This window comes from Rhizobium altiplani (assembly GCF_001542405.1).
Classification (GTDB): Bacteria; Pseudomonadota; Alphaproteobacteria; order Rhizobiales; family Rhizobiaceae; genus Rhizobium; species Rhizobium altiplani.
Genome location: NZ_LNCD01000123.1, coordinates 233,187 through 421,028, shown reverse-complemented (window position 1 = coordinate 421,028; position 187,842 = coordinate 233,187). Strand labels below are relative to the sequence as shown.

At 61.0% G+C, this 187,842-nt stretch carries 177 protein-coding genes, 1 tRNA gene, 2 pseudogenes and 1 riboswitch (1 of these 181 cut by a window edge); of the genes and pseudogenes, 68 read left to right on the top strand and 112 right to left on the bottom strand.

Annotated features, from left to right (window positions below):
* From hemA to AS026_RS30310, 4 genes are all read right to left on the bottom strand, one after another.
* Positions 1 to 1,163, bottom strand: a 1,163-nt coding sequence (gene hemA, locus AS026_RS30325; protein WP_062374240.1) for a 5-aminolevulinate synthase, incomplete at its 3' end; no start/stop codon positions are given.
* Between the two features lie 193 nt (positions 1,164 to 1,356).
* A complete protein-coding gene (locus tag AS026_RS30320) occupies positions 1,357 to 2,154 on the bottom strand; it encodes an FAD binding domain-containing protein (RefSeq protein WP_062374237.1) in 798 nt (265 codons plus the stop codon).
* Between the two features lie 12 nt (positions 2,155 to 2,166).
* Entirely contained in the window at positions 2,167 to 4,512 is a 2,346-nt protein-coding gene (locus AS026_RS30315; protein WP_062374233.1) for a xanthine dehydrogenase family protein molybdopterin-binding subunit, read from the bottom strand.
* Between the two features lie 81 nt (positions 4,513 to 4,593).
* Positions 4,594 to 5,085 carry a (2Fe-2S)-binding protein gene (locus AS026_RS30310; protein WP_025662705.1) on the bottom strand — a complete coding sequence of 164 codons (492 nt, stop codon included), beginning with the start codon at positions 5,083 to 5,085 and terminating at the stop codon, positions 4,594 to 4,596.
* A gap of 268 nt (positions 5,086 to 5,353) precedes the next feature.
* Here AS026_RS30310 and AS026_RS30305 point away from each other — a divergent pair, with 268 nt between their 5' ends.
* The 3 genes from AS026_RS30305 to AS026_RS30295 all read left to right on the top strand — a co-directional run bounded on the left by AS026_RS30305 (position 5,354) and on the right by AS026_RS30295 (position 13,898).
* A complete protein-coding gene (locus tag AS026_RS30305; RefSeq protein WP_025662706.1) occupies positions 5,354 to 5,617 on the top strand; it encodes a glycine zipper domain-containing protein in 264 nt (87 codons plus the stop codon).
* A 170-nt stretch (positions 5,618 to 5,787) separates the two neighbouring features.
* Entirely contained in the window at positions 5,788 to 7,719 is a 1,932-nt protein-coding gene (locus AS026_RS30300; protein WP_205634496.1) for an autotransporter assembly complex protein TamA, read from the top strand.
* A 68-nt stretch (positions 7,720 to 7,787) separates the two neighbouring features.
* Positions 7,788 to 13,898 (top strand): translocation/assembly module TamB domain-containing protein, encoded by a 6,111-nt coding sequence (locus AS026_RS30295; RefSeq protein WP_205634497.1) that lies wholly within the window; start codon positions 7,788 to 7,790, stop codon positions 13,896 to 13,898.
* Here AS026_RS30295 and AS026_RS30290 read toward each other — a convergent pair.
* Complete coding sequence (locus tag AS026_RS30290; RefSeq protein ID WP_062374223.1) at positions 13,895 to 14,323, bottom strand: Lrp/AsnC family transcriptional regulator; 429 nt, start codon at positions 14,321 to 14,323, stop codon at positions 13,895 to 13,897. The two genes, AS026_RS30295 and AS026_RS30290, sit on opposite strands and share 4 nt — an antisense overlap.
* Before the next feature lie 130 nt (positions 14,324 to 14,453).
* On the opposite strand from AS026_RS30290, the gene rocF reads away from it, so the two are divergent.
* The 4 genes from rocF (at position 14,454) to AS026_RS30270 (ending at position 18,104) form a co-directional block, all read left to right on the top strand.
* Positions 14,454 to 15,389, top strand: coding sequence for an arginase (gene rocF, locus AS026_RS30285; protein ID WP_025662709.1), 936 nt, complete (start codon positions 14,454 to 14,456; stop codon positions 15,387 to 15,389).
* A gap of 12 nt (positions 15,390 to 15,401) precedes the next feature.
* Positions 15,402 to 16,601, top strand: a complete 1,200-nt coding sequence (gene rocD / locus AS026_RS30280) for an ornithine--oxo-acid transaminase (protein WP_025662710.1) — start codon at positions 15,402 to 15,404, stop codon at positions 16,599 to 16,601.
* Between the two features lie 94 nt (positions 16,602 to 16,695).
* Complete coding sequence (locus AS026_RS30275; protein WP_062374220.1) at positions 16,696 to 17,454, top strand: glycerophosphodiester phosphodiesterase; 759 nt, start codon at positions 16,696 to 16,698, stop codon at positions 17,452 to 17,454.
* Between the two features lie 173 nt (positions 17,455 to 17,627).
* Positions 17,628 to 18,104, top strand: a complete 477-nt coding sequence (locus AS026_RS30270; protein WP_007796914.1) for a chemotaxis protein CheW — start codon at positions 17,628 to 17,630, stop codon at positions 18,102 to 18,104.
* 141 nt (positions 18,105 to 18,245) lie between these two features.
* Here the strand turns inward: AS026_RS30270 and AS026_RS30265 are convergent, their stop codons facing one another.
* From AS026_RS30265 to AS026_RS30180, 18 genes are all read right to left on the bottom strand, one after another.
* A complete protein-coding gene (locus AS026_RS30265; protein ID WP_025658214.1) occupies positions 18,246 to 18,488 on the bottom strand; it encodes a formate dehydrogenase subunit delta in 243 nt (80 codons plus the stop codon).
* The gene (fdhD, locus tag AS026_RS30260) at positions 18,478 to 19,305 is read right to left on the bottom strand and encodes a formate dehydrogenase accessory sulfurtransferase FdhD (protein WP_062374217.1); all 828 of its coding nucleotides are present in this window, start codon (positions 19,303 to 19,305) and stop codon (positions 18,478 to 18,480) included. The genes AS026_RS30265 and fdhD overlap by 11 nt, the downstream gene beginning before the upstream one ends.
* Positions 19,305 to 22,184 (bottom strand): formate dehydrogenase subunit alpha, encoded by a 2,880-nt coding sequence (gene fdhF / locus AS026_RS30255; RefSeq protein ID WP_025658212.1) that lies wholly within the window; start codon positions 22,182 to 22,184, stop codon positions 19,305 to 19,307. Before fdhF ends, fdhD begins: the two co-directional genes overlap by 1 nt.
* 4 nt (positions 22,185 to 22,188) lie before the next feature.
* Complete coding sequence (locus tag AS026_RS30250; RefSeq protein ID WP_062374214.1) at positions 22,189 to 23,745, bottom strand: formate dehydrogenase beta subunit; 1,557 nt, start codon at positions 23,743 to 23,745, stop codon at positions 22,189 to 22,191.
* The gene (locus AS026_RS30245) at positions 23,742 to 24,221 is read right to left on the bottom strand and encodes a formate dehydrogenase subunit gamma (protein ID WP_062374211.1); all 480 of its coding nucleotides are present in this window, start codon (positions 24,219 to 24,221) and stop codon (positions 23,742 to 23,744) included. Before AS026_RS30245 ends, AS026_RS30250 begins: the two co-directional genes overlap by 4 nt.
* Before the next feature lie 170 nt (positions 24,222 to 24,391).
* A complete protein-coding gene (locus AS026_RS30240; RefSeq protein WP_025658209.1) occupies positions 24,392 to 25,285 on the bottom strand; it encodes a LysR family transcriptional regulator in 894 nt (297 codons plus the stop codon).
* Positions 25,286 to 25,451: 166 nt separating this feature from the next.
* Positions 25,452 to 26,222 carry an SDR family NAD(P)-dependent oxidoreductase gene (locus AS026_RS30235; RefSeq protein ID WP_062374206.1) on the bottom strand — a complete coding sequence of 257 codons (771 nt, stop codon included), beginning with the start codon at positions 26,220 to 26,222 and terminating at the stop codon, positions 25,452 to 25,454.
* Between the two features lie 71 nt (positions 26,223 to 26,293).
* A complete protein-coding gene (gene soxR, locus AS026_RS30230; protein WP_025658207.1) occupies positions 26,294 to 26,758 on the bottom strand; it encodes a redox-sensitive transcriptional activator SoxR in 465 nt (154 codons plus the stop codon).
* A gap of 137 nt (positions 26,759 to 26,895) precedes the next feature.
* Positions 26,896 to 27,303, bottom strand: coding sequence for a F0F1 ATP synthase subunit epsilon (locus AS026_RS30225; protein WP_018855730.1), 408 nt, complete (start codon positions 27,301 to 27,303; stop codon positions 26,896 to 26,898).
* Entirely contained in the window at positions 27,303 to 27,539 is a 237-nt protein-coding gene (locus tag AS026_RS30220) for a hypothetical protein (RefSeq protein WP_018855731.1), read from the bottom strand. The genes AS026_RS30225 and AS026_RS30220 overlap by 1 nt, the downstream gene beginning before the upstream one ends.
* On the bottom strand, positions 27,539 to 28,984 hold the full coding sequence (gene atpD / locus AS026_RS30215) for a F0F1 ATP synthase subunit beta (protein WP_018855732.1): 1,446 nt from the start codon (positions 28,982 to 28,984) through the stop codon (positions 27,539 to 27,541). Before atpD ends, AS026_RS30220 begins: the two co-directional genes overlap by 1 nt.
* A 24-nt stretch (positions 28,985 to 29,008) precedes the next feature.
* The gene (locus AS026_RS30210; RefSeq protein ID WP_018855733.1) at positions 29,009 to 29,893 is read right to left on the bottom strand and encodes a F0F1 ATP synthase subunit gamma; all 885 of its coding nucleotides are present in this window, start codon (positions 29,891 to 29,893) and stop codon (positions 29,009 to 29,011) included.
* A gap of 24 nt (positions 29,894 to 29,917) precedes the next feature.
* Entirely contained in the window at positions 29,918 to 31,447 is a 1,530-nt protein-coding gene (gene atpA, locus AS026_RS30205; protein WP_007796947.1) for a F0F1 ATP synthase subunit alpha, read from the bottom strand.
* Positions 31,447 to 32,007 carry a F0F1 ATP synthase subunit delta gene (locus AS026_RS30200; RefSeq protein WP_018855734.1) on the bottom strand — a complete coding sequence of 187 codons (561 nt, stop codon included), beginning with the start codon at positions 32,005 to 32,007 and terminating at the stop codon, positions 31,447 to 31,449. Before AS026_RS30200 ends, atpA begins: the two co-directional genes overlap by 1 nt.
* A 258-nt stretch (positions 32,008 to 32,265) precedes the next feature.
* Entirely contained in the window at positions 32,266 to 32,655 is a 390-nt protein-coding gene (locus AS026_RS30195; protein ID WP_025658205.1) for an AGROH133_08824 family phage infection protein, read from the bottom strand.
* 77 nt (positions 32,656 to 32,732) lie between these two features.
* A complete protein-coding gene (locus tag AS026_RS30190) occupies positions 32,733 to 34,949 on the bottom strand; it encodes a primosomal protein N' (protein ID WP_025658204.1) in 2,217 nt (738 codons plus the stop codon).
* Positions 34,950 to 35,009: 60 nt separating this feature from the next.
* Positions 35,010 to 36,146 carry an AAA family ATPase gene (locus AS026_RS30185; protein WP_062374203.1) on the bottom strand — a complete coding sequence of 379 codons (1,137 nt, stop codon included), beginning with the start codon at positions 36,144 to 36,146 and terminating at the stop codon, positions 35,010 to 35,012.
* Between the two features lie 21 nt (positions 36,147 to 36,167).
* Positions 36,168 to 37,115, bottom strand: coding sequence for a GNAT family N-acetyltransferase (locus AS026_RS30180; protein WP_025658202.1), 948 nt, complete (start codon positions 37,113 to 37,115; stop codon positions 36,168 to 36,170).
* A 141-nt stretch (positions 37,116 to 37,256) separates the two neighbouring features.
* Between AS026_RS30180 and AS026_RS30175 the strand changes: the two genes are divergently transcribed.
* Together AS026_RS30175 and AS026_RS30170 are read left to right on the top strand one after the other, a co-directional pair.
* Complete coding sequence (locus tag AS026_RS30175) at positions 37,257 to 38,192, top strand: tyrosine recombinase XerC (RefSeq protein WP_018855739.1); 936 nt, start codon at positions 37,257 to 37,259, stop codon at positions 38,190 to 38,192.
* Between the two features lie 80 nt (positions 38,193 to 38,272).
* Positions 38,273 to 39,352 (top strand): TraB/GumN family protein, encoded by a 1,080-nt coding sequence (locus tag AS026_RS30170; protein WP_062374200.1) that lies wholly within the window; start codon positions 38,273 to 38,275, stop codon positions 39,350 to 39,352.
* Here the strand turns inward: AS026_RS30170 and AS026_RS30165 are convergent.
* From AS026_RS30165 to sdhC, 17 genes are all read right to left on the bottom strand, one after another.
* On the bottom strand, positions 39,349 to 39,852 hold the full coding sequence (locus tag AS026_RS30165) for a cytochrome b (RefSeq protein ID WP_025658200.1): 504 nt from the start codon (positions 39,850 to 39,852) through the stop codon (positions 39,349 to 39,351). The genes AS026_RS30170 and AS026_RS30165 overlap by 4 nt on opposite strands.
* Positions 39,853 to 39,948: 96 nt before the next feature.
* On the bottom strand, positions 39,949 to 41,355 hold the full coding sequence (gene lpdA / locus AS026_RS30160; protein ID WP_062374198.1) for a dihydrolipoyl dehydrogenase: 1,407 nt from the start codon (positions 41,353 to 41,355) through the stop codon (positions 39,949 to 39,951).
* A gap of 26 nt (positions 41,356 to 41,381) precedes the next feature.
* Positions 41,382 to 42,020 carry a LysE family translocator gene (locus AS026_RS30155; protein ID WP_062374195.1) on the bottom strand — a complete coding sequence of 213 codons (639 nt, stop codon included), beginning with the start codon at positions 42,018 to 42,020 and terminating at the stop codon, positions 41,382 to 41,384.
* A 20-nt stretch (positions 42,021 to 42,040) separates the two neighbouring features.
* The gene (locus tag AS026_RS30150; protein ID WP_062374193.1) at positions 42,041 to 42,793 is read right to left on the bottom strand and encodes an SDR family oxidoreductase; all 753 of its coding nucleotides are present in this window, start codon (positions 42,791 to 42,793) and stop codon (positions 42,041 to 42,043) included.
* Positions 42,790 to 43,341: a hypothetical protein gene (locus tag AS026_RS30145; RefSeq protein ID WP_037214683.1), complete on the bottom strand. Its 552-nt coding sequence runs from the start codon at positions 43,339 to 43,341 to the stop codon at positions 42,790 to 42,792. Before AS026_RS30145 ends, AS026_RS30150 begins: the two co-directional genes overlap by 4 nt.
* A gap of 51 nt (positions 43,342 to 43,392) precedes the next feature.
* On the bottom strand, positions 43,393 to 44,637 hold the full coding sequence (odhB, locus tag AS026_RS30140) for a 2-oxoglutarate dehydrogenase complex dihydrolipoyllysine-residue succinyltransferase (RefSeq protein WP_062374189.1): 1,245 nt from the start codon (positions 44,635 to 44,637) through the stop codon (positions 43,393 to 43,395).
* A 29-nt stretch (positions 44,638 to 44,666) separates the two neighbouring features.
* Positions 44,667 to 44,984: a YciI family protein gene (locus AS026_RS30135; RefSeq protein ID WP_025658194.1), complete on the bottom strand. Its 318-nt coding sequence runs from the start codon at positions 44,982 to 44,984 to the stop codon at positions 44,667 to 44,669.
* A 12-nt stretch (positions 44,985 to 44,996) separates the two neighbouring features.
* On the bottom strand, positions 44,997 to 47,981 hold the full coding sequence (locus AS026_RS30130) for a 2-oxoglutarate dehydrogenase E1 component (protein ID WP_025658193.1): 2,985 nt from the start codon (positions 47,979 to 47,981) through the stop codon (positions 44,997 to 44,999).
* 161 nt (positions 47,982 to 48,142) lie between these two features.
* Positions 48,143 to 49,048, bottom strand: a complete 906-nt coding sequence (gene sucD / locus AS026_RS30125; RefSeq protein ID WP_025658192.1) for a succinate--CoA ligase subunit alpha — start codon at positions 49,046 to 49,048, stop codon at positions 48,143 to 48,145.
* An 18-nt stretch (positions 49,049 to 49,066) separates the two neighbouring features.
* Positions 49,067 to 50,260 (bottom strand): ADP-forming succinate--CoA ligase subunit beta, encoded by a 1,194-nt coding sequence (sucC, locus tag AS026_RS30120; RefSeq protein ID WP_062374186.1) that lies wholly within the window; start codon positions 50,258 to 50,260, stop codon positions 49,067 to 49,069.
* Between the two features lie 40 nt (positions 50,261 to 50,300).
* Entirely contained in the window at positions 50,301 to 51,263 is a 963-nt protein-coding gene (gene mdh, locus AS026_RS30115; RefSeq protein ID WP_062374182.1) for a malate dehydrogenase, read from the bottom strand.
* A 179-nt stretch (positions 51,264 to 51,442) separates the two neighbouring features.
* Entirely contained in the window at positions 51,443 to 52,606 is a 1,164-nt protein-coding gene (gene zapE / locus AS026_RS30110) for a cell division protein ZapE (protein ID WP_062374179.1), read from the bottom strand.
* 48 nt (positions 52,607 to 52,654) lie between these two features.
* The gene (locus tag AS026_RS30105; RefSeq protein ID WP_025658188.1) at positions 52,655 to 53,164 is read right to left on the bottom strand and encodes a protease inhibitor Inh/omp19 family protein; all 510 of its coding nucleotides are present in this window, start codon (positions 53,162 to 53,164) and stop codon (positions 52,655 to 52,657) included.
* A 222-nt stretch (positions 53,165 to 53,386) separates the two neighbouring features.
* Entirely contained in the window at positions 53,387 to 54,166 is a 780-nt protein-coding gene (locus AS026_RS30100; RefSeq protein ID WP_025658187.1) for a succinate dehydrogenase iron-sulfur subunit, read from the bottom strand.
* A gap of 12 nt (positions 54,167 to 54,178) precedes the next feature.
* On the bottom strand, positions 54,179 to 56,020 hold the full coding sequence (gene sdhA, locus AS026_RS30095; protein ID WP_025658186.1) for a succinate dehydrogenase flavoprotein subunit: 1,842 nt from the start codon (positions 56,018 to 56,020) through the stop codon (positions 54,179 to 54,181).
* 7 nt (positions 56,021 to 56,027) lie between these two features.
* Positions 56,028 to 56,408 (bottom strand): succinate dehydrogenase, hydrophobic membrane anchor protein, encoded by a 381-nt coding sequence (gene sdhD, locus AS026_RS30090; protein WP_062374175.1) that lies wholly within the window; start codon positions 56,406 to 56,408, stop codon positions 56,028 to 56,030.
* Between the two features lie 11 nt (positions 56,409 to 56,419).
* Entirely contained in the window at positions 56,420 to 56,815 is a 396-nt protein-coding gene (gene sdhC / locus AS026_RS30085; protein WP_025658184.1) for a succinate dehydrogenase, cytochrome b556 subunit, read from the bottom strand.
* A 312-nt stretch (positions 56,816 to 57,127) separates the two neighbouring features.
* Here sdhC and AS026_RS30080 point away from each other — a divergent pair, with 312 nt between their 5' ends.
* Positions 57,128 to 57,652: a hypothetical protein gene (locus AS026_RS30080; protein WP_062374172.1), complete on the top strand. Its 525-nt coding sequence runs from the start codon at positions 57,128 to 57,130 to the stop codon at positions 57,650 to 57,652.
* Here AS026_RS30080 and AS026_RS30075 read toward each other — a convergent pair.
* From AS026_RS30075 to tsaD, 5 genes are read right to left on the bottom strand one after another with little or no spacing between them, the layout of a single operon-like run.
* Positions 57,642 to 58,289, bottom strand: a complete 648-nt coding sequence (locus AS026_RS30075; RefSeq protein WP_062374269.1) for a class I SAM-dependent methyltransferase — start codon at positions 58,287 to 58,289, stop codon at positions 57,642 to 57,644. The genes AS026_RS30080 and AS026_RS30075 overlap by 11 nt on opposite strands.
* Positions 58,290 to 58,296: 7 nt before the next feature.
* Positions 58,297 to 58,728 (bottom strand): EVE domain-containing protein, encoded by a 432-nt coding sequence (locus AS026_RS30070; protein WP_025658181.1) that lies wholly within the window; start codon positions 58,726 to 58,728, stop codon positions 58,297 to 58,299.
* A 2-nt stretch (positions 58,729 to 58,730) separates the two neighbouring features.
* Positions 58,731 to 59,024, bottom strand: coding sequence for a YciI-like protein (locus AS026_RS30065; protein ID WP_018855761.1), 294 nt, complete (start codon positions 59,022 to 59,024; stop codon positions 58,731 to 58,733).
* Between the two features lie 10 nt (positions 59,025 to 59,034).
* Entirely contained in the window at positions 59,035 to 60,018 is a 984-nt protein-coding gene (locus AS026_RS30060; RefSeq protein WP_025658180.1) for an NAD(P)H-dependent glycerol-3-phosphate dehydrogenase, read from the bottom strand.
* Complete coding sequence (gene tsaD / locus AS026_RS30055) at positions 60,015 to 61,112, bottom strand: tRNA (adenosine(37)-N6)-threonylcarbamoyltransferase complex transferase subunit TsaD (protein WP_025658179.1); 1,098 nt, start codon at positions 61,110 to 61,112, stop codon at positions 60,015 to 60,017. Before tsaD ends, AS026_RS30060 begins: the two co-directional genes overlap by 4 nt.
* Before the next feature lie 73 nt (positions 61,113 to 61,185).
* Between tsaD and hemC the strand changes: the two genes are divergently transcribed.
* The 7 genes from hemC (at position 61,186) to AS026_RS30020 (ending at position 67,632) form a co-directional block, all read left to right on the top strand.
* Positions 61,186 to 62,115: a hydroxymethylbilane synthase gene (hemC, locus tag AS026_RS30050; protein ID WP_062374267.1), complete on the top strand. Its 930-nt coding sequence runs from the start codon at positions 61,186 to 61,188 to the stop codon at positions 62,113 to 62,115.
* Positions 62,116 to 62,122: 7 nt separating this feature from the next.
* Positions 62,123 to 62,830 (top strand): uroporphyrinogen-III synthase, encoded by a 708-nt coding sequence (locus AS026_RS30045; RefSeq protein WP_062374170.1) that lies wholly within the window; start codon positions 62,123 to 62,125, stop codon positions 62,828 to 62,830.
* Between the two features lie 89 nt (positions 62,831 to 62,919).
* Positions 62,920 to 64,146, top strand: a complete 1,227-nt coding sequence (locus AS026_RS30040) for a COG4223 family protein (RefSeq protein WP_062374167.1) — start codon at positions 62,920 to 62,922, stop codon at positions 64,144 to 64,146.
* 3 nt (positions 64,147 to 64,149) lie between these two features.
* On the top strand, positions 64,150 to 65,742 hold the full coding sequence (locus tag AS026_RS30035; protein ID WP_062374164.1) for a heme biosynthesis protein HemY: 1,593 nt from the start codon (positions 64,150 to 64,152) through the stop codon (positions 65,740 to 65,742).
* A gap of 15 nt (positions 65,743 to 65,757) precedes the next feature.
* Complete coding sequence (locus AS026_RS30030) at positions 65,758 to 66,243, top strand: tellurite resistance TerB family protein (protein ID WP_025658174.1); 486 nt, start codon at positions 65,758 to 65,760, stop codon at positions 66,241 to 66,243.
* A complete protein-coding gene (locus AS026_RS30025; protein WP_062374161.1) occupies positions 66,233 to 66,994 on the top strand; it encodes a glutamine amidotransferase in 762 nt (253 codons plus the stop codon). Before AS026_RS30030 ends, AS026_RS30025 begins: the two co-directional genes overlap by 11 nt.
* Positions 66,995 to 67,146: 152 nt before the next feature.
* Positions 67,147 to 67,632 (top strand): RidA family protein, encoded by a 486-nt coding sequence (locus AS026_RS30020; RefSeq protein WP_018855770.1) that lies wholly within the window; start codon positions 67,147 to 67,149, stop codon positions 67,630 to 67,632.
* A gap of 6 nt (positions 67,633 to 67,638) precedes the next feature.
* On the opposite strand, the gene AS026_RS30015 is transcribed toward AS026_RS30020, so the two are convergent.
* Positions 67,639 to 68,886: an MFS transporter gene (locus AS026_RS30015; protein ID WP_062374159.1), complete on the bottom strand. Its 1,248-nt coding sequence runs from the start codon at positions 68,884 to 68,886 to the stop codon at positions 67,639 to 67,641.
* 138 nt (positions 68,887 to 69,024) lie between these two features.
* Between AS026_RS30015 and AS026_RS30010 the strand changes: the two genes are divergently transcribed.
* Positions 69,025 to 69,315: a YggT family protein gene (locus AS026_RS30010; protein WP_016556606.1), complete on the top strand. Its 291-nt coding sequence runs from the start codon at positions 69,025 to 69,027 to the stop codon at positions 69,313 to 69,315.
* Positions 69,312 to 69,626 (top strand): DUF167 domain-containing protein, encoded by a 315-nt coding sequence (locus AS026_RS30005; RefSeq protein WP_018855773.1) that lies wholly within the window; start codon positions 69,312 to 69,314, stop codon positions 69,624 to 69,626. The genes AS026_RS30010 and AS026_RS30005 overlap by 4 nt, the downstream gene beginning before the upstream one ends.
* Here the strand turns inward: AS026_RS30005 and ppa are convergent, their stop codons facing one another.
* Entirely contained in the window at positions 69,627 to 70,163 is a 537-nt protein-coding gene (gene ppa / locus AS026_RS30000) for an inorganic diphosphatase (protein ID WP_018855774.1), read from the bottom strand.
* 98 nt (positions 70,164 to 70,261) lie between these two features.
* The gene (locus AS026_RS29995; protein ID WP_245307679.1) at positions 70,262 to 70,705 is read right to left on the bottom strand and encodes a hypothetical protein; all 444 of its coding nucleotides are present in this window, start codon (positions 70,703 to 70,705) and stop codon (positions 70,262 to 70,264) included.
* A gap of 578 nt (positions 70,706 to 71,283) precedes the next feature.
* On the opposite strand from AS026_RS29995, the gene AS026_RS29990 reads away from it, so the two are divergent.
* The gene (locus AS026_RS29990) at positions 71,284 to 72,171 is read left to right on the top strand and encodes a LysR family transcriptional regulator (protein ID WP_062374152.1); all 888 of its coding nucleotides are present in this window, start codon (positions 71,284 to 71,286) and stop codon (positions 72,169 to 72,171) included.
* 284 nt (positions 72,172 to 72,455) lie between these two features.
* Here the strand turns inward: AS026_RS29990 and AS026_RS43765 are convergent, their stop codons facing one another.
* The 10 genes from AS026_RS43765 to AS026_RS29935 form a co-directional block, all read right to left on the bottom strand.
* Entirely contained in the window at positions 72,456 to 72,773 is a 318-nt protein-coding gene (locus AS026_RS43765; RefSeq protein WP_245307677.1) for a hypothetical protein, read from the bottom strand.
* A gap of 142 nt (positions 72,774 to 72,915) precedes the next feature.
* On the bottom strand, positions 72,916 to 73,059 hold the full coding sequence (locus AS026_RS29975) for a hypothetical protein (RefSeq protein WP_198021122.1): 144 nt from the start codon (positions 73,057 to 73,059) through the stop codon (positions 72,916 to 72,918).
* Between the two features lie 70 nt (positions 73,060 to 73,129).
* Positions 73,130 to 73,636, bottom strand: coding sequence for a GNAT family N-acetyltransferase (locus tag AS026_RS29970; RefSeq protein WP_018855780.1), 507 nt, complete (start codon positions 73,634 to 73,636; stop codon positions 73,130 to 73,132).
* 201 nt (positions 73,637 to 73,837) lie between these two features.
* Positions 73,838 to 75,655 carry a translational GTPase TypA gene (gene typA, locus AS026_RS29965; protein ID WP_018855781.1) on the bottom strand — a complete coding sequence of 606 codons (1,818 nt, stop codon included), beginning with the start codon at positions 75,653 to 75,655 and terminating at the stop codon, positions 73,838 to 73,840.
* 125 nt (positions 75,656 to 75,780) lie between these two features.
* Positions 75,781 to 77,358, bottom strand: coding sequence for an alkaline phosphatase D family protein (locus AS026_RS29960; protein WP_062374142.1), 1,578 nt, complete (start codon positions 77,356 to 77,358; stop codon positions 75,781 to 75,783).
* A gap of 138 nt (positions 77,359 to 77,496) precedes the next feature.
* Complete coding sequence (locus AS026_RS29955) at positions 77,497 to 79,176, bottom strand: ABC transporter permease (RefSeq protein WP_062374139.1); 1,680 nt, start codon at positions 79,174 to 79,176, stop codon at positions 77,497 to 77,499.
* A 10-nt stretch (positions 79,177 to 79,186) separates the two neighbouring features.
* A complete protein-coding gene (locus AS026_RS29950; RefSeq protein WP_062374136.1) occupies positions 79,187 to 80,146 on the bottom strand; it encodes an ABC transporter substrate-binding protein in 960 nt (319 codons plus the stop codon).
* Positions 80,139 to 81,254, bottom strand: a complete 1,116-nt coding sequence (locus AS026_RS29945; protein WP_062374134.1) for an ABC transporter ATP-binding protein — start codon at positions 81,252 to 81,254, stop codon at positions 80,139 to 80,141. The genes AS026_RS29950 and AS026_RS29945 overlap by 8 nt, the downstream gene beginning before the upstream one ends.
* A gap of 138 nt (positions 81,255 to 81,392) precedes the next feature.
* Positions 81,393 to 83,480 (bottom strand): M3 family metallopeptidase, encoded by a 2,088-nt coding sequence (locus tag AS026_RS29940; protein WP_062374131.1) that lies wholly within the window; start codon positions 83,478 to 83,480, stop codon positions 81,393 to 81,395.
* 158 nt (positions 83,481 to 83,638) lie between these two features.
* Complete coding sequence (locus tag AS026_RS29935; protein ID WP_025658162.1) at positions 83,639 to 84,280, bottom strand: LysE family translocator; 642 nt, start codon at positions 84,278 to 84,280, stop codon at positions 83,639 to 83,641.
* 202 nt (positions 84,281 to 84,482) lie between these two features.
* Between AS026_RS29935 and AS026_RS29930 the strand changes: the two genes are divergently transcribed.
* Positions 84,483 to 85,667 (top strand): multidrug effflux MFS transporter, encoded by a 1,185-nt coding sequence (locus tag AS026_RS29930; RefSeq protein ID WP_100248209.1) that lies wholly within the window; start codon positions 84,483 to 84,485, stop codon positions 85,665 to 85,667.
* Positions 85,668 to 85,928: 261 nt separating this feature from the next.
* On the opposite strand, the gene AS026_RS29925 is transcribed toward AS026_RS29930, so the two are convergent.
* Complete coding sequence (locus AS026_RS29925; protein WP_062374265.1) at positions 85,929 to 87,152, bottom strand: argininosuccinate synthase; 1,224 nt, start codon at positions 87,150 to 87,152, stop codon at positions 85,929 to 85,931.
* Between the two features lie 187 nt (positions 87,153 to 87,339).
* On the opposite strand from AS026_RS29925, the gene AS026_RS29920 reads away from it, so the two are divergent.
* Both AS026_RS29920 and AS026_RS29915 read left to right on the top strand, forming a co-directional pair.
* Positions 87,340 to 88,194, top strand: coding sequence for an SDR family NAD(P)-dependent oxidoreductase (locus tag AS026_RS29920; protein WP_062374125.1), 855 nt, complete (start codon positions 87,340 to 87,342; stop codon positions 88,192 to 88,194).
* Between the two features lie 81 nt (positions 88,195 to 88,275).
* A complete protein-coding gene (locus AS026_RS29915) occupies positions 88,276 to 88,917 on the top strand; it encodes a LysE family translocator (RefSeq protein WP_025658158.1) in 642 nt (213 codons plus the stop codon).
* Positions 88,918 to 88,959: 42 nt separating this feature from the next.
* Here the strand turns inward: AS026_RS29915 and AS026_RS29910 are convergent, their stop codons facing one another.
* The 5 genes from AS026_RS29910 to AS026_RS29890 form a co-directional block, all read right to left on the bottom strand.
* Positions 88,960 to 89,754 (bottom strand): ABC transporter ATP-binding protein, encoded by a 795-nt coding sequence (locus AS026_RS29910; protein WP_025658157.1) that lies wholly within the window; start codon positions 89,752 to 89,754, stop codon positions 88,960 to 88,962.
* Positions 89,751 to 90,632 carry an ABC transporter permease gene (locus AS026_RS29905; protein WP_016556625.1) on the bottom strand — a complete coding sequence of 294 codons (882 nt, stop codon included), beginning with the start codon at positions 90,630 to 90,632 and terminating at the stop codon, positions 89,751 to 89,753. Before AS026_RS29905 ends, AS026_RS29910 begins: the two co-directional genes overlap by 4 nt.
* A 122-nt stretch (positions 90,633 to 90,754) precedes the next feature.
* Positions 90,755 to 91,708 carry an ABC transporter substrate-binding protein gene (locus AS026_RS29900; protein WP_062374122.1) on the bottom strand — a complete coding sequence of 318 codons (954 nt, stop codon included), beginning with the start codon at positions 91,706 to 91,708 and terminating at the stop codon, positions 90,755 to 90,757.
* Positions 91,709 to 91,802: 94 nt separating this feature from the next.
* Entirely contained in the window at positions 91,803 to 93,035 is a 1,233-nt protein-coding gene (gene rlmN / locus AS026_RS29895) for a dual-specificity RNA methyltransferase RlmN (protein WP_062374120.1), read from the bottom strand.
* Positions 93,036 to 93,262: 227 nt separating this feature from the next.
* Positions 93,263 to 93,832 (bottom strand): invasion associated locus B family protein, encoded by a 570-nt coding sequence (locus tag AS026_RS29890; protein ID WP_025658154.1) that lies wholly within the window; start codon positions 93,830 to 93,832, stop codon positions 93,263 to 93,265.
* A gap of 333 nt (positions 93,833 to 94,165) precedes the next feature.
* Here AS026_RS29890 and AS026_RS29885 point away from each other — a divergent pair, with 333 nt between their 5' ends.
* Positions 94,166 to 94,726 (top strand): sigma-70 family RNA polymerase sigma factor, encoded by a 561-nt coding sequence (locus AS026_RS29885; protein ID WP_025658153.1) that lies wholly within the window; start codon positions 94,166 to 94,168, stop codon positions 94,724 to 94,726.
* A gap of 7 nt (positions 94,727 to 94,733) precedes the next feature.
* Here AS026_RS29885 and AS026_RS29880 read toward each other — a convergent pair whose 3' ends face one another.
* Entirely contained in the window at positions 94,734 to 95,123 is a 390-nt protein-coding gene (locus AS026_RS29880) for a YkvA family protein (protein WP_018855797.1), read from the bottom strand.
* 51 nt (positions 95,124 to 95,174) lie between these two features.
* A complete protein-coding gene (locus AS026_RS29875; protein ID WP_062374116.1) occupies positions 95,175 to 95,480 on the bottom strand; it encodes a 4a-hydroxytetrahydrobiopterin dehydratase in 306 nt (101 codons plus the stop codon).
* 34 nt (positions 95,481 to 95,514) lie between these two features.
* Between AS026_RS29875 and AS026_RS29870 the strand changes: the two genes are divergently transcribed.
* Positions 95,515 to 96,015, top strand: a complete 501-nt coding sequence (locus tag AS026_RS29870; protein ID WP_062374114.1) for a low molecular weight protein-tyrosine-phosphatase — start codon at positions 95,515 to 95,517, stop codon at positions 96,013 to 96,015.
* Here AS026_RS29870 and thpR read toward each other — a convergent pair.
* Together thpR and AS026_RS29860 are read right to left on the bottom strand one after the other, a co-directional pair.
* The gene (thpR, locus tag AS026_RS29865) at positions 95,922 to 96,515 is read right to left on the bottom strand and encodes an RNA 2',3'-cyclic phosphodiesterase (RefSeq protein WP_025658151.1); all 594 of its coding nucleotides are present in this window, start codon (positions 96,513 to 96,515) and stop codon (positions 95,922 to 95,924) included. The genes AS026_RS29870 and thpR overlap by 94 nt on opposite strands.
* A 68-nt stretch (positions 96,516 to 96,583) precedes the next feature.
* Positions 96,584 to 97,228 (bottom strand): arylesterase, encoded by a 645-nt coding sequence (locus tag AS026_RS29860; protein ID WP_025658150.1) that lies wholly within the window; start codon positions 97,226 to 97,228, stop codon positions 96,584 to 96,586.
* A 53-nt stretch (positions 97,229 to 97,281) separates the two neighbouring features.
* Between AS026_RS29860 and AS026_RS29855 the strand changes: the two genes are divergently transcribed.
* The 4 genes from AS026_RS29855 to AS026_RS29840 all read left to right on the top strand — a co-directional run bounded on the left by AS026_RS29855 (position 97,282) and on the right by AS026_RS29840 (position 102,103).
* Positions 97,282 to 97,989, top strand: a complete 708-nt coding sequence (locus tag AS026_RS29855) for an ABC transporter ATP-binding protein (protein ID WP_025658149.1) — start codon at positions 97,282 to 97,284, stop codon at positions 97,987 to 97,989.
* Complete coding sequence (locus tag AS026_RS29850; protein ID WP_062374111.1) at positions 97,986 to 100,529, top strand: ABC transporter permease; 2,544 nt, start codon at positions 97,986 to 97,988, stop codon at positions 100,527 to 100,529. Before AS026_RS29855 ends, AS026_RS29850 begins: the two co-directional genes overlap by 4 nt.
* Before the next feature lie 178 nt (positions 100,530 to 100,707).
* Positions 100,708 to 101,436: a Bax inhibitor-1/YccA family protein gene (locus tag AS026_RS29845; RefSeq protein WP_062374108.1), complete on the top strand. Its 729-nt coding sequence runs from the start codon at positions 100,708 to 100,710 to the stop codon at positions 101,434 to 101,436.
* A gap of 109 nt (positions 101,437 to 101,545) precedes the next feature.
* A complete protein-coding gene (locus AS026_RS29840) occupies positions 101,546 to 102,103 on the top strand; it encodes a GNAT family N-acetyltransferase (protein WP_062374263.1) in 558 nt (185 codons plus the stop codon).
* A gap of 7 nt (positions 102,104 to 102,110) precedes the next feature.
* On the opposite strand, the gene AS026_RS29835 is transcribed toward AS026_RS29840, so the two are convergent.
* The 3 genes from AS026_RS29835 to acnA form a co-directional block, all read right to left on the bottom strand.
* Positions 102,111 to 102,512 carry a DUF2794 domain-containing protein gene (locus tag AS026_RS29835; RefSeq protein ID WP_018855806.1) on the bottom strand — a complete coding sequence of 134 codons (402 nt, stop codon included), beginning with the start codon at positions 102,510 to 102,512 and terminating at the stop codon, positions 102,111 to 102,113.
* A gap of 365 nt (positions 102,513 to 102,877) precedes the next feature.
* Positions 102,878 to 103,615, bottom strand: coding sequence for a DUF1223 domain-containing protein (locus AS026_RS29830; protein WP_018855807.1), 738 nt, complete (start codon positions 103,613 to 103,615; stop codon positions 102,878 to 102,880).
* Positions 103,616 to 103,850: 235 nt separating this feature from the next.
* Complete coding sequence (gene acnA / locus AS026_RS29825) at positions 103,851 to 106,541, bottom strand: aconitate hydratase AcnA (protein ID WP_062374105.1); 2,691 nt, start codon at positions 106,539 to 106,541, stop codon at positions 103,851 to 103,853.
* Between the two features lie 258 nt (positions 106,542 to 106,799).
* Between acnA and ccmA the strand changes: the two genes are divergently transcribed.
* From ccmA to AS026_RS29800, 5 genes are read left to right on the top strand one after another with little or no spacing between them, the layout of a single operon-like run.
* Positions 106,800 to 107,447 carry a heme ABC exporter ATP-binding protein CcmA gene (gene ccmA / locus AS026_RS29820; RefSeq protein WP_062374102.1) on the top strand — a complete coding sequence of 216 codons (648 nt, stop codon included), beginning with the start codon at positions 106,800 to 106,802 and terminating at the stop codon, positions 107,445 to 107,447.
* Positions 107,444 to 108,103 carry a heme exporter protein CcmB gene (ccmB, locus tag AS026_RS29815; RefSeq protein ID WP_018855810.1) on the top strand — a complete coding sequence of 220 codons (660 nt, stop codon included), beginning with the start codon at positions 107,444 to 107,446 and terminating at the stop codon, positions 108,101 to 108,103. Before ccmA ends, ccmB begins: the two co-directional genes overlap by 4 nt.
* A gap of 48 nt (positions 108,104 to 108,151) precedes the next feature.
* A complete protein-coding gene (locus tag AS026_RS29810) occupies positions 108,152 to 108,913 on the top strand; it encodes a heme ABC transporter permease (protein WP_018855811.1) in 762 nt (253 codons plus the stop codon).
* A gap of 2 nt (positions 108,914 to 108,915) precedes the next feature.
* Positions 108,916 to 109,083: a heme exporter protein CcmD gene (ccmD, locus tag AS026_RS29805; protein ID WP_062374100.1), complete on the top strand. Its 168-nt coding sequence runs from the start codon at positions 108,916 to 108,918 to the stop codon at positions 109,081 to 109,083.
* The gene (locus tag AS026_RS29800; RefSeq protein ID WP_062374097.1) at positions 109,080 to 109,685 is read left to right on the top strand and encodes a DsbE family thiol:disulfide interchange protein; all 606 of its coding nucleotides are present in this window, start codon (positions 109,080 to 109,082) and stop codon (positions 109,683 to 109,685) included. The genes ccmD and AS026_RS29800 overlap by 4 nt, the downstream gene beginning before the upstream one ends.
* Here AS026_RS29800 and AS026_RS29795 read toward each other — a convergent pair whose 3' ends face one another.
* From AS026_RS29795 to dapF, 5 genes are all read right to left on the bottom strand, one after another.
* Positions 109,686 to 110,273, bottom strand: a complete 588-nt coding sequence (locus tag AS026_RS29795; RefSeq protein WP_062374094.1) for a DUF2585 domain-containing protein — start codon at positions 110,271 to 110,273, stop codon at positions 109,686 to 109,688. It lies immediately after the preceding gene.
* Positions 110,270 to 110,914 carry a septation protein A gene (locus AS026_RS29790; protein WP_062374092.1) on the bottom strand — a complete coding sequence of 215 codons (645 nt, stop codon included), beginning with the start codon at positions 110,912 to 110,914 and terminating at the stop codon, positions 110,270 to 110,272. Before AS026_RS29790 ends, AS026_RS29795 begins: the two co-directional genes overlap by 4 nt.
* Positions 110,915 to 110,978: 64 nt before the next feature.
* Positions 110,979 to 112,571, bottom strand: a complete 1,593-nt coding sequence (gene ftsY / locus AS026_RS29785) for a signal recognition particle-docking protein FtsY (RefSeq protein ID WP_062374089.1) — start codon at positions 112,569 to 112,571, stop codon at positions 110,979 to 110,981.
* A 15-nt stretch (positions 112,572 to 112,586) separates the two neighbouring features.
* Entirely contained in the window at positions 112,587 to 113,861 is a 1,275-nt protein-coding gene (mtaB, locus tag AS026_RS29780; protein WP_025658138.1) for a tRNA (N(6)-L-threonylcarbamoyladenosine(37)-C(2))-methylthiotransferase MtaB, read from the bottom strand.
* On the bottom strand, positions 113,858 to 114,763 hold the full coding sequence (gene dapF, locus AS026_RS29775) for a diaminopimelate epimerase (RefSeq protein ID WP_025658137.1): 906 nt from the start codon (positions 114,761 to 114,763) through the stop codon (positions 113,858 to 113,860). Before dapF ends, mtaB begins: the two co-directional genes overlap by 4 nt.
* 206 nt (positions 114,764 to 114,969) lie before the next feature.
* On the opposite strand from dapF, the gene AS026_RS29770 reads away from it, so the two are divergent.
* Complete coding sequence (locus tag AS026_RS29770; protein WP_018855819.1) at positions 114,970 to 116,922, top strand: elongation factor G; 1,953 nt, start codon at positions 114,970 to 114,972, stop codon at positions 116,920 to 116,922.
* Here the strand turns inward: AS026_RS29770 and AS026_RS29765 are convergent, their stop codons facing one another.
* Positions 116,923 to 117,927, bottom strand: a complete 1,005-nt coding sequence (locus tag AS026_RS29765) for an MBL fold metallo-hydrolase (protein WP_062374086.1) — start codon at positions 117,925 to 117,927, stop codon at positions 116,923 to 116,925.
* A gap of 303 nt (positions 117,928 to 118,230) precedes the next feature.
* On the opposite strand from AS026_RS29765, the gene ffh reads away from it, so the two are divergent.
* From ffh to trmD, 5 genes are all read left to right on the top strand, one after another.
* A complete protein-coding gene (gene ffh / locus AS026_RS29760; protein WP_062374081.1) occupies positions 118,231 to 119,808 on the top strand; it encodes a signal recognition particle protein in 1,578 nt (525 codons plus the stop codon).
* A 16-nt stretch (positions 119,809 to 119,824) separates the two neighbouring features.
* A complete protein-coding gene (locus tag AS026_RS29755; RefSeq protein WP_016556656.1) occupies positions 119,825 to 120,145 on the top strand; it encodes a chorismate mutase in 321 nt (106 codons plus the stop codon).
* 49 nt (positions 120,146 to 120,194) lie between these two features.
* Complete coding sequence (gene rpsP / locus AS026_RS29750) at positions 120,195 to 120,563, top strand: 30S ribosomal protein S16 (protein ID WP_016556657.1); 369 nt, start codon at positions 120,195 to 120,197, stop codon at positions 120,561 to 120,563.
* Between the two features lie 118 nt (positions 120,564 to 120,681).
* Positions 120,682 to 121,251: a ribosome maturation factor RimM gene (gene rimM / locus AS026_RS29745; protein ID WP_018855823.1), complete on the top strand. Its 570-nt coding sequence runs from the start codon at positions 120,682 to 120,684 to the stop codon at positions 121,249 to 121,251.
* Positions 121,252 to 121,259: 8 nt separating this feature from the next.
* Positions 121,260 to 121,940, top strand: coding sequence for a tRNA (guanosine(37)-N1)-methyltransferase TrmD (trmD, locus tag AS026_RS29740; protein ID WP_062374078.1), 681 nt, complete (start codon positions 121,260 to 121,262; stop codon positions 121,938 to 121,940).
* 39 nt (positions 121,941 to 121,979) lie between these two features.
* On the opposite strand, the gene AS026_RS29735 is transcribed toward trmD, so the two are convergent.
* The gene (locus tag AS026_RS29735; RefSeq protein ID WP_062374075.1) at positions 121,980 to 123,434 is read right to left on the bottom strand and encodes an NCS1 family nucleobase:cation symporter-1; all 1,455 of its coding nucleotides are present in this window, start codon (positions 123,432 to 123,434) and stop codon (positions 121,980 to 121,982) included.
* A gap of 345 nt (positions 123,435 to 123,779) precedes the next feature.
* Here AS026_RS29735 and rplS point away from each other — a divergent pair, with 345 nt between their 5' ends.
* The 6 genes from rplS (at position 123,780) to AS026_RS29705 (ending at position 129,508) form a co-directional block, all read left to right on the top strand.
* Positions 123,780 to 124,316: a 50S ribosomal protein L19 gene (gene rplS / locus AS026_RS29730; RefSeq protein WP_018855826.1), complete on the top strand. Its 537-nt coding sequence runs from the start codon at positions 123,780 to 123,782 to the stop codon at positions 124,314 to 124,316.
* 223 nt (positions 124,317 to 124,539) lie between these two features.
* Positions 124,540 to 125,409 (top strand): aldo/keto reductase family oxidoreductase, encoded by an 870-nt coding sequence (locus tag AS026_RS29725; RefSeq protein ID WP_062374072.1) that lies wholly within the window; start codon positions 124,540 to 124,542, stop codon positions 125,407 to 125,409.
* A gap of 154 nt (positions 125,410 to 125,563) precedes the next feature.
* On the top strand, positions 125,564 to 126,361 hold the full coding sequence (locus tag AS026_RS29720; RefSeq protein ID WP_062374069.1) for a transporter substrate-binding domain-containing protein: 798 nt from the start codon (positions 125,564 to 125,566) through the stop codon (positions 126,359 to 126,361).
* A gap of 22 nt (positions 126,362 to 126,383) precedes the next feature.
* Positions 126,384 to 127,205 (top strand): amino acid ABC transporter permease, encoded by an 822-nt coding sequence (locus tag AS026_RS29715; RefSeq protein ID WP_062374066.1) that lies wholly within the window; start codon positions 126,384 to 126,386, stop codon positions 127,203 to 127,205.
* Between the two features lie 245 nt (positions 127,206 to 127,450).
* Complete coding sequence (leuC, locus tag AS026_RS29710) at positions 127,451 to 128,860, top strand: 3-isopropylmalate dehydratase large subunit (RefSeq protein WP_018855831.1); 1,410 nt, start codon at positions 127,451 to 127,453, stop codon at positions 128,858 to 128,860.
* A 111-nt stretch (positions 128,861 to 128,971) separates the two neighbouring features.
* On the top strand, positions 128,972 to 129,508 hold the full coding sequence (locus AS026_RS29705) for a SixA phosphatase family protein (RefSeq protein ID WP_062374063.1): 537 nt from the start codon (positions 128,972 to 128,974) through the stop codon (positions 129,506 to 129,508).
* 56 nt (positions 129,509 to 129,564) lie between these two features.
* Here AS026_RS29705 and AS026_RS29700 read toward each other — a convergent pair whose 3' ends face one another.
* On the bottom strand, positions 129,565 to 130,395 hold the full coding sequence (locus tag AS026_RS29700; protein ID WP_062374059.1) for an aldo/keto reductase: 831 nt from the start codon (positions 130,393 to 130,395) through the stop codon (positions 129,565 to 129,567).
* 138 nt (positions 130,396 to 130,533) lie between these two features.
* Positions 130,534 to 131,076: pseudogene (locus AS026_RS29695) on the bottom strand (L,D-transpeptidase family protein).
* A 143-nt stretch (positions 131,077 to 131,219) separates the two neighbouring features.
* Between AS026_RS29695 and AS026_RS29690 the strand changes: the two are divergent.
* Entirely contained in the window at positions 131,220 to 131,903 is a 684-nt protein-coding gene (locus AS026_RS29690; protein ID WP_018855834.1) for a response regulator transcription factor, read from the top strand.
* Position 131,904: 1 nt separating this feature from the next.
* Entirely contained in the window at positions 131,905 to 132,360 is a 456-nt protein-coding gene (locus AS026_RS29685) for a cyclic nucleotide-binding domain-containing protein (RefSeq protein WP_018855835.1), read from the top strand.
* Positions 132,361 to 132,364: 4 nt separating this feature from the next.
* Here the strand turns inward: AS026_RS29685 and AS026_RS29680 are convergent, their stop codons facing one another.
* From AS026_RS29680 to tesB, 6 genes are all read right to left on the bottom strand, one after another.
* Entirely contained in the window at positions 132,365 to 133,168 is an 804-nt protein-coding gene (locus tag AS026_RS29680; RefSeq protein WP_062374056.1) for an exodeoxyribonuclease III, read from the bottom strand.
* A 126-nt stretch (positions 133,169 to 133,294) separates the two neighbouring features.
* Positions 133,295 to 133,966, bottom strand: coding sequence for an outer membrane lipoprotein carrier protein LolA (locus tag AS026_RS29675; protein WP_025658123.1), 672 nt, complete (start codon positions 133,964 to 133,966; stop codon positions 133,295 to 133,297).
* Positions 133,967 to 134,102: 136 nt separating this feature from the next.
* Entirely contained in the window at positions 134,103 to 136,763 is a 2,661-nt protein-coding gene (locus AS026_RS29670; RefSeq protein WP_062374054.1) for an FtsK/SpoIIIE family DNA translocase, read from the bottom strand.
* Between the two features lie 241 nt (positions 136,764 to 137,004).
* Positions 137,005 to 138,438: an ammonium transporter gene (locus AS026_RS29665; protein ID WP_025658121.1), complete on the bottom strand. Its 1,434-nt coding sequence runs from the start codon at positions 138,436 to 138,438 to the stop codon at positions 137,005 to 137,007.
* A gap of 28 nt (positions 138,439 to 138,466) precedes the next feature.
* Positions 138,467 to 138,817 (bottom strand): P-II family nitrogen regulator, encoded by a 351-nt coding sequence (locus tag AS026_RS29660; RefSeq protein ID WP_018855840.1) that lies wholly within the window; start codon positions 138,815 to 138,817, stop codon positions 138,467 to 138,469.
* 211 nt (positions 138,818 to 139,028) lie between these two features.
* Entirely contained in the window at positions 139,029 to 139,913 is an 885-nt protein-coding gene (gene tesB, locus AS026_RS29655) for an acyl-CoA thioesterase II (protein ID WP_062374051.1), read from the bottom strand.
* Between the two features lie 86 nt (positions 139,914 to 139,999).
* Here tesB and AS026_RS29650 point away from each other — a divergent pair, with 86 nt between their 5' ends.
* Positions 140,000 to 141,214: a ubiquinone biosynthesis hydroxylase gene (locus AS026_RS29650; RefSeq protein WP_062374048.1), complete on the top strand. Its 1,215-nt coding sequence runs from the start codon at positions 140,000 to 140,002 to the stop codon at positions 141,212 to 141,214.
* Here AS026_RS29650 and AS026_RS29645 read toward each other — a convergent pair whose 3' ends face one another.
* From AS026_RS29645 to AS026_RS29630, 4 genes are all read right to left on the bottom strand, one after another.
* The gene (locus tag AS026_RS29645; RefSeq protein WP_007794429.1) at positions 141,215 to 141,403 is read right to left on the bottom strand and encodes a Trm112 family protein; all 189 of its coding nucleotides are present in this window, start codon (positions 141,401 to 141,403) and stop codon (positions 141,215 to 141,217) included.
* Positions 141,404 to 141,412: 9 nt separating this feature from the next.
* A complete protein-coding gene (locus AS026_RS29640) occupies positions 141,413 to 142,078 on the bottom strand; it encodes an LON peptidase substrate-binding domain-containing protein (protein WP_018855843.1) in 666 nt (221 codons plus the stop codon).
* Positions 142,079 to 142,190: 112 nt separating this feature from the next.
* A complete protein-coding gene (gene trxA, locus AS026_RS29635) occupies positions 142,191 to 143,156 on the bottom strand; it encodes a thioredoxin (protein ID WP_062374045.1) in 966 nt (321 codons plus the stop codon).
* A gap of 53 nt (positions 143,157 to 143,209) precedes the next feature.
* A complete protein-coding gene (locus tag AS026_RS29630; protein ID WP_062374261.1) occupies positions 143,210 to 143,719 on the bottom strand; it encodes a prolyl-tRNA synthetase associated domain-containing protein in 510 nt (169 codons plus the stop codon).
* Positions 143,720 to 143,972: 253 nt separating this feature from the next.
* Here AS026_RS29630 and AS026_RS29625 point away from each other — a divergent pair.
* Positions 143,973 to 144,047: transfer RNA gene (locus tag AS026_RS29625), tRNA-Gly, on the top strand.
* A 174-nt stretch (positions 144,048 to 144,221) separates the two neighbouring features.
* Here the strand turns inward: AS026_RS29625 and AS026_RS42130 are convergent.
* The 7 genes from AS026_RS42130 to AS026_RS29595 form a co-directional block, all read right to left on the bottom strand.
* Complete coding sequence (locus AS026_RS42130; RefSeq protein WP_156932661.1) at positions 144,222 to 144,395, bottom strand: hypothetical protein; 174 nt, start codon at positions 144,393 to 144,395, stop codon at positions 144,222 to 144,224.
* Positions 144,396 to 144,509: 114 nt separating this feature from the next.
* Positions 144,510 to 145,559 carry an Ldh family oxidoreductase gene (locus AS026_RS29620; protein WP_025658117.1) on the bottom strand — a complete coding sequence of 350 codons (1,050 nt, stop codon included), beginning with the start codon at positions 145,557 to 145,559 and terminating at the stop codon, positions 144,510 to 144,512.
* A 37-nt stretch (positions 145,560 to 145,596) separates the two neighbouring features.
* Positions 145,597 to 146,562 carry a hydroxyacid dehydrogenase gene (locus tag AS026_RS29615; RefSeq protein ID WP_062374041.1) on the bottom strand — a complete coding sequence of 322 codons (966 nt, stop codon included), beginning with the start codon at positions 146,560 to 146,562 and terminating at the stop codon, positions 145,597 to 145,599.
* A 78-nt stretch (positions 146,563 to 146,640) separates the two neighbouring features.
* Positions 146,641 to 147,630 carry a 4-hydroxythreonine-4-phosphate dehydrogenase PdxA gene (pdxA, locus tag AS026_RS29610; protein ID WP_025658115.1) on the bottom strand — a complete coding sequence of 330 codons (990 nt, stop codon included), beginning with the start codon at positions 147,628 to 147,630 and terminating at the stop codon, positions 146,641 to 146,643.
* A 32-nt stretch (positions 147,631 to 147,662) separates the two neighbouring features.
* Positions 147,663 to 148,796: an iron-containing alcohol dehydrogenase gene (locus tag AS026_RS29605; RefSeq protein WP_025658114.1), complete on the bottom strand. Its 1,134-nt coding sequence runs from the start codon at positions 148,794 to 148,796 to the stop codon at positions 147,663 to 147,665.
* Positions 148,797 to 149,146: 350 nt separating this feature from the next.
* Entirely contained in the window at positions 149,147 to 150,334 is a 1,188-nt protein-coding gene (locus tag AS026_RS29600; RefSeq protein WP_062374038.1) for a sialidase family protein, read from the bottom strand.
* Positions 150,335 to 150,345: 11 nt separating this feature from the next.
* Positions 150,346 to 151,251: a dihydrodipicolinate synthase family protein gene (locus tag AS026_RS29595; protein WP_025658112.1), complete on the bottom strand. Its 906-nt coding sequence runs from the start codon at positions 151,249 to 151,251 to the stop codon at positions 150,346 to 150,348.
* 306 nt (positions 151,252 to 151,557) lie between these two features.
* Between AS026_RS29595 and AS026_RS29590 the strand changes: the two genes are divergently transcribed.
* The 13 genes from AS026_RS29590 (at position 151,558) to AS026_RS29530 (ending at position 165,207) form a co-directional block, all read left to right on the top strand.
* Complete coding sequence (locus tag AS026_RS29590; RefSeq protein WP_062374034.1) at positions 151,558 to 153,207, top strand: ABC transporter substrate-binding protein; 1,650 nt, start codon at positions 151,558 to 151,560, stop codon at positions 153,205 to 153,207.
* A gap of 142 nt (positions 153,208 to 153,349) precedes the next feature.
* Positions 153,350 to 154,306: an ABC transporter permease gene (locus tag AS026_RS29585; RefSeq protein WP_025658110.1), complete on the top strand. Its 957-nt coding sequence runs from the start codon at positions 153,350 to 153,352 to the stop codon at positions 154,304 to 154,306.
* 2 nt (positions 154,307 to 154,308) lie between these two features.
* Entirely contained in the window at positions 154,309 to 155,268 is a 960-nt protein-coding gene (locus AS026_RS29580; protein ID WP_025658109.1) for an ABC transporter permease, read from the top strand.
* Positions 155,268 to 156,275: an ABC transporter ATP-binding protein gene (locus AS026_RS29575; protein ID WP_062374031.1), complete on the top strand. Its 1,008-nt coding sequence runs from the start codon at positions 155,268 to 155,270 to the stop codon at positions 156,273 to 156,275. Before AS026_RS29580 ends, AS026_RS29575 begins: the two co-directional genes overlap by 1 nt.
* Positions 156,275 to 157,267: an ABC transporter ATP-binding protein gene (locus AS026_RS29570; protein ID WP_018855857.1), complete on the top strand. Its 993-nt coding sequence runs from the start codon at positions 156,275 to 156,277 to the stop codon at positions 157,265 to 157,267. Before AS026_RS29575 ends, AS026_RS29570 begins: the two co-directional genes overlap by 1 nt.
* Complete coding sequence (locus AS026_RS29565; RefSeq protein WP_062374027.1) at positions 157,264 to 158,325, top strand: four-carbon acid sugar kinase family protein; 1,062 nt, start codon at positions 157,264 to 157,266, stop codon at positions 158,323 to 158,325. Before AS026_RS29570 ends, AS026_RS29565 begins: the two co-directional genes overlap by 4 nt.
* Positions 158,326 to 158,343: 18 nt before the next feature.
* Positions 158,344 to 159,114, top strand: coding sequence for a FadR/GntR family transcriptional regulator (locus AS026_RS29560; RefSeq protein WP_037214695.1), 771 nt, complete (start codon positions 158,344 to 158,346; stop codon positions 159,112 to 159,114).
* Between the two features lie 47 nt (positions 159,115 to 159,161).
* Positions 159,162 to 159,273: riboswitch (TPP riboswitch) on the top strand.
* A 93-nt stretch (positions 159,274 to 159,366) separates the two neighbouring features.
* The gene (gene thiC, locus AS026_RS29555; protein WP_018855860.1) at positions 159,367 to 161,193 is read left to right on the top strand and encodes a phosphomethylpyrimidine synthase ThiC; all 1,827 of its coding nucleotides are present in this window, start codon (positions 159,367 to 159,369) and stop codon (positions 161,191 to 161,193) included.
* A gap of 1 nt (position 161,194) precedes the next feature.
* Entirely contained in the window at positions 161,195 to 162,169 is a 975-nt protein-coding gene (gene thiO / locus AS026_RS29550) for a glycine oxidase ThiO (RefSeq protein ID WP_062374025.1), read from the top strand.
* Complete coding sequence (thiS, locus tag AS026_RS29545; RefSeq protein ID WP_018855862.1) at positions 162,166 to 162,363, top strand: sulfur carrier protein ThiS; 198 nt, start codon at positions 162,166 to 162,168, stop codon at positions 162,361 to 162,363. The genes thiO and thiS overlap by 4 nt, the downstream gene beginning before the upstream one ends.
* A gap of 2 nt (positions 162,364 to 162,365) precedes the next feature.
* Entirely contained in the window at positions 162,366 to 163,139 is a 774-nt protein-coding gene (locus AS026_RS29540) for a thiazole synthase (protein WP_062374021.1), read from the top strand.
* Positions 163,136 to 163,765 carry a thiamine phosphate synthase gene (locus AS026_RS29535; protein WP_062374018.1) on the top strand — a complete coding sequence of 210 codons (630 nt, stop codon included), beginning with the start codon at positions 163,136 to 163,138 and terminating at the stop codon, positions 163,763 to 163,765. The genes AS026_RS29540 and AS026_RS29535 overlap by 4 nt, the downstream gene beginning before the upstream one ends.
* Before the next feature lie 116 nt (positions 163,766 to 163,881).
* Entirely contained in the window at positions 163,882 to 165,207 is a 1,326-nt protein-coding gene (locus AS026_RS29530; protein WP_062374015.1) for a glucoamylase family protein, read from the top strand.
* Here AS026_RS29530 and AS026_RS29525 read toward each other — a convergent pair whose 3' ends face one another.
* From AS026_RS29525 to AS026_RS29500, 6 genes and pseudogenes are all read right to left on the bottom strand, one after another.
* Entirely contained in the window at positions 165,208 to 166,248 is a 1,041-nt protein-coding gene (locus AS026_RS29525; protein WP_062374012.1) for an ABC transporter ATP-binding protein, read from the bottom strand.
* Positions 166,245 to 167,862 (bottom strand): annotated as a pseudogene (locus AS026_RS29520) (ABC transporter permease). The gene AS026_RS29525 and the pseudogene AS026_RS29520 overlap by 4 nt, the downstream one beginning before the upstream one ends.
* Positions 167,863 to 167,977: 115 nt before the next feature.
* Positions 167,978 to 169,006: an iron ABC transporter substrate-binding protein gene (locus tag AS026_RS29515; RefSeq protein WP_025658097.1), complete on the bottom strand. Its 1,029-nt coding sequence runs from the start codon at positions 169,004 to 169,006 to the stop codon at positions 167,978 to 167,980.
* Between the two features lie 134 nt (positions 169,007 to 169,140).
* Positions 169,141 to 170,130, bottom strand: a complete 990-nt coding sequence (locus AS026_RS29510) for an Ldh family oxidoreductase (RefSeq protein WP_062374009.1) — start codon at positions 170,128 to 170,130, stop codon at positions 169,141 to 169,143.
* A 71-nt stretch (positions 170,131 to 170,201) separates the two neighbouring features.
* Positions 170,202 to 171,740, bottom strand: coding sequence for an L-piperidine-6-carboxylate dehydrogenase (amaB, locus tag AS026_RS29505; RefSeq protein WP_062374007.1), 1,539 nt, complete (start codon positions 171,738 to 171,740; stop codon positions 170,202 to 170,204).
* A 17-nt stretch (positions 171,741 to 171,757) separates the two neighbouring features.
* The gene (locus AS026_RS29500; protein WP_062374004.1) at positions 171,758 to 173,041 is read right to left on the bottom strand and encodes an NAD(P)/FAD-dependent oxidoreductase; all 1,284 of its coding nucleotides are present in this window, start codon (positions 173,039 to 173,041) and stop codon (positions 171,758 to 171,760) included.
* A 219-nt stretch (positions 173,042 to 173,260) separates the two neighbouring features.
* Between AS026_RS29500 and AS026_RS29495 the strand changes: the two genes are divergently transcribed.
* Together AS026_RS29495 and AS026_RS29490 are read left to right on the top strand one after the other, a co-directional pair.
* A complete protein-coding gene (locus tag AS026_RS29495; RefSeq protein ID WP_062374001.1) occupies positions 173,261 to 174,151 on the top strand; it encodes a LysR family transcriptional regulator in 891 nt (296 codons plus the stop codon).
* Between the two features lie 69 nt (positions 174,152 to 174,220).
* Complete coding sequence (locus AS026_RS29490; RefSeq protein ID WP_007794587.1) at positions 174,221 to 174,457, top strand: Lrp/AsnC ligand binding domain-containing protein; 237 nt, start codon at positions 174,221 to 174,223, stop codon at positions 174,455 to 174,457.
* Positions 174,458 to 174,499: 42 nt separating this feature from the next.
* Here the strand turns inward: AS026_RS29490 and AS026_RS29485 are convergent, their stop codons facing one another.
* The 7 genes from AS026_RS29485 to epmA form a co-directional block, all read right to left on the bottom strand.
* Complete coding sequence (locus AS026_RS29485; protein WP_025658093.1) at positions 174,500 to 176,974, bottom strand: glycoside hydrolase family 2 protein; 2,475 nt, start codon at positions 176,972 to 176,974, stop codon at positions 174,500 to 174,502.
* Positions 176,975 to 176,990: 16 nt separating this feature from the next.
* Positions 176,991 to 177,953 carry a DUF1839 family protein gene (locus AS026_RS29480; protein WP_025658092.1) on the bottom strand — a complete coding sequence of 321 codons (963 nt, stop codon included), beginning with the start codon at positions 177,951 to 177,953 and terminating at the stop codon, positions 176,991 to 176,993.
* A gap of 8 nt (positions 177,954 to 177,961) precedes the next feature.
* Complete coding sequence (locus tag AS026_RS29475; RefSeq protein WP_025658091.1) at positions 177,962 to 178,870, bottom strand: amino acid--[acyl-carrier-protein] ligase; 909 nt, start codon at positions 178,868 to 178,870, stop codon at positions 177,962 to 177,964.
* Positions 178,871 to 178,874: 4 nt separating this feature from the next.
* A complete protein-coding gene (locus AS026_RS29470; protein WP_062373998.1) occupies positions 178,875 to 180,056 on the bottom strand; it encodes an acyl-CoA dehydrogenase family protein in 1,182 nt (393 codons plus the stop codon).
* Complete coding sequence (locus AS026_RS29465; RefSeq protein ID WP_018855877.1) at positions 180,057 to 180,308, bottom strand: acyl carrier protein; 252 nt, start codon at positions 180,306 to 180,308, stop codon at positions 180,057 to 180,059.
* A gap of 261 nt (positions 180,309 to 180,569) precedes the next feature.
* Positions 180,570 to 181,622, bottom strand: a complete 1,053-nt coding sequence (locus AS026_RS29460) for a lysine-2,3-aminomutase-like protein (protein ID WP_062373995.1) — start codon at positions 181,620 to 181,622, stop codon at positions 180,570 to 180,572.
* Positions 181,619 to 182,686 carry an EF-P lysine aminoacylase EpmA gene (epmA, locus tag AS026_RS29455; RefSeq protein WP_062373992.1) on the bottom strand — a complete coding sequence of 356 codons (1,068 nt, stop codon included), beginning with the start codon at positions 182,684 to 182,686 and terminating at the stop codon, positions 181,619 to 181,621. Before epmA ends, AS026_RS29460 begins: the two co-directional genes overlap by 4 nt.
* 150 nt (positions 182,687 to 182,836) lie before the next feature.
* Between epmA and efp the strand changes: the two genes are divergently transcribed.
* Positions 182,837 to 183,406, top strand: coding sequence for an elongation factor P (efp, locus tag AS026_RS29450; protein WP_018855880.1), 570 nt, complete (start codon positions 182,837 to 182,839; stop codon positions 183,404 to 183,406).
* A 149-nt stretch (positions 183,407 to 183,555) separates the two neighbouring features.
* Here efp and AS026_RS29445 read toward each other — a convergent pair whose 3' ends face one another.
* A complete protein-coding gene (locus AS026_RS29445) occupies positions 183,556 to 183,819 on the bottom strand; it encodes a YMGG-like glycine zipper-containing protein (RefSeq protein WP_018855881.1) in 264 nt (87 codons plus the stop codon).
* A gap of 26 nt (positions 183,820 to 183,845) precedes the next feature.
* Complete coding sequence (locus AS026_RS40655) at positions 183,846 to 184,001, bottom strand: DUF3309 family protein (RefSeq protein ID WP_018855882.1); 156 nt, start codon at positions 183,999 to 184,001, stop codon at positions 183,846 to 183,848.
* Between the two features lie 514 nt (positions 184,002 to 184,515).
* Between AS026_RS40655 and AS026_RS29440 the strand changes: the two genes are divergently transcribed.
* Both AS026_RS29440 and AS026_RS29435 read left to right on the top strand, forming a co-directional pair.
* A complete protein-coding gene (locus AS026_RS29440; RefSeq protein ID WP_062373989.1) occupies positions 184,516 to 187,554 on the top strand; it encodes a helicase-related protein in 3,039 nt (1,012 codons plus the stop codon).
* 4 nt (positions 187,555 to 187,558) lie between these two features.
* Positions 187,559 to 187,842, top strand: partial view of an RNA-binding S4 domain-containing protein gene (locus AS026_RS29435; RefSeq protein ID WP_062373987.1) — the 5' portion only. Its footprint extends 121 nt past the window's final position; only the first 284 of its 405 coding nucleotides appear in the window; its start codon is at positions 187,559 to 187,561; its stop codon lies off the right edge, out of view.

Here is a 187,842-nt window from a genome sequence, read left to right as displayed (position 1 = left end):
TCGACGAGGTGTTCGATGTCGGTGTCGCTGTGCAGCGGCGTCGGGGTGATGCGCAGCCGCTCGGTCTTCTTCGGCACCGTCGGGTAGTTGATCGGCTGCACGTAGACACCGCAATTGTCGAGCAGCAGGTCGGAGATCCACTTGCACTTGGCCGCATCGCCGACCATGACAGGCACGATGTGGCTCGGGTTCGGCATATGCGGGATGCCGCGCTGATCGAGCAGCGCCCTCAGCTTGCGGACCCGATCCTGGTGGCGTGCCCGCTCGAACGGGCTGACCTTCAGATGCTGGATCGAGGCAACCGCACCGGCAGCAAGCGCCGGCGGCAGCGCCGTCGTGAAGATAAAACCAGACGCAAACGAGCGGATGAAGTCGCACAGCGCCGTCGAGGCGGCGATATAGCCGCCCATGACGCCGAACGCCTTGCCGAGCGTGCCCTCGATGACAGTCAGGCGGTCCATCAGCCCTTCGCGTTCGGCAATGCCGCCGCCGCGCGGCCCGTACATGCCGACGGCATGCACTTCGTCGAGATAGGTCATCGCGCCGTACTTGTCGGCGAGGTCACAGATCTCCTTGATCGGGGCGATATCGCCATCCATCGAATAGACCGATTCGAAGGCGATCAGCTTCGGCGCCTTCGGATCGGCAGCCGCCAGCTTGGCTTCGAGATCATGGATGTCGTTGTGCTTCCAGATCACCTTCTCGCACTTGGCGTAGCGAATGCCTTCAATCATCGACGCATGGTTCAGCGCGTCGGAGAAGATGATGAGGCCGGGGATCTTGGCGCCAAGCGTGCCGAGCGCCGCCCAGTTGGAGACGTAGCCCGAGGTGAAGATCAGTGCCGCTTCCTTGCCGTGAAGATCAGCCAGCTCGCGCTCGAGCAGAACGTGGTAGTGGGTGGTGCCAGAGATATTCCGGGTGCCTCCCGCACCCGCGCCACAGTGATCGATGGCATTCTTCATCGCCTCGACCACCTTGGGGTGCTGGCCCATGCCGAGATAGTCGTTGGAGCACCAGACCGTGACTTCCTTCGGGCCGTCCGCCGTGTGTCGCGTGGCGCGCGGAAAGCTGCCGCGGTGACGCTCAAGATCGGCAAAAACGCGATAACGGCCTTCGCTGTGAAGCCCGTCCAGCTCGCTTTTGAAAAACGCTTCGAAATCCATGTCATGCTCCAGTGTCGTGCGAGCGTTTGTTGCCAACCGACGCACGCACGTCAACCCTTTGCCATCGCTTTACCATCAACTGCGGCAAAAGGCCCATAGCCTTGAATTATTTTAATTCGAAAAAGCTCGTTCTGGCCAGACGCAGCGAAGAATCGCGAGGCAGACACGCCGCCTCGCGATCCGACCGTTTGTGTCAGCCGGCCTCGGCGACGGCGCGTTTGGCCATCACTTTGATCAGGTTGGCGCGGTATTCCGCACTCGCATGCAAATCCGACATCAGTCCGGCAGGATTGACATCGATGCCAGTGATCGAGCCGGCGGACCAGTTCGCGTTGAGGGCGGTTTCCATGGCGGTTTCGCGGAAAACGCCGTTGGCTCCCGCCCCAGTGACGGCAACCCGAACGCCGCCGGCACCTTTGGCAACGAAGACTCCCGCCATCGCATAACGCGATGCCGGATTTGGAAACTTCGAATAGCCCGCTTTCTCGGGCGCCTCGAAATTGATCGCGGTGACCAGCTCGCCATCGTCCAAGGCCGTCTCGAACAAGCCGGTAAAGAAATCGTCAGCAGCAATCTCGCGCTTGTTGGTGACGATGCTGGCATTCAGCGCCAACATGGCCGAGGGATAGTCCGCCGCGGGGTCGTTGTTGGCGATCGAACCGCCGATCGTGCCCATATGACGAACATGCGGATCGCCGATCATGCCGGCGAGGTCGCAGATGGCGGGACAAATCGCACGCAGAGCCGCTGATGCAGCGACTTCGGCGTGCGATGTGGCCGCCCCGATGGTCACCTTGCGACCATCGACCTTGATTCCCTGCATCGCCGGAATATGCCTGAGATCGACGAGGTCACTCGGCGCGGCGAGACGCTGCTTCATCGTCGGTATGAGCGTCATGCCGCCGGAGACATATTTGCCTTCCGATGCTCCCGAAATCATCCTGACGGCTTCATCGACCGAGGACGCGCGGTGATAGTTGGTCTGATACATCGTCGTTCCTCCTCAATGAACCGCGCGCGCTGCCATCCACACTTTCTGTGGTGTGGCGGGCATCGTCAGCATATTGTTGCCGATAGCATCGGTGATGGCATTGATGAGTGCCGGCGGAGACCCGATCGCGCCAGCCTCACCGCACCCCTTGATGCCGAGCGGATTGCTCGGGGACGGCGTTACCTGATGCGACACCTTGAACGACGGCAAGTCGTCGGCGCGCGGCATGGCGTAGTCCATGAAACTTGCCGTCAACAACTGACCGTTCTCGTCATAGTGCACGCCCTCGAGCAGGGCCTGACCGATCCCCTGCGCAATACCGCCATGCACCTGGCCCTCGACAATCATCGGATTGATGATGTTGCCGAAATCGTCCGCGGCTACAAACTGGATGATCTCGGTCTTGCCGGTCTCCGGATCGACTTCCACTTCACAGATGTAGCAGCCGGCGGGGAAGGTGAAGTTGGACGGGTCGTAGAAGGCAGTTTCCTTCAGCCCCGGCTCCATGCCGCCCGGCAGGTTGTGTGCGGTGTAGGCGGCCAGCGCCACCTGGAACCAGGGAAGGCTCTTGTCTGTACCGGCAACCTTCACCTCACCGTTCTCGATGACGATATCGCCTTCGTCGGCTTCCATCAGATGGGCGGCGATCTTCTTGGCCTTGGCTTCGACCTTGTCGAGCGCCTTGACCACAGCAGACATGCCGACAGCGCCTGAACGCGAGCCGTAGGTGCCCATGCCCATCTGCACCTTGTCGGTGTCGCCATGCACGATCGACACGCTCTCCAGCGGAACGCCGAGACGATCCGACACAAGCTGCGCGAATGTCGTCTCGTGCCCCTGCCCGTGGCTGTGCGACCCGGTGAGCACTTCTATCGTGCCTACCGCATTGACGCGAACCTCTGCCGACTCCCACAAGCCGACGCCCGCACCAAGCGATCCGACCGCCTGCGAGGGCGCTATGCCGCACGCCTCGATGTAGCAGCTCATGCCGAGACCGCGCTTCAGGCCGCGGTTGGCAGCCTCGGCCTTGCGCGCCGGGAAGCCGTTCCAGTCGGCCGCCTGCATCGCCGCATTGAGCGATGCTTCGTAGTCGCCCGCGTCATAGTTCATGATCACAGGCGTCTGATGCGGGAAGGCCCGGATGAAGTTCTTCCGCCGCAACTCGGCGGGCGAAATACCAAGCTCGCGGGCCGCCGTTTCCATCGTCCGTTCAAGCAGGAAGGTCGCCTCGGGACGGCCGGCACCACGATAGGCGTCAACCGGCGCGGTGTTGGTGTAGACCGTCCGCACGTTGGCATGGATGGCCGGAATATCGTATTGGCCTGACAGCAGCGTCGCGTAGAGATAGGTCGGAACCGCCGACGAAAACAGCGACATATAGGCGCCGAGATTGCAGATGGTGTCGACCTTCAGCCCGATGATGCGATGGTCGCTGTCGAAAGCCATTTTGACCTTGGAGACGTGGTCGCGGCCATGCGCATCCGTGAGGAAGGCCTCCGTGCGATCGGAGTTCCATTTCACCGGTACGCCTGTTTTCTTGGAAGCCCAGAGACAAACGATCTCCTCAGGATAGATGTAGATCTTCGAGCCGAAGCCGCCGCCGACATCTGGGGCGATCACCCGAAGCTTGTTCTCGGGCGCGACATTGTAGAACGCGCTCATCACGAGGCGCGCGACATGCGGGTTCTGGCTGGTCGTGTAGCAGGTATAGTGATCCTCGGCAGCGTCATAGATACCGAGCGCAGCGCGCGGCTCCATCGCATTGGGAGACAGGCGGTTGTTGTGGATCTCGATTTCCGTGACGTGCGCCGCTTCGGAAATGGCCTTGTCGGTTGCCGCACCATCGCCGAGCTGCCAGTCGAAGATCAGGTTATTCTGAGCTTCCGGATGAAGTTGCGGCGCTCCTGGTTTCAGCGCCTCGACTGCCTCGACGACCACAGGCAATTCCTCGTAGTCGATGACGACGGCTTCCGCGGCATCGCGCGCTTCGGCGAGCGAGTCTGCGACAACGATGGCAACGGCATCGCCGACATAACGAACGGTCTCCACCGCCAGCGGGCGCCAGGCGCCCATCTTCATCGGCGAACCATCCTTCGAATGGATCATCCAGCCGCAGATGAGGTTGCCGATCCCGTCAGCGAGCAACTGCTTGCCATCAAGCACGTCGATAACGCCCGGCATTGCCTTTGCCGAGGCGGCATCAATCCTCGTGATCTTGGCATGCGCATGCGGACTGCGGATGAAATAGGCGAATTTCATGCCCGGCACGACCATGTCGTCCGTGTAACGGCCCTTGCCGGTCAGGAACCGCTTGTCTTCTTTTCGTGCGACGCGCGCACCAATTCCTTCAACACCCATAATGTCCTCCCAATGGGGTTTCGGGCCTGGCATTCCGCCAAAGAGAATCGTGTTCGGCAGTCAGCCAGACAATCCTGAGAGCTACTCGGCCGCCTGCTTGGCAGCGCCATGCATCTGCTCGTTGGCAGACAGAACGGCTTTGACGATGTTGTGGTAGCCGGTGCAGCGACAGATATTGCCGTCGAGCTCGTGGCGGACCGTTTTCTCGTCCAGATCGCCTCCGTGGCGCGAAATCATGTCGACGGCCGTCATCACCATGCCTGGCGTGCAGAAGCCGCATTGCAGGCCGTGGTGTTCCTTGAAGGCAGCCTGAACAGGATGCAGCTCACCGTTGCTGGCAAGCCCCTCGATGGTGGTGATCGTCGAACCCGACGCCTGGACGGCAAGGATCGAGCAGCTCTTCACCGACTTGCCATCCATGTGAACGACACATGCACCGCATTGGTTGGTATCGCAGCCGACATGCGTTCCCGTCAGCCCCAGTTTTTCGCGAATAAAATGGACAAGAAGCGTACGCTCTTCACAGTCACCGCTGACTGCCCGGCCGTTCACCGTCAGTTTCACTTTCGCCATGATTTCCTCCTCGCGCCTCCTCCAGGCGCGGAGGGTATCATTTGACGTTTTCGCTTTGGGATCAACCACTACTTTAGGGAGGCTAACTAAAATTCAGCGCGTTCGGTTGTGGCGCATTTGCGCGCAATTGCACCACCAATTGTGCGAAAGCGGAAGCCAAAGGCAGGGTCGCTGCTTTTGCGCCACAGTTTGACGGCTAGCATGACAAAAAAGAATCAGGGACGGCCACAGCTCTTATTGAGGGCGACCAACCTAGGAGAATATTTTGATAAAGAAGATTGTCGCATTCGCCTTGATCGGCCTGTCGATCGCAAGCTGCACACCGACCGAGCGCGGGGCAGGCATCGGCGCAGCCTCCGGCGCGATCATCGGCGGCGCGGTGACGGGAAATGTACGCGGGGCAGCCGTTGGTGCGGCGGTCGGCGGCGTTTCGGGCGCTCTTATCGGCCGCGTCGCGGAGCAGCCGGGACAGTGCTACTATCGCGACGAGTATGGCCGCCGGTATATCGACGATTGCCGCGGCGACTATTGAGTCGGTCCGAAATCATCTCGAATCCCGGGTTCGGCGCCCGGGATTTCTTTTTTTTCCACCATTTCAGCGGCTAAGCGATTTAAAACGGTACACGTCGAGGAATTTTGCCGCTAAGGTTGCCGCCGGCCGGGGGGCGCGAAGCTTAATTCTAGTGTAACCAAAAGCGGTGGATGCAGATTAGAGGGACGGCACCGAAACCGGGTATAGCGTATCGGCGCGTAGGCACCATGTTGGTGGTCGCGGCTGCATTTGCGTTTTCGCCGGCTCTCGTCTCAGAGGCTTTCGCCTTCAAGCTTTTCGGCATCACTTTGTGGGGCAAGGACGACGAATCGGCCAGCGACCAGGTGCCCGATCCGGTGCGCTACGATGTGACACTGACGACCGACGCGAGCGATCCCGATCTCAAGGAAGCATTGGAAAACAGTTCCCGTCTGGTCGGCGACAAGGATCGGCCCGTCTCGGGCGATCTGGGCGTCGTCGTCAAGGCCAGAGACGACCGCGAACGCCTGCTTGCCGCCCTCTTTGAAAAGGCCCGCTACGGCGGCATCGTAACGATCAGGGTTGATGGTCAAAACATCGATGACCTGCCGCCCAATCCCACCTTCAATCGCTCGCGCCCAGTACCGGTGACAATCAGCGTTGCCGCAGGTCCCGTCTTCAAGGTCCGTGAGGTGCAGTTCGGCGGCGATGCTGCACGACGCAATCCAGCCGACTACGATCTTGCTCCGGGTGAGACAGCCGGTTCGCTGACGATCATCAAGGCTGGCGACAAAATCGTCGAGCAGCTGAAAAGCGAAGGCCGGCCGCTGGCGAAGTTGACGACCCGCAAGGTCATAGCCGACCACAGGACGAGCACGGCTGACATTGTCCTCGCCGCCGAGGGTGGCCCGGTCGCCCCAATTGGCGATGTCGGCGTCACGGGCGAGAAGAACGTTCGACCGGGCTTCATCCAGCGCTATTCGCGGCTGAACAAGGGTGAACAATATTCGCCGGAGGCACTGCGAAAGGCAGGCGAACGACTGCGCGCATTGGGCGTCTTCTCGAGCGTCACCATCCACGAGGCTGACGAACTGGCGCCAGACGGCACTTTGCCGATGACGATCGAGGTGTCGGAGGGCAAGCGGCGCTACCTCGGCGTCGGCGCCCAGTACTCGACAACGGACGGCTTCGGCATCAACGGCTATTGGGGTCATCGCAATCTCTTCGGCGAGGCGGAGGCGCTGCGCATCGAAGGGTCTGTGGGCCGCTTGGGCGAAACGACCAACATCGGCGATCTCGACTATTCAGCCGGTATTACCTTCACCAAACCCGGCGCGTTTGTACCGGCCGCGACCTTGCGGGCCAGTGTCCTCGCCAAAACCGAAAACCCCGACGCCTATACTGCAAAGCTCGTCACCGCCTCCCTCGGTCTTTCCTACGAGCTGTCGGACTTGGATACGATAACCGGCGCCGGCGAGGTGAGCTGGGAACGCGATGACGATGCCTTTGGCAACAACAGCTACCTGACCTTCTCGCTGCCTTTCCAGTATGACCGCGATGCGCGCGACAACAAGTTCGATCCGACCGAGGGCTATCGGGGGATGCTCAAGGCAACGCCAAGCTACGAGACCTACAACGGGACCTTCTTCTCGAGCTTCGAGGGCTTGATCACCGGATATCATGCGCTGGGAGCGGAGGACCGCATCGTTCTTGCCGGCAAGCTTGCCGCAGGTTTCCTTGTCGGGGCAGACGATCTCCAGAACATTCCTGCTACACGCCGATTCTTTGCTGGCGGTGGCGGCTCGGTTCGCGGCTTCAGTTACCAGGAGATCTCGCCCCGCAACGCCGACAATGAAGAGACCGGTGGCGCATCCTATGTCACTGCGTCATTCGAGACCCGGATAAGGGTTACCGATACGATCGGGATAGTGCCCTTCATCGATGTCGGGACGGTTTCAGCAGACATTGCGCCCGATTTTTCCGACATTCGGGCCGGTGCAGGCATCGGCGTTCGCTATGCGACGCCATTTGGTCCACTGCGGCTTGATTTTGCAGTACCGCTCAACAAGTACGAGGGTGGCACGGATTTCGGCATCTACGCTGGCATCGGTCAGTCATTCTAAACCCGCTCGCGGCTCGTGGCGCCTCGCGCGCCTTGAGCCGCCATAGAAACGGAGTAATGTCCGCGGCCATGCAGACACTGGCGAAAATCTTGAACTGGATCGTGCGACTGCTGGGGTATTCGGCTGGTGTCGTGCTGGTCCTTCTTGCCATCGCCATCGGTGTTTTCGGCTTCACGTCCTTTGGCGCGCGCATCGTCACCGACAGGGTCGCCTCGAGCCTTTCGAATCGGGATATGACCATCAAGGTTCAGGATCCCGGCGGGCTGCTGACTGGCGGGCTGCGCGCCAGCCAAATCGTGCTCTCCGACACCAGGGGCGTCTTCGCTCGGGTCGACAGGCTGGCGATTAACTGGAATCCCTTGGCGCTCCTAACCGGCCGGTTCCATGCCACAAGCATCGAAGCCGCGGCAATCCACATCCTGAGACAACCGGTGCGCACGCTTCCGTCCCGTCCGGCTGCAGAGGGTCAAAGCGACAGCGGCTTCTCGTTGCCGATCAAGCTCGACATAGACAAGATCGCCCTGCCGGAGATCAACCTCGCCGAACCGCTGATCGGGCGGGCCTTCACACTTGCCGCGGACGGCAGCCTGCGTGCCGACAATGAAGGCGGCAATGCCTCGATCAATGTCCGCCGTCACGATGTTCCGGATGCCAAGCTGATCGCCGATGTCGCCTTCATGCCGGATCGCAACCAGTTGCGGGTGAAGGCAAAACTGACGGAACCAAAGGGCGGGCTGCTCGCAGGTGTCCTGGCACTGCCCGGCAACCCGGCGGTGGAAATCAGCCTGACCGGAGACGGACCGATCTCGGATTGGCGAGGCCAGCTGCAGGCAGCACTCGACGGACAGCAACGCGCCTCGATCGAAGCGCACCACACGCTGACGCCGGAGAGCCTTCATCACCTCGACCTCAAGGGTGGTGGCGACCTCAGTTCACTGCTGCCGGCTGCATTCCGTCCGCTCTTTGCAGGGCAGACGAACATCGACGTCGCTGCAAACTTCGACAACAGAGGCAAGATCGACATCCAGACCGGCAACCTGGCAACCGGCGCGATGGTCATCGCCGCATCGGGCACGCTGGATCCGAGAGGCAAGAACAGCCTCAACGCCAATCTCTTGGGAACATCGGGACCCGTCGATTTCCGCTGGCCGCTGACCGAAGGCGAAGCGCGGTTTCTAATTTCCGGCATCAATCTTTCCCTGACCGGCGACGCCAAGGCCTCCCGCCTCAACGCCAGTGCCTCCCTCGATTCCGCCATGTTGCCCCAGGCGACGATTGGCAACGTGAAGCTGACGGCAAAGAGCGACAATTTCAATCTCGCCGGTCGCGCCGGAAGCGTTCAGATTACGCTCGCCGCCGGTGATACGTCCTTCGTCAATCCCGACATCAACCGAGCAATTCAAGGCCCCGTTACCATCACACTGCCATTGCAGATTTCGCCGGATGCGCTCGGCTTCAACGGTGCCACGATCGAAAGCGCTTCGGCAACAGCAGCCCTCAACGGTTCCTACAAATTGAGCGCCAGCGCGTTGACCGGCAATGCCAAGCTGACCATCCAGCCAGCCGCGCTGCCGCCTGCGGTCGCGACGCGTTTCAACGCACCAATCGTGATCGAGGGCCAGGTTGCAGGAACGGTTCCTTCGAAATTCAACGTCTCGAACCTCTCCATCAAGTCGAACTCCCTCGAGGCCAACGGCGCGGTCGTGCTCGACGAAGATAGGCTCGATGCCAACCTCTCGGGTCGTATTCCGGATATTCAGCCGCTGCTGGCGGGCGCCGCGGGCGAACTGAACTACCAGCTAAGCGCAAAAGGCAATGTTTCGGCTCTCGCAATAGCGGCCAATATCAAAGGGCCATCACTGGTAATGGCCGGCCGGCAGGTCAAAGACCTCGACATCAACGTTTCCGGAACGGCGGACCCGAAAGCGCCGCAAGCAGACATCACCGCCAAGGGCACGATCGACAACCAGCCGATCAACGTCAGCACCGCTGTTCAGGCCGTGGACGGAAACATCCGGCTGCCGTCGATCGCCGCCGACGTCGGCAACAACCGCCTGACCGGCCACGTCGAACTGTCGCCGGCATTCGCGCCGACCGGACAGGCGACATTCGACTTCCCGGATATCAGCCTTCTCGCGGCACTTGCCGGACAGAAGGCAGAAGGCGACCTGAAGGGATCGGTCGATATCGCCAACGACAACGGCAGGATCGCCCTCAAGGTCGTAGCATCTGGCAGCGGCCTGAAGCGTGACACCTTTGCCATCGTCAGGCCGGACATCAACGTCGCGGTCACCGACCTCAAAGCATTTGCCGCAACGGGCACGATCAAAGCGGAGGAACTTGCTTCCGGTCCTAACAAGGCTGAAAGCCTGGAGCTGAATTTCACGCAGCAACAGAACCGGACGAACTTCGATCTCGGCGCCAGCTATGATGCCAATCCGTTGGTCGCATCGGGGAATGTCGAGGTGAACGCCGGCACGACGCTGCTTCGCCTCGACCGTTTCTCGGCGAAACCGCGCAACATTCCGGTGGAGCTTGCGTCGCCGTCGGAAGTGTCGATCAGTGGCGGCACCGTGACGCTTGATGCGATGGAACTGAAGACGGGGGATGGCTCGGTCCACCTGAGCGGTACCGTCGGCGAGACTCTTGATATCAAGGCGGACATCCGGAATTTGCCCGCAAGCCTTGCCAACAGTTTCGTGCCGAAGCTCGATGCCGCAGGCACAATTTCGGGGAAGGTCGTCGTGACCGGCACACCGGCAGCGCCGATTGCCAACTTTGAGCTGAATTGGAAGGATGCCGCCAGCAGCCAGACAAAGGGCGCCGGCCTGTCGCCGCTGGCGATCGGTGCAAACGGGACCTTTGCCGACAACACACTCAATTTTCAAACGAACCTCAGCGGCAAGGGCGGCGTATCGCTGAAGGCCGCTGGCAATGTCGTGACCGGTGGCCCGAACGCGCAGTCGCTGAAGGTGGATGCTGATATCGTCAACATCCCGGCCGGATTGGCGAATGCATTTGTTCCGGATCTTGCCGCCGAAGGTTCGATCTCGGGCAACGTCACGGCGGCCGGGAAGCTGCCGGACCCGGCGCTCGATTTCAAACTGAACTGGAAGAATGCCGCGACGAGCCAGACCAGAAGCGCCAAGCTCTCGTCGCTTGGGCTGACGGCGAGCGGCAACCTCAAGGACAATATTCTCAGCTTCAACACCGACGCACGCGGTAGCGGCAGCATGTCGCTAAAGGCGACCGGCACCTACACCGTGGCAGGCGCCGACGCTCAGACGCTGAAGCTCGATGGGCAGCTCGCCAACATTCCGGCTGCCCTGGCCAACGGCTTCGTGCCGAATCTTGCCGCGGAAGGCATGATATCAGGCACGATATCGGCCTCCGGCAAGTTGCCGAAACCGACAGCAACCTTCGACCTTGCCTGGAAGGACGCGGCCACCAGCCACACCAGAGCAGCCCGCCTCTTTGGCATCAACTTGACGGCGACGGGCAATTTCGCGGATGAAAAATTGACCATCCAGAGCGACCTTAGGGCGGACGGCGGGGTGGCGTTGAACGCCTCCGGCAACGTCTCCCTGGCGGGAACGAAAATCCAGGACCTGACGGCCAACGCCACGATACGCAATCTTCCCGCAAGCCTGGCAAACGCCTTCGTCCGGAACCTCGGCGCCAGTGGTACGATATCAGGCACCGCGTCCGCTTCCGGGACGCTGCAACAGCCGACGGCAAACTTCGACGTCAGCTGGAAGGACCTCGCAACCACTCAGACGAGGGAAGCACGCCTTTCCGCCCTCGCGCTTGGCGCCAAGGGCACCTTCGCCAACAACACGCTCGATTTCGAGACGAATCTCGACGGCGATGGCGGCTCCGCCCTCACGGCGAAAGGAAAGGTTACTGTCGAAGGTACGGCCGTGAAGAGCCTGCAGGCGGATGCCACGCTTCGCAACCTTCCTGCCGCGCTGGCAAACAACTTCATGCCTGATCTCGGTGCCGAAGGAACAATCTCGGGAACGGCAACCGCGTCCGGATCGCTACCGATGCCGGCCGTCGATTTCAAGCTCGATTGGAACAACGCCGGGACTCGTCAGACCAGGGCTGCCGGCCTTTCTGGCCTTCGGCTGAACGCGACTGGCAACCTCGCCGACAACAGGCTCTCCTTTGATGCAACGCTGAACAGCACTCGCAGCACCCTGCTGAGGGCAAGGGGTACGGCAAACCTCCAAGGAGCCGGAGTCGCGGGCCTCTCGGTCGATGCCGATATCGTGGATCTGCCCGCGAGCCTCGCTAATGGCTTCGTCCCGAACCTGGGGGCGGAAGGAACCATCTCGGGCACGGCAAGGACGTCGGGAACAGCGACCAACCCGATCATCGATTTCAGGCTGGACTGGAGGAATGTCGCAACCACGCAGACGAGGGCATCCGGTATCCGGCCGCTTTCGGCGAACGCAAGCGGAAGGCTTGCGGACGGCAGGGTCGACTTCACGACGAACCTCAGCGGCGGCGGCGTGTCGATGAGAGCTGGCGGCAACTTTGTCATCACTGGACCGAATGCCCAGTCGCTGACGGCCAATGCCGACATCTCCAATCTTCCCGCCGGGCTTGCCAACGCTTTCGTTCCGGGGCTTGCCGCCGAAGGCAATATTTCGGGCACCGTCAGGGCATCGGGCCGACTGCCCTTGCCCGCTGTGGACTTCAACCTTGACTGGAGGGGCGCCGCCACCAGCCAGACCAGAAGCGCCGGGCTTTCGCCGCTCGGCATCACTGCGAACGGAAGACTGCAAGACAACCGGCTGACGATCGACACCAATGTGACCGGCGAGAGCGGGCTGTCCCTGCGGGGCGGTGGCAGCGTTGGCATTACGGGCAATCGCGCGCTGGACCTGCGCTTTTCCGGCAACCTGCCGTTCGCCGTACTTGGTGCGCAGCTTGCCGCCCAGGGCTTCGTTGCCGATGGCAGGGCCAATTTTGATCTGCAGGTTGGTGGCACCGCGGCCGCACCGTCGATCAACGGCACTGTGACGACCAGTGGCGCAAGGATCGTCGATGTCCGCCGCAACCTTGCGATCAACAATCTGGCGGCCGACATCCGGTTCACCGGAAACGAAGCCGTGATCTCGCGCCTGACCGGCCAGCTTGCCAGCGGTGGCAGCATCTCGGCATCCGGCAGCATCGGAATCCAACCTGCCTCCAACTTCCCTGCGAACATCGACGTCAGGCTCGACAGAGCCGTCTACGTCGATGGAACGCTCGTTGTGGCGACCGTCGACGGCACCATCGGTTTGCGCGGTCCGCTGCTCGCAAACCCCACCCTGAACGGCAGGCTGCATCTGGAAAGAGCCTCAATCACCGTCCCCGAGAGACTGCCAACCTCGCTGCGCGAAATCGACGTCAAGCACGTCAACGCCCCCAAGGGTGTTCTCGCCCAGTTGCGCGACGAGTCGCAGCAGGGCGCCCGCGCGAAATCCAACTCCATCAATCTCGATCTTCAGCTGGACGCTCCCTCGCAGATCTTCGTGCGTGGTCGCGGTATCGATGCCGAACTGGGCGGTAGCGTCACGATCAGGGGAACGGCGGCGGAGCCCATCGTTTCCGGGGGCTTCACCATGCGGCGCGGTCGCCTGACGATTCTCAACCGACGCCTCGATTTCACCAATAGAAGCCGAATCACCTTTGCCGGTGACCTCACCCCCGCCCTTGAGCTGGAGGCAAGCTCCACTTCCGGTTCCACGACGCTGACGGTCGATGTCAGCGGGCTCGCAACCGATCCCTCGATCACCTTCTCGTCGTCTCCGGCCCTCCCGCAAGACGAAGTTCTGGCGCAACTGATCTTCGGTCAATCAATGTCGAGGCTGTCGCCGGTTCAGATCGCCCAGCTTGCCGATGCCGTTGCCCAGTTGGCCGGCGGTCGCTCCGGATCGCTGTTCCAAGGCCTTCGCAATCAGCTTGGCGTCGACGACTTCGACATCAGCACCGATGCCAAGGGCCGCACCACCGTCAGCGTTGGCCGCTACCTGAATGACCGGACCTATTTCGAACTGCAGCAGACCACCGGCAAGGGCGGCGCGAAGGCGATCATCAATTTCGATGTCGGCCGTGGCGTGAAGTTGCGCGCCGGCGCGGGTGGCGACGGCGAAGGGGAAGCCGGCGTCGTTTACGAACACGAATACTAGAAGCTGGTCTTGCTGGTTTTCAGCAGGATGTTGGTTTCCGTCGTATTGATGCCATTGATGAGCCGGATGCGGCGAAGCGTTTCATCGAAGGAGACGAGGTCGCGGTCCTCAAGTTCGGCAATGAAATCCCATTTCCCGTTAGTGCTGTGCAGGGCACGCACCTGCGGCAATCCACGGAGCTGATCGGCGACCTTGTCCGCGAGCTTGCCGAGCACCTCGATCATGACGATCGCGCGCACCCCGGCGGCGCGGGTTTCATGGCCGGTGCGAACCGTGAATGCCGTGATGGTGCCGTTTGCAACCAGCCGGTCGATACGCGCCGCGACCGTCGCACGGGAGGCACCGGTCATTGCCGCCAGCGAAGAAACCGGCGTGCGCGCATTGTGTCGCAAAGCGCTGAGAAGTTCTTGGTCGAGATCGTCCATGGCTGCCACTTTGTCAAAATGCACTTATCAAACTGGTCAATCATAGCGCATTATCGGCACTTTTTCATCTATTTGTCGCCGCGCCGATATCTCAATATGCCTTCGGAAAACACGAGCTGGAGAGGAACGCATGCAGCCACAAGCAAGATCGGTCACACTCATTGGAGCAGCGCTGGAAGAGGGTTCGGGGCGCAGGGGCGCCGCCATGGGTCCGGCTGCACTTCGCATCGCGGGCGTCGACCAGACGCTGATCGATCTTGGCCATGATGTGGTCGATGCCGGCGACGTGCACGTCGTTCCGGCGCGTGATCTGCCGAACCATCCGAAGGCCCATAATCTGCGTGTCGTCGGCGCATTTACCCGTGCGCTCGAAGCCGGTGTCTATGACGCAGCCGCAGCCGGACGCTTTCCGCTCATCCTTGGCGGCGACCACAGCCTGTCGATGGGCACTGTATCGGGCATGGCGCGCTACGCCGCCCAGCAAGGCCGACCGCTCTTCGTCCTCTGGCTCGACGCCCATTCCGATTTCAACACGCCGGCGACCTCGCCCTCCGGCAACATTCACGGCATGCCGGTCGCCTATTTCTGCGGCCAGGCCGAACTTGCCGAGATCCTGCCGAAGGACCGCCCCTTCGTTGATCCGCGCAACGTCTTCCAGGTCGGCATCCGGTCGGTCGATGCGTCTGAACGGGAGCTCATCAAGGAGCATGGCGTCAACGTCTTCGACATGCGTTGGCTCGACGAACAGGGCGTTGCCGCGGCGATCCGCCAGATCCTTGGCGTCGTGTCCGATGCCAACGGCCTGCTGCATGTAAGCCTCGATGTCGACTTCCTCGATCCGGAAATCGCGCCCGGCGTCGGCACGACGGTACCCGGCGGCGCGACGTTCCGTGAAGCGCATCTCATCATGGAGATGCTCTGCGATAGCGGCCTCGTCTCCTCGCTCGATCTTGTGGAACTGAACCCCTTTTTGGACGACCGTGGCAAGAGCGCCCGGATCCTGGTGGAGCTGACGGCAAGCCTCTTCGGCCGCCGCATTTTCGACCGTCCGACCCGCGCCGCCTGAGGAGAACCGACAATGAGCAACTCGAAGAACCTGATCGACACCGAACAGCGCCTCGGCGCCCACAACTACAAGCCGCTCGATGTCGTGTTGACCCGGGGCGAAGGCGTCTATGTCTGGGATACCGACGGCAAGCGGTATCTCGACTGCCTGTCGGCCTATTCGGCGGTGAACCAGGGACATTGCCATCCCAAGATTCTGGCGGCGATGGTCGAGCAGGCCGGCAAGCTGACGCTGACCTCCCGTGCCTTCCGCAATGACCAGCTCGCCCATCTCTACGAGGAACTCGCGGCGCTGACCGGCTCGCACAAGATCCTGCCGATGAACTCGGGCGCCGAAGCCGTTGAAACCGCCATCAAGGCCGTGCGCAAATGGGGCTACGAGGTGAAGGGCGTGCCTGAGGGCAAGGCCGAGATCATCGTCTGCGCCGACAATTTCCATGGCCGGACGCTGAGCATCATCAGCTTCTCCACAGACCCGGACGCCCGCACCGGCTTCGGCCCCTATACGCCCGGCTTCCGCACGATCCCCTTCGGCGACGCCGACGCGTTTGCCGCCGCCATCAACGAAAACACCGTTGCGGCGCTGATCGAGCCGATTCAGGGCGAAGCAGGCGTCATCATCCCGCCAACCGGCTATTTCAAGCGCGTGCGGGAACTCTGCACTCAACACAAGGTGACCTTGATCCTCGACGAGATCCAGACTGGCCTCGGCCGTACTGGTAAGCTTTTGGCGGAAGAGCACGAGGGGATCGAGGCCGACGTGACGCTGATCGGCAAGGCGCTCTCCGGCGGCTTCTATCCGGTCTCAGCGGTGCTTTCCAATTCCGAGGTGCTGGGTGTCCTGAAGCCGGGGCAGCACGGCTCGACCTTCGGCGGCAACCCGCTTGCATGCGCCGTAGCGCGCGCGGCACTCAAGGTCCTGACCGAGGAAGGCATGATCGAGAATGCCGAAAAGATGGGCGACTATTTCCTGGAAGGGCTGCGCTCCATCCGCTCCAACATCGTCAAGGACGTGCGCGGCCGGGGACTGATGATGGCGGTCGAACTCGTGCCGGAAGCGGGCGGCGCCCGCCAGTATTGCTACACCCTCAAGGACCGCGGCCTGCTTGCCAAGGACACGCACGAAAACACGATCCGTCTGGCCCCACCGCTGGTCATCACCAAGAGCCAGGTCGACTGGGCAGTCGAGCAGATCGAAAAGACGCTGGCCTAGTGCTCATCTAGCTCGCTGCGAAACAACGACTGGTGTAGCGGCCGTTTGAAAGGTGAGCCCGATCGAGTTGGTCGAGCTCTCTATAGGGGAATGTATGGCCATTGGCTTATGGAAGCGCTCACCGGACCGTCGCCCGCTTGCGATCGCCCATCGCGGGGGCGCAGCACTGGCTCCAGAAAACAGCATTTCTGCCTTCAGGACCGCGGCGGCTGCCGGAGTTGATGCCATAGAGACTGATGTCCGGTTAACGCGGGATGGCGTTCCTGTTTGCGTCCACGATCCGGATCTCTCTCGGCTCTGCGGCGACCCACGAGCCGTGTCTGACCTCGATCTGGCGACATTGCGCAGCCTGCTACCAAGCATAGTGACACTTGGCGATGCCTTGGGCGCGTCTGACCCTTTGGGTATTCTGTTGGACATCAAGCTGAGCCACGAGGGGCAGATTGCGCAAATCATCTCCGACGTTGCGCAGCGCGGTGCGATGCGACGCGCGCTCATTGGACTACGCAGTATTGCACTGATCGACACCACCCGCCGCTTGTCGAAAGACGTCGCGATCCTAGCCTTTCTCGAGGATCCTGCCTGCGCTGATGCGGCGCGCGCAGCCGGAGCCGACTGGTTCAGACTGTGGCAAGGGTCGGCTACTCCAGCTGTGTCTGACGCCGTTCGTGAGGCGGGAATGCGCGTTGCTGTCATGGTTGGGCAGCCTCGTTCGATCGCACTGCCGGAATATCCGCCCTTTCCGGTGGGCCAGGTCGATCAGCAGGGCCTCGAGCGCATCCTTGCCATCAAACCGGACGCCATCCTGCTTGACGATCCACGAATGATGACGCGGCCTACCGTTTCCACCTAACCAAAAATCAGCGACCCCAATTTAGATTTGGGCAATACTCTTCCATTAAGGTCCGGAGTAACCGTATCGATACTCATCCACCGGACGAGCGCGCACGGTTTGAAGGCAAGTCGATCCGCGCCAATGGTGGCGCGGTTGCTTCTGCCCTGGCTTTTGGCGGTTGGGACAATCTTATGGCTACAATCAATTCCACGAATTTCAGCGGCGATACGCTCGAGATCATTGCCTTCAGACTTCACGATCAGGAATTCTGCGTAAAAACCACGACGATCCGCGAAATCCGCGGCTGGGCTCCGTCGACGCCGATCCCGCACGCGCCAGCCGATGTCATCGGCGTGATGAACCTACGCGGCTCGGTGATCCCGATCATAGACCTCGCCTTCAAGCTCGGCATGAAGAGCACGGTCGCCAACGAGCGCAGCGCCATCGTCGTGGCCGAAGTCCACAATATGGTCATCGGCATGCTGGTCGATCGCGTCTCGGATATCCTCACGATCTCCTCCAGCCAGGTACAGCCGGTTCCCGAAGTCACCGCTTCCTTCGATCGCGCCTTCTGCGAGGGCATCATCGCCTCGGAGAACGGCATGATCTGCTTCCTGAACCTCGCCAAGATGTTCAAGGAAAGCGAGACGGACGATCTCGCCGCCTGATATCGGCTCTTTACCCAGATAAAAAGCCGCCTGGAGGGCGGCCTTTTTGTTGATGGTGTACCGGCAGGAAACTGTGGCGGCACACCGGCCGGACTCGGGCGCTGGCGTCGATACCCAGCGCCGTCTCCACCATTCGAGATCTTAGTTGGCGCTGGCCGCCGGCTCAGGCCGTTTGATCATAGGCGCGGCTTGGACAACAAGCGGACTGAGGCCATTGCCCTCCCGCTCCATGATCTCGAACAACTGCCGCCGCATGCGCGGTTCCCAGAACTTGTTGATATGCGTCGCCACGCCCTGCGCGGCTTCGCTCTCCGGTTGGGTCTTGAAGAAGGTCGCGATCTGGTTGGCCATATAGACGAGCTTGGACTGCGTATCATGCGACATCGGATATGCTTCCCGGATGAATGCGGTGCGGATGCGTGAAAATTTCGAAGTCCTCGCCTCGCACCAGGGCGACGAGGGTCATGCCGGCCTCCTCGGCGGTACGAATTGCAAGAGCAGTCGGTGCGGAAATGGCAACGAGGACGGAGGCGCCGAGGATTGCCGCCTTCTGCACCATCTCGACGGACAGGCGGCTGGTAACGGCGACAATGCCTTCCGCGCCGGATTGCCGTTGCCGAGTGATCGCGCCACACAGCTTGTCGAGCGCATTGTGCCGGCCCACATCCTCGCGCACCGCCAGCAGTCCCTTGCCCGGCACATAGAAGCCGGCGCCGTGCACGGCGCGCGTCTCGCGATGCAGCGGCTGCGCACCGTTCAGCAGCAAAATGGCCTGAACGATATCGCGATGAGTGACTTGGAGCGACACATCGGCGACGTCAGGAACCTTGCGAACGGCCTGTTCGATCGACTCGATGCCGCAGAGCCCGCAGCCGACCGGTCCGGCCATGCTGCGTCGGCGGGCTGTCAATGCGGCGGCGACCTCGTCGACGAGAGAGATCTGGACGTCAATGCCCTTCTCGCCATTGACAATCTCAATTGCTGCGATCTGCCCGATGTCGGAGATGATCCCTTCCGTGAGACTGAAGCCGATGGCGAAATCATCGAGATCGCCGGGCGTTCCCATCATCACCGCATGCGTGCTGCCGCCATAGGAAAAGGCGATCGGCACCTCCTCCGGAACGATCCGCTCGCCGGGCATGAGAACACCGCCGCTGCGGGCGGTGCGCTTCACGGCAAGGCGGGTCGGCCGGTCACTCATCACTCGGCAGGCTCCAGTTTGCCAACAATGCGGCGGCTTTGGCGTGCCTGCTCATCGTAGTCGCGCTGCCAATCGGTCGGGCCGTTGGACGGCGAGACCTGTACCGCCGTCACCTTGTATTCCGGGCAGTTCGTCGCCCAGTCGGAGAAGTCGGTGGTGATGACATTCGCCTGCGTGTCCGGATGATGGAAGGTCGTGTAGACGACGCCGGGCGCGACGCGATCGGTGATCAGCGCACGCAACGTCGTGTCGCCCGAGCGGCTCATCAGCTTCACCCAATCGCCATCGCGAATGCCGCGCTGTTCGGCATCGTGCGGATGGACCTCCAACCGGTCTTCCGAATGCCAGACGACATTTTCGGTGCGGCGCGTCTGGGCGCCGACATTGTACTGGCTGAGGATGCGGCCCGTCGTCAGCAGCAGCGGGAAGCGCGGTCCCGTCCGCTCATCGGTCGCGACATATTCCGTGCGGATGAACTTGCCCTTGCCGCGGACGAAGCCGTCGACATGCATGATCGGCGAGCCCAGTGGATGTGCCTCATTGCAGGGCCACTGCACGGAGCCCACCTTGTCAAGATAGTCGTAGGAGACCAGCGCGAAGCTTGGCGTCGTTGCGGCGATCTCGTCCATGATCTCCGAAGGATGCGTGTAGTTCCAGGGAAGGCCCATGGCCTGCGCCATCTTCTGCGTCACCTCCCAATCGGCATAGCCGTTGCGGGGACTCATGACCTTGCGAACGCGGTTGATGCGGCGCTCGGCATTGGTGAAGGTGCCGTCCTTCTCAAGGAAGCTGGACCCCGGCAGGAAGACATGCGCGTAGTTCGCCGTCTCGTTCAGGAAGAGGTCGTGCACGACGACGCATTCCATGGCGGCGAGGCCGGCCGCGACGTGCTTGGTATCGGGGTCGGACTGCAGGATGTCTTCACCCTGGACGTAGAGGCCCTTGAACGATCCGTCGACCGCTGCATCCAGCATATTCGGAATGCGCAGACCCGGCTCGTTACTGATCTTGACGCCCCAGAGCTTCTCGAAGATGTCGCGCGTCGCGTCGTCGGAGATGTGGCGATAGCCAGGCAGTTCGTGCGGGAAGGAGCCCATATCGCAGGAGCCCTGCACGTTGTTCTGGCCGCGCAGCGGGTTCACGCCAACGCCGGGGCGACCGATATTGCCGGTGACCATGGCGAGGTTGGCGATCGCCATGACAGTGGTCGAACCCTGGCTATGCTCGGTAACGCCGAGGCCATAGTAAATCGCGCCGTTGCCGCCGGTGGCGTAGAGACGCGCCGCGCCGCGCACGAAATCGGCTGGAACGCCGGTGAACCTCTCCGATGCTTCGGGGCTATGATGCGGCTCGGCGACAAAGCTTGCCCAATCCTCGAACTCTGACCAGTCGCAGCGTTCGCGAATGAAGGCTTCGTCAAACAGCCCCTCGGTCACGATGACATGCGCGAGCGACGTCAGGATCGCGACATTGGTGCCGGGCTTCAGCGGCAGGTGATAGGAGGCTTCGACGTGTGGCGAACGCACGATGTCGGTGCGGCGCGGGTCGATGACGATGAGCTTGGCGCCCTGCCGCAGCCGCTTCTTCAGGCGCGAGGCAAAGACCGGGTGTCCATCGGTCGGGTTGGCGCCGATGATGACGACGACATCGCTCTTCTCCACACTGTCGAAGTCCTGTGTGCCGGCCGACGTGCCGAAGGCCTGGCCGAGGCCGTAGCCTGTTGGAGAATGGCAGACGCGGGCGCAGGTATCGACGTTGTTGTTGCGGAAGCCGGCGCGCACCAGCTTCTGCACCAGATAGGTTTCCTCATTTGTGCAGCGAGACGACGTGATGCCGCCGACCGAGTCGCGGCCATACTGATACTGGATGCGGCGGAATTCCGAGGCGACATGCGCGAAGGCCTCGTCCCAGGTCACTTCGCGCCAGGGGTCGGTGATCTTCTCGCGGATCATCGGATTGAGGATGCGGTCCTTGTGGCTGGAATAGCCGTAGGCGAAGCGGCCCTTGACGCAGGAATGGCCGCGGTTCGCCTGTCCGTCCTTCCAGGGCACCATGCGCACCAGTTCTTCGCCGCGCATCTCCGCCTTGAAGGAACAGCCGACGCCACAATAGGCGCAGGTCGTGACGACGGAATGCTCCGGCTGGCCGATCTCGATCACCGACTTTTCGATCAGCGTCGCTGTCGGGCAGGCCTGGACACAGGCGCCGCAGGAAACGCATTCGGACGAGACGAAGTCCTCGTGCATGCCGGCCGAAACACGCGAATCGAAACCGCGTCCTTCAATGGTCAGCGCGAACGTGCCCTGCACTTCCTCGCAGGCGCGCACGCAGCGCGAACAGACGATGCACTTTGCCGGATCGAAGGTGAAGTAAGGATTGGACTCGTCCTTCGGCGCCCATTTGAGATTGAGATCGCCATTGTTGCGCGCCTTGACGTGATTGTCGCCATCATAGCCGTAGCGCACGTCGCGGAGACCTACGGCGCCCGCCATGTCCTGAAGCTCGCAATCGCCGTTGGCCGCACAGGTCAGGCAGTCGAGCGGATGGTCGGAGATGTAGAGCTCCATCACGCCCTTGCGGACATCCTTCAGCCGGTTCGTCTGTGTCGAGACCACCATATCAGGTGCAACCGGCGTCGTGCAGGACGCAGGGAGACCCGCCCGCCCCTCAATCTCGACCAGACAGAGCCGGCAGGAGCCGAAGGCATCCATCATGTCGGTGGCGCAGAGCTTCGGGATTTCGATACCCGCATCCATCGATGCGCGCATGACGGACGTTCCCTCGGGCACCGTCACTTGGTTGCCGTCGATGGTGAGCGTCACCATGGTTTCGGAGGTCGAGGCCGGCGTGCCGTAGTCTATTTCGTGGACAAGAGGCATGGTCTTACTCCGCCGCTTCGATAAGAGGTGTGGGAACGAAATCTTCGGGGAAATGCGTCATGGCGCTCATGACGGGATAAGGCGTGAAACCCCCGAGCGCGCAGAGCGACCCGAACTTCATGGTGTTGCATAGATCGGCAAGCAGCTCGCGGTTTTTTTCCGGCTCGATGCCGCGGGCGATCTTGTCCGTCGTTTCGACGCCGCGCGTCGAGCCGATGCGGCAGGGCGTGCACTTGCCGCAGCTTTCGACGGCGCAGAACTCCATCGCGAAACGTGCCTGCTTCAGCATGTCAGCACTCTCGTCGAAGACGACGATACCCGCATGGCCGATCAGTCCGTCCTTGGCAGCGAAAGCCTCGTAGTCGAATGGCGTGTCGAACAGGGAGCGCGGGAAATAGGCGCCGAGGGGACCGCCGACCTGAACCGCCTTCACCGGCCGCCCGGATGCGGTGCCGCCGGCAATGTCATCGACCAGGTCGCCGAGCGAAATGCCGAAAGCCGTCTCGAACAAACCGCCATGCTTCACGTTGCCGGCGATCTGGATCGGAATGGTTCCGCGCGACCGGCCGAGGCCGAAGTCGCGGTAATAGGCCGCCCCCTTGTCCATGATCACGGGCACGGAAGCGAGCGAAATGACGTTGTTGATGACGGTCGGACAGTCGAAGAGGCCCTTGTGGGCCGGCAGAGGTGGCTTGGCACGGACGATACCACGCTTGCCTTCGAGGCTGTTGAGAAGCGCCGTCTCCTCGCCGCAGACATACGCGCCCGCGCCGGTGCGGACTTCCATGTCGAAAGCCTTGCCAGAGCCCAGAACCGACGTGCCGAGAATGCCGGCGCTGCGGGCAATATCGATCGCCCGGCTCATCGCCGCGATCGCATGCGGATATTCCGAGCGGGTATAGATGAAGCCCTTCGTCGCGCCCGTTGCAAGGCCCGCGATCGCCATGCCTTCTATCAGTACGAAGGGATCGCCTTCCATGATCATTCGGTCGGCAAAGGTGCCGCTGTCGCCCTCATCGGCATTGCAGACGATGTATTTGCGATCACCGGGAGCGTCGAGCACCGTCTTCCACTTGATGCCCGTCGGGAAACCTGCACCACCGCGGCCACGCAGGCCGGAATCGGTGACTTCCTTGACGACATCGGCGGGCGACATCGAAACCGCGCGACGCAAGCCGGCGAGGCCGCCGTGAGCCTCATAGTCATCGAGGGAAAGCGGATCGGTGATGCCGCAGCGGGCGAAGGTCAGGCGCGTCTGACGCTTGAGGAACGGAAGTTCCTCGACCTCGCCAAGACAGAGGGGGTGATCGGCGCCGGCAATCAATCCGGCATCAAACAGCGAAACGACGTCCTTTGTCTTCACAGGCCCATAGCCGATGCGCTTGCCCGAGACCTCAACCTCGACCAGCGGTTCCAGCCAATGCATGCCGCGCGAGCCATTGCGCACGATCTTGGCGTCAAGGCCGCGCGCCACAATCTGCTCGGAGATCGCCTTGGCCACATGCTCGGCGCCCAATGCCATGGCCGCGGCGTCGCAGGGAACATAGATCCGGACGGTCATCGGCGTGCCTCCGAAATCAGCGCCTCGAGATCGGCGACATCCACCCGGCCATGAACCTCGCCATCCATCATCGCGGACGGCGAGCAGGAACAGAGTCCCAGACAGAAGACGGGCTCGAGGGTAATTGCTCCATCCGGCGTCGTACCGTGCCAGTCGATGCCGAGGAGCGCCTTAACGCGATCGGCCAGCGCATCGCCGCCCATCGATTGACAGGCCTCGGCACGACAGAGCCTCAGCACATGCCGGCCGGCGGGATGGTCGCGATAATCGTGGTAAAAGGTAACAACGCCGTGCACCTCTGCACGCGAGAGATTGAGTTCCTTCGCAATGACAGGCAGCGCCTCCTGCGGCACATGGCCGAACTCATCCTGGATCCCGTGCAGGATCGGCAGAAGCGGACCTTCGAGATGCTTGAACTGATCGATGATCGCGATGGTGCGCGTTGCGATATCGCCTTTGGCGACATGGATATTCATCAGCAGCCCTCCCACGGCCTGCACATTGCGCGTCGCGGGCCTGGGGCAGGCGGGCTTTCCTCAGAACCCTATGACCGACAGAACCGCTCGCGTCCGTTCATTATAGAACTTTCTCAGGGATGGACGAAGCGATCAATAATGCTGTTCCGTCAGTCGATAGGAGATTCCTATCAAAAATCGGGGTCTTCAGCGAGAATCCGAGCCTCATGCAGCAGGGCGGAAACCAATGGCGTGAACGGTTCACGATGCGTCGCAACCAGACCAACAAGATGATGTGCCCGCGGCTCGGTGATCGGGATCATCCGTATTTCGGCCGGAAAGCCAAAGGATTTCGCGACATTGCGGGGCATGATGCTGGCCCATCGCCCGGTTCGGACGTGCGAGAAGAGCACGATCATCGAATTCGATTCGAGCGTCGGATGCGCCGTGATGCCCACTTCCGCCAGATGCTGGTTGATGATACGGCGGTTTTGCATGTCCGCGGTCAATAGACAAAGCCGAAGATCGCCCACTTCCTTCCAGGTGACGCTGTCGCGCTCCGAAAGAGGGCTGCCGGCGGCGGTGATGAGATTGTAGTGCTCGGCATAGAGCGGCACGCTGGTTACTCGTCCGAGCGGCTCGTTTTCCAGATAGGTGATGCCGGCATCGATCTCGAGATTCTCCAGCATGCTAAGCACTTGCAGCGAATTGCGCGATACGATGGAAAAGGTCACGTCAGGATGACGCTCCTGAAACGGCGTAGTGATACGCGGCAGCATGGCCAACGCCGTCGGGATTGCCGCAATCTTTATGTGTCCCGAAAGGCCCGTACGCGCCGCCCGCATCTCCTGGCGCATCGTGCGGGCATCGCCGACGATGCGCCGCGCCCATTCGAGCACGCGCTGGCCCTCGGGTGTGAGCCCCTGGAAGCGAGAGCCGCGCTGCACCAGCATGACGCCAAGCTGATCCTCGAGCTGACGAATGGCGGCTGATAACGTCGGCTGCGAAATGCCGCACTCTTCCGCGGCGCGGCCGAAGTGCTTCTCGTTGGCGAGCGCGATAAAAAATTCCAACTTGTCGATCATCCGGCCTCCTCCCCGAATTGCAGCACAGCGTCATCTTCACGCTCGGGGAAGCGGTCCGCAAGGCCGGTTAACTGCCTTGTGTTCTCGAAAACGTCGCGAACAGAAAATGCAGCAGCAAGGTCGCGAATGAGCGACGCTGGGAGAACACCTCAAGAAGGGTCCCTCGTCAGCAGATAAGCTGGCCACCATTGATCTCCAGCACCTGCCCGGTGATGTAACCGGATAGAGAAGGCGCCGAAAGGAAGAGATAGGCGGGCGCGCAATCTTCCGAGGTCCCCAATCGCTGCAAGGGAATGGTCTTGCGGGTCTGCTCCAGCTTTTCCGGCGACGAGTACCGTTGGTGAAAGTCGGTCTCGATCGTTCCCGGCGACACGCAGTTGACGCGAATTTTGTCGGGTGCGAGTTCCCTTGCCAGCGCCTTCGAATAGGTAGCGACGAAGGCTTTCGACGCCGAATAGATCGCCGAACCGGGGCTTCCCCCCGTCAGCGCGGAAATCGAGACCGTGTTGACGATCGACGCTTCCTGCGATGCGCGGAGCGCCGGCAGGAGCCCACGCGTCACCTCGACAACCGACGTCTGGTTCAAACGCACGATCGCTTCATACTGTTCGTCGGTCAGCACACCGGCCGGAAAGCGACCGACCATGGTGCCGGCGTTGTTGACCAGCACGTGGATCCGGTCGAACGTTGCGAGGGCTTTTTCGGCAAACGCGCTGGTGCCGCCCTGTGTCGAAAAATCGGCGGTAACGAGAAAAGCTCGCCGGTCTTCCTCCGCCGTCAGCAGGAAATCCGGCAAATCGCGTGCGGCGCTGCGCCCGAGGTGCACCAATACCCTCGCTCCGCAGTTGAGAAACTGCCGCGCCACCTCCAGGCCGATGCCGCGACCGCCACCGGTGACAACCACGTTGCGGTTTTCGAACAGCTTGGGGTGAAACATCCAGTCCTCCACGACGTGAGCGAGCTGTTTGCAGCTCTTGCATTGTTCTGATGCCGCGCGGGGAGCGCTGCCTACTCGTCGGTTTCCAGCAGGCGCGGACCCGGCCCATCTCTTGCTAGCCGATCATAGGGATTGCGCAGCGGGCAGCTTTCAACCGAGAGGCAACCACAGCCAATGCAATCCGTCAACCTGTCGCGCAAGGCAACGAGGCGATGGATGCGGGCATCGAGATCGTCCTTCCAGAGGGCCGACAGGCGCTGCCAATCCGTAGCAGTCGGCGTGCGGCCCTGCGGCAGCGTATCGAAAGCGGCCTGGATCTCCGCCAACGGAATGCCCACGCGCTGCGCCACCTTGATAATGCCGAGACGGCGGAGCACGTCGCGACCGAACCGGCGTTGATTGCCACGAGAGCGGATACTCGAGATGAGGCCCTTTGCTTCGTAGAAGTGGAGTGCAGAGACGGCAAGGCCGCTGCGCTCGGCAACTTCGCCGACGGACAGCAGCTTCCTGAATGGATTGCTGGAGCCTTCTTCCACAGTCTCAGCCTCAAGTTTACTTGAGGTACTATAGCCGAGTGCTTCGCGATCGGAAGCCTACATCGTGGCGAGGACAGACGGCAGAAAACAAAAAAGCGGCCCGAAAGCCGCTTCAAAACGCCGGACGTTGGCGTAGATCAATCCTGGTCGATCACACCCTGCAGGTGCGTCAGTTCCATGATGTAGTGTTCCAGGCGCGACTTGTGCTCATGATGCACGGCGTCTTCGATCTCGCGCTTCGCCGCTTCGATGCGAAGCGTCAGCTCGTCCTTGGAGAGATCCTGAACGATGACCGCGGATTCAGCCAGCAGCGTGCAGCCGGTCGGCAGAATATCGGCGAAACCGCCGAAAACCACGTAGTCCTGCTTCGAGCCATTGGCGAAACGAACGCTGACGATGCCGGGCTTGATGGTCGTCATCGTCGGGGCGTGGTTCGCCATAACCGTCATCTCGCCGTCGGTTGCCGGAATGACAACTTCGGTCACCATCTCCGAAAGGAGCAGGCGCTCGGGAGACACGAGTTCAAAATTGAAATTGTCAGCCATCAGTGACTTACCTTCTCGGCGGCTTCTGTATCTTGCAAGTTCGTCCCGCAGAACGGGCAATGTGCTATCGCCTGATCGAGATATCCAAGACCTTCCTCGGTCTGGATCAGTCCCACCACCATCATCATCTTGCCGTCGTTCGATCTGTAGATCGTCGGTGCGGCCGGGGCAGGAAGCTCTGCTGCGACTTCCCGAAGGGCGTCGCAGCAGAAGATCTCGTTAAGAGCGTCGCTCATCAGGCAGCTGCGGACAGCTTCTTGGCCTTCTCGATGGCTTCGTCGATCGAGCCAACCATGTAGAAGGCAGCTTCCGGCAGGTGGTCGTATTCGCCGTTGACGAGGCCCTTGAAGCCCTTGATCGTGTCTTCGAGGGCGACCAGCTTGCCCGGCGAACCGGTGAAGACTTCGGCAACGAAGAACGGCTGCGACAGGAAGCGCTCGATCTTACGGGCGCGGGCAACGGCCAGCTTGTCCTCTTCGGACAGTTCGTCCATGCCCAGGATGGCGATGATGTCCTGCAGGGCCTTGTAGCGCTGCAGCGTCGACTGAACCTTACGAGCCACTTCGTAGTGCTCTTCGCCGACAACGATCGGGTCGAGCATACGCGACGTGGAGTCGAGCGGGTCGACGGCCGGGTAGATACCCTTTTCAGCGATCGAGCGAGACAGAACGGTCGTTGCATCCAGGTGAGCGAACGAGGTTGCCGGAGCAGGGTCGGTCAAGTCGTCGGCAGGAACGTAAATGGCCTGAACCGAGGTGATCGAGCCGGTCGTCGTGGTCGTGATGCGCTCCTGCATCTGGCCCATGTCCGTTGCGAGCGTCGGCTGGTAGCCAACGGCCGAAGGAATGCGGCCGAGCAGAGCCGACACTTCGGAACCTGCCTGCGTGAAGCGGAAGATGTTGTCGACGAAGAACAGAACGTCCTGGCCCTGGTCGCGGAAGTTTTCAGCAACCGTCAGACCGGTCAGAGCAACGCGAGCGCGTGCGCCCGGCGGTTCGTTCATCTGGCCGTAAACGAGCGCGGCCTTGGAGCCTTCGCCACCGCCGTGCTTGTTAACGCCGGATTCGATCATTTCGTGGTAGAGGTCGTTACCTTCGCGGGTACGCTCACCCACGCCGGCGAATACCGAGTAACCACCGTGCGCCTTGGCGACGTTGTTGATCAGTTCCATGATGAGAACGGTCTTGCCGACGCCTGCACCGCCGAAGAGGCCGATCTTGCCGCCCTTTGCGTACGGAGCGAGAAGGTCGACGACCTTGATGCCGGTGACGAGGATCTGTGCTTCCGTGGACTGATCGACGTAAGCCGGAGCGTCCTGGTGGATAGCGCGCTTGGAAGCGGTGACCAGCGGGCCTGCTTCGTCGACCGGCTCGCCGATGACGTTCATGATACGGCCGAGCGTTTCCGGACCAACCGGAACGGCAATCGGAGCACCGGTGTCAGAAACCGCCTGACCGCGAACCAGACCTTCGGTCGAGTCCATGGCGATCGTGCGAACTTCGTTCTCGCCGAGGTGCTGCGCTACTTCGAGAACCAGGCGGTTACCGCCGTTGCTCGTTTCAAGCGCGTTCAAAATCGCCGGCAGTTCGCCTTCGAAAGCAACGTCCACGACGGCGCCGATAACCTGCGTGACCTTGCCGGCAGAGCCTGCCGCAGTCTTGGGGGTAGCTGCCTTAGCCATCTTCTTACCCTCTTTTCCCTAACCTCAGAGCGCTTCCGCGCCCGAAATGATTTCAATGAGTTCCTTGGTGATCTGAGCCTGACGCTGACGGTTGTAGTTGAGCGTCAGCTTGTTGATCATTTCACCAGCGTTGCGCGTTGCATTGTCCATCGCGCTCATCTTGGCGCCCATTTCACCGGCGACGTTCTCAAGGAGCGCGCGGAAGATCTGGACGGAAATGTTGCGCGGGATCAGATCCTCGAGGATCGATGCCGGATCCGGCTCATACTCGTAAACTGCGCCGGCGTGCTCCGCATCCTCTGCAACAGCCGTGGGGGCCGATGCGGGAATGAGCTGCTGTGCCGTCGGAACCTGCGAGATGACCGACTTGAATTCGGAATAGAACAACGTGCAGACGTCGAACTCGTCGGCTTCGAACATGTCGATGATGCGCTTGCCGATCTGGTCGGCATTCTCAAAACCAACCTTCTTCACATCGCGCAATTCCTTGCGCTCGACGATGAGCGAAGCGAATTCGCGGCGTAGAACGTCGTAGCCCTTCTTGCCGACGGTAAAGATCTTGACGGTCTTGCCTTCAGCGAGAAGCCTGCGAGCGTGATCGCGCGCAAAACGCGAGATCTGCGAGTTGAAGCCGCCGCACAAGCCGCGTTCGGCAGTGCAGACGACCAGCAAGTGAACCTGGTCCTTGCCGTTGCCGGTCATCAGCGCCGGCGCACCGTCGGCCTCCGTCATCGCACCAGCAATGTTTGCCAGAACGGCACCCATGCGCTGCGAGTACGGACGGGCGGCCTCGGCCGCCTCCTGGGCACGCCGAAGCTTCGCCGCGGCGACCATTTTCATCGCCTTGGTGATCTTCTGCGTCGCCTTGACGGAGGCGATCCGGTTTTTCAGATCCTTAAGTGAAGGCATCCGTTATCCGTCCTTTGGGTCCGATTAGGCGAAGGACTTCGCGAAGCTATCGATGGCAGCCGTGAGCTTGCCCTTCGTATCGTCGCTGATTGCCTTGTCCGTACGGATCGTGTCGAGGATAGCCGAGCCTTCCGAGCGAAGGTACGACAGCAGGCCCTGTTCGAACTTGCCGACCTGTGCGACCGGGATCTTGTCGAGGTAGCCGTTGACGCCAGCGAAGATCACCGCGACCTGCTCTTCCGTCTTCAGCGGCGAGAACTGCGGCTGCTTCAGGAGTTCGGTCAGGCGTGCACCGCGGTTCAGCAGGCGCTGCGTCGAGGCGTCGAGGTCGGAGCCGAACTGAGCGAAAGCGGCCATTTCGCGATACTGGGCGAGTTCGCCCTTGATCGAGCCGGCAACCTGCTTCATCGCCTTGACCTGCGCGGCGGAGCCGACGCGCGAAACCGACAGACCGACGTTAACGGCCGGACGGATACCCTGATAGAACAGGTCGGTTTCGAGGAAGATCTGGCCGTCGGTGATCGAGATCACGTTGGTCGGAATGAACGCCGAAACGTCGTTGCCCTGGGTTTCGATGACAGGCAGAGCCGTCAGAGAGCCAGCGCCCTTTTCGTCGGAGAGCTTTGCAGCGCGCTCGAGGAGACGCGAATGCAGATAGAAAACGTCGCCCGGGTAAGCTTCGCGGCCCGGCGGGCGGCGCAGCAGCAGCGACATCTGGCGGTAAGCAACAGCCTGCTTGGACAGGTCGTCGTAACCGATCAGCGCGTGCTGACCGTTGTCACGGAAGTATTCGCCCATCGTGCAACCAGCGAACGGCGCCAGGTACTGCATCGGAGCCGGATCGGAAGCGGTCGCGGCAACGACGATCGAGTACTTCATTGCGCCGCGTTCTTCGAGAACCTTGACGAACTGGGCAACGGTCGAACGCTTCTGGCCGATAGCGACGTAGACGCAGAACAGCTTCTCGCTGTCCGGGCCGTTGTCGTGGATGGCCTTCTGGTTCAGGATCGTGTCGAGAATGATCGCGGTCTTGCCAGTCTGACGGTCGCCAATGACGAGCTCGCGCTGGCCACGACCGACCGGGATGAGCGCGTCGATGGCCTTGAGGCCGGTCGACATCGGTTCATGAACCGACTTGCGCGGAATGATGCCCGGAGCCTTGACGTCGACGCGCGCACGGCGGGTCGAGTTGATCGGGCCCTTGCCGTCGATCGGGTTGCCGAGAGCGTCGACAACGCGACCGAGCAGTTCCGGACCAACCGGAACGTCAACGATGGCGCCGGTCCGCTTGACGGTGTCGCCTTCCTTGATGTCGCGGTCCGAACCGAAAATAACAACACCGACGTTGTCCGATTCCAGGTTCAGCGCCATGCCACGGATGCCGCCGGGGAACTCGACCATTTCGCCTGCCTGAACATTGTCCAGACCGTAAACGCGAGCGATACCGTCACCGACGGAGAGAACCTGACCGACTTCCGAGACTTCTGCCTCTTTGCCGAAGTTTTTGATCTGGTCTTTGAGAATTGCGGAAATTTCCGCCGCGCGGATATCCATCAGCCGACCTCTTTCAATGCAAGCTTAAGGGTAGAGAGTTTCGTACGAAGAGACGTATCAATCTGACGGGACCCGACCTTCACGATCAGACCACCAAGAATTGACGGATCGATCGTGACAGCAATCGCCACGTCTTTGCCGGTGACGCCCTTGAGCGCCGCCTTCAATTCAGTTTCCTGCGCCGCAGTCAGCGCATGGGCCGAGGTAACCTCGGCAGTAATTTCTCCGCGATGGTTTGCAGCGATGATGCGGAAGGCCCTGATCATGCCCGGGAGAGCAAAGAGGCGGCGGTTACGCGCCACGACCTTCAGAAAGTTCGCGAAGAAGCCGCTGATACCAGCCTTCTCGCTGATGGCGACAATCGCCTTGAGCTGATCGTCGGCCGAAAAAACAGGGCTCGAAACAAAACGCTTCAGGTCGCCGCTCTCGTCGAGCATCGCCTGGAACCGGTCGAGGTCCTTGGTGACGCTTTCGACTGCGCCCTGCTCAAGCGCCAACTCGAACAGCGACGAGGCATAGCGCTCTGCAACACCAGAAGTAAGCTGGGATGTGTCTGCCACTGGCCCAAATTTCCCTGATTTCAACTCAAAATCCGGTCCCCGGCGGGCGCCTGACCTAGGATCTTGAATTCGTTATGATTTCCCCCAGAAATCGCAAGAGAGCCTCTTGCTTCTTCCGAAATTCGGGGTCCGTCTAACATAGGATGTTCGGACTCGCAACACGCGTAACGCCCGAATACGGCTTTCCCATCGATTTCTAACGCAAAAATGCTCAAAGCCCGGCAGCGAAGTGCTCAGCGCGAGAAATATCAGCTCAACTCAAGCGGAAAAGAAACCAAAAACATAGGCGAGCGGAAGCGCAGCCAGAACGATTTGCACAACCAGAAGTAAATAGTTGAGAATCGTGCTCCCCTTATCTGAAAGGAGCGAAATGATGCGCGCAAATGCGGCCATGGCGAAGGAGGCGCCAAGCGCCATGTAGATCCAGTTCTGCGCCAACATGATGGCCGAGAGACCGAAGCCGAGATAGAAACCGCCGACCGATCGTTGCTCGGCGTAGCCGTCACGGCGACCCTCGCGCGGCATGAGGCCGAACAACCGCATCGCATAGCCTGGCGCGAACATGATGACAAAGCCCGCCAGCGCCGCGAACGCGGCGGCTGCGAAAGCGAGCTGTTCCCCAAGCTCCGTTGGAAAGTAAAAATCCATCATCGACCCCGAATCCCTTGTTTCGCCGTCCTTATGCCATGATTGGCTTGCCCGGCAAAAGCCCGTTCGGGAGCGATCTACAGGAAGCTTTGGGGATCCACGTCGAGCTGCACATGCACCGATCCGCGCTCCTTCGGCGCCTGCGCAAGCATGGCCCTGAGAAATGCCTGCATGTCCGAGTTCCTCCGTCCATGCACGAGAAGCCGGAAGCGATAGCGGCCGCGCACCAGCGCAAGCGGCGCTTCCGCAGGCCCGAGCACCGAGATGCCGGAGACATGAGGCGCGGCGTTTCGGATGCCGCGGGCATGGTTTTCCGCATCATGGCGCGTTTCCGCCGAAACGATGATCGACGCCAGCCGTCCGAACGGCGGCAGGATGGCGCGCTCCCGCTCGGCGATCTCGCGTTCGTAGAAGGCGCTTGCATCGCCCGACACGATCGCCTGCATGACGGGATGCTGAGGCTGGTAGGTCTGCAACAGGCCGTGGCTTTTCAGGCCGGTGCGACCGGCGCGGCCCGTCACCTGCGACAGCAGCTGAAAGGTACGCTCGGCGGCACGCGGGTCGCCATTGGCGAGGCCGAGATCGGCATCGACGATGCCGACCAGCGTCATCAGCGGGAAATTGTGACCCTTGGCGACAAGCTGCGTGCCGATGACGATATCGGCCTCGCCCTTGGCAATGGCCTCGAGCTCAAGGCGCAACCGTTTGACGCCGCCCATCATGTCGGACGAGAGCACGATGGTTCGCGCCTCGGGGAAATGGCGTTCCACCTCCTCGGCGATGCGTTCGACCCCCGGTCCGCAAGCAACGAGGTGATCAAGCGTTCCGCATTCGGGACAAGCCTCGGGGGTGTGCTCGGCATGGCCGCACTGATGGCATTGCAGCTGCCTCTTGAACCGGTGCTCGACGAGCCAGCTGGAGCATTGCGGGCACTGGAAGCGATGTCCACAGACGCGGCAGAGCGTCAGCGGCGCATAGCCCCGCCGGTTCAGGAAGAGCAGCGCCTGCTGTTGCTTTTCGACGGTCTTGCCGATCGCGCGGATCAGGACCGGCGACAGGAAACCGCCGCGCTCGGGGGCATGGCGGCGCATGTCGATCAAGTGCAGATCCGGCAATGCTGCGTCGCCGAATCGGGTCGGCATGTGAATGGTGCTGTAACGACCGCTCTGCCCATTGACCTGGCTTTCGACCGAGGGGGTGGCGGAGACGAGAACCACCGGGAAATCACCAATGCGCGCACGCACGACCGCCATGTCGCGCGCATTGTAATAGACACGGTCCTCCTGCTTGTAGGCCGGATCGTGCTCTTCATCGACGATGATAAGGCCTAGATCCTCGAACGGCAGGAACAGAGCCGAACGCGCGCCGGCAACGACGCGAACCTCGCCGGTGACCGCCTGACGCCAGACCTTCTCGCGGGTGCGTGGCGCCAGATCAGAATGCCATTCGGCGGGCTTGGCGCCGAAGCGGTCCTGAAAGCGCTCGAGAAAGCTTGCCGTCAGCGCGATCTCCGGCAGGAGAATCAGAACCTGCTTGCCGCGTCTCAGCGTTTCCGCAATCGCCTCGAAATAGACTTCCGTCTTTCCCGAACCGGTGACGCCGTCGATCAGCGAGACGGCGAACTCACCCTTTCGAACTTCGACGAGAATCTCGTCGGCCGCCTCCCTTTGCGGGCCTTCCAGCCGCGCGCCCACGAATTCGGGATCGGGTTTGGCGACCACCGGCGGTGGCGGCAGGAAGACGGTTTCGAAAATACCCTGGCTTACCAGACCGTCGACGACGCTCGTCGAGACGCCCGCGGCATGGGCAAGTCCACTTCGCGTCCAGGACAGACCGTCGCCGGCAATGTCGAGCACCCGGGCGCGGGCTGGCGTCATCCGCTCCGGCTGTCCGCCAACGAAGCGCAGGCCCTCCACCATCGGTTCCGGTTCAAAGGCATTCGGCGCACGCAGCGCCATCCGCGCCACGAGCCCTGGCGGCGACAGCGTGTAGCTCGCCACCCAGTCGATGAAATCGCGCATCTCCTTGGTGAGTGGCGGGCAATCGAAAACATGGCTGATCGGCCTCAGCTTCTTCGGATCGACATTGTCTTCGCCGCCGTCCCAGACGACGCCGATCACCTGCCTCGGACCGAGTGGCACCTGCACGACCGATCCCGGCTCAACGGCCATCCCCTCGGGCACCGCGTAGGAATAGGGCTTTGGCGCCGGCATGGGTACGAGGACCGGAACCGTACGGTTTGCCGGCGGCGTCTCAAACAACGCTCCAAAGAGATCGGACGAATCTGTGCTCATCGGGCGAGACCATGCCCGGATCGGCGCGAAAAGAAAACCTGCAAGACTGGTGCCACCGGTTTACTCGTCGTCATCGATAACGCCCGTAAGCCGCATGCCCTCGATCCATGTTGCGCCGTCCCGCCGCACCACGTGGCGGGCACGGGCGCCGCATTTCTCGCGCACGGCGGCCGCCAGCGCTTCCGAATGCGTAACGATCCAGATCTGACTGCTGCGGGCCGCCTCCGCGATTATGTCCGCCAGAGGCAACAACATATCGGGATGCAGGCTTGCTTCCGGTTCGTTGAGCGCAATCAGCGGCGGCAGCCGATAGGACATCAGCGCCGCGGCCAGGCCGAGGAACCGTATCTGCCCGTCCGACAGTTCGCGCGGCTGGAACACGCGGTTCGGAAATTCGGGAAAGGAAAGGCCGAACGACGCCGTCTCCTCGGGCAGCGGCACCGCGAGTCGCGCACCGCCGAGGGCAGCGGCGACGGCACGATCGAGATCGACCGTATCCTCCCGCGTATGCACCAGCGTTGCGAAGACCGCTGCAATGTTGCTGCCGTCCTCATCGAGCAGTGGCGCCGTGACCGCAAGGCAGGGTGCGCGCAGCGGTGAGAAACGATCCGTCCGGAAGCCGTGGAAGAAGCGCCAGCCGTCGATCGCACGGCGGAATGTCCCAATCTCGGGATAGTGCCCAGCGTCGCCAAGCAGTGCGATCGCGGTTTCCGAGGTCAGCGCCTGCTCGGGATAATCCTGCATCCGCCCATTCGGCCCGCGAACGGAAATCGCCGGGCCGGCACGCTTCATCATCGTGACAGGTCGGGTTCCGGTCTCGATCGAAAGCTCTTCGGTCTTGATTTGCGGTTCAAAGGGAAATCCCGCCGCAGCCGCCGGCGGTCGTAGACCGGCCTCGACCCGATACCGGAAGGTGATCGCCCTTTCCTCGTCCAGAAGCTCCGCCTCGAGGCGAATCCGGAACGGCCCGTCGACATCCCGGCGCGGGCCGGACCACAACGCCGAGAACATCCCGCCCTCGGCGGCGATCTCATGCGCCAGACGTCCGCGCGTTGCCGCCTGGATGAGCTGGAGAGCCCGGTAGAGATTGGATTTTCCGACCCCGTTTTCGCCGATGAAAAGGTTGATTCCCGAAAGATCCATGCGGATCGATCGCAGGGACCGGTAGTTCTGGGCGAACATCGAGCGGAGCAGCATGCCTCGCTTTAGCCTATCCGATTAGGGAATTGAATGGGCACCGACTAGTTCCGGTTCCGCAGGCGGAACCAACGGCAGGAATTGCGTGTCACCATCCGCGGCGAGCGCATGTACAGTGTGGTCTTCCAATGCCTTGGTGACTTCGTTGATGTCGCCGTCGAGATGCTCCACCGGGATCAGATTGCCGACCACGAAATCGAATCGGTCGCCGCGCTTATTCAGAAGCTCGTGAAAGACCGTCATGTCCCTGAGCTCGGTCGACCATTTCGCGAACCAGTAGAATAGTCCGGAGTTCCGCGCCGTCATGTGTACCGGCAGGATCGGCAGATTGTATTTCCGCGCAAGGCCGACGGCGGAGGTTTTCCAGGGACGTTCGTTCAGCCGGCCGTTCGCCCAATAAGCGATGCGCCCAGACGGAAAAAGAACCGTCGCCTTGCCTTCTTTGACGGCACGGTTGGTGATCTGCAATGTCTCACGGGTCTTCAGCTTGCTCTTGTATTCCTCGCGCCATTCCACCGGAATGATGACCTCGGCAAAACGTGGATTGACGCGTATGGCATCGCGGTTGGCAAACACCATGATGTCCGGCCGCTTGGTTTTCAGGAGGTCGAACACGGCAACGCCATCGGCGATCCCGGTCGGATGGTTGCTGACGAGCATGAAGCCGCCGCTATCCGGAATGCGTTCGCCGTGCCGAATATTGATCTCGAGCTTCAGCAGGTTGCTCATGTACTCGAAGCACTGGAGCCCCGGCATATTCGCAACGTCATTGGCGAAGCTGATCGCCCTGTTGTAGCGCAGCAGTGTGTGGAGGAACGGCCGCATGACGGGCCAGAGCGGATGTTTCACGATCTTCTGCCCACGCTCGGCGATCAAGGTATCGACGATGTGGCCCGGCTTGCCATGGGAGACGAGCGCGATCGTCTCCGCGAACTGTCCAATTGCGGTCGTTGGATGGCGCCGTGACATTCAAGATCCTGCGTCGTTGGGAAACCGGTCACGTGGAATGATATGATAGAAGCATGACAAGCACTTGGCCGGCATTAGGAATTCCATAACTATCGCTCCTTCAGAATTGGCGGCAGGATTGGCAAATTCAAGGCCGGATACGTGAACGAACTCCTGATCATCGCCGACCCCGGCCTGATGGCCGAGCGCTCGGCATGGCTCGATAGCCTGGCTCGCGAGCGACGTCTGTCGGAGCACACGCTCGATGCTTACGAGCGTGATACGCGTCAGTTCCTGACGTTTCTGACCGGTCACCTCGGCGGCCCCGCAACGCTGAAAGATATCCAGGCGTTAAGGCCCGCGGACTTCCGTGCTTTTCTGGCGGCGCGACGCAAAGAGGGCTCCGGCGCTCGTTCGCTCGGTCGCAGTCTCGCCGGGCTGCGTTCCCTCCTGCGTTACCTCGAAAAGAAGGGACTGGTGAATGCCGCTGGCGTCAGCGCCGTCCGCTCGCCGAAGCAGCCGAAATCACTGCCGAAACCCTTATCCGACCGGCAGGCCATCACTGTCGTCAGCGACGAGGCTCAGTTGCACGAAGAGCCTTGGATTGCCGCACGCGATGCCGCCGTTTTCACGCTGCTCTACGGCTGCGGTCTGCGCATCTCCGAAGCGCTCGATCTGACGCCTGGCAACTTCAACCGCGGCGCGGCCACGCTGCGCATAACCGGCAAGGGCAACAAGACCCGCCTTGTGCCGATGCTCACCGTCGTCTTCGACGCCGTCGAGAAATACCGGTCTTTGTGCCCCTATCATCTCGAAGGCGAAGAACCCCTCTTTCGCGGCGCGCGCGGCGGCAAACTGCAAGCTGCGATCATTCAGCGCACCATGCAAAAGATGCGCAGCGCCTTCGGCCTTCCGGAAACAGCGACACCGCATGCGCTGCGCCATTCGTTTGCCACCCACCTGTTGGCAGGTGGCGGCGATTTGAGAACCATCCAGGAATTGCTCGGCCACGCCAGCCTTTCCACCACCCAGGTCTATACAGGTGTGGATTCCTCACGGTTGCTTGAAGTTTACGACCGTGCCCATCCCCGGGCGTAATCTTTTGTTAACGGCTTCTCTTAAGGGAATATCCGCATGCTGGGCGTAGGCTTAGCGATCATAGTGACCGGAACACCATCATGACGATCTCCATCGGCCACCGCAGCCTGCACATCGCATCGCCGAGCAATCTCCTGCTCTGGCTGATTGCCGCCTTTCACATGATGCTTGCGGCAACCCTGATCGCTGTGCTGTTCTCGGTGTCCCCCGCCGCAGCGGCCGACGAGGATGCCTGTACCGGCCACAATATCCTGACCGATCTCAAGCAGAGCGATGCCGCCCGCTACGCCGAAGTGGTGAAGGAGGCCGATGCCGTGCCGAACGGCAAGGGCATTTTCTGGAAGATCGAGAAGGCGGGGATAGCCCCGTCCTGGCTGCTCGGCAGCATGCATGTGACCGATCCGCGCGTGCTGACACTCCCACCACGCACGCAGGCAGCCCATGACGCTGCCGACACGATCGTCATTGAATCCGACGAGATCCTCGACGAGAAGAAGGCTTCCGCCGCTCTGCTGATGAAGCCTGAACTGATGATGTTTACGGACGGGACGACGATTGAAAAGCTTCTGTCTCACGACGACTACGTTCGTCTGGAGGAAGGCCTGAAGCAGCGCGGCATCCCACTTGCCGCGGTCTCGCGCATGCGCCCCTGGATGATATCAAGCGTTGTTGCCCTGCCCAGCTGCGAAATGGCCCGCAAGGCGAAGGGCGTACAGTTCCTCGATCAGAAGATTGCCGCAGATGCCGTTGCTGGGGGCAAGCAGGTCAAGGGCCTGGAAACGCTTGCCGAGCAGCTGCAGGCAATGGCCGAGCTGCCGACCGAATTCCACATGAAGTCGCTGATCGAGACGCTGGCCTTGGGTTCCAAGATGAACGACGTGGTGGAAACCATGACCGATCTCTACCTCTCCGGCGATATCGGCATGACCATTCCGATGCTGAAGACAGTCTCGCCCGACGGCGAGGATGAGGACGGCGACTATGCCGCCTTCGAACAGCGCATCATTCTCGACCGCAACAAGGTGATGGCCGAGCGAGCAGCCCCGATCCTTGCCAATGGCAACGTCTTCATGGCCGTCGGCGCGCTCCATCTTCCCGGCGAAGGCGGCGTCATCGAACTGCTGCGCAAGCAGGGCTTCACGGTGACGGCCGTCAACTAGCTCCCAACGGTCATGCGCCTGAGAACATTGGTCTTCCAGTAGAACTGGTGGGCCAGCGCGCCGGCAACATGCGCCGCGATCAAAGCCCAGAGGATTGCCTTGAGGATACCGCCATGAAGCTCGCCGGAAAAATCTATTCCTAGATAGTAAGCCATCATGCCGGTCAGCGGCAGGAGGAAGATGAGCAGATACAGCGCTGCATGCGCGACCTTGGCGCCAATCCGGAATATCTTCGGCTCCGCCGCCGGTTCAGCGGGCGCGCCCTGAATAAGGCGCAGGCAAACGCGAAGGATTGCCAGAACGAGAATGCCGATGCCGACATAGGCATGCACATTGGCAGACGCGATCTGATCTGCCGAGGGGATGCCACCATGACGAACCGTCCGGTTCCAAGCGTTCATACCATCCGGAAAGAGCAGGTTGAAAAAGATCATGAGCGCCATGACCCAATGCAGCAATCGCTGTGGGAGGCTATATGCATCACGAGAATCAGTAGGCATGTATCTATCCTCAAAACGGCAATTAGAACCGTTCTAAGGTAAATGGGCCGTCTGCTGTGAAGCAAGCGGCCCATCCCATATTGCGAAAATTTAATATTACATATGGATCGGCTTGAAGAAGGCGGCGAGAGCCGCTTCCTTGACCGCTTCCGACATGGTCGGGTGCGCGTGGCAGGTGCGGCCGAGATCTTCCGCGGAACCACCAAACTCCATCAGAACGGCGATCTCGTGGATCATCTCGCCGGCGCCGAAGCCGACAATATGGCCGCCGAGGACGCGGTCCGTTTCCTTGTCGGAGAGGATCTTCACGAAACCGTCGGTCGCCAGCATCGCGCGGGCTCGGCCGTTCGCGGTGAAGGGGAACTTGCCGACCTTGTAGGCGATGCCTGCCGCTTTCAGCTCTTCCTCGGTCTTGCCAACGGAGGCGACTTCCGGCTGCGTGTAGACGACGCTCGGGATGACGTCATAATTCACATGGCCATGTTGACCGGCGAGGATTTCGGCGAGCGCCACGCCTTCGTCTTCAGCCTTGTGAGCCAGCATCGGACCCTTCACCACGTCGCCGATCGCGTAGATACCAGGCACGTTGGTACGGAAGTGTCCGTCGATCTCGACGCGGCCACGATTGTCGAGCTTAACGCCTGCTTCTTCCAGACCGAGGCCGGCTGTGTATGGCGTGCGGCCAGTCGCGATCAGAACGACTTCGGCGTCGAGCGTCTGTGCATCGCCACCCTTGACCGGCTCGAAGGTAACCTTGGCACCCTTGCCGCCTTTCTCAACGCCCGTCACCTTGGAGCTCAGGTTGATGGTGACACCCTGCTTGGCGAGCATGCGCTGGAACTGTTTGGAGACTTCGCCATCCATGCCGCCGAGAATCGTGTCGAGATATTCGACGACGGTGACCTTGGCGCCGAGGCGCGACCAGACGGAACCGAGCTCGAGACCGATGACGCCACCACCGACGACGATCATCGTTTCCGGCACCTTCTCAAGCGCGATCGCGCCCGTTGAGGAAATGATCACCTTCTCGTCGAGATCGACCTTCACGCCCGGAATGCCTGCCACGTCGGAGCCGGTCGCGATGACAATGTTCTTGCCTTCGATTTCCTGGACCTTGCCGTCTTCGGCAGTCACGGAAACCTTGCCAGCCGATACGATCTTGCCGGTCCCCTGGAATGCATCGATCTTGTTCTTCTTGAAGAGGAAGGCAACGCCATCGACGTTGGCCTTTACCGTCGCATCCTTGTGCGCCAGCATCTTTCCGAGGTTCAGCTTCGGAGCAGCGACCTCGATGCCGAGCGCGTCCATGCCGTGGCCAGCCTGATGGAACATTTCGGAGGCATGCAGCAGCGCCTTGGACGGGATGCAGCCGACGTTCAGGCACGTGCCGCCGAACGTTGCGCGCTTTTCAACGACAGCGACCTTGAGGCCGAGCTGGGCTGCCTTGATGGCAGCGACATAGCCGCCAGGGCCGGTTCCGATAACGATCACATCGTAGGACATTGTTTCTTTTCCTTTTCGTTATTTGCTTAATCAGCCGCGCGGGCGAGCGCGAGGCGGAAACCGAAGCCGACCAGAGCGGCGCCGGTGATGCGGTTGAACCATCTGCCGCTTGCGATGAAGCGGTCGCGAATGGGCTTTACGGTGAAGAACGTGGAGACGCCGGCGAACCAGGCGACGAGCGCGGCGGCCATTCCGATGCCGTAGCTGAACTGGATCAGTGCCGGGGTATCGTGATGCACCAGCGTCGAGAACAGCGACAGGAAAAACAGGACCGGCTTCGGATTGAGTGCGTTGGTGATGAAGCCCATGCCGAGGCACTTGAGCGCCGAGATCGGCCTGCGGTCTTCCTCCGTCACCTCGATCTCATTCACCTTGAAGCCCGGCTCGCGGAAGGACTTGATGCCGAGATAGACGAGATAGGCGACGCCGGCCCACTTGATCATGGCAAACAGCATCAGCGATTTGGAGACGATCAGGCCAAGGCCGAGGATCGTGTAGCTGATGTGAAAGAGCAGCGAGAAGCCCATGCCGAGGCCGGTCATCATGGCAGCACGGCGCCCGTGCACGATGCTCTGGCGCAGGATGACCGCAAAGTCGGCGCCCGGTACGACGATGAAGATCGAAAAGACGGCCATGAGGCCGAGAAATTCGAAGAAGTATTGCATGGCGATATGGTCTCCGTGCCCTAACGGCCGCCGCTGACGTTGAGTATGGCGCCCGTTATATAGGAAGCCGTCGGCGAGAGAAGGTAGAGGACCGCATCGGCTATCTCCTCTGCCGTGCCGGGCCTCTGCATCGGAATGCTCGGCGCCAGGTCACGTGCGCGGTTCGGCAGGCCGCCGGATGCATGAATGTCGGTATCGATGACGCCGGGGCGGATCGCGTTCACGCGCACACCCTCGTTTGCGACTTCTCGCGACAGACCGATGGTGAACGTATCGATCGCGGCCTTCGATGCGGCGTAGTCGACATACTGCGAGGCCGAGCCCAGAACTGCTGCCATCGACGAGATGTTGACGATCGCCCCACCCTTGCCGCCATGCCTCGACGACATGCGGCGAACGGCCTCGGCCGCACAGAGAATCGAGCCGGTGACGTTTACGCGCATCATCCGCTCAAGCCGCTCAACGCTCATCTCGTCAACGCGCTGCTGGGCGTCGACGATGCCGGCATTGTTGACCAGTCCATCCAGCCGCCCGAAATGCTTGTCGACAGTCTGGAACATCGAAATGATATCCTGCGCGCTGCCGACATCGCCCTTGATCGCGATGGCATTGCCACCCTCTGCCTTGACATCAGAGACGATAGCGTCGGCGGCAGCGCGGTTCGCGGCGTAGTTCACGGCGACGTCCCAGCCCAGGCGGGCAGCGAGGCGGCAGACCGCCGCACCGATGCCTCGACTGCCGCCGGTAACGAGAAGGACGGGTCGTTGTGTCATTTCGCGCACTCCTTGAATGCCAGGACATCCCATGGCGCAACCGTCGCCTTGCCATTGCCCCATATCTGCGATTGGCGGATCGCCGGGCCGAGACCCGGCAGAAAGACGTTCTCAGCCGCAGCTGCCGCTTCGGGCTGCAAATTTTCGATCTCGCCCTTGGTATTCGCGCTATAGATCGTGCCCCGCCAGATCGTGCAGGCATCCAGATCGGCGCCCGTCACGTCACCACCGGGGCATTTGAACATCAGAACACCGACGGCGCGTTCTGGATCCTCGGATGGCATCACATAGCCGTCGAGCTCGATCGAGGTTTTGAGAAGCTTGAGCGTGAAGCGGTTGCTGGCAGCAGCCGCTTCCGAATTGATCGGCGTGAAGCGAAGCTCGTAGGCGCCATCCCTGTCGACGTAGGCGGCACTCGCCTGCGTGCAATCGGGAGCACCAAAAGCAGTCGCAGGCAGTGCCAGCAAAAACGCGAGCGACGCCCAGACCCTACCCTTGGCAAAGGGAAGCATCCCGGTCATACGCCCTGTGGAGATTGCCAGCGACATTACGCGCCCCGCTGAGGTGGAAAGGGCCGCTCACGCGGCCCAGTCGAATGCTTAGAGATCGAGAACCAGGCGCTCCGGATCTTCCAGGCTTTCCTTGACGCGGACGAGGAAGGTCACGGCTTCCTTGCCGTCGACGATACGGTGGTCGTAGGAGAGAGCCAGATACATCATCGGACGGATGACGATCTGGCCGCCAACGACGACCGGACGGTCCTGGATCTTGTGCATGCCGAGGATACCGGACTGCGGCGCGTTCAGGATCGGCGAGGACATCAGCGAGCCGTAAACGCCGCCGTTGGTGATCGTGAAGGTGCCGCCCTGCATGTCGGCCATCGAGAGCGAGCCATCGCGCGCAGCCTTTGCGAGACGCGCCAGTTCCTTTTCGACTTCAGCGATCGACATCTGGTCGGCGTCGCGGATAACCGGAACGACGAGGCCCTTGTCCGTGCCGACGGCCATGCCGATGTGGCAGAAGTTCTTGTAGATGATGTCCGTGCCGTCGATCTCGGCGTTAACGGCCGGCAGCTCCTTCAGCGCGTGGGTGATAGCCTTGGTGAAGAAGCCCATGAAGCCGAGCTTCACGCCATGCTTCTTTTCGAAGACGTCCTTATACTTGGCGCGCAGGTCCATGACAGCCTTCATGTCCACCTCGTTGTAGGTGGTCAGCATGGCAGCCGTGTTCTGGGCGTCCTTCAGGCGCTTGGCAATCGTCTGGCGCAGGCGCGTCATCTTCACGCGCTCTTCGCGAGCGGCATCCTCGACCGTCGACGGGCCGCGGGCAGCAGCCGGAACGGCAGGAGCAGCAGTGGCTGCCGGAGCGGCGATGCCCTTGGCGACAGCAGCGATCACGTCGCCCTTCAGAACCTGGCCGCGCTTGCCGCTACCATCAACCTGATCGGCCGAAAGGTTATTCTCGGCGAGCATCTTGGCAGCAGCCGGTGCCGGTGGCATCGCCGAAGCGGCGGCTACCGGAGCAGCGGCGGCGGCATCAGCCGGTTCGGCCACCTTTGCCGGAGCCGCGGCGGGAGCAGCAGCAGCCGGGGCGGCGGCTGCGCCAGCGCCTGCAGCGATCTGGCCGAGCAGCGCGCCGAGGCCGACGGTTTCGCCGGCCTGGGCAACGATTTCAGACAGCGTGCCCGAAGCCGGAGCCGGCACTTCGATGGTCACCTTGTCGGTTTCAAGCTCGAGAATCGGCTCGTCAGCCTTGATGGCATCGCCGACCTTCTTGAACCAGGTACCGACGGTTGCCTCGCTGACGGATTCACCGAGAGTTGGAACGCGGATTTCTGTGGCCATTGTTCAAATCCTGATTTGCTTGTGTTCGTTTATTCGTTTCCGGCTCCTGACGGCCGGAGAATGATCGAGGGCATTGGCAATATGTCGAAGCGAAAACCGTAGCCGGACTGGATGATCGGATCGGCATCGGCAAGCGCTTGCGCTGCCTGCTGATCCTCCACCGAGACGACTGCCATGCCCCAGCCTCCTTCACCTTCGAAGACGGGGCCAACGGTGATCGCCGATCCCTCTTCCGCGTTCTGGTGCCAGTAGGCTGCATGGCGCTTCATCGCGGCCATTTCCTCCCCGGTCGCGTCGTAGGGGAAACGGGGGCGAGGCGGCACAAGTCTGAAGAAGAAATATGCCATCGCCCCGATCCCTTAACCGCCCAGCGCATCCTCGAGGAATGCGGCGAGCTGCGACAGATGCTTGGACATCAGACCCGTTGCCGGCGAAGCGGCAGCCGGACGGCCGGTGTAGCGGACGCGCTGGTACTTCGCATCGATGTGGGCGAGCACCCACTCCAGATACGGGTCGATGAACGACCATGCGCCCATGTTCTTCGGCTCTTCCTGGCACCAGACCATCTCGGCGTTCCGGAAGCGGGAAAGCTCATTGATGAGCGCCTTTGCCGGGAACGGATAGAGCTGTTCGACGCGCAGCAGGTAGATGTCGTCGATGCCGCGCTTTTCGCGCTCTTCCAGAAGGTCGTAGTAGACCTTGCCGGTGCACATGACCACGCGGCGGATCTTCGCATCCTTCTGCAGCTTGATCGGGCCGTCCTTGATGACCTCCGCATCGTCCCAGAGGAGACGATGGAAGGAAGACTCGCCAGCGAGCTCGGCAAGGCTGGAAACAGCCCGCTTGTGACGCAGCAGGGACTTCGGTGTCATCAGCACGAGCGGCTTGCGGAAGTCACGCTTCAGCTGACGACGCAGGATGTGGAAGTAGTTTGCCGGCGTCGTGACGTTGGCGACCTGCATGTTGTCTTCCGCGCAAAGCTGCAGGAAGCGCTCGAGGCGGGCTGAAGAGTGTTCCGGACCCTGGCCCTCGTAACCATGCGGCAACAGGCAGACGAGACCTGACATACGCAGCCACTTGCGCTCGCCCGAGGAGACGAACTGGTCGAAGACGACCTGCGCGCCGTTGGCGAAGTCACCGAACTGGGCTTCCCAAAGGGTCAGCGCGTTCGGGCGGGCCAACGAATAGCCGTATTCGAAGCCGAGGACCGCTTCTTCCGAAAGCATCGAATTGATGACTTCGTAACGGGCCTGGTTGGACGACAGGTTCGCCAGCGGGATGTAGCGCTCTTCCGTCTCCTGATCGTAGAGAACCGAATGACGCTGCGAGAAGGTACCGCGCTCGCAATCCTGACCGGAAAGGCGGATCTTGTGGCCTTCGACAACAAGCGAACCGAAGGCAAGCGCCTCGGCCATCGCCCAGTCGAGATTCTCGCCCGTCTGGATCATGTTGGCGCGGTTTTCCATGAAGCGCTGGATCGTGCGGTGTGCATGGAAGCCTTGCGGAATTTCCGAAAGCTTGCGGCCTATATCCTTAAGCGTCTTCATCGGAACGGCGGTCTTGCCGCGGCGCTGTTCGTCGGCGTTGTCAGCCGTGCGCAGGCCCGACCACTCGCCATCCAGCCAATCGGCCTTGTTCGGCTTGTAGCTCTGCCCGGCGTCGAACTCCTGCTCGAGATGCGCGCGCCAGTCAGCCTTCATCTTCTCGACGTCGCCATCGGTCAGCAGGCCTTCGGCAACGAGGCGATCCGCATAGATCTGCAGCACCGTCTTGTGGGCGCGGATGACCTTGTACATCTTCGGCTGCGTGAAGGACGGCTCATCGCCTTCATTGTGGCCGTAGCGACGATAGCAGAACATGTCGACCACAACGGGCTTGTGGAACTTCATGCGGAATTCCATGGCGATCTTGGCAGCATAGACAACTGCTTCCGGATCGTCGCCGTTGACGTGGAAGATCGGCGCCTCGATCATCTTGGCGACGTCGGACGGATAGGGCGACGAACGCGAGAAGGCCGGGTTGGTGGTGAAGCCGATCTGGTTGTTGATGATGACGTGCATCGTGCCGGCAACGCGGTGACCGCGCAGGCCCGACAGGCCGAGGATTTCGGCAATCACGCCCTGGCCGGCAAACGCCGCGTCGCCGTGGATCAGCAGCGGCAGAACCTTGGCGCGCTCCGACAGCGGAATGGTATCGCCGTCCCAGACGGTGGCGCCCATGTCCTGCTTGGCGCGAGCCTTGCCCATGACGACGGGGTCAACGATTTCAAGGTGCGACGGATTGGCCGTCAGCGAGACGTGGACCTTGTTGCCGTCGAACTCGCGGTCGGAGGAGGCGCCGAGGTGGTACTTGACGTCGCCCGAGCCTTCGACTTCGTCAGGCGCGTAGGAACCGCCCTTGAATTCGTGGAAAATCGCGCGATGCGGCTTGCCCATGACTTGCGAAAGCACATTCAGACGACCGCGATGGGCCATACCGAACACGGCTTCACGAAGGCCGAGGTGGCCGCCGCGCTTTAGGATCTGCTCCAGTGCCGGGATGAGCGATTCGCCACCATCGAGACCAAAGCGCTTGGTGCCCTTGAACTTCACGTCGAGGAACTGCTCGTAGCCTTCGGCCTCGACCAGCTTGGCAAGGATCGCCTTCTTGCCTTCCGGGGTGAAGGCAACGCCCTTGTCCGGACCTTCGATGCGCTCCTGGATCCAGGCTTTTTCTTCCGGATTGGAAATATGCATGAATTCGACGCCGAGAGTCGAGCAGTAGGTGCGCTCGAGGATCTCGATCATCTCGGGAAGCGTGGCGTATTCGAGGCCTAGAACGTTGTCGATGAAGATCTTGCGGGAATAGTCGGCCTGCGTGAAACCGTAAGCTTCGGGCGACAGTTCCTTGTAGTCTTCGACGGGTGCCGCGATCCCGAGCGGATCGAGCTTGGCATGCAGGTGGCCGCGCATGCGATAGGCGCGGATCATCATGATGGCGCGGACGGAGTCGCGGGTCGCCTGCAGGATGTCGGCACCTTCGGTCGGCTTGCCGGCGGCCTCAGCCTTGCCCTTAACCTTGGTCTCAATGATCTTTTCAACAGTGCCCCAATCACCGTCGAGCGCCGAAACGAGATCGCTCTTCGGCTGCAGGGGCCAGTTCGTCTTGCGCCAGGATGCACCCTTGGCCGCCTTTTTCACATCTTCCGGATTGTCTTCCAGAGCCTTGAAGAAGGACCGCCATTCCTCGTTGACCGAGCTCGGGTCTTCTTCATAGCGCGCATAGAGCTGCTCGATATAGGCAGCATTGGCGCCATCCAGGAACGAGGTAATCTGAAACTGCTCGTTGGCTTCTTGCCGTGCCATGGTTACACGCGGACGCTTTCGTCCGCCTCCTGACTTGTGATTCCGCCGGATACTCGACCGGCTTGCCGCATCTGTCGATAGCCGCCTGTCCGCGGCTCATTCCATTTCAAAGTCCAGACCCGGGCAAGCGGCGAAAACCGTTGCCCGGGCTATAGATTGGATTAGCCCTTGAGGACTTCAACCAGCGTCTTGCCAAGGCGCGCCGGCGACGGCGAGACGCGGATGCCGGCCGATTCCATGGCTGATATCTTCGATTCCGCGTCGCCCTTGCCGCCGGAAACGACAGCACCGGCATGACCCATGGTGCGGCCCTTCGGAGCCGTACGGCCCGCGATGAAGCCGGCCATCGGCTTCTTGCGGCCCTTCTTGGCTTCGTCGATCAAGAACTGTGCTGCATCTTCTTCAGCCGAGCCGCCGATTTCGCCGATCATGATGATCGAGGTCGTGGCTTCATCGGCCAGGAACATTTCCAGCACGTCGATGAACTCGGTGCCCTTGACCGGGTCGCCGCCGATACCAACAGCCGTCGTCTGGCCGAGGCCTTCGTTCGATGTCTGGAACACGGCTTCGTAGGTCAGCGTGCCGGAGCGCGAAACGATACCGACCGAACCCTTGCGGAAGATCGAGCCCGGCATGATGCCGATCTTGCATTCTTCCGGCGTCAGGATGCCCGGGCAGTTCGGTCCGAGCAGGCGCGACTTCGACTTGTCGAGCTTAGCCTTGACGCGCACCATGTCCATGACCGGGATACCCTCGGTGATGCAGGTGATGAACGGGATTTCGGCCTCGATCGCCTCAATGATCGCGTCAGCGGCGCCTGCCGGCGGAACGTAGATCACGGTCGCATCGGCGCCCGTCCGTTCCTTGGCTTCGGCAACGCTTGCGAAGATCGGCAGCACCGTGCCGTCGACGCCCGACGACCAGGTTTCGCCACCCTTCTTCGGGTGAATACCGCCGACCATCTTGGTGCCGTAATAGGCAAGCGCCTGTTCGGTGTGGAAGGTGCCGGTCTTGCCGGTCAGGCCCTGAACGAGAACCTTGGTGTCTTTGTTGACGAGAATAGACATTCTTTCGGTCCTTCCGGATTAGGCCTTGATCGCCGCGACGATCTTCTTCGCCGCGTCGTCGAGATCGTCGGCAGCCGTAATCGCCAGACCCGACTCGTTGAGGATTTTCTTGCCGAGTTCGACGTTGGTGCCTTCGAGGCGAACGACGAGCGGAACCTTCAGACCGACTTCCTGCACAGCTGCGACAACGCCTTCGGCGATGACGTCGCAACGCATGATGCCGCCGAAGATGTTGACGAGGATGCCCTCGACCTTCGGGTCAGCCGTGATGATCTTGAAGGCTGCCGCGACCTTCTCCTTGCCGGCGCCACCGCCGACGTCGCAGAAGTTTGCCGGCTCCTTGCCGTAGAGCTTGATGATGTCCATCGTCGCCATGGCAAGGCCAGCGCCGTTGACCATGCAGCCGATGTTGCCGTCGAGGGCTACGTAGGCGAGATCCCACTTCGAGGCCTCGATTTCCTTGGCATCCTCTTCGGTCTCGTCGCGCAGCGCCTTCACGTCGTCGTGGCGGAACAGCGCATTGCCGTCGAATGACATCTTGGCGTCGAGAACGCGCAGGTGGCCGTCCTTCATGACGATCAGCGGATTGACCTCGAGGAGAGCCATGTCCTTTTCGCCGAATGCCTTGTAGAGGGCCGGGAACAGCGACTTGGCGTCTTCGGCGGCAGCGCCGCTCAGTTCGAGAGCCTTGGAGATCGCAGCAACGTCAGCAGCGGTGACGCCGGCTTCCGGGTCGATAGCGATCGTGTGGATCTTCTCGGGCGTATCGTGAGCGACAGCCTCGATATCCATGCCGCCTTCGGTCGAGACGACGAAGGCAACGCGACCGACCGAACGGTCGACCAGCAGCGAGCAATAGAGTTCGCGTGCAATATCGGCGCCGTCTTCGATGTAGAGGCGGTTGACCTGCTTGCCAGCTTCGCCCGTCTGCGCCGTTACCAGCGTGTTGCCGAGCATTTCCTTGGCGTGAGCAACGACTTCGTCAATCGACTTGGCGAGACGAACGCCGCCCTTGGCGTCGGGGCCGAGTTCCTTGAACTTGCCCTTGCCGCGGCCGCCGGCATGGATCTGGCTCTTGACCACGTAAAGCGGGCCTGGAAGCGACTTGGCAGCAGCTTCGGCTTCCTCGACCTTGAGGATCGCCACACCTTTTGCGACCGGCGCGCCATAGCCCTTCAGCAGAGCCTTGGCCTGATATTCATGAATATTCATGGATCTATTCCTGTTTGGATTGCGTCAGCGCGCGGTCTGATTACTTCAGCGCAGGCGCAATGTTGATGCAGGCTTCGCAAAGACCGGCGACAGCAGCGACCGACCTGTCGAAGGCTTCCTTCTCGGCCTTGTTGAGGTCGATCTCGATGACGCGCTCGACGCCACCGGCACCGATAACAGTCGGCACGCCGACATACATGTCCTTGACGCCGTACTGGCCAGTCAGCTGCGCTGCGCAAGGCAGGACGCGCTTCTTGTCCTTGAGGTAGGACTCGGCCATTTCGATCGCGGAAGCAGCCGGCGCATAGTAGGCCGAGCCGGTCTTCAAGAGGCCGACGATTTCCGCACCGCCATCACGGGTACGCTGGATGATTTCTTCGAGGCGTTCCTTGGTGACCCAACCCATCGTGACGAGATCCGTCAGCGGAATACCGCCAACCGTCGAATAGCGGGCGAGCGGCACCATCGTGTCGCCATGGCCGCCGAGAACGAATGCAGTGACGTCCTGTACGGAAACGTTGAATTCCTGTGACAGGAACAGGCGGAAGCGCGACGAGTCGAGAACGCCCGCCATGCCGACGACCTTGTTGGCCGGAAGACCGGAGAACTTCTGCAACGCCCAGACCATCGCGTCGAGCGGGTTGGTGATGCAAATGACGAAAGCGTTCGGGGCATACTTCTTGATGCCGGCGCCGACCTGTTCCATGACCTTGAGGTTGATGCCGAGAAGGTCGTCGCGGCTCATGCCCGGCTTGCGCGGCACGCCGGCGGTGACGATGCAGACATCAGCACCCTCGATCGCCGAATAGTCGCTGGCGCCCGTCAGGTTGGCATCGAAGCCCTCGACCGGAGAGGACTGAGCGATGTCGAGGCCCTTACCCTGAGGAATGCCGTCGGCGATATCGAAGAGAACGATGTCACCCAACTCCTTCAGACCGGCGAGATGCGCCAGCGTGCCCCCAATCATGCCAGAACCAATGAGTGCGATCTTGTTACGCGCCATTTCGCTGTTTCCTTTGCGATCAAAATTCGTCAGGCGACGCGCGGAGGGGCATCGCCCAATGCCGCAATCGCATAGCTCCAAAGCCAAAAAATGGCAAACGATTATTTTTGAGCAAGGAATTTCAATCGTTTAGATCATAAATTTCTTACGTAAACGTAAGATTATTTTTCACCAAAACGTTACTCTGCGGCCCGCCGCTCGTGGTGCAATGCAAGATATTCCAAACTGCGCATCTCGAAAAGTCGCGAGACAGTACGATCGAATTCAAAGCCTTCGGTACCACGCGCCTGTGTCAGCAAATTTTCAGGCATCGCCGCAGCGGAGACATAGAGCCGTACCGCATGATCGTAAAGTGTATCGATCAGGATGATGAAGCGCTTGATCTGGTTTCGCTTGTCTGGCCCCAGCAGCGGCACATGATCAACGAAGATGGCGTCGAAGCGTTCGGCAATGGCCAGAAAGTCCGCGGCACCCAGCGGCTTTTCACAGAGATCAGCGAACGAAAACCGCGCCAGCCGATCGACTGCCAGCGGCACATGGATCGACCGCCCTTTCATCGGAATGTCCAGCGGCTGCGCCTTTCGGCCGTGAAGCGCCTGCGTCCAGGATGCATCCATGGCCATGTCGGTCCGGTTATCGATCGGCGTCAGATAGACCGGCTGGCTTTCGAGCTTCTCCATCCGATAGTCAGTCGGCGAGTCCAGTGTCACGATCTCGACGTTCTGCTTCAGCAGATCGACGAAGGGCAGGAACAGGCTTCGATTGAGGCCGTCCTTGTAGAGATTGTTTGGCTCGACATTGGAGGTCGCGACCAGCAGGCACCCGCGACGGAAAAGCTCTGAGAAAAGGCGTGACAGGATCATCGCGTCGGCGATGTCAGTCACGGTAAACTCATCGAAGCAAAGCAGTTCGGCTTCGTCATAGAGGGCAGCAGCGACGACCGGAATGGGATCTGCCTGCTTGGTCTCGCCCTGCTTGAGCTTCAGCCGGTGCGCCGCAATGCGGTTGTGCACGTCGGCCATGAATTCGTGGAAGTGCGCGCGCCGCTTCTTCGCGCAGGGCGCCATTCCGAAGAACATATCCATCAGCATCGTCTTCCCGCGGCCGACGCTGCCATGAATGTAGAGTCCTTTGACTGCTTCCGACGGCTTCTTCTTGTTGGCGAACAACCAGCCGAGAGCGCTTGCCTTTGCCGCCGGCCGCCGCTGCTTCAACCCCGACAGTACCCGATCCAGGCATATCGCCACGTGCATCTGGGCTGAATCGATTTGAAGCGCGCCCGAAGCCGTCAGCGACTTCAATTGTTCGCTGACGCTCAGGGTGTAGTCTGGCATGGGTTGCATAAAGGAGGTCCGCCTATGCAGGACCGGCGGCCTTCGCCGCCGGATCTTTTAACGGCTGAGGCTGATCGGCTGACCGGTATTGGTCTGGCCGCTGAAAGCGTTGTCGGCGGTCTTGTAGACGCTGCCGATCTGGTTGCCGCTGCGGTCCTTCAGGATAACCTGCTTGCCTGAAACTTCCCAGGAGCCCATCGCCGTCAGTTCGCCGACGCAGCCGCGCGTACCCCCGCGCGAGCCGCTGCCGAGATTGGTGAGCGTCAGGAACATGTCGCAGGAGCCGTTGACGCGCCAGCTACCGACCATCGATTCCTTCGTGACATCCATCGCATTCGCAGCCATCGCGCCGGGCTGGCCGCCGGCGACTGGCGCCGTGGCCGTTGGAGCGGCGGGGAATTGGGAAGCACCGGAAGGCGGCGGAAGCTGTCCGCCCTGAACCGAGGGAACCGGCTGGGCCGTCAGCGGCGCCGGCTGGCTATAGCTTGCATTGTCATAGGCGGTGCGCTGGCAGCCAGCTAACGACAGAATAACCACGAGACCTGTCGCCATATGTCTGAACTGCATCATCATACTCCTGATTTTTCCAGTATTGCCCTGAAGTTGCCGCGCAATCACGGCGGAATTATCTTGAAAGGCTGTACTGAATCAAGCCAGCGCGAGGAGAAATTGTGTCGATGTGGGAGCAACGTCGTAACGCCGAGACAAATTTGGCGCAATCACCGCAAATTAAGGCTTCGCGAGCGGATAGAGAAAAGGGCCGCATCTGCGGCCCTTTTACTGGATTGATCAAACACGACGCTCGACCATCATCTTCTTGATTTCGGCGATCGCCTTGGCCGGGTTCAGGCCCTTAGGGCAGGTCTGCGCGCAGTTCATGATCGTGTGGCAGCGATAGAGACGGAACGGATCCTCGAGATTGTCGAGACGCTCGCCGGTCGCTTCGTCGCGGCTGTCGATCAGCCAGCGGTAAGCCTGCAGGAGAACGGCCGGACCGAGGTAGCGGTCGCCGTTCCACCAGTAGCTCGGACAGGAAGTCGAGCAGCAAGCGCAGAGAATGCACTCGTAGAGGCCGTCGAGCTTCTGGCGGTCCTCATGGCTCTGCTTCCATTCCTTGGCCGGCGTCGGCGAAACCGTCTTCAGCCATGGCTCGATCGAGCGGTGCTGGGCATAGAAGTTGGTGAGATCCGGGACCAGGTCCTTGACGACAGGCAGATGCGGCAGCGGATAGATCTTCACCGCGCCCTTGATGTCGTCGAGACCCTTGGTGCAGGCGAGTGTATTCGTGCCGTCGATGTTCATCGCGCAGGAGCCGCAGATGCCCTCACGACAGGAACGGCGCAGCGTCAGCGTCGGGTCGACCTTGTTCTTGATGTAGAGCAGACCGTCGAGCACCATCGGACCGCAATCGTCGACATCGATATAGAAGGTGTCGATCGACGGGTTCTGTCCGTCATCCGGGCTCCAGCGGTAGACGCGGAATTCGCGAGTGTTCTTCGCGCCCGCTGGCTTCGGCCATACCTTGCCTTCGCGGATCTGGGAGTTCTTGGGAAGAGCGAGTTCAACCATGTCCGGTTCCTTTTAGTACACGCGAGCCTTGGGCGCGATCTTCTTGGGATCGATGCCCTCTGCGATGAGCTCGGTGTGAACCGGGCGGTAGTCGAGCTTGACGTCGCCTGACTCGTTGACCCAGGCGAGCGTGTGCTTGCGCCAGTTGACGTCGTCACGGCCGGCAAAAGCGCCTTCCGTGTAGTCTTCGCGTGCGTGCGAACCACGGCTCTCCTTGCGAGCCTCGGCGCCGTAGATCGTCGTGATGGCGTTGGCCATCAGGTTCTGCAGCTCGAGGGTTTCCACGAGGTCGGAGTTCCAGATCATCGAACGGTCGGTGACCTTGATGTCGCGCATTTCCTGCCAGATGGCCGAGATGCGCTTGCAGCCCGACTCCAGCGATTCCTGCGTGCGGAATACGGCGGCGTCTTCCTGCATGGCGCGCTGCATCTTCTCGCGCAACACCGCCGTCGGCGTGCCGCCGCTGGCATTGCGCAGGCTGTCGAAGCGATCCATGATCTTGTCGCAGGCGGCGACGTTGAGATGTGGGATCGGCGCAGCGCGATCGATGACCTCGCCGGCGCGGATCGCGGCGGCGCGGCCGAAGACCACGAGGTCGATCAGCGAGTTGGAGCCGAGACGATTGGCGCCGTGCACCGAGGCGCAACCGGCTTCGCCCACGGCCATCAGGCCGGGGATGATGCGCTCCGGATTGGAGCTGTCGGCATTCAGCACTTCGCCCCAGTAATTCGTCGGAATGCCGCCCATGTTGTAGTGGACGGTCGGCAGAACCGGGATCGGCTCGCGCGTCACGTCGACGCCGGCGAAGATTTTGGCGCTCTCGGAAATGCCCGGCAGGCGCTCGTGCAGCACGGCCGGATCGAGATGGTCGAGATGCAGGAAGATGTGGTCCTTGTTCTTGCCGACGCCGCGGCCTTCGCGGATCTCCAGCGTCATGCAGCGCGAAACGACGTCGCGCGAGGCGAGATCCTTCGCCGAAGGGGCATAGCGTTCCATGAAACGCTCGCCCTCGGAGTTGACGAGGTAACCGCCTTCGCCGCGCGCGCCTTCGGTGATGAGACAGCCCGAACCGTAAATGCCGGTCGGGTGGAACTGTACGAATTCCATGTCCTGCAGCGGCAGACCGGCGCGGGCCACCATACCGCCGCCGTCGCCGGTGCAGGTGTGGGCAGAGGTTGCCGAGAAATAGGCGCGGCCGTAGCCGCCGGTCGCCAGCACCACCATCTTGGCGGCGAAGCGATGGATCGTGCCGTCATCGAGGCACCAGGCGACAACGCCGGTGCAGCGGCTGCCGTCATCCGACATGATCAGGTCGAGCGCGAAATACTCGATGAAGAACTCGGCGTTGTTGCGCAGTGACTGACCATAGAGCGTGTGCAGGATCGCGTGGCCGGTACGGTCGGCAACGGCGCAGGTGCGCTGCACCGGCGGGCCTTCGCCGAAGTTCTGCATGTGGCCGCCGAACGGCCGCTGGTAGATCTTGCCTTCCTCGTTGCGGGAGAACGGAACGCCGTAATGCTCAAGCTCATAGACCGCCTTCGGCGCCTCCATGGTGAGATACTGCATGGCGTCGACGTCGCCGAGCCAGTCGGAGCCCTTGACGGTGTCGTAGAGGTGCCACTGCCAGCTGTCGGGCGTCATATTCTGCAGCGAGGCGGCGATGCCGCCCTGGGCAGCGACCGTGTGCGAGCGGGTCGGGAATACCTTGGTGATGCAGGCGGTGCGGAAACCCTGTTCGGCCATGCCAAGCGTGGCGCGAAGACCGGCGCCGCCGGCGCCGACGACGATCACATCGTATGAGTGATCGACGTATTTGTAGGCCTTCCCATTCTGAGCGGGTGAAGTCGGTGCCATGATACGGTTATCCTACAAATGCAATTTTCAGAATGGCGAAGAGACAGAGCCCCGCCATCAGGATCGAAAAGAAGGTGTTCAGCATCAAAAGGACGATCTTGGCGAATTCGCCATGAACGTAGTCCTCGATGATGACCTGCATGCCGAGCCGCATGTGAATGACGCCGGAAACGACCATCAGACCCATGACGACCGCAACAATCGGGTTCGACAGGGCGTGAACCACGTCGGCATAAGGCTGGCCCGCGTGCATGATCATGAAGATGATGAAGAAGAGAAAAAGCGGCACGTTGGCAACCGCCGTGACGCGCTGGCGCCAGAAATGATCGGTTCCTTCCTTGGCCGAGCCAAGGCCGCGAACCTTACCCAGGGGGGTGCGCATATCCATGAGAACAACCTTCAGAATCGAATAAGGAAGCCGATCACCCAGACCAGCACGGTCAGACAGAGCGATATGACGATCGAAGCTTGAGCCATCTTGGTCGAGACTTCCTTGTCGAAGCCGTAACCGAGATCCCAGACGAAGTGACGGAAACCGCCAACCATGTGGTGCAGAAGCGCCCAGGTGTAACCAAGCAGCACGAGCTTGCCGACGACGCTTCCGAGGATCCAGTTGACCCAGTCATAGTAGGCTTGGCCAGTCGCAGCGGCAATCAGCCACCAGGCGACCAGTAGCGTCCCGACGTAAAGCGCACCACCGGTAATACGGTGAACGATCGACATGACCATGGTGGGGATTGGTTTGTAAATTTGCAAATGCGGCGACAGGGGCCGGTTATTTGTCACATTCGCCATCAGAACCTCGCGGCGTCTTCTCTGCGCTCCTCCATCAGGGAGCATTCAAGGCGATCACACGAATGACAAATTTCTTTGTGTGCGTCGCATCAATGGCGACGTTTAATCACGTAAGCCCCTAACGACAAGTATAATTGCACCCCCAATTTAATTTAATCGATTTGCGTCTCTGGGTGGCGCGAACTGCGCTTGACGGCCCGGCCCGCGCTTGGCGCGAACGGCATGGCCAGACGTCTTCTGGACAATCGGCGGCTTTTGGCGCATTTTGCAGTTAACGCTTTGTTAAGCATTTCATTTTCGGAGATCCGCGCGATGCTGAAGACTATGTCCGCGCTCGTTTCACTTGTCGCCGCTGTTTTGATCGCACTGCCGATGTCGGCGGACGATTTTGGGAGGGGTTCATTCTCTCGCCACGGTGGTAAGGGATTCTTCAGGCATCACGCGCCCACGATCGTCGGTCGGCCCTTTTTTGGATGGAACGACGGACGCATCCGATTCTCGGATGGTTCCAAACGGTTCGGCCATCGCCTCGGTCGGACGCCCCTAATCAAGCGTGCGTCATTCCCGTATCGCGGCAATAGTGGTTATCGCAGTTATAGCGGACGGAACGTCATCGTCCTCGTTCAGTCGCCGACAGGCACAGGCGTGAGCGGCACCTATTCGGGATCGTCCTACGTGTATGACGCCGACGGCGGGACTTACGTCACAGCGAGCGGCTATAGCGTCGGTGCCCAGCAAAGAACCATTACCCTTGCGCCAATGGCCAAGGTGATCAACGTGACCACAAAGAGCAGCAGCTGCTCCTACGAGGCAGGCGTCTGCGTTATCAGGCCGTGAAGCGCCAAACGGTCGTTTTCTTCACCTCGCTGTCTTCAAGCGCCCGGGTAACCGGAACCTCGTAGACTGCGCAGAATTCCAGGTTCTCCTTGGGAAGATAGCTACGTCCCGGATCCCCGACGACGATGGCGATGCCTTGGCGACTGAGCATCTTGAACCATGGAACGATCGCGGCCGCAAAGCCGGCGTCGTAGAAGACGTCGCCGGCGAGCAGAATGTCAGCCTCGACGTTGCGGCCGATCAGATCGGCACCGATAAAATCGATATCCACCTTGTTCAGTTCGGCGTTCAGCCACACAGCGGTTTCGGTCCAGGGGTCGATGTCGGCGGCAACGACCTTCGCCGCTCCCGCGAGCTTTGCCGCAATCGCAACAAGGCCGGAACCCGTGGCAAAGTCGAGGACGCATTTGCCGGCAACGATATCAGGATGGTCGAGTACGTAGCGTGCCAGCCCTTGGCCGCCCGCCCAGGCGAATGCCCAGAAAGGCGGCGGCAGGCCGATTTCCGCAAGCTCCTCTTCCGTCTTCAGCCATAGCTCGTGGGCTTCGTCCGCCAGATGCAGCCGAATTTCGGGCACATGCGGCGGCGCCATTGGACTGGTATTCGCGCGGATGAAGACCTCGGGTTCGGTTTTCAACGGCGGCTCACCGCGGCGGATTGTCGAGGCCACCCAGCCGGCAAATCTCGAGATACTCTTCGTCTGTTACCGGCTGGACCGAAAGCCGCATGGAAGTGACGAGCGACATCTTGGCAAACTTCTCGTTGGCCTTGATGTCCTTCAGCGAAACCGGCTTGGGGATATCGCAGACGGCGCGAATGTCGACGCAGTCCCAGCGGTCATCGCCGGCTGCTGTCGAGTCCGGGTGAGACAGAGCGCAGACCTCGACGATACCGACGATCTCGAGACCTTCGTTGGAGTGGTAGAAGAAACCCTTATCGCCAAGCTGCATCGCCCGCATGTTGTTGCGGGCGAGATAGTTGCGGACACCGGTCCATTCGGTGCCCTTCTCGCCGGCCGCCTTCTGCTGCTCCCACGACCAGGAAGCGGGTTCTGATTTGTAGAGCCAGTGCGCCACGCTCAAGCCTCCGGATTGTTGAAGACCCAATTGAAGGGCTTGATGTCGACGCTCTCAAAAAGGCCGGCCTTGGCGTAGGGGTCGCTGTCCGACAGCGCCTTCGCCGCTTCGATCGTATCGGCATGAATGATGACCAGGCTTCCGCAGGGCTTGCCATCAGCGTCGAGAAACGGGCCAGCCATCTTCAACACGCCCTCGGCATTGAGCTTGTTGAGATGTTCCACATGGGCGGGCCGCGCCTCCATGCGGACGTTGAGGTGATCGGGCTTATCCTTGCAGAGGAGGGCAAAAAGCATATCGGAACTCCTATTCAGTCGTAATCGGACGCGTCATGAGCTGATCGATGGCCTCGGCAATTCCGAGCTTGCCTTCGATGATAGCGGATACGGCATCGGTAATCGGCATGCTGACATTGAGCGACTGCGCAAGGCGCGATGCAACAGCCGCCGCAAAAGCGCCCTCCACGAGTTCGCCATGAGTGGGATCGACGGTCTCGCCGCGACCCAGGGCAATGCCGAAGCGCAGGTTACGAGATTGATGGCTGGTTGCCGTCAGCACCAGGTCGCCAAGGCCGGACAACCCGCGTACCGTGTCTGCCTGCCCGCCTTTGGCGACCACAAAGCGCGACATCTCGGCAAGCCCGCGCGCAATCAGTGCCGCTCGCGCAGAGTCTCCGATGCCGGCGCCCTCGACAATGCCGCAAGCGATCGCCAGAACGTTCTTCAGCGCTCCGCCGAGCTGGACACCAATCCGGTCTGACGAGGCATAAAGCCGGAATGTTCGGCCAGAGATCGCATGCGCCAGCCTTTCGGCAACATCGATATCCGCAGCGGCGATCGCCATGGCAGTCGGCAAGCCCTTGGCGATATCGGCGGCAAATCCCGGCCCCGATAGCACGGCGATAGGGTGGCCCGGTATCTCGCGCTCCAGCATGTCGGTCAGCAGATTGCCGGTTGTCCGCTCAATGCCCTTTGCACAGGTCACGACGATCGCATTGTTCTGGAGATAGGGGCGGTATTGACTTGCCGCATCCGCCTGCGCCTGTGAGGGCATCGCGAAGAGGACTATGTCGGCGTCGCTGATCGCGTCCGGCTCGGCAGAGAAGGCGAGCGACTCCGGCAAGGCGATGCCTGGCAAGACAGCGTCATGCAAATGCTCAGCCTTCAAGTCCGCGATCAGCTCAGGATCTCGGCCGACGAGCGTCACCGCGTTGCGCTCGGTCAGCGCGATCACTGCGGCAAGCGCGGTTCCAAAAGCGCCAGCTCCGATAACAGCGATCTTCTCGCTCATGCTTTCGCTCCCCGTTTGCCAAAGCCAAGCAGAGTTTCGGCGTTGGAATCCAGCGGCCAGCGCGAACGCGGCTGCACATCGAGATCATCCGGCTCGACGCCTGTCGCCATGCGCTCCAGGCCCGCCCAGGCGATCATCACGGCGTTATCGGTGCACAATCTGAGCGGCGGCGCGACAAAGCGAAAGCCATGCTTGTCGCAAAGCGACTGCAGGGTGCTGCGAACCTCAAGATTGGCAGCGACCCCACCGGCAACCACGAGCGCCGGTCCGCCGTCGACCTGCGGAAACTCAGCCTTGAAGCGCTCCAGCCCGCGGCCAATACGATCCTTCAGCGTTCGCGAGATCGCCTTCTGGAACGAGGCGCAGATGTCCGCAACATCCTGCTCCGTCAATGGCGCGATGTCGGTTGCCGCCTGGCGTACGGCCGTCTTCAGGCCGGAAAACGAGAAATTCAACTTCGCCTCGCCGACCAGAGGTCGCGGAAAATTGAAGCGGTCCGGGTTACCGGTCTTGGCCGCGCGCTCGACCGCCGGTCCGCCGGGATACGGCAGGCTCAGCAACTTCGCCGTCTTGTCGAAGGCTTCGCCGAGGGCATCGTCGATCGTCGTGCCCCAGCGCTCGTATTGCCCGACACCCCGGACAAGAATAAGCTGCGTATGGCCGCCGGAAACGAGCAGCATCAGATAGGGAAATGACAGCCCATCCGTCAGCCGCGCCGTCAATGCGTGCCCTTCGAGATGGTTGACGGCGTAGAGCGGCTTTCCGGACGCCTTGGCGATCGCCTTCCCGGTCATGAGGCCGACGAGCAGACCGCCGATGAGGCCAGGCCCAGAGGTTGCCGCGATGGCATCGATATCGGAGAGCGACACATTGGCGCGCTTCAAGGCTTCGTCGATCAGCGTATCGAGTGCCTCGACATGGGCGCGGGCTGCAATCTCCGGCACAACGCCACCATAGGCGCTGTGCTCCTCGAGCTGGCTCAAGACGACGTCCGAACGCACCGTCGGCTGCCCGTCGACGGCTCGCTCGACCACAGCCGCGGCGGTTTCGTCGCAGCTTGTTTCGATGCCGAGAATGCGTAGAAAGGGCGCCATGAAACCTGATCGTTGATTGCGATGGGTCTTAAACCTGTTTACGAGGAACTCCGGTAACAACGGATCAATGCGGATGCAAACAAAACCTTTCCGGATCGGTACTCGAGGCAGCCCGCTGGCGCTCGCCCAGGCTCACGAAGCACGTGACAGGCTGATGGCGGCGCATCGACTGCCGGAAGACATGTTCGAAATCGTCGTGCTGAGCACCAAGGGCGATCGCATCACCGATCGCTCGCTGGCCCAGATCGGCGGCAAGGGACTTTTCACCGAGGAGCTTGAGCAGCAACTTGCGAGCGGCGACCTCGACATTGCCGTACATTCTGCCAAGGACATGCCGACACAGCTTCCAGAGGGGCTCTGTCTTTCGGCCTACCTGCCGCGCGAGGACGTCCGGGACGCGGTGATCGGACGCACTGCGCCAAAACTGATGGACCTGCCCCACGGCGCGACGGTCGGCTCCTCGTCGCTTCGCCGTCAGGCGCTTATCCGCCGCATGCGGCCAGACATCAACGTCATCACCTTTCGTGGCCTCGTCGATACGCGGCTTAGAAAGCTGCAAGAAGGCCAGGTCGACGCCACGCTGCTTGCGCTTGCCGGCTTGAAGCGGCTCGGCAAGGTCGAGGTGATAACCGATATCCTCGCTGCGGAAACCTTTCCGCCCGCGCCGGCACAGGGCGCCATCTGCATTGAAAGCCGGATCGGCGACACCCGCATCGATGACCTACTTGCACCCATCAACGATGCCGCGACCTTCGACGCGGTTTCTTGTGAAAGGGCCTTCCTTGCCGCCTTGGACGGCTCCTGCCGCACGCCGATCGGCGGTTACGCCGTTTGCGAAGGCGACCAGGTCCGCTTCTCCGGCTTGATCATCACGCCTGATGGCCGCAACCAGCATGCCATCAGCGTCGATGGTCACAGGCGCGATGCGGCCGCGTTGGGCACCCGCGCAGGGCAGGAGATCCGCGCCCGCGCCGGCAGCAGTTTCTTCGACGACTGGAGCTGATGTCCTAGTGCGCGTGCTCGTGACCCGTCCTCAGCATTCGGGCGAGCGCACCGCCAAGCGTCTTCGCGAGTTGGGACACGAACCGATATTGCTGCCGCTGTCGCATCCGGTTCACGACGCCAATGAGGCGTTGCGCGGCTTGAGCACGACCAAGGGCAGCATCGCGATCACCAGTGCCGAAACGATCCGGGCGCTCGCAGCCCATGACGCCGAGCTGGCCGTTCATCTCGCACGCCCCGTCTTTGCGGTCGGAGAGGCGACGGCTGAGGAAGCGCGGGCGATCGGCTTTAGCTCTGTCACGGCATCGGGCGGCAGCGGCGCCGAGCTTGCTGAGACGATTGCGAAAAAAGCAGGGGGCTCCGTTCTCTATCTGGCGGGATCGCCGAGAGCGGCGACCTTCGAGAAGCGTGCAAGCGAAATCGGCCTGCGGATTACCGTCGCGGAGTGCTACCGGATGGAGCCGACGCCGATCGCGCCGTCAACCCTGCACTCGATCTTCGCGCATCAACGGCCGGAGGCGATCCTGTTTTTCTCGCGCCAGACAGCCAAATACTTCTTCCGTGCGGCTGAGCCGCAGATGCGACCCGATCGGGCAGATGGAATACGTCTTCTCTGCCTCAGCAAATCCGTTGCAGAGGTGGTCCCCGCGTCACTGCAGGGCGCTGTGAGCATCGCGGCGATGCCGGAGGAGCGCAGCCTTTTGTCGCTCCTTTGAACGCCCTGCGTGCCCAAATTTCGTCTAACCTCTTTCCTTGTCTGGCATCACTGACTAGTTTCGTTGCATTGCATAATTAAGAGGGTCTCATGGCACCAGGAAATCCGCCTCGCCACTCGAAGAGCACCGAGAAGCCGGTCACTATCGATCTGGATAAGCAGGAATTTGCTTCTGCCAAGGATGCCGAAACGAAAGCCGAGGAACCGGCCGATGTGCCGAAACCCGGCGCCGTGGATGAGCCTCCAGCGCAGCCTGAATTGACCGACGAGCCATCGCCTGACGAAGCGCCAAAGGCTGCAGCCGAACCCGCGCCGCAGACGAACGAGCCGGCACCGCCAGCACCGCCCACCTTCCCGCGCAACAGCACATCGGGCCTGATCGCCGCCGGCATTGTCGGTGGCCTGATCGCACTTGTCGGCGCCGGAGCCATTCAATATGCCGGGTTTCTGCCCGGCTCGTCCGCGCCTGCTTCACCCCCTGCCGATGTCGCCAATCTCTCGGCTGAAATCGACGGGCTCAAGCAATCGGTCGCCAATCTCGCCGCTGCCCCCTCCGCGCCAGATAACGGCGCGCTGGAACAGCGTATTGCTGCGCTGGAAGTGACGGCCAAGACCCCGCCGGCTGCCGCCGACACGGCTGCGGTCGATGCTTTCAATCAGAAGATCGCCGACCTGACCGGCCAGATCGACCAGCTGCGGGCCGCGGTCTCCCAGACAACGCAACAAAAGGCCGCCGACGGCGCCGATATCACGCAACACCTGGCCGAAATCGAGAAGAAGCTGAACGAGCCGCGGCGCGACGTTGCCGTCGCCAAGGCGATCGCAGCCGCCGCTTTGAAGGCGGCGATCGATCGCGGCGGACCGTTCGTCGCCGAGCTCGACACCTTTGCCGGCGTCTCTCCTGACGATCCGGCCGTTGCAGATCTGCGCAACTTCGCCGAAACCGGCGTTCCCTCGCGCGCCGAACTGATCCGCCAGGTCCCGGATGTCGCAACCGCCATCGTCGGTTCCGTCAATCAGGCCGCTCCCGACCAGACTTGGTCCGACCGGTTGATGGCAAGCGCCAAGTCGCTGGTAACGATCCGCCCCGTCGGCAATATTGAGGGTGAGAGCGTCGAGGCGATTGCCGCGCGCATGGAAGACAAGGTGAAGAACGGCGACCTGCAGGGCGCCGCGTCCGAATGGGCCGATCTGCCTGCTCAGGCAAAACAGGCCTCCGCCGCCTTCAAGCAATCGCTGGAAGCCCGCATCCGCGTCGAGGATCTTGTGGGCAGTGCCCTGTCCAACGCGGTCTCCAGCGCCGGCAAGGAGGGCTGAGGCATGGTCAGGCTCGTCATATTTGCCCTCGTCGTCCTCGCACTCGGCTACGGATTTTCCTGGCTGGCAGATCGCCCTGGCGATCTTTCGCTGGTCTGGGAAGGGCAGCTTTACCAGACTCGGCTGGTCGTCGCGGCAAGCGCCCTGATCGCGCTCATCGCGGCCGTGATGGTCGTGTGGTGGCTGCTGCGAACACTCTGGATGTCGCCCTACTCCGTCACTCGCTATTTTCGTGCTCGCAAGCGCGACCGCGGTTATCAGGCGCTGTCGACTGGCCTGATCGCGGCTGGTGCCGGCAATGCGCTGATGGCACGCAAGATGGCCGCCCGTTCGCGAGGATTGCTCCGCGCCGATCAGGAGCCGCTGATCGCTCTCCTTGAGGCGCAGGCAGCACTGATCGAAGGTCGCCACGACGAAGCACGCGCTAAGTTCGAGGCCATGACCAATGATCCCGAGACCCGTGAGCTCGGGCTGCGCGGACTGTATCTGGAAGCCAAGCGGCTCGGCGCCAATGAGGCGGCGCGTCAATATGCGGAAAAGGCCGCGGACAACGCGCCCTATCTGCCGTGGGCAGCGCAGGCAACGCTCGAGTATCGCAGCCAGGCCGGTCGCTGGGATGATGCGATGCGACTGCTGGAACAACAAAGGGCTGGCCGCGTCATCGAAAAGGCTGAGGCGGATCGGCTTCGCGCAGTTCTGCTCACCGCCCGCGCCACCGAGAAGCTCGAGAACGATCCGGCGGGAGCGCGCGACGACGCCACGCATGCCCTCAAGCTTGCCGCCGACTTCGAGCCCGCGGCAATCGTCGCCGCGAAGGCGCTGTTCCGGGAAGACAAGCTGCGCAAGGCGGCATCCATCCTCGAACAGGCGTGGAAATCGGCCCCGCACCCGGACATCGGCCGCACCTATGTTCGCGCCCGCAGCGGCGATTCTGCCGCTGATCGCCTGAAGCGCGCGGAGCGACTGGAGGGGATACGGCCGAACAACGTCGAATCCCTGCTTCTCGTGGCGCAGGCCGCCCTCGACACGCAGGATTTCGCCAAGGCCCGCACCAAGGCAGAAGCCGCGGCCCGGATTGAGCCGCGCGAAGCCACCTTTTTGCTGCTCGCCGACATCGAGGAAGCCGAAACGGGCGATCAGGGCCGTGTTCGCCACTGGCTTGCGCAGGCCCTCAAGGCGCCGCGCGACCCGGCATGGGTGGCCGATGGTTACGTTTCCGACAAATGGTTGCCGCTTTCGCCCGTTACCGGTCGGCTGGATGCCTTCGTCTGGAAGGCGCCGTTCGACCATGTGGATAATGCCGCCGATGAAAGCAAGACGATCTCCATAGACAGCGCCCTAAAAACGTTGCCGCCCGTGCGCGAAGCTCGCTCCGAAGGCCCGGCCAGCGATCATCGCATCATCGAACTCGAGCGGGCTGCCACGACAGCCGAGGCGGCGCGTCCATCGCCGAAGCCGCCGGCTTCAAGCAAGCACGCGGCGGAACCTGCAACTTCACCCGAACCGCGCCCCTTCTTTGGCGGCCTGCCGGACGATCCCGGCGTTCGCAATCCAGCGGCGGAGCCAGAACCCAAGACACGGCTTCGCCTTTTCTAGACAAACAGGATCTAAATGTTCGAACGCTTCCAGGAATTCTTTCAGAATCTGACTTCCGACAATACAAAGAAAGGCTTCGCGCCAGACGACCCGCGCATCGCAGTGGCCGCGCTCTGTATGCAGGTCATGGAGGCGGATGGGCAGGTCAAGGACAGTGAGACGAAGCGGCTTCGCAAGCTGCTAAAGGACCAGTACGGGCTTGACCGCAGGCAACTTGACGCGCTGATGGCCGCCGGCCGCGAGGCGGAGAGCGATGCTGTCGACTACTACCGCTTCACCTCGGATCTCAAACGCCACCTCAACACGGAACAGCGGCTCGAGCTGATCGGGGTCCTCTGGGACATTGTCTATGCCGATGGCGAGCGCAGCGAAATGGAAGATGATGCAATCTGGCGCATTGCCGAACTCCTCGGTGTTTCCGCGCGCGAGCGGATCCAGAAGCGGCAGGAAGCAGCACGACGGGTCACGGATACCGAGGTAGTGGGGGACGATGCCGACTGACCGCTTACCGGAGCACGAGAAGCGCCCAGTCCTGATTGTTCTGCATCAGGAACGCTCGAGCGCTGGCCGGGTCGGTCAGTTGCTGGCCGAGAAGGGGTATCGGCTCGATATCCGGCGCCCGGTTCTCGGCGACAAATTGCCCTCGACGCTTGCCGAACACGCGGGCGCCGTTGTATTCGGCGGGCCGATGAGTGCCAACGATACCGAAGACTTCGTCAAGTCGGAGATCGACTGGCTGGACGTGCCGCTCAGGGAGAAGCGCCCGCTACTCGGGATCTGCCTCGGCGCACAGATGCTGGTGAGGCAGCTCGGCGGCAAGGTTCAGGCGAACGCCGATGGCTCCACGGAGATCGGTTGGTATCCGCTGCGCCCGACGGAGAAAGGCCGGCTGCTGATGCACTGGCCGAGGATGGTTTACCACTTTCATCGCGAAGGGTTTGACCTGCCGCATGGTGCCGAACTGCTGGCTGAGGGCGATACCTACCCCAATCAGGCTTTTCGCTACGGTGGCCATGCTTGGGGCCTGCAGTTCCATGCCGAGCTGACGCGCGCGATGATGCACCGCTGGGTGGTTCACGGCGCCCACCGCTTCATTCTTCCGAACGCGCAGCAGGGTCGTGAGCATCTGGAAGGACGCATGCTCTTTGACGCGCCGCTGAAGGCATGGCTGAACGAGTTCCTCGACATCGTCTTCGAGGGCAAGACGTCCAAATCCGTCGCAGCAGCCAGGGCCGCCACGCTTCCCGCCTAGACGGGTGCGCCAGGCACCGCGTCGTGCTAAGGTCGGCGCGTATTACCACTCTGGCTATATTCACCAGCAGGAATGCGTTCCGATCCACGACCCGGTCTTGGAATTGCCGCGCTCGCGCAATGACGGACCAAAGCTATGTCCGGAGGAATTCCATGGCCAACTATGAGCAGAGACTTGCCGCGATGGGATTGGTTCTACCGCAGCCGCTGAAACTGCCTTCCAACATGGTCCTTCCTTTTCCGTGGGTGAATGTGCGCGGCAATCGCGCATTCGTCTCAGGCCATGGCCCGCAGAATACCGATGGAACACCTGCCGGCCCGTTCGGAGCCGTCGGTGAAAACATCTCCATCGAGGAGGCCAAGGCATCCGCGCGGAAAGTCGCTCTTTCCATGTTGGGCAGCCTGAAGCGAGAGCTGGGTAGCCTCGACCGCATTACCGGCTGGTGTCGTGTGTTCGGCATGGTCAATTGCGCGCCCCGCTTTGCCAATCCGCCAGCCGTAATCAACGGCTTCACCGAGCTGATCATCGAAGTATTCGGACCGGAGGTGGGCAGTCACTCCCGCTCGGCGATTGGCGTTGCCGGCCTGCCACTGAACTTTCCGGTCGAAATCGAAGCGGAAGTCATCGTCTCGACCTGAAGGACGTCACACCGGCTCCAGCCGCTCCGGCGCATCAAGCGTGTCGATTTTGCGCAGCTTCGGAAAGCTCGTGGCCCAAATTGCCGCGACGGCAAGCGTTCCGATACCGCCGATGATGACCGCGGGGACGGCGCCGAAAATGGAAGCCATCGTACCCGCGCGGAATTCGCCGAGTTCGTTGGAGGCACCGACGAAGACCATGTTGACGGCATTGACACGGCCGCGCAGTTCGTCCGGCGTCCAGAGCGCGATCAGGCTCTCCCGCACGTAGACGGAAATCATGTCGGCCGCACCCATGATGGCGAGCGCCGCGATCGACAGCTCCGTGCTGGTCGAAAATCCGAAAACGATCGTACCGATGCCGAACAGGGCAACGCCGATGAACATGGCAATGCCGGCACTGTGCTTGAGCGGATAGGCGGCGAGAAAAATCGCCATGGCGATCGCGCCGACCCCGGGTGCCGCGCGCAGGAGACCGAGCCCCCAGGGCCCGAGTGTCAGGATATCGCGCGCAAAGATCGGCATCAGCGCCGTCGCGCCGCCGAGGAGCACCGCGAAGAGATCGAGCGATATGGCACCCAGCACGACTTTCTCGGCACGAATGTAGCGGAAGCCGCCGAGGATCATATCCCAGCTCTTGGCTTCACCCATCGTCTTCTGCGGCGGCTTGGGGATCATGTAGAGCAGCGCTGCGCCAAGAGCGGCGAAGATGACCGCGACCGTATAGGCTGTATGAGGGTTGATGCCATACAAAAGACCACCGAGAACGGGGCCCGTGATCGCCGCCAGCTGCCATGAAGACGAATTCCAGGCGATGGCGTTTGACAGATCCTCCGGCGGTACAAGGTTCGGCGCCAGCGATTGCACAGCCGGCGACATGAAGGCGCGCTCGATGCCGAAAACCAGCAGGACGGCAAATACCGGCAACGGCGAGAACGTCCCTGTGATCGTCATCAATAGCAGCGCCAGCGTGCACAAGGCGCTGATGAGCGAGCAGATGGCGGCGATCGCACGTCGATTGTGCCGGTCGGCTACGGATCCGGTGACAAGGATCAGGACCAGCGAAGGCAAAAATTGCACTAGGCCTATCAGTCCGAGATAGATGGCACTGCCGGTCTGGTCGTACATCTGCCAGCCGACGGCCACACTGACGATCTGCTGCGAAAAAGACAGCAGAAACCGCGCGAAAAAGAACCGGGTGTAAGACGGATACCGGAACGCGGCAAAACGATCTCCGGTTGGCGAAAAAGACATGGAGACTTTCCAGAAAACAGGCCAGACGCCAACGCACGACGCCGCTGTTAAACATGATTTACAATGCGTTTCGAGACAGCACTTGCCGGTTTAGTCGCCAATGTCTACATGTCTGTCAACAACGAACTGGAGATTGCAATGCTTGCGCTTTTTCAAACCATTGATTTGGCTTTGAATCTCTACACTTGGGTGCTGATCGCCAGCGCTATTTTTTCCTGGCTGTATGCGTTCAACGTAATCAACTCCAGCAATCAGTTCGTCAATTCGGTTGGCATGTTCCTCTACAATGTGACGGAACCGCTGCTGCGTCCGATCCGCCGCGTGCTGCCAAATCTCGGCGGCATCGACATCTCACCGATCATTTTGCTGCTGATCATCTTCTTCGTGCGCTCTCTGATGTGGAATTCAATCTTCCCGCTGGTGGCATGAGCCAGCCCTGGGCGGCGTTCAACGACCACATTGCTCTGACCGTTCGTCTGACGCCGAGTGGCGGACGCGACGCAATCGACGGCGTGGAGACAGACGCCGAGGGCAAAGCCCATCTCAAAGCCAGAGTGACTGCCGTCCCCGAGAAGGGCAAGGCGAACAAGGCGTTGATCGAGTTCTTGGCGAAATCGCTTCGCATCGCAAAGTCATCGGTCAGCCTCGCCTCAGGCGAAATGTCGCGCAAAAAAATCCTCCGGATCGACGGCGACCCGGAGGATTTGATCAGGAAATTACAAACTCTTCTCGAAAGCTGATCAGGCCTTTGCCTTCTTGGCGCGTTCGATCGCCTCGAGGATCAGTGCGCCGGCTTCCTTGGAATCACCCCAACCGAAGATCTTCACCCACTTGCCGGGTTCGAGATCCTTGTAGTGCTCGAAGAAGTGCTCGATCTGCTTCAGCGTGATCTCGGGAAGGTCGGTGTAGTCGTTCACCTTCTCGTAGCGCAGCGTCAGCTTCGGCGACGGCACGGCGATGATCTTCTCGTCCTTACCGGAATTGTCTTCCATCTTGAGAACGCCGATCGGGCGCACGTTGATGACGCAGCCCGGAACAAGCGGACGCGTGCTGGCGATGAGGACGTCGATCGGATCGCCGTCTTCCGAAAGCGTGTGCGGCACGAAGCCGTAGTTGCCCGGGTAGGTCATCGGCGTATAGAGGAAGCGATCAACAACCAGCGTACCAGCTTCCTTGTCCATCTCGTACTTGATCGGATGGCCGCCGACGGGCACCTCAACGATTACGTTGACATCTTCCGGCGGGTTCTTGCCGATGGAAATCGCGTCAATGCGCATAGAGCTTCCCTTTAACGGTTAAGTCGATGGTTGCCAGATACTGGGAATCATCCCGCAACGCAACACGCCAATGTGGATTGGCCCGTCTAAGAGGGCCGTCAAGGTGACACGCGACTTCTCTGCTGTTCGCTTGCAAGAGGCGGAGCGGATCCGAACGACACCCCCTGTCGGCCTGACAGCAGATGGCGCAGGTAATCACCGAGTCGGCTCAACCCTGCCCATAATCGTTGGCCAAGCATGATGAGACGCTGGAGCTGATAGGCAAGTATGCCGCTCAATAGACCGGACACGACCGATACTGCGACCGGTAGCGGCGCGGTAAAAGTCGCGGGATTGGCGCGATCAAACAGGGCCTCCGGCAGAATCCGGTGCAGCAGGTAAATGTGATAGCTCGCCGCAGCGATCGAGACCAGCGCGGCGGCAAGCGTTGCGGGCGGCTTGACCCGAGACACGTAAAGAAGGACGGCAAGTACCGGCAACTGCATACCATAGAAGACCCATGACCCTGCCCAGTTTCCGCCGGTATAGGCCATAGGCGGCATGACCGCGCATCCGGCGGCGATTACCGCAAGTCGTCGTCGTCTCGAATTTGCAAAGGCGGCGCACCATCCGAAAGCCGCAAGGTGGGTGGGGGATGTGTAGCGATGACGATGTCGCGGCAAAATTAGCTACGAACCGTTGGGCCGTTGAAGTCGGAGTCGAGCTCCAGTGTAATCCCCATTTGTGATCTCCACACCATGCGCGGCATACGCAGCCTTGATTTTTTCTTTAGTAGTCTCGGTTGCATTACCAGTCGACTCGAAGCGATGCACCGTCGAAAAGGCAATCCCGGCCTTATCTGCAAGCTCACGAACCGACCATTTCAAGATCGCCCGAGCTGCTCTGTTCGCCTCTGGAGTCAAATTCGTCATATCAGCCCTAAAAATAAATACGCACGTAGCGAAAACGCTTGACGCGCCTCTTTGCGCAAAGTATCACTACACCCGTAGGCAAAATGCGCTGATTCTTCGAGAAGCGCGTGCCTATAATTGCGCGACTTTTTCCAAGTGACCAGCCGCCAATCCGATTTGGCCGCTGAATTTTGCTCGCCAGTCAACAGTTTCTAGATCGGTTATCTGATATGGAACTACGCCAACTCTCCTACTTCAAAGCGGTGGCCGAGGAACTGCACTTCGGCCGGGCGGCAGCCAGGATGCACATTGCCCAACCGGCGCTCAGCAATCATGTGATGTCGCTGGAAAGGGAGCTTGGCTGTCCGCTGTTCATCCGCTCGACCAGAAGGGTGGAACTGACCAGGGCGGGCGAGACCTTTTACGATCGCTGTGTGCGGATCTTGAGCGACATCGACCTGACCACCGAACTGACGCGGGCAGCCGGCGGCAGCCGCATCCGCCAGATCAGGATCGGCAGCATCTACCCGGCCACCATGGGCATGCTGCCGACCTTCCTTGCCAAGATCGCCCGCAAGTATCCCGATGTCCGCATCCATATCGCTTCTGGCAATACCGGGGAGATCATCCGCGGCCTGGAGACCGGCCAGCTCAATCTGGGCTTCATCCGCCCAGTGGAAAACATCGGCTCGTTGCGCTTCGTCTCGCTTGCGCATGAGCGCTACTACCTGGCGGTCGGCCATGCCAATCCACTGGCGGCCAGGGACGAGATCAGCATCGACGATCTGCGCACTCAGAAGATCATCGCCTTTAATCGCCAGAACCTGTCGTACACGGAGCGCTACTTCAATGAGAAGTTCGCCGAATACGAGCTCACCGCCAACATTGCCTTCAGTTGCGATGACACCTATGCGCTGGTGTCGCTGGTCTCTGCCGGGCTTGGCATCGGCTTTGCCCCGGAATGGACGCTTGATCTTCCCAATCGCGGCTTTGAACTGAAGAAGGTAAGCGGGATCGACTTTAGGATCGGGCTTGGGATCGCCTGGAGCAAGGAAGATCCAACCGCTGGCCGCGATGACATCGTCGATATTGCGCGGTCGCTGGCACGGCGCGGGTGACAACATAGCCTAGCCGGATGCTAGGGACGGTCGGTGCAGGGCACACTGGGTTAGCGTCGGCCGAGCCGCTGCGGCTGGCGATCGACACAGAGATGCCTACTGGGCAGCGTCGTGGCCATAAACAACGAACGCAACGTCTTCGGTTTTTGCTAAGGCCGATATTTTTGCAGTGCTCTGTGGAATTCGACGTTCGTCGTCCATATCGGTAACGAAGAATGGGCGCGTTTCCGCGTCCGCCATCGAACTGTGCATGACCGCATCTGCCGCAATCAACACATTGCCTGTCACAGCAAGGATTGATGCCGTTTCAGGGGGCTCAAATGTAGAATTGCCGTCTCAGCGATGGCGGCTGACTTCGGAGAGCGATTTACGGCGATGAGTTTGCGCAGTATCGGCAGGAAGAAGGCCTTGCTGAACCGGCCAATTGGCCGCTCCGGTTCGAGATAGAACAAGTGACCGATGACGTCGCTGTTGAATTCGTCCATGATGATCCAGAGATGGCGATCTGCATCGAGGCCGGCGCGACGTTTCTCGATTACCGGGATCTCGAAGGCGAACCGGTCCCGCTCGGGCTGTTTCGTGGTGATCGGGAAAAATAACACCAGGTCACCATCGGCACGCGCTATCCGCACGCCGACCGCGACGGGGCGCTCCTTCGTCCCTCCCTCTCGCCTTTTCCTGCTTCTCGATGCCAGAGACAAGGATAGCGAATGACGGCTGCGGTCTGGATGTCGTCGTAGACACTCATCGCCCGACCTCGTCGTCCTCAGCATATTGTTCGACCGCGCGCTCCATGTCGGCGAACAATGCGTCGGACATGGTGTCGATCGACCCGATCGCTCGGGCATCGGCACCCTTCATGAGCCGCTCGTAGTCGTTTATGTTCAAGATTTGCAAGTTTTCGTGACGACAGCAACTGTCAATTTCGCTGGAAAAAGCGATAGGGCAAGGAAGAGCCTCAACCCCAAATGAAGCCAATTTTCTTTAGCCGCTTCTGGTCGAACGTTTCCATGCCCTCGCAATAGTCGACGCCGCCATGGCTGCGATAGAACTGCGCGCCGGTCTCATTCTCCTCGAGGCACCAGACGACCAATCCGTTGCAGCCAAGCGACTTCAGGAGCCGCCGTGCTTCGCCGAACAGCATGTGGCCGAGGCCAATGCCCTGGTACTCCGGCCGAAGATAGAGTTCGTAGATCTCGCCCTCTTGGGGCAGGGCGCGGGCGCGATTGAGGCCGAGCGTTGCGTAGCCTGCGACAGTGCCGGCCACGTCGAGAACGAGAAGCGTTGCCGGCCCGCGGGTGGCCTTGCGCCACCAGTTCTCGCCGCGACGCTCGATCATCTGCCGCAACGCACGATGCGGAATGATCCCCGCATAGGTGTGCTGCCACGCAAGCCGATGCACTTCCGATATGGCTCGGGAATCGTGCGGTTCGGCCCGCCGAACATCGATCGACAACGTCTTCATAACGCGTACTCTGGTCCCATTGTCGGCAATTAACCATATGCGCCCGGCGCATTCAGGTTCTTTGCCCACAGGCTAAACATGTGGACGACAGCTGAAATTTAACGCTTTTTTAACTATTGCGACAAGCGAGATTCGGCAGACTGCACAAATAAAAAACCCCGGCGCAATGGCCGGGGTTGAAGGCTGAAAGACTTCAGTCGCTTAGGCGGACTTCGCCTTGGCGAAGCGCTTGCGGTCGTTGGCGTCGAGATACATCTTGCGCAGGCGGATCGACTTCGGCGTCACTTCCATCAGCTCGTCGTCCTGGATCCAGGAGAGAGCGCGGTCGAGCGTCATTCGGATCGGCGGCGTCAGCTTGACGGCTTCGTCCTTGCCGGCGGCGCGGATGTTGGTCAGCTGCTTGCCCTTGAGGACGTTGACCTCGAGGTCGTTATCGCGCGAGTGGATACCGATGATCATGCCCATGTAGACCTTTTCGCCGGGCTCGATCATCATCGGGCCGCGATCTTCCAGGTTGAACATGGCGTATGCAACGGCTTCGCCCGGAGCGTTGGCCAGGAGAACGCCGTTCGTGCGGCCGCCGATTTCACCCTTGTAAGGCTGGTAGTCCTTGAACAGGCGGTTCATCACGGCAGTGCCGCGCGTATCCGTCAAGAGTTCCGACTGGTAGCCGATCAGGCCGCGGGTCGGCGCGTTGAAGACCAGGCGAACGCGATTGCCGCCCGAAGGACGCAGCTCGGTCATCTCGGCCTTGCGCTCGGACATCTTCTGCACGACGACGCCGGAATGCTCTTCATCGACGTCGATGACGACTTCTTCGATCGGCTCCATCAGCTGGTCGTTTTCGTCGCGGTGCATGACGACGCGCGGACGCGACACGGCGAGCTCGAAGCCTTCACGACGCATGGTTTCGATCAGAACGGCGAGCTGCAATTCGCCGCGGCCGGAAACGTAGAACGAATCCTTGCCTTCGGCTTCTTCGATCTTCAGCGCGACGTTGCCTTCGGCTTCCTTGAACAGGCGGTCGCGGATGACGCGCGAGGTGACCTTGTCACCTTCGGTGCCGGCGAGCGGGCTGTCGTTGACGATGAAGGACATGGTGACGGTCGGCGGATCGATCGGCTGCGCGGTCAGCGCCTCGGTGATCGCAGGATCACAGAAGGTGTCGGCAACCGTGCCCTTGGAGAGGCCGGCGATCGCGACGATGTCGCCTGCATGCGCTTCATCGATCGAGGTGCGCTCGATGCCGCGGAAGGCGAGGATCTTCGAGATACGACCGGATTCGATCAGCTTGCCATCCTGGCCGAGAACCTTGACGGCCTGGTTCGGCTTGATCGAGCCGGAATTGATACGGCCGGTGATGATGCGGCCGAGGAAGGGGTTGGCTTCCAGGATCGTGCCGATCATCGTGAACGGGCCTTCGGCAACCGTCGGCTCCGGAACGTGGTTGAGCACGAGGTCGAGCAGCGGTGCCAGACCCTGGTCCTTCGGGCCTTCAGGATTGACGTTCATCCAGCCATCGCGACCCGAACCGTAGAGGATCGGGAAATCGAGCTGCTCGTCGGTCGCGTCGAGGCTAGCGAAGAGGTCGAATACTTCGTTGATGACTTCTTCATGGCGGCCATCGGGACGGTCGATCTTGTTGATCGCGACGATCGGGCGAAGGCCGACCTTCAGCGCCTTGGAGACGACGAACTTCGTCTGCGGCATCGGGCCTTCGGAGGAGTCGACCAGAACGATCGCGCCGTCCACCATCGAGAGAATACGCTCGACTTCACCACCGAAGTCGGCGTGGCCGGGAGTGTCGACGATGTTGATGCGAACGCCCTTCCACTCGACCGATGTCGCCTTGGCAAGGATCGTGATGCCGCGTTCCTTTTCCAGGTCGTTCGAGTCCATGACGCGTTCTGCAACGCGCTGGTTCTCGCGGAACGAGCCGGACTGTTTCAGGAGTTCGTCAACCAGTGTCGTCTTGCCATGGTCAACGTGCGCGATAATCGCGATGTTGCGAAGTGCCATATGTCTATATCTCTGAAGCTGGGGCGCCGCGCTGGGAGAAGGCGCCAATTTCATTTGGGCGGCTCATACAGTGTTTTTCGCGTTTGCGAAAGGGGGGAGGCCGGATTGCCTGCCATGCATGGACGTCAACTCGATATCTGCGGATCGAGCGTCGTCCGCCACAGCTCGGTATCGTTCCGATCCATCAGCCTCACGGTCAGTTGCTCGGTCTGCCCGTCGATGTCGACAAGCCCGAAGAACTGCATGCCTGCTGACGGCGGCAGGTTCTGCTCCGCACCGCCGGGTGCGGCTTTCATGAACTTCACCTCCGGTCCGAAAGTCATGTCGAGTTCCTGCGGCCCATAGGTTCCGGAATGCAGCGGACCCGCAACGAACTCCCAGAATGGCAGGAACTCGCGGAACTTGGCTTTACCGGGATCGTAATAGTGTGCAGCCGTGTAGTGAACGTCGGCTGTCAGCCAGATCATGTTCGCTATGCCGGCATCGCGGATGAAGCGCAGCAGATCGGCGAACTCCAGCTCGCGGCCAAGCGGGGCGCCATTGTCGCCGTTGGAGATCGACTCGCTGCCCGTCCGGTGGCCGTAATCGTCCCAGATCACCAGCCCGATCGGCAGATCGCAGGCGATCACCTTCCAGGTCGCGGTCGAGCGCACCAGTTCCCGCTTCAGCCACGCCACCTGGCGCTCGCCCAAAAGCCGCGACTCCGCCGTCGGCTCGACATCGAGCCCATGGCTATTCGGGCCACGATAGGAGCGCAGGTCGATGAAGAAGACATCGAGCAGCGGACCGTAAGACACCTTGCGGTAGATGCGGCCGGGCTCATCGGCCATGTAGCGTATTGGCGTCATCTCGTGAAAGGCACGGCTTGCGCGAGCTGCAAGCGTGGCGATGGACTTTTCCTTGTAACGATCGTCGTGGCGGAGGTCGGTCGAGGGCGACCAGTTGTTCAACACCTCATGATCGTCCCATTGATAGAACACCGGACAGACCGCGTTGAACGCCTTCACATGGTCGTCGAGCAGATTATAGGCCCACTGGCCACGAAACTGGTCGAGCGTCTGCGCAATCTCTCGCTTTGCCTCGGAGACGATACGGTTCTTCCAGACACTACCGTCTCGCAGCCTGACCTCATCGGTAACAGGATTGTCCGCGTAGATGGTGTCGCCGGAGTGGATCATGAAATCCGGCCGGTGGTAAGCAATCGTCGAATAGGTCCGCATCCCCTCCTCGTCGATGCCCCAGCCCTGGCCGGCCGTATCGCCGGACCATGCGAAGCGGATGCTACGCTTGCCTGATGGCGCCGTGCGAAACTGCCCATGGATGGGTTCCGACAGATCGTTGACGTCCTGCAGATCGGCCGCGCGGAAGCGATAGAACATCTCTTGATCATCAGGGAGATTCTGGAGCAGCAGCTTTCCCGCGAGATTGGTGTCGGGCGTCACGTCTATGGGCGCGAGACGCACCGCATTAGAGAAACGGTCGCTCGTCGAATATTCGACATGCAGCCGTGCCGGCCGGTTCACCTGCGCCCAGACCACGCCCGAATTCGCATCGACATCGCCGGATTGCACTCCCAAGGTAAAGACCGGGCGACTGGACGAGCCGCGCGCGTAGTAGGGCATCGCCAGCCCCGCCAGTGCAAATCCGCCAACGGCGCCCATGGATGAGAGGAAGCGTCGGCGGGTCGTTTCAGTCAATGTCATGCCAAGGTCTATCCGGCTAACGGGAGGGAGGCCCGCGCCGAACCTATGGCGGCTGTCATGTCATCCGCTTGAAGGCGGCATGACGGTTTTTCGAAACTTCAACGACAGTTTTGTTACGAGAGCGCCGCTGGTGAAGCGCTATTCCGCCACCAATCCGCTGCGGCGAAGCAGCGTGAGCAGCAGAAGCGGCAAAAGCGTGGTGATGAGAATTGCGATGAAGGCCATCGCCATGCCGAGGCCGATCGACCCCTGCTCGAACTGGCGCCAGATGAAGGTGGCGATGGTCTGCATACCGACAGGTGCCACGACAACCGAGGCCACCAGTTCGCGCGAGGCAAGCGCAAAGACCAGCAGCATCGCCGAAGCAAGGCTCGGGAAGACAAGCGGCAGGAGGATGCGGTGAAAGGCGGTCACTCCGCTTGCACCAAAGACCCGGGCAGCCGCTTCCAGGCTGTCCCCTATCTGCTGGAAGGCCGCCGTCGTGTAGCGCACCGGTTGCGGCAGCAGGATACAGCAATAGGCAAGCAGTAGAATGAATGCCGTGTTGTATGGGGTCGCCGGCAGCCATGGCATGTTCCAGGCAAGGATCAGCCCGACGGCAACGACGATGCCCGGCAAAGCATTCGGCAGGATCGTCATCGTGTCGATCGCCGCGCGCCCGCGGATTTTCGTCTTGACGACCGTATAGGCGGCCAGCACGCCGATGAGCCCGGTAATCAAGGCCGTGCCGATGCCAAGCGAGAAGCTGTTGGCGAGCGCCACCAGGGCACCGGCGCCGTTGTTGAAGACGGACAGGAAGTTCTCGGCGCTGATGTTGTCGAGCGCCAACCCACCGGAAATCGTCCGCGACAGCGCCGTGAACAGGATCGACAGCAGCGGCACGCCCGTCGCCAGGAAGGCGACGACGGCAAAGGCGATGATCACGGGAACCTTCATCGCCCCAAGCGGCCGCTTGTCCTTGGCAGCCGGTTTGCCGCCCACGGTCTGATAGGACCGGCGGGCCAGGATCCATCGCTGCAGCAGGAATGTCAGCAGAGACATGATGACGAGCAGGATCGACAGGATCGCAGCGCCCGGCAGATCGATCGGCCAATCCGAGATCCGCAGGTCGATGCCGGTAACCAGGACCTGGAAGCCGGCGCGACGACCAAGGGCAGCGGGCGTACCGTATTCCTCGATCGCCGCGGCAAAGACCAGCATCAGGCTGGCAACGAGTCCGGGTGCCGACAGCGGCAGCGTGATCCGCCAGAAGGCACGCGCCGGCGACGCGCCAAACACGCGACCGACATCCGCATAACGCGCGCCGACCGCCTCCAGCGTGCGCGATACGGCGAAATAGACCACCGGAAAAGTGTTGAAGGCCATGACCATGGTCATGCCGAAGAGCGAAAACAGGAAGGGCGCGAGGTTGAAGCCCGCGATCTGCTGAATATAGCCGCGCGGCTGCAGCGTCATGATCCAGCCGAGCGTCGCGATGTAAGGCGGGATCATGAAGGGGACGAGCAGCAGCACATCCCACAGCGGTGCAAGCGGGATGCGGTAGAGTGCCCGAAACACGCCGAGCGGCACCGCCACCAGCGCCGAGGCCAGCACCACGCAGCTGCCGAGCAGAATGGTGTTGCCGGCCATGCCGATCAGCGCGCTATCGAAGAGCGTCGCAACAAGCGAAGAGAAAGGGCCCGCGAAGGAGCCCTGTCCGATGTTGGGGAAGATGCCCTGAAGCACAACGGCGATGAAGGGAACGGCGACGATAACGGTCAATCCCGCGATCGCCAGCCAGGCGGCCGGCGCAGCGCCGCTACTATCGTGCGTCCTCATCGCCCTGCCCTTACTTACCGCCGAAGGTGTCGGTGACCTGCTTCAGCGTTTCCTTCCGCTTGCCGTAGACATCAGCGGTGTCGTACTTCAGCAGCTTCAGATCGCTGATCAGCGGACGGCTGGCCGGAATGTCGCTACGAGCCGGCATCAGCATCTGATCGGCAACGAGCTTCTGGCCTTCGTCGGAGAGCATGTAGTCGATGAACTTCTTCGCCTCGTCCTGGTTCTTCGACCAGTTGAGGATCATGGCCGGACGCGGCGCGATGACGGTGCCCGATTCCGGGAAGATCACATCGATGGCCTCGCCCTTTTCCTTGGCGTTGAGCGTTATGTAATCGACGGCACCGAAGACGGCAGCCTTCGCGCCCTGCAGAACCGGGTTCAGCGCTTCGGCATTGGCGCCGGCGATGATCGCGCCATTATCCTTCAGATCCTTGAAGAGCTTGAAGTCGTCCTGGCCCGCCAGAGCCGCCGTCAGCTCGAAGGACGAGCCGGATTGCGCCGGATCCGGAATATTGACGAGGTCCTTGTATTCGGGCTTCGTCAGGTCGGCCCACTCGGCGGGCTTCGGCGTGCCGCTCTTGGTGTTCCAGGTAATACCGAGCGCCGAGATGCCCTGGGCAACGGCCGTGTCGGTTTTCAGGAAATCAGGAACCTTGGCCGAGTTCGGGCTGGTGTAGGACACGAGCCAGCCGCGCTTGGCGAAGTCGGTTGCCGTATCCCAGGAAGCCGAAATGAGAACGTCAACGACCGGATTCGAGGCTTCGGCTTCGATACGGGCCATGACCTTGCCGGTCGTTGCCTGGAAAACGTTGACCTTGACACCGGTCTGCTTGGTGAAACCGGCCGACAGCTTGTCGATCAACCCCTGCGGACCAGCCGTGTAGACCGTGATGTCGGCATGGGCGACGCCGGCCATCAATGTTGCGGCGAGAACGCCGAAAGTGATGCTCTTCAACGACTTAAGCATGCTCCAAATTCTCCTCTTTGGACGAATAAACCTGATTGCCGAACCAGCGAATCTGGCTGGGATCGATCGACAGACCGATGCCCTCGCCGGGTCGCAGCTTGGCGCGGCTCAAAACCTGCAATTCTATTGTCTCGGCGCCGACCAGAGAGACAGTCGCCAGATGGCCATCGCCGCGGAACTGCGAGCGCAGCACCGTTGCGGCAAGCGTGCCGGGCAAGATCTCTCCCGCTGTGATCGATCCTGTGGGAATGAGGACACGAACGGCGCAATCGACCCCATCAACGCTGCGCAGCAGCGCAAGGCCGCTGCCTTTGAAGAACCAATGCTCATCGCGATATTCGAGCTCTGCGACGCCGCCGAGGCGAAGGAAGTCGGCAACCTCGGGCGTTGCCGGCTTCTCGATCAGCTCGTCGGGCGATGCCAGCTGCTCGATCACGCCGCCACGCATGACGGCGACGTCATCGGCCAGCGTCAGCGCTTCGCTATGATCGTGTGTGACGTAGATTGCCGTCAGGCCGAGCGTCGTGATCAGCTCGGCCAGTTCGCCCACCATGTTCTCGCGCAGTTCGCGATCGAGATTGGACAGAGGCTCGTCGAAGAGAATGAGCTGCGGTTCGGCAACGATCGCTCGCGCGATCGCAACACGCTGCTGCTGGCCACCCGAGAGATCGCTCGGCCTGCGGTCAGCATAGGCGCCGAGGCTGACGCGTTCTAGCGCCCGCATAGTTCGGGATTCCCACTCGGATCTGGCGATACCGCGCATTTCGAGCGGAAAGGAGACGTTGCCGCCAACAGTCATGTGCGGCCAGAGCGCATAGTCCTGAAAGACCATGCCGAGATTGCGTTTTTCCGGCGGCGAGAAGGCGCCAGTTGCGGCATCGGCAACAGTGCATCCGGCAATCGCGATAGAGCCCTTCGTCGGCGCGAGCAATCCGGCGACGAGCCGCAGAAGAGTGGTCTTTCCGCAGCCGGACGGCCCAAGCAGCGCCAGCGTCTTGCCCTCGGAAAGCGAGATATCAATGCCCTTCAGAACGGGCGTCGCCCCATAGTGCAATTCCACGCCGGCCGTCGAAACGGTCGCATTGGTCTCTGAAGGTTGAGGGGTCATGAAAAAACCGGCATCGGTTGAAAACTGATGCCGGTTGCTTATTGAGGTTCAGTGACAGTCATGTGACGACGAAATCAGATGTTCGTTATCGCCAATACTTTAGAATTTCCGCATTGACGATATCCAATACATCGCGTCTCAAGCATCGCTTCCGGACAGTTCTTCAAAGGTCGCGAGGCCCTTCTTGACCAGCATGGCATCCGGGCTCGGCAGCTTGCCGCGGAAGGCCTTGTAGGCATCTTCAGGGTCGATCGCGCCGCCGACGGAATAGATGTTGTCCTTGAGCTTGGCCGCCATCTCGCGATTGAAAGCGTCGCCCGTTTCCTCGAAGGCAGCAAAGGCATCCGCATCGAGAACTTCGGACCACATGTACGAATAGTAGCCGGCTGAATAACCGCCGGAGAAGATGTGCTGGAAGTGCGGTGAGGCATGCCGCATGACGATCGACTTCGGCATGCCGAGCTCAGACAGCACCTCTTTCTGCACAGCCATCGGATCCTCGACCTTGTCGCGGGTATGGAACGCCATATCGACAAGCGCGGACGAGGTGAATTCGACCGTATTGAAGCCGGAATTGAAGGTGCGTGCTGCCAGAACCTTGTCGAGCAGAGCCTGCGGCATAGGCTCACCGGTTTCGAAATGCACGGCATATTGCTTCAGGATCCCCGGCACCGTCAGCCAATGCTCGTAGAGCTGCGACGGCAGCTCGACGAAGTCGCGCGAAACGCCCGTGCCCGAAACCGAGGGGTAGGTGACGTTTGACAGCATTCCATGCAGCGCATGGCCGAACTCGTGGAACAGCGTGCGCGCATCGTCGAGCGACAGCAGCGCCGGCTTGCCTTCGGCGGGCTTGGCGAAATTGCAGACATTGTAGATGATTGGCAGTTCGCCGCTACGGCCATTCTTCAGCGGCAGCTTGTGCTGCGATTGGAACGAGCTCATCCAGGCACCCGAACGCTTGGAACTGCGGGCGAAGTAGTCGCCGAGGAAGAGTGCGACCAGCCTGTCTTCGCGATCGCGGATCTCGAACACGCGCGCATCGGGATGGTAGGCAGGGACACCCTTCTTCTCGACGGCGCGAATGCCGAACAACCGGCCAGCGACATCGAAGCAGGCGTCGATGATCTTCTCCAGCTGCAGGTAGGGCTTCAGCTCAGCCTCTGAGAAATTGAACCGCTGCGCCCGGATCTTCTCGGCATAGTGCCGCCAGTCCCAGGGCATGACGTCGTGGTTCTTGCCTTCATCAGCGATCAGCTTGGCGATGTCGGCTTCTTCCTCGCCGGCACGCTTGACGGCCTTTGCCCAAACCTCCCGAAGCAGATGGTTCACGGCGTCAGGCGTCTTCGCCATCGTATTGTCGAGCTTCAGTTCGGCGAAGTTGCCATAACCGAGGAGTTTTGCCACCTCGTCGCGAAGCGCAAGCGTGTCACGGATAATGCCGCGATTGTCAGTCGCGCCATCGTTTTCGCCGCGCGCAACCCAGGCCTTGAAAGCCTGCTCCCGCAAGTCCCGCCGCTCGGAGAAGGTGAGAAAAGGTTCGATGATCGAGCGTGACAGGGTCACGGCAAACTTGCCCTCTTCGCCACGCTCGCGCGCAGCCGCCGCCATCGCATCCTTCAGAAATTCCGGAATACCGTCGAGGTCCGCGCCGTCGGAAAGGATCAGCGCCCAGCTCTTCTCGTCGGCCAGCACGTTCTGGCCGAACTGGGTGCCAAGGCCGGCAAGCTTTTCATTCATGCCCGCGAGCTTCTCTTGCTCGGGCTTCGGCAGCTTCGCGCCCGATTTGACGAAGCCCTTCCAGTGCCGCTCCAGCACGCGCGTCTGTTCCAGCGTCAGGCCGAGGCTTTCGCGGGCTTCCCACAAGGTATCGATACGCGCAAACAGCGCCGCATTCATGCCGATCTTGGAATAGTGACGTGACATCTTCGGCGAGATGTCCCGTTCCAGCGTCTGGATCGTATCGTTGGTGTGAGCACCCGCCCGGTTCCAGAACAGAGCCGACACCCGCGACAGCGCATCGCCGGCGATCTCGAGAGCAACGACGGTATTCTCGAATGTCGGCGCCTCGGGGTTATCAGCGATCGCGTCGATCTCTTTCTCATGCGCGGCAAGTGCTGCGTCGAATGCCGGCGCGAAGTCGCCGTCATTGAGAGCATCGAAGCGCGGCAGGCCGTGGAGACCGTTCCATTCGACAAGCGCCGGGTTGAATTCTGATGTGGAAGGCATGCGAAGATCCTCTGTGGCAGGCAACTGAACAGGCAATATAGGGAGGCACGTTCGCAATTGGTATTGCCGATCGGACGCACGTCCCGCGCCCGACTGCGAAAAGTTCACGGCAAGAGAATCAACCAATCGCTAGGGATTGAAGCAATCCACGCGCGATCTCAGGCCTTCCGCCAACCGAGTAGGCCCGGCGTCGCATGCCAGAGTGCCTGCACGGCAAAACCCATGAACAGCACGCCGGAGCAACGGACGATCAGCCGCTCGTGCGAGCGATAGAAACGCCGCACCGTGCCGGCACCGATAATCGTGACCAGGATCATGTCGGCAACGATGAAGCCCAGGAACGAAACGGCGAGCAGGAGCGGCAACGTATGAAACTGCAATGCGCTCGCCGAGCCAGCAACAAGGGCAGTAAACGTCGCCAGTGCCACAGGATATCCCTTGGGATTGGTCACCCCGAAGATCAGGCCGCGACGGAACGGCCGCTCCACCACCATCAAGGCCCGCCCGTCACCCTTCGGCTTTGCCCGCACGGCATTCCAGCCGATCCAGGCAAGGTAGAAACCGCAGAGAAGACCGAGCGCGTCGAAGACAAAGGTGCCAATCGTCTTCGCCCCGATGATCGCGATCAACGCCAGCGATGCCCACAGTAGGTCGCCGACCAGGTGACCGCTAACGAACAAGGCGCCTGCCCGGCGCCCCTGCCCCGCGCCGATGCCGAGCAGCGCCAGGAAGGCAGGCCCTGGAATGAGCACGTAGAGAAGGGCTGCCAGAAAGGCGCCCGCGAGCAAGGATTGCGTCATCGAGAAACTCCGGAAAGGACAGCCGCAGCTTATGCGCCAATCGAAGGGCGTCAAGCCATGATGGCAACCCATGAGATTTTTGAATTGCCGGATCACGCAGCTTCCGACAGAAGAAAAGCCGCAGCCTTCGCGCTGACCGCGCAAGTCACTAGAACCGAGTACCCCTATGCCCCCATTCAGGATGAGCGAACGGCGAACGAGCATGCTCGGCGCGCTTCTCGCAACCATCGGCCCGATCTCGATGTCGATCTATACGCCGGCAATGCCGGAGCTCGTCCATGCGTTCCAGACATCCGACTCGGCGATCAAGCTGACGCTGTCAGTCTATTTCGCCGGCTTCTCGGTTGCGCAACTGCTTGCCGGTCCGCTCTCGGATGCTTTCGGCCGACGCGCGGCGACGCTGCTGTTCATCGGTATCTATGTGATCGGCAGCCTGCTTGCCGCCTTTGCGCCCGGCATCGAATGGCTGCTTGCCGGCCGGCTGATCCAGGGCATTGGTGCGTCTGTCGGGATTACGGTGGCGCGCGCCATCGTCCGTGACCAGTTCACCGGCACCGAAGCCTCCCGCATCATGAACCTGATCGGCATCATGATCGCCATCGGACCGGCGGCGGCGCCGACGATCGGCGGATTGGCACTCGCTGCCTTCGGCTGGCAGTCGGTCTTCTTCCTGCTGATCGGCTTCGGACTGCTGATCTGTTTTGGCGTGATCGTCTTCATGTTCGAGACGAGCGTGCCGGATCCGCGCCGCGCGCTCCCGGTTCCGCTGCTTCGCGCCTACCTGGAGCTTGCGCGCGAAAGTCGCTTTGTCTCCGCCTCGCTCGTCCTCGGCGGTTCGATCGGCGCACTCTACGCGCAGGCGACACTGCTGCCATTCATCCTCATCAAGGTCGTCGGTCTGTCGCCGACCGCCTTCGGCTTGGGCATGCTGATGCAGTCGGGTTCCTACTTCCTCGGATCCGTCTGCCTGCGCTACGCGGCGCCACGCTTGGGCGGCGACGGCTCCGTGCGCGTCGGGCTTGGCCTGCTCGGGCTCGCCGGCATCATGATCGCTCTGTCAGTCCATTTCGTCACGCCCTCCTATCTCTCGATCATGGGGCCGATCGCGTTCCTGGCCTTCGGACTGGCGTTCCTGACGCCGCATATGACGACCTCGGGCCTCTACCCCTTCCCGCATATCGCCGGCTCGGCATCCGCGATGATGGGCTTTATTCAGATGGGTGGTGGCTTTGCCGGCGGCGTCGCCGGTTCGCTGATCGGCATGCCGCTGCTCGCCTTCGGAACGGTGATCCCGATCATGTCGCTGATTTCGATCATGAGCTACGTCTGGTTCGTGCGCGCGTCGCGGCAGGCAGCAAAGCTCCCTCACGCCACGTCGTGCGAATGAAAAGTGTCCGCACGACGGGCCTTCAGACTGATGAGGACGTGTTCTTTTTTGCGGAACGATCGTTTTATCCGTCATGCCGGCCTTGAGCCGGCATCCAGCGGCACCGCGTCTGCGGTGCGAAAGGCCTGTTGCGCGAAAAGACTTGCGCGTGCTGGACCTCGGCTCGTCGGCCGGGGTGACGACGGGTGGGGCATAAGGCTTTGTCAACAAGCGGAAGGCCCGCACGAGGCGGGCCTTCGATCTCTTGCAAGCTGCTCGCGATCACTTCGAGAGATTGCGCTTGGCGAGCGTGCGCAGGCGCAGCGCGTTGAGCTTGATGAAGCCGGCTGCATCCTTCTGGTCGTAGGCGCCCTGGTCGTCCTCGAAAGTAACCAGCTTGTCGGAATAGAGCGACTTCGGGCTCTCGCGGCCAGTAACCATGACGTTGCCCTTGTAGAGCTTCAGCGTCACTTCGCCTTCGACATGCTCCTGGCTCTTGTCGATCAGCGCCTGCAGCATCTCGCGCTCCGGCGAGAACCAGAAGCCGTAGTAGATGAGCTCGGCGTAGCGCGGCATCAGCTCGTCCTTGAGGTGCGCGGCACCGCGGTCGAGCGTGATGGATTCGATGGCGCGGTGCGCGGCAAGCAGGATCGTGCCGCCGGGCGTCTCGTAAACGCCGCGCGACTTCATGCCGACGAAGCGGTTTTCCACGAGGTCGAGGCGACCGATGCCGTTGTCGCGACCGTAATTGTTGAGCGCTGCGAGCAGCGTTGCCGGGCTCATGCGTACGCCGTTGATCGAAACGGCATCACCCTTTTCGAAGCCGACCTTGATGGTGGTCGCCTTGTCAGGAGCCGCTTCCGGAGAAATCGTGCGCATGTGCACGTATTCAGGCGCTTCCTGTGCCGGATCTTCCAGAACCTTGCCCTCGGATGAGGAGTGCAACAGGTTGGCGTCGACGGAGAACGGCGCTTCGCCCTTCTTGTCCTTGGCAACCGGGATCTGGTGTGCTTCGGCAAAGGCCAGCAGATCGGTGCGGCTCTTGAACGACCAGTCGCGCCACGGTGCGATGATCTTGATATCGGGGTTCAACGCATAGGCGGAAAGTTCGAAACGAACCTGGTCGTTGCCCTTGCCCGTTGCACCATGCGCGATCGCATCGGCGCCGGTCTTGCGGGCAATGTCGATCAGGTGCTTGGAGATCAGCGGACGGGCGATCGAGGTGCCGAGCAGGTAGACGCCCTCATAGACGGCATTGGCGCGGAACATCGGGAACACGAAGTCTTTGACGAACTCTTCGCGCACGTCCTCGATGTAGATTTCCTTGATGCCGAGCATCTCGGCCTTCTTGCGGGCTGGCTCCAGCTCTTCGCCCTGGCCGAGGTCGGCGGTGAAGGTCACGACTTCTGCGCCGAGCTCGGTCTGCAGCCACTTCAGGATGATCGAGGTGTCGAGGCCGCCCGAATAGGCGAGGACGACTTTCTTTACGTCTTTGTGCGATGCCATGATGATGAGGTCCGTTGCAAAAGGGCGGCGGCAAGCCCGCCAAGCCCGGTATGGCTCGGCACTTTTAGCGAGATCGGCGCAGGACGCAAGGGCAACGGCGACCATGGGCAGCTCGGATAGTGTTTGACAGGCCGGAAGCGCAACCCATATCTGCCATCGTCCTGACAATGCTGAGGAGAGGCTGGCCGTGACAAGAATCCAAGACATCATCAAGAAATCCAATGTTGCCGTCATCACGGGCGGTGCCTCTGGCATCGGCCTAGCAGCGGCGAAGCACTTTGCCCGGGCGGGCATGAGCGTTGCCATTGCCGATCTCGGCGGCGACCGGCTGGCGGAGGCTGCGAAGGAACTGAAATCGATATCAGGCGAAGAGCATGTGCTCGCCGTCGAGACCGACGTAGCGCAAAAAGACTCTCTTGAAGCACTTGAACGGACGGTGATCCAGCGCTTCGGTCGCGTGCATGTCCTCATGAACAATGCCGGCATTGGGCCCGAGACGTCGATCTTCAGCGCCCAGGCCGATTGGGACAGCCTTCTCGGCGTCAACCTGCTGGGCGTCATCAACGGCACACGCACCTTCGGCCAGCACATGCTCGCGCATGGTGAACCGGGCCTGATCATCAACACCGGTTCCAAGCAGGGCATCACCACGCCGCCCGGCAACCCGGCCTACAATGTTTCGAAGGCCGGTGTGAAAGTGTTCACCGAAGCGCTCGAACATGAACTGCGCAATACCGAGGGCTCGAAGATCTCCGCTCATCTATTGATCCCCGGCTTCGTCTTTACTGGCCTCACCATGGGCGATCGCGCCGAAAAGCCGGCTGCCGCATGGACGCCGGAACAGACTGTCGATTTCATGATCAAAAGCCTGGAACGCGGCGACTTCTACATCCTCTGCCCCGACAACGACGTCGCCCGTCCCGTGGACGAACGCCGCATGGCCTGGGCGATGGGCGACATCATCGAGAACCGCCCACCGCTGTCGCGCTGGCACAAGGATTATGCCGACAAGTTCAAGGCCTATCTCGAACGCAAGGAATAGGTCGTATTAGAAGGTTTGATTAGACATTTTCTGAAAGCCGGATATGACGGCTAAGCTTTCATCCGGCTTTCAGAGTGTACCATGAGCTTCCTGCCCAGCTTTCCGACCCTTCTCGCCTTTGCAGCCGCGACCCTGCTGCTCGCTGCGACGCCCGGCCCCGACATGACGCTGTCCATCAGCCGCGCACTGGCGCAGGGCAAGAAGGCTGCGCTGTTCGTCGTTCTCGGTACGAGCCTCGGTATCGTCGTTCACACCATGCTGGTCGCCTTTGGCGTTTCGGCACTGATCACCGCGTCGCCGACAGCCTTCCTGATCCTGAAGACCGGAGGCGCTGCCTATCTCCTGTGGCTCGCCGTCCAGGCGATCCGCTTCGGCTCGAAGTTTTCGGTCAACAAGGTCGAAACGGCAAAGGGCACGCCGCTCGCCAACGTTTCCTCGGGCTTCTGGGTCAACCTCCTGAACCCGAAGGTCATTATCTTCTTCATGACGTTCCTGCCGCAGTTCGTCAGCGCCGGCGATCCGACGGTGACGCAGAAGCTGCTGTTTCTCGGCTTCTGCTTCATCCTGATCGGCATGCCTGTCAACGCGGCCGTGGTCTTCGCGGCCGACTGGCTCGCCGGCTGGCTGCAGACCAACAAGAAAGTATTGCGCGGCATGGACTTTACCTTCGCCGGTGTCTTCTCCGTCTTCGCGGCAAAAATCCTGCTGACGCAGGCGCGGTAAGCGATCGCCGGGAAGCTCTGGCTTCCCGGAAGCTGTCTATCCTCAGCCGATCAGCAGCGCGTCATCGTCCAGGGTCTGGCCGCGCATCTTGCGGAACATCGCGATCAGGTCTTCGACCTGCAGCGTCTTGCGGCTGTCGCCGCTGACGTCGAGAACGATCTCGCCACCATGCAGCATGATCGTCCGGTGACCATAATCGAGCGCCTGCCGCATGGAGTGCGTGACCATCAGCGTCGTCAGCTTGCGCTCCGAGACGATCTTCTGCGTGAGGCCCATGACGAACTCTGCCATGCCAGGGTCGAGCGCTGCCGTATGCTCGTCGAGCAGCAGCACTTCGGAGCCGGCAAGCGTCGCCATCACAAGCGACACCGCCTGACGCTGACCACCCGATAGCAGGTCCATGCGGTCCCGCATCCGATTCTCGAGACCGAGATTGAGCTCGGCAATCCGATCGCGGAAATGTTCGCGCCGCTTCGGACCGAGCGCTGATACGAGCCCGCGCCTTTCACCACGACGCGCCGCAAGCGCAAGATTTTCCTCGATCGACAGCGAGCCGCAGCTTCCCGTCAACGGATCCTGGAAGACACGGGCAACGAGGCCCGCGCGAGCGGCCGTCGATTTGCGCGTGACATCGTTATGGCCAATGAGAACCTGGCCTTCGCTCGCGAGAACATCACCGGCAAGAACGCCAAGCAGCGTCGATTTGCCGGCGCCGTTCGAACCGATAACGGTGACGAACGAACCTTCCTCGATGGTCAGGCTGACGCCGTTCAGCGCCTGTTTCTGCAGCGGCGTGCCCTTGCCGAAGACGACCTTGATGTCCTTGAGCGTGATCACGATGCGGCACCTCCGCGGCGAAGACGGGGAAGAATAAGCGCTATTGTAACCAGAACGGCCGTCACGAAATTAAGGTCCGACGCCTGCAGCCCGATGACATCGGTCGAGAGTGCCAGCTGGATGGCGATACGGTAGAGGATGGAGCCGAGCACGCAACCGACCAGCGCGATCAGCAGGCCACGACGACCGAGCAGCGTTTCGCCGATGATGACAGCCGCAAGACCGACGACGATCGTTCCAACGCCCGAAGTAACGTCCGCAAAACCGTTGGTTTGCGCGAAGAGCGCGCCACCGAAGGCAACCAGCGCATTCGAGATCGCCATGCCGAGATAGATCTGCCGGCTTGTGTCGACGCCCTGCGCGCGCGCCATGCGAGCATTCGCACCCGTCGCGCGCATCGCCAGACCCGAGTCGCTTTCAAGGAAGCGCCAAACGACGATCACGGCAACCACCACAAGAACGCCGACGAAGAGCGGTCGAACATAGAAATCCCGCAGGCCATGGCCGAAGAACGGGCTGATCATCGTATCCGCATTGATCAGCGCGACGTTGGGCTTGCCCATGACGCGCAGGTTGACCGAGAACAGCGCGATCATCGTCAGGATCGACGCAAGCAGGTTGAGGATCTTGAACCGCACATTGAGCATCGCGGTAACGAGACCTGCCGCAGCACCCGCGACCATGGCGATAAGCGCAGCAAGCCAGGCATTGACGCCAGCGATGATCAACACCGCCGTTACGGCAGCACCGAGAGGAAAGGAGCCGTCAACCGTCAGATCCGGAAAATCCAGCACACGAAATGCGAGGTAAACGCCGAGCGCCACGAAGGCATAAACCAGCCCCAGCTCCACGGCTCCCCAGAATGCGATCTGACTCAAGGCTCATGCCCTTTCTTCTGACTCCGTCCGCCTGTTACCGGACCCAAGTTTTTAATACCATCAGCCGCCCCCGCGTTAAACGGGAGCGGCTGGATGGCTGGTTTCTCCCAAATATGCTGCGATCAGTCGATCGTCTTCGTCGCGCGCTTCAAGACGCTTTCCGGAAGCGTGACGCCCATCTTGGCGGCTGCACCCTTGTTGACTACCAGGTCGCTGCCGGCAGCAACCTTCACCGGAATGTCGCCCGGGTTTTCACCCTTGAGGATGCGAACGACGATTTCGCCCGTCTGCTTGCCGACATCGTAGTAGTTGAAGCCGAGCGCCGCGACCGAGCCGCGCGAAACGGAATCGGTATCCGCCGTGAAGAGCGGCAGCTTGGCTTCCTCGGCAACGGCAACGGCGCCTTCGAGTGCCGAGATGATGGTGTTGTCGGTAGGAACGTAGATCGCATCGGCACGTCCGACGAGCGCGCGAGCAGCGCCCTGCACTTCGGCGGACTTGGTGGCGGCGGATTCGACAACCTTGAGACCGGCCTTCTCTGCTTCCGTCTTCAGGACTGCGAGCAGCGATACCGAGTTGGCTTCACCTGAGTTGTAGAGGTAGCCGATCGTCTTGGCGTTCGGCAGGATTTCCTTGATCAGCGCAACGTGCTCGGCAACCGGCGACATGTCGGACAGGCCGGTGACGTTGCCGCCGGGCTTGTCCATGTTCTTGACGAGCTGGGCGCCGAGTGGATCGGAAACGGCCGTGAAGACAACCGGAATGTCGCGCGTTGCGGAAACGACAGCTTGCGCTGATGGCGTGGAGATCGGAACGATAACGTTCGGGCCCTCGCCGGCGAACTGGCGGGCGATCTGCGCAGCCGTCGCCGGGTTGCCCTGGGCCGACTCGAACATGAACTTCAGGTTCTCGCCTTCCTTGTAGCCGGCGGCCGTCAGCACATCGAGGACACCCTTGCGTGCGGCGTCAAGCGCCGGATGCTCGACGATCGCCGTGACCGCGACGGTCACGTCTTCGGCCTTGGCAGGAAGGGTCAGGGCCAGCGTGGCCGCAACAGCAAACAGAATTGAACGCATTGGGTATCCTCCAGACATGATTTTGGCCCGCTTCTAGGAAAAGCAGGCCATGAAATCAATCATTAGAAAACACTGAACGGATCAAACTTGCTGATCAGTCGTCGGCGCCATGGTTGGCGATCATCATCGCCTCGAAGGCCAGCCGCTCGGTCTTGCGCATGCGCTCCGACTCCGACTTCAGCTGACCGCAGGCCGCGAGAATGTCGCGGCCGCGTGGCGTGCGGATCGGCGAGGCATAGCCGGCCGAATTGATGAAATCGGCGAACTTCTCGATCTGCGCCCAGTCGGAACACTGGTAGTTGGTGCCCGGCCACGGGTTGAACGGAATGAGGTTGATCTTCGCCGGCACGCCCTTTAGCAGCTGGACGAGGCCCTTGGCGTCCTCGAGGCTGTCGTTGACGTCCTTCAGCATCACATATTCGAAGGTGATGCGGCGGGCGTTCGACAGGCCGGGATACCTCCGGCACGCGTCGATCAGCTCCTTCAGCGGATATTTCTTGTTGATCGGCACGAGAATATCGCGCAGGTCGTCGCGCACGGCATGCAGTGAGATTGCGAGCATCACGCCGATCTCGTCGCCGGTGCGGAAAATCTCGGGCACGACGCCTGACGTCGACAGCGTCACGCGGCGCTTCGAGAGCGACAAGCCGTCGCCATCGGTGGCGATCAGCAACGCCTGTTTCACGGCGTCGAAATTGTAGAGCGGCTCGCCCATGCCCATCATCACAATGTTGCTGACCTTGCGGCCTTCCGCCGGCATGATGGTGCCCTGCGGCGCTTCACGGTCCGGGAAGTCGCCCAGCCGATCGCGAGCCAGCAGAAGCTGCGAGAGTATTTCCTCAGCCGTCAAATTCCGCACCAGACGCTGCGTTCCGGTATGACAGAAAGAGCAGGTCAACGTGCAGCCCACCTGGCTGGAGATGCAAAGCGTACCGCGACCCTCTTCCGGGATGTAGACGGCCTCGATCTCGACCGGTCGCCCCGCCCCGCGCGGCGGGAAACGCAGCAGCCACTTGCGGGTGCCATCGTTGGACACCTGCTCCTCGACGATATCAGGACGCGCGATGGTGAAATGCTGCTTCAGCATCTCGCGCATGTCCTTGGCGACATTCGTCATGTGATCAAAATCGGAGACGCCGCGCACGTAGATCCAGTTCCAGAGCTGGGCAACGCGCATCTTGATCTGCTTGTCCGGCACGCCCTTTTCGCGCAGCGCAGCACCCATCTCTTCGCGGCTCAAGCCGATCAGCGAGGGTTTCTGGCCGGCGTCGAGCTGCGGCAACACGCCGGCAGGCTTCGTAACAGTCATCGCATCCATGACGGACATAGTCTCTTATCCCGAATTCAGCATGCAATCGCCCCGGTAAGCCGGATGACTTGCGGGCACGACAGGCATGATGGCAGAAATTGAATGCGGACCGGGCGGCAAAGCCGCAATCTATCCGCTGTAGCGCGGGCCTTTAGCATCATTTTCGCCGCGCGTCACTATAGATGGAAACGACGAAGGCCGACACAAGGCCGGCCTCCTGAAATTTCGTCACCGTAACAGGAGGCTTACTTGCAGCCTTCAACCTGCTTTAATGCAGCAGAAATGCCGGACAGCGAGTAGCTGTAGGAGGTCGACGTGCCCTTGCGCGATGTCGCGTTGACCGTCATCGAATGGCCCCCCTTCATCGCCGCGACGAGCGCCGGCTCCTGAGCTGCGTTCTCGACCCAGCCGGCCTTGTCCTTGGTGAACATCACGAAGGTCTTGTTGTCGATCACGACATCGATCTTCGAGTTCTCCTTGACGGTGTAGCCCATCATTGCCTGCGGCTCGTAGGAAATGTTCTGGCCGGGGCGCTGAGAGACGATGAAGAAGTTGTCGCCGTGATCGATGCCGGCCGGCTTCTTTTCCGTGGGTACGGACAGAACGTAGCAGACAGTGTTCGCGCCGGACTTGTAGGAATAGGCGCCCCAAGCCTGGAACTGCTGGATCCGTGTCGGCGCTGTCGAAGCCGGAGTAGCCTGCGGCTGCGCTGCCTGTGGCTGCGCCGCGGGCTGCGACTTCTTGGTCTGAGCGGATGCAATGCCGGCGCCGGCGAGAACGAGGGAAATGGCGATTGCGGTACTTCTAAGAAACATGGATATCCTGCCGGTTCTTGCGATTCGAGCCCGAAGCGAACGGGCGGCGCATAATCACGATCTGCTTTATTTTGACTTAATTCAGGTTACCAAAGCGTCAACGGGGACTGCTAGAAGTCCCTGCCTGTTCCATTCTCACCCAAGTGTCAACATCGGACGCGGCGCCTCGCCCGTAATGAAGTGATGCCGCGTGCGCACACGGATCAACGTCACGGATGAATCTAAGACATAAAGATTCAGGCAAGAGTTTGACCTTTTCAGAAACCGTTGTACGTCAATAAGTATTAGAAATCCGCTGGAGAATTCGCTGAGCCAGGGGGCTTTAGGCCAGACATGGATGCCGAAGAGAAACAGCGCTTCGCCGCCCTCGCAAGGGCCGTTGCGGAACGCCGCGACCAGGAGGCATTCACCGTGCTGTTCGATTACTTCGCACCGCGCCTCAAATCGTGGTTGCTGCGCCAAAGAATGTCGAGCGGCGAGGCCGAGGAGCTTGTTCAGGAAGTGATGATCGTGCTCTGGCACAAAGCCGAGCTTTACGATCCAGCGCGATCCTCTCTGTCGACCTGGCTTTTTCGCATCGCCCGCAACCGTCGGATCGATCTCCAGCGCCGGGCCAAAGCGCGCACACTGGACCAGGCAGACCCTGCATTGCAGCCGGTCGCGGAAAGCGGCGCAGACGAGATCCTCGTAAACGACGATCGCGATGCCCATATTCGCGCCGCTGTCAGCCGACTCCCGGAAGAACAGCGGGAGATGCTCCGCGCCGCCTTCTTTCTCGGCCAATCCCATTCGCAAATCGCCGAGGCGACCGGCTTGCCGCTCGGGACGGTAAAATCCCGCATCCGGCTTGCCTTCGGAAAGCTCCGAAAGGTTCTGGAGGCCGAGGGCGCCTGAGGTAACGCTAGATCGTCTTCATGCCTTCAGGCTTATCGGCGAGCGCACGGTCCGCTGCTTCATAGTGCTTCGGTTTCAGATGCCTGCTGACCATGGCGAAGGCCGCGGAAAGGACCGCTACGTCATCCGAAAACCCGATCACGGCAAAAACATCAGGGATCATGTCAACAGGCATGACGAAATAGGCGAGTGCCGCCAGCAGAACGCCGCGCACCCTTGTCGGCGTCTGGGGATCCATCGCGCAGTAGAATGCAGCGACGACATCACGCGCGAACGGGATCTGCCGTACGGCCTTCTTGAAGGTCGGCCAGAATTTCTTGCGCACTGTCTCTTCGCGCCGGCTTTGCGTATCATCGTCGCCCGGCAGCAGGATCTCACCGAATTTGACGTCGTCCATTCCGATTGGTCCTCTCTTTCACGCGCACATATGGTGACGGCGGCACCGGATTCAATCAAGTCGGCGCGCCGCCGCCTTCTCCATCGCTGCCGCCAGCTTGAAATCGAGCTCCGTCAAGCCGCCGGCGTCATGGGTGTTAAGCTTTACATCGACGCGCGAATAGACGTTGAACCATTCGGGATGGTGATTGAGCCGTTCCGCAGCAAGTGCCGCTTCGGTCATGAAGCCGAACGCCTCAACGAAATTGCGAAACTTGAAGCTTCGCGATATCGCCGTGCCGGCAGCGTCGAGCGACCAGTCGTCAAGCTTGGCGAGCTCGGCAGCGATTGCTTGCCGTTCCAGTTTTTCCCGTTTCATGCGATTGTCCCTTCTCTTCCGTCATGGACCACAGATGAAACGCATTAGCATCCTGTTTGTTTGCATGGGCAATATCTGCCGCTCGCCTCTTGCCGAGGGGATCTTCTCGCACCTCGTCGATGTGGCCGGCTTTGCCGATCGTTTTGAGATCGACTCGGCCGGCACCGGCGGCTGGCACGAGGGCGAGCATCCGGATCGGCGCTCGATCGCAACTGCCAGAGGCCACGGGATCGACATTTCCCGGCAACGCGCCCGTCAGATCAGGATGAAGGATTTCAGCGGCTTCGACCTGATCCTCGCGATGGATCGCGCAAATGTCGCCGAACTGCATCGCATGAGCCCGGGAGCCGCAAATATCCGCCTGTTCGGCGATTTCGCTTTGGCAAGCGGCGAGGATATACCCGACCCCTATTTCGGCGACAGCGACGGCTTCGAACGCGTCTACGCCAGGCTCTTTGCCGGCTGCAGGAAGCTGCTCGAGACGCTGGGCACCGACAATGCCTCGTGGAGAGGGAAGATCTCCTCCGTCAAATAAGGCCCACCGCCGACCGATTCCCTTGACGACAGCAGAACGAAGCGCGGAACGGTGAAGGCCGAAGTCTGGAAGTTTCCACGCCCGGCGAGATAGTGCACGACATCGTCGACCCGCGACGACTTCAACCGCGCCAGCGTGACATGCGGCGTGAACTTGCGGGGATCAGGCGGCAATCCGATGCGCTGGCAGATCCGCTCGATTTCGGCCTGGAGGGCGTACATCTCGGGTGAAGACGAGACGCCGGCCCACACCGAATGCGGTTTTTTGGACCCGAATGCGCCGATACCATCGAGACGTATCTGGAATTCGGGCCGGTCGATGCGGTCGAGCCGATCGACAATTTCGTCTGCCGTGCGTCCATCGACATCGCCGATGAAGCGCAAAGTGATGTGGTAGTTTTCCACATCGATCCATCTTGCACCAGGGAGACCACCGCGCAGCAATGAGAGGCTCATCGCGGCATTGCGCGGAATTTCGAGGGCGGTAAACAGTCTCGGCATAACGAGCACTCCCCGAATCTTTTGCAGGTGCTCACACGGAATCACGCATTGAACACCTGCGCAAGTCCCTAATTCTTCACAGTAGAAATCGTTCCTAAGAATTGCGTGATAGCCGGCTCCATCTTTTCGACCATCACATCGATCCCTTTGCTGTTCGGGTGCATCCCATCCTCAAGCTTCAGACCGGCATCGAGCGCGACACCGTCGAGAAAGAAGGGATATAGCGCAACGCCATGTTTTTGCGCGAGTTTCGCGTAGATCGAGTTGAAGCGCCCCGCATAGTCGCCGCCCATGTTCGGCGGCGCCAGCATACCGACGAGAAGGACCGCAACACCACGTTCCTTTAGCCGAGCAATTATCTGATCGAGGTTCTTTTCACTTTCCTCCGGAGGGATGCCGCGCAGGGCATCATTGCCGCCCAGTTCGAGAATCACGCCATCGGTGCCGTCGGGGACCGACCAATCGATTCGCGCAAGACCACCGGCCGTCGTGTCGCCGGACACGCCCGCGTTCGCGATCGATACGTCGACACCCTTGGCTGTCAGGGCTGCTTGCAACTTTTCTGGAAAGCCATCTCCGGGAGGGAGTTGGTAGCCCGCCATAAGGCTGTCGCCAAAACCGACCAGGCTGATTGTCTTTGCATTGGCTACGACCGCAAAGGCCATCGTCGCAACAATGACGGCGATGTGAAGGCCGGCAACTTTAAAACTCATTCCGCTTTCCCTAGATTGGCAAGACAATCGGCATCTATATAGGGCGAATACTGTTGGCAAAAACCATCATCGAGTTGAAGCGCGCCGATTTGACGCTTGGCAGCGCCGCCGCCTCCGTCCATGTTTTGAAGGGCATCGACCTCACGATCGGCACCGGAGAGTCGGTTGGCATCGTCGGACCATCGGGTTCCGGAAAATCGACGTTGCTGATGGTGCTCGCAGGGCTGGAAAGACTCGATAGTGGCGAAATCAATGTCAGCGGCACACCGCTACATGCCCTGAGTGAAGACCAGATGGCCGACTTCCGCGGCCGCAATATCGGTATCGTCTTCCAATCCTTCCACCTGATCGCCAACATGACGGCCCTGGAAAACGTGGCTGTGCCGCTGGAGCTTGCCAACCTTCCCAATCCGTTCGAAATCGCCCGCCGTGAATTGAAATCCGTCGGGCTTGGCGATCGGTTGAACCACTATCCCGGCCAGCTTTCCGGCGGCGAACAGCAACGGGTGGCGATTGCACGCGCGCTCGCACCGTCACCGGCGCTGCTGATCGCCGACGAACCCACCGGCAATCTCGACACCGACACCGGCCGGCAGATTGCGGATCTCCTGTTTTCCAAACAGGCCGAGCGGGGGATGACGCTGCTGCTCGTCACCCACGACACCGCGCTCGCCAAACGCTGCTCCAGGCAGATTCGGGTTCGTTCGGGCCAGATCGAGAGCGATAGCGCGCCTGTCCAGCCTGAGGCGGCGATTGCATGACATTGCTGACCCCGCGCGTCTCCCTCGCCTTTCGTCTCGCGCTCCGCGAGCTGCGCGGCGGGCTTCGCGGCTTCTACATCTTTCTGGCCTGCATCGCTCTCGGCACCGGCGCGATTGCAGCCGTCAACTCGGTTTCGCAGTCCATCACCAACACGATCGCCACGCAAGGTCAGGAGATTCTGGCTGGCGACGCACGCTTCGAGCTCAACAATCGCGAGGCGACGGAAGCCGAAATGGACTTCCTGCGCGGCTTCGGCAAAGTATCGGTGTCGACAGGCCTGCGCTCGATGGCGCGCAAGCCCGACGGCTCGGATCAGGCGCTGGTCGAGGTCAAGGCAGTCGATGGCGCCTATCCGCTCTACGGCACCTTCGCGGCCGAACCGAATTATCCGCTGCACGCGCTTCTGTCGGGGCAGAGCGGCACCTATGGCGCGGTGGCCGCTCCGCTTCTGCTGGATCGGCTCGGCCTCTCCATCGGAGATGAGATCCTCCTCGGCAATGTCATTCTGAACATCACCGGTACCGTCAAGACGGAGCCGGACGCGGTTTCGGAAGGGTTTGGTTTCGCGCCCCGGCTGCTTGTGAGCAGGGAAGCGCTGAAGGCGTCCGGCCTCATCCAGACCGGTAGCCTGGTCGAGCATGCCTACAAGATTCGCATGGACAACCCGGCCGAAAGATCCACGCTGCGCGATCGGGCCGGCAAGGAGTTTCCATCCGCCGGCTGGTCGATCCGCACCAGCGACCGGGCAGCCCCTGCGCTGACGGAGAACATTGAGCGTTTCTCGCAGTTCCTGACGCTGGTCGGACTGACAGCCCTGATCGTCGGTGGTGTCGGCGTCGCGAATGCCGTGCGTGCCTTCCTCGATTCCAAGCGCACGACGATCGCGACCTTCAAGTGCCTTGGGGCGCCTGCCGCGACTGTCGTGTTGATCTACCTCTTCCAGATCGCCATCATTGCCTTGGGCGGGATGGTGATAGGCCTCGTCATCGGGGCGCTGGCGCCAATCGTAGCGTCGCAATTTCTGGCGCAGTTCCTGCCGGTCTCCACGGCTCTGACGTTCTACCCCGGGGCTCTGGCCCTCGCAGTCCTTTTCGGTATTTTGACAACGCTGGCCTTTGCCATCATGCCGCTCGGGCACTCACGAGAGGTTCCGGCAACGGCCCTGTTCCGCGAGCAGGGCTTCGAGGCGCGGGGCTTGCCTTCCTGGCCCTACATCCTTCTCGCTGCGACCTTTCTTGTTGCCCTTGCCGGCCTTGCCGTCGTAACCGCGTATGATCGTTTCATCGCGATGGTCTTTGTCGGCGCGATCGCCTTCGCTTTCGTGATCCTGCGGCTTGTCGCAGCCGGCATTGCTTGGCTGGCGCGCCGCAGCCCGCGGGTGAATTCGCCAGCCTTGCGGCTCGCAATCGGCAACATCCACCGGCCTGGCGCACTGACGCCCTCCGTCGTCCTGTCTCTCGGTCTTGGCCTCGCACTGCTCGTGACGCTCACCCTCATCGACGGCAACATGCGCCAGCAACTGACCGGGCGCATGTCCGCCGGCGCGCCGAATTTTTTCTTCGTGGACATTCAGGGGTCGGAACTCGAGACATTTCGCAGCGTCGTCAAAGCCGGTTCGCCGGATGGCAAACTGGTCGAAGTGCCGATGCTGCGCGGCCGGATCCTCGCCTTCAACGGCGAGGACGTTACCAAGCGCAAGGTTCCGCCCGGCGGCCAGTGGGTGCTGCGTGGCGACCGCGGCATCACCTATTCGGAAGCGCTGCCGGAAAATGCATTGCTGACCGAGGGATCATGGTGGCCGAAGGACTATAGCGGCGAACCGCTCGTCTCCTTCTCTGCCGAGGAGGCAAATGAACTCGGCCTGAAGATCGGTGACACCGTCACCGTCAACGTGCTCGGCCGCAACATCACCGCGAGGATTGCGAGCCTGCGCAAGGTCGAGTGGGAGTCGCTTTCCATCAACTTCGTGATGATCTTCTCGCCGAATACATTTCGCGGCGCCCCGCACGCCTGGCTCGCGACGCTCACCGACCCGACGGCGACCTCTGGCCAGGAGGCCGCGATCTTGAAGTCCGTTACAAACACGTATCCGACCATCACAAGCGTGCGGGTCAAGGACGCGATCGACATCGTCAACACGCTGGTGGCGCAGTTGGCGACGGCGATCCGCGCCGCCGCCTCCGTTGCGCTGATCGCCTCGGTCCTGGTTCTGGCCGGCGCGCTGGCCGCCGGTAACCGCGCCCGTACCCATGACGCGGTCGTCCTCAAGACACTCGGCGCGACGAGGCGAATGCTGATCCGTGCCTTCTGCTACGAATATTTGATCCTTGGGGCGGCGACCGCAGTCTTCGCCCTTTTTGCCGGCGGCGTTGCGGCCTGGTTCATCACCGCCCGGATCATGCGCATCCCCTCGCACTTCCTGCCCGATGTTGCCGGCCTGACACTTGTGACGGCTCTGGTCCTGACCGTTGGTATCGGACTCATCGGCACCTGGCGCATCCTCGGCCAGAAAGCGGCACCCGTTTTGCGCGAACTCTGATTGATCAAACGGAGAAATTTCCTTCACCTTACGGCGATTTAACCCGATCGCGGGTTGCAAGGGCCTTGTTTGCGAAAGCCGAAAGGCTCATATTGTGTGCAGGCATGCTGGGCTCCGCAGCGGCGCCCGGGTCGTTGACCCGCCACCGTGTCCACACCGGAGCTTATAAGAGGAAACTATGGCTGACCTTCGTAATTACCAAGGCCGCGTACAGACTGGCGAGATGATCGACCAGGGCCTGCGCAGCTATATGCTCAAGGTCTACAACCTGATGGCGCTGGGTTTGGCGATCACGGGTGTAGCCGCCTATCTGGGCTTCAATTTCGCCGTCCAGGACGGCCAGCTGACGCAGTTTGGCGTATTGCTTTTCCAGTCGCCGCTCCGTTGGGTGATCATCCTTGCACCGCTGGCTGCCGTGTTCTTCCTGAGCTTCAGGATTAACCGGATGAGCGTTGCCGCCGCGCAGACGACCTTCTGGGTCTACGCCGCGCTGGTGGGCCTGTCGCTTTCGTCGATCTTCCTGGTCTACACGCAGTCGAGCATCACGCAGACGTTCTTCGTGACGGCCGCCTCCTTTGGTGCGCTGTCGCTTTACGGCTACACGACCAAGCGTGATCTCTCCGCGATGGGCTCGTTCCTGATCATGGGTCTCTTCGGCCTGATCATCGCGTCGATCGTGAACATCTTCCTGGCATCGTCTGCCCTGCAGTTCGCGGTCTCCGTGATCGGCGTGCTGATCTTCGCAGGCCTTACCGCCTACGACACGCAGCGCATCAAGGAAATGTACTACGCAGCAGACGGCGCGGAAGTTGCCGGCCGCAAGGCAATCATGGGCGCACTGACCCTGTATCTGGACTTCATCAACCTCTTCATGTTCCTCCTGCAGTTCATGGGCGACCGCAAATAAGGAACAGGAACGTTATCGAAAAAGGCGGCTTCGGCCGCCTTTTTTGTTGCTCGATCATGCCGAGGATGATTTCTGGAAGAGTCCATCGTCATATCTGCCGGCCGACCGAATGCCCATCTTCCTCCGCGACGCTTCCTCATCCGACCTCCCTGCCATCACGGCCATCTATCGCGAATCCGTACTGAACGGTGTCGCAAGCTACGAGATCGTCCCACCGGACGAGAGCGAGATGGCGGCACGATTTTCCGCAATCACGGGCCAGAGCTACCCCTACATCGCCGCGATCGATGAGAATGGCGGGCTGCTTGGTTACGCCTACGCCTCGGCCTTCCGCACGCGGCCGGCCTATCGCTGGATGGTCGAGGATTCGATCTACCTGGGGCCGGAAGCGCGCGGCAAGGGAATTGGAAGGCTGCTGCTCGCCGAACTGATCCAACGCTGCACCGATCTCGGCTTTCGCCAGATGGTGGCCGTGATCGGCGGCGCGCATCCGGCATCCATTGCCCTGCATCAGACATTGGGCTTTGCAGAAACCGGCCGACTCAAGGCAACAGGCTACAAGCACGGTCGCTGGCTCGACACGATGATCATGCAGCGTGCCCTGGGTTATGGGGCGGCGACCGACCCCGATGCCTCGACCTATCCAGGCACGCTGTTCAAGGCCTGAGCTCGAGCTACTTCTCGACCAGCTTCAACGCCTTGTTGAAGACCTTCAGAACCTGGGGGAGTTCGTGCCCACGCTTCAGGATAACGCCGTGCGTATTGATAACGGAATAAGCACCCTGCTTGGCAGTGAGCTTCGGATTCTTCTCGATGCGAAAGAGTGGCATTTCACCTGATCGCTTGAAAACGGAGAAGACGGCACGATCCTTCAGATGATCGATCGCATAGTCCCGCCACTCGCCCTCGCCGACCATGCGGCCATAAATCCATAAAATCGCGTCGAGCTCGCGTCGGTGGAATGTGACCGGCGCTGGATCCTTGCTCTGCTTGTATTCCTTGAGATCTACGACGACTGAGGAACTGTTGTCGGCTGACCGGCTCTCGCCGCGCCGCAAATCCGGCTGATCTGTCATCAGTCTCCCTGTGCCTCCGCTTGTGACGGGTACATGACAGTTTGCCTTAGCGTTTACAAATTGCAAGCGGGCGATCAGTCACATTAATCATAGTCTGTGCAATCTCCCGAGCGCCGCAATTCAGTCAAAACAGCGCCTCATTTGGAGGAGAAATTCCCTCACGACTGCGCCGCGGGGCCGTTCGGACCCGCGTCGCACCTGATTTGCGCATGATCTTTTTGCCGGATTCGGTCTGCTGAAAAGGTTTTGTGCGAGTTTGGCGCCAGCGCGCCAAAGGGCCCGGCTGACCGTATCGACCTTAACCCCAGCCCCGAATACGATCAGCCGGGCCGCCCCGTTTTCCATCCGCAAGGCAGATGAAACGGTCAGATATTCTTCCCAGCCATGACGACCGTCGCTCCGAGAATCGCCGATGGATTGCCGTCGGCGGTGGAGGATTGAAGTAGAATCGCGCAGCCCTCAAGATCCGGCTTCTGCATCACGCTGGCCGGCAGCGTCAAGCTCGTTTCCTTGCCCTCCCACATGCCGACGGTTTCGACATCGGCAACGCTGTTCAGATAAGCAATCTTCTGACCGCTGTTTTCGCCCTTCTCGACCTCGATGGTCTTCTCCCGGTTGAAATAGACCATGACGACATTGGCTTTGCCCTGGCCCGCGCCAATCTTGATCTCGAGTTGGTCGTCGCGCATCTGTGCGGTGACCGGCACCGACAATCCCTTGCCTTCGGCTGCATAGCTATCGATCTTCTTATTGATCGCGCCCAGATCGGCCCCTGCCACATGGTCACGACCATTGACGATAACCTGCGGCGTATAGACATTGGCGCGGCCCATGGTCTGCGCGTAGCCATACTGGCGCTCGGTGTTTTCCTTCGAACTCAGCGTATCGGCCCAGCCCATGTAGTTCCAGTAGTCGACGTGATAAGCGAGGGCGATAACGCCGCCAGCCTCGACAATCTTGCGGAAAGCCGCATCGGCTGGAGGACAAGAAGAACATCCCTGCGAGGTGAAGAGTTCGACCACGCCTTTTGGCGCGTCCTGGGCAAACAGTGGGCCGGCAAGCGCCACACCTGCAACCAGAGAAATCAGAAACCGCGGGGACATTCACTGCACCTTTTCTTCAGCAACCACCGCCACCCTTCGCCGCAGGTTCCGATGTCTGAACGTAGAGATAATGGTTCTCGATCTAAACGGAAAGTCACGAAGGGGTGAGACCAAGCTTCGGAGAAGCCAAGCTGAAACACATCAGCGTGACTGGGCATCTAATACCTCGTGCTCAAACAAAAAGACCGCCGGAAATCTCTTTCCGGCGGTCATTGTCATGCAAGTCTGTTAACAATCAGGCAGCGAGATCGCGCAGAACCGTCTGCAGGATGCCACCGTTGTTGAGGTAGACCACTTCGTCGAGCGTATCGACGCGCGACAGCAGCGGAACTTCCTTCACGGTGCCGTCCCCGTAGGTGATCTTGGCAATCTTCTTTTCGCGCGGCTTGATGTTCTCGAGACCTTCGATGGTGACCATCTCGTCACCCTTCAGGCCGAGGCTCTGCCACGTCGTGCCCTCTTCGAAGACGAAGGGGATGACGCCCATGCCGACCAGGTTCGATCGGTGAATACGCTCGAAGGACTGTGCAATGACCGCCTTTACGCCGAGCAGGTTGGTGCCCTTCGCGGCCCAGTCGCGGGACGAGCCGTTGCCGTACTCGACGCCAGCAAAGATGACGAGCGGAACGCCCTCGGCCTTATACTGCATAGCCGCGTCATAGATCGATTCCTCTTCCTTCGACGGATAGTGGATGGTGTAGCCACCTTCCTTGCCGTTCGGGCCGAGCATGTGGTTGCGGATACGGATATTGGCGAACGTGCCACGCATCATGACTTCATGGTTGCCGCGACGCGTGCCGTACTGGTTGAAGTCGGCAACACCGACGTGGTTCTCAAGCAGGTAAGCACCGGCCGGAGACGCAGCCTTGATCGAACCGGCAGGCGAAATGTGGTCGGTGGTGATCTTGTCGCCGAAAAGGCCGAGAACGCGCGCACCCTTGATATCGGAGATGCCGGTGCCGGTCTTGCCCATGCCCACAAAGTAGGGCGGGTTCTGCACGTAGGTCGACTTGTCATCCCAGGCATAGGTCTGTCCGGCCGGAACGTTGACGGCCTGCCAGTTTTCATCACCCTTGAAGACGTCGGCGTACTTCGTTTCGTAAAGTTCGCGGGTGACGTACTTCTGGATGAAGTCCTGCACTTCGTGCGAGGTCGGCCAAATGTCCTTGAGATAAACAGGGTTGCCGTTCTGGTCTTCACCGATCGGCTCCTTGGTCAGATCCTTCTGGACCGTGCCGGCCAGCGCGTAGGCAACGACGAGCGGAGGCGAAGCCAGGTAGTTCGCCTGAACATCCGGAGAAATACGGCCTTCGAAGTTGCGGTTGCCCGAGAGCACGCCTGAAACGATCAGGCCTTTGTCGTTGATCGTCTTCGAGATCGGCGCCGGCAGCGGACCGGAGTTGCCGATGCAGGTCGTGCAACCGAAGCCGACGAGGTTGAAGCCGAGCTTGTCGAGGTCGGCCTGCAGGCCGGACTTCGCCAGATACTCACCAACGACCTGCGATCCCGGTGCCAGCGAGGTCTTGACCCACGGCTTGGACTTCAGGCCCTTGGCAACGGCGTTGCGGGCAAGAAGACCGGCAGCGATCAGAACCGACGGGTTGGAGGTGTTGGTGCAGGAGGTGATGGCGGCAATCGCCACGTCGCCATGGCCGAGATCGAAGTCGGTGCCTTCGACCGCATACCGGTTCGAGAGTTGGCCGGGCTTCTTGTAATCGGTGTCCATCGAGCCGGCGAAACCGGAAGCGATGTTTTCGAGCGGGATACGGCCTTCAGGACGCTTCGGGCCGGCCATGGCAGGCACAACGTCGCCGAGGTCGAGTTCCAGCGTATCTGTGAAGACGAGGTCCGAACCATCGCCTTCGCGCCACATGCCCTGTGCCTTTGAGTAGGCTTCGACGAGAGCGATACGGTCCTTACTGCGGCCGGACATGTTGAGGTAGTTGATGGTTTCGCCGTCAACCGGGAAGAAGCCGCAGGTCGCGCCGTATTCCGGACCCATGTTGCCGATGGTCGCGCGGTCGGCGAGCGGTATGTTGTCCATGCCAGGGCCGAAGAATTCAACAAACTTCGAGACAACGCCCTTCTTGCGCAGCATCTGCACGACCATCAGCACGAGATCGGTCGCGGTGACGCCTTCCTTGAGCTTGCCGGTGAGTTTGAAGCCGATGACTTCAGGCAGGAGCATCGAGACCGGCTGACCGAGCATGGCCGCTTCCGCTTCGATACCGCCGACGCCCCAGCCGAGAACGCCAAGGCCGTTGATCATCGTCGTGTGCGAGTCGGTGCCGACGCAGGTATCCGGATAAGCGATCGTCTCGCCGTCCTCTTCCTTCGTCCAAACGGTCTGGCCGAGATATTCGAGGTTGACCTGGTGACAGATGCCGGTGCCCGGAGGAACGACGCGGAAGTTCTTGAATGCCTGCTGGCCCCACTTCAGGAAGCGGTAGCGCTCGCCGTTGCGCTGGTATTCCAGCTCGACGTTCTTGGCAAATGCCTGCGGCGTACCGAATTCGTCGACGATAACCGAGTGGTCGATGACGAGGTCGACGGGAACCAGCGGGTTGATCTTCTCTGGGTCGCCACCGAGCGACACCATCGCGTCGCGCATCGCGGCGAGGTCGACGACGGCAGGAACGCCCGTGAAGTCCTGCATCAGCACGCGCGCCGGGCGATAGGCGATTTCGTTTTCGACAGCGCCCTTGTTGTTCAGCCATTCGGCAACAGCAAGGATGTGGTCCTTCGTCACCGACTGACCGTCTTCGAAGCGAAGCAGGTTCTCGAGCAGAACCTTCATCGAATAGGGAAGCTTCGAAACGCCCGGAAGGCCATTCGCCTCAGCCTTGGGCAGGCTGTAGTAGACGTAGTCCTTACCGTTCACGGAAAGCGTGGAACGACAATTAAAGCTGTCAAGAGATTTAGACACGAGAGACCCCGTTTCTGATAGCGAACACAATCGTGCGGACGCCTATGCACGTAATGCACATCAGGATGCGGGTACGGCCATTTCCGCTGTCCGCACGTGGAGCGAAGCCCATGTTCGGCGCAAGGATGAAATTCACGCCGACCGCTGGCGTGGTTGCGGGTCTTATAGATAATTTCTATGAAAGGTGCCAGAGAGTGCGTGACCCATTTCGGATTTTTTTGCATTGCGATGACTGAAAAATTAAACCACGGAAAAGTCATGCATCTTGAGGCTGCCAATCTGGCTGCGCGCCGGGGCGAAGACCTGATTTTTGAAGGCCTGTCCTTTCGCCTGGAATCGGGCGAAGCACTGGTTTTGACAGGAAAAAATGGATCGGGAAAGTCAACTTTGCTGCGCGTCGTCGCCGGTTTGCTGCATCAGGAAAAGGGCTCGGTCAGCTTCACCGATTCGCTCGGCAACACACACGGGCGCGTCGGGGAAATCAGCCATTATCTCGGTCACCGCAATGCTATGAAGAGCGAGTTGACGGTCGCCGAAAACCTCGATTTCTGGCGGTGCTTTCTTGGCGATAGCCATGGCGCTTCCACCGTCTCGATCGACGAGGCAGCCGAGGCGGTCGGTCTCGAGGGCATCACGCACCTCCCGTTCGGCTACCTCTCCGCCGGTCAGCAGCGCCGCTTCGCCTTCGCCAAGCTGCTTATCGCCCACCGGCCGGTCTGGATCCTTGATGAGCCGACTGCCGCGCTGGATAAAAGCGGCGACCGTCTGTTTGCCGAGCTTGTTGAAGCGCATCGCTGCAACGGCGGCATCGTGCTCGCGGCAACCCACCAGCCGCTAGGACTGGAAGGCGCGCAGGAACTGCGGATGGCGGGATTTGCCCACGCCGGACCGGGAGTGTGGGAATGACTGCCCTGCTTCTGCGAGACCTCAAGCTTTCGATACGCGCCGGCGGCGGCGCGCTGATCGGCGTTCTCTTTTTCTTGACCATTGTCGCGGTCATCCCCTTCGGTGTCGGGCCCGATCTCGCACTGTTGTCCCGCATCGGCCCGGCAATCGTCTGGATCGGTGCGCTGCTTGCGGCGCTGCTCGGTCTTGACCGCCTGTTTCAAGCCGAGCGCGATGATGGCTCACTCGATCTGATGCTGATGCAGGAAACGCCGCTGGTGCTGACGGTGCTCGTCAAATGCCTGGCGCACTGGGTCGCCACCAGCCTGCCGCTGGTTATCGCCTCGCCGTTGCTTGGCCTCTTCATGAATATGAGCGAGACCGCCATCGGCGCGACCATGCTGACGCTGCTCGTCGGTTCTCCCGCGATTACCTTCATCGGTGCCGTCGGCGCTGCCGTTGCCGTCGCCTTGCCGCGTGGCGGTCTGCTGGTGTCGATTCTGGTGCTGCCGCTGACGATCCCCGTGCTGATCTTCGGCGTCAGTGCCACTTACGCGGCGGTCGAGGGGCCATCGCCCTTTCTGCCGCCCTTCCTCATCCTGATGGCGCTGACCCTCTTCTTCGCGGTGATCGGACCGGTGGCTGCCGCGCTTGCGCTGCGTCACACGTCGGATTGATCGGGCACTCGATTGCGGCGTCAGGCATATCGCGGTATGGAAAACGGCATGAGCGAAACGAGCCTTGCCATCACGAAATTCAGCGATCTCGCCAATCCGACACGGTTTCTGGCGCTGGCCGCACGCATCCTCCCGTGGATGGCCGGTTTCACGGCCCTCTGTTTTATCGTGGGGCTGTATCTCAGCTTCACGACAGAAGGCGACTACCAGCAGGGTGAAACGGTTCGCATCATGTATGTCCACGTGCCGGCCGCGTGGCTGGCGATGATGGGCTACACGATCATGAGCCTCTCGGCCGTCGGCACGCTGGTCTGGCGCCATCCGCTGGCGGATGTGTCGGCGAAGGCCGCAGCCCCGCTCGGCGCCGCCTTCACGCTGATTGCCCTGGTGACTGGGTCCCTCTGGGGCAAGCCGATGTGGGGCACCTGGTGGGTCTGGGACGCCCGGCTCACCTCCGTCTTCGTTCTGTTCCTGATGTATCTCGGGCTCATCGCCCTCAATCGCGCGATCGACGACCCTTCAAAGGCCGCCCGCGTCAGCGCCGTCCTCATTCTCGTTGGCTTCGTCAACATCCCGATCATCAAGTTTTCGGTCGAATGGTGGAATACGCTGCATCAATCCGCGAGTGTGCTGCGCCTCGATGGTCCGGCCATCGATCCCGAGTTCCTGCGGCCGCTGCTGGTGATGGCCGTTGCATTCACCGCGCTCTTCCTCACGCTGCATATCATGGCGATCCGCAACGAGATCTGGCGTCGCCGCGTCGCCGCTCAGCGTCGACTGGCCGCCCGCCTGGCAAGCCGCGAGGGATAGTCATGACACACGCTTTCTATGTCTATGGCGCCTACGGCTTTGCCGCCCTTGTCGCGGCCGCGGTTACCCTTTGGACCTGGGCCGATGGCCGCGCTCGCCGGAAGGAACTGGCAGCCCTTGAAGCCTCCGGCATCCGCCGCCGCTCGGCGCGAACAACGGATGGCAAATGAGCACCACCCCTGAAACGAACTCCGCCAAGCGCGGATTTGGACGCTATGCCGTCGCCTTGATCCCGTTGGTTGTCTTCGCCGGCATCGCAGCCACCGCAGCAAAGATGCTCTATGATCAGGACGTCCACGGCAAGAATATCTCGGAAATCCCCTCCGCACTGATCGGCACGAAGGCGCCGGCGCTGAACCTTGCGCCGCTCGAAGGCGCCAACCTGCCGGCGCTGACCGACAGTGCCATCAAGGGAAAACTGACGCTCGTCAACGTCTTCGCCTCCTGGTGCATTCCCTGTCGCGACGAGCATCCGATCCTGATGCAACTGGCAAAGGACGGCCGGCTCAATGTGGTTGCCATCAACTACAAGGACAAGAACGACAACGCGCTTCGCTTCCTCGGCGAACTCGGCAATCCCTTTGCCGCCATCGGCGTCGATCCCAAAGGGCAGGCGGCCATCGATTGGGGTGTCTACGGCATCCCCGAAAGCTATCTCGTCGCCCCTGATGGCACGATCCTCTACAAGCGGGTCGGCCCGTTCGACGATGTCAGTCTCAGGGAAGGCCTCTTCCCCGCCGTGGAGACGGCGCTCGGCAAGCCGGCCTCCTGATCAGAGCGCACTCTGCCAGGTCTTGATCGCCTCGACGGGCCAGATCAGCATCAGCATGTTGAGCGTCAGGTTGTCGCGGATCAGGTAGCCGGTCAGAAGCTCGAAGAAGATCGCGATTGCGATCGTCAGTGCGACCGGCGCCCGCGAGGCGAAGAAGAACCCGATCACCATGAAGATCGTGTCCATTGCCGAATTCAGGATGCTGTCGCCGTAATAGTCGAGCGAGATCGTCGCCGTTCGATAGCGGTCGATGATGACAGGCGAATTTTCCAGCAGTTCCCAGCCGGATTCGATGACGAGCGCCAGAAGCAGCCGCATGGCAATCGGCTTGCCGCGCAAAAGAAGGTGCGTAACGCCGTAGAATATGAAGCCGTGAATGATGTGAGACGGCGTGTACCAGTCGGAAATATGCTGAGAGTTACCGCTGGAATTGACGGTGCCTTCCCAAAGCTTGATGTATCCGCAGGTGCAGATGGGGGTGCGGCCCATCATATATTCGGCGATGATCTGGATCAGCAGGACCGCACCGCATGCGGCGAACCAGAAGGTCTGGTGCTTGGCTCTCTCTGCCGTATCCAGTGTCGTCACTTCTCGGTCTCTCCCGCCGAGGTCACAGTGTGCTTCATGATGAGCGGCATCTGCGCCATGGTGAAGATGATGGTGATCGGCATCGTGCCCCAGACCTTGAAGGCGATCCAGAAGTCATCGGAGAAGTTGCGCCAGACGACCTCGTTCAGCACCGCCAGGAAGAGGAAGAAGATCCCCCAGCGGATCGTCAGCTTGTGCCATCCCTCGGCATCGAGCTGAAAGGCCGCATTGAAGACGTAGCCGAGCAGCGACTTGCCGAAAGCCAGGCCGCCCAGCAGCGCAACGCCGAAGAGCGCGTTGACGATGGTCGGCTTCATCTTGATGAAGGTCTCGTTCTGCAAGTAGATCGACAGCGATCCGAAGATGACGACCACGATGCCCGACACGAAAGGCATGATCGGCAGATGCCCGAGAATGATCTTCGAGACCACCAGCGAGGTCACCGTCGCCGCCATGAAGAGGGCCGTCGCCACGAACAGTGGTCCGCCAAGCTCCGACAGAGCCGGAAACCTTTCGACCAGCCAGGCGCCGCGCAGGTTGGCGAAGAAGAAGATCAGCAGCGGGCCAAGCTCCAGCGCCAGCTTCAGCATCGGGTGATGCCGGTCGGCCGCGCTTGGGGTGATATCGCTCTCTGTCGTCATTCTATCTCAAATCCGTTTGTGCCACACGAGACGCTTGCCCGTGTTTGTCGGCATATCTGTGGCATTATTGGCCGAGCCCGGCAATGGCATGCGCGAAATCCTCGGCCTCGAAAGGCTCGAGATCATCGACGCCTTCGCCGACGCCGATGAAATAGACCGGCAGCTTGTGCTTGGCAGAGATCGCCACGAGAATGCCGCCACGCGCCGTGCCGTCGAGCTTCGTCATGATCAGTCCGTTCACGCCGGCAACGTTCCTGAAGATTTCCACCTGCGACAGGGCGTTCTGCCCCGTCGTCGCATCGAGCGTCTGCAGCACCGTATGCGGCGCATCCGGATCGAGCTTGCCGAGAACCCGAACGATCTTCTCGAGCTCTGCCATCAGCTCCGCCTTGTTCTGCAGGCGGCCGGCGGTATCGATGATCAACACATCGCACTTCTTCGCCTTGGCCTGCTCGAAGGCATCGTAGGCGAGACCCGCCGCATCGGCACCGAGCTTGGTGCCGATGAATTCAGACTTGGTGCGGTCGGCCCAGATCTTCAGCTGCTCGATGGCAGCGGCGCGGAAGGTATCGCCGGCGGCAACCATCACCTTGAGGCCAGCGCCCGAGAGCTTGGCCGCTAGCTTGCCAATCGTCGTCGTCTTGCCTGTTCCGTTGACGCCGACGACGAGGATGACATGCGGCTTGTGGGTGAGATCGAGCTGCAATGGTTTGGCGACCGGCTTCAGCACCTTGGCGATCTCGCTTGCCATGATGCGGCTCACATCCTCGCCGGTGACGTCCTTGCCGTAGCGCTCGGAGGCCAGCGTATCGGTGACGCGCATGGCCGTCTCGACGCCAAGATCGGCCTGGATCAGCAGATCCTCGAGATCCTGCAGCGTGTCGTCATCGAGCTTGCGTTTGGTAAAAAGGGCCGCGATCTGGCCGGTAAGTTGCGACGAGGTGCGGGCAAGGCCGGCGCGCAGGCGCTGGAACCAGGAAAGTCTTGAGGCCGGCACCAGAGGCGCGGACTCGGAAGCCGCGGGACCGGTGGCAAATCCCTTTGGAAGAACGGGAGTCGCGGAGATATCTCCGGAAACGCTATCATCCTCCGCCGGCGTAGATACCTCATGCTCGGTGGGAGAGGCCCGATCGGCGATAGGCTGCTGTTCCACATCGGCTTCAGCTGTAAGCTCTGCAGCCGACGTCTCTTCGGTTTCGCCGAGAGATGCTAGTTCCGCGACACTATCATCCTCTGCCTCATCGCCGATTTCCGGCTGCAGGGAAGGCGCAACAGGAACCGTCTCTCCCAGCGTGCTTCCAGCAGGAGTATCGAGCTCCGCTTCGTCTTCAAGCAACGAGAGCGGCACAAGACCCACATCGCCTACGTGCATCTCAGGCGGCAAGACCTCGGAAACGTCGTCCTCAACGGGTGTGAACGCTTCGGCCTGCTCGGCAAGCTCCTCGATCGAGGCGTCCTCAGCTACGTCATCGGCAGGCCCGCCGGCCGTATCCACCTCTTCCGCCGGAACCAGGTCCGCGGCAACCGGAAGGTTCTCCTCGCGCGAATGCGGCTCCAGCTCGGTTTCGAGCGCTTTCGTCTCGACCGCCCCCGGCGCATGCTCTTCCTCCGGCTTGGGGCCGAAGGTGAAGACCTTTTTGATGAAATTGAACGCCATGAGGATTCCGTAAACTCAGGCCGCGTCGGCGGCCGTCAATTGCATGTCGAGGTGTTTGCCGTTGTGTCCGGTGATGACAGCCTGCACGAAGCTTCGGGGCGCAAGTCCCGCCGCTGCGACAAGCGTGAAGTTCTCGGTATGCGCCAAACCGTTGTTTTCCACCAGCAGCCATTGCTGCGTTCCGACCATTCCGTCGAGATGGGACTGATGCAGGCGATGTCCAGTGGCGCGCAGTCGCGCTGCCCGCTCCTTGACCAGCGCGCGATCGAGCTGCGGCATGCGCGCGGCAGGTGTCCCCGGCCGCGGGCTGTAAGGGAACACGTGGAGATGAGCGATATTGGCCTCTTCCGCCAGCCGCACCGCATTGGCGAACATTTCTTCGCTCTCGGTTGGAAAGCCGGCGATCATGTCCGCGCCGAAGCTCATCTGCGGCCGCAGACGGCGCACGTCGTTGACGAAAGCTAGGGCATCCGCGCTCGAATGGCGACGCTTCATCCGCTTCAGGATCATGTCGTCGCCATGCTGCAGCGAAAGGTGGAGATGCGGCATGAACCGCGCTTCGTCGGCAATGAGGTCCAACAGATGCTTGTCCGCTTCGATGCTGTCGATCGACGAAAGCCGCAGGCGGCGAATATCCGGCACCTGCTTCAACAGCGTCTTGGCAAGCAGCCCGAGCGTCGGCTCTCCGGGAAGACCGGCACCATAGCTGGTCGCGTCGACCCCGGTCAGCACGATCTCCCGGTAGCCACTTTCGACGAGTTTCCGCGCCTGATCGACAACCGCCCCCATCGGCACCGACCGCGAATTTCCTCGGCCATAGGGAATGATGCAGAAGGTGCAGCGGTGGTCGCAGCCGTTCTGGACCTGAATGAAAGCCCGCACATGACCATCGATATGCTTGACCATCTGCGGCGCCGTCTGGCGCACGCTCATGATGTCGTTGACGCGCAGCTTCTCTTCCGCCGAAACGCCGAAATCCGGCAGGGAGCGATAGGAAGCGCGCTTCAGTTTCTCCTCGTTGCCGAGGACAGCATCGACCTCGGCCATATCGGCGAAGGTTTCTTTTTCCGTCTGGGCCGCGCAGCCAGTGACGATGATGCGGGCATGAGGATTGTCGCGCCGCGCACGTCGGATCGCCTGGCGTGCCTGACGCACAGCTTCGCCGGTAACCGCACAGGTATTGACGAGGATGGCATTATTGAGCCCGGCCTTCTCGGCCTGCGCCCGCATCACTTCGGATTCGTAGGTATTGAGACGACAGCCGAAGGTGATGACCTCGACGCCGCTCACCGCGCTTCGGCTCCCGGCGCCGCATCGCGCGACCACGCACCCGTCGACGGATCGAGCGTGCCCGACCATTCCCATTCAGCCGGGCCGGTCATGATGACGTGAGCATCGCGTTCGCGCCATTCGATCGTCAGCACGCCCTGATTGGGGCTGCTTGCAACCTTCACCGCGACTTCGCGCCCGGTCCGTCCGGTGCGAGCGGCGGATACCGCCGTCGCACAAGCGGCAGAACCGCAGGCGAGCGTCAGTCCCGCGCCCCGCTCCCAGGTGCGCGTCGTGATCGAGTTCGGAGAGGTCACCTGCGCCAGCGTGATATTGGCGCGCTCGGGGAACATCGGATGGTTTTCGAGCAGCGGCCCGAAGCGGCCGAGATCGAACGACATCGGATCACGGTCGATCCAGAAGATCGCATGCGGATTGCCCATCGAAGCGACGGAGGGCGAATGCAGCACGGGATTGTCGATCGGCCCGATTTGCAGCTCGATGCGGCTGGTATCGTGGAATTCTTCGGCGAGCGGGATCTTGTCCCAGTCGAAGACCGGCTTGCCCATATCGACCGAGATCGTCCCGTCTTCATGCTCGGTGGCATTGAGGATGCCGGCCACCGTCTGGAATGTGAAAACCTTCTTGCCGGTTTCCGAAGCAAGCGCCTGCACAACGCAGCGCGTGCCGTTGCCACAGGCCTGCGCCTTCGAGCCGTCGGAGTTCAGAATATCGATCCAGGCATCTGTGCCAGCTGCCTTTGGATCATGGATCGCCATGATCTGGTCGAACTGTGTGTCGTCAGCGGCATTCAGCGCGATTGCCGCCGCAGGCGCTACCTTGTCTGTGCGGCCGCGCATGTCGACGACCAGGATCTTGTTGCCAAGCCCGTTCATCTTCGCGAATTCGACCGTTGCGCTCATAGTGTCATGTCCGTCTCTGTTTGGGCTGTATATGGCGGAAATGCGGGGGAATTACCAGTGGCTTGACTGGCGGTGGATGAGCCACACATTGCCAGAGAGGAAATGCCGTGACCTCATATTTAAGAATGAGCGCAGATATCTAGCGCTTTTCGCCGCTTCGGGGCATTCTTGCTCTGGGATGGTGCTTTTGGCAGGGAGGATCGCCGATGCGCTGCGTCACCGTACTTGGGCCCTCGCAGACGGGAAAAACGACACTCGTCGCAAAGCTGGCCTCGCTCGAGGGAACGCCCAGAAAGTCAGCCTCTCCATATGGATCAAGCCTGACGGAATTTGACTTCAAGGACGAAGCGTGGTGTGCGATCGACACTCCCGGGGCAAATGAGGCACTGGCCCTGGCGCAGGATGCCCTGCTCGTCAGCGACGCCTGTATCCTCTGCATATCGCCGACGCCTGATGAAGCCGTGCTGGCAGCACCCTATCTGCGCGCCATCGAGGCCTCCGGCACGCCCTGCCTGATTTTCATCAACAGGATGGACGAGCCGCGCGGCCGGTTGCGCGATGTCATTGCCGCACTTCAGACCTATTCCAACCATCCGCTTGTCCTTCGGCAAGTACCCATCCGCGAAGGCGACCGGATCGTCGGCAGCTGTGACCTGATTTCCGAGCGCGCCTGGCGCTATCGGGAAGGTCAGCCGTCCGCGCTGATCGAGCTGCCGCAGGATGCCGTCGAGCGGGAGCACGAGGCGCGGGCCGAAATGCTGGAACAGCTCTCGGAGTTCGATGACTGGCTTCTCGAGGAACTCATCGAAGACCGGGAGCCGGCAAGCGATACGCTGTTTACGATCTCTTCGCGCATTCTCAAGGAGAACCGGGTTATCCCCGTGCTGTTCGGCTCAGCCTCGCACAGCAACGGCATCATGCGCCTGATGAAGGCCCTTCGCCACGAAGCGCCGCCGGCAACGGCACTGCGGTCGAGGCTCGCAGGAAGTGTGGAAGAAGCTGCCCTTTCTGCCGTGAGTTTCCACGCCTACCACAAGGCTAATGTCGGCAAGACGGTGCTGGTGCGGGCGCTCGCCGACGGCTTGAAGCAGGGCGCTCCCTTGGGCGGCGCCACGCTGGGTCCGCTGCAGGAGGCCGGCAACGGAAAGCCAATCAGCGGCAGCGTGGAGGCTGGCAGCGTCTTTGCCGCACTAAAATCCGACCATCTGCCAGCGACTGCCCTGCTGACGCAGACAGCCAGCGTCGAGCCACCCGATTGGACGACACCGCCGACACCGATGCTGGAAAGAATTCTCGTTCCCGGCAGCGAACGGGACGAAACCAAGCTTTCCGCGACCCTGGCGAAACTGGCGGAAACCGATCGCGGCTTGAAGGTGATGCAGGAGGAAGGCACAGGCGCGGCGCTGATCTGCGCCCAGGGGCCGGTCCATCTGCGTGATCTCCGCAAAACACTGTCGGAGGTCTTCCGCGTCGAAGTTTCCGAACGCGCACCAAACCCCGTCTACCGAGAAACCATTTCCAAACCTTCGGATGTGCGCTACCGGCACCGCAAGCAAACGGGCGGCGCCGGACAGTTCGCAGACGTGCAACTCAGCGTCAGGCCGAACGAGCGCGGCCAGGGCTTCACCTTCGGCGAAAGCGTCAAGGGCGGGACCGTGCCCCGAAACTACATCCCAGCCGTTGAAGCCGGCGCCCGCGAAGCCATGGAGAAAGGTCCGCTCGGCTTCCAGGTCGTCGATGTCGACGTCGTGCTGACCGACGGCCAGTATCACTCGGTCGACAGCTCCGATTTCGCCTTCCGGACCGCTGGGAAAATGGGCGTCAAGCAAGCGCTTTCACAAGCTTCCGCCGTTCTCATGCAGCCTGTGGTGCGGGTGGAGATCCATATCCCCTCGGTCTATTCCGGCGGAATGGTGACGCTCGTCTCCTCGCTCAAGGGACAGGTGCTCGGCTTCGACCGGGACGAGAACGCGAAGGGCTGGGATATATTTCGAGCGCTCGTGCCCGGCGGCGTGCTTGATGAATTGGCCCGGTCGCTCAGATCGGCAACGCAGGGCATCGGCCACTTCTCCAAGACCTTCGATCATTTCGAAGAACTCTACGGCAAGGAGGCCGACACCATCATCAATGCGCATGGTGCCGGAGCCCACGCGCATTGATCATGCCGCTGGCACGTCGAATACCTCGCCGGCTCTAAGCGGCCTGAACCGCTCCTGCGGTATTTCGCGCTCGGCCAAGGCTGTCTTTAGCGCCTTGACCGGCGTCTCGATTGCCTCGTCGGTCAGCTGGAACGTCGCAAAGTGATGGCCGGCCACATAGGCAGCATTGGCAAGCTCCATTCCCATCACCGCTTCATCAGGATTCTGATGTTGGCCCTTCATGAACCAGCGCGGTTCATAGGCTCCGAAAGGCAGGACGGCGAGGCGAAAGGCACCATGCTTCTGCTGGGCAGCCCTGTAGTTGACGCCCCCATGAAAGCCCGTATCCCCGACATGGTAGATCTTCCCGGCGGTCGTTGACAGGACGAAGGCGGCCCAGAGCGCCATGCGACGATCCCCGGTGCCGCGTGCCGACCAATGATGCACCGGCTCGGCATCGATGCGGATGCCGGCAAGCGGGATGCGCTCGCCCCAATCCATCGCCGTCACCTGCATGGTGGGAACGGCGCGACGAATGATCGTATCGTTGCCAAGCGGCGTTACGACATGCGGCCGATGCCTCGCCTGCAGCCGCCTGAGCGTCGCGACATCGAGATGATCGTAGTGGTTATGCGAAACGAGAACGAGGTCGATCGGCGGCAGGTCGTCGAACGCGATACCGGGTGCCACGACGCGCTTCGGTCCGGCGAAGGCGAAGGGGCTGGCCCGATCGGACCATACGGGATCTGTCAGGATATTGAGCCCCGCGACCTGCACTAGCATCGTCGCGTGGCCGACCATGGTTACCCGCAGATCGTCGCCATCAACGCGCGCATCCGGCTTGGCCGGTACGAAGGGGCTCGGAACCGACTTCGGCCAGCGATCGCGGTTGCCGCCAAACTGCCATCGCATCAGATCTCGAAAACCGAGAGGCTCGATACCATCCGGATTGAAGAAATGCGTGCCGTCGAAGTGATCGGAGACAGGCCCTTGATAGTAGGGATTGCGTCTTTTGGCCGTAGGCATACAAAGCGATTCCGTTGCAGGGAAAGCAGATCTGGGATCGGGCGCGCGCTTTTGAAAGGTCGAAACGCCGTCTTTTCTCGGCCTTCCCTTGACTCGCGGTCCGTTTTCCTGTTTACCGCCGCTCAATCTGCGACGAGCTTCAAGACTCGAGCCACCGACCGGGACCCGTAGAGGTATAAAGAGATCCCGGAGGTCCACACCCGACAGCGCGATGCGCCCTCGGGTGCTTTTTGGCTATGCGTCTTGTTTTCGTCAAGGAAAAGCACAAGGTTTCCGTCTTCAGGAAATCACAAGGAAGAGCCGATGTTTGAGAACCTCCAGGACCGTCTTGGATCCATTCTGAATGGACTGACAGGCCGTGGCGCGCTTTCGGAAAGCGATGTTTCCGCAGCGCTGCGCGAGGTTCGCCGCGCGCTTCTGGAGGCTGACGTGGCGCTCGATGTCGTGCGCTCCTTTACCGATCGCGTCCGCGAAAAGGCCGTCGGCGCCGAGATCCTGAAGTCGATCAAGCCCGGCCAGATGGTCGTCAAGATCGTCCATGACGAGCTGATCGAGATGCTCGGCGGCGAAGGCGTCGGCGTCGACCTGCATGCGGCCGCCCCCGTCGTCATCATGATGGTCGGTCTGCAAGGCTCCGGTAAGACGACGACGACCGCGAAGATCGCCAAACGGCTCACCGACCGCGAGAAGAAGAAGGTGCTGATGGCGTCGCTTGATACGCGACGTCCGGCCGCCCAGGAGCAGCTGCGCCAACTTGGTGTCCAGACTGGTGTCGACACGCTTCCTGTTATCGCTGGCCAGTCGCCGACCGACATTGCCGCCCGCGCCGTACAGGCAGCGAAACTCGGTGGCCATGACGTCGTCATCCTCGACACCGCCGGCCGCACGCATATCGACGAGCCCTTGATGGTCGAAATGGCCGACATCAAGAAGAAGTCGAATCCGCATGAAATCCTGCTGGTCGCGGACTCGCTGACCGGTCAGGACGCCGTCAACCTGGCGCGCAACTTCGACGAGCGCGTCGGCATCACCGGCCTCGTGCTCACCCGCATGGACGGCGATGGCCGTGGCGGTGCAGCACTTTCGATGCGCGCGGTGACAGGCAAGCCGATCAAGCTCATCGGTGTCGGCGAGCGTATGGGCGAACTCGAAGAGTTCCATCCCCGCCGTATTGCTGACCGCATCCTCGGCATGGGCGATATCGTTTCGCTCGTCGAGCGCGCCGCTGAAAACATCGACGCCGAGAAGGCGGCTGCCATGGCCGCCAAGATGGCCAAGGGCAAGTTCGATCTCAACGACCTCGCCGACCAGTTGCGCCAGATGCAGAAGATGGGCGGCATGGGCGGCATCATGTCGATGATGCCCGGTATGGCAGGCATGAAGGACAAGATGGCTTCGGCCGGTCTGAACGACAGCCTGTTCGGCCGCCAGCTCGCCATAATCTCCTCGATGACCAAGGCCGAGCGCGCCAATCCCGATATTCTCAAGCACTCCCGCAAGAAGCGCATCGCCGCCGGTTCCGGCACCGATGCCGCCGACATCAACAAGCTTCTGAAAATGCACCGCCAGATGGCGGACATGATGAAGATGATGGGCGGCAAGGGTAAGGGCGGCCTGATGAAGCAGATGATGGGTGGCCTTGCCGGCAAGATGGGCCTTGGTGGCCTTGGTGGCCTTGGCGGCGGCATGCCCGATCTTTCGAATATCGACCCCAAGCAGCTCGAAGCGCTCCAGAAGCAAGCTGAAGCTGCCGGTCTAGGAAAGCCGGGCGGCGGGCTGCCCGGCCTCGGCGGTGGCGGTTTGCCGGGTCTGGGCGGCGCCAAGCTGCCGGGTCTCGGCGGTGGTTTCCCAGGCCTTCCCGGCCTGCCCAAGAAGAAGTGAAGGGGTCGCGTAGACAATGATTGATCCTGAAATCAAAGCCCAGCTTTCGAACTATCGCCAGTCGATCGACAACATCGACGCCGCGCTGGTCCATATCCTGGCCGAACGTTTCCGCTGCACCAAAGAGGTCGGCGTTCTCAAGGCCAAGTACAAGTTGCCGCCGGCCGATCCGGCGCGCGAAGAATACCAGATCGAACGTCTCCGCCATCTGGCGAAGGATGCCAATCTGGATCCGGATTTCGCCGAGAAGTTCCTGAACTTCATCATCAAGGAAGTCATCCGGCATCATGAGCAGATCGCTGCAGACCACGCCGAAAACGGCGCCGCAGCAAAATGAACCATACCGCCGGATCAGGCGGTCCAGAAAAGTCCAAGGAGTAAAGAAAATGGCACTGAAAATTCGTCTCGCACGCGGTGGTTCCAAGAAGCGCCCGTACTACCACATCGTTCTCGCCGACGCCCGTTCGCCGCGCGATGGCCGCTTCCTCGAGAACCTCGGTTCCTGGAACCCGATGCTCGCCAAGGACAACGGCGCTCGCATCACGCTGAACAACGACCGCATCAAGCACTGGCTCGATCAGGGCGCACAGCCGACCGATCGCGTTCTGCGCTTCCTCAACGAAGCCGGCCTCGCAAAGCGCGATGCCAAGAGCAACCCGGAAAAGGCAAAGCCGGGCAAGAAGGCTCAGGAGCGCGCTGCTGAAAAGGCTCAGAAGGCCGCCGACGCTGCTGAAGCTGCTGCTTCCGCAGAATAATCGGGAACCTTCGCTTATCGAACGGGCGGCATGGCGACATGCCGCCCGTTTTCGTTTCCATTCCGCTGCACTTCGTTTAAGAGAAGCCCAGATTTTGCGGCTTCATGTGAAGGACGTCATGCCAAAGCTTGAAAATCCGGTTCTGATGGCAACGATCGGTGGCGCCCAAGGCCTGCGCGGCGAAGTACGCGCTAAGGCCTATACCGCCGATCCGACCGCGCTCGGCGACTACGGCAACCTGCACAGCCTTGATGGCCGCACCTTCGAGATTCTCGATATCCGGGAAATGAAGAACGTCGTCGTCGTCCGATTCCGCGGCATCAACGACCGCAATGCCGCCGAGGCGCTGAACGGACTGGAGCTCTACATCGAGCGCGACAACCTGCCGGACGAGGAGCTGGAAGAAGACGAATTCTTCTACGCCGATCTCGAGGGTCTGGAAGCGCTCGACGACCAGGGCGTCAGCTATGGCACCGTGACCGGCGTTTTCGACTTCGGCGCCGGCGATCTGCTGGAGCTCAAGGGTCCCGGCAAGCGCCCGGTATTGATCCCCTTCTCTGAAGCCTCGGTTCTCGACATCGACCTTGAAAGCGGCAGGATCACCATCGATCCGCTCGCCGCTGGCCTCGTCGATAGTGAGGATGACGCACCGAACTTCACGCCCGACAAGCCGAAAAAGAAGAAGTGAGGCCGTCGATGGCGTTTCGCGCGACCGTGCTGACCCTCTATCCGGAAATGTTTCCGGGCCATCTCGGCCACTCCCTCGCCGGGAAGGCGATGGAGCGTGGCCAATGGTCGCTCGATACCCTGCAGATCCGCGACTTTGCCACCGACAAACACCGCACTGTCGATGATACGCCCGCTGGCGGCGGCGCGGGCATGGTGCTCAAGCCCGATGTTCTCGCCCGCGCCATCGACAGCACTTCCGAGAACGACAGCCGCCCCCGGCTGCTGATGAGCCCGCGCGGAAAACCGCTGACGCAGGAACGCGTACGCGAGCTTGCTTCCGGCGATGGCGTCATCATCGTTTGCGGTCGCTTTGAGGGCGTCGATCAGCGCGTCATCGATGCGCGCGAGCTGGAAGAGGTCTCGATCGGCGACTACGTGCTGTCGGGCGGCGAACCGGCTGCACTCACCATACTGGATGCGATCGTCCGCATCCTGCCTGGCGTCATGGGCAATGATCTTTCCGGACTGCACGAGAGCTTCGAAGGCGGCCTGCTCGAGCATCCGCACTACACGCGCCCACAAGTATGGGAGGGCCGCGAGATTCCGGCGATCCTCACATCGGGCAATCACGGCGCGATCGAGAAATGGCGCCGCGAGCAGGCGTTGCAGCTGACCCGGGAACGACGCCCGGATCTGCTGGAAGAATGAAAAATGCCCGGCCAAAGCCGGGCATTCGAATTTCGGGTGTCAGTTGGTAGCGCCCACCGCAGAGCCGCGTGCGCTCGCGCGCAATGCGTAGTAGACAACGCCGCCGATGCCGACGCCGAAGAACCAGCCATAGGTCCCCCACCATTCCGGCAAGATCGACGTGAACGTCGGCAGGATCGATGAGAACAGCGAGCCGACCACGAAGGCGATGAAGGCATTCGTGTGCCAGCCATTCTGGAAGCGGAACTCGCCATTCTCCTGATAAAGATCCGCGACGTTCAGCTCACCCTTCCGGATCAGATAGTAGTCGACCATCATGATCCCGAAGATCGGGCCCATCGTCGAACCGATGAAGTTGACGAAGTGCGCGGCACCCGTTTCCCACGGCGCGAACGGATAGAGCACCAGCGCAATCAGGGCCGCAATCCAACCGCCCCGCTTGAAGCTGATCTGGCGCGGGAAGACATTCGAGAAATCGAAGGCCGGCGAGACGAAGTTGGCGACCACGTTGATGCCGAGCGTTGCAACGGCGAAAGTCAGTGCCGCAAGCAGTGCCAGGAACCAGTTGTCGAACTTCGCGGAGATCGCCTCCGGATGCAGCAGTACTTCGCCGTAGACGGTGAATGCAGCCGTGGTTGTGACGCCCGCGACGAGGCAGAAGGCGAGCAGGTTGATCGGCAGACCCCAGAGATTGCCCTTGCGCAAGGTCTTGGTGTCCTTGGTGTAGCGCGAGAAATCGCAGAAATTTAGGTAGAGAGCCGCAAAGTAGGTGATCCATGTCGCGGCAACCGCGGCAAGAGCCGCGAACGAGCCAGGCTCGCCGGCGATGCCGACTTCCTTCGTCCTCTCGAGCAGAACGTCGCGTGGGATCTCGCTGCCGAAGGAGAAGGTGCCGGCCTTGACGACAAGATAAACCGCCAGGACAAGCATCATGATCCAGACAGCGGGCCCGGCCATGTCCTGAAACCTGCGCACGGTCTCCATGCCACGCTGGATGATCAGGAGCTGCAGGGACCAAACGACGACGTAGCAGATGACCTCAAGCGTGGAATGACCAAGCATGTGGCTATTCTGGTGGAAGGCAAGCATGCTCTCATTGCGGATGAGAAGAGCCACGATCGCGCCCGATGCCGCCGCCGTTTGCGCGCCGTACCAAAAGCAGGCGACGACGGCGCGCACGAGCGCCGGCGCATTGGCCCCGAACGTACCGAACGAGGCGCGGGCAAGAACCGGGAACGGCACACCCGTCTTGACGCCGGCGTTGCCGACGAGACTCATGAGGAAGAAGATGACGAGCGAGCCGAAGCCGATCGCAATCACGAAGTTGATAAAGCTGCCGCACAGCAGGAAAAGACTCGCTGCGAGATAATAACCCCAGAGGCTGTGAACGTCCGAGGTCCACACATTGAAAATACTGAAGGCGCCCCACTTCCTCTCCTGAGCGGGCGCCAAGTCCTCATTATAGAGCGAGGACGACGGATTACTTATTGTCATTCATTCCCCTCCAAAACTCCCACGGATCACAATTTGACCCAAATGAGAATCTGCTCCCCTGTTGTGCATTTGACAAATATTTAATCAAATGAGTCACAGGCTTGATATCGTGCAGCACTGGCAAAAGCCCAGTTTGGCGGTCGGCGCGGCGAAATTTCCGGGCCAAAGGGGTGACAAAGCCTGCGCAATACGGTATGCGCACGCCCGGAATGGGAAAACTCCCATCAACCACGTAAAGAAAAACAGACGAATTCGCTCCTGCCCTCACCGGCAAATATCTGCGGCTCGACCAAAGATAGATCGTTCAGAGCGCTCTGGCTGTTGAACCAACAAAGAGGTTGAGTCATGAATATCATTCAGCAGCTTGAGGCCGAACAGGTCGCCAAGATCGAAGCACAGCGCACGCTTCCGGAATTCTCCCCGGGCGATACCGTTCGCGTCAACGTCCGCGTCAAGGAAGGCAACCGTACCCGCGTACAGGCCTACGAAGGCGTTTGCATCGCTCGCTCTGGCGGCGGTCTGCAGGAGAACTTCACGGTTCGCAAGATCTCCTACGGCGAAGGCGTCGAGCGCGTATTCCCGGTCTGCTCCCCTGCTATCGAAAGCGTAGAAGTCGTTCGCCGCGGTAAGGTCCGTCGCGCGAAGCTCTACTACCTGCGTGATCGTCGCGGCAAGTCGGCTCGTATCGTCGAGAACACCGGCACCCGCGCTCGCAAGCTCAACGACGCCGAGCGTCAGGCCGTTGCCGAGGAAAAGGCACGCCTGGAAGCCGAAAAGGTTGCAGCAGCTCAGGCGCTCGCAGCCGAAAAGGCAGCACAGGAAGCTGCAGAGGCCAAGGCAGCAGCAGAAGCTGCCGCAGCAGCTGAGCCGGCAGCAGAATAAGTTTCAATCCTTCGTGATTGTCGGAAAGGCGGCCTTCGGGTCGCCTTTTTTTGTTGCTGGCAATAGCGAGTCACTGGCAGGTCGGACCGCGTAGAGGTTGGGCCTGACGTCCGGTCCTCTACCCGTCATTGTCCGAAATTCCGAACAGCCCGTGCGGAATGTATGCCGTTATCGCAGGAGCCGGTCTGACCTATTTCTGCCCTGTCTTTAAACGGAGCAGATCATGTCCAATCTCGAAAAATCGGGCACATTCACGCTCGGCGACCGCACGGTGGCGCGGCTTGGCTACGGGACCATGCAACTCGCCGGCAAAGGCGTCTTCGGGCCACCGAAGGATCGCGCCGAGGCAATCGCTGTGTTACGCGAAGCAGTCGAAAGCGGAGTCAACCACATCGACACCAGCGACTTCTACGGCCCGCACGTCACCAACCAGATCATCAGGGAGGCGCTGCATCCTTATCGGGATGATCTTGTGATCGTCACGAAGATCGGAGCAACGCGTGGGCCAGACGCGTCTTGGAATCCGGCCTTCTCAAAAGAAGCGCTGACGCAGGCAATTCACGACAACCTCATGAATCTCGGCCTCGAGGTGATCGATGTGGTCAATCTGCGGGCCATGTTTGATGTCCATGGCCCGGCGGAGGGATCTCTGGAAGAACCCCTCACCATCCTCGCCGATCTTCAGCGCCAGGGCCTTGTCAGACACGTTGGCCTCTCCAACGTCACCACCAAGCAAGTCGCGGACGGCAGAAAGATCACCGAAATCGTTTGCGTTCAAAACCAGTACAATCTTGTGCACCGCGGGGACGATCCGCTGATCGAACAGCTCGCGACGGAAGGAACAGCCTATGTGCCCTTCTTTCCGCTCGGGGGCTTCTCGCCATTGCAATCGTCCACGCTGTCGGATGTCGCTGCGGAGCTTGATGCAACACCGATGCAGGTTGCTCTTGCGTGGCTTCTGCGACGCGCGCCGAATATCTTGCTCATACCCGGGACCTCGTCACGTCTCCACCTCAGGGAGAACCTCGCGGTCGCCGATATCACCTTGCCCACCGAAGCCATTCAGAAACTGGATGGTATCGCGTCTCGCTGACGACATTTGCAATCTGTCCCGCAAAAATCTTTGCATGGAAGGGCGGTCTTTGGACCGCCTTTTCTGTTTTTGAATGGCGACACGCGGCAATTCTCTTGCCATCCACTTCGCAACTATGACAGGTTTCGCGGACTATATTTCGGGGAGATATTTAATGCAGTTCCGTCGCACCGTTCTTGCAGGACTGACCGCACTTGTCCTGTCGCCGCTCGCCGCCCTCGCCGCCGACCTTCCCGACCTCAAGGGCAAGTCGGTCGTCGTCGTCACCGAGAACGCCTATCCGCCGCTACAGTTCGTCGATCCGAAGTCGGGCAAGGCGATCGGCTGGGAATATGATGCGATGAACGAGATCGCCAAGCGGCTGAACTTCAAGGTCGAGTATCAGAACACCAGCTGGGACGCGATGATCCAGGCTGTCTCCGACAACCAGTACAACATCGGCATGACCGGCATCACCATCAAGGATGACCGGAAGGCCAAGGTCGACTTCTCCGATCCCTACATGCGCTCGCAGCAGTTCATGCTGGTGCGCGGCGACGAAAGCCGCTTCACCGACGCCAAGACCTTCGGCGCCTTCAATGACGGCCTCGTCGGCGCGCAGCCGGGCACCTCGCCTTTCTACACCGCCGTCTACGAAATCCTTGATGGCAACGAGCAAAACCCACGCGTCAAGCTCTTCGAAACCTTCGGCGCCACCGTCCAGGCGCTCAAGGCCGGCGACGTCGACGTGGTGCTGACCGACAGCGTCGCTGCCAAGGGTTATGTCGACGCCTCGAATGGCAGCCTGAAGGTCATCGGCGGTCCGCTCGGCACCGAGGATTTCGGTTTCATCTTCCCGAAGGGCTCCGATCTCGTCGCCCCGGTCAATGCCGCAATCGCAAGCCTGAAGGCCGACGGCACCTTCGACGCGCTGAACAAGAAGTGGTTCCTCGACTACAAGATGGGCGAATGATCCCGTCTTCGGCGAACACCTAATGGCACCTCAGCCGGCCCCTGTTGGGCACAGTAAGGGCGACTATCCCTGGTGGCTGGTCGCCCTTGTCGCGATCGGCATCGTCCTTGCCGTCGTCATCATCGCCAACGACATCTATGCGCAGGTCTTCCGCACCGTCTTCAACGGCGTCGGTGTTACCATCTTCGTGACGCTGGTGGGATTTGCACTCGCAACCATCCTCGGTCTCGCCATCGCGCTGCTCGGACTGTCCGACAGCGTCGTGCTTCGCCAGATCTCGCGCTTCTATGTCGAAGTCATCCGCGGCGTGCCGATGCTGGTGCTGCTGTTCTACGTGGCCTTCGTCGGCGCCCCCGGCATCGTCGCCGCCTACAATTTCCTGACCCGCCCGCTGATCCAGGCCGGCCTCAGCGAACCTGTGATGGTGCGCGACTTCTCGCTGATGTGGCGGGCAATCATCGCCTTGATGATCGGCTATTCCTCCTTCATCGCGGAAGTGTTCCGCGCCGGGATCCAGTCGGTCGATCACGGCCAGATCGAAGCCGCCAAGGCGCTCGGCCTGTCGCGCTATCACCGCTTCCGCTTTGTGGTGTTCCCGCAGGCGATCAGGGTGATCTTCCCGCCGCTGTCGAACGATTTCGTGGCGATGGTCAAGGACTCGTCGCTGGTGTCGGTGCTCGGCGTCTCCGACATCACCCAGATGGGCAAGATCTATGCCTCCGGCTCGTTTCGTTTCTTTGAAACCTATTCGATCGTCACCTATATCTACCTCATCCTGACGATCGGTTTGTCGCTTGCACTGAGGCAGGTCGAGAAACGGATGCGCGGGAAAGACCGGCGTTAGCGGCCGAATGATTCGAATTGCCGCCGTCGCGAAAAATTGGTATGTGACAGCGCATGGAATCCAAGTTCAGTTGCATTGGGGCGCATATTTTCGTGCTGCAGGATCATTACCGCCTGCCGGCACGCTTCTTTGCGGCCGTTTCCGGTGCACTCAACAGCCGACTTCGTTGATCGAATGACGGCCCGGCGGGCCTCACCGCCACCAGCTCCATTTTTCCATACGCATCCAAGAACGGACCTACCGCCATGAGCGCACCGCGTACCCTTTACGACAAGATCTGGGACGACCACCTGGTCGATCAGCAGGACGACGGCACCTGTCTTCTCTACATCGACCGCCACCTGGTCCACGAAGTCACCTCGCCGCAGGCCTTCGAAGGCCTGCGCATGACTGGCCGCAAGGTTCGCGCGCCGGAAAAGACGCTGGCTGTGGTCGACCACAACGTCCCGACGTCGCCTGATCGCCATCTCGGCATCAAGAACGAAGAGAGCCGTATCCAGGTCGAGCAACTCGCCATCAACGCCGCCGAATTCAATGTCGAGTACTACTCGGAAAACGACAAGCGCCAGGGCATCGTCCACATCATCGGACCGGAACAGGGCTTCACCCTGCCCGGCATGACGATTGTCTGCGGCGACAGCCACACCTCGACGCATGGCGCCTTCGGCTCGCTCGCCCATGGCATCGGCACGTCTGAGGTCGAGCACGTGCTCGCCACCCAGACGCTGATCCAGAAGAAGGCGAAGAACATGCTGGTGCAGGTCGACGGCGTACTGCCGGCTGGCGTCACCGCCAAGGATATCGTTCTCGCCATCATCGGTGAAATCGGCACCGCCGGCGGCACCGGCTACGTTATCGAATACGCCGGCGAAGCCATTCGCGCGCTGTCGATGGAAGGCCGCATGACCATCTGCAACATGTCGATCGAAGGCGGCGCTCGCGCCGGCCTGATCGCGCCTGACGAGACCACCTTCGAGTACATCAAGGGCAAGCCGCGCGCGCCGAAGGGCGAGGCGCTGGAGCAGGCAATCGCTTACTGGAAGACCCTGAAGTCGGACGAAGGCGCGCATTTTGACCGCGTTGTGAAGCTCAACGCCGCTGAACTGCCGCCGATCGTATCTTGGGGCTCTTCGCCGGAGGACGTCATTTCCGTTCAGGGCGTCGTTCCGAACCCTGATGAAATCCCGGAAGAGACGAAGCGCGCTTCCAAGTGGCGTGCGCTTGATTACATGGGCCTGAAGCCCGGCACCCCGATCACCGAGATCAACATCGACCGCGTCTTCATCGGCTCCTGCACGAACGGCCGCATCGAAGACCTGCGCGCTGTTGCCAAGGTCGTCGAGGGCAAGACCGTTGCCTCGACCGTCAACGCCATGATCGTTCCGGGCTCCGGCCTCGTGAAGGAGCAAGCGGAGAAGGAAGGCCTCGACAAGATCTTCAAGGCAGCCGGCTTTGACTGGCGCGAGCCCGGCTGCTCCATGTGCCTCGCCATGAACGACGACCGCCTGAAGCCCGGCGAACGTTGCGCCTCGACCTCGAACCGCAACTTCGAAGGCCGCCAGGGCTTCAAGGGTCGTACGCACCTGGTGTCTCCAGCGATGGCCGCCGCAGCGGCGATCGCCGGCCACTTCGTCGATATCCGCGAGTGGAACTAAGCATAAGGGCCTCCCCTTCGGAAACGAGGGGGAGGCTATCTCGGCAGACACCGGACGTATTCGGTGCGACAATAGCCGCGTTCGACCCCCTGGCTCCTTTCAGGTGAGCATATGAGCGCCGCAAAACCCTCCACCAAACGACGCCTGCTTCTTCTTCGTCACGCCAAATCCGCATGGCCGGAGGACGTGGCCGACCACGACCGCCCGCTGGCCGGCCGTGGAGAAAAGACAGCGCCATTGATGGGCCGCTACCTCGCGCGTGAAAAGCTTATTCCCGATCTCGTGCTTGTATCGTCCGCGCGCCGCACGCAGCAGACCTGGAAACTCGTCGCCAAAAAGCTGCCGCCCTCGATCGCAAAGCAGGATTCGGAGGACTTGTACGAAGCCTCTGCGGCGAAGATCGCTGCCGTCATACAGTCGATCGATCCATCGGTCCGGACCCTCATGCTGATCGGACACAATCCCGGTTTTCAGGATCTTGCGGATGGCCTGATCGGTGCAGGCGACCCGGAGGCATGTGTTGGCATCAGGGAGAAATTCCCGACAGCCGCACTTGCCGTCATCGAGTTCGATGTGGATCGCTGGAAAGGGCTAAAGCCAAAGAGCGGCACACTGGAGCGGTTCGTCACGCCGCGTTCGCTCGCCTGAGCGAAAACTGCGTCTCCCTCCTCCCCGCATAGAGAGGAGGGAGCGCAAAGTTCAGATCAGAAATTGGCCGTGTACGGATCCGGCCCCATGCGGGCGCTCTTGTCGTCGAGCTTGGCAATCGCCGCCATGTCGGCTGCATCCAGCTTGAAATCGAAGACCTTGAAATTCTCCTCAATGCGCGACGGCGTCACCGACTTCGGAATGACGACGAGACCGCCGTCGATGTGCCAACGGATGATGACCTGCGCGGGTGTCTTTCCGTGCTTCCTGGCGATCTCGCCAATCGTCGCATCGGCGATCAACTTGCCCTGACCGAGCGGGCTCCAGGATTCGGTGGCAATGTTCAGCTTCTTGTGCGCTTCCTGCGCCGCCCGCTGCTGGAAATCCGGATGCAGCTCGATCTGGTTGATGACAGGGACGACACCTGTATCGCCGATGATCTGTTCGAGATGGTCGGGATAGAAGTTGGAAACGCCGATCGAACGAGCGCGGCCCTCTTCCCGGATCTTCACGAAGGCCTTCCAGGTTTCGCGATAGAGCCCACGCTGCGGCGACGGCCAGTGGATGAGGTAGAGATCGACATAATCAGTACCGAGCTTCCTCAGGCTGCCTTCGAAGGCGCGCATGGTCGCGTCGTAGCCCTGGTCGGTGTTGCGGAGCTTGGTGGTGACGAAAATGTCCTTGCGATCGAGGCCGGACGACCGGATGCCCTCGCCGACGCCTTCCTCGTTGTCGTAGCCGGACGCCGTGTCGATGTGGCGATAGCCGGCGGCAATGGCCGTGCGCACCGTCGGTGCCGCAATCTCCTGGGGCGTCTGCCACACGCCGAGACCGACCTGGGGAATGGAATGTCCGTCATGGAAAGTGATGATGGGTTGCTGTGCCACAATATGTCTCCGTAATTTTGAAGAATTGGACGAGGCATGATTGAATCCGCTTCTTGCGGATTTCCCTGCGCGCATTTCAGCCGTGCGCCGGTCGAAAGGGCATATAGGTAAGCGGGACTGGTTTATCACCCCCGAGCGTCAAAGAACACGAACGACAGTGCCTCTGCGCATGAAGGGCAGACGCTGCATATCGCGCGGATGAACGGCGACGCAGCCGGCGGTCAGCTCGTAACCCGGCCTGATCAGATGGAAGAAAATCGCGGAGCCCCGATTGCGCGCCCGAGCCGTGACGTTCCAGTCGAGCACGAGGCAGATGTCGTAGAGGCCGTCCTTGCGCTTCATCCTCATGGCTGCGGCCGAAGGGCGCCCGGACCAGGCGATTGTAATTGGCGTCGTCCGGCTGGTCGCACCAGAGCATATCCTCACGGATGCGGCGAATTGCAAGCGGCGTCTCCAGATGTGTGGGCCGGTCGCCGCGGCGGAAGCCGGAAAGCAACTTCATCGAGGCGATAGGGGTGGCGCCATCTCCCTCGCGCTTGAGAACCGTTCGGCCTGAACGACCGATCGCTGCAGGCACCCTGAGGGCGCCGAACTGGATCAAAGCCCTGCTTTTTTGCCGGGCGCAGGACGAACGAGGAGGGTCGTCGACTTTATCCGCGTCGGACGCCTTGTTTTCTCCATTTTTCTCACATGTGTTTGCGATTGCTAGGTTTGTGATTGAAATCACATAGCATCGTATACGACAACAGCTCGGTCACCCGATCTTTGCCAATGCCGGAAAATTGGCGTAGGAGTGAGGGACCGTAGGCGAGGGAAAGAGCCGCATGACCGCACGCACCATTCTCTTGGTGGATGATGATGACGACCTCCGCGAGACACTCACGGAGCAGCTTTCGCTCTATGACGAATTCACGGTCCTCCAGGAAACGACAGCGGCCAAGGGTGTCGAGCGCGCGCGATCAACGCCGATCGACCTGTTGATCATGGATGTGGGCCTGCCTGACATGGACGGCCGCGAAGCCGTGAAGCTGCTGCGCAAGGGCGGCTTGAAAGCCCCGATCATCATGCTGACCGGCCATGACACGGACTCGGATACGATCCTGGGCTTGGAGGCTGGCGCCAACGACTACATCGCGAAGCCCTTCCGCTTTGCCGTCCTGCTTGCCCGCATCCGCGTGCAGCTGCGGCAGCACGAGCAGAGCGAGGACGCCACCTTCAATGTCGGCCCCTACGTCTTCAAGCCGAGCCAGAAGCTCCTGACGATGGACAGCGGGCAGAAGATCCGTCTGACCGAAAAGGAAGCCGCGATCATTCGCTACCTCTATCGCGCGGAGCAAAAGGTCGTCACCCGTGACGTGCTGCTGGAAGAGGTGTGGGGTTACAATTCGGGGGTGACGACACACACCCTGGAAACCCACGTTTACCGTCTCCGCCAGAAGATCGAACGCGATCCCTCCAACGCCGAGATTCTGGTAACGGAAAACGGCGGCTACAAGATCATACCGTAGCATGGCCCTAAACGACGACATCAGGCTACTGTCGCAGCTGCCGCTGTTCCACGGCATGTCCGAGGATCAGCTGCGTCTGATCGCCTTTGGTGCGGATCGCCGCGTCATGTCGGCCGGCCAGATGCTCTTCCGCGAGGGCTCGCCGGCAGAAAGCGCTTATGTGATCCTCAGCGGCAATGTCGAACTCAGCCGCACCGGTCGCGACGGTCAGCCCGAGATCCAGAACACCGTCGGACCCGGCACGCTTCTATCCGAACTTGCCCTGATCACCTTGGTCGAACGCAAGTTTACGGCCGTTGCAACGGAAGACACGAGCATCATCCGCATCACACGCTCGCTCTTCCATCGGTTGATCGAGGAGTATCCGGATGCAGCCCGGCTGATCGAAAGCCGCATCCGCGACAATATTGCCGAGCTTGCGGCCCGAGCCGCGGCCCAGCTTCACCGCTTTATCTGACAGATCAGAGATTGAAGTGCGCCGTGACAGGCACGTGGTCGGACGGCCGCTCCCAGCCGCGCGCTTCCTTCAGGATGTCGATGCGCTGCAGGTGTGGCCCAAGATCCTTTGAGCTCCAGATGTGGTCAAGGCGACGGCCGCGATCGGCCGCTTCCCAGTCCTTGGCGCGATAGCTCCACCAGGTATAGAGCTTTTCGTTCTCAGGCACGTGCTGCCGCATCAGGTCGAGCCAGGCGCCGCGCTGCATCACCTCGAGAAGGCCCTCTGTCTCCACCGGCGTGTGGCTGACGATCTTCAGCAACTGCTTGTGGGACCAGACGTCATGCTCAAGCGGAGCAATGTTGAGGTCGCCGACAAGGATTGACGATGTATTCGCCTCACCATTTGCCTTGAGCTGCTTCATTTCCTCGATGAAATCGAGCTTGTGGCCGAACTTCGGATTGATCTCCCGATCCGGTTCGTCGCCTCCGGCCGGCACGTAGAAGTTATGCAGCCGAATACGCCGGCTACCGCGCTCGAAGATGGCCGAGATGTGCCGCGCGTCGCCGACGTTGCAATAGTCCTGCCGGTGGTCCTCGACCAACGGAACGCGCGATGCGATGGCAACACCATGATAGCCCTTCTGACCATGGATGATGATGTGTTCGTAGCCCATCGCGCGCAATGGCGAGGCAGGAAACAAGTCGTTCGGAACCTTCGTTTCCTGGAAGCAAAGGATGTCTGGCTTATGTTTGAGGACGAATTGCTCGACGATCGGCATGCGCAGCCGCAGAGAGTTGATATTCCACGTCGTAACCGAGAAGCTCATTCCATCGTTGCCTTTCAAAACCGGACGAACTGGCTTTAGAGCAAAGGCTTTGCCGATGGAACGGATGCGCGCAAAGAAAAACGCCCCGCGAGATCGCGAGGCGTTCTTCTCGTAAAACAGCTGAAATCAATCTCGGTAAGCGGCCGTTCCCGGGATTACCTCGTATGGTACCCTGAACACCTTGTCGTCGAACTGGACGCCAGTCTTGACGTTGAACACCATCACCGAAGTGTCTTTGCCCTGATTGTCGGTAATCGTCCACTGGCGGAGATCGTAGGTCTTCGGGTCGAACATCATCGTAATTGTCGAGTTACCGAAGATCGTGTTGTTGCCAAGGGCGATCGTCGTCAGGTCGGATTCCTGCTTCACGCTCTTCACCGAGCCGGCCGAGAGATCGATCCGTTGCGCCAACAGCAGGCTGAGCGGCGTCTTCGACAATGGGTAGAGATCCCACGTCTTGAGCTTCATATTTCCAACAGCGACGTTCTTGCCGTCCGCGATGACACGGATCGGTGACGGATTGTCATAGTTGAAGCGCAGTTTGCCGGGGCGCTGAATGTAGAACTTTCCGCCGGTCTGCTCGCCACGCGGGCCGAATTGAACGAATTCGCCCTGCATCGTAGCGACGCTCGAAAAGTGATCCGCGATCGCCTGCGCGGTGCTGGCACCTGAAGCAGCGGATGCCGCTTGCGCATAGGCAGCAATCGGAATCGCAGACGCCGCAGCGGCGGCCAGCGAGCCGAGAAGATGGCGCCGGCTCAGCGAGATGCGATCCAAGATGGAATCGGAGTTGTTCATCTATGTCTCCTTTATGCAATTCGAATGCTGCGGAAACGCGGCGCCTTCATGGCGTAGTTCGCAGACCTGCATAAACTAACGGTTTCGGCGCGATCAGGTTTCCGTGATCCCGGCGTCATTTCGATCGCTGTCGACCTCAACGGTCCAGAATATCGTCTTCGGTCGGAACCAGGATCTCGCGTTTTCCAGCATGGTTGGCGGGACCGATAATGCCTTCCTGCTCCATCCGCTCGATCAGTGATGCGGCGCGATTGTATCCAATGCCAAGTCTACGCTGAATATACGACGTTGACGCCTTTCCGTCACGCAGAACGATGGCGACAGCCTGGTCGTACGGATCGTCGGAATCGGAGAGATTGGACGTCCCTGCCGGACCGCCGCCGTAGTCGCCGTCTTCGTCGTCATCTGCGGTGATGGCGTCGAGATATTGCGGCGAGCCCTGGGTCTTCAGATAGGAAACGATCTCCTCCACTTCCATGTCGGCAACGAACGGACCATGGACGCGCTGAATGCGCCCGCCGCCGGCCATATAGAGCATGTCACCCATGCCGAGCAGCTGCTCGGCGCCCTGCTCTCCGAGGATGGTGCGGCTGTCGATCTTCGACGTCACCTGGAAGGAAATGCGCGTCGGGAAGTTTGCCTTGATCGTGCCCGTGATGACATCGACGGACGGACGCTGGGTCGCCATGATGACGTGGATGCCGGCCGCGCGTGCCATCTGTGCCAGGCGCTGCACCGCACCTTCGATATCCTTGCCGGCGACCATCATCAGGTCGGCCATCTCGTCGATAATGACGACGATGTAAGGCATGGGCTGCAGGTCGAATTCTTCCGTCTCGTACATCGCTTCGCCGGTATGGCGGTCGAAACCGGTCTGGACGGTGCGCGAGATCACCTCGCCCTTGGCAAGCGCCTGCTCGACGCGGCTGTTGAAGCCGTCGATATTGCGGACGCCGATCTTCGACATCTTCTTGTACCGCTCTTCCATCTCGCGGACGGTCCACTTGAGCGCAACGACTGCCTTCTTCGGATCCGTCACAACAGGCGAGAGTAGGTGCGGAATGCCGTCGTAGACGGACAATTCGAGCATCTTCGGATCGATCATGATCAGGCGGCACTGCTCCGGCGTCATGCGGTAGAGCAGTGACAGGATCATGGTATTGATGGCGACCGACTTACCGGAACCGGTCGTACCGGCAACCAGCAAGTGCGGCATCTTCGCCAGATCAGCAATCACGGCCTCGCCGCCGATCGTCTTGCCGAGCGCCATGGCAAGCTTGGCCTTGGAGCCATCGAAGTCACGGGAAGCGATGAGTTCACGCAGATAGACGGTTTCGCGCGTGGAGTTCGGCAGTTCGATGCCGATCGCGTTGCGACCCGGCACGACGGCGACGCGGGCAGCGATCGCGCTCATCGAACGGGCAATATCGTCGGCAAGGCCGATAACGCGGGACGACTTGATGCCCGGCGCAGGTTCCAGTTCGTAAAGCGTGACGACCGGACCGGGGCGAACGTGGATGATCTCGCCCTTGACGCCGAAATCCTCGAGCACGCCCTCGAGCATGCGCGCATTCTGTTCCAGCGCGTCGGCAGATAGTGTCGAATCTCGCACGACATTCTTCGGTTCCGCGAGCAGGTGCATCGACGGAAGCTGGAAGCCTTCAGGACGAATGAACGACCCCTGCTGCTCCCGTTCGAGACGCGCACCAGGTTTCGGCCGCGCCGGAGGCTGCACGACGCGCGGTTCCGCGCGCCCGGTCGCCTTGGCCGGCGCGCGCATCATCCAGTCATCGTCATCGGGCAGGATATCGGCCGGCCGCGGCGGCATGTCGTCGAACGGCAGATCGTCGTCATCGTCATCATCATCAAGCGAAACGGACGGAGTAGAAACAACGCGGCGCTGCGAGGCAGCGCGCGGCTCCATTGATGGCTCCATGCGATCGCCACGCCCGGCCGGCGCCTTGGCGCGAACCGGCTCGTTCAGCTTGCCAAACTCGTCGTCGTTGAAGTCGTACGGCGACTCGAAATCATCCTGCCGGCGCTTGCGCGGACCCATGCCGAGCAGCCGGCGTATTCGGGCCTGGCTCATGTACCAGGCGTGCGTCAGCGCACCGAAGGCAAGCCAGCCGCCTTCATCGTCATCTTCATCTTCGTCGCCGACCGAGCGCAGCTTGGAGCGAGTGCTTGCGTAGGCTTCCTCGGCTTCCTCTTCATCGTCCTCGCTGCGACCGACGATGCCGGCAGCAAACAGCATCATCCAGACGGTCGGGACAGCGAATACGGAACCGACGGCAGTCGCAAAAGCGCCCGTCGGATAGGCACCGACAAACAAGGCAGGAAACCGCAGGATCATGTCGCCAATAACGCCGCCGATGCCATTCGGGATCGGCCAGGTGAGCGGTGGCGGGAAGCAGCCAATAACGGCGGAGGAGAGCACGGAACCCAAGGCCCAGGCTGCGGCGCGCGCGGGAATGCGGCTGAAACGCCTGCCTGAGATCAGAGCGAGAGCCCAAGCGACAACCGGCAGAAGCGCCACGACACTGGCCAGGCCAAAGAATTGCATGGCGATGTCGGCGAACGCGGCGCCGCCATAACCCAGGATGTTCGTCGGTTGGTTTCCGGTCGCATAGGAATAGCTCGGGTCCGCGACGTTCCAGGTCGCGAGCGCTGCGACCGCCAATGCGAGCAGCAGGAAGATGGCGAAGCCAAAAAGGGTCTGCGCCTGCCGGAACATGAAACCCGAGAGGGAAAAACGGTCCGGCCGGCCATCCATTGCTGGCGATGTGCTTCTTGCCATGTGTGTACCCGTCCAATGCGTGAGAGCGTTCGAATCGCCAAGCGTCTGCGCTCAGTACCTTCGCCCCACCTAATCAGAGGACAGTTAAAGCGGTATTAACCATGCCGCCCTCACATCTTGCAGCGGAAAATAAAAAAGCCCGAACCTATGGAGGTCCGGGCCAAGAGCGGTCTATTCGGATGAATAGGCCGCGACGGGCTGTTCAGCGGCGACGGCTTGCGCCAGCGCCGCAATGCCTTGATTACGCGTGGTAAGCGGCTTCGCCGTGGGTCGAAAGGTCGAGACCTTCACGCTCGGCTTCAACAGAGACGCGCAGACCGATGACGACATCAACGATCTTGTAGAGGATCAGGGAACCGATACCCGACCATGCGATCGTTGTCAGGACGCCCTTCAGCTGAGCGAAGACCTGCGTCGCCGTGCCCGGATAGCCGGCGGCGAAATCGGCCGTCGAGTAGTCGACAATGCCTGCCCCGCCGAGTGCCGGGTTGACCAGGATACCGGTGCCGATGGCGCCGAGGATACCACCGATGCAGTGGACGCCGAAGACATCAAGCGAGTCGTCGTAGTTGAACTTGTTCTTCACGACGTCAACGAAGAAGTAGCAGACCGGCGACACGATGAGGCCGAGGACGATCGAACCCATTGGGCCGGCGAAGCCGGCTGCCGGGGTAACGGCAACGAGACCAGCGACAGCGCCCGAAGCTGCACCGAGCATTGAAGCCTTGCCGCGGGTGAAGTTTTCAACGAGGCACCAGGACACAGCGGCAGCAGCCGTTGCGACAAAGGTGTTGATCATCGCCAGCGAGGCGTAGGCATTTGCTTCGAGGTTCGATCCGGCATTGAAGCCGAACCAGCCGACCCACAGAAGCGAAGCACCGACCATCGTGAGGGTCATGGAGTGCGGTGCCATGATTTCCTTCTTATAGCCCGTGCGCTTGCCGAGCATGATGGCGCCGATCAGACCGGCAATACCGGCATTGATGTGGACGACCGTGCCGCCGGCGAAGTCGAGCGCTCCGTAGGAGAAGATCAGGCCAGACGGCGAGGTGTAGGAGCTTGGGCCACCCCAGAACCAGACCATGTGTGCCATCGGGAAGTAGACGAAAGTGACCCACAGAACCACGAACAGCATGACGGCCGAGAACTTGATGCGCTCGGCAAAGGCGCCGACGATCAGGGCTGGCGTGATGCAGGCGAAGGTCATCTGGAAGCAAACGAAGGTCAGCTCGGGAATTGCAACGCCCTTCGTAAAGGTCTCTGACAGGGTGGTCGTGTCGACGCCTGCAAGGAATGCCTTCGAGAAGCCGCCGACGAAGCTGTTGAGCGAACCGCCGTCCGTAAAGGCCAGCGAATAGCCGTAGGTAACCCAGATGATCATGACCACGGCCGTGATCATGAAGACCTGCATGAGAACGGAAAGCATGTTCTTGGCGCGGACGAGGCCACCGTAGAACAGGGCGAGGCCCGGAATTGTCATCAGCAGGACAAGCACGGTGGAGATGAGCATCCACGTGTTGTCACCCTTGTCGACCGTCATCGCAGGAGCAGCAGCGGCGGCAGCAGGCGCAGCGGTCGTGGCGGCATCCTGCGCGAAGGCGGCAACCGGCGCGAGCAGCGCGGCAGGCGCAGCAGCAAGCCGCGCATATGTGGAGGAAAATTTCGAGATTGACATTGAAAGAGGCTCCCTTGCTCTGCCGCTCTTACAGCGCTTCTGTGTCGGTTTCGCCGGTGCGGATGCGCACGGCATGGTCGATCGAATAAACGAAGATCTTGCCATCGCCGATCTGGCCGGTTTTGGCGGATGACACGATGGCCTCAACGGCCTTGTCGACGAGTTCGGAAGCAACCGCGATTTCGATCTTGAGCTTCGGCAGGAAGCTCACCGCATATTCGGTGCCGCGATAAATCTCAGTATGCCCCTTCTGGCGCCCGTAGCCCTTCACTTCGGTCACGGTCAGGCCCTGGATGCCGATCGCCGTGAGGGCTTCGCGCACCTCGTCCAGCTTGAACGGCTTGATAATGGCCATCACAATTTTCATCTGGTTTCCCATCCTTCGTTATCCTCGGCGCGGAGCCGACTCTCCTTGCCGCTGACGTTCACGAACAGCGACCGGGGATATACATTCAAGGAGCGTGCCAGATTCCAACGAGGAAGCTAACCTATTGAAATATAATGGTTATATAAAGCGGCACTAATAAACAGGCAAATGACTGCCCAATAATCGCTCAAAAAATACCCAAATGAACAAATGTGCCTACAATTTATTCATTTGCCCTTTTACGAATCAGCCCCTCCTGCGCCACCGACGCAATCAGGGTACCGTCCCTCGTAAACAAGCTACCGCGAGTGAGGCCCCTCGCGCCGGAAGCCGAAGGACTGTCCTGCGTATAAAGAAGCCAATCGTCGAGTTTGGTTGGCCGATGGAACCACATCGAGTGATCGAGGCTCGCAACCTGGATCGTCTGATCGAAGATCGACGTTCCATGCGGATAAAGCGATGTATCGAGCAGGGTCATGTCGGAAAGATAAGCCAGGATCGCCGCCTGATAATAGCGATCGTCGGGAACCGGCCCCGTCGCCCGCACCCAGACATGCTGAACCGGATCGAGCTTCTCATCCGAGAAGTAATGCGTCAGCGATATCGGCCGGATCTCGATCGGCCGTTCACGCTCCCAATACTTGCGAATCGGTGCCGGCGCGTTGGCAAGAAACTGTGCTGCGATCTGCCGTTCATCGAGCAGCTTCTCAGGAGCGGGAACATCCGGCATGAGGATCTGGTGGCCGAAGCCGGGCTCCTCGATCTGGAATGAGGCAGAGAGAGCGAATATCGCCTCTCCATGCTGGATGGCGACGGCGCGGCGTGTATTGAAACTCGACCCATCGCGGATCCGCTCGACCTGATAGACGATCGGCACCGAAGGATCGCCAGGGCGCATAAAATAGGCGTGCAGCGAATGTACAATGCGGTCGCGCGCCACCGTGCGCTGTGCTGCCATCAGGGCCTGTGCGATCACCTGACCGCCAAAAACACGCTGCCAACCAACCTGCGGGCTGCGTCCACGAAAGATGTCGACCTCGATCGGTTCAAGGTCCAGCGTGGAAAGCAGCGTCTCCATCGCGTTTGGTTTTTCGGTGTCACGCGTCATTTTGTATAGCTCCGGACGGTAGGAAGTGCGGCAGCGATGATCTATATAGATCAATACGATATTCACAAGAAACGGAACGAAACTCCATGCGGGACATGCTGGTTGTAGGCGCAGGTTATGTCGGTCTTTCCGCGGCCGTAGCGGTCAAGCAGGCAGCACCTCATCTCGATATCGCGGTCGTCGAGGCAGCACCTGCGGGCGTCTGGCAGAAGGACATGCGTGCCTCGGCGATTATCGCCGCCGCCACCCGGATGCTCGAGGTTTTCGGCATCTGGGATGAGATCGAGCCCGAGGCGCAGCCGATCACCAAGATGATCGTTACCGATTCGAAAACCGCAGATCCCGTACGGCCGGTTTTCCTGACCTTCGATGGCGAAGTGGAGGATGGACGGCCCTTCGCGCACATGATTTCGAATGTCACGCTCGTGCGGGCGCTGCGGGGCGCATGCGAGCGTCTTGGCATCGAAATTCGCCACGGCTTCAGCGCAACCGGTCTCTCCGTGGAAGATACGCACGCAACCGTCACCGCCTCGGATGGCAGCGTGTTGGAAGCCCGACTTGTTGTCGCCTGCGACGGCGTCCGCTCACACTTAAGGGATCTGGCAGGCATCAAGACCGTGTCATGGGATTATGGTCAGTCGGGAATTGTCACAACGGTCGAGCATGAGCGTCCGCATCACGGCTGCGCGGAAGAGCATTTCCTTCCGTCTGGCCCGTTTGCGATCCTGCCGCTGAAAGGAAATCGCTCTTCGCTCGTCTGGACGGAGCCAACGTCGGAAGCAAACCGTCTCGTCACGTCCGACGATCTCATCTTTGAAGAGGAACTGGAGCGCCGCTTCGGTCACAAGCTTGGCACGTTGAGGACTGTCGGTGACAAGCGCGCCTTCCCGCTCGGATTGACGCTGGCGCGGGCATTCGTCGCTCCGCGTGTGGCGCTCGCCGGCGATGCGGCCCATGGCATCCATCCGATTTCCGGCCAGGGCCTGAACCTCGGCTTCAAGGATGTCGCAGCCCTCGCCGAAACCGTTGTCGAGGCCGATCGGCTTGGCCTTGATATCGGCTCGATCAACATTCTCGAGCGGTATCAGGCATGGCGTCGCTTTGACACCTTCCGTATGGGCGTCACGACCGACGTACTCAATCGGCTCTTTTCGAATGACCTGGCGCCGCTGCGCATCGCCCGCGATTTTGGCCTCGGCGTCGTCGATCGGCTTCCCGGCCTGAAGTCGTTCTTCATCGGCCAGGCGGCAGGCACCACAGCCAACGACAATCCTCGCCTGCTCGCAGGACAGACGATCTAGTCAGTCGTCCAGTCCACGGGCCTCCGAGACCAGCATGATCGGAATGCCATCACGGATCGGATAGGCGAGGCGCGCCTTCTCCGACACGAGTTCATTGTGTTCGCGGTCGTAAGTTAGCCGGCCCTTGGTCAGAGGGCATACCAACAGTTCGAGAAGCTTCGGATCAACGCGGCTGAGTTTTTCGTCCATGAACCCGCTTTACTGCAGAACGGTGTCCGAGTCACCGAACACGCGCGCCAGCACGATCTCGGTGATCGCGATCAGCGTTTCCGCTCGTGTCTTGAGGTCGGGCGCCTCCAGAAGCGCCTGCTTCTCGGCAGGCCCGAAGGGCGACATCATCGCCAGCGAATTGACGAGCGTCAGGTTGCTGGCGCGCTCGACGCTTTCCCAATCGGCCTCGAGCTTGTTTGCATCGAGATAGGCCTTGAAAGCAGCCAGAAGCGCGGCGCGATCGACGGCGTCCTCCTCATCGCGTGCCGAAAGATCGGCAATGAACGGCGCAATGCGGAAGGTCCGGAATGGATTGTGGGTCTCGCGCTCCTCTAGAAGGCGAAAGCGGCAGATGCCGGTGAGAGAAACAATGTAGCGACCATCCCCTGTTTCGGCGAAGGATGTAATGCGTCCAAGGCAGCCAACCGGGGCCAGAACCTCGCCCTGCCCTTCCTGGTCCCCCAAAGCGGGCTGGACCATGCCGATCAGTCGATTTCCCGACAAAGCGGCGTCGAACATCGCGAGATAACGCGGCTCGAAGATGTTGAGAGGTAACTGGCCTGTGGGCAACAGAAGCGCACCGCCAAGCGGAAAGACAGCGATCGTATCGGGCAGATCACCGGGCTTTAAGTATCGTGCATTCCCCACTTGCATAGAGACTGGTCCTGCGTCACCCGCGGGCGCGACAGGATGCGCCCGCACAATCGGGAATGTGGGGCCCGCCCCCGAAAACGCAAGGGCGGGCGATCGAAACTTGAAGCCCGAATTACGAAAATAGCATGGCCGAGAGCTTGCGCCGCGCCGAAACCGTCGCAGGATCCTTGAAGCCCCAGACGTCGAAGAACTGCAGCAGTTGCCGGCGAGCGCCATCGTCGTCGAAAGCGCGGTCCTTGCGCATGATATAAAGCAGATGCTCTGCCGATTCTTCGCGTCGACCCTCGACGTTGCGGATTTTGGCAAGCTTCAGGCGGGCCTCATGATCGTCGGGATTTCGCGCTAGGTCCTGCTCCAGAGCGACGGGATCACCAAGCTTGCGCGCCTCCTCGATCTGATCGAGCTTCCTCGATACAGCCTGGATCGCCGGGTCCTTCGCCATCTCCTCAGGCAGGTCAGTCAGCGCCTCGCGCGCACGCTCGTGCTGGTTTGCTGCAATCATGCATTCGGCCATTCCCGCCAAAGCCTTCGCATTCTCGGGATCGGCCTGCATGACGGCGCCGTAAAGCTGTGCGGCACCATTGATATCGCCCAATGCCAACAACTCGTTCGCTTCCTTGAGGACGCCTTCGATTTCGGCCGCCTGGTCGGCGCCGGCCGGACCGGCGATCCGATCGATGAACTGGTTGATCTGGCTCTCCGGCACAGCGCCCATGAAACCATCGGCGGGACGACCGCCGACGAAGGCGATTACGGCCGGAATCGACTGGATACCAAGCTGGCCTGCGATCGACGGATGGTCATCGATGTTCATCTTGACCAGCTTGACGCGCCCTTGCGCTTCATTGACGACCTTTTCCAGCACTGGGGTCAGCTGTTTGCAGGGACCACACCACGGTGCCCAGAAATCGACCAGAACCGGCTGGTTGCGAGATTCCTCGATGACATCCTTCGCGAAATTCGCGGTCGTCGTATCCTTGATGTAACCGCCCGCGCCCGCAGCCGGGGCCGCCCCATAATTCGCCGTTGCCGTCATCTGGCCAAAGGAATTGCTGTAAGGATTGTCGTTGCCGCTCATGGATATCTCCCGCCGTGCCGGTCAGCCGGCTTTTCTAGCGCTAAAATCGTATGTCAGGACGTCACTTTCAAGACAAGCGGCTTGTGTCCCGTCGCTTCCATAAAGCGAATAAGATCTCCGCTTGCAATCGAAGTCGTTGCATCATTGGACAGTGGGTGGCAATTGATGATCTCGTCCTTCATCAGATCGGCATCGAGAACGAACGTCACATTTCCACCGGTGTCATTGATGGCCCCAAAGGCCGTGACCGAACCGGGCGCAACCCCAAGATACTCCATCAGCCTTTCCGGCTTTCCGAATGAGACCTTGCTGGCGGCGCCGATCAGCGTGTGCACCGTCTTCAGATCTACAGTCGCATTTTCTTCAACCGTCAGCAGGAAGAACTGATCCTTTTTGTCTTTGACGAAGAGATTTTTCGTGTGGCCGCCGGGGATCTCGTCACGCAGTGCGACCGATTCGGCAACCGTAAAGACAGGCGCATGGTTTTTGGTGCTGTGCTTGATATCCAAGCCATCAAGAAAGGCAAAAAGGTCGTCTCTCGTCTTCGGCGTCGCGTCGGTCATCGGAAAATCCATGCGGTCGGGAAAGTGGATGCATGCCTGATTACGTCCCGCCATCATCTTTTGCAACGCTCGCGGTCGACGCTTTGCCCTGCATTTGCGGCACTTCCGATGTCTCCGAACGAGGCCCGCAAATTTTTCTTCGAGTTTCCGTCATTTCCCTGTTGCATTTGAAAATCGTTTGGGCGATATAGCGCCCGTCGCCGCAAGGTGGCGCCCACGGTCCTCACAACTACCCCGGACCGATGCGGATTGAGCGGGTGTAGCTCAGGGGTAGAGCACAACCTTGCCAAGGTTGGGGTCGAGGGTTCAAATCCCTTCGCCCGCTCCAAATCTCCTTCTAACAGGTGATCTTTTTTCAGGCTTTGGCCTGACGATCGCTTGTGTTTTCAAGACATTAGAAATGCGTGCTGGGGCTTGGCGAGATCGCCGGGCAACAAAAAAACCGACGTTCGGCCGCGCCAAAGTCGTCGGTTCTCGGATCTCGAAAAACGGTCAGCGGAATTTAGTTTCGAGGCGATGTCCAGGCAATCTCCGCGGCCTTCTTGGTCGGGGCGGTTTCGCGCTCGTCACCACGCTCGGCATTGCCGCGATCCGCTTCACCCTGCCGGTCGGCGATGTAGGGTGCGAGCATTTGCTCCAAATGAGCCGCGGTCAGACCTGCTGCGAAACGTCTCATCTCATCCCTCCAACTGTTTACGCTTTGTAAACACTTAGCCGCTGTGAGCGGTGATCGAAACGGCTCGATCGAACTCTCCACGTGCTTTTGTTCCAGATGAGTGGTGGCCCGAAGCTAGGGCATTGCGACGCCGAGCCGCTCGGCATGGGACGCGAGCGATGCCATGATGTTGGAGTGCAGGGCAACCCCATCCGCCAGGGCAGAGCGTTTGCGCGCCAGGCCGTTTTCCCCGGGCAGCCGAACGCGGGCAACACCGGGTCGCGGCGGATTGCTGCGACACTCATCGGCGAGCCAGCCGGTCTGCCGCAGAAAGGCATGGCGGCCGCCAAAGGCGTCAGGATCGAAAACCTGGACGGTGACAGCAGCATTGGTACCCTTCAGCCCGTCGACGCGGCCGAGCCCTGAAAGACCTTGGGTAAAGGCTTCGACATGAAGCGCCATGCCATAGCCCTTCTGGCCATGATCGAGCCCTCCGACCGGCATAAGCGTGCCACCGCGTTCGATCACTCGCGGATCACGGCTGGGCTCGCCGTTCTCGTCCATCAGCCACTCATGATCATATTGTCGGCCCTCGCGGACCAGACGCTGCGCCATGTTGACCGTCGTGATCGAGGCGCTGATATCGATCAGGATCGGATCGCCGGGCGTCGGAATGCCATGGGCGACGGGATTCGGCGTGTAGATGCCCTTTCGCCCGCCGAAGGGCGCGACCTGCGCCCCCGATGGACTGGAACTCGCGATGCTGACCATATAGCCGCGATCGGTCGCGATGGTGAGATATGCGGCAAGGCAACCGATGTGATGGCTGTCGGCAATCGCGATCGTCGCCGTGCCGTAGGTCGCCGCACGCTCGCAGGCAAGCTTCACCGCCTCCGATGTCAGCCAGGCACCGGGCAGGCGCTGCCCCTGCCACGCAATGGCTGGCCCGCGGTCGGAGACCACCTCCGGCAGACCTTCGCGCTTCATCACGCCATCGGCGATACTTTGGAGATACCAGCCGGCCAATGCCAAACCATGCGTCGTGTGTCCCATCAGATCGGCTTCGAGGAGATAGTGGGCGACGGCGGCCGCTTTCTCCTCCTCGAGCCCGGCAGCGGCAAACAGCGCCCGTGCAAATTGGCGCAGCCTATCCGGCGCGTAGCGGATGTCGGATGTCTCGCCCATGGCTTACTCCATTATTTACCGGCACCGGGCCGTCGGGTCAGCGCGCCAGAAAGCGCGGGTGAAGCGTCACACCGTCGAGCGCGGCAAGCACATTCTCGGCCGACATGATGGAGACGGCGCGTTTCGCGTCGAGGGTCACCCCCGCGACATGTGGCGTGACGAGTATGTTCGAAAGCTGGAACAGGGGATTGTCGATGCCCGGCGGTTCGACGGCGAAACTGTCGAGACCGGCTCCGGCGAGGTGCCCATCTTCGAGGGCAGCAACCAATGCCTTCTCATCGACGACTTCGCCCCGCGCCGTGTTGATTAAGAACGCACCTTGTTTCATCAGGCCGATGCGGCGGGCGTCGATCAGGTCTTGCGTCTCAGGTGTCAGCGGACAGTGCAGACTGACGATATCGGAATTCGCAAGAAGCGTATCGAGATCTGTTTCGCGGCCCACCTCATCGCCAAAGGCGCTGTCTGGCGCGTGTGGATCAAAGGCCGAGACGGTCATGCCGACCGCGCCGGCCATTTTCGCCAGCGTCTGGCCGATGAAGCCGAAACCGACGAGGCCAAGCCGCTGGCCGCGCAGCTCGCGTCCCTTGTACTGGTTCTTGTCCCAGATACCGTCCCGGATCAGCGCGTCCTGGCGCGGCAGATCCTTGACCAGCGCCATGATCAGCGCGAGCGCATGCTCGGCAACGGAGTGCCCGTTGCTGCCCGTAGTCATCGACACCGGAATGCCGAGCGCTGTGGCTGCCTTCACATCGATGTCGTTCGTCCCGACCCCGTGCTTGGCAATGTGCCGGAGCCTTCCGCCTGCCTGCATTTCCTCCGAACCAAGAAGATCAGCCAACAATCGCACGATGACGGCATCCGGTCGGTGGGCCTTCATTGTTTCGATAACAGCGCGCCGGTCGATATAGGGCGCTGTGGCAATGACGCTTGCTCCGGCCTCTTCCAGAAGCGAGCGACCTTCCGGCGCCAATTCACCGCCGAGAATGACAACAGTCTTTTCCATTCGCTCATTTCCTCCAACGAGCAAAGCGGCAGGCGGCGCAACGCTGCGCCGCTGACAATGCAACAAGCACCCGAAGCGTTAAGCCTCCCGTCGGCGTGGAGACCGCGCCATCAGCCGTGCATAGGCAATGGCCGAGAGCATATTCACGTGGTTGGCCTTGCCCGTGCCGGCAATATCGAAGGCCGTCCCATGGTCGACCGACACGCGATCGATCGGCAAGCCGAGCGACACGTTGACCGCCGTGTCGAAGGCAATGAGCTTGATCGGGATATGGCCCTGATCGTGATACTGCGCGATGACGAGATCGAAGGCGCCGTTATAGGCACGGGCAAAGACCGTATCCGCCGAGATCGGACCAACGACATCGATCCCCTTCGCCTGCGCCAGCTCGACGGCCGGGGCCAGGAACTCGGTATCCTCTGTGCCAAACAGACCGTTTTCGCCGCAGTGCGGATTGAGGCCGGCGACCGCAATGCGCGCCTTCTTGCCAAGGCGCATGAAGTGGTTGTGGCCTGCCTCGATCGTCGCCAGCACGCGCTCGGTCTTCGCGCGCTCGATCGCGCCCTTCAGCGAGATATGGGTAGAGACATGGATGGTGTTCAGCCGCTCCGAGGCGAGCAGCATGAACGAGCTCTTCGAACCTGTGAGATGCGCCAGCAAGCCGGTGTGACCATCATAATGGTGGCCAGCAAGGTTCATTGCTTCCTTATTGATCGGCGCGGTGACGATGACATCGGCGTCGCCCGACATCGCAAGATCGACCGCGCGGCTGATGTAGCGAACCGAGGCATCGCCCGCTACAGGGCTGACCTTGCCGATCTCCGGTAACGGTGCGCCGAGGTCCACCTCATCGACGGCAATCTTGCCGGCGCCCGCTGCATCCGCCGGCGCAAAGGAAAGTCCGGTTGCTGCCGCGCGATTGGCGCGCTCGAGCGCTTCCGTGTTGCCGACAATGACGAAATCACGCCGCTCCTGTTCCGGCATCGTGGCGAGCGCCTTGACGATCACCTCGGGGCCGACGCCCGCCGGATCGCCGAGCGTCACGGCGACTTTCGCATTTCTGTCCATCACTCACGGTCCTCTTTGAATGGAAACGCGCCTTAGAAGGCGGCTTCGTAGATCGAGCGGATATCGGCGCGCGACAGGTCGCGCGGATTATTGTCGAGCAGGCGGCGGATGGCAAAGGCATCCTCGGCCATCGCATCCAGATCGCTTTCCGGAACGCCGAGGCCGGAGAGTTTCATCTCAATGCCGAGTTCGGCGCAGAACGAGTAGGCGGCATGGAACACCGACGCGATCTCGTCGGAGGTCCTGCGGCCAAGGGCGTCCATGACAGCACGGGTCTTTTCGGGCACGGCGGGAGTGTTGAATGCGAGAACATGCGGAAAGATCAGGGCGTTTGCCGCGCCATGCGCGACATGCCAGCGTGTACCGAGCGGATAGGCGAGTGCATGGCCGCCAGCCGTATTGACCGGGCCAAGACAGAAGCCGCCATACAGCGAGGCAAGCGACAGGCCCGCACGCGCCTCGGCGTCGGATCCGTCCTTGACCGCCCGCGCGAGATACTTTCCGACCAACCGCGTACCCTCGATGGCGTAGAGATCAATCATCGGATGCGCCTTGCGATTGGTGAATGCCTCGACACAGTGTGCCATGGCGTCGACACCCGTCGCCGCGGTCGTGCGCGCAGGCACGCTGAAGGTAAGCGCCGGGTCGACAACCGCGATATCGGCCAACATGTGCATGCTTTCGACGGCGAGCTTCGCCATCGTCTTCGGGTCGGTGACCAGAGCTCTGATGCCGGCCTCGCTTCCCGTGCCTGATGTGGTCGGCACCTGCGCCAGAGCAACGCGGCGCGGTCCGTTGACCTTGTTCGGTCCGACGACTTCATGAAGCGTTTGCGATGAGCCGGCGAGAACAGCTGCGAGCTTGGCAAGATCCATGGCGCTCCCGCCGCCGAAGCCGACGACAAGCTGCGCATCCGCCGCGTTCGCCGCCGCCAGCACCTTGTCGAGATTGGTAATGTCAGGCTCGGGCGTCACATCGGCAAACACCGTGACTTCACCCTTGAGCGCAAGCACATCGACGCGCGTCGCATTGAAGGCGTCGGAAATGACGAGAGTCCGGCGATAGCACTTCTCGCTCGCCCACTTGCCGAGCCGCCCCGCCGTACCGACACCGAACTCGATCAGATGCGGCCGAACGATTGTGATAGGCGAATCCAAGCTAACCACTGGACCAGTCCTCCCCTGCAAGTGCTAGCGACACATCAGGTCGCACAAGATGTAAATTTGTTATACAATGATCCCGTACTTGGCAAGCGACACATTCGATAGTGTCGAAATAAAATGCGTTTCTCCTCGAGATCATCGCAGGGAAGAAAACACATTGTACAAGCCAACATATTGAAATTGATTACAATACTGAAGCGATGCGTTGCTTGGCAGGCGCCGAGAGCGCCCGCACTGGATCGTCGGAAGAAGGGCGCAAAAGTTGTCAAAACAAGCACCCAATTCGACGCGTTTAGTGCTCCGATGAGCCGCGTCGGATCGATGAGGTTCACAACTGACAACCTGTGAAGGCGTCAGGCAATCGAGTCTGCCGAAAGCCGGACGTATTTGATGGCTCGGCGATAGTAGGTATAGGCGATGTGCACAGTGCCATCAGGCCCCTGGACAATCGAAGGGTAGGAAAACTCGCGATTCACCGAGTCCTTCGAGTTGTTGCTCAGGCAATATCCATCGCCGGTATCGAGGTCGATACGACGTGGGAAGCTTGCGCCGCCGTCGTTGGAGAAGGCGAGGCTGAGCGGCGCACGGGGAACGCCCCAGACGGCCTTGCGGCGCTCGATCGCCGGCGCCGACACCGCCTTGATCTCATCGTCACCTTCGATCTCATCGTAAAGCGACTGTCGCCGAGCGTCCGACATCGACGCATTGGAATGGTTATAAACCATTGCTATCACGCCGTTTTTGAGCTTTGTCGCCTGAATTGACGAGTTGTTGTTCGGCAGATCGATCGGCTGCGGCGCACTCCAATGCTCACCACCATCACTCGAGCGACTGCACAAGACGGATTCGGCGAACCTATTTCGATAGAAGGCGACAAGGTTGCCATCGTCGGTCGGAACGATGTTCATATGGACCGCCCCAATGCTGTCAGGGACCTCGGTCATAGCCCAGCTCTCGCCTTGGTCGCGGGAGATCAGCACGCCTGCCGTATCCACGTCGCCAGTCCAGCGCTCGCCGGGCAATCCGATGCAGCGAAAGACCGGCAGGAGCCAGGCGCCGCCCTCGTTGACGACGATTGGTTGGCGAACGAAGGTGCCTGGGATGTCGCAGAGAAGGCGGACCTCTCCGAAGGTTTTGCCACCGTCCTCGGAAGTCCGACATTTGACAACAGAACCATCCTGATTGCCCGAGGTCTGCGAGGTGTAAAGCAGCCAGACCCTTTGATCAGGAGCCGTGAAAATCAGCGGATTCTGCTCGGATTTGGTCGGGTCGTCGGACATTTTCTCCGGCTGCGACCAAACATCGGCATCCGGGGCAAGCCGCGACATGTAAATGGAAATGTCGCCCATGCCCTCCATCGTGCCGCCGAACCAAACGCAGCTGAGCGTGCCGTCAGGCAGAAAGGCGAGGTTGGCGGCATGGTTCTGGATGCAAGGGGAGGGCAGATAGGCATCTGCGCGCCCCATTTCGTTCGCGTTCGCGACGATCTCTCCGGTCATCAGTGCCGGAACGGCCTCGGCTGGCAAAGCTGTGGAACTCATGGTCGCGCTCCCTACGGCAGCTTGGCATAGGCTTCGGAAAGCGCGACGTAGTCGGCATCGCTGATCGGCATCAGCGGCGCACGCGTGCGCTTCCAGGCAGCGTTGCCGGTCTTCAGCCCGACCATGGCCTTGATGGTCGGGATCTGCACGTAGGAATTGGAAAGCGTTCTATAGGCGTTGATGCGAGCCTGGGCGGCCTCGACGGCGCCGGCCTGCGTCTCGTCATGCACCTTGTCGTAAACGGTTCGCAGCGAATTCGCGACGAGATTGGAGGTTGCCGTGATGCAGCCCGCACCTCCGGCCTTCAGCAGTGGCAAGAGCAGCGGATCGGCGCCCGCCAGCACGGAGAAGCCCGGATAAGCCGCGATGATCGCCTGCATGTTATTGAAATCGCCGGCCGATTCCTTGATACCGACGACCGTGTCGGGGAAGGCTTTTATCAGTCGGCCGATCAGCGGAATCGAAAGCGGAACGCCCGAGACCTGCGGGATGTGATAGAGAATGACCTGCAACCGGGCGTCGGCGATCTTTTCCAGGACCTGCGAGTAGGCAGCGAACAATCCGTCGTCGGAAACTCCCTTGTAGTAGAAGGGCGGCAGCATCACGACCTTCGTCACGCCGAGCGAAAGGGCGTGCTTGGTCAATTCGACGGTTTCAGGAATGGCGACGACGCCCGTCCCCGGGAGCAGCCTGTCGGCCGGCACGCCCGCCTTGAGCGCTGCCTCGAGAATTGCACGGCGCTCGCTGGAGGAGAAGGAGTTTGCCTCCCCCGTCGTGCCCAGCAGGGCGATGCCGTGGCAACCTTCCTGCAACAGTCGCTGGCAGTGCTCGGTGAAAAGGCTGAGATCCGGGCTGCCATCCGCATTGAGTGGCGTCGCGGCCGCGCTAAATACGCCTGTAATCTTGTGATTGCTCATATCGTCCTCCTCGGATGAACGCCGCGAAAAAGGCGGCAGCGACCGGAAATCCGGCCCGCAAGATGGCGTTTTCTTCATCCCCTGAACCTTTGTTGTCAATATGACAATACGGAGAGCTTCGATTGCGATTTTTTAACATATTGAAAAAATTACAGAAAATATTTCGATCTTTTTGACGCAAGCGCCATCGATTAATTTGTATTGACATATTTACATTATCGCGCGAGTGTCTGCGCCATGTCGTGACGCACTTTCGGGAACAGAGTGAAAGTGGTGCCGTCACTGATTTTGTCATGGGAGGACACGATGACTGATCGGAATGAAGGGAATATTGCGCAGAAAGCGCAGGTGTCGCGTCGCGACGCGTTGAAGCTTGGCCTCGCCGCCGGCGTCGGCCTCACAATCTTCGGCATGAATGCTCGCATCGTGCTGGCCGATGACGGTCAGGTGTTGAAGGTTGCCAATCCGGCCTTCAACCAGGATTGGTCGCCGCTGCGCGGCGGCGGCGTTCCGTTCCGCTGGAATTCGATCTGGTGGGCCTCGCCGATGTATTTCGACAGCGAAGGCAAGATCAAGCCATACGTCTTCACCAGTTGGGAGTCGACCGACAACAAGGTCTGGACCTTCAAGATCGATCCCAAGGCTGTCTTCTCGGATGGCAGCAAGATCACCTCGGCTGATGTCAAGGGATCCTGGGAAGTGGCCTCCATGCCCAACACCAAGAGCCAGCGTGCCGACCAGGTACTGGGCAAGGTTCAGGGTTACAAGGAAATCGGCGCCGGTTCCGGCAACGAGCTGACGGGCGTCGCCACGCCTGACGAAGGCACCGTCGTCGTGACGCTGGCGGAAGCCGACCCGATCTTCTTCATGCGCCTTGCCAACCATATCGCACCGATCACCAAGGCCGCGCAGTCTCGTGGTAGTGACGGCGAGGAAGTGGCGGACTGGTACAAGCCCGACAGCAGCGCCGTCTATTCCGGCCCGTTCAAGCTGACGAGCATCGACATCGACGCCGGCAAGCTGGTATTCGAGCCGAACGAGAACTTCTTTGGCCCGAAGCCGAAGCTCGCGCGCATCGAAATCACCTCGATCGAAGACAACGTCACCGCGACGTCGCTCATCAAGTCCGGCGAGTTCAACGCACACACGGAACTGGTCACCTCGACGATTATCCAGGACCTCGGCCCCGAATTCTCCGCCGGTCCGCTGATCCCGACCAGCCAGCACTTCTGGTTCAACGTCACCCGCGCACCGATGGACGATCCGAAGGTTCGCCAGGCATTGATCATGGCAATCGATCGTGACGGCCTCTTCAAGGCTTCCTATCCTGACGGTCCGCACAAGAAGGCCGACCAGATCCTGAATTCCGTTCCCGGCGCCGAAAACTCCGGCTTCGAGCCCTATCCGTACGATCCAGCCGCAGCAAAGAAGCTGCTTGCCGAATCGACCTATGGTGGTCCCGAGCGCCTGCCGAAGATCCTCTTCGTCGGCATTTCCGCCCCAGCTATCGAGGCTGCCGCCCAGTTCATTGCCGAGCAGTGGCGCCAGAACCTTGGCATCACGGCCGTCGACATGAAGCCGCAGCAGGACTCCTATGCCGGTCCGGACCAGAACGCCGTCCAGATCTTCCGCGACGACGTCGGCACTCGTGTTCCCGATGCCGTTTCCTATCTCGCCGGCTGCATCGCCTCGACCTCGTCGAACGCACAGAACAAGCTTGGCGGCTACAAGAACGACAAGGTCGATGCGGCACTTGCCGAAGCGGCGACGAAAGCCGTCGATGATCCGCAGCGCGTCAAGCTCGCCCAGGATGCTCAGAAGGCATTCCGCGACGATTGGGCATTCATTCCGTGGTATTCTCAGGCGATGTCCCGCTGGGCCACCAAAGAGGTCAAGGGAATGGAGAAGAACCTCGACTGGCAGGTCGTGGCGCCCTGGGACATTTCGATCGGCTGAGCCGGCACGAAACTCTGAAACAGATAGCCCTCGGGCATATTAGCAACCGCGCGAAGACCGCAAGGCCTTCGCGCAAGTTTCAAGAAGACATCACATGTCCGCGTTGATGCGGAAGGTGTCTGCCAACCGGTGGGAGATGACCTTGTTACGCTACGTGCTGACCCGGTTTGCCATCTGGATTCCGTCCGTGCTGATCGTGATGCTGGCCGTCTACGCGCTGGCCTTCTACGGCGCCGGCGATCCGATCAAGTTGATCTTTCTGCGCGCACCCGGCGATGTCGCCTACAATCCGCAGCGCATCGAAGCCATCCGCGAAAGTGCCGGCCTGAACAGGCCCTTCATCGAGCAGTTCGCCCTTTACATCTGGAACCTGCTGCATGGCCAGTTCGGCAACTCGCTGACATCAGGCCGCTCGGTCTGGGCGATGGTGTCGGCTGCAGCCCCCGTTTCTTTCAAGCTTGCGCTCTGTTCCATCATCCTGACGACTGTTATCGCCATTCCGCTTGGCATGATCGCGGCGATGAACCAGAACAGCCGCCTCGATTATACGATCCTCGGCAGCGCGCTCTTTCTGTGGGCGATCCCGGCCTATGTCGCCGGCCCGCTGCTCATGGTCGGCCTTATCGTGCTGCTGCCGATGGTCAAGGTGCCGTATGGCTGGGGTGGTGTTTTCGATGTGCGCATCCTGTTGCCGCTCATCGTGCTCTCATTTCAGCCGATCGCGCTGATCGTCCGCCAAACACGCGCCGCCGTCATCGAGGTACTGTCTGAAGATTTCGTCCGCACCGCCCGCGCCAAGGGCGTGCCCGAGATGGTCGTAGCGCTGCGCCATATCCTGCGCCCGGTGCTGACGCCCGTCGTGACACAGCTCGGCCTGATCATGATCACCATTGTCAACGGCGCGATCTTCGTGGAGCTCGTCTTCGGTCTTCCCGGCCTCGGTCGCCTGACCGTGCAGGCGCTGACCAATTCCGACTACCCCGTCATTCTGGCGATCACGCTCATCGGATCCTTCCTGGTGATGATCTCGAACCTTCTGGTCGACGTTCTCTATCCGCTGCTTGATCCGCGTGCCAACGATGCAAGAAGGAGCCGCTGACCATGTCCGCCATCCCTCTCTCTCCCGTCGCAGCTCAGGAAGAAGCACCCGTCAGCCTGTGGCGCGACGCCTGGTATCGCCTGAAGCGCAACAAGCTTGCCGTCTTCGGCCTGATCGTCGTGGCAATCCTCGCCTTCACCGCGATCTTTGGCCCGTATCTGACGCCCTACGACTACCTGAGCCAGGATCTACAGGCCCGCAACGCCGTTCCATCGCTGCAACATCTCTTCGGCACCGACGACCTCGGCCGCGACGTGTTCAGCCGAGTCGTCTTCGGCACCCGCACGGCCTTCCTGGTCGCAGTCATTGTCACCGTCATCGCCGTGTTTATCGGCACGATCCTTGGCGCGATCGCTGGCTTCTTCGGCAATCCGTTCGACCGCGTCATCATGTGGCTGACGGACATGACCATGTCGGTGCCGAACCTGCTCCTCGTCGTGGTCATCAATGCATCGCTGAAGTCCCCCATCACCAAATGGATGGAGGCGCAGTATCTGGCGACGCTCAATCCCTTCTATCGCCAGACCATCTGGGTCGACTTCATTCTGGTCTTCGGCTCGATGGCCTTGATCTCCTGGCCGCCCTATGCGCGCCTCGTTCGCGCCCAGGTCCTGTCGATCCGGAGCCGGCCCTACATCACGGCCGCGCAGGCGCTCGGCCTTTCGAACTGGATCATCATGAAACGCTACGTCATTCCGAATGCGCTTGGCCCGTTGATCGTCTCCGTCAGCGCCGGCCTTGGCACTGCGATGGTTCTGGAAAGCGCCTTCAGCTTCCTCGGCATCGGCGTCAACCCGCCGACCCCAAGCTGGGGCAACATGATCTCGGACGGTCTGCGCGTCTGGCAGCACTATCCGCATCTGCTGGCCGCCCCGGCAGCCGTTCTCGGTCTTGCCTCGGTCGCCTTCAGCTTCCTCGGCGATGGCCTCAACGACGCACTCAATCCGCGGGGTTCGAAGTGATGAACACCACCCGATCCAACGAAAAACTCCTCGATGTCCGCGGCCTGACGGTCGAAATCGATGGCAGAAACGGCCCGGCGGTCGTCGTCGATGGCATCGATCTGCACGTCAACAAGGGCGAGACGCTTGGTGTGGTCGGCGAATCCGGCTGTGGCAAGAGCCTGACCATGCTGAGCCTGATGCGGCTTCTGCCGAACAAGATCAGAGTCACCAAGGGATCCGCGAGCTTCGACGGCCACGACCTGCAGAAGATGTCGAACAAGGAACTGCGCAAGGTGCGCGGCGGCGATATCGGCTTCGTCTTCCAAGATCCGATGACCTCGCTTAACCCGGTGATGCGCATCGGCGACCAGATCTGCGAGCCCTTGATCTATCATCGCGGGATGAAGAAGGCCGATGCGCGCGTACGCGCTGTCGAACTGCTACGCCTCGTCGGCATTCCCGGGCCGGAAGAGCGCCTGCAGGCTTATCCGCATGAACTCTCCGGCGGCATGCGCCAACGTGTGATGATCGCGATCGGCCTTGCCTGCAATCCGAAACTGCTGATCGCCGACGAGCCGACGACGGCACTCGACGTCACCATTCAGGCTCAGATCGTCGATCTGGTGAAGGATCTGCGCGCCAAGCTCGGCATGTCGGTTGTCTGGATTACCCACGACCTGGCGCTGATTGCCGGTCTCGTCGATCGTGTCGCCGTGCTTTATGCCGGAACCGTCGTCGAGGATGCACCGGTTGACGAGCTTTATGCCCGCCCCAGCCACCCCTATACGCGCGGTCTGCTCGCCTCGATCCCGAAGCTCTCGGATGCGCCGGCAAGCCGGCTTTCGTCCATCGGCGGGACGCCACCGGAGCCGGGCCGCCGCCCCAAGGGCTGCCCCTTTGCCCCACGCTGTCCGCTGGCGGAAGCCGTCTGCCACGAGCGCGTGCCGAAACTCGAACCGCTATCAGGCGCCGGAAACCACCGCACAGCCTGCTTCGTCGTCCAGAAAATGCAGGAGGCTGCGTGATGGGTGCACAGCCGCTGCTCAAGGTCGAAAACCTCGTCAAGCATTTCCACGTCAAGCTCGGCGCCTTCGGCGAGCGCTCGGCGACCGTCTATGCGCTCGACAACGTCAACCTCGACATCATGGAAGGCGAAACCCTCTCGCTTGTCGGCGAATCCGGCTGCGGCAAGTCGACGACCGGCTTCACTATCCTCAACCTCTACAAGGCGACATCAGGCAAGGTCGTCTACAAGGGCCAGGATCTCGCGACCCTTGATGAAAAACAGATGCGGCCCTTCCGCCGCGACCTGCAGATCGTCTTTCAGGATCCTTATTCGACGCTCAACCCGCGCATGACGATCGGTGAGGCAGTCGGCGAACCGATCCTCTTCCACAAGCTCTGCACCAAAGCGGAGCTCAAGGACAAGATCGCCACCCTGCTGACCGACGTCGGCCTGCCGACGCGCTTTGCGCAGCGCTATCCGCATGAGCTGTCCGGCGGCCAGCGACAGCGCGTCGTCATCGCTCGCGCACTTGCCTGCCAGCCTAAATTCATCGTCTGCGACGAAGCAATCTCGGCGCTCGACGTCTCGATACAGGCGCAGATTATTAATCTCCTGCTCGATCTGCAGGAGAAGTATGGCCTGACTTACCTCTTCATCGCCCACGACCTGGCTGTTGTCCGACATATCAGTACCCGCGTCGGCGTCATGTATCTCGGCCGCCTGGCGGAACTTGCGACGCGCGAGGAGCTGTTCGAGAACCCGCTGCACCCTTACACCAAGGCACTGCTGTCAGCCGTTCCGGAAACCGATCCGGAGCTGGAGCGCACGCGCAAGCGCCAGATCCTGCAGGGCGACGTGCCGAGCCCGCTCAACCCACCGAGCGGCTGCCGCTTCCACTCGCGCTGCCCGATCGCCATGGACGTGTGCAGCAAGGTCGTGCCGGAATGGAAGGAAGCTAAGCCTGGCCATCTCGTCGCCTGCCACGCTGTCAACTCAGGACAGACTGCATGACGCTGAAGGTCGCGATCATCGCTGACGATTTGACCGGCGCGCTCGACACGGGAACCCCCTTTGTCGACGCCGGACTTTCCGTCGCGGTCGCGATCGACGTCGGGGCCATATCGGAAACGCTTGCGACCGGTTGCGAGGTCGTGGTGGTCAACACGGCTTCGAGAGCTCTCCCGGAGGAGGAAGCGGCAGGAAGGGTCAGCGCTGCGGCGAAGGCCCTTCTTGCCGCCTCGCCTCAAATCGTTCTGAAAAAGATCGACTCCCGGCTTAAGGGGAACGTTGCAGCGGAAAGCGCTGCTTTGGCTGCCTCCTTCGGTCACGAGGCAATCGTGGTGGCACCAGCCATTCCCGATCAAGAGCGTTTGACCCGCAACGGTCACGTCGTCGGTCGTGGTGTCGATCGGCCGCTGCCGATTGCCGAGCTTTTTGACGCAAGTGACATCGAGGTGCTGGTCCGCGATGCCGAAACGGACGGCGATCTCGACCAAGTGGTTGAGGCACACGACTGGACAAACGCCCTTGCCGTCGGCGCCCGCGGTATCGGAGCCGCACTTGCCCGCAAGATCGGGCAGCCGAACAGGACAAGCAAAGCGTTTGCCGCATCGAGCCGGACCGTCTTCGCCTTCGGCTCCCGCGACCCGATCACAACAGCACAAATGGCCAGGCTGGAAGGCACCGAATGCCTCGCCGCAACCATTGATGCCCCCATGGGAGCAGTGCCTCCCGAAGCGCGATTTGGCTTGCCGATTCTCCTTCGCTGCACCGGCGAAATCACCAGCGAGGCTGCGACAGTTGCCGACCGCTTCGCGAAAGGCGTAAAATCGGCCATAGAGATGACGCGCCCGGACATGCTGATGGTCGGCGGGGGCGATACGGCGCTCGCGGTTTTTCGCGCGCTCGACATTCGGGTCCTGAGGCCGCAGGGCGAAATCGAGGCGGGTATTCCGTGGTTCGACGTCGTAACGGCAGACGGCCTGCTTTTCCGTTGCGCGGTGAAGTCCGGGGGCTTCGGTAATTCTGATAGTTTGGTAAGACTGATTGCACAGAATCAGGCGGCATAGGACATGCCGACGGGGAGAGTGAAGGTGGACGAAGGTAGCGGTGTATCGGCGAAAGCCCAGACGGCCTCGGCAGCCAAGCCGGAGCGCGGCAAGGCTGTCAAGCTGGTCGATCGCGTCTTCGACCAATTGCAGGAGCGTATCCGCTCGGGAAACTATCCGCCGGATTCGCGGCTTCCCGGTGAGCATGAGCTTGCATCGATGCTCGGCGTCTCGCGTCCGATCGTGCGCGACGCCTTGGCGCGGTTGCGCGATCAAGGTATCGTCTATGCCCGTCAGGGAGCCGGCACCTTCGTCAGCGCCCACGGTTCGCCGACGACGCAGCTCTCCTATTCTCCGGTGAAGACGATCGCCGACATCCAGCGCTGCTACGAGTTTCGCCTGACGATCGAGCCTGCCGCCGCCTACTTTGCTGCCAAGCGCCGTGACGAGGCGGCGATCCAGAAGATTGCGGCAGCACTCGCCGATCTGCGCGAGGCGACCAGTCACCAGCTTCATCGCACCGACGCCGACTTCACCTTCCATCGGGCCGTCACCGAAGCCGCCAACAACCACTACTACACGGCCTCGATCGACGCCCTGAAGGCTCACATCGCTGTCGGCATGCACCTTCACGGCCTATCGCTCCTTGGTCCGCGTCAGGGCCTCGAGCAGGTCTACGAGGAGCACAACAAGATCTACCTCGCCATCGTCGAAGGACGTGCGGAAGACGCGCGGGCTTTGATGAAGGCGCATCTTGAGGGTTCGCAGAGCCGCCTCTTCGAGGGCCGCGTTCTGGACCTTTCCATGTAGTTACGGCAGTCGGCTTGACAGCTTTGCTGCTCTGGCTCTAACCTTTTCGCATTCACCAGGGGGGTCCCGGCAAGGGGCTGAGATACTGCTATCGTGCGCAGTGACCCGTTGAACCTGATCCAGTTCATACTGGCGTAGGGACGGTGCAAGCGCTCGAAGGCATTGGATTCACGCGCGGAATCCGTGCCGGCGTCTTTTCATCATTCCGGCTGAGGACTGGGTCTCCAAACTTGAAACTTGGAGCCTCAAACCATGAATATTGCCGCAAAGACCATCACCCCGACCGTCACAACAGGGCCCCTACCGGCCTCTCGGAAAATCTACATCCCTGGGGACATTCACCCCGATGTCCGCGTGCCGATGCGCGAAATCAGCGTCCACCCGACATCGGGCGAGCCACCGGTCACGGTCTATGATTCCTCCGGCATCTATACGGTCGAAGGCGCTGACATCAGCATCGAGCAGGGGCTTCCGGAACTGCGCCGCAGCTGGGTGCTCGCGCGCGGCGACGTCGAAGCCTATCGGGGTCGCCAGGTGCGCCCCGAGGATAACGGCTTTGCCAGCGGCGAGCGGCTGACGCCGGAATTTCCCGCCAAGCGCCAACCGCTCCGCGCCAAGGACGGCAAGGCCGTGACCCAGCTCGCCTATGCGCGCGCCGGTATCATCACGCCCGAGATGGAGTTCATCGCCATCCGCGAAAATCTCGGCCGCAAGGCTAAGGCCGAGGCAATTGTGCGCGACGGTGAGAGCTTCGGCGCCCATATTCCCGATCACGTCACCCCGGAATTCGTCCGACAGGAAGTCGCCGCCGGCCGCGCCATCATCCCCGCCAACATCAACCACCCGGAAGCCGAGCCGATGATCATCGGCCGGAACTTCCTGGTGAAGATCAATGCCAATATCGGCAACTCCGCCGTCACCTCCTCGATGGCCGAAGAGGTCGAGAAGATGGTCTGGGCCGCGCGCTGGGGCGCCGACACCGTGATGGATCTCTCCACCGGCCGCAACATCCACAACATCCGCGAATGGATCATCCGCAACTCGCCGCTGCCGATCGGCACCGTGCCGCTCTATCAGGCGCTGGAGAAGGTCGAGGGTATCGCCGAGAACCTGACCTGGGAGGTCTATCGCGATACACTCATCGAGCAGGCGGAGCAGGGCGTCGACTATTTCACGATCCATGCCGGCGTGCGGCTTCACTACATCCCACTTACGGTCAACCGCGTCACCGGCATCGTTTCACGCGGCGGCTCTATCATGGCCAAGTGGTGTCTTCATCACCATCGCGAAAGCTTCCTTTACGAGCATTTCGAGGAGATCTGCGACATCTGCCGCGCCTATGACGTCTCCTTCTCGCTCGGCGACGGCCTGCGTCCGGGTTCGATTGCCGACGCCAACGACGCCGCACAATTCGCCGAGCTGGAGACCCTCGGCGAACTGACGAAGATCGCCTGGGCCAAGGACTGCCAAGTCATGATCGAGGGCCCGGGCCATGTCCCGATGCACAAGATCAAGGAAAACATGGACAAGCAGCTCGCCGTCTGCGGCGAGGCGCCTTTCTACACGCTGGGACCACTGACGACAGATATCGCCCCGGGCTATGACCACATCACTTCGGGCATCGGTGCTGCGATGATTGGCTGGTTCGGTACGGCGATGCTTTGCTACGTCACCCCGAAGGAGCATCTGGGTCTCCCCGACCGCAACGACGTGAAGACCGGCGTCATCACCTACAAGATCGCCGCCCACGCTGCCGATCTCGCCAAGGGTCACCCGGCAGCTCAATCGCGCGATGATGCGCTGTCGCGCGCCCGCTTCGAATTCCGATGGGAGGATCAATTCAACCTGTCGCTCGATCCGGAGACGGCCCGCAGCTTCCACGACGAGACGCTGCCGAAGGAAGCGCACAAGGTGGCGCACTTCTGCTCCATGTGTGGCCCGAAGTTCTGCTCAATGCGGATTTCGCACGACATCCGCGCTGAAGCGCAGAAAGAAGGGCTCGACGCCATGGCGGCGAAATACCGCGAGGGTGGCGATCTCTATATGCCGATCGATACCATCCAAGAGTCGCGTGACTGAGATGCATGTCCTCGTCAAAGGGGCCGGCGTTGCCGGCCTCACGGTCGCGCACGAACTCACTCTTCGCAGTGCTGACGTCACCGTTATGGATCCGAATCCAGATTTCGGCCAGGCAGCCTCATGGCTCGCGGGCGGCATGCTGGCACCGTGGTGTGAGCGTGAAGGCGCGGACGAAGCCGTCTCGCTGCGTGGCCGCGGTGCCATCGATCGGTGGGACATGATGCTGCCCGGCGAGGTACACCGAAACGGCACGCTGGTCGTTGCCCCCGCGCGCGACCAGGGTGAACTCGATCGCTTTGCCAGCCGCACCAGCGGCCATGAATGGCTGGGCGAGGAGCAGATCGGCCCATTGGAGCCGGCTCTCGCAGGCCGCTTCAGGCGTGCTCTGTTCTTCCCGCTGGAAGGACATCTCGATCCGAGACGAGTGCTGGGTCTGCTGCGAGAAAAGCTCGCCGCTCGGGGCGTAGCATTCATCGGCCAAGTGGCCGAGACCACCGGCTACGACGACATCGTCGATTGCACGGGCGCAGCACGCATTGGGCAAACGAGCGGGCTTCGCGGCGTGCGCGGCGAAATGCTCTATCTACACACGCCCGAGGTCGGCCTCGCCAGACCCGTTCGCCTGCTGCATCCGCGCTTCCCCGTTTATATCGTTCCGCGTGGAAGTGGCCTGTTCATGGTGGGCGCCACCATGATCGAGACCGAGTTCGCCGGTCCCATCTCGGCGCGTTCGATGATGGAACTGCTGAACGCCGCCTACGCTGTGCATCCCGCCTTTGCGGACGCTACCGTTATCGAAACCGGCGCGGGCATCCGGCCGGCATTCGCCGACAATTTTCCACGCGTGACCCGCGAGGCCGAGGCGGTCGTGCTCAACGGCCTCTATCGCCACGGCTTCCTGCTGGCGCCTACCATGGCGCAGGAAGCTGTGGACCTTGTCTTCTCCAGAACCGAACCAGGAGGAAATTGCCGATGAAACTGATCGTTAACGGCGAGTATCACGACCTCGCTGCGCCAACCTTGTCCGAACTGCTGACGCTGATGGAATACGAAGGCGACTGGTTGGCGACCGCCGTCAACGGCGAAATCGTCCACCGTGAGGACCGCGCCGACCACGCGCTCAACGACAACGACCGGATCGAAATCCTGTCGCCGATGCAGGGAGGCTGACCATGCTGACGCTCTTCGACACCGTAGTCTCCTCCCGCCTGCTTCTCGGCACCGCACGGTATCCTTCACCCGCGATCCTCGCGGCGGCCGTCAAGCGATCGGGAACCGAGATCGTCACCGTCTCGCTCCGCCGCGAGACCGCCGGCGGACGAAGCGGCGGTGCCTTCTTCGAGATGATACGGGCACTCGGCGTTCGGGTTCTGCCGAACACGGCTGGCTGCCATGGCGTCTCCGAGGCCGTGCTGACAGCCAAGATGGCGCGCGAGCTTTTCGGCACCAATTGGATCAAGCTGGAGGTGATCGGCAATCACGATACGCTTCAGCCTGATGTTTTCGGCTTGGTGGAAGCCGCCCGCATTCTTTCCGCCGACGGCTTTGAGGTCTTTCCCTACACGACCGACGACCTCGTGGTGGCCGAGAAGCTGCTCGAAGCGGGTTGCCGGGTATTGATGCCATGGTGCGCCCCGATCGGGAGTGCCGCGGGACCGCTCAACCTCTCGGCGTTGCGTTCGATGCGCGCACATTTCCCAGACATTCCGCTCATTATCGATGCCGGGATCGGGCGGCCATCACATGCGGCGACCGTCATGGAGCTCGGCTTCGATGCCGTCCTCTTGAACACCGCTGTTGCCGGCGCCGGCGACCCCGTGGCCATGGCGGGCGCGTTTGCCAGGGCGATCGAGTCCGGCCGCGAGGCTTTCGGTGCGGGCATGCTCGAACCGCGTGATGTCGCGGTTCCCTCGACACCCATCATCGGAAAGGCCGTATTTGCATGAAGCTCGATCCCTTCTATCTCATCGTCGATAGCACCGAATGGATCGCACGGCTGGTGCCGCTCGGCGTCAAGCTCGTGCAGCTCAGGATCAAGGATAAAGAGACGGCCGAGCTACGCACCGAAATCCGAACCGCGAAAGCAATTTGCGCTAAGCATGGCTGTCAGCTCATCGTCAACGACTACTGGCAGCTTGCCATCGAACAAGGATGCGATTTCGTCCACCTCGGTCAGGAAGATCTGGAAGCGGCCGATCTCGGCGCCATTCGTGCCGCCGGCCTGAAGCTCGGGCTGTCCACCCACGACGATGCGGAACTTGAGACGGCGCTGGCGGCAAAGCCGGACTATATCGCGCTCGGTCCGATCTATCCGACCATTCTCAAGCAGATGAAATGGTCGCCGCAAGGACCGGAACGCCTGCGCCTATGGAAGTCGCGCGTCGGTGACCTGCCGCTCGTCGCCATCGGCGGGTTGAACGTCGATCGGATCGAGGGCGTTTTTTCTCAGGGCGCCGACAGCGCTGCCGTCGTGACCGATATTACCCTGAACCCCGATCCGGAGACACGAACGCGGCAGTGGCTTGCTGCCACCGCACCTTGGCGCAGTGTGGAAATGCCATTGGGTCGGTAGCAGAGCAGAACGGTCGACGGGTCGTTCGGTCGCAGCGCCTTCAAAAATGATTGATTTGCGGATCGTGCTTCACCATGTTGAACCGGGGACTGGACAACAAGTTAGGCTTGGCACGTATGTTACAACGGACCGAGGAAACGGATGCCGCACTGATCGACAGGCTTCAGCAAGGCGCATTCAATTATTTTCCGAAACACTACAATCCCGAAAACGGGCTGGTCGCGGACACCTCCATCGCGGGCGTTCCCTGCAGCATCGCTGCGGTCGGCTTTTCCCTGTCGTCCTATCCCGTCGCAGTCGAGCGCGGCTGGATGCAGCGCTCCGACGCGATCGAATACACGCTGAAGACGCTCTGCTTCTTTGCCAACGGCCACCAAGGTCGTGAGCGGCACGCGATCGGCTATCGCGGCTTCTTCTATCACTTCCTGCACATGGACACCGGCCACCGCGCCTGGAACAGCGAGTTGTCGACGATCGACACCACGCTTCTCGTCGCAGGCATGTTGACCGCCGCGGCCTATTTCGACCGCAACACCGAAGACGAGACGGAGATCCGCAGGCTCGCGAGTTTGGTCTACGAGAGAATCGACTGGCACTGGGCGCTGAACAAGGGCCAGACCATCTGCATGGGCTGGAAGCCGGGCAGCGGCTTCCTGCGTTGGCGCTGGCAGGGCTACGACGAAGCGATCCTGCTTTATACGCTGGCCCTCGCTTCCCCGACACATCCGATCCCGGCGTCGAGCTACGATGCCTTTACCGCGAGCTATTCGTGGATGCTGTTCGGCGACCAACCTTACGTCTATGCCGGCCCGCTCTTCATTCACTTCTTTTCGCATGCCTGGATCGATTTCCGTGGAATCCAGGACAAGGCGATGGCCGACCGCAACTGGGATTATTTCCGCAACACGCAGATATCGATCGCCGTACAGCGGGACTACGCCGAGCGCAATCCCGGCCACTTCGTCGGCTACAACAAGGACATCTGGGGACTGTCCGCCTCGGATGGCCCGCCTCCGACCCGCAACATGCGCGGCGGTCGCCATCCGCGCGTGCTCGGCTATGCCGCGCGTGGCGCACCGCTCGGGCCGGATGATGGCACAATCGCACCGTGGGCAGCGCTTGCATCGCTCCCATATGACCGCCAGGCCTCGCTCGATGGCCTTCGCGCCCTGATGTCCACCTATCCGAACCTGCTCTACGAGGATCGCTTCCCCGGTGGATTCAACCCGACCGTCAAGACCAAGCGACCTGAAGGTTGGGTCGACGATCGCTGCGTCGGCATCGACCAGGGCCTACTGGTCATGACGATCGAGAATGACCGCTCCGACCTCATCTGGGGTCTGATGCGGCGCTCACCGGTCATCCGACGCGGTCTCGAGTTGGCGGGATTTAGCGGTGGCTGGTTGTCGGAAGGCGAGAGTTCCGAACGGAAGATCGCCTGATCAGCGACTTCCGAGAACATGCGCCTTGCCGGCGATGTCGAGGCGGACATGATCTCCGCGCTCGGGAAGCGCCACGCTTGACGTCTTGATCATGATCGGCGGAAGGGCAACGCCTTCAAGCGACACGGCGACGGTGCAGGTCGCCCCGCCGAATTCCACTTCGACGACCCGTCCACGATAGGTCTGCGCGCTTTCATCGGGAACGACCCTGATCTGTTCGGGCCGCAGCATGATCTCGACCTTGCCTTTATGGCCGCCGTCGACGGCGACACGGCCGAGCGCACAATCGGCAAAGCCGTCGCGAACGATGGCTGGAAGCATCACCGCGTCTCCGAGAAACAGAGCTGTCTCCCGATCGAGGGGCTGCAGGTAAACCGATTGCGGCGACCCGGCCTGGATCAACTTGCCTTCCCGCAGGACGGCAACCTGATCCGCAAAGGAGAGAGCCTCCGCCTGATCATGCGTAACGAGGATCGCGGTGATGCCTGCGGACTGAAGAACGCGGGCCACCGCCTTGCGCATATTCTCGCGCAGACCGGTATCGAGCGCCGAAAACGGTTCATCGAGCAACATCAGACGCGGCTTGCGGCCGAGCGCGCGGGCAAGTGCCACACGCTGCTGTTGGCCGCCGGAAAGCTGGTGCGGCCGGCGGGCGAGCATGTTGCGGTCAAGCTCGACCATATCGAGCAGGTCGATAATGCGTCGTTCGCGATCGGGCGCGCCGCGCTCGAAGCCAAAACCGATATTGTCGGCAACGCTCAGATGCGGAAACAGCGCCCCGTCCTGCGACACGATCCCGATGCCTCGCTTGTGCGCAGGCACCGCTACCGGACCATCGGCCAGAAGCTCGCCGTCAAGCGTCACACGGCCATCGTCGGGCTGCTCGAAGCCGGCGATGATGCGCAGCAGCGTCGTCTTGCCCGACCCTGACGGCCCGACAACGGCGGTGCGGCTTCCGGCGGCGACATCGAGTGAAATGTCCTGCAATGCCTGGACATGCCCATAGCGCTTGCTGATGCGATCGATCGTAAGCAGCGTCATTGTCCGGCAGTCCGTTTCGATTGGGCATAGAGAAGAAGGGTGAGGGGCAGCGATAGCACGACCATCATGAATGCGTAAGGCGCCGCCGCCACGTAGTCGATCTCGCTGGTCAGCGACCAGAACTTCGTCGCAAGAGTCTCCACCCCGTTTGGCGCCAGCATCAATGTCGCGGTGAGCTCGTTGGTAATGCCGAGACCGACGAGCGCAACGCTGGCGGCCGCGCCCGGCGCGGCCAGCCGCATGGTGATCTGTCGCACGGCCTGGGCAGGTGTCCGGCCAAGACCCATTGCAGCACGCTCGAGCTCCACGGGCGCTTGGGCGATGCTGGCGCGCAGGCCCACCATGGCGCGCGGCAGGAACAGCAGGATGTAGGCAGCAACGAGGGTCGCGAAGGTCTGGTACAGGGGCAGAACAAGCCGGACGGTAATCGTCACCAGCGCGAGCGCGACGACCACGCCCGGCAGCGAGCCGACATAGTAGTGGCAGGCCTCGAGCAGGCGCTGCAGACGCCCTGGCGCTCGGACCGAAAGCCAGGCCATCGGCGCGGCGGCAATCGTGGCAAGCACGCCGCCGGCGATGGCAAGAATAATGGTTTGCACAAACGCATTGCCAACCGTGTCGACGCGCCAGACCTCGAGGCCGCCGAGATAGAGCCACCGCACCAGCGTCACCAAGGGAACACCGAGCGTCAAAGCCGCCAGACCCACCTGCAGTATGATCGCAGGCACTATGAACCCGCCGAGCCGGCGGCGATCCGCGGGCCGCGCAGAACCGGATCCAACGCGGGCATACCGCTCATTGCCGCGCAACAGGATTTCAAGACCTAGCAGAAGCAGGCAGCAAGCGACAAGAACGCCACCCAGCATGTTGGCGGCCGGGCTGTTATAGGCGGATTGGAACTGGTCGACGATCGCTGTTGCGAAAGTGTCGAAACGGATCATCACGAAGAGGCCGTACTCCGACAGCAGGTGCAGCCCGATCAGCAGCGAACCGCCGCAGATGGCGAAGCGCAACTGCGGCAGGATGGTGCGGAAGAACAAGCGCCACGGTCCGAGGCCAAGGGAAGAGGCCGCGTCCTCGATGGCTGGATCCAGCCGGCGCAAGGCAGCGGCAACCGGCAGATAGAGAAACGGAAAGTACGCCAGTACGGAAACGAAGACACCGCTCTGCAGCCCACGCATGCCGGGAACGACGCTGATCCAGGCGTAGCTATGGACAAAGGCCGGCACCGCCAGCGGCGCAACCGCCAACCACGACCAAAGCCGGGCGAAGGGGATGTCCGTCCGTTCGACCAGCCAGGCCAGCGTTACGGCAAGGGCGATCGACAGCGGAATGGTAAAGGCTTCCAGCAGCACCGTATTGACAAGCAGTTCGCCAACGCGCGCACGAAACACCAATTCCTTGACGGTCTGCCAGCCGACATCAAAGGTTATCCAGCCGATGAAACCAAGCGGAACCAGGCTGAACAGCGCCACGACGGAAGCAAAGAGAATGACGGAAGCGTGGGGCAAACGCGCCCGCAGCCGATCTATTCCCGCCACCGGCCGCACCATCGGCCTTTCATGACCGGGAACAAGCAATCTGTTGTCCTGCAGCAAGGCCTGCCGCCTTTATACGCTGAAAAAGGAAGGCAACCGCCTATGAAAGGCGGTTGCCGATTTCGTCATGCCCTACGTTTTTCTTGAGCCAAAAGCAACAGTTTTAGCCCCCGGGCCCGTGACAGAAAGACTTAGATGATGCCGGCGGCCGTCATCAGTTCCGTCACCTTCTTGCTGTTCAAGTTGGCTGCATCGACCTTCGGTGCATCGAGATCAGCCAGCGGAACGAGCTTCTCATTCGATGCTGCATCCTTGCCGACCGCATATTCGTAGGACGTGCCGTTCTTGAGGATGTCCTGGCCCGGCTTGCCGGTGACGAATTTGAGGAAGGCCTGAGCCTCCTTGGCATGCTGGCTCGACTTCAGAACGCCGCCGCCGGAAATGCTGACGAAGGCGCCGGGATCCTGGTTCTTGAAGTAGTGCAGGGCAACGTTCTTGCTGTTCTCACCGGTCTTCGCCTGATCGCCGAACCAGTAGTAGTGATAGATCACCGCACCCTCGACTTCGCCGGCATTGACCGCCTTCATGGCGACGCTGTTGCCCTTATATGGCGTGGAGTTTTCCTTGAGCGCCTTGAGCCAGGCTGCGGTCGCTTCCTCGCCCTTGAGCTCGAGCAAGGCGCTGACGATCGCCTGGAAGTCGGCACCAGCAGGCGCAGCGCCCCAACGACCCTTCCAGGCAGGATCCGCGAGGTCGAGCAGCGACTTCGGCAACTTGTCTTCGGTCAGCTTCGTCTTGTCGTATGCAAAAACCGTCGAACGGGCGGCAATGCCGGTCCACATGCCGTCAGACGGACGATATTGCTCTGGGACCTGCTCGAGGGTTTCCTTGTCGACCGGTGTAAACAGGCCGGCGGCGTCGACCAGCGTCATGGCCGGAGAGTTCTCGGTCAGGAATACGTCGGCCGGCGACGCGTCCCCTTCCTGCACGATCTGGTTGGCGAGCTGCATGTCGCTGCCCTGGCGTACCGTTACCTTGATGCCGGTTGCCTTGGTGAACGCATCGATCCACTCGCGCCCGAGGCTCTCGTGTTGCGCATTGTAGACGACGATACCTTCGGATTCCTGCGCGACAGCGGCGCCGGTGGCCAGCGAAGTTGCGGCAACGAGCGAGGCGGCAAGCGCCAGCGCGCCGGAAAGGCGATTAAGGGAAGTTGTCATGAAGCCCTCCATGATGTTTCACCGGGGATCCCGGGATGATGAGCCGTATATTTTTGTTGATTTGGAATTTCAAGTTTTAGTGATGGCACAAATATCACAAATACTTGAAACCATTGATCAACTTTAGAATCGTTCTAGAGCTCGCAGATCGTCGCAATCACTTCGTCCTCGACATCGATGCCATGCTCCAGCGCCTGGCGTCGGGCAGTTTGGCCGCGACGCCCCGGAAGCCGCACTCCGGGGTCGGATGAAATCTCGTCCACCAGCCTGGCCAGCCGTTCCGCCACGCCCTTTCCACCGCTGGCGACAGGGTTGATCACGACAAGCATCTGCCCGAGGCCGGGCGCCGAACCCTTGTCGTCAAAAAGCGAGGAGGACTCGAACGAGAAATTGGCCCCGGTCAGTGCGCCGGCGAGGAATTCGACGATCATCGCCAGCGCTGCCCCCTTGGCTTCGCCGGATGGGGCCATCGTCCCCTCGAGTGCCGCAACCGCATCCGTCGTCGGCTGGCCATTGCGGTCAAAGGCCCAATCCGCAGGGATAGCGACGCCTTTCTGGCGCGCAGCCATCACCTTGCCGCGGGCGACGCGCGAAAGGGCCAGGTCAATAACGAGCGGGTCGGCCTCCGGGATCGGCGCGGCGAACGCGATCGGATTCGTTCCAAAGACGGGTTTGCGCCCGCCCCAGGCCGCCATGGACGCCGTGGCGTTGGCGACCATCAGAGCGACAAGCCCCATGTCCGCAAAGCGCTCGACGGTCAAGGCAAGCACGCCGGCGTGGTGCGAACGGTGTATTGCTGCCAAGGCAATACCTTGTTCCCTGACGATCTCCGGAAGCGCCGCAGCGGCAAGATCAAAGGCTGGATAGGCGTAGCCATGGCAGGCATCGATGCGCACGACGGCGGGAAACTGCCGTTCGAGCTGCGGCCTGGCAAATCCGTCGACCTTGCCTGCCTTCGCCTGTTTTGTATAGGCCTCGACCCGGCGCAGGCCATGACCGCCTTGTCCAGCAGCTTCGGCGGCAACGAGTGCCCTGGCGACCGAGCGCGCATTGGCCTCGTCCACACGATTGCGCGTCAAGGCATCGACAACGAGCGTTTCCGCCGCAGCTAGGGTGAAATGCATGGCAACCTGCAAAACGAAAAAGGGTGATGACGTGTTATGTCATCACCCGTTCGGCTGCAATGCAGCAACGATCATTCGACGTCGAACTTGACGCCCTGGGCAAGTGGCAGCGTCTTGCCGTAGTTGACCGTGTTCGTCGCCCTGCGCATGTAGGCTTTCCAGGCGTCCGAACCGGATTCGCGACCGCCGCCAGTTTCCTTTTCACCGCCGAAGGCACCACCGATTTCGGCCCCGGACGGACCGAGGTTGACGTTGGCAATACCGCAGTCCGAACCGCGAGCAGAAACGAAGGTCTCGGCCTCCCGCATATCGTTCGTGAAGATCGAAGAAGACAGTCCCTGCGGCACCGCGTTGTGCAGTTCCAGAGCCTCATCGAAATCCGTGTACTTCATCACGTAGAGGATCGGCGCAAATGTCTCATGCTCGACGGGGCCGGCCTGAACAGGCATCTCAACGAGCGCCGGCCGGACGTAGAAGGCGTCTCCCGCACCGTTCTCGACGCGCTCGCCACCGGTAACCTTGCCACCGGCAGCCTTCGCTTGCTCAAGAGCCGACTGCATGTTCGTAAAGGCCTGCCTGTCGATTAGAGGCCCGACAAGCGTCCCCGTTTCCAGTGGGTTGCCGATCGACACCGAGCCATAGGCCTTCTGCAGGCGTGGAACGAGCTTGTCATAGACGCTCTCGTGCACGAACAGGCGACGCAGCGTTGTGCAGCGTTGACCGGCCGTGCCCATGGCCGAAAAGGCAACGCCACGCAGCGTCAGGTCAAGATCGGCCGTCGGGCAGATGATCGCTGCATTGTTGCCGCCGAGCTCGAGGATGGATCGCGCAAAGCGCTGTGACAGGCGGGGACCAACAACGCGGCCCATGGCCGTCGAACCGGTCGCCGAGACGAGCGGCACCTTGGGATGGTCGACAAGCACTTCCCCGACATCGCGTCCACCAATGAGCAACGTCGACAGGTTCGAAGGTGCCGCGCCCCCTTCGGCAACGAACCGCTTCAATGCCTTCTCAAACAGCGCCTGAACGGCAAGCGCTGTCAGCGGCGTCTTCTCAGACGGCTTCCAGACTGTCGAATTACCGCAAACCAACGCCAGGGCAGCATTCCACGACCAGACGGCGACCGGGAAATTGAAGGCCGAGATGATGCCGACCACGCCCAAGGGGTGCCAGCTTTCCATCATCCGGTGTTCGGAGCGCTCGGTGGCAATGGTCAGACCGTAGAGCTGGCGGGACAGGCCGACGGCAAAGTCGCAGATGTCGATCATTTCCTGGACCTCGCCGAGCCCCTCGGATGTGATCTTGCCAACCTCGATCGAGACGAGGCGGCCGAGAGCGGATTTTGCCAAGCGGAGCTCTTCGCCGAGCAGGCGCACGAGTTCGCCGCGCTTCGGTGCCGGGACGGCCCGCCATTCGAGGAATGCCTTGTGTGCAACCTCGATGGCGTCCATTGCTTCTGAAGCAGAATGCTCCTTCAGCGCACCGATCTCCTTGCCGGTGACCGGAGAGGTAACGCGAAGCGTGCCGCCGGTATAGCGATCAGCGCCGACGCCCAGTTCCGTGAGCAGTTTTTTCGTCTCGGTGGCGAGATCAAGTGCAGAGATGGTCATGGGGTCAACCTCGGTTCTCAAAATCGGGCGTCTGCGAAATGGGCCACTTGGGCGCCGGCTTCGTACCACATTTCCTTCACCGCGCGGAAGCTAGGTTCGGACGGTGCTGTAAGGGGCAGTGGCAAGTCCGCTTCCGTCGTCTGCCCCAGGATGAGCTGGGCGAGCGTGCGGCCAAACACCGTGCCGGGCGCGATCCCGCGACCGTTGTAGCCGGAGAAGCCCACAACATTGGGCGCAAACCTGTGGAAGCGGGGCAGCGCATTGTCGGTCATCCCGATCTTGCCGTACCACTCGCATTCGAACTCGACATCGCCAAGCTGCGGAAAGAGCTTTTTCAAGGACCGTTTGGCCCAGGCCGTGTGGATTTGAAGCCCGGTGTTGCGCAGCGCACCGACGCTGCCGAAGACCAAGCGTCCCGCCTGGTCCATGCGATAGGAGGAGAGGATTTCCTTCGTATCCCAAACGCCTTCGCGCCCGGCAAGGATCGAGCGGCGCAAATTGTCGCTGAGCGGCCGGGTTGCAAGATTGAAATAGGGCAGATGGACCTGCTCGTTGCGTACCGCTTCCCAAGGGCCTGTGCTGTAGGCGTCCGTCGCCACGATGATCCAGTCGGCCGTAACCTCTCCCTTTGCAGTCCTCACGGTCCAGCGATTGCCCTTCCGCTCAGTTCCGATGACCGGGCTCGACGTGTGGATTGAAACGCCAGCCTTGACGGCCGCATGCGCAAGCCCGCGGGCGTAGGCGAGCGGCTGAAGTGTGCCTGCGCGCATGTCGAGCAACGACCCGGTATAGGCGCTGCTGCCGACACGCTTGGCCGTCTCCGCCGCGTCCAGCAGCGTCACCGGAGCGCCGCGTGCCGCCCATTGCCGCGCGCGATCCTCGATTTCCTTCAAGCCACTTTCGCCAACGGCGACGTGAAGCGTGCCATTTCGTTCAAGCTCGCAGGCGATGCCGTGCTTGTCGATCAACTCCATTACAAGTCGCGGCGCGTTGCCCAACAGGTCCAGCAACCGCTCGCCATAGACCGGGCCGAGAACACCGGGAAGGTCATCCGGCATGACCCACATGCCGGCGTTGATGAGGCCGACGTTGCGGCCCGCACCGCCGAAGCCGATCTCCTTGGCTTCCAGCAACACGACCTTCGAGCCCGCTTCCGCCAGATGGAGACTTGAGGAAAGGCCGGTATAGCCTCCGCCCACGACCACGACGTCGGCGTTCACAGCGCCTGCGAGCGCCGGTGTCACGGGCGGCTGAGGAGCGGTTTTTTCCCAGAGGCCGTGGGAGCGGGGATCGTTCAGCATCGATCAAAATCCATCCATTAGGCAGGCGGCATTCTAGCGCCGTGCGATTGCTTGTTAAACCGCTGATCAGGTTGCCGATCGCAGCCAGGAGTACGCACCAGGCAGTTCGATCGCATTTTTCAGTTCATTCCGATTCTGTCAGATGGATGACTTTACAAAGCCGGATAAGCCGTAAATATCGACATTTAGGAAATAGCTTATTCTAAAATGGAATGATGGATGCTGGCATCGCGACGCTTTCTTCCGTCGACATCCCTGCTTATCGCCTTCGAGGCTGTATCACGCACCGGCAGCGTGACGGCCGCCGCGCGCGAACTCGACCTTACTCAGAGCGCTGTCAGCCGCCAGATCAAGGCACTGGAAGGGCAGCTCGGCGTCGAACTCTTCGTGCGCGAGCGCCAAACCGTGCGGTTGACGCTGGCCGGCGACGGCTATGCCCGCGAGATACGCGAGGCGCTGCGGCGCATTTCGAGCGCATCACTCAATCTTCGTGCCAATCCGCATGGTGGTACGCTCAACCTGGCGATTCTTCCCACCTTCGGGACGCGCTGGCTGGCACCCCGGCTGGGAGGTTTCCTTGCCGCCAATCCGGGAGTGACGATCAATCTTGTCACCCGGCTGTCACCCTTCGACTTCCGGCTCGATTCGATCGACGCGGCCATTCACTTCGGCCACGCTCATTGGCCGGGCGCGGAGCTGACATTTCTAATGTCGGAGAAGACCATTCCGGCCTGCAGCCCCGAATTCCGCAGCCGACATGCGATCAACGCGGCACAGGATCTACTCGAAGCCCCGCTGCTGCACCTGACGACGCGCCCGGATGCATGGGAGCGCTGGTTTGCGGACAACGGCGTGAGCTTTCAAACCGTGCACGGCATGCTCTTCGATCAGTTCGCGACGGCAGCCCAAGCAGCGATGGCCGGTCTCGGCGTTGCGCTGCTGCCGACGTTCCTGATTCAAGATGAATTGAAACGCGGCGACCTTGTTGCAGCCGTTGATCGCGAAACGGAAAGCAGCGAGCACTACTATCTTGCCTATCCGCCAGAACGGGCCGACTACGCGCCGCTGGATGCATTTCGCGACTGGATCGTTCGAGAAGCCGCGATCTGAAGCCTTGCGCCGACATGGCGCTTTCGATCATTATGCGCCGAACCAGAATATGTGATGCAGGAAACTCCGATGAAGCCAATTTTCGTTCAGCTCCAGTGCGCGCCAGGCAAGACCTACGAAGTCGCCGATGCCATCTACCAGACCGAGCGCGCTTCGGAGCTCTATTCGACGAGCGGCGACTATGATCTCCTGCTCAAGGTCTACATCGAAGAGGGGCAGGACATTGGCAAGTTCATCAACGATAACATCGCCAACATCCCCGGCATCGTGCGTTCCCTGACGACACTGACCTTCAAGGCCTTCTGAACTGCCGTTCCATTCCGCTCAACAAGGAGCAGGCTGGAGGTGTCAAAAGGAAAGCGCCCGCGTACCGCCAAGGCTTGTGACCTCACCCGAGGGTGCCTCTCCGTCTGTCCTTCCAGCCGTCGGAAGCAGACTGACGCGTTTGCTAGCGCCAGGCGCAAGATGAAACCAATCATCCTCCGGCCGATAGCCATCGACGTTGAGGTGGACCGACTGGGCGAACCTGTCGGCTGCGAGATCGACGACCCACCCTTCGTCCTGTGGCGCCACCGACACTTGGATTTCGGCGTCGTGGAGGGCCTTGGAGCGCCCCAACGGAAAATGAAAGGCATCGGCGACCACAGGACCTCCGTCCGGCAAACGCAAGCGCGCGACGGTGACGTCGTGAGACGGCGGGCCGAAGCGGAAGGCGTAAGTCGTGTCAAAAAAGGCGCCAAAGAGATCAGTGGCGGCAAAGGTCTCGCAGCTTCTCGGCGCCAAGGTCAGAATGCGGCCGCCGCTGACGGCGTGCTGCCTGCCATGCCGCAAGCAAACCAGCTCGAGATCAAGCTGGAGAGCATGCTCGGTCTCATTCAGGACGTGAACGTCGAGGCCATTTGTGCCCTCGTCGGTCACGACGACCTGCACAGGCCGGAAAGCGCGGCGCAGGGCATACCACACCGGCTTGGGCTCGCCGGTTGAATCGATCACACCCCAACCAGCTCCGGGCATCAGATCCTGCAGGGTCCAGACCAGCGCGCCGTTGCAGCTCGACCCCTTCCGGCGCCATTCGGCAAACGTCGCTTCCGCAACTTCACCGGTGACGACGCGGGAGAGATCGAGGTATCGATCACGATCCTCACGACGGAGACGCGCCGGATCCTCGCCATAGAGTTCCGCCAGATAGAAATCCCTGACGTCCTCGAAATCCCACGATGCGCCGCGATCGCGGGGGACACGTGATTTCCATAGCGGACTATGGACAGGCGGTACATCCAGATGGCGTTGCAGCGTTCGCTGCTGTGGAACATGGGCGAAAGCCAGGCTCTCGGTCGCGAAGCGAACGTTGGCACGGCGCGCGTCGTCAAGCGGGCGCATATAAGCGCCGACCCCGTAATAGTGGGTGACTCCCGCATTCGGAGAAAACGGCATCGCGCCGCCCGAAGGCGAATTTGGCACATAGGGGACGTCGGGGCGCATACGCCCGGCGATCGCCGGAATAATCTCCTCCGTGATCGGACCCGACCAATAGTCCTGCGGCAATCCCAGCATCGCGGCCTGCTGATAGATCTCGCTGCCGCCGCAAACCACCGCCAACGACGGGCACCCCTGAACGGCATGCAGCAATTCCTCGACTTCCGCGTGGACTTGCGCAGTGAGAGCCTTGTCGTTCTTCGGATAGTCGAAATTGGCAAACATGAAGTCCTGCCAGACGAGCAGACCAAGCTCGTCGCAGAGCTCAAAGAACTCCCGCGTTTCGTAGGCCATCGTGCCGCCAATGCGGAGCATGTTCATGCCTGCCTGCGCGGCAAGGCGCAGGAACGGCTCATAGTCGGCCTTGCCACCCGGCAGCCGGACGATATCCGCCGTGGTCCAGACCGCACCGCGGCAAAAGATGCGCTCGCCGTTGATCAACAACGCAAAACCCTCTCCGTCTTTTCCGCGGTCGACGTCGATGCGCCGAAAGCCGATTCGGCTGGCGTGATGCTCAACGCCGTCGACGAGGATCGAGAAATCATAGAGGCACTGTGCGCCGTGAGTATGGGGCCACCAGAGATCGACGTTCTCCAGCCTGACGATTGCCGAATAGTGATTCTCGCCGATCTTCTCGAATGTCTGCTGAACGCCTCCGCACCGGAGCACTAGATCCGGATTGTTGACATTTGCATGAAGCGAAACGCTCAGTCGCCCGGTGTTATCCGCCTCGAGCACGGCGCGGACAGTGACGTTGTCAATCGAAACGACATCGCGCCGGACAAGCGTGATGGGGCGCCACGGACCGACAGCATGAACTTCCGGACACCAGCCCGGCATGCGCCCGAGCAGCGTTGTTCGAATATTCTTCAAGCCTTGCGGCGTGATCATCTGCGGCCGCCAACGAGCGCGCGGACCGGGCTCGGCAAGCCGCGGTGCCAGCGCCCGGAAGCAAAGCGCCAGTTCGTCGCCGCCGGAAAGCGTCACCGGTATCTCGTGCATGGTGAACATGCTTCCCGATGACAGGATCTCCTGCCCATTGAGGAAGACATGACACAGCGTCGCCAAGCCCTCGAAGCGAAGAAGCGCGTCGCCGGGTTGTACGTCAAAAAGTCGGCAAAGATACCACGCATCGCGCGTGTCGAGCGGCTCGGGGTTTTCACGATCGAAGTGCCCGGCCTTCTCCAATGCCGCGGCAACGGTCCCCGGCACCTCGGCGGCGATAAACTGCGCCGACAACGGAATGTCATGCGGCGTCGCACAAGCGCCCGGTTCCGTCAGAACCAGATTCCAACCTTCGGCGAGCAGAGTTTCCTCCGCACCGACACTCGCCAACCGTCCCCGCATGCTTAGACTCCCGGCTTCACAAGCGCTCCTTGAGAGAAGCCATCATGGAATCCCACGCATCGGCTGCCGGATCAAGCGCCGTGCGCAATGGCTCGTATTTCTTCCGGGTGACCGCCCGGGCGAGCTGAAACTGCACGGACTTCGCGACTTCGGAAATTCGGCGCGCGTCTTCAATTGCGGACGCGAATTCGCTCGCAGAAAGCCAAGCCAGGTGATCTCCGGCAAGCTCGAAATTGGCACCGAACTGGCGCAGCGTATTGAATGCGTACTTGTGAAAGAAGCCAAACGGCCGCTCTGCGACTGCTTCCACCTGCTGCGGAAACACTTCGACAAAGGCGCGAATCGGATTCGAGACTGGGCGGCGACCGAAGTGAGTTCCTAGAAGCCTGCGTGCCATAGTGCTGACATGCGCCGTATCCGGCATGCGAACCGGAAATTTCGCGAACTCGGTGTAGGGAAGGAACGACGGATCGTCCGCCGTCAGTTGCAGCTGGAACAGCCCCTCGAAGTCTTCACCCTCAAGCTGGAAATAGCCGCCATTGTGGAAATACTCCACGCGCTTGCCGGTGAGATCGAGCCTGTTGATCGCCACGGTGGTCTTGCCATGCTCGGTCCGATAAGCGGTACCCTGCGTATCGGGCATATAGAACGAGTCCATCTCGATCAGGCAAAGGCGCCCGCGTGCGATCTGCACCTCGATATGCCGTTCGACGCGGTCGAAAATGGCAAGCTCAGTGACACGGATGTCATAGAGTGACTCGAGATCCTCGAGCGGCACCTTGAAGAAGGTGAACTGATCGCCCTCGAAGTCCTGCGTGAGCGTAAAGCCAAGCATCGCCTCCGGTACCGCGCCGCAGCCGCTCAGCACTTCGATCCAGAGGTCGACATAGCAATTGGTTTCAGGCCACATGCGCTCGCCGGAATGGAGCGAATGCGGTTGATAGCCGTCCGGGCGGACCCGCGGAAAGACGGCTCTCATCGTTTCATTCAGCCCCACAGCGCTTGACGCACCTTGGAAGGCCAATGCTTGACCTCGAGCCCGTGGTGATGAAACAGCGCGAGCGCGATACGCTCAAGCCCGAAGCCGACGCAAGCGGTGTGCGCAACGCTCTCGTCTTCGAGGTACAGGCCCCATTTCGCACCAAATGCGTCCTGGTGGTAGTTGAAGCTCATGCAGGCCGTCGGCTTGGCAACCGAGGTGATCGGGATAAGCAGCTCGAACTTCAGGTTCTGATCGCGCTGATTATTGGCCAGCATCTTGCCGGCACGGCCGAAGAACGGGTCGTTCGCGACATCAATGGTCACATCCAGACCGACCGCCTTCATCATTTCGACGCCGCGATCCATCCAGCGTTGACGGAAATCCGTGACGTGCTGCTCGGTCCCCATGCAAATATATTCACGCATGCGGAAGAGCTGCTGGCGGGCGGGATCCTGCGAAGGCTCGTGGCGGAAGCAATAGGATTGCAGATCGAAGAGGCCGCCGCTCATCGGCAGTTTGCCGCGCCGAGCGACAGTCGGATAAAGCGGATAGCAAGCTGCAGGCGTCAATACGATGTCGGTTGCCTGTTGATCCTTGGTCCAATCGTCGCCCACCTCCATGCACTGGAGTAGGCTGATGTGGTCGAGCTCGCTGCCGCAGAAACTGTGGACGGTGCCGGCAAGCTGCGGGAAGCTCTTCATGTAGCCGCTCTTCTCGAAGAAGGCGCGGTTCATCCCGGGCGGAAAGCGCATCGCTTCCGCGCCGTCGGCGCCGCCGAACCTGTCGATCAGGCGCTCGAAGGCGGCGATCACGTCTTCGAATTGTCCGCTGCGCCCGTAGAGACCGTCAACGCCCGTATCGATCAAGAGACCCGATTCAAATAGCCTGTCCAGAAACGTTGTCTGCACGTCCATGTCGTCACCCCAGTAAGCTAGTGTCCTGCTTATGAACAAGAAGCATGCTCGACGTATTGCCGAGAATGCGGTCATTCGAGATCATGAGTTGCGCCGAGTGGGCATCGCGCAGATGGCGGCCGACGCTGAATGGCGTGCCGTTCTTGTAGCCCATGATCCCGCAAATCAGCATCACGTGATTGACGATCTCGAGGATCGTCTCAGATGAGGCAATCTTTACGTTGTTCATCGTGACGGCGAAGCCCATGGAAGAGAGCTTGTCGGCGTCGCTCCTGGCGTCCTCGTAGGCCTTCAGACCGGCGACAACGTTCGATCGAACCATCTGCTGCAAGTTTGACACCTCGGCGAGCCTCAAGGCTCCGGGCGGTGGCGTACCCGGCGACTTGCGCGCTGCGGCGCGCACGAACGCCTGTGCACGGCCAACCGCGTCGACCGCGATGCCATACCACACGCTGCTCCAAAGAAGGTGCGACGATGCCAGCATCGATTGCGCCGCGATCTCTGCGAAAGGCTTCGGCAGGATCTGTTCGGCCGCAGCCTCGCCCTTGAAGAGGAAACCATCTGAGCAGGTACCGCGCATGCCGAGCGTGTCCCACGTATGCGTTTTTTCCAACGTGTACTGCTCCTTCAGAAAGACGGTCAGCACCTGATCGGAAGAGGCGGCAGTTGCGTGGGCACGCGAGGTAACCATGATCGCATCGGCGTGGGAGCCGTAGGATATGACAGTCGCATCTTTCTCCAGACGGCAAATGTCACGATCCACCTCGATCGCGCAGATGCTATTCCTGAGATTGCCGCCGATCCCGCCTTCCGTCGTTGCCGACGCGACCAGCAATTGCTCGGCAGCAACACGTAGCATGAAGGCCCGATGCCACTCGCTCTCGCCGCCGTGCTCAACAAGGCTGCAAAGCTTGATGTGATGCATGGCGAAGACCATGGCAGCCGCAGCACAAGCCTGACCAAGCATCGAGCATAACTCGGCGATCTGTGCGATCGTCGCGCCTTCGCCACCGAAATGGCGTGGGATCTGAACGCCTAGCAAGCGCTCGGCCCTCATTGCCTCCACGGCTTCGTGCGGGAACCTCCCTTCAAAATCGACGGAGTCTGCATGCTTTGCCGCAATCGCTGACACGCGCGCGGCTCTGGCGGCAAGATCCTCTTGCGCGATTTTGACCGGAAAGTTCATTCAGGCGACCTTCCGGCTATCTTTGATCTGGTCAACGGTCCTTGCGATCGCCGCGATGCTGGCGAAAGACTTGCGATTCAAGAGATTGTCGGGAAACTCGATATCAAAGGCTTCTTCGATGCCAAGCATAAGCTGCACGGAAGCGAAAGACGTTAGGCCGACCGCATAGAGGTCGGCATCATCGGCGACCTGATCGACAGAGACAGGGAGCTTTCCAAATTTGACCAGGAGCTCACGGATCGTAGTATTCATTATGACTTCTCCAAGATGATCATATCTCGAGTGGCGAAACCGCCTCGTTCTCGGAGTACGCGTAGTCTGGAAAAGACAAAATTGTCCTAAATGACGTAGTTAAAGTCAGCTAAGCTTCTCAGCTAAATTCCTACGAAAGAAACGGGGAAGGGGGGAGCTTGTGTGAGATTTCAACATCTTGCTCTCGAGCTGTATTTTTGGGTGACCAACGGATCTTGTGACACATTGTCCAATAACAACACTTCTTTCGCCCATTTTTGACTAGGCGACCGGCGGATACAGGTGCTCGCCGCCGCGATAATCCGAAACCGAATAGCAGCCTTCGCCCATCTCACTGATCGACTGAGGAGCGATCACTGCTTTGCCATGGCCACCGGGTATGTCGAGTATGTAGGTGGGCTGGCAAAGACCTGAAATCCGGCCACGCAATGCGGCGACGATCTTCTGCCCCTCTTCGATCGTCAGCCGAAAATGGCTCGTGCCGGGCGCCAGATCGGGATGATGCAAATAGTACGGCTTCACACGCGTCTCGACGAAGGCCTTCATCAACTCCGTCAGCACCGCCGGATCATCATTGACGCCCTTCAGAAGCACCGATTGGCTGACCATGACCATGCCGGCATCGATCAGGCGAGCGCATGCTGCGCGCGCCTCGGCGGTCAGTTCGCGGGGATGATTGGCGTGCAGCGCCACGTAGACGGTCTTGCCGCTCGCTCTCAGGGCCGCAATCAGGGCCGCATCCACCCTCGATGGATCAACCACGGGAACCCGGGTATGGAACCGCACGATCTTGACGTGGTCGATCGATGCCAGTTCGCGAAGAATTTCTTCCAGCCGTCGCGGTGACAATACGAGCGGATCGCCGCCCGTCAGGATCACTTCCCAGATTTCCTCATGGTCGCGGATATAGGCGAAGGCCGCAGACATTGCATTGGGGTCAAGGGTGCCCAAGCCTTCCGGACCGACCATCTCGCGGCGAAAGCAGAAGCGACAGTAGACGGGGCAGACATGCACCGCCTTCAAGAGCACCCGGTCGGGATAGCGATGAACGATCCCCTGTACGGGACTATGGGCTTCGTCGCCGATCGGGTCGGCGCGCTCTTCGGGCGTCGTGATCAGCTCAGCCGGCTCAGGAACGAATTGCCGGGCGATTGGATCTGAATCATCGGCTCGGTCGATCAATCCTGCAACGGTCGGAGTCAATGCAATGGCATAGCGTGCGGCGACATCAGCCAGCGCGTCCCGGTCTCTCCGAGCCAGCAGCCCTGCGCGTGCCAGCCCTTCGACCGTCTTGATGGGCCCGTTACTGTTCATCTGCCGTACTCCGCGACCGGAGCCCACATCACCTGATCGATCCGCGAGGCCCCGGTTGCCAGCATCACCAGCCGATCGAAGCCAAGAGCGATGCCGCTTGCCTCGGGCATGATGGCAAGCGCGTCCAGAAAGTCCTCATCGAGAGGATAGCTTTCGCCGTAGATGCGAGCTTTTTCAGACATCTCGATCTCGAAGCGGCGGCGCTGTTCCGCCGTATTGGTAAGCTCGCCGAAGCCGTTTGCAAGCTCGACGCCGCAGGCATAGACCTCGAAACGTTCGGCAACACGGGGATCTCGCGCCGAGGGGCGCGCTAGTGCCGCTTCCGACACCGGATATTCGTCAAGAATGGTCACACGGTCGAAACCCAGATGAGGCTCGACCTTTTCGACAAGCACGCGGCTGAACAAGTCCGCCCAACCATCGTCATCGGCAACACGCATGCCGACCCTCCTGACCTGGTCAGCTAGATGCGCCCGATCCGTCGCACCGTCGGCTGCAACGGAGCCCAGCAGATCAATACTGGCATAGCGTTCGAAAGCCGCGGCAACACTGATCCTGTCCGGCCCGGCAAACGGATCGCAGTCCCGGCTTTTATAGGTGAGCCGCGCCGTCTTCATGGTTTCCGCAGCAAGCGCCAGGATTCGAACGCAATCCATCATCAGGCTCTCGTAACTTTCGCCCACGCGATACCACTCGAGCATGGTGAACTCCGGGTGGTGCAGGGGGCCGCGCTCGCGGTTGCGATAGACGTGGGCGAAACAGGCGATGCGCTGTTCGCCGGCCGAAAGCAGCTTCTTGCAGGCGAATTCAGGCGAGGTATGCAGATAAAGCGGCGCTGCAGTCTGGCCGTCCGTCGTCAAGGCTTCGGTGGCAAACGCATGAAGATGCGCCTCGTTGCCCGGCGAAACCTGCAGCGTCGCGGTGTCGACCTCCAGAAAATCCTCGCTCAGGAAATAGCGGCGCAGCGCGGACTGGATGGCATTGCGCCCAATCAGGAACGGACGGCGGTCCAAATGCACGCTCGGCGTCCACCACGGCGATACTTTGGCGTTCGAGGGATTCATTGGCGTCGTCCTGGCCGGCCTTCCAACGCTAGGGCTGGCTATTTGCCGGATTTTAGGTTAGTTGCGCCCCCAAAGAACAATCAATCGCGTCTTCGGGGCTGTATCGACAGTCCTCTACGACGCCAAAAGCCGAGTTACAAGGAAGTCTTAATGGTCAAGGTCATCGCCTCTTCCGTCCGCAAGGGCAACGTTCTCGACGTGGATGGCAAGCTCTACGTCGTTCTGACTGCCCAGAACTTTCATCCGGGCAAGGGCACGCCGGTCACGCAGGTCGACATGCGTCGTATCGTTGACGGCGTCAAGGTCTCCGAGCGCTGGCGTACAACCGAACAGGTCGAGCGCGCCTTCGTCGAAGACGTGAACTTCCAGTATCTCTACGAAGATGGCGAAGGGTTCCACTTCATGAACCCGGCGACCTACGACCAGGTGGTCGTGAACGATGAAACGATGGGCGATCAGAAGGCCTATCTGCAGGAAGGCATGACCTGCATCCTGTCGATCCATGAAGGCGTTCCGCTGGCTCTCGAACTGCCGCGCCACGTGACCCTCGAAATCACGGAAACCGAACCGGTCGTTAAGGGCCAGACGGCCTCGTCCTCCTACAAGCCGGCAATGCTGTCGAACGGCGTGCGCACCATGGTGCCGCCGCACATCAACGCCGGCACGCGCGTCGTTATCGCCACGGAAGACAATTCCTACGTCGAGCGCGCAAAAGACTGACTGTCTGCCGCATGCGCCGAGTAAACTAAGCCGCTTTGGAAACGAGGCGGCTTTTTTGCTGTCGGCAGTTAGCTGATCCGGCGGTTGCTCAAACAAAAAGCGCCGGTCAGGCCGGCGCTTTCGATCTCAAAAATAGTAATCCTAGCGCCTTAGTAGCGCGGGCAACGTGCCTCGTAACGGCGCCCGTAGCGGTCTCTGTAGACGCAGTAACCGCGACGTTCAACGGACTGGCCGATCAGTGCGCCAGCGAGACCGCCGGCAACGGCACCGATTGCAGCACCGCCCCAGCTATGGCTGACGGCACCGCCGATAATAGCGCCGGAACCCGCGCCGATTGCGGTTCCCTGTTCCGTCGCCGTGCAGGAAGCAAGTGCGCCGACGAGGGCGCCAATGAGCACAATCTTCTTCATCATGACATAACTCCCAGTTTTTTCGTCGCTTAGATGCGACCCATTAGCACAAGAATAACAATAATCAGGAGAACTAGCCCTAAACCGCCGGAAGGTCCATAGCCCCATCCGCGGCTATAGCCCCAATTTGGTAAGGCGCCGATCAAAAGCAGAATAAGGATAATGAGCAGTATGGTGCCAAGCATGGTTCAAGTCCTCGACGTCATTACACCTGGAATGGACGAGAAACACACATCTCCGATTTTTGTTCCATATGTATCAAATGTTTGGTTTTAGCGGCAAAATGACCTAATCGTACGCCGTTTTCCGTCCCGCCGCGTAATATTGCCCCCATGACAACAAGACACGGGCAGATGTCGCTCGTCGATTTCGGACAAAACGACGTTGACAGCCTGGACAAGATTGCGTTGCACGTATGCCGCGAATTTCGAGATTCAGCATCTTGTGGGAAAAAGTGATTCAAAATCAATACTTAGCCGTGAACAAACACTGAATCATGCGGAGTCTGCGATTCGTCTCCGATTCGTTCTCAAGCTGTTCCGAATCGCAAAACGAGCAATCTGCAAGCTATTCGCGCAACAGAAAACTGCAGAGTAAATTCAAATCGGCCCTTGCGTTTGAGACAACGGCTGTCCATGTGTGTGCTGCTCGGAGAGGAGCTGACTTGACCTGGGGCACCCTCGCCTCATCTGCAGGACCATGACACTGACATCGCAGCCGATGATACTGAGTGGGCGCGGAGTAACCGCGGTGCTCGGACCAACCAATACCGGCAAGACGCATTATGCCATTGAGCGCATGGTTGCCCATGGCACCGGCGTGATCGGGCTGCCGCTGCGGCTGCTGGCGCGCGAGGTCTATACACGCGTCGCCGAAAAGGTCGGAATTCAAAACGTTGCGCTGGTAACGGGCGAAGAGAAAATATCGCCGCCCAACGCCCGCTTTTCGGTCTGCACCGTCGAGGCAATGCCACGCGAGACGAAGGCGGCGTTCGTCGCCATTGACGAGGTTCAACTCGCCGGCGACCTCGAGCGAGGGCACATCTTTACGGATCGGATCCTTCATCTGCGCGGCCGCGACGAGACGCTGTTGCTCGGCGCCGGTACAATGCGTCCGATCCTGCAGCAACTGCTCCCTGGAATTACCATCGTCGAGCGTCCCCGGCTTTCCCACCTGTTCTATGCCGGACAGAAGAAGATTACCCGCCTCCCGCAGCGTTCGGCGATCGTCGCCTTCTCTGCCGACGAAGTCTATGCGATTGCCGAGTTGATCCGCAGGCAGCGCGGCGGGGCCGCCGTCGTTCTCGGAGCCCTCAGTCCGCGCACCCGCAATGCGCAGGTGGCACTCTACCAAGCCGGCGATGTGGAATATCTGGTCGCCACGGATGCGATCGGCATGGGCCTCAATCTCGACGTCGACCACGTCGCCTTCGCGCAGGATCGCAAATTCGACGGCTATCAGTTTCGTAACCTCAACCCCGCCGAACTTGGGCAGATTGCCGGCCGTGCCGGTCGACATGTTCGCGACGGGACGTTTGGCGTCACCGGTCAGGTCGATCCCTTTGATGAGGAATTGGTTGAACGCATCGAAGGCCACGAGTTCGACAATGTGAAAGTGCTGCAGTGGCGCACGAAAAACCTCGACTTCAGCTCCCTGCATGCGCTCCGCGTGAGCCTTGAGACCGGCCCTACGGTTTCTGGCCTGACACGCGCGCTCCCCGCCGTCGACCAGCAAGCGCTGGAACAGCTGTCGCGCTACCCCGAGATCATCGACCTTGCGAACAATCCGGCGCGCGTCGAGAAACTGTGGGAAGCCTGCGCGCTTCCGGACTATCGCCGCATTGCACCGGCCCAACACGCCGATCTGATTTCCACCCTCTTTTCCGATCTCGTCCGCTATGGCACGGTAAACGAGGACTTCCTTGCCGAGCAGGTATATCGCGCGGATCGAACAGACGGTGAGATTGACACGCTTTCGGCGCGAATCGCGCAGATAAGGACTTGGACCTATGTATCGAATCGGCCCAATTGGCTTGCCGATCCGACACACTGGCAGGAAAAGACGCGGGAAATCGAAGATCGATTGTCCGATGCGTTACATGAAAGGTTGACGAAACGCTTTGTTGATCGCAGGACATCTGTGCTCATGAAGCGCCTGAGAGAGAATGCGATGCTGGAAGCTGAAATCAGTGTAAATGGCGATGTCTTCGTAGAAGGACATCATGTGGGGCAACTGTCGGGATTCCGGTTCACGCCCATTTCGGGAGCGGAGGGACCGGACGCTAAGGCTGTCCAGTCTGCTTCGCAGAAGGCGCTCGCTCTGGAATTCGAGGCACGTGCGGCTCGCCTCCATGCGGCCGGCAATGGCGATCTCGCGATCAGCTCCGACGGTTCGATCCGTTGGCTGGGCGACCCGGTGGCACGCCTGGCAGGCAGCGATCATGTCATGCGCCCGCGTGTCATCATTCTCGCCGACGAGCAGTTGACCGGCAATGCCCGCGACCATGTGGCCGCTCGTATCGAGCGCTTCGTAAATCACCACATCAGCACCGTCCTGAAGCCGCTTGACGATCTGTCCCGCGCAGAGGACCTGCAGGGCCTTGCAAAGGGCCTGGCATTCCAGCTTGTCGAGAACCTCGGCGTACTGTTCCGGCGCGACGTGACCGAAGAAGTGAAGTCGCTGGATCAGGATGCGCGGGCCTCAATGCGCCGCTACGGTGTCCGCTTCGGCGCCTACCACATCTTCGTTCCGGCACTTCTCAAGCCCGCCCCGGCAGAGCTCATCACGCTCCTCTGGGCGTTGAAGAATGATGGCCTCGACAAGCCAGGTTATGGCGATCTCATTCCCGTGCTGGCGGCAGGCCGTACCTCGGTCGTTACCGATCCGGGCTTCGAGCGCACCTTCTACAAGCTGGCCGGCTTCCGGTTCCTTGGCAAACGCGCGGTCCGTATCGACATTCTGGAGCGCCTGGCCGACATTATTCGCCCGCTCCTTCAGTGGAAGCCGGGCCAGGCCAATCGTCCCGAAGGCGCTTATGACGGTCGCCGTTTCACGACGACAACCGCCATGCTTTCGATCCTCGGCGCAACGCTGGAGGACATGGAAGAGATCCTGAAGGGGCTCGGCTATCGCGCCGATGCCGTCAAGGCGGAAGAGGCAGCTGCCCATCTGTCGGCTCAGGACGCTGCCGCAGCGCCGGCGACCGAGACGGCGGTTGAGGAAAATGCAGAGAAGGCAGATCACGACGATGCCGACAGCGCATCGGAGGAAGCCCCTTCCGAAGCCCCAGCTGCTGTTGAAGCAGTGGCAGCCGAACAGCCGGTCATCGCAAGTCCCGAAGAAGCCGAGGAGCCGAAGCCGGTCCTTCTCTGGCGCCTTGGTGGCCGTACGGACAACCAGCGTCAGGCTCGCAGCCCGGGCGAACGCCGTGGCGGCAACAATCGCGGCCAGGACCGGGGGTCCGAACATCGCCGCCAGGGTGCTGCGAATGGCGAGGGCCGCGACGGCAACCGCCAGCATCGCGGCAAGGATGGCGGCAAGCCACAGCAGGGACGCGGTGACCGCAACGAACAGCGTGGCGACCGTCAGGACCGTGGCGACCGCAAGGATCGCAACAACAACCGTGGCGGACCACAGCCGTTGCGCTTCGAGGCAAAGCCACCGCGCAAGGAAAAGCCGATCGATCCGGATTCTCCTTTCGCCAAGCTCGCTGCCTTGAAGGAGCAGATGAAGAAGTAAGCGGATGAGCAGTGAGACACAGCCAGGAAGCGGTTCGCGACAGCGCATCGACAAGTGGCTGTTCTTCACGCGCATGGTGAAATCGCGCTCGCTGGCACAAAGCCACATTCAATCCGGGCATGTGCGGATCAATGGCGAGCGCGCCCTTCAACCGAGCCAAATGGTCAAGACGGGCGACAGGGTCGAGCTGGCGCTGGAGCGCCGCGATGTTGTCCTCATCGTCAAATCGGGCGGCGAGCGACGTGGTCCCTACGAGGAAGCCCGGCTGCTCTATGAGGACCTGACTCC

Bases quoted from the DNA above. Each gene is read 5' to 3' on its own strand.
- AS026_RS30320 (WP_062374237.1), bottom strand. From the start codon at position 2,154: ATGTATCAGACCAACTATCACCGCGCGTCCTCGGTCGATGAAGCCGTC.
- AS026_RS30315 (WP_062374233.1), bottom strand. From the start codon at position 4,512: ATGGGTGTTGAAGGAATTGGTGCGCGCGTCGCACGAAAAGAAGACAAG.
- AS026_RS30310 (WP_025662705.1), bottom strand. From the start codon at position 5,085: ATGGCGAAAGTGAAACTGACGGTGAACGGCCGGGCAGTCAGCGGTGAC.
- AS026_RS30300 (WP_205634496.1), top strand. From the start codon at position 5,788: ATGCAGATTAGAGGGACGGCACCGAAACCGGGTATAGCGTATCGGCGC.
- AS026_RS30295 (WP_205634497.1), top strand. From the start codon at position 7,788: ATGCAGACACTGGCGAAAATCTTGAACTGGATCGTGCGACTGCTGGGG.
- AS026_RS30290 (WP_062374223.1), bottom strand. From the start codon at position 14,323: ATGGACGATCTCGACCAAGAACTTCTCAGCGCTTTGCGACACAATGCG.
- rocF (WP_025662709.1), top strand. From the start codon at position 14,454: ATGCAGCCACAAGCAAGATCGGTCACACTCATTGGAGCAGCGCTGGAA.
- rocD (WP_025662710.1), top strand. From the start codon at position 15,402: ATGAGCAACTCGAAGAACCTGATCGACACCGAACAGCGCCTCGGCGCC.
- AS026_RS30275 (WP_062374220.1), top strand. From the start codon at position 16,696: ATGGCCATTGGCTTATGGAAGCGCTCACCGGACCGTCGCCCGCTTGCG.
- AS026_RS30270 (WP_007796914.1), top strand. From the start codon at position 17,628: ATGGCTACAATCAATTCCACGAATTTCAGCGGCGATACGCTCGAGATC.
- AS026_RS30265 (WP_025658214.1), bottom strand. From the start codon at position 18,488: ATGTCGCATGATACGCAGTCCAAGCTCGTCTATATGGCCAACCAGATC.
- fdhD (WP_062374217.1), bottom strand. From the start codon at position 19,305: ATGAGTGACCGGCCGACCCGCCTTGCCGTGAAGCGCACCGCCCGCAGC.
- fdhF (WP_025658212.1), bottom strand. From the start codon at position 22,184: ATGCCTCTTGTCCACGAAATAGACTACGGCACGCCGGCCTCGACCTCC.
- AS026_RS30250 (WP_062374214.1), bottom strand. From the start codon at position 23,745: ATGACCGTCCGGATCTATGTTCCCTGCGACGCCGCGGCCATGGCATTG.
- AS026_RS30245 (WP_062374211.1), bottom strand. From the start codon at position 24,221: ATGAATATCCATGTCGCCAAAGGCGATATCGCAACGCGCACCATCGCG.
- AS026_RS30240 (WP_025658209.1), bottom strand. From the start codon at position 25,285: ATGATCGACAAGTTGGAATTTTTTATCGCGCTCGCCAACGAGAAGCAC.
- AS026_RS30235 (WP_062374206.1), bottom strand. From the start codon at position 26,222: ATGTTTCACCCCAAGCTGTTCGAAAACCGCAACGTGGTTGTCACCGGT.
- AS026_RS30225 (WP_018855730.1), bottom strand. From the start codon at position 27,303: ATGGCTGACAATTTCAATTTTGAACTCGTGTCTCCCGAGCGCCTGCTC.
- AS026_RS30220 (WP_018855731.1), bottom strand. From the start codon at position 27,539: ATGAGCGACGCTCTTAACGAGATCTTCTGCTGCGACGCCCTTCGGGAA.
- atpD (WP_018855732.1), bottom strand. From the start codon at position 28,984: ATGGCTAAGGCAGCTACCCCCAAGACTGCGGCAGGCTCTGCCGGCAAG.
- AS026_RS30210 (WP_018855733.1), bottom strand. From the start codon at position 29,893: ATGCCTTCACTTAAGGATCTGAAAAACCGGATCGCCTCCGTCAAGGCG.
- atpA (WP_007796947.1), bottom strand. From the start codon at position 31,447: ATGGATATCCGCGCGGCGGAAATTTCCGCAATTCTCAAAGACCAGATC.
- AS026_RS30195 (WP_025658205.1), bottom strand. From the start codon at position 32,655: ATGGATTTTTACTTTCCAACGGAGCTTGGGGAACAGCTCGCTTTCGCA.
- AS026_RS30190 (WP_025658204.1), bottom strand. From the start codon at position 34,949: ATGAGCACAGATTCGTCCGATCTCTTTGGAGCGTTGTTTGAGACGCCG.
- AS026_RS30185 (WP_062374203.1), bottom strand. From the start codon at position 36,146: ATGCTGCTCCGCTCGATGTTCGCCCAGAACTACCGGTCCCTGCGATCG.
- AS026_RS30180 (WP_025658202.1), bottom strand. From the start codon at position 37,115: ATGTCACGGCGCCATCCAACGACCGCAATTGGACAGTTCGCGGAGACG.
- AS026_RS30170 (WP_062374200.1), top strand. From the start codon at position 38,273: ATGACGATCTCCATCGGCCACCGCAGCCTGCACATCGCATCGCCGAGC.
- AS026_RS30165 (WP_025658200.1), bottom strand. From the start codon at position 39,852: ATGCCTACTGATTCTCGTGATGCATATAGCCTCCCACAGCGATTGCTG.
- lpdA (WP_062374198.1), bottom strand. From the start codon at position 41,355: ATGTCCTACGATGTGATCGTTATCGGAACCGGCCCTGGCGGCTATGTC.
- AS026_RS30155 (WP_062374195.1), bottom strand. From the start codon at position 42,020: ATGCAATACTTCTTCGAATTTCTCGGCCTCATGGCCGTCTTTTCGATC.
- AS026_RS30150 (WP_062374193.1), bottom strand. From the start codon at position 42,793: ATGACACAACGACCCGTCCTTCTCGTTACCGGCGGCAGTCGAGGCATC.
- AS026_RS30145 (WP_037214683.1), bottom strand. From the start codon at position 43,341: ATGTCGCTGGCAATCTCCACAGGGCGTATGACCGGGATGCTTCCCTTT.
- odhB (WP_062374189.1), bottom strand. From the start codon at position 44,637: ATGGCCACAGAAATCCGCGTTCCAACTCTCGGTGAATCCGTCAGCGAG.
- AS026_RS30135 (WP_025658194.1), bottom strand. From the start codon at position 44,984: ATGGCATATTTCTTCTTCAGACTTGTGCCGCCTCGCCCCCGTTTCCCC.
- AS026_RS30130 (WP_025658193.1), bottom strand. From the start codon at position 47,981: ATGGCACGGCAAGAAGCCAACGAGCAGTTTCAGATTACCTCGTTCCTG.
- sucD (WP_025658192.1), bottom strand. From the start codon at position 49,048: ATGTCTATTCTCGTCAACAAAGACACCAAGGTTCTCGTTCAGGGCCTG.
- sucC (WP_062374186.1), bottom strand. From the start codon at position 50,260: ATGAATATTCATGAATATCAGGCCAAGGCTCTGCTGAAGGGCTATGGC.
- mdh (WP_062374182.1), bottom strand. From the start codon at position 51,263: ATGGCGCGTAACAAGATCGCACTCATTGGTTCTGGCATGATTGGGGGC.
- zapE (WP_062374179.1), bottom strand. From the start codon at position 52,606: ATGCAACCCATGCCAGACTACACCCTGAGCGTCAGCGAACAATTGAAG.
- AS026_RS30105 (WP_025658188.1), bottom strand. From the start codon at position 53,164: ATGCAGTTCAGACATATGGCGACAGGTCTCGTGGTTATTCTGTCGTTA.
- AS026_RS30100 (WP_025658187.1), bottom strand. From the start codon at position 54,166: ATGGTTGAACTCGCTCTTCCCAAGAACTCCCAGATCCGCGAAGGCAAG.
- sdhA (WP_025658186.1), bottom strand. From the start codon at position 56,020: ATGGCACCGACTTCACCCGCTCAGAATGGGAAGGCCTACAAATACGTC.
- sdhD (WP_062374175.1), bottom strand. From the start codon at position 56,408: ATGGATATGCGCACCCCCCTGGGTAAGGTTCGCGGCCTTGGCTCGGCC.
- sdhC (WP_025658184.1), bottom strand. From the start codon at position 56,815: ATGGCGAATGTGACAAATAACCGGCCCCTGTCGCCGCATTTGCAAATT.
- AS026_RS30080 (WP_062374172.1), top strand. From the start codon at position 57,128: ATGCTGAAGACTATGTCCGCGCTCGTTTCACTTGTCGCCGCTGTTTTG.
- AS026_RS30065 (WP_018855761.1), bottom strand. From the start codon at position 59,024: ATGCTTTTTGCCCTCCTCTGCAAGGATAAGCCCGATCACCTCAACGTC.
- AS026_RS30060 (WP_025658180.1), bottom strand. From the start codon at position 60,018: ATGAGCGAGAAGATCGCTGTTATCGGAGCTGGCGCTTTTGGAACCGCG.
- tsaD (WP_025658179.1), bottom strand. From the start codon at position 61,112: ATGGCGCCCTTTCTACGCATTCTCGGCATCGAAACAAGCTGCGACGAA.
- hemC (WP_062374267.1), top strand. From the start codon at position 61,186: ATGCAAACAAAACCTTTCCGGATCGGTACTCGAGGCAGCCCGCTGGCG.
- AS026_RS30040 (WP_062374167.1), top strand. From the start codon at position 62,920: ATGGCACCAGGAAATCCGCCTCGCCACTCGAAGAGCACCGAGAAGCCG.
- AS026_RS30035 (WP_062374164.1), top strand. From the start codon at position 64,150: ATGGTCAGGCTCGTCATATTTGCCCTCGTCGTCCTCGCACTCGGCTAC.
- AS026_RS30030 (WP_025658174.1), top strand. From the start codon at position 65,758: ATGTTCGAACGCTTCCAGGAATTCTTTCAGAATCTGACTTCCGACAAT.
- AS026_RS30025 (WP_062374161.1), top strand. From the start codon at position 66,233: ATGCCGACTGACCGCTTACCGGAGCACGAGAAGCGCCCAGTCCTGATT.
- AS026_RS30020 (WP_018855770.1), top strand. From the start codon at position 67,147: ATGGCCAACTATGAGCAGAGACTTGCCGCGATGGGATTGGTTCTACCG.
- AS026_RS30015 (WP_062374159.1), bottom strand. From the start codon at position 68,886: ATGTCTTTTTCGCCAACCGGAGATCGTTTTGCCGCGTTCCGGTATCCG.
- AS026_RS30010 (WP_016556606.1), top strand. From the start codon at position 69,025: ATGCTTGCGCTTTTTCAAACCATTGATTTGGCTTTGAATCTCTACACT.
- AS026_RS30005 (WP_018855773.1), top strand. From the start codon at position 69,312: ATGAGCCAGCCCTGGGCGGCGTTCAACGACCACATTGCTCTGACCGTT.
- ppa (WP_018855774.1), bottom strand. From the start codon at position 70,163: ATGCGCATTGACGCGATTTCCATCGGCAAGAACCCGCCGGAAGATGTC.
- AS026_RS29995 (WP_245307679.1), bottom strand. From the start codon at position 70,705: ATGCCGCCTATGGCCTATACCGGCGGAAACTGGGCAGGGTCATGGGTC.
- AS026_RS29990 (WP_062374152.1), top strand. From the start codon at position 71,284: ATGGAACTACGCCAACTCTCCTACTTCAAAGCGGTGGCCGAGGAACTG.
- AS026_RS29970 (WP_018855780.1), bottom strand. From the start codon at position 73,636: ATGAAGACGTTGTCGATCGATGTTCGGCGGGCCGAACCGCACGATTCC.
- typA (WP_018855781.1), bottom strand. From the start codon at position 75,655: ATGGCACTTCGCAACATCGCGATTATCGCGCACGTTGACCATGGCAAG.
- AS026_RS29960 (WP_062374142.1), bottom strand. From the start codon at position 77,358: ATGACATTGACTGAAACGACCCGCCGACGCTTCCTCTCATCCATGGGC.
- AS026_RS29955 (WP_062374139.1), bottom strand. From the start codon at position 79,176: ATGAGGACGCACGATAGTAGCGGCGCTGCGCCGGCCGCCTGGCTGGCG.
- AS026_RS29950 (WP_062374136.1), bottom strand. From the start codon at position 80,146: ATGCTTAAGTCGTTGAAGAGCATCACTTTCGGCGTTCTCGCCGCAACA.
- AS026_RS29945 (WP_062374134.1), bottom strand. From the start codon at position 81,254: ATGACCCCTCAACCTTCAGAGACCAATGCGACCGTTTCGACGGCCGGC.
- AS026_RS29940 (WP_062374131.1), bottom strand. From the start codon at position 83,480: ATGCCTTCCACATCAGAATTCAACCCGGCGCTTGTCGAATGGAACGGT.
- AS026_RS29935 (WP_025658162.1), bottom strand. From the start codon at position 84,280: ATGACGCAATCCTTGCTCGCGGGCGCCTTTCTGGCAGCCCTTCTCTAC.
- AS026_RS29930 (WP_100248209.1), top strand. From the start codon at position 84,483: ATGCTCGGCGCGCTTCTCGCAACCATCGGCCCGATCTCGATGTCGATC.
- AS026_RS29925 (WP_062374265.1), bottom strand. From the start codon at position 87,152: ATGGCATCGCACAAAGACGTAAAGAAAGTCGTCCTCGCCTATTCGGGC.
- AS026_RS29915 (WP_025658158.1), top strand. From the start codon at position 88,276: ATGAGCTTCCTGCCCAGCTTTCCGACCCTTCTCGCCTTTGCAGCCGCG.
- AS026_RS29900 (WP_062374122.1), bottom strand. From the start codon at position 91,708: ATGCGTTCAATTCTGTTTGCTGTTGCGGCCACGCTGGCCCTGACCCTT.
- rlmN (WP_062374120.1), bottom strand. From the start codon at position 93,035: ATGTCCGTCATGGATGCGATGACTGTTACGAAGCCTGCCGGCGTGTTG.
- AS026_RS29890 (WP_025658154.1), bottom strand. From the start codon at position 93,832: ATGTTTCTTAGAAGTACCGCAATCGCCATTTCCCTCGTTCTCGCCGGC.
- AS026_RS29885 (WP_025658153.1), top strand. From the start codon at position 94,166: ATGGATGCCGAAGAGAAACAGCGCTTCGCCGCCCTCGCAAGGGCCGTT.
- AS026_RS29880 (WP_018855797.1), bottom strand. From the start codon at position 95,123: ATGGACGACGTCAAATTCGGTGAGATCCTGCTGCCGGGCGACGATGAT.
- AS026_RS29875 (WP_062374116.1), bottom strand. From the start codon at position 95,480: ATGAAACGGGAAAAACTGGAACGGCAAGCAATCGCTGCCGAGCTCGCC.
- AS026_RS29870 (WP_062374114.1), top strand. From the start codon at position 95,515: ATGAAACGCATTAGCATCCTGTTTGTTTGCATGGGCAATATCTGCCGC.
- thpR (WP_025658151.1), bottom strand. From the start codon at position 96,515: ATGCCGAGACTGTTTACCGCCCTCGAAATTCCGCGCAATGCCGCGATG.
- AS026_RS29860 (WP_025658150.1), bottom strand. From the start codon at position 97,228: ATGAGTTTTAAAGTTGCCGGCCTTCACATCGCCGTCATTGTTGCGACG.
- AS026_RS29850 (WP_062374111.1), top strand. From the start codon at position 97,986: ATGACATTGCTGACCCCGCGCGTCTCCCTCGCCTTTCGTCTCGCGCTC.
- AS026_RS29845 (WP_062374108.1), top strand. From the start codon at position 100,708: ATGGCTGACCTTCGTAATTACCAAGGCCGCGTACAGACTGGCGAGATG.
- AS026_RS29840 (WP_062374263.1), top strand. From the start codon at position 101,546: ATGCCCATCTTCCTCCGCGACGCTTCCTCATCCGACCTCCCTGCCATC.
- AS026_RS29835 (WP_018855806.1), bottom strand. From the start codon at position 102,512: ATGACAGATCAGCCGGATTTGCGGCGCGGCGAGAGCCGGTCAGCCGAC.
- AS026_RS29830 (WP_018855807.1), bottom strand. From the start codon at position 103,615: ATGTCCCCGCGGTTTCTGATTTCTCTGGTTGCAGGTGTGGCGCTTGCC.
- ccmA (WP_062374102.1), top strand. From the start codon at position 106,800: ATGCATCTTGAGGCTGCCAATCTGGCTGCGCGCCGGGGCGAAGACCTG.
- ccmB (WP_018855810.1), top strand. From the start codon at position 107,444: ATGACTGCCCTGCTTCTGCGAGACCTCAAGCTTTCGATACGCGCCGGC.
- AS026_RS29810 (WP_018855811.1), top strand. From the start codon at position 108,152: ATGAGCGAAACGAGCCTTGCCATCACGAAATTCAGCGATCTCGCCAAT.
- ccmD (WP_062374100.1), top strand. From the start codon at position 108,916: ATGACACACGCTTTCTATGTCTATGGCGCCTACGGCTTTGCCGCCCTT.
- AS026_RS29800 (WP_062374097.1), top strand. From the start codon at position 109,080: ATGAGCACCACCCCTGAAACGAACTCCGCCAAGCGCGGATTTGGACGC.
- AS026_RS29790 (WP_062374092.1), bottom strand. From the start codon at position 110,914: ATGACGACAGAGAGCGATATCACCCCAAGCGCGGCCGACCGGCATCAC.
- ftsY (WP_062374089.1), bottom strand. From the start codon at position 112,571: ATGGCGTTCAATTTCATCAAAAAGGTCTTCACCTTCGGCCCCAAGCCG.
- dapF (WP_025658137.1), bottom strand. From the start codon at position 114,763: ATGAGCGCAACGGTCGAATTCGCGAAGATGAACGGGCTTGGCAACAAG.
- AS026_RS29770 (WP_018855819.1), top strand. From the start codon at position 114,970: ATGCGCTGCGTCACCGTACTTGGGCCCTCGCAGACGGGAAAAACGACA.
- AS026_RS29765 (WP_062374086.1), bottom strand. From the start codon at position 117,927: ATGCCTACGGCCAAAAGACGCAATCCCTACTATCAAGGGCCTGTCTCC.
- ffh (WP_062374081.1), top strand. From the start codon at position 118,231: ATGTTTGAGAACCTCCAGGACCGTCTTGGATCCATTCTGAATGGACTG.
- AS026_RS29755 (WP_016556656.1), top strand. From the start codon at position 119,825: ATGATTGATCCTGAAATCAAAGCCCAGCTTTCGAACTATCGCCAGTCG.
- rpsP (WP_016556657.1), top strand. From the start codon at position 120,195: ATGGCACTGAAAATTCGTCTCGCACGCGGTGGTTCCAAGAAGCGCCCG.
- rimM (WP_018855823.1), top strand. From the start codon at position 120,682: ATGCCAAAGCTTGAAAATCCGGTTCTGATGGCAACGATCGGTGGCGCC.
- trmD (WP_062374078.1), top strand. From the start codon at position 121,260: ATGGCGTTTCGCGCGACCGTGCTGACCCTCTATCCGGAAATGTTTCCG.
- AS026_RS29735 (WP_062374075.1), bottom strand. From the start codon at position 123,434: ATGACAATAAGTAATCCGTCGTCCTCGCTCTATAATGAGGACTTGGCG.
- rplS (WP_018855826.1), top strand. From the start codon at position 123,780: ATGAATATCATTCAGCAGCTTGAGGCCGAACAGGTCGCCAAGATCGAA.
- AS026_RS29725 (WP_062374072.1), top strand. From the start codon at position 124,540: ATGTCCAATCTCGAAAAATCGGGCACATTCACGCTCGGCGACCGCACG.
- AS026_RS29720 (WP_062374069.1), top strand. From the start codon at position 125,564: ATGCAGTTCCGTCGCACCGTTCTTGCAGGACTGACCGCACTTGTCCTG.
- AS026_RS29715 (WP_062374066.1), top strand. From the start codon at position 126,384: ATGGCACCTCAGCCGGCCCCTGTTGGGCACAGTAAGGGCGACTATCCC.
- leuC (WP_018855831.1), top strand. From the start codon at position 127,451: ATGAGCGCACCGCGTACCCTTTACGACAAGATCTGGGACGACCACCTG.
- AS026_RS29705 (WP_062374063.1), top strand. From the start codon at position 128,972: ATGAGCGCCGCAAAACCCTCCACCAAACGACGCCTGCTTCTTCTTCGT.
- AS026_RS29690 (WP_018855834.1), top strand. From the start codon at position 131,220: ATGACCGCACGCACCATTCTCTTGGTGGATGATGATGACGACCTCCGC.
- AS026_RS29685 (WP_018855835.1), top strand. From the start codon at position 131,905: ATGGCCCTAAACGACGACATCAGGCTACTGTCGCAGCTGCCGCTGTTC.
- AS026_RS29680 (WP_062374056.1), bottom strand. From the start codon at position 133,168: ATGAGCTTCTCGGTTACGACGTGGAATATCAACTCTCTGCGGCTGCGC.
- AS026_RS29675 (WP_025658123.1), bottom strand. From the start codon at position 133,966: ATGAACAACTCCGATTCCATCTTGGATCGCATCTCGCTGAGCCGGCGC.
- AS026_RS29670 (WP_062374054.1), bottom strand. From the start codon at position 136,763: ATGGCAAGAAGCACATCGCCAGCAATGGATGGCCGGCCGGACCGTTTT.
- AS026_RS29665 (WP_025658121.1), bottom strand. From the start codon at position 138,438: ATGTCAATCTCGAAATTTTCCTCCACATATGCGCGGCTTGCTGCTGCG.
- AS026_RS29660 (WP_018855840.1), bottom strand. From the start codon at position 138,817: ATGGGAAACCAGATGAAAATTGTGATGGCCATTATCAAGCCGTTCAAG.
- tesB (WP_062374051.1), bottom strand. From the start codon at position 139,913: ATGACGCGTGACACCGAAAAACCAAACGCGATGGAGACGCTGCTTTCC.
- AS026_RS29650 (WP_062374048.1), top strand. From the start codon at position 140,000: ATGCGGGACATGCTGGTTGTAGGCGCAGGTTATGTCGGTCTTTCCGCG.
- AS026_RS29645 (WP_007794429.1), bottom strand. From the start codon at position 141,403: ATGGACGAAAAACTCAGCCGCGTTGATCCGAAGCTTCTCGAACTGTTG.
- AS026_RS29640 (WP_018855843.1), bottom strand. From the start codon at position 142,078: ATGCAAGTGGGGAATGCACGATACTTAAAGCCCGGTGATCTGCCCGAT.
- trxA (WP_062374045.1), bottom strand. From the start codon at position 143,156: ATGAGCGGCAACGACAATCCTTACAGCAATTCCTTTGGCCAGATGACG.
- AS026_RS29630 (WP_062374261.1), bottom strand. From the start codon at position 143,719: ATGACCGACGCGACGCCGAAGACGAGAGACGACCTTTTTGCCTTTCTT.
- AS026_RS42130 (WP_156932661.1), bottom strand. From the start codon at position 144,395: ATGAGACGTTTCGCAGCAGGTCTGACCGCGGCTCATTTGGAGCAAATG.
- AS026_RS29620 (WP_025658117.1), bottom strand. From the start codon at position 145,559: ATGGGCGAGACATCCGACATCCGCTACGCGCCGGATAGGCTGCGCCAA.
- AS026_RS29615 (WP_062374041.1), bottom strand. From the start codon at position 146,562: ATGGAAAAGACTGTTGTCATTCTCGGCGGTGAATTGGCGCCGGAAGGT.
- pdxA (WP_025658115.1), bottom strand. From the start codon at position 147,630: ATGGACAGAAATGCGAAAGTCGCCGTGACGCTCGGCGATCCGGCGGGC.
- AS026_RS29600 (WP_062374038.1), bottom strand. From the start codon at position 150,334: ATGAGTTCCACAGCTTTGCCAGCCGAGGCCGTTCCGGCACTGATGACC.
- AS026_RS29595 (WP_025658112.1), bottom strand. From the start codon at position 151,251: ATGAGCAATCACAAGATTACAGGCGTATTTAGCGCGGCCGCGACGCCA.
- AS026_RS29590 (WP_062374034.1), top strand. From the start codon at position 151,558: ATGACTGATCGGAATGAAGGGAATATTGCGCAGAAAGCGCAGGTGTCG.
- AS026_RS29580 (WP_025658109.1), top strand. From the start codon at position 154,309: ATGTCCGCCATCCCTCTCTCTCCCGTCGCAGCTCAGGAAGAAGCACCC.
- AS026_RS29575 (WP_062374031.1), top strand. From the start codon at position 155,268: ATGAACACCACCCGATCCAACGAAAAACTCCTCGATGTCCGCGGCCTG.
- AS026_RS29570 (WP_018855857.1), top strand. From the start codon at position 156,275: ATGGGTGCACAGCCGCTGCTCAAGGTCGAAAACCTCGTCAAGCATTTC.
- AS026_RS29565 (WP_062374027.1), top strand. From the start codon at position 157,264: ATGACGCTGAAGGTCGCGATCATCGCTGACGATTTGACCGGCGCGCTC.
- thiC (WP_018855860.1), top strand. From the start codon at position 159,367: ATGAATATTGCCGCAAAGACCATCACCCCGACCGTCACAACAGGGCCC.
- thiO (WP_062374025.1), top strand. From the start codon at position 161,195: ATGCATGTCCTCGTCAAAGGGGCCGGCGTTGCCGGCCTCACGGTCGCG.
- thiS (WP_018855862.1), top strand. From the start codon at position 162,166: ATGAAACTGATCGTTAACGGCGAGTATCACGACCTCGCTGCGCCAACC.
- AS026_RS29540 (WP_062374021.1), top strand. From the start codon at position 162,366: ATGCTGACGCTCTTCGACACCGTAGTCTCCTCCCGCCTGCTTCTCGGC.
- AS026_RS29535 (WP_062374018.1), top strand. From the start codon at position 163,136: ATGAAGCTCGATCCCTTCTATCTCATCGTCGATAGCACCGAATGGATC.
- AS026_RS29530 (WP_062374015.1), top strand. From the start codon at position 163,882: ATGTTACAACGGACCGAGGAAACGGATGCCGCACTGATCGACAGGCTT.
- AS026_RS29525 (WP_062374012.1), bottom strand. From the start codon at position 166,248: ATGACGCTGCTTACGATCGATCGCATCAGCAAGCGCTATGGGCATGTC.
- AS026_RS29515 (WP_025658097.1), bottom strand. From the start codon at position 169,006: ATGACAACTTCCCTTAATCGCCTTTCCGGCGCGCTGGCGCTTGCCGCC.
- AS026_RS29510 (WP_062374009.1), bottom strand. From the start codon at position 170,130: ATGCATTTCACCCTAGCTGCGGCGGAAACGCTCGTTGTCGATGCCTTG.
- amaB (WP_062374007.1), bottom strand. From the start codon at position 171,740: ATGACCATCTCTGCACTTGATCTCGCCACCGAGACGAAAAAACTGCTC.
- AS026_RS29500 (WP_062374004.1), bottom strand. From the start codon at position 173,041: ATGCTGAACGATCCCCGCTCCCACGGCCTCTGGGAAAAAACCGCTCCT.
- AS026_RS29495 (WP_062374001.1), top strand. From the start codon at position 173,261: ATGCTGGCATCGCGACGCTTTCTTCCGTCGACATCCCTGCTTATCGCC.
- AS026_RS29490 (WP_007794587.1), top strand. From the start codon at position 174,221: ATGAAGCCAATTTTCGTTCAGCTCCAGTGCGCGCCAGGCAAGACCTAC.
- AS026_RS29485 (WP_025658093.1), bottom strand. From the start codon at position 176,974: ATGCGGGGACGGTTGGCGAGTGTCGGTGCGGAGGAAACTCTGCTCGCC.
- AS026_RS29480 (WP_025658092.1), bottom strand. From the start codon at position 177,953: ATGAGAGCCGTCTTTCCGCGGGTCCGCCCGGACGGCTATCAACCGCAT.
- AS026_RS29475 (WP_025658091.1), bottom strand. From the start codon at position 178,870: ATGGACGTGCAGACAACGTTTCTGGACAGGCTATTTGAATCGGGTCTC.
- AS026_RS29470 (WP_062373998.1), bottom strand. From the start codon at position 180,056: ATGAACTTTCCGGTCAAAATCGCGCAAGAGGATCTTGCCGCCAGAGCC.
- AS026_RS29465 (WP_018855877.1), bottom strand. From the start codon at position 180,308: ATGAATACTACGATCCGTGAGCTCCTGGTCAAATTTGGAAAGCTCCCT.
- AS026_RS29460 (WP_062373995.1), bottom strand. From the start codon at position 181,622: ATGAACAGTAACGGGCCCATCAAGACGGTCGAAGGGCTGGCACGCGCA.
- epmA (WP_062373992.1), bottom strand. From the start codon at position 182,686: ATGAATCCCTCGAACGCCAAAGTATCGCCGTGGTGGACGCCGAGCGTG.
- efp (WP_018855880.1), top strand. From the start codon at position 182,837: ATGGTCAAGGTCATCGCCTCTTCCGTCCGCAAGGGCAACGTTCTCGAC.
- AS026_RS29445 (WP_018855881.1), bottom strand. From the start codon at position 183,819: ATGATGAAGAAGATTGTGCTCATTGGCGCCCTCGTCGGCGCACTTGCT.
- AS026_RS40655 (WP_018855882.1), bottom strand. From the start codon at position 184,001: ATGCTTGGCACCATACTGCTCATTATCCTTATTCTGCTTTTGATCGGC.
- AS026_RS29440 (WP_062373989.1), top strand. From the start codon at position 184,516: ATGACACTGACATCGCAGCCGATGATACTGAGTGGGCGCGGAGTAACC.